The organism is Sphingobium sp. 22B (assembly GCF_001580035.1).
Taxonomy (GTDB): Bacteria; Pseudomonadota; Alphaproteobacteria; order Sphingomonadales; family Sphingomonadaceae; genus Sphingobium; species Sphingobium fuliginis.
The window spans coordinates 1-185,210 of record NZ_LTAB01000005.1 but is presented as its reverse complement, the minus strand read 5'-3'; the positions used below and the strand labels follow the sequence as shown (position 1 = coordinate 185,210).

The window sequence follows — 185,210 nt, the reverse complement described above, 5'->3', positions numbered from 1 at the left end:
CTAGGGGTTGTGGGGATTTAGGATTCCCATTTGTTGGGAGATGTGATTCACGCTCTGGATGGACCGTTTCGTACTGACCGACGCCCAATGGGCAAAGATGGAGCCACATTGTCTGGGTAAGCCGACTGACCCTGGGCGGAGCGGAAGGGACAACCGGCTATTCATGGAGGCGGTGCTGTGGATTGTTCGCACGGGCAGTCCATGGCGTGATCTGCCCGCCATGTTCGGCAACTGGAGTACGGCGTTCAGGCGGTTTCGCGATTGGCGGGAAGCCGATATTTTCAAGCGTATTTTCGATGTGCTGTCGGAGGAACCCGACATGGAATACGCCATGGTCGATGCGACCATCGTCAAGGTTCACCGGCATGGCCAGGGCGCAAAAGGGGGACTCAGGGCCAGGCCATTGGTCGCTCAAAAGGCGGCATGACGACCAAGATTCTGGCGCTGACCGATGCCTTGGGCAATCTGGTGCGCTTCGAGTTGCTGCCGGGCAACCGCTACGACACCATAGGCGTCGCACCGTTGATCGACGGTATYGAGTTCGGTGCCCTGCTRGGCGACAAGGCCTTCGATTCCAACTGGATTGTACAGGATCTTGATCAGCGTGGGGCGAAGGTTGTCATTTCACAACATCCCGGCCGCGCCCAAAAGCTCAAGATCGACGTCGAGATGTACAAATGGCGTCACCTGATCGAAAACTTCTTCTCCAAACTTAAGGAATTCAAACGCATCGCTATGCGTGCCTGCAAAACCGACCAGAGCTTCTCTGCAATGATCTATCTCGCCGCAGCCATCATCAACTCACGATGAATCCCCACAAACCCTAGAGGCTATGCGTGCCTGCAAAACCGACCAGAGCTTCTCTGCAATGATCTATCTCGCCGCAGCCATCATCAACTCACGATGAATCCCCACAAACCCTAGAGCGCGCAACCTGCGATTTGGCGCAGCGCGCTTCAGGCTGGTGTTCAGTCCGAAAGCTGCAGGCGCGACCAGTCTGTGCGCCGGCTAAAGCGTCGCCAGTTTCACCGCCCTCTCGAACACCGCTTCGAACATCCCGGCGGTGAGCCGGCCGGTGTTCTGATTGTAGCGCGAGCAGTGATAGCTATCGATGACGATCTGGCCGCTGGGCATGCGATGCTCCGCCAGATGGGCGAAGCGCGCCTTGGGAAGCTTGCCGCCCAGCACCTTCACCGCCGACTGATGCGCGATCTGGCCCAGCGCGACGAAGACCTGCGCATGGGGCAAGGCGGCGACCGCAGGCTTCAGGAAGGCGCGGCAATTGTGGATCTCCTCAGGCAGCGGCTTGTTCTGCGGCGGCAGGCATTTGACCGCGTTGAGGATGATGACGTTGCGCAGCATGAGCCCGTCGTCGGGCCGCGCCTCATAGACGCCCTGGGTCAGGCCGAATTTGGCGAGCGTGGCGAACAGCAGATCGCCCGCATAATCCCCGGTGAAGGGCCGGCCCGTGCGGTTCGCCCCCGTCTTGCCCGGCGCAAGGCCGACGATCGCGATTCGGCCCAGCGGATCACCGAAAACCGGAACCGGCGCATTCCACCAGCCGGGATGTTCCGCGCGATTCTGCTCACGAAAAGCGGCCAGACGCGGGCAGAGCGGACAATCATGCGGCGCTTCGCCGTGCGGGATAGGACTTTGCAGCGTCATGGCGACCGGATAGGCGCTGTCCGATGGTCAAGACAAGCACCCGTCATGTTTACGCCCTTGCCCTGGGATCGAACCGGCCGCTGTCGGCGCGGATGACCCCGGCATGCCTGTTGAGCGGCGCGGTTCGCCTGATCGCGGAACTGGGCCCGGTTCTCAGCGTCGCTCCCGTCATGCAGACCCGGCCTATCGGGCCGTCGCGGCGCATCTTCGTCAATGGCGCGGTGCTGATGGAGAGTTCCCTGCCGCCCGAAGAGATGCTTTCCGGCTTGCAGGCGATAGAGCGCGCTCTGGGCCGCCAGCGGTTCAGGCGCTGGGGGCCGAGGCGGCTGGACATCGACATCATCCTGTGGTCCGGGGGTCGCTGGAACAGCCGCTCGCTGCGCATTCCGCACCCGGCTTTTCGCGAGCGGGACTTCGTACTGACGCCGCTGCTTGCCATTGCGCCGGGCTGGCGCGACCCCGTGTCCCGGCTTTCGATCCGCCATTTGCGTTTCCGCCTGCGAAAAGCGGTTTCTGGAGGTTGACCAGCCGCATCGCCCCCTCTAGTGCGTGCGGACCTCAGGACATGAGGGCCCTTAGCTCAGTCGGTAGAGCAACTGACTTTTAATCAGTAGGTCGCTGGTTCGAATCCAGCAGGGCTCACCACCACCTCTGTGGGGATCGCCGCTTCAATCCGGCGTCACTCGACCGCCTTGATCACGAGCGCGGCGAAGCACCATATTTCGATTGAAACCAACAGGCCGAACAAAATGCCGAACATGGCATCAGGCTTCAGAGCGTCGTCCATCTGCCCTCTCCATTTCTTTCTGGAAGATGAACGGCTTAACCGTGCGTCTGGTTCCCGGAGCGTTTGGACGCACAGCCTCGGTTCACCGCATTGGCGATCATCGCCATGCGGGGCCTTTCTCTCGCGGTTCAGCATTTTGGGTGCGGGAGGGCGTCCGCACTCCGTCGTGCCCCCTCGTCAGAGCCTTTCCACTATGGTTACATTGGCCATGCCGCCTGCTTCGCACATGGTTTGCAGCCCATAGCGGGCGCGCCGGTCGTGGAGAGCGCTGACCAGCGTCGCCATCAGCTTGGCGCCCGATCCGCCCAGCGGATGGCCAAGCGCGATCGCGCCGCCATGGACATTGAGCCGGGCGGGATCGGCGTCCAGCACTTGCGTCCAGGCGAGCGGCACCGGGGCGAAGGCTTCGTTGACCTCATAAAGATCGATGTCGGAAAGCTTCATCCCCGCCCGGGCAAGCGCCTTTTCGGTCGCGGGAATAGGCGCTTCCAGCATGATGACGGGATCGTGGCCGAGCACCGTCATCTGGTGCACGCGGGCCAGCGGGGTCAGGCCGTGCGCCTTGAGGCCGCGTTCGTTCACGACCAGCAGCGCGGCGGCGCCGTCGCAGATCTGGCTGGCGCTGGCGGCGGAGATCACGCCGCCTTCGGCCAGCAGCTTGACGCTGGCGATCCTGTCCAGGCTGGCGTCGAAGCGTATGCCTTCGTCGACCTTGTGGACGACCGTTTCGCCTTCCGGGGTGACGACTTCGAGGGGAATGATCTCTGCATCGAACTTGCCCGCCTGCGCCGCGGCGGCGGCGCGGCGATGGCTTTCGAGCGAATAGGCGTCCAGCACATCGCGGGTCAGGCCATATTTCTTCGCCAGCATTTCCGCGCCGCCGAACTGGCTGAAGGGCTGGTTCGGGTAGCGCGCCTCGATGCCGGGGCTGCGATAGGAGCCGAAGCCATGCTTGGCGGGGAGTGTCCAGGGCAGGCCCATGGGCACGCGGGTCATGCTTTCAACGCCGGCGGCGATCACCACATCCTGTATGCCGGACATCACCGTCGCGGCGGCGAAGTGCAGCGCCTGTTGCGAGGAGCCGCATTGGCGGTCGACATGGGTGCCGGGGACGGATTCGGGGAGGCCTGACGCAAGGACGGCGTTGCGGGCGATGTTCGCGCCTTGCTCGCCGCCGGGACAGGCGCAGCCCATGATGACATCTTCCACGGCGGCGGGGTCGATGCCGGAGCGCTCGACAAGGCCTGCAAGGACTTTGCCCGCGAGATCGGCGGGGTGGACGGCGGCGAGGCGGCCGCCCCGCTTGCCGCCGGCGCTGCGGGCGACGGCGGCGATATAGGCTTCTGCCATTTTCTTTCTCCCAAGCATTTTCAAGTCTGCTGGCACAGCAGACGATTCATAAAATGCGAAAAACCAAAGACCTCAGACGCCGGTGATGCGGATGCCGGAACCGGGGACTTTATATTTGCGGTTGAGGGCGATCAGGACGGAGGTGAGCCCCTCCGCCACGACCGAATTGCAGAGCGGCCCGGCATTCCAGGCGCGCAGGCCGATCTCCTGCGCCAGCGCGACCACCGTGTCGGCGGCTTCGCTGTCGTCGGCGCAGACCAGGACGTCGCATTCGATTTCCTCGTCCAGCCTGGTCAGGTGATGGGCGCTGATATTCTGGAAGGCGGAGACGACGCGGACCCCCTCGCCCAGCATTTTCTGCACGGCTTCGACGGCGGAGCCGCCTTCGGGCAGTTGCACGCGGCTGACTTTGGGCGGGACCAGAGGCACGGTCACGTCGATCAGGATCTTGCCCGCCAGCGCCGGTTCGACGTCCTTCACCGTCGATTGCTGCGCAGCATAGGGAACCGCGAGGACGACGATGTCGGCCTGCGCGGCGGCGTCCGGGTTGGCGGCGCCGGTGACGGCGCCCTCGCCCAGAACTTCGTTCATCTGGGCGGCGGCTTCCTGCGCGCGTTCGGCGGTGCGGCTGCCGATGATGACTTTATGACCCTTATGCGCCCAGCGGAGCGCGAGGCCGCCGCCTTCCTTGCCGGTGCCGCCGAGGACGGCGATGCTCGCCAGAGCTTCATTCTGCATAGGCTAAACTCTCCTGTTCTTTTCGACGCCTGTGCGGAGGCGTAAGGATCATGGGCGTGAGTTCCGCGGCATCCATGCCGCGGTCGTGAATATGCTGCGCGACCGCGCCATAGGCGGTGCTGCGCTGGCGCGGGGTGCGGCCGAGCGAGCGGATCAGCGCCTCCATTGCGGCGGGCGGCATTTCCTGGCCATGCTGCGTTCCTGCTGCGCGGGAGATGCTCTCGTTCATCAGCGTGCCGCCAAGGTCATTCGCGCCGGAAGTGAGACAGACCTTCACCCCCTCCTCCCCCAGCTTGACCCAGCTTGTCTGGATCGAGCGGATATGCGGGTGCAGCGCGAGGCGGGCGACGGCGTGCATCAGCCGGACTTCGCGGAAGGTCGGGCCGTGGCGCGCCTCGCCGCGCAGGCCCATGGGCGCTTCCATGTGGACGAAGGGCAGCGGCACGAATTCGGTGAAGCCGCCGCTGCGGCGTTGCAGGTCGCGGATGCGGATCAGATGGCGCGCCCAGTGGCGGGGCGTGTCGACATGGCCAAACATGATGGTGGCGGTGGTGCGGAAACCGACCCTGTGCGCGGTTTCGATGACGTCCAACCATTGATCGGTGTCGAGCTTGTCGGGGCAGATGATGGCGCGGATCTCATCGTCCAATATCTCCGCGGCCGTGCCGGGGAGCGTGTCGAGACCCGCTTCCTTGAGGCGGGTGAGGAATTGTTCGACGGTCAGGCCAAGGGTTGCCGCACCTTGCGACACTTCCAGCGGGGAGAAGGCGTGGATGTGCATCTCCGGCACGGCGGCGCGGACGGCTTTGGCGAGGTCCAGATAGGTCTCGCCGGTATAATGGGGGTGGATGCCGCCTTGCAGGCAGACTTCCGTGCCGCCGCGATCCCATGCCTCCCGTGTGCGGCGGACGACTTCCTCAAGATCGAGATCATAGGGCTTGCCGCGCAGTTGCTCCGCCTTGTCGCCCTTGGAGAAGGCGCAGAAGCTGCATTTATAAAGGCAGATATTGGTATAGTTGATGTTGCGGTTGACGACATAGGTGACGGCGTCGCCCATCACCTGTTCGCGCAAGGCATCGGCGCTGTCGCAAATATGTTCGAGATCGGTTTCGCGGGCGGAGAAGAGGGTCGCGATCTCCTCCTCTTCCAGCAGCGCGCCCGTCATGGCGCGGTCGACGATGGCGGCGATCCCGGGATCGACCGGCAGGGTGGAGGGGCGCGTGATGCGGGGCTCCAGCGCTATGCCGGGCGACCATCTGTCCTCGCGGGCGAAGCCCTCCGCATCGGCATGGGCGAGAATATGGCGCACCATCGCCTTGTCCTGCCAGCGCGCATTGTCCTGCGCATAGGCGGGATAGACCGGCAGGCGGGCCACGAGCATCCGCCCCTCCCCTTCGGTCGCCATGCGCAGGCGTTCGACTTCGGGCCAGGGCGCTTCGGGGTTCACATGGTCGGGCGTCACCGGCGAGACCCCGCCCCAATCGTTGATCCCCGCTGACAGCAGGCGCGGGAAATCGGCGGCCGACAGGTTCGGCGGCGCCTGGATGTTCATCTGCGGCCCCAGGATCAGGCGGGCGGCGGCGATGGTCCAGAGCAGTTCGTCCATGTCCGGTTCGGGCGCATGGGCCATCACCGTGCGTTCCTTGGCGCGGAAATTCTGGACGATGACTTCCTGGATATGGCCGTAGCGCTGGTGCAGGTCGCGGATCGCTTCGATCGCTTCGATCCGTTCGGCGCGGGTTTCACCGATGCCGATCAATATGCCGGTGGTGAAGGGAATGTGCAGTTCGCCCGCCAGCCGGATCGTCTCCAGCCGCGCCGCCGGTTCCTTGTCGGGCGAGCGATAATGCGCGCCGCCTTTTCGGCAGAGGCGGTCGGAAACGGACTCCAGCATCAGGCCTTGCGACACGGAAACGCTGCGGAGCGCAGCCATTTCCTCGCGGGTCATCACCCCGGCGTTGATATGCGGCAGCAGGCCGGTTTCATCCCGCACCAGCGCGGCCATTTCGATGAGGTAGGAAATGGTGCTCGCATGGCCCAGCCGCACCAGTTCCTCCCGCGCCGCGGCGAAGCGCAATTCCGGCTTGTCGCCCAGCGTGAACAGCGCCTCGGTGCAGCCCGCCGCCTTGCCCGCGCGGGCGACGGCCAGCACTTGATCGCGAGTCATATAGGCATCCTCGCCGGGCCGGGGCGGCTGGGAGAAGGTGCAATAATGGCAGAGATTGCGGCAAAGCTGGGTCAGCGGAATGAAGACCTTGCGCGACCAGCTCTGCACCCGGCCATGGCCCTCATCGCGCAGCGCGGAGGCGGCGGCGAGCAGGTCGGCCAAGGGCATGTCCAGCAATGCCGCCGCCTGTCCGCTCATCCCGTCCCTGCCTGTCATCATCCTCTCCATCATCTTGTCCTTGCGCCCTTCTCAGCCGACCGGCCCCGGCGGCTCCGGGATCGCGGCCCCTGCTCCACCGATCCGTGCCAGCATGTCCTTCGGAAGGTCGGCCGGCGCATCCAGCAGGGCGACCAGCGACTGCATGAAATGTTCGAGACTGGATTCGCTGCCCCACATGGGATGCGCGCGGCTGCGGTCGGCCAGGGCGCGCTGCCGCGCGGAAAGCACGGCGCTGATATAGGCGCCCATGAAGACGAAGCGCTGGTTCTGAAGCGCGGGCGGCAGATGGGGCATCAGCCGGCGCAGATGGTCGAGACAGCGGCCATAGGCGCGGTTCCATGCCGGATCGATCGCGTCCAGCATCATGTCCCTGTGCGTCATGGCGAAGATCACGATGAACTGGACATAATGATCGTCCGACAGGCCCAGCACCGGCTCCACCAGGATGTTCACCACCTGCCGGATGGTGCGGGGGCCGCCCTGCTCCTCCAGCAAGTCCAGCGCGGCATTGCGTTCGCGATCCAGCGCCACCGCGCCGTCCATGACGATGGCGCGGACCAAGGCTTCCTTCGACCCGAAATAATAGCCGACCGCGCCGTGATTCTTCTGCCCCGCCGCCGCTGCGATCTCCCGCACGGTGACGCCGTCGACGCCCCGTTCCGCGAACAGGCGCAACGCGACTTTCTTGATCTGCCCGGCAGCGGCGCTGCGAGCGGCATCATCGGCCCTGGCAAGTTGAAGTCTGACCATGTGTGCATTTTTCTCATTGCCAAGAGCGTTCGTCAAGTGCATTATCCAATTGATCTAATCGACGGTCGAACAGTCGAGAAAAGCGAGGGATGCCCTAGTGAAATCGTCCGTGGAATCAGCATCGGGACCGACGGTCGACATCGAGTCGCTGGCGGCGTGGATGACGGACCGGGGACTTGGCTCCGGCCCGCTGACGGACGTGACGCCGCTCGCGGGAGGGACGCAGAATATCCTGCTTCGCTTCAGCCGCGACGGACGCGACTATGTGTTCCGCCGCCCCCCTTCGCACCCTCGCCCGAACAGCAATGAGACGATGCGGCGGGAGGCGCGGCTGCTGCGCGCTTTGGCCCGGACGAACGTGCCGCATCCGGGGCTGATCGCGGATTGCGGCGATGAGAGCGTGATGGGCGTCGCCTTTTACCTGATGGAGCCGGTGGATGGCTTCAATCCGGTCGGGCAATTACCCGAGCCGCATGCCGGTTCGCCCGCGATGCGCCATGCCATGGGGCTGGCGCTGGTGGACGGCATCGCGGCGCTGGGCGCGCAGGACCATCATGCGCTGGGATTGAGCGATTTCGGAAAGCCGGAGAATTTCCTCGGACGGCAGGTGGATCGCTGGCGGTCGCAGCTTGCGGGCTATGGCGAGTTTGACGGGTGGACGGGGCCGCAAGCGCTGCCGTCCGTCGGCGCGGTCGGGGATTGGCTGGAGCGGCATAGGCCGGACCGCTTCACGCCCGGCATCATGCATGGCGACTATCATCTGGCCAATGTGATGTATCGCAAGGATGGGCCGGAACTGGCGGCGATCATCGATTGGGAACTGGCGACCATTGGCGATCCGCTGCTGGACCTGGGTTGGGTGCTGGCCACCTGGCCCGACGGGAAGTCGGAAAGCACCGTATCGGTCAGGCCTTGGGACGGTTTTCCGGGCGCGGGGGAACTGGTGACGCGCTATGCCGAAGGGTCGGCGCGCGACCTGTCGGCGGTCGACTGGTATCATGTGCTGGCCTGCTACAAGCTCGGCATATTGCTGGAGGGCACCCATGCCCGCGCCTGCGCCGGGAAGGCGCCACGCGAGACCGGCGACAGGCTGCACGGCCGGGCCATTCATCTTTTCGAACGCGCTGAGGCGCTGATCCGCTGACATGCATGAAAGGGCAATTCCTTTGACCAACGAACTCGACTTCACCGGGAAGACGGTGCTGGTGGTCGGCGGATCGAGCGGCATCGGCAACGGCATGGCGCAGGCCTTCCGCCAGCGGGGCGCGCAGGTCCATGTCTGGGGCACGCGGGCGAGCGCGGCGGACTATGCGGGCGAGGAAGGGTCGGACCTTGAAGGCGTCGGCTATACGCAGGTCGACGTCAGCGATGCGGCGGCGATTGCGGCGACGCCGGTGCCTTTCGACAGGCTGGACGTGCTGATCCATTCGCAGGGCACGGTCCTCTACCGGCGGCAGGAATTCGAGGTCGAGGGCTGGAACAAGGTGATGGCGGTCAATCTCGACTCCATCCTGCATATTTCCAACCTGTGCCGCGAAGCGCTGGCCGCCGCCAGGGGAACGGTCATCGTCGTCAGCTCCATTGGGGCGTTCAAGGCGACGTTCGGCAATCCGGCCTATGCGGCGTCGAAGGCGGGCGCGGTCAATCTGGTGCGGGCGCTGGCGATTGCCTGGGCGGGCGACGGCATCCGCGTCAACGGCATCGCGCCCAGTCTGGTCGACACCAAGATGACCAAGGTGACGATGGACAATGACGAGCGGCGGGAGCGCGCCCTGGCCCGGATACCCATGGGCCGCTTTGGATCGGTCGAGGAAATGGCGGGGGTGGCGCTTTTCCTCGCCTCCCCCCTTGCCGGTTACATTTGCGGGCAGACGCTGGTCGTGGACGGCGGCCTCACCCTCACCTGAATTTATCCGAAAAGGATCGAGCGATGGATTTCGAATATTCCGACAAGGTGAAGGCGCTGCGGGAGCGGCTCATCGATTTCATGGATGCCCATGTCTATCCGATCGAGAAGGAGCGCGACCATTTCCACCATGACCCCGCGAACCTGTGGAAGCGCTGGCCGGGGACGGAGGAGATCAAGGCGAAGGCGAAGGAAGCGGGCCTGTGGAACCTGTTCCTGCCGCATGAATATGGCGAATGGAGCCCCGGCCTCACCAATCTGGAATATGCGCCGCTGGCCGAGATCATGGGCCGGGTGATCGGGTCTTCGGAATATTTCAACTGCTCCGCGCCGGACACGGGCAATATGGAGGTTCTGGCCCGATACGGCACGCCGGAGCAGCAGGAGAAGTGGCTGAAGCCGCTGATGGATGGCACTATCCGCTCCTCCTATGTGATGACGGAGCCGGAGGTCGCCTCTTCTGACGCGACCAATGTCGCCACCACCGTCATCGCGGACGGCGACGATTATGTCATCAACGGCCGCAAATGGTGGATTTCGGGGGCGCTCGATCCCCATACGAAGATATTCATCCTGCTGGGCAAGACGCCCAATGACGGGCCGCGCCACCAGCAGCATTCGCAGATACTGATCCCGGCGGGCACGCCCGGCATAGAGATCGTCCGTCCGCTCGACGTCATGAATGCGGTCCATTCGCCCGGCGGCCATGCGGAGATGGTCTTCAAGGATGTGCGCGTGCCCAAGGCCAACCTGATCCTGGGCGAAGGGCGCGGGTTCGAGATCGCGCAGGGTCGCCTGGGGCCGGGGCGCATCCATCATTGCATGCGCCTGATCGGGCAGGCGCAGCGGGCGCTGGAATATATGGCGCGGCGGGTGGAGAACCGCGTCGCCTTCGGGCGCAAGCTGGCCGATCAGGGCAGCATCCGGCAGGACATCGCCCTCTCCTTCTGCGAGATCGAGCAGGCGCGGTTGCTGACGTTGAAGGCCGCCGATGCGATGGACCGCTATGGCAACAAGGTCGCCAAGGACCTGATCGCCGCGATCAAGATCGTCGCGCCGCGCATGACCCAGACGGTGGCGGATCGCGCGATGCAGGTGTTCGGCGGCATCGGCATTTCCAGCGATTTCCCGCCCGCCGCCGCCTTCATGAATGCACGCTACCTGCGCTTCGCGGACGGCCCGGACGAGGTGCATATGGCGCAGCTTGGCAAGCTCAAGATCGCTGAACTGAACGAACTGCCGGTGCGCTGAAGATTTTGAGCGGAAAGGCGAGGATCATGCTGATGAGCGCCCGGAACCAGAATGACAGCCGGACCAATCCGGGCCTTGGCAGCGCCTGGTGGATGGTGGCGGTTCTGTTCGGGCTCTATGTGCTGAGCTGGGTCGACCGGCTGATCGTGTCGATGCTGGTGACGCCGATCAAGGCGCATCTGCTGCTGTCCGATGTGCAGATCAGCATGATCACCTCGACCTCCTTCGCGATCTTCTATGCGATTTTCGGCCTGCCCTTGGGTTGGGCGGCGGATCGCTTTTCGCGGCGCTGGATCATCTTCGGCGGCGTGGTGATATGGGGCGTCGCGACCACGGCCTGCGGCTTTGCGCAAAGCTATGAGGCGCTGCTGATCGGGCGCATCTTCGTCGGGATCGGGGAGGCGGCATTGCTGCCCGCCGCCTATTCGCTGATTGCCGACGCCTTTCCTTCGCACCTGTTGACCCGCGCCACCTCGACCTTCCAGACGGCGGGCAAGGTGGGATCGGCCACCGCCTTTGCTCTGGGCGGCGTCGCCATCGCCTTTGCGACGGCGCATAGCGGCATCCATATTCCCTTCCATGGCCCCGCCCAGCCCTGGCAGTTGGTCATGATGATGGTCGGGGTGCCGGGCATATTGCTGGCGCTGCTGCTGTTCACCTTCCCCGATCCGGGCCGCCGCCGGACGCCCGGTACCGCCGCGAACGGGGAACAGAAGGGGCTGATCAAGGCCTTCGTCACGCAGAACTGGAAGCTGCTGGCGCTGATGCTGGTGGGCACGTCCGCCCTCGCCATGTGCGGCTATTCCATGACCAACTGGGTGCCCGCCTATATCGAGCGGCATTTCGGGTGGAAGCCGGTGCAATATGGCTTTGCGCTGAGCCTGATGAACATCGTGTCCGCCGTGTCGCTGGTGGTGAACGGCTGGATCGTGGACAAGCTGTTCGCGCGGGGCATGAAGGACGCGCATCTGCGCTTCTACGGCTGGCTGATCCTCGGTTTCCTGCCGGTAATCGCCTACATGTTCTTCGCGACGAACCCCTATGTGTTCCTGGCCTGCTATTGCGTGGCGCAGTTCATCACCGTGCCTTTCATGGTCTATGTTTCCTCGGTCATGGGGCTGATCGCGCCGGCGACGATCCGGTCGCGGATGCTGGCGTCCTTCCTGTTCGTCTTCACCATATTGGGTCAGGGCGCAGGGCCCGCCATCGTCGCGGCGCTGACCCAATATGTGTTCCGTGACGAGGGCGCGCTGGGCCGGTCGCTGGCGGTCGTCGTCACGGTCAGTTCCATCCTTGCCCTCATCTCCTTCCGCATGGCGCTGAGATACCTCGCGCCGGCCATTGCTTCCCGAAAGGACGTCTGATGTCTTTGACCATCGGCGGGGTCGATCCCGCGCGCCGCGACCAGCTTGCCCTTGCCGACGAGCGGGTGACCTATGACTGGCACCAGTTGGACGAACTGCTCAACCGGGCGGCCAATGCGCTGAACGGGCTGGACCTGACCGAACGGCGGGTGGCGGTGTTCGCGCCCAACAGCGCGGAGACGGTGATCGCCTATGTCGCCTGTCTGGAGGCGGGCATTTCCAGCGTGCCGGTGAGCTTTCACCTGACGCCTTCGGAGGCGGCCTATATTTTGAAGGACAGCGGCGCGGTGGCGCTGCTGGTCGGGCCGGAGACGATGGAGGCCGGGCTTGCCGCCGCGCAGGAAGCGGGCGTCGGGACCGTGATCGGCTGGCGCTGTCCGGAGCGGGAAGGCGTCATCCATTGGGAGGAGTGGCTGGCGGCGGCTTCGGCGCAAGAGCCGGATCATGATGTGCCGCCGCTGCCGCACCTACACTATACCTCCGGTACGACCGGACGGCCCAAGGCGACCGAGACGCCGCCGCAATATTTCCCTCGCGTCGCGACCGTGAAGGCGCTGGCCGAAGCGATCCGGCCGAAGATCACGCCCTCGCCGGGCATTGCCGTGGGGCCGCTTTATCATACCGGGCCGCTGGGCATGGCGCGCAACGTCTTTGGCGGCATGAGCCTCATCACCGTCGAGCATTTCGATGCGGAAAGGACGCTGGCGCTGATCGAGAAATATAAGGTCAAAGGCTCCGTGATGGTGCCGACCCATTTCCAGCGGATGCTGGCGCTGCCGGAAGAGGTGCGGGCGAAATATGACGTCTCCAGCATCCAGCGGCTTGCCCATACAGGGGCAGCCTGCCCGCGCGCGGTGAAGCAGGCGATGATCGACTGGTTCGGACCGGTGCTGGTGGAGGCCTATGGCGGGACCGAAGCAGGGTCGACCACCTTCATCACCTCGCAGGAATGGCTGGAGCGGCCGGGCTCCGTCGGCAGGGCGCTCGCGCCGTTCGAGACGGTGATCTATGGCGAGGATGGACGGATACTCGGTCCCAATGAAGTCGGGCAGGTCTATTTCCGCGACACCAGCGGTTACGGGATCGTCTATCGCGGCGATCCGGAGAAGACCGCCGCCGCGCATATCGCGCCGGGCGTCTTCACGCTGGGCGAGATGGGTTATGTCGATGAGGAGGGCTATCTCTTCATCACCGACCGGGTGTCCGACATGATCGTGAGCGGTGGGGTGAATATCTATCCCGCTGAATCCGAGCATGTGCTGCTGCGCCATCCCAAGGTCGCGGACGTCGCCGTGGTGGCTGCGCCCAATGCCGAAATGGGCGAGGAAGCGCGGGCGCTGGTCATTCCCAAGGACGCGGGCGATCCGCCTACGGCTGAGGAACTCAACGCCTTCTGCCGGGCGAATCTGGCCGGGTATAAATGCCCGCGCGGCTATGAGATGGTCGACGACATCGGCCGCACCGTCATGGGCAAGGTCAACAAGAAGGCGCTGCGCCAGCGCTTCTGGCCTTCCGACCGCACCATCGGGGGTTGAGTTTCATGCGCTTCCTTCTGCCCCTGCTGCTGTTGCTCGCCGCCTGCGCGCCTTCGGGTGAGGCGAGGCGTGATGGGAGCGATTGGCCGGGCTATGGTGGGATCGATGAGAACCACTATAGTCCGCTTACCGAAATCAACGACGGCAATGTCGGCAAGCTGAAGCTCGCCTGGTATCATGACATTGGCGGCGGCGGGTCGAGCCTTTCAGCGCCCATCGCGGTGGACGGCATCCTCTATTACGCCTCTGGCTACAGCGTCATTCATGCGCTGGATGCTTCGACCGGGCGCGAACTGTGGACCTACGACCCGCAAAGCTGGAAGGTCGCCGGGCAGAAGATGCGCGCCGCCTGGGGTATCAGGGGCATCGCCTATGATAATGGCATGATCTTCACCGGGACCATCGACGGGCGGCTGATCGCGATCAACGCCAGGTCCGGCCATCCCGTCTGGACCGCGCAGACCATCGGCAAGGATGACGAGCGCTACGTCACCGGCGCGCCCTGGGTGTTCAAGGGGAAGGTCATCATCGGCCATGGCGGCGCGGACTTCGCGCCGATCCGGGGCTATGTGACCGCCTATGACCAGAAGACGGGGAAGCAGCTCTGGCGCTTCCATACCGTGCCGGGCGATCCCAAGCTGGGGTTCGAGAACAAGGCGATGGCGATGGCTGCCCGGACGTGGACCGGCCAGTGGTGGAAATATGGCGGTGGCGGGACGGCATGGAACGCCATGGCCTACGACCCCAAATATAACCGCATCTATATCGGGGTCGGCAATGGTTCTCCGTGGAATCAGAAGATCCGCTCGCCGGGTGGCGGGGATAATCTCTTCCTCTGCTCCATCGTCGCCCTGGACGCGGATACGGGCGAATATGTCTGGCACTATCAGACCAATCCCGGCGAGACATGGGACTTCAACAGCGCGATGGATATCGAGCTCGCCCGGCTCAGGATCGGCGGGAAAGAGCGCGACGTGCTGATGCACGCGCCGAAGAACGGCTTCTTCTATGTGATCGACCGGGAGACGGGGAAGCTGATCTCCGCCCGCAATATCGTGCCGGTCAACTGGGCGAGCGGCATCGACGTCAGGAGCGGACGGCCGGTCGAGAATCCGGCGGCGCGCTATCCCGGCGGGAAACCGGCCATCGTCTACCCCTCCCCCTTCGGCGCGCATAATATCGAGGCGATGTCGTTCAATCCGGGGACGGGGCTGGTCTACATCCCGACCATGGATCAGGGGCGGGTCTATATCGATCCGGCCGAGCCGTTGCAGGGCTGGAAACATCTGGACGGCCAGCGGATCAGTGTCGGCACGGGCGCGCCGCCTGCGGGCGTGGCGCCGGACCGGCCCGCGACCAGCTTCCTGCTGGCCTGGAATCCGGTGACGCAGAGCGAGGCGTGGCGCGTGCCCATGCCCGGCATCAGAGGCGGCGGCGGCACCGCGGCGACGGCGGGCAATCTGCTGTTCCAGGGCAATGCGGCGGGCAGGTTCGTCGCCTATGCGGCGAACAGCGGCAGGCCGCTCTGGTCCTTCGACGCGCAGACGGCGGTGATGGCGCAGCCGATCACCTACAGAGCGCGTGGGCGACAATATGTGACGGTGATCACCGGTTCCCGCTTCCCCAGCGCCACCGGCATGAGGCGGGAATGGAATTATCGCACGCAGCAATGGCGCGTCCTCACCTTCTCGCTCGATGGCAAGGCCAGCCTGCCGCCCGTCCAGCCCGTGGAAACGCCGGTGATCGACATGCCGGATTTCGCCGTCGATCCTGCCAAGGCCGCCATCGGCGCGGGCGTGTTCGGTCAGCGTTGTTCCATCTGCCATGGCGCCAATGCCGTGTCGGGCGGCGCAGCGCCTGACCTGCTCCAGTCGGGCGTGCCGATCGACAAGGGCAGTTTCGAGGAGGTGCTGCGCAAGGGCATTTTGCGCCAGCGGGGCATGCCGCGCTTCGAGGAGCTGACCGACGCAGAGATCGAAGGTCTTCAACATTATTTCCGCCAACGCGCTCGTGAAGTGCTGGCTGCGCAAGCCGCAGGCAAGCCGGGCGCCCAGACACATAGAGGCTTGAATGAAGGTCAATGACGTCGTCACCTATGAGGTGGACGGTCCCATCGCGGTCATCACGGTCAATTCGCCGCCGGTGAACGCGCTCTCCAACGCCGTGCGGCAGGGCGTCGCGGGCGCGGTGCAGACAGCCATCGGAGATAGCGGCGTGGGCGCCATGGTGCTGATCTGCGAGGGGCGGACCTTCTTCGCCGGGGCGGACATCACCGAATTCGGCAAGCCGCAGGTCGAACCATCGCTGCGCAACCTGCAACTGATCGTGGAGAATGCGACCAAACCGGTGATCGCCGCGATCCATGGCACGGCGCTGGGCGGCGGGCTGGAACTGGCGCTGGTGGCGCATTATCGCATCGCCGTGCCTTCGGCCAAATGCGGGTTGCCGGAGGTCAATCTGGGCCTGCTGCCCGGTGCTGGCGGCACGCAGCGTCTGCCGCGCATTGTCGGGGTGGAAAAGGCGCTGGACCTCATCACGTCCGGCGCTCCCGTCGGTGCAAAGGCCGCGAAGGAGATGGGGCTGGTCGATGAACTGGCGGCGGAGGGCAGTCTGCGCGCCGACGCCATCGGCTTCGCCCAGCGCGTTCTGGACGAGGGGCGCCCGCTGCTCAAGGTTCGGGACCGCAGCGAGAAACTGGACGAAGCGCGCGGTAAGCCGGAAATCTTCGCGGACTTCCGCAAGGCCAATGCGAAGAAATTCCGGGGCTTCAAGGCGCCGGAACATATCATCCGCTGCATCGAGGCCGCGCTGGAGAAGCCCTTCGACGAAGGCATGGCCTATGAGCGCGAACTGTTCAATGAGCTTCAGGCCGACAGCCAGTCCGCCGCCCAGCGCCATGTCTTTTTCGCGGAGCGGCAGGCGGCCAAGATCGTGGGGCTTGCCGCCGACACGCCCGTCCTGCCCATCGCCAAGGTCGGCGTGATCGGCGCGGGCACCATGGGCGGCGGCATTGCGATGAACTTCGCCAATGTCGGCATCCCCGTGACCATCGTCGAGGCGAAGCAGGAAGCGCTCGACCGCGGCCTCAAGATCATTCGCGGCAATTATGAAACCACCGCGAAGAAGGGCAGGATGAAGCCCGAGGATGTCGACGCCCGCATGGGCCTGCTGACCGGATCGGTGGCGATGGAGGATCTGGCTGACTGTGACCTGATCATCGAGGCGGTGTTCGAGAATCTGGAGGTCAAGCGCGAGGTGTTCGGCAAGCTCGACAGGATCGCCAGGCCGGGCGCGATCCTCGCCACCAACACCAGCTATCTCGACATTGACGACATCGCCGCCGCTACGTCCCGGCCGGAAAGCGTGGTCGGGCTGCACTTCTTCTCGCCCGCCAATGTGATGAAGCTGCTGGAAGTGGTGCGGACCAAGGACACCAGGCCCGAGATCATCGTCACCGCGATGAAGCTCGCCAAGACCATCGGGAAGATCGGCGTGCTGGTGGGCAATGGCTTCGGCTTTGTGGGCAACCGCATATTGGCTGCGCGCAACACTCAGGCGGATCGGTTGGTGTTGGAAGGCGCGACGCCTTGGGCGGTCGACAAGGTGCTGTACGACTTCGGCTTTGCCATGGGGCATTTCCAGATGCGCGATCTGGTGGGGCTGGATGTCGGCTGGAACCGGGAGGCGACCAGTTCCGCCAATGTGCGGGAAATCCTCAATGAGATGGGCCGCCATGGGCAAAAGACGAAGGGCGGCTATTATGACTATGACGAGAACCGCAGGCAAACGCCCTCCACCGTCGCCATGCAGGTCATCGAGGATTTCGCCGCAAAGCAGGGCATTGCCCGGCGCGAGGTGAGCGAAGAGGAAATCCACGACCGCATCCTGTTCGCCATGGTGAATGAGGGGGCGCGGATTCTGGAAGAAGGCATCGCATCGCGGGCGTCGGACATCGATATTGTCTGGATCACGGGTTATGGCTGGCCGAAATATCGTGGCGGGCCGATGTTCTGGGCTGATTTGCAGGGTCTGCCGGTCGTTCTCGAAAAGCTGAAGGCGCTGGAGGCCGCCCATGGCGAGGCGTTCAGCCCCTCCCCCCTGATCGAGCGGCTGGTGGCTGAGGGCAAGGGGTTCAAGGACGCATGATCAGAGGAGACCGCATCGCCATCACCGGAGTCGGTGAAACCCCCTTCCTGCGCAAGGGCGAGGAGGGCGTCATGAAGATGATGACCCGCGCCAGTCTGGCGGCGATTGCCGATGCGGGCCTGACGCCCAAGGACATAGACGGCTATATCTCCAACAAATATGCGGGGCATGGGTCGGACGAGGTCGCCTTTGCCATCGGCGCGGGCGAGAAGCGTTTCTGCGCCACCACTGACAGCGTGGGCGGCACGGCGACGTCGGGGCAGGCGCTGCAACTGGCGCAGATGGCGATCGAGGCGGGTCTGGCCCGGCATGTGCTGGTGCCCTATGCGATCCAGTCGACCAAGCCGGGCGGCGTCTATGGCTTCCATGCACGCGAACCGCAAAAGGCGGGGATCGAAATGCCGGTCGGCTTCTTCGGCCAGCCCACCTATTTCGCGACCATGGCTAACCGCTATGCCCATGACTATGGCATGACGGAGGAGGAGCAGGCATCCATCCCCATGACCTATCGCGCCTGGGCGGTGCTGACGCCGGGCGCGCAGCGGCGCGATCCGATGGATTTGGAAGCCTATCGCCAGTCGCCCATGATCTCCACGCCTTTGCGGGCGGCGGATTGCTGCCTCACCACCGATGGCGGCGGCGCCTATGTGGTGAGCGCCGTCGAGGAAGCGCGGGACATGCCGCATCCGGTTGTGAGCGTGCAGGGGCTGGGGCTGGGCTTCAACAACTGGCCGCAGGGGGTGCTATTCACCCAGACGCCCTGCACCTACGACTTTCCCGGCGAGGTTTCCGCGAAGCTCGCTTATGCCATGGCGGGCTGCGATCCCAAGGATCTGGACCTCGCGCAGATTTATGACGGCTTCACCATCTCCGCGCTGGTGCAGACGGAGATGCTGGGCCTGTGCGAGCGGGGCGACGGGCCACGCTTCTATGCGGCGGGGCATGGGATGCCGGGCGGGCGGATGCCGATCAACACCAGCGGCGGCCATATGTCGGGCGGCTATGTGCCCGGCATGAACCTGCTGATCGAGGCCGTTCGGCAGTTGCGCGGGCAAGAGGGCGAACGGCAGGTGCCGGACGCGAAGCTCTGCGCCGTCGCAGGGCTTGGCGGCAACAATCATTCCACCACCATATTGGCGCGGAGCTGATCCATGGGCATTCCTATTTACTCCCCCAAGATCGAAGACCCGCTGTTCCAGGGCTATTATGACGGGCTGGAAGCGGGGGAACTGCGCATCACCGCCGACGCCGGGACGGGGGAATGGATATGGTATCCGCCCGAGGTCATCCCCGGAAAGCCCGACGCCGTGCTGGAATGGCGGCCGGTTTCGCCGGAGGGCAGCGCCTATAGCTTCACCACCGTGATACGCAGCCTGCTGCCCGGCGATCATAAGGCGGAGGTGCCGTTCACCGTCGTCCTGTTCGAGCCGGACGATGCGCCGGGCGTGCGGGTGCCGGGGCTGCTGGTTGGCGCTGAGGGCGTGGAACCGCGCTGCGGGATGCGGTTGCGGTTCCAGCCCGTGCAGGCGGGGGATCACAAGATCGCCGGCTTTGCGCCCATTGGGTGAGGAGAGCATGGTGAAACAAGCTTCCCTCACCCCCGTTCGGGCTGAGCCTGTCGAAGCCCTTTCCTTTTTTGAGAAGAAGAAAAGCCCTTCGACAAGCTCAGGGCGAACGGAGGTTCGGGCTGATGGCTTGTCCAAACTCGCTCTCGGGCGTCGCGAGATGTTATTGGGTGGGGCAAGCATGGCTCTCACCAGTTGCGTGCCATCAACAGGAATTGGACCAGCCCTACCTCTAAAACCTCTCGCTCTCAACGATTTCACACTCGTGCGCGGCAGTCTGGACGCGCCCGAAGGCATAGCGAGCAGCCCCGATGGGCGCCTGTTCATCTCCAATGGCGGCGGCGCCATCGGCGTGCTGGAGCGGGATGGAAGGCTGCGCCAGATCGACAGGGCTCTGGCGCCCAATGGCGTGGCGGTCGACCGCGAAGGTCGCGTCATCGTCGCCAATATGGGCCTGCTCAACAAGGGGCCGGGACCATTGCAACGGATCGATGTCGCGACGGGAACGGTCGAGACGCTGGTGTCGGAACTGGAGGGGCGGCAGTTGGTCGCCTCCAACGGTCCGGCGACGGCCCGCAATGGCGACATTTACTGCACGCACAGCAGTTGGGGGCCTATCGGCAATATCGGCACGACCACGCCTGCCGGCTTCATCTACAGGGTCGCGGCCGATGGCAGGGCTTCCATCGTGGCCCGCAATCTGCGCGGGGTGAACGGCCTCTGCCTCGATCGTGAGGAACGCTTTGTTTATGCATCGCTAACCGCTGAAGGGCGCATAAGGCGCTGGCGGCGGCAGGCGGACGGATCGCTCATCGATCCGCAGGATTATGGGCCGCAATTGGGTGTCGTGATCGCGGACCATCAGGCGAAGGACATTCGCGCCATGCCCGTCGCGGATCGTGCGGAGCTTGGCTATTGCGACGGCATCGCTTTCGATGCGGCGGGCAATCTCTGGGTGACGCTGCCCTTCGCCAATCGGATCGTTGCGATCACGCCGGATGGGCGGAAGGTGGATATTGTCCATGATCCCGAAGGCAGGATGCTCTCCAGCCCCACCAATCTCTGCTGGGGCGGAGCGGATTTGCGCGACCTTTACGTCGTCTCGCGGGCAAGCGGGGTGGTGGTGAAGGCGCGGACGGATGTTGCTGGATTGCCGTTGGCGAACTGGCCTGCGGCTTAAAGCGACATACTTCCGCAAAGGCAGGAGCACGTCGCCCTGTTGGGAAGCTTAGCTCGCCAGCTCGATCACGATCTTGCCCTGCACCTTCCGGTCCATCATCCAGCGGATCGCCTCACGGCTTTCCTCGAAGGAGAAGCGCTTGCTGATTTCGGGGCGCAGGCCGCCCTCCTCATACCAGCGATAGAGCTGCGCCATGTTTTCCGCATGGATGTCCGGTTCGACGCGACTGTGCACGCCCCAGGTCACGCCGATGATGGCCGCCGTCTTCACCAGCGGCAGGTTGAGCGGGATTGCCGGGATCGTCCCCGCCGCGAAGCCCACGACCAGATAGCGCCCGTCCCAGCCCATGGTGCGAAAGGCGGGTTCCGCGAGCGCGCCGCCGACCGGATCGAAGATCACATCGACGCCGCGTTCGCCCGTCAGGGCCTTCACCGCCTGTTTGAGATCGTCCTGCGCATAGTTGACCGTCTCGTCAGCGCCATGGGCGCGGGCAAGGGCCAGTTTCTCCTCTGTCGAGGCAGCGGCGATCACATGCGCGCCCATCCGCTTGCCGACCTCGACCGCCGCGAGGCCGACGCCGCCCGCAGCGCCCAGCACCAGCAGCGTCTCGCCCGGCTGCAACCGGCCGCGCTGGCGCAAGCCGTGGAGCGCCGTCGCATAGACCATGGTGAAGCCCGCCGCCACGTCGAACCCCATCCCCTCCGGGATCACGGCGGTACGGAAAGCAGGCGCTATCGCAAATTCAGCGAAGGCGCCTTCGAAGGGGATGGTCGCCACCCTGTCCCCGACGCGAAGGCCGGTGACGCCCTCTCCCAGCGCATCGACCACGCCCGCCGCCTCGCTGCCCGGAATGAAGGGCAAGGGCGGCTGCCTCTGGTACAGGTTCTGGATCATCAGCGCGTCGGGGAAATTGACGCTGGCGGCCTTCACCCGGAAGCGGATTTCGCCCGCCTTCGGTTCCGGAACGGGCACATCCGCGAAATGCAGTTCTTCCGGCGGCCCATGATGTTCGCACAGCAGCGCCCGCATCGGTCAGCTCCCCAGAAACTGCTGGCGCATCTTGTAATAATCGTCGCTCGGATATTTCTCGCTATGCTGCCCCGCCGGCCATTGCGCATAGGGGATTTCCGACGGGAAAGCGGGCGAGGTGTAATCCGACAGGCCCCGGCGGCGGATGATCTTCCACTCGCCGTTGCGCCGCTCCAGATCGTCGAGATAGCGGCCCTGGAAGAAGACGTCCTCCTCGCCCGCGCCATCCTTGCGGTCGCGGCGATGCTGCGCGAAATAATAGCATTCGGAGAAGGCCTTATCCCCCTTCACCTCGACCGAGACGTTCGAGATATGGTGGCAGGCATATTTGAGACCCGAGATGATCTTGAAGGCGAAGCCCACGAAATCGGAGGATTTGCCTTCGAACTTCCCATGTTTATGCGTCGATTCCGGCCAGAAGAGCGAGCGCAGCAAGGCCTCGTCCGCCCGGTCGTTGGATCGGGCATAGGCATGGAGCAATTCGGTGATCGCCTGCCTGGATTCGATCACATCCAGACGCTCGGCCATACTCATCGGCTTGCCCTTTCCCTTTGCGGGCGCGGCCGAAGCCTGACCCACCGCAGCCAGTCCGAAAGGAACGGCCAGCATGGCGGCCAGCGTGCCGCGACGGTTCTGCTCCATGCTCATTCTCCCGGAATTTCCAGCAGGCCCGGCTCCGCCTTGAGCCGGGGCAGCACTTCCTTTTCGAACAGGCGCAGGCTGCGCCAGGAGACTTCGGGGTCCAGCCCGCCCAGCAGCGCGTGGAACGTGACCGCCGTGCCGCGTCCCAGATCCTTGAGATAAGCGAAACATTCGTCCGGCGTCAGCAGCTTGATATTGGGCATGGCCTTCAGCCCTTCGATCGTCTCGGCCGCGCTGTAGCGGGTCTGGCCGGTGCCGCGTTCCTGCGCCCATTGCGCATAGGTGTTAGTCGCATAGGCGACATGCGGCGCCACCAGCGGCCAGTCGCGGTCCGGATCGTCCGAGACGTAGAGGAAGCTGGCGGCGGGCTTGCGCAGCTCCTCCGGCGGTCCGAAGCCGGCCTTTGCCCGCTCCTCCTTGTAGAGCGTGAAGAGGTCCGGATGGCCGGGGAAATATTGATAGCCGCCCTTGGCCGCACGGATCGCGGACTTGTCGGTCGAGCCGCCCATGTAGATTTTCGGGCCGCCCGGCGTGGCGGGCGCGGGCGTCACGCGGACGGTGCGGCCGCGAAATTCGAAGGGCTCGCCGGTCCAGGCGTTCTTCAGCGTCCCCATCGCCTCATTCATGATGGCGAGCCGCTTGCCGATGTCGCGGTCGAACATCTCGAATTCATGCGGGCGATAGCCCATGCCCGCCGTCAGCCAGATGCGGCCCGGCGCGATATTGTCGAGCACGGCTAGGTCTTCGGCCAGGCGCAGCGGATCGTGCATCGTCACCACAAGGGCGGAAAGATGGGCGACGATATTCTGTGTAGCGCCAAGGATCGAAGCGGCCTGGATCATGGAGGACGGGCAATAGCCGCCCTCCGCGCCATGATGTTCGGCCAGGAAGACCTGCGTGAAGCCAAGCCCGTCGGCCCATTGCGCCTGCTCGATCGCGGTGCGGTAGAGCAGCGGATGCGGCGCGCCGAAATCCGGGCGGTTCATGTCGTAGCGAAGGTTGAGTTGCACCTTGGCGATTCCTCTCTTTATCGTGTCAGGCGGCGGAGACGCGGGACTGGATGCGGCCCTTCACATCCGCAGCCTGCATCGCCTTGCCGCTGGCGATCAGCGCATCGATCTCGGCATCCGAATAGCCGATCTCGCCCAATATCTGCCGCGTATGTTCGCCAAGGCGCGGGGCGGAGCCTTTGGCAAGGCCCGGCGTGCGGCTGAAATGCATGAAGCTGCCGAACTGGCGGACATGGCCGTACATGGAGTCGAAATTCTCGATCACGCGGTTGCTGGCCGTCGCCCAGTCCTGCCAGAGTGCCTCCCGGACCCAGCTTGTTTCGCGGGCGATCTCGCTCGGCGCGCCGGCCGCTTCCAGCAGGGCATGGGCGTCTGCGCTGCTCTTGTCCGCGAAAAAGGGCTTCAGCGGGTCCAGCAGCGCCGCGTCGTTGGCGGACCGGTCGCGGGGCGTGGCGAAGCGGGGATCGGCAAGCCATTGCTCCTGCCCCACGGCCTTGGCGAGCGCGGCGAAACGTTCGTCCGAACGGCAAGAGATGCAGAGCCAGCCGTCAGCGGTCCGGTAAATCCGGTCGAGCGCGTTGAAGCCCGCCTGTTCCTTGTCCAGCCGGAATCCGTAGACGACCTTCCTGTCGGCATCGAGGAAATGTTCAGACGTGGTCCACAGGCTCGAATGAAGCTGCGGGATTTCCATATAATCGCCCCGGCCGGTGACGGCGCGATGTTCAAGGCCCATCAAGATGCCCGCCGCGCCGAGGAAGCCGTTATTATAATCCTCATTGCCGAACACGGCGCGGGTCGGCGGATTGCCTTCGCCGCCGCCCTCATAGAGCAGGCCGGTCCAGCCCGACACCAAAGGCGCGAAGCTCTTGAGCAGCGACTTCGGCCCCCGGGAGCCATAGCCGGGCAGATAGACGTAGAGCAGGCGCGGGTTGAGCTTCGACAGCGCCTCATAGCCGATGCCTAGCTTGTCCGCCTTGCCGGGGCGAAGATTGTGCGTGACCACGTCGGCGGTCGCCACCAGCTTCAACGCCGCTTCGAGCGCTTCGGGATGTTTGAGGTTGAGCACGATGTCGCGCTTGCCGCGCTGGGCCGCGTCGAAACAGTCGGGCAGCGGGCGCATCTGGTCGCCGCCGGGGGTCTCCACCTTGATGACGTCGGCGCCAAGGTCGGACAGCAGGCGGCCGCCATAACCGACCGCGAAGAAGGAGGAGAAGTCGACCACCTTGATGCCTTCCAGCGGCCGGTCGAGCGGCTTGCCGTCAGCGGCGAGCGCGGTGCGGCGGCGGGCGATGAGGTCCGCCAGCGCTTCATTGTCCGCGCCCACTTCCGGCGCGGGACGGGGCGCGGCGGCGGGGGCATTGGCCATGCGCACGGCGGGCGCGGCCTGGTAGATGGTGCCGAAATCCTTGTCCGGCATCGATATGCGCTGGCCGACAAACTCCACCTGTTCGTCGAGCAGCACTTCGGCGGGCTCCAGCACCGGCAGCGCCGCCACGTCCGCCGCCTGGAACATGGCGATCCATTCGGCGCGCGGCCGGGTCTTGAAGGCGTCAAAAATCTCGACGCGGGCGATATGATATTCCTCGTCGGTCAGCGGCACCGACATTTCCGGCGCGGTCACGGTCTGGATACGGTCGCCAAAGCCCAGCACGTCCATCGCCGCCTTGAAGCCGCCCTGCCCGCCGGTATGCATCTGGAGATAAAGGCCGTCCGCACATTCGAACATGCCCGTCACCAGCCGGGTCTTGCCGAAACGGTCCACCGCGCCGGAATCGCCCGCCTTGATGTAGCTGATCCCCTCTTCCTGCCACCAGTTGTTCATCGGTGACTGGGCCAGCATGGCGTCGAGCAGGGATGCCTCCACCTGCTGCCCCTTGCCGATATGGCGGCGGGCGCGGATGGCCGACAGCGCGCCGATCACGCCGAGGAAGGCCTGCCCATAATGCAGCGCCGGATGGCCGAGATAGACCGGGCCGGGGCGGAAGCTGCTGGAGCGGTCGATCATCGTCCCGAGCAGCGCGGCAGCGAGGGATTCGCCATGGGGCCGATCGGCAAAGGGCGTGTCCGAACCATAAGCGGTGAGCGCGCAGACCACCAGTTCGGGGAAATCGCGTCCCAGGCTTTCACTGTCGAGGCCGAGGGCGGCCGCATCCTTCTCTTCCAGCGCGTGGATGAAGATGTCCGCGCCTTGCAGCAGGCCGCGCAGCGCCTGGAGGCCGCCGGCTTCCCGCACATCCAGTTCGACGCTGCGCTTCGACCGGTCCCAGGCCTTGCGGCTGAGGTCGTGGGCGAAGAAGGCGCCGCCTTTCGGCTCCACCTTCAAAACGTCGGCGCCATGGTCCGCCAGCAGCATGGCGGCGATGGCGACAGGCATTTGGTCCGCCAGTTCAATGACGGTCAGATGATCCAGGGGACCGGGCATCTCATCACTCCTATGGCGGGCGCGGCCCGCCGCCTTTTTTGCGGAATTATCTTTATGGCTTCACATCGTCCGACGGATCGAAAAATGATCTTTGATACAGAAAACACCAGTTCGGCCCCAAGCGCAAGTAATTTTGCACCATGGGTTCAAATTCATTCCGCCGCCCTGTCCTTCGCCATGCGCGACGGGTCGTAGCGGGGCCGGTCCATCTGGAAACTGTCGCCATTGCGGACATACCAGCCGCTGCCATGGGTCCGGCCGATCAGCTTCATCGCGGGCGTGTCGAAATAGACCCGTTCCCGGTCGGTGATGAACTCGTCGCGGATATGGGCCATCAGGATTTCGCCGATGACCACCGTCTGCATCGCGCCGATGTCCATCGCGGCGACCTTGCGGCATTCGAAGCTGACCGGGCTGGTGGCGATGCGCGGCGGCGCGACCAGTTCCGACGGCGCGGTCTGGATGCCGGCATAGTCGATCTCGCTGACGTCGGCGGGCGCGTCGACGCTGCAGAGGTTCATCCTTTCGGCGTCCGCCTCGCAGACGAGGTTCACGACGAACTCGCCCGTCGCGATGATGTTGGACGCGGTGTTCTTCAGCCCCCGGGACACCGGTTCCTTCAGCAGCCCCAGCGCAACCAGCGGCGGCTCGGTGCCGACGCAGTTGAAGAAGCTGTAGGGCGCGGCATTCACGATGCCTTCGGCGGATTGGCTGGTGATCCAGGCGATCGGGCGCGGCGTGATGGTCGAATTGACGATCTTGTACCGCGTGACCATCGGAAGGGCGCGCATGTCGAACTGCATGGGTCGGACCCTCCGTTATTCCGCGGCCTTGGCGGCGGCTTTCGCGGCGGCACGCGCCTTGAAGCGTTCGCGGGCGCGGGGCACTTCCTCGCCCGCCTGGCAGATGTGGCAATAGGCCAGTTCCAGCGCGTGGGCCGTCGCCAGATCGCCGCTTTCCGCCTGCTGGAGCAGCCGCTTGGTCAGTTCGACGGCATGGCGATTGCCGTCACCGATGGTCCGGCCGAGCGCCAGAGCCTCCTCCACCGCGCTGCCCGGCTTCACCACGCGGCTGACGAGGCCGAGCGACAGCGCCTCCGCCGCATCCAGCGTCCGCCCCGAAAAGACGATCTCCGCCGCCCGGGCCCGGCCCAGTTGCCTGGTCAGGAACCAGGCCGCGCCGCCGTCGGGAACGAGGCCGAATTCCAGGAAGGGCGCGCCGAAACGGGCATTGTCCGCCGCGAAGATCATGTCGCAGGCCATGGCGAGGCTCCACGACACGCCGAACGCGCCGCCCTCCACCGCCGCGACCGTTGGAATGGGCAGCGCCCGCACACGGCCGATGATCCGCTGCCCCATTTCCAGCCGCGCCGCCAGCGCCAGCGCGCCTTCCCCCCTTGCGGGCGGCAGCTTCACGTCGCCGCCATTGCTGAAATAATCCTCCGCCCCGCTGATGATGAGCAACCGCGCGGGCGTCGCATTCTCAAGCGCGTCGAGCGCGGCGGAAAACTGCTCCCACATGGCGAAGGACACGGTGTTCTTCGCGCGGGGCCGGTTGAGGACGATATGAGCGATCCCCTGATCCTCAGACAAGAGCAGCAATTCGGGGGTTTCGCTCACCGCGTTCATCTCTCTCGCTCTCCATTCCCGCCCTTTCGCCAGGGGCAGGAACTGACTAGCCGACAGCGCGCGACTCTTCAAGTAAATTTGCATCCATGTGCAAATTCATGCCGCTACCTTGGGACGCTGGGGCATCGGCAGGGCATCCATGCCGCGGTCCGATATGTCCTTGATCAGCGCCTCCACATCCTTGCGGGCCGCGCCCTTCAGCGCGCCCAGCAAGGATGTCAGATAGCTTCCGACCAGCCGCACGATGATCTGGTCGTCGGGAATCCGCCCCTGCGCCCAGTCGTTGATCGTTGCATATTCGAATCGCACCAGATCCTCGACCAGCTTGTCGACCTCCACCCAGGGCTGGAGCTGCTTCTTCGCCTCCAGCACCTCGATCCACTGGCGGTTATGGTGGACCGCGGGCGAATGCATCGCCGCCCAGATGTCATGGTCGACATCGGAACTGAAATAGAGCGCCATGATCGCCTTGATATAATTGCGGATCTTCCGGTTCCGCTGCACGACGGAGATCATGCGTTCCAGATTGTGCTGCATCGTGCCGGGTTCGCTGGAATAGGCGATGCGGCTCACATATTCGTCGAAATATTCCTGAATCGCCGACGCGATCATCCGTTCGCGAGTCTGGAAGGCGTTGTAGAGGGTTCGCTTGGCAACGCCGGCGCGCTGGCCGATCTCATTCATGCTGAGCGCGGCAATGCCCTGTTCAGCGATAACCTTCCGGGTTTCCTCCAAAATCCGGCGGCGGCGCTCGATAATCGCCGGACTGGAATAGGTCTGCGGCCGCTCTCCGCCTTCCTTCAATTCTTCGTTCGCTTTACTCGCCAAGATCGCTCGCCTTCATTGCCCAACACTCATCCCAAGTGCCGGGATCATAGCGGGATTGGATGATGGTGCAAATTCATCGTCTTCATGACGCATGAACCCCGCCCCGCCCGAAGGCGAAGCGGGGCTGCCATGCGCCCGTAAAGCGGGTGGGACCTGCATCCGCGTCACTTGCCCTTGGGCGCGGTTTCGCGCGCGCGCTGACGGATATAGTGCCGTAGCCCCTCCAGTTCCGCGTCGCTCAACTGCGCGAAGGACCCCATGCCCCGCGACATCAGGGCACCGTCATGCACCACCGACCTGAAGGTTTCAGCGTCCAGCGGCACGCCCGACTTGCGCAGGTCCGGCGCCGCGCCGCCCGCGACCATGCCCGAGCCATGGCAGATGATGCAGCTGCTGTTGTAGATGCCTGCCCCCACTTTCGCCTTGTCGGCGTCCACCACGAAGGCCGGATCGTCCTGGATCGGTTCGTCCACGGGATCGACCCTGGGCAGCTTCCTGGCCCCGCCGATGGTGAAGGTCAGCAATCGCCGCTGCTGCTGGCGATAATCCCAATTGGGCGAATTGGCGAAGCTGCTGCGGAAGCCGGTGATGACGCTGACATATTGCCTGCCGCCGACCGAATAGCTGATCGGCGCGGAAAGTATGCCGTTCTGCGCCGGCCAGGACCAGAGCTTGCGGCCCGTCGTCGCGGAAAAGGCGTTGAACATGCCGTCATTGGTGCCCTGGAACACCAGATTGCCCGCCGTCGCCAGCGTACCGCCGTTGAACACGCCCGGCTGGGGCACGGACCAGGCGATCCTGTTGTTGGCGACATCATAGGCGACCAGCTTGCTCGTCGCGGCGGGCGGGACGAGGTTGGCGGGCGGAGCCCCCAGGCCGGTGTTCACCATCATGCCGGGTTTGTACGTCCAGCCCTTCACATTGGCCGGATCGACGAAGACCCGGCCGCCCTCCATCACCGGGATATAGCTGTAGCCGGTCTTCGGGCTGAACGACATGGCCTGTATGCCGTGCGCGCCATTGGGGAAGGGGTACATCATGAACGGCTTGCCGTCGGGATATTGCGCCTCCGGGTTGATCTCCGGCCGCCCCGTCACGGGATCGATGCGCTTGGCCCAATTCTGCCTGGCGAACTCGCCCGCCTGGATGAACTTGCCGGTTTCGCGGTCGATGGCATAGAAGAAGCCGTTCTTCGGCGCGTGCAGCAGCACGGACCGCATCCGGCCGCCGATCATGACATCGGCCAGTTCGATGTCCATGGCGTCGTTCCAATCATGGCTGTTTTCAGGATTGACCTGATAGTGCCAGACATATTCGCCGGTCTTCACGTCCAGCGCGACGATGGAGGAGAGGTAGAGATTGTCGCCGCCGCCGGGGCTGCGGATCTTGATGTTCCACGGAAAGCCGTTGCCGGTGCCGATATAGATGCGGTCATATTTCGCGTCATAGGCCATGGCGTGCCAGACGGAGCCGCCCCCGCCCCATTTCCACCATTCGCCACTCCAGGTCTTGGCGGCTGCCTCCATCGCCTTGTTCTCGAAACCCTTGGCCGGATCGCCGGGCACGACATACCAGCGCCAGGCTTTCTTGCCGGTCTTGATGTCATAGGCGGTGACATAGCCACGCGTCGGACTGTAGTCCGCGCCCCCGAAACCGATCACCACCTTGTCGCCGGCGACCCATGGCGGGCCAGTGATATAGCCGCCCTCCGCCTCGTCCAGCGTCTTGACCGACCAGCGCGGCTTGCCCGTTCCGGCGTCTATCGCGATCAGGCGGCCTTCGCGGGTGGCGGTGAAGACGGTGCCGTCCTTATAGGCGATGCCCCGCGTGCCCCATCCCGCGCGCATCCGCCATTTGGCTTCCGGCTGACTGGCGACGTCGGGATCATATTGCCATAGCAGCTTGCCGGTTCGCGCATCGACCGCGTGAACGACGCTGAGTCCTACCGCGAAATAGATGACGCCGTCGACCGCCAGAGGCTGGGTATAGCTGTCGAAACTGTCGACATCATAGGACCAGGCAAGGCCGAGCTTTCCGACATTCTGCTCCCGGATCTGCGCGAGCGGGCTGTAATGCTGTTCCTTGTCGTCGCCGCCGAAGCTGGACCAGTTGGCCCCGGCCGGAGACGCGCTCTCCGCCGAGCGGGAAACCACCCCCGTGGAGAGCGCGAGCAGCGCGGCGCCCGCCGCCATGACCGTAAAACCTGCCTTCCTCATCGATCTCCCATCCTCCGTCCGGGCGCCCAAATGCCGCCTTTTATTGCACCATCGTGCAATATTGTGCCGTTGTCAACGCGACTCAGCGATTGACAGGACGGAATTTCCCTATTTAATATTGCACCAAAGATCATATTTAGGAGAAGGACGTGCGCCGCAGCGCCCCGTCATGACCGTCCGGATCGCAAGCCAGGGCCGCGTCGGCATCGTGACGCTCGATCAGCCCGGACGGGCGAACGCCTTCACCATGGCCATGCGGGAGGAAATCTGGCGCGCCTTCGATGATCTGGCGGAGGATGAGGATGTCCGCGCCGTCATCCTGACGGGCGCGAACGGGCAATATTGCTCCGGCGCGGATACCGGGGACATGGGCCATCAGGGCACGGCCGCCTTCCTGCGCCGGATGCGCTGGCTGCACCGGATGGTGAAGGCGGTCGCCGGCATCCGCAAGCCGGTGATCGCGGCGGTGGACGGCGCCTGCGTAGGCGCCGGCTGGAGCCTGGCGCTGGCCTGCGATATCGTCATCGCCACGCCGCAAGCGCGCTTCTGCCAGAGCTTTGCGCGGATCGGATATGTGCCGGACGCAGGCGCCGTGTGGCAGCTCAGCCGGTTGGTCGGGCCGATGCGCGCCAAGGAAATCGTCTATTCCGCCCGCATGGTCGACGCGCAGGAGGCCTTGCGGCTGGGGCTGGTGCTGGAACTGGTGGAAAGCGAAGCGCTGATCGCGCGTGCGCTGGAACTGGCGGCATCCCTGGCCGAGGGCCCCACGCTGGCGATCGGCATGGCGAAGCGGCAGTTCGAGGCCGCGCCGGGCCTGTCGCTGGATCAGTATCTGGAACTGGAATTCGCCATGCAGCCGCTGATGGCGACGACGCAGGACCATCGGGAAGGCTTGGCGGCTGCGCGGGAGAAACGGCCGCCGCATTTCGGGGGCTCATGAAACCGATGCCGCAAGCCGCCTGCCCGCAACGGCCGCTTCCCCTTCCCGATCCGCTTTCGGAACCCTTCTGGGCTGCGGCGCGGCGGCACGAGCTGCATATGCAGAAATGCGACGCCTGCGGCTGGATGGCCTATCCGCCGGAGGTCGCCTGCCGGAACTGCGGCGGCGCCGGTTTGGGCTTCACGCCGCTATCGGGACGCGCGACGCTGCATAGCTGGACCGTGCTGCACGACCCGCCCTCGCCCGGCTTTCGCGACCGGCTGCCCGTCATCCTGGCGGTGGTCGAACTGGAGGAGCAGGCGCGCCTGTTGATGAGCGGCAACCTTGTGGACATCGCCGCCGATGCGCTGCGCATCGGCCTCCCCCTCGAAGCGCGGTTCGAGGACGTGACCGAGGACTGCACGCTGGTGCAGTTCGGCCCGGCGCGCTGACCATGTGGGACCATCGGGACAAGGTGGCCGTCGCCGGGCTGGGCTATAGCAGGCTGGAACGCCGGTCGGACCGGAGCCTGGCCGCGCTGACGCTGGAGGCGTGCGACGCCGCGCTGGCCGATGCCGGATTACGGCGCGGCGATCTGGACGGCATCGCCACATCCCCCGCCATGCCGCGCTATGGCGGGCGCAAGGGCGTGGACGAAGGGATCGACGTCGTGACGCCCTGGTATCTGGCGGGATTGCTGGGGGTCGCTCCGGCCATCCGGTGGATCGGCTCCACCAACGGCATGGTGACGCAGAGCGTCATCGACGGCGCGCTCGCCATATCAGGCGGGCTTTGCGACCATGTGCTGGTCTATCGCGCGCTGCATGTGCCCGACGGGCGCTATGTGAATTTCGAATCGGCCCATGCGGTGGGAGGCGACCAGTATCTGGCGCCCTATGGCTTCAGCATGCCGCCGGCCTGGGCCGCCGTGGCGCTGCGCCGCTATTTTGCGCTTCATGGTTATGACCGGGCGGATTTCGCGCCTTATATCGCCCGGAACCGCGCCAATGCGCAACGCAACCCCAATGCCTATTGGCGAGGCAAGACGATCACGATGGAGGATTATCTCGCCGCCCGGATGATCGCCGATCCCATATCCATCCTCGATTGCGACATTCCGGTCGATGGCTGCTGCGCGATGATCCTGACCTCCACCCAACGGGCGCGGCATTTGCGCCGGCCGCCTGCCTTGCTCACCGGCTTCGCGGCCTCCGCCCATCACGGCGCGGGAGGCACGCCGATGAACCTTGAGGATATGTGGGACGGCGCGAAGGATGTGGCGCGCCGGCTGTGGGAGGCGACCGGCCTGTCCCCGGCGGATGTGGACAATGCGCAGCTTTATGACGGTTTCAGCGTGCTGGTGTTGACCTGGCTGGAGGGCATGGGTTTCTGCCGCGACGGCGAAGGACTGGCCTTCCTGCGCGAGGGGCATGGCGATCCGGACGGACGCCTGCCGATCAATACCGGCGGCGGAGCCCTGGGCGAAGGGCGGCTGCACGGCATGACCCAGCTTGCCGAGGCGGTCGCGCAGGTCACGGACCGTGCGGGCGAGCGGCAGGTGCCGGGGGCCTCGCGGGCGTTGGCGACGATCTCCAACGGCCTCGCCAAATCGACCGCCTTCCTATTCAGCCGGGATGGGTAGGACCGTTCGGGCGGGAATGTGCACCGCGCCGAAGTCATGCGGCCAGTCGCCGCCATTGATGAAGACGGTGAAGCCCGATCGCCGGAAGCGCATGGCCAGGCAGCGGCGATCCGGATCTTCCCATTGCGCGACGGTCATCGGCTGTCCCCGCTCGTCGAGCCACTCGACATCCGTTTCCGAGAGCCAGCCCGCGTCGCTGAAGTCCGGCGTCGACGCCCGCATGTCGGCAAGCGCGAACGCATGCGCCTCTATGTCCCGGTCGCGGCCCTGCCAGTCGACCCAGCCGATTGCATTATCCTGCGCATAGGCGTTGTTGTTGCCCTGCTGCGTCCGGCCGAACTCGTCGCCTGCGGTGAGCATGATCGCGCCGCGCGAACAGAATAGCGTGCCGAGTAGCGCCTTGATGTCGCGCCGCCGCGCTGCCCGAATGGCCCGATCGGCGGTCGCGCCCTCGATGCCGTTGTTCCAGCTGAAATTTTCGCCATGGCCGTCGCGGTTCTGCTCGCCATTGGCTTCGTTGTGGCGATGGTCATAGGCGGTCACATCCGCCAGCGTGAAGCCGTCATGGGCGGCCAGAAAATTGACGGTGCGCGTTGCCGGATCGGCATGGAAAATGTCGGACGATCCCGCGATGCGGGTCGCAAGCGCGCCGGTCATGCCGCGATCCCCGCGCCAGAAGCGGCGCATACCGTCGCGATAGCGGTCGTTCCATTCCAGCCAGCGGGGCCCGAATCGGCCGAGCTGATAACCACCGGGGCCGATGTCCCACGGTTCCGCGATCAGGATGCGGTCGGACAGCAGCGGATCGTCGCGCATGGCCCTCAGCAATGGCGCCTCGCTGTCGAAACCCGTCGACAGGCGCCCCAGCGCGGGAGCAAGGTCGAAGCGGAAGCCGTCGACTCCCGCTACGCCGACGAAATGGCGCAGCGACGCCAGGATCAGCCGCTGCGCGACGGGATGGTTGCAGTCGATGCTGTTGCCCGTGCCTGTATCGTTGATCAGGCGGCCATCGGGTTCATGCCGGAAATAGCTGCGCGCATCCAGGCCGCGGAGCGACAGGGTCGGGCCCTCGCGGTCGCTTTCCCCATCATGATTATAGACCATGTCGAGAAGCACGCCGATCCCGGCCGCATGCAGCGCATCCACCGCGCCACGCAGTTCCGCCATGCCGCCCGGCGCCAGCCGGGGATCGAGCGCGAAATAGCTGACCGGATTATAACCCCAGGCATTGCGCAGTCCCAGCGGCGCCAGATGCCGTTCGTCGATCCAGGCGTTGATCGGCATCAGTTCGATGGCGGAGACGTGCAGGCGGCGCAGATGCTCGATCACGGCGGGGTGCCCAAGAGCCGCGATGGTGCCGCGCTGCGCCTCCGGAATGTCGGGATGCAGCATGGTGAAGCCGCGGACCTGAACCTCATAGATCAGCCCGCCGGACTGGAAGATCGGCGGTTCCAGGGGCACCAAGGGAAACGGCGCGGACACCACTCCCTTGGGCATCAAGCCTGCCGTGTCGCTGCCTTTGCCGCGCGGTGCGGCCAGCATCGGATCATAGGCGAACGGCCGGTCGATGGCAGGCGCATAGGGATCGAGCAGCAGCTTGTCCGGATCGAACCACAGCCCCGCATCCGGATCAAAGGGACCGTCGGCGCGCAGGCCATAGCGGGCGCCCTCCCCCACGCCGGGCGCATCGACGGACCAGATGTCCTCGCCCTCCCTTGCCATGGGCAGGCGCGTTTCGCGATCCCGGGCATCGAACAGGCACAGCCAGAGCTGGTCCGCATCTGGCGCATGGACCCGGAAACGGGTTCCGCGGCCGTGCGTGCCCGGACCCAGCGGCTGCGGGCTCATGCGGTGGTCCGGACCAGTGCGCGGAACAGTTCCGCATAGCGCGCCGCGCTGTGGGTCCAGGAGAAATCGGCGCGCATGCCGGCGCGCTGCATCGCCTGCCATGTCGGCCGATGCGCATGAAGCCGGATGGTGCGCGCAATCGCTCCATGCAGCGCCAGCGGATCGGACGGCGGGAAGACGATGCCGGTCGCCACGCCCGCGCCGACGGCGGCCTCATTGGCGTCGATCACCGTGTCCGCCAGCCCGCCGACCCGCGCCACCACCGGCACGCAGCCATAGCGAAGGCCGTAAAGCTGGGTCAGGCCGCAAGGTTCGAAGCGGGAAGGGATCAATATGGCGTCGGCCCCCGCCTGCATCAGGTGCGACAGCGGCTCGTCATAGCCGATCCGAGCGCCCACCCGCCCGCGATGCCGGTCCGCCGCCGCCAGGAACGCGCCCTCCAGCGGATGGTCGCCCGACCCCAGAAGGGCAAGCTTGCCGCCCAGCCCCACCAGATGGTCGATGGCGTCCATCACCATGTCCATGCCCTTCTGCCAGGTGAGGCGGCTGACGATGATGAAGATCGGCGCGTCGTCGCGGTCGAGGCCGAACTGCGTTTCGAGGACGCGGCGGCTGGCGCCGCGCCCGCCCAGCGCCCGCGCGCTGAAGGGTTTGGCGATCAGGGGATCGGCGGCGGGGTCCCATATGGCGGTATCGACGCCGTTCAATATGCCGTGCAGCCTGTCGGACCGGCCGTTGATCAGGCCGTCCAGCCCCATGCCATGCATCGGGGAGCGGATTTCGTCGGCATAGGTGGGGCTGACCGTGGTGATGGCATCGGCCGAGACAAGCCCCGCCTTCAGATAGCCCGTGCCGCCATAATATTCGACCCCGTCCACGCCCCAGGCTTCGAGCGGCAGGCCGAGCTGGGGAAAGACATCCGCGCCGAAACGTCCCTGGAAGGCAAGGTTGTGGATCGTCACCACCCTGGGCACGGCGTGAGCCGGCCCGAAGCGCATATAGGCGGCGGTCATCGCCGCCTGCCAGTCATGCGCATGGACCAGGTCGGGCCGCCAGCCCTTCACCCCTTCGGTCGCCATGTCCGCCCCGGCACGCGACAGGGCGGCGAAGCGTTTCCAGTTGTCGGGCCATTCGCCGCCGCCCGCATCGCCATAGGGGCCGCCTTCCCGCGCGAAGAAGTCCGGGGCATCCAGCACCAGCAGGTCGAGGTCGCCCAGCTTCGCCGCCAGCACCGCCGCCGGCGCGCCGAACAGCGCGTCGTAGCGGCGCAGCAGCTTCGCCTTGCCCAGGCGCGAAAGAACCGCCGGATAGCCCGGCACCAGCGTCCTGACCCCAATGCCATGCCCCGCCAGCGCGCCCGGCAAGGCACCCGCCACATCGGCCAGCCCCCCGGTCTTCACCAGCGGATAGATTTCGGACGTGACCGAAAGCACCCGCATCGCCATTCCCCCGCCCAAGTTTCAGTCCGCCAGCCGCTCGATCATATATTGGGTGATCAGCGTCACGCCGCTTTCGGTCCGTCGGAAACGCTGCGCGTCATGCTCCGGATGTTCTCCGACGATCAGGCCGGGCGGGATGATCACGCCTGAATCCAGCACGCATTTGTGCAGCCGCGCACCGCGCCCGATCACGCAGTCGGGCATGATGACGCTTTCCGTCACGGACGAGAAGCTGTGCGTGCGCACCCCGGTGAACAACAGGCTGCGGTGGAGCGACGATCCCGACACGATGCACCCGCCCGCGATCAGGGAGGATGTGGCGGAACCGCGCCGTCCCTCCTCATTATGCACGAATTTCGCCGGCGGGGTGACTTCGGAATAGGTCCAGAGCGGCCAGCTCCGGTCGTAGAGGTCGAGCGAGGGCACCACGTCGGTCAGGTCGATATTGGCCTGCCAATAGGCGTCGATGGTGCCGACGTCGCGCCAATAGGGCACAGGTTCGCTCTCTGCGCGGACGCAACTGCTGGAGAAGCGGTGGGCGACGGCTTTGCCATGCCTGACGATGTGCGGGATGATGTCGCCCCCGAAATCGCGCTTGCTGTCCGGATCGTCCGCATCGCGCCGCAGTTCCTCGATCAAAAGGGCGGTGCGGAAGACGTAGATGCCCATGGACGCCAGCGCCATGCCCGGGCTGCCGGGAATGTGCGGCGGGTTCTTCGGCTTCTCGACAAAGGCGGTGATCACGTCCTGCTCGTCCACATGCATGACGCCGAAGCCGCTGGCTTCCTTCACCGGCACCTCCATGCAGCCGACGGTGACGTCCGCGCCGCTGTCGACATGCTGCTGGAGCATCAGCTCATAGTCCATCTTGTACACATGGTCGCCCGCCAGGATGACCATATATTCCGGCGCATAGCTTTCGATGATGTCGATATTCTGGAACACCGCGTCGGCCGTGCCCTCATACCATTGGCTTTCCGACACGCGCTGGCTGGCGGGCAGGATGTCGAAGCTCTCGTTACGCTCCGTCCGGAAGAAGTTCCAGCCGCGCTGCAGATGCCGGATCAGCGAATGCGCCTTATACTGCGTCGCGACGCCGATGCGCCTGATGCCGCTGTTGAGCGCGTTGGAAAGGGCGAAGTCGATGATCCGCGCCTTGCCCCCGAAATGCACCGCGGGCTTGGCGCGCCGGTCGGTCAACTCGGCCAGGCGACTGCCCCTGCCGCCGGCCAGAACATAGGCCATGGCGTCACGGGCGATCGGCTGGTGTCTTGGCTGCATCGCCCTCTTCTCCTTCATGCTCGCGAGCGCTCGGTTTCCGCCCGTCGGTTTCAATAGTCCAGTTCCAGCATCAACGTTCCAAGCGGCGGAATGGTGACATTGGCCCATCCTTCCTCATCCGCGACGACAATTCCCATATTTCCCGCGCCGCTGCCGCCATAATCCGCCGCATCGCTGTTGATGATCTCGCGCCAGCGGCCGCCGGAGGGCAGGCGCATCCTGTAGCCGTGGCGCAAGGTCGGCGTGAAGTGGCTGATGACGACGATGGGCGATACCCCGGGCGCGCGACGGACCCAGGCGAAGACCGAATCCGCCGCCGCGTCGACCAGCACCCATTCGAAACCCTCCGGCTCGCAATCGCGGGCATGCAGCGCCGGGCGGGAACGATAGAGGCGGTTGAGGTCGCTCACCAGCAACTGCACGCCCCGATGCGGCGCGTGATCGAGCAGGTGCCAGTCGAGCGCCCGCGCTTCGCTCCATTCGGCCCGCTGCGCGAATTCCTGCCCCATGAACAGCAGCTTCTTGCCCGGATAGCCCCACATCATGGCGTAATAGGCGCGCAGGGTCGCGAATTTCTGCCAGTCGTCGCCCGGCATCTTGTGCAGCAGGGACGCCTTGCCATGCACGACCTCGTCATGGCTGAGCGCCAGCACGAAATTCTCCGTAAAGGCGTAGAGCAGGCCGAAGGTGATGTCGTCGTGATGATGGGCGCGGTGCACCGGATCGCGCGCCAGATAACGCAGCGTGTCGTGCATGAAGCCCATATTCCATTTGAAACCGAAGCCCAGGCCCCCTTCATGGACGGGGTGGGACACTTTCGGCCAGCTCGTCGACTCCTCGGCAATGGTCATGACGCCGGCATGGGTGCCGTAGAGCGCCTTGTTCATCTGCCGCAGGAAATCGACCGCCTCCACATTCTCCCGCCCGCCCTGGCTGTTGGGAATCCACTCCCCTTCCTTGCGGCTGTAATCGAGGTAGAGCATAGAGGCGACGGCGTCGACGCGCAGCCCGTCGACATGGTAGCGCTCCGCCCAGAAGAGCGCGTTGTTGACCAGATATTGCGCCACCTCTCGCCGGCCGAAATTGTAGATCGCCGTGTTCCAGTCGGGATGGAAGCCCTTGCGCGGATCGGCATGCTCATAAAGGGCGGTGCCGTCGAAATGGGCCAGCCCGTGGGCGTCGGTCGGGAAATGGGCGGGCACCCAGTCGAGGATCACGCCCACTCCCGCCCGGTGCGCGCCGTCGACGAAGCGGGCAAAGCCTTCCGGATCGCCAAAGCGCGCGGTCGGCGCGTAAAGGCCCGTGGTCTGATAGCCCCAGCTAGGATCATAGGGAAATTCGCTGATCGGCAGGAATTCGATATGGGTGAAGCCCATGCCGACCACATAGGGGATCAGCCGGTGGGCAAGGTCATCCCAACTCAGGAAATTTCCATCATCGTCGCGCTGCCATGAACCGGCGTGCACCTCATAGACGGAAATGGGTTCGCGGCGCGGATCGGCCCTTTGCCAATAGTCGCGGTGGCGCTCATCGCCCCAGTCATGGTCGGGCACCGCCGCCACGATGGAGGCCGTGGCGGGCCGCAGTTCGGAGCGGAAGGCGAAGGGATCGGCCTTCAGCGGCAGGACCGTCCCGTCAGGCCCGACAATCTCATATTTATAGGCGCTGCCCACCCCCACTTCGGGCAGGAAGATTTCCCATATTCCCGCATCCTGCCGCCGCCGCATCGGCGCCCGGCGTCCGTCCCAGCGGTTGAAGTCGCCCACCACCGACACCCGCTGCGCATTGGGCGCCCAGACCGCGAAATGCGTGCCCCCCACCCCTTCATGGGTGATGAGGTGCGCGCCCATCTTGTCGAACAGCCGGGCATGAGACCCTTCGGCAAAATAATAATCGTCCATCGGCCCCAGCACCGGGCCGAAGCTGTAGGGATCGATCAGCGTATATTCGCCGCCATCGGCATAGGTCGCCCGATAGCGCAGGGGCTGGCGCTTGCGCAGGGCAACCTTGCCGAAGAACAGCCCTGCCGGATGGACCCGGTCCAGCGCGCCTGCGGCCTTGCCGTCCAGCCTATAGGCATCGACCCTCACCGCATCGGGCAGGAAGACGCAGGCGGTGAAGCCCTTTTCCGCCGGATGGACGCCAAGCGTCGCGAACGGATCGTCCTCCCGCCCCTCCAGCAGGCGGGCGATCTGTTCCGGGGTCAAGCCCACGCTAGTTCCGGCCTCGCGTCAAACCGGCACCTTCCAGATGTCCGTCGCATATTCCCTGATCGTGCGGTCGGACGAGAACCAGCCCATGCGCGCGACATTGTGGATCGCCTTGCGCGCCCACAGCGTCTGGTCCTGCCATATCCCGTCAACCCTGCGCTGCGCGGCCGAATAGCTGTCGAAATCGGCCGCGACCATGAACCAGTCATGATCGTAGATGCCCTGCACCAGATCCCTGTACCGTCCCGGATCGTCGGGGGAAAAGACGCCGCTTGCGATCGCATCCAGCGCCTGGCCCAGTTCGCGGCTGTGGCCGATCACCTCGCGCGGGTCGTAGCCATGGGCGCGCCGTTCGTTCACCTGGGCGGCGGTGAGGCCGAAGATCACGATATTCTCCTCCCCCACATGGTCGCGCATCTCCACATTGGCGCCGTCGAGCGTGCCGATGGTGAGCGCGCCGTTGACCGCGAACTTCATGTTGCCGGTGCCCGACGCTTCCATGCCAGCGGTCGAAATCTGTTCGGACAGGTCGGCGGCCGGGATCATCATTTCCGCCAGCGACACATTGTAATTGGGCACGAACTGCACCTTCAACAGGCCCTGCACCGCCGGGTCGTGATTGACCGCCCGCGCCACGTCGCCCGCCAGCTTGATGATCAGCTTGGCATTATGATAGCTGGGCGCGGCCTTGCCGCCGAACAGCTTGACGCGGGGCACCCAGTCCTTTTCCGGATGCGAGCGTATCTGGTCGTAGAGCGACACCGCCTCGATGATGTTGAGCAACTGCCGCTTATATTCGTGGATGCGCTTGATCTGGATGTCGAACAGGGACGAAGGGTCGATCCGGGCGTTGACCCGCTGGCGCAGCAGATCGGCCAGAGCGACCTTGTTGGCGCGTTTGACGGCCAGGAATTTTTGCTGGAACGCGCTGTCGTCGGCGAAACGATCCAGTTCCCGCAGCGCTTCGGGATCGTCCATGAAGCGGTCCCCGATCGCTTCCCTGATCAACTCGAACAGCCCGTGATTGCACTGCATCAGCCAGCGGCGGAAGGTGACGCCATTGGTCTTGTTGTTGATCCGCGCCGGGTAGAGCCGGTGGAAGTCGGCGAACACCGTTTCCTTCATCAATTCGGTGTGCAGCGCGGACACGCCGTTGACGCTGTGCGATCCGGCAAAGGCCAGATTGCCCATGCGCACCCGCCGCTCTCCCCCCTCGTCGATCAGGGAGATGGTGCCGATGGCCCGGTCGTCGAACTGGCCGGATCGCCGCGCCTCCCCCAGCAGGCGGCTGTTCACCGCATAGACGATCTGCATATGCCGGGGCAGCAGCCGTTCGAACAGCGGCACGGGCCAGCTTTCCAGCGCTTCGGGCAGCAGCGTGTGATTGGTGTAGCTGAACGTCCGGCGGGTGATGTCCCACGCTTCGTCGAAATCGACGCCGTGATTGTCGAGGAGTATCCGCATCAACTCCGCCACGGCGACGGCCGGATGGGTGTCGTTGAGCTGGATCGCCGCCTTTTCCGGCAGGGTGCGGATGTCGCCGAAATATTGGATATGCCGCCGGACGACGTCCTGCAGCGACGCGGAGGAGAAGAAATATTCCTGCCGCAGCCGCAATTCCTGCCCCGCAGGCGAACTGTCGGCGGGGTAGAGGACGCGCGTGAGCGCCTCCGCCCGATTGCTTTCCGTCAGCGCGCCCAGATGGTCGCCGGCATTGAAGCGGTCGAGCAGGATCGGGTCTATCGGCTGCGCTTCCCACAGGCGCAGCGTATTGACGCGCTTCCCGCGCCAACCCGCAATGGGGGTGTCATAGGGCGTGGCGATGACGCGCTCGGCCGGCCGCCAGCGCATCTGGTGCGGGCTGGCGTCCTCATTTTCCGACGGGTCGACCCGGCCGCCAAAGCCGATCTCGTAGCTCGCCTCTCGCCGTTCGAATTCCCAGGGATTGCCGTGGGTCAGCCAGGTTTCGGGCAATTCCACCTGCCAGCCGTCCGAAATCTCCTGCCGGAACATGCCGTTCACATAGCGTATGCCATAGCCATAGGCGGGCACGTCCACCGTCGCCATGCTTTCCATGAAGCAGGCCGCCAGCCGCCCCAGGCCGCCATTGCCCAGCGCCGCATCCGGCTCCAGCGCGGCGATGATGTCGATGTCGACGCCCAGCGAACTCAATGCCGCCTGCATGTCGTCCAGCATCTCCATGTTGGACGCCGCGTCGCGCATCAACCGCCCGATCAGGAACTCCAGGCTCAGATAATAGACCCGCCGTCCCTGCTCCTCATAGGTTTTCTCCGTCGAGGCGATCCATGCATCGATCACCCGGTCGCGAATGGCGAGGATCACCGCATGCAGCCAGTCGTGCGGCTTCGCGGCGGTGGCGTTCTTGCCGATCCGGTAGGTCAACCGCTCTACGATCTCATGGGCAAGGACCTCCGGATCGACCTGCCGGGGAGCGGGCTTCGGGAGGGTGGGTTGGCCTTTCAGGTTCATAAACGTGCCCCTTTTCGCCTTCGAGTCCGGGCGCGATGATGGCACGCCGTCCCGAGGCTCGCCAACAGCAAATTTTGCAGCGCAGCAATTAATCGGCGCGGCTTTCGATGATGGCATGGCGAACACCCTGCCTCAACTCGCGACGGACCGGATGGATGCTTGAGGGAAAATGCTGGGTCATGAAAATGCCGATCAGCCGCTCCACCGGATCGATGAAGAAGAATGTCGAGAACACGCCGCCCCAATAATATTCCTGCGTCCTGAGATCGGTCGCGAAGCCGAGGCCGAAGCCCACGCCCGCATAATCCGCCTCGCTGAACATGGAGGAGGACAGGCTGGCGAGATCGCCCCCGCCCGGCAGATGATTGGCATGCATCGCCGCGACCGTTTCCGGCTTCAGCAGCCGCACGCCGTCCAGTTCGCCGCCGCGCAGCAACATGCGGGCGAAGCGATGATAATCCGCCGTGCAGGAGATGAGGCCCCCGCCCCCCGAACGCAGCTTGAGCGGCCGGCGCCACCCGCTGCGTTCGCCCCGGTCGTAGAGCGACAGCGTGCCGTCCTGCGCCCATTGCCAGGCGTCCGTCATCCGCCCGGCGCGATCCTCCGGCAGTTCGAAGAATGTGTCCGGCATGCCCAGCGGATCGAAGACGCGCTCGCGGAAAAATCGCTCCAGGTCGAGGCCGCTCAGCCGCTCCACCACGACGCCCAGCACATCGGTGGACACCGAATAATTCCACCGCTCACCCGGTGAAAATTCCAGCGGCAGCGCGGCCAGCGCGGCGATGAATTCGTCGGAACTGCGTTTCTGCTGGAACTCGTCGAGGCCGAGTTCACGGTAACGCGCGTCGATGGCCGTCTGCCGCTGCAAACCATAAGTGAGGCCGGATGTGTGCCGCAGCAGGTCGATCATCAGCATCGGGCGGCGCATCCGACCCGCCCCATCGGCCCCGACGGCGAGATCGGCGAATTCCGGCAATATCTTCGTCACCGGATCGTCCAGCGCCACCAGCCCCTGCTCCACCAGCATCATGAAGGCGACCGAGGTCACCGGCTTGGTCATGGAGGCGATGCGGTAAAGGGCGTTATCCCCAAGCGGCTCGCCGGTTGCGCGTGCGGCACCGCTGCGGACCGAGACGATGGGTCGTTCGTCACGCGACAGGAGCCATTGCATATGGGGCAGCTTGCCCGGGACGACATAGCGTTCATGAACGAAGGCGGCCTGCGCCTGCAATTTCCCGACATCCATGCCGGATGCCCGCGCCGCCTCCACATCCACCTGCCCGATAAGCTGCATCGATCCTCCTGCCGGCCTGCCCGCTGCCCCTAGAGCAATTTCACCATGAGGGAAAATGCTCTTGTCTTTCGATGCCGCATTTTCCGAACCGCCGACCTCAAACGGTCAATCCGGAAATGCTCCCGATCAGGCATGGCCGGAGGTAAATGGCGATATCCCATGGGCCGCTTGCCCGTTGCAACGCCTTCATCGGCCCATTATGGCAACCGCCTGATCCCACTGGACGCAAGCTCTTCATGGCTACCGGCCTATCCGCCATCTTCCTGAACAACCGGCCCGCCCTGCTGCGGTTCCTGCGCGCGCGCGGCGCAGGCGACGAGTCCGAGGATCTGTTGCAGGACATGTGGATGAAGCTGGAGGAGAAGGATCTGGGGCCGATCGCCGATCCCCTGCCCTATCTCTACCGCATGGCGAACAACCTGATGCTGGACCGCTATCGTTCCGCCACCCGCCGCGAACGGCGCGAGCAGGATTGGGCGGAGGGCGCGGGCGGCGTGATGGCCGACCCGTCGGAGGACATCGCCGTGGACGAACGGCTGATCCTGAACGAACGGCTGGAGGAGGCGCGCGCCGTGCTGCAATCCCTGGGGCCGCGTGTCGAGCTGGTGTTCCGCCGCTTCCGCCTGGAGGGCGTCGGGCAAAGGCTGATCGCGGAGGAACTGGGCGTCAGCCTCACCACCGTGGAGAAGGATCTGCAAAAGGCCTATCGCGCCATGATCGCCCTGAAGCAGAAAATGGATACGGAATGAGGAAGGCGGCGGCGTCTGGCTCAGATGAGGGGCTGACATGAACAGGGCTGAAGCCATGATGAACGAGGAGGCGCTCGGATGGGTCATCCGCACGCGCGATCCCGAATTTGCCGATTGGGAAGCCTTCACCGCATGGCTGGAGGCCGATCCCGTGCATGCGCCCGCCTATGATGCATTGATGGCGGCGGATGCCGATCTGGCAGAGATCGTTCCGGCGGAGCCCGTGACCATGGCCGCTCCGGCCAATGATGCGGGCGAGCGCGGCTGGCGCTGGCCCCGATCGCTGATCGGCGGCGGGGCGGTGGCGGCGGCGCTGGTGGCGGCCATATCGGTCGGCATGTGGAACCGCAGCGACATCTACACCGTCACGACCAGGCCCGGCGAAACCCGCACCATCGCGCTGGACGAGGGCACCCGCGTCGAACTGAACGGCGGCACGACCATGCGCTTCGACCGGCATGACGCGCGCTTCGCGGCGCTCGACAGCGGCGAGGCCGCCTTCACCATCCGGCATGACGCCGCCAATCCCTTCCGCGTCACCGTGGGCGACGCGCTGTTCGAGGATGCGGGCACCGTCTTCAACATCGTCCGCGCCGGCAATGCGACCCGCATCGGCGTGTCGGAGGGCGAGGTCATCTACAATCCGAAGGCGGAAGCCATCGCCCTGCCCGCCGGCCGCGCGCTAATGGAGGACGAGAACGGCCTGCGCGTCATGGACGTCGCCACCGACGCCGTCGCAAGCTGGCGTCAGGGCCGCCTCACCTATGCGAACGCCCCGGTGACGCAGATCAGCGCCGACATCGCCCGCTCACTGGGCGTCCGGCTCACCGCCACCCCCGGCGCGGGGACGACGCGCTTCACCGGAACGATCCGCCTGCACCGCGACCCGGCGCGCTTCTTTGGCCAGGCAGCGCCGCTGATGGGCCTCAGCGCCGTCAGGCAGGGCGACGGCTGGCTGTTGAGGGAGGGGGATGGCCCGCCACGCTGACGTCCTGTTCGTCACCGCCCTCGCCATGATGGCCGCTTCGCCTGGGCAAGCGGCGGAAAGACAGCAGATCAGCATCGCCCCCGGACGGCTGGGCGAGGCAGTGATAGCGCTCGGCCGCCAGACCGGGGCCAGCATCGGCATGTCGGACCAGTCGCTGGCAGGCGTGGCCACTCCCGCCGTGGAGGGACGCCTGTCGGTGGAAGCGGCGCTCAAGCGGCTGGTCAAGGGCAGCGGCGCCAGCATCCGGCGTATCGACGCGACCACCTGGCGGATCGTCCGGACGCCGGCGGTGGTGCGCGAGCAGCCCCGCGCCCGCATCGCCCAACCCGCTCCGCAAGCCACGCCCGAACCGGCCGAGATCATCGTCACCGCATCCAAGCGCGACACCCCGCTTCCCCGCTATGCCGGGATGGTCGATGCGGTGGGCGACGACGCCTTCACCGCCGGGGAGGCGGCCGGCGGCACCGCCAGCCTGATCTTCCGCGTGGCGAGCCTCAGCTCCACCCATGCGGGCACGGGCCGCAACAAGCTGTTCATCCGCGCCATCGCGGACTCCGGCGTCGCCGGACCGACCCAGGCGACGACGGGACAATATCTGGGCGACATGCGCCTCAACTACGCCGCGCCGGACCCGGACCTCCGGCTCTACGACATGCAGGGCGTGGAGGTGCTGGAAGGGCCGCAGGGCACGCTATATGGCGCGGGATCGCTGGGCGGCATCGTGCGCATGATCCCCAATGCGCCCAACCTGGTGCGCGCCGGCGGGCAGGTCTCCGCCGGGCTCAGCGCGACGCAGCATGGCGATCCGGGCGGCGATCTGGCCGCGACGATCAACCTGCCGGTCGTGACGGAGAAGATCGCGCTGCGCATCGTCGGCTATGGCGTGCAGGACGGCGGCTATATCGACGATGTCCTGCGCGACAGGCATGACGTCAACCGCATCCGCACCTATGGCGGCCGCGCCGCGCTCCGTTTCGCGCCGGACGAGAACTGGACCGTCGACCTCACCGGCGTCTTCCAGCGGATCGAGGGCGACGATGCGCAATATGCCGCGAAGGCGATAGGCGACCTCAAGCGCGCCTCCGCCGTCGCCCAGCCCTATTCGTCCGACTATGCGCTCGCCAATCTGCGGGTGGAGCGGCAATGGGACGATCTGCGCTTCGTCTCCTCCACCGGCTTCGTGCGCAACATATTGACGGAAAGCTATGATGCGACGCCTTATGAGATGGCCGGGGCGGACGCGCCCGCCGCCCTGTTCCGGCAAAGGAACAAGGTCGACATCTTCTCGACCGAAAACCGCATCGTCCGCGACCTGGACAATGGCCTGGGCTGGATATTGGGCGCATCCTATCTGGAAAGCACGTCGGATATTCAGCGTTCGCTGACCTCCTATGGAACGGCCCTGATGCAGCCGCAGGTCATTCCCGGCGTGCCGATGTACGGGCGGGGCATGGCCGCGACCTCGACCGGCGTGCACAACCGCATCCGCGAGGCGACGCTCTTCGGCGAAGCGTCGTTCGAACCCATGCGCGGCCTGATCGCCACGGTGGGCGGCCGACTGACCAACAGCCGCCTGACCGGCGAGGTGCTGGACCCCATCGCCCTGTTGTCCCTTGCCGCCATCGCACGCGCGGAGGCGCAGGCGAACCGGAGCGAGACGATCTTCCTCCCCTCCTTCTCCCTGCTGACCGACGCCTTGCCCGGGACAACCATCTATGCCCGGTTCCAGCAGGGTTTCCGTCCCGGGGGGCTGGCTGTCGACGACCAGCATATCCAGCGGTTCCGCAACGACCGCGCCTCCACGGTGGAACTGGGCTTCCGCAGGGGAATTCCGGGCATCGATCCGGTCGCGGTCACGGGCAATGTCGCCTATACCAGATGGCGGGACATCCAGGCCGACGTCACCGACCGGATCGGCATTCCCACCACCGCCAATATCGGGGACGGGCGCATCTATACGGTGGAGGGGCGCGTCGCCGTCCGCCCCGCGTCGCGGCTGACGCTGGACGGCAGCATCATCTACAATGACAGCCGCCTCAGCCGCCCGGCGCAATTCCTGCGCCTGCTCTCCTATGAGGGGCAGTCTTTGAGCCTGCCCAATGTCGCCAATTGGGGCGGCCGCGTCGGCTTCGACTATCGCGCGCCGGTGGGAGGGGACATGCGGCTCCAACTCAGCGGATCGGCCCGCTATGTCGGCAAGTCGCGCCTGGGCGTGGGGCCGATATTGGGCCGGGAACAGGGCGACTATGTGGACACGGCGCTCAGCGCGGCGCTGACGCATGGGACGGTGCAATGGTCGCTTTCCCTCACCAACCTGCTCGACAGCAGCGGCAACCGCTTCTCGCTGGGCACGCCCTTCGACCTTAGCGGGGATTATGTGACGCCGCTGCGTCCGCGCACTGTCCGGCTTGGCCTGGATTTCGCCTTCTGATCCTGCATCGCATTATTTTTAACTGACGGGACAGGCGTTCCCGCGCCGTCTTCGCCGCATGCGCGCTCATCGGAAAGAGGCGCGGCACGCAGAGGAGACATCATGCGCAATCTACTGGCCTGCACGGCCATCGCTCCCGTTCTGGCCGCCCTGACGGTGGCCGATGCGGCGGCGGAAACCACCATCGGTTCTTCCACCACCACCGCCGTCCGCACCTCCACCGTCGCCAATGGCGCGGCGGATGACGTCACGGTCAGTTCCGCAGGATCGATCACGCTGACCGGCGGCACCGCGATCACCCAGGACAGCAACAACAAGGTCAGCAATGCCGGCACGCTCAAGATTTCCGGCGCGGACGGCGCGACCGGCATTCGCGCGGCGGCGGGCACCAGCGGCAACATCACCCATAGCGGCACGATCACGCTGGACGAGGACTATACCCCCACCGACGACGACAAGGACGGCGACCTGGACGGCCCCTTCGCCAAGGGTTCGAACCGCAACGGCATCTGGGTCCAGCCGGGCGCGGCGCATATGGGCAATATCGACAGCAGCGGCACCATCACCATCGAAGGCAATCAGTCCGCCGGCATCCGCATCGACGCGCCGCTGACCGGCAATCTGTCGACCAGCGGCTCCACCAGCGTGGTGGGCGACAATGGCTATGGCGTGCTGGCCAATGCGGTCACCGGCAATGTCACCATCCGCGGAACGACAGCAGTCACGGGCACCAACAGCACCGGCCTTGCCCTGCAAGGGGACGTGACCGGAGCGGTCAAGATCCAGGGCACGATCACCAGCACCGGTTATCGTTATACTTCGCGTCCGAGCGACGCTTCCAAGCTGGATGCGGACGATCTGCTCCAGGGCGGATCGGCCGTGACGATCGCCGGCAATGTCACGGGCGGCGTCATCTTCGACATTCCACCGACGCTGGACAGCACCAAGCCGGATGTCGACAATGACGGGCTGACCGACGCCAGCGAAGGGTCCGCCGCGATCATCACCTATGGCTCCGCCGCTGCCGTGCGGATCGGTTCGGCCACGGCGGCCACGACCATCGGTCCGGTTGCTGCGGACAGTTCCGGCTACGGCCTGATCGTCAAGGGATCGATTGCCGGATATGGCGTCTATGACGGCGTCAGCGCCAGCGGCCTCGCCATTGGCGGGCTGGGCGGCAATGTCACCCTGACCAAGGGCCTGCTGGTGTCGGGATCGGTCGGCGCCACATCCTATGACAGCAATGCGACGGCCATTCGCTTGGGCAGCGGCGCCACGGCCGACACCCTCCAGATCGGCGGGGCGGTGAGCGCGACCGGCTCCAGCGTCGCCGGCACGTCGGCCCGCGCGCTGGTGATCGACGCAGGCGCGACGAGCCGCGCCATCGTGAACAGCGGCGCCATTTCCGCCACGGCGCTCAGCAGCAAGGATGGCGCTGCCATCGCCATCCTAGATTCTTCCGGCACGGTGTCGTCCCTGTCCAACACCGGCACCATCTCTGCGACTGGAGGCAAGAGCGGATCGAACGTCGCCATCGATATGACCGCCAATGGCAGCGGCGTCGCCCTGACCCAGTCGCTTGCCTCCGCCACGGCAAGCGCGCCGAAGATCACGGGCGACGTGCGGCTGGGATCGGGCAATGACGTCGTGACGGTCTCCGCCGGCAGCATTGCGGGCAATGTCGACCTGGGCGGCGGCAGCAACCGCCTGGCGCTGTCCGGCTCCTCCACCCTGACGGGTAATGTGGCGCTGGGCGGGAACGGTTCCAGCCTTGGCCTGGCGGAAAGCGCGCAGATCAATGGCGGCGTGGATTTCGGCGGCGGCGCCTCGACGCTGACCCTTTCCGGCACCGCCACGCTCAACGGCGCGATCAGCAATGCCGGCAATACCGCCGTCGTGATGAATGGCGGCACCCTCAACGCCGGCAACAAGGGCACGGTCGCGCTCGCCTCGCTGTCAGTCGGTGGGTCCTCCGTCATCGGCGTGACGGTCGACACGGCCAACGGCACCAACACGCTCTACAATGTCGCGGGGGCCGCAAGCTTCGCCAGCGGATCGCAGGTCAAGGCGACCCTGACCAGCGTGGCCGGTTCGGAAGGCGATTATGTCATCGTCCGCGCCGGATCGTTGAGCGGCACGCCCGCCCTCTCCAGCACGACGCTGATCCCCTATATGTTCAAGGGCGCCATCGCCAGCAACGCCGCGACGGGGGAAGTGACGCTGTCGATCGCGGCCAAGACCGTATCCGAACTCGGCCTGACGGGATCGCAGGCGCGGGCTTATGACGCGATCTTCAACGCGCTGGACAAGGACAGCGCCGTTGCGGGCAGCTATCTTGCCATCACCGACGGCGACACGCTGAAGGCCAATCTGCAACAGATGCTGCCCGACCATGCCGGCGGTACGTTCGAGGCGGTGACCGCCGGTTCGCGCGCGACCGCCCGCATCCTTGGCGATCCGGGCGGCATCTACCGCACGGCTGACGGGCGTCTGGGCTTCTGGCTGCAACAGGTGGCGTTCGGCAGTTCCAAGAGCGTGGGCGACACCGCATCCTACGACATCAACGGCTGGGGGGCGAGCTTCGGCGCGGAATATCTGACGGGGATCGGCGCCCTGGGCGCATCCTTCGCCTATATCCATGGCAGCGACTCTTCGGGCAGCACCGACAATGCGGTGGATTCCGACCAGTTCGAACTGGCGGCGCACTGGCGGGGCGATTTCGGCCCGCTCCAGACCTATGCCCGCTTGTCGGCGGCCCATGTGGATTTCCGGGGCAGCCGCCATTTCGAATCCGGGGACGTCGTGCGCACGGCGGATGGCGACTGGTCGGGCAAGCTTTACTCCGCAACGGCGGGCGGCTCCTATGAGATGCGCTTCAACCGCTTCACCCTGCGTCCGGCGGCCAGCATCGATTATTACCGCCTGAAGGAAGACGGCTATGGCGAGACGGGCGGCGGCGCTGCCTTTGACCTGATCGTCGACGGCCGCACCAGCGACGAATTGACCGCCAGCGGCAATGTCACCGTCGGTTACGATTTCGGCAGCCTCAATCGGGAGGATGGCTGGATGCGGTTCGAGCTGGAGGGTGGACGGCGCCAGATCATCGGCGGATCACTGGGCGACACCACCGCCCATTTCGCCGGTGGCGAGGACTTCACCCTGATCTCGGACAAGCGCACCAGCGGGTGGACCGGCCGCGCCCGGCTGATCGGCGGCACCGAAACTTTCCGCGTCGGCGGCGAATTCGGGGCGGAGGAACAACAAAATCATGTCGCCCTCTCCCTCCGGGCGACGGTTAACTTCATCCTGTGACGTCCTAGCAGTGAATTGGCGGGCCACACCCCACAGACCCTCCCGGCCCGCCGATCCGCCATGACATGAGCCGGTTCCCAACGGTGTCATGGCTGTAAAGGAAGGGGCGCTGCCTTCCCCCGGCAGCGCCCCTTTTCGCTATCCCCCGTCAGCGCCGCGCGAGAGCGGGAGGGGTTTCGAGGCGGGCCGAGGACCATATCTGTCGAAAGGCTGGAACGTCCCGATCGAAATAGAGAATGGCCGGCGCGTCGAACGTCACCAGGTACAGCCTGCCCTTGACGATGGCGCCCACCGCTTCGCCGCTGCGCGACACATCCTCCATCTGCTTTCGGAAACTGTAGGAGAAGCGCACGCCCTTTTCGCCCAGAAATGTCGCAGGCTCGATGGCGGTCATCGAAAAGAGCGTCGTCCCAAGCGCGATGCGATAACTATTTTCCAGCAGCGCAGGAATATCGGTCAGTAACATGGTCGAGGAAAAGCGCGGCAGCGGCCTGGTCTTCCTGCTCACCTCCCGAAACAAGGTCCGCCCGGTTTCGATACTGTAGAAATTGACGCCGTTCAGATCGTCACCGTCCAGCGTCCATGTCTCCGAATTGCGGCCAGGACGGGCGGACAGGCGGTTCCACTCCCGGTCCGGCGTGACGGTCAGGGTCGATTTGGCCACGGCAACGGACGTCCCCGCCGGCATCAGGGCATTGCCGGCCATCAGCGGCTGCGCCACCAGAACCGCGCAGATCACGGCCAGAAAAGATGAAATTCGTTTCGCCATGAGAAAATCCTATTCGCCGGTCATCGTCTGGAGCATGGGAATATCGGCCGCCTGGGGACGCAGCCGGATGTAATTCTTGAGCGCATCCGCGCCTTCGGTCCGCTGACGGTTACGCATCAGGCACAGACCCAATCCGCGCCAGCCCTCCGCCAGGCCGGGGTCGGCCGCGAGCGCCGATCGGTAGAAATCGGCCGCCGCCGCCAGATCGCGCGGATTGCCGCGCTGGCGGTACAGTTCGGCCCGCGCGAACAGCAGGGGCGCGGTCCAATGCTCGCCCGCCAGCGACGACAACAGATATTCCGTACCGCCGAAATCGTTGAGCTTCATCTGGTCGGACAGAAAATCCGGCAGCCATTTGGCAAGCGCCGCCGAATAGCTTTCCGCGCCCTCCGGCTTGGCCGCGACATCGGCGGACAGGGCCGCGAGATAGGTCGCGCGATCGAGATTGGTCGGATGGGTGGAGAAGAAGGCGACACGATCATAGCGTTGGCTGCGCTGTTTGCGCCCCAGCGCGGTCGCATCCGCCTCATCCATGAGCCGCTGCCAGACATGCGCCGCCGCCTGCGCCGAATAGGGGGACTGGATCGCATATTTGAGCGAGAGCAGGTCGGCCTGTTTTTCCTGATCGCGGTTGAACTGGAAGAATGAGCCGACCGCCGCCTGCTGCACGGTCGCGCCATATTGACCCAGAAAGGCCGCCCAGGCGGCGATGTCGGTCGCTGAACGTTGCCTCCGGAAGCCTGAAAGGCTGTGTCGCAGTTCGAAATGAGCGAACTCGTGGCCGAGTACCGCCGCCAGTTCCGCCTCGCTTCGAACCCGCAGCAGGAGTCCGCTCCAGACCTGCATCGTGCCGTTGGGGGCCATATTGGCGTTGAAGGATGCGACCCGGACCAGATAGATGCGCACGCCCCGACATCGGTCCTGGCCCACAGCCCGGCACAGGACGCCAGCCACATAGGCCTGCAGGGCCGGGTCGTCGATGAGGAATTTGGAGTCGCGCAGTTCCCGCTCATCCTCATCGGCCAGCATCCACAGGCCACGCTCGTCCGTCCCTTGCGGCTGATAGGCCTGGCTGTAGGGCGGGAGATCGGAGGGCCCGGGGGTCGCCACCGCCGCTACCGGCAGAGTCAAGGCCAGCAGCGCCATTGCCCGCAGCAACGCGCCCGTCATTGGGCGGCAGCGGCAAGGCTGGGGGTGCTGCCGGGGAAATCCTCCAACAACTGCGTTACGCGGCGGCGGGCACCCTCCATGGTCCGGACATCGCCGCCCATCTGCAGGTCGGCATTGAGCCAGAGCAGGTCCCCGCTGGCAAGGTCCACCAGACCTGCAAAGCCCTTATGCTGGCCGGAGGTGATGCCGACGCCGCCCATGGCCGCGAACAGCTGGAAAATCTTCCGCCCGGTCGATCCGAACTGGTCTTCCGTAAAGATGAACAGCCCATAGCGCGCGCCCGAGCGGGCGGCGAGCGCGGATACGCCGGGCCCCAGCGTCCAGTCGAACGCCGCGCCTTCGCGCTTCTTCGTTGGCAATCGATTGCCGGGGAAGAACTGAAATTCGATCACCGATTGCGCGACGATGCCGAAGAGCGACTGATATTCGGCGAGGCTTTCGGCCTGCTGTCCCACAGGATCGGCCGAACCGACAATCTCATTGCCCAGACGCTGCTGCGCTTCCGCCAGGGCGAGATCCAGATTGTCCCGCGCCTGTTGCGTCCAGTCGGCATTGGGTTCGAACATGCCCGCGGTCGACTGGCTTCCAACGGTCACCCTGGGCCTGAACAACAGGATTTTGGTCGAATTCGGATCGAGCAGGAAGCCCTGCCGCACGGCGGACTTTTCCTGCGCCATGACGGCCGGCGACAGGCAGCCGAGCAAAAGGCACAAAATGGCGTGGCCGAACGCAAATCGCATGAATGTTCCCCCTGCACACAGCCAAGTCCCCCGACTCATGGCGGCTGTTGCTCAAGGGCTTAGCAAAGAGAACATCTTAGGTACAGATCGAACGATGCCTGCCGGAACAGACATCGTTCATAATGGACCAATCAGGCCAGCGCCTTCCTGATCAACTCATTCACCACCTGCGGATTGGCCTTGCCCTGCATGGCCTTCATCGTCTGACCGACGAAGAAGCCGAACAGCGCCTCCTTGCCCGCCTTATACTGTTCGACCTTGTCCGCATTGTCGGCCAGCACCTTGGCGACCGCGGCCTCGATGGCGCCGGTGTCGCTGGTCTGCTTCAGCCCCTTTTCCTCAACGATCCTGGGCGCGCTGTCGCCGGTTTCGAGCATGATCTCGAACACCTGCTTGGCGATGGTGCCGCTGATCGTGCCGTCGGCAATAAGGGCCAGCAGTTCCGCGCCCTCTTCCGGGCTGACGGGGCTTTCCTCAAGCGTCTTGCCCAGGCGGTTGAGCGCGCCGTAAAGCTCCGACAGCAGCCAGTTGGCGGACGCCTTTGCGACTTCGCCCTCGCTCTTCTTCTGGATGCGCGCGCCTTCGGCCAGCAGCGCCTCGAACCAGCGCGCCGTGTCGGCGTCGGCAGTCAGCGTCGCGGCATTATAGGCGGAAAGGCCCAGCGCCTGCTCATAGCGCTGGCGCTTGGCGTCAGGCAATTCAGGCAGCGACTGGCGGCATTCCTCCAGGAAGGCATCGTCCAGTTCCAGCGGCAGCAGGTCGGGATCAGGGAAATAGCGATAGTCATGCGCGTCTTCCTTCGACCGCATGGAGCGCGTTTCATTCTTGTCCGGGTCGTAGAGCCGGGTTTCCTGCACCACCTTGCCGCCGGCCTCCAGCACGTCCACCTGACGGCTGGCCTCATGTTCAACCACGGCCATGACGAAGCGGACGGAATTGACATTCTTCGTTTCGGTGCGAGTGCCGAAGGGTTCGCCCGGCTTGCGGACCGAGACGTTGACGTCCGCGCGCATCGAGCCCTGATCCATATTGCCGTCGCAGGACCCCACATAGCGCAGGATCGTCCGCAGCTTCGACAGATAGGCGCCAGCCTCCGCAGGCGAGCGCATGTCCGGCTTCGACACGATTTCCATCAGCGCCACGCCCGAACGGTTCAGGTCGACATAGGACCGCGTCGGATGCTGGTCGTGCATCAGCTTGCCCGCGTCCTGCTCGACATGGATGCGCTCGATGCCGATCGTCTTGACCTGCGCATCGGGGTTCTTCTCGTCCAGGCTGATCTCGATCGCGCCCTCGCCCACCAGCGGATGGTAGAGCTGGCTGATCTGGTAGCCCTGCGGCAGGTCCGCGTAGAAATAGTTTTTCCGGTCGAAACGCGACCATTTGTTGATCTGCGCCTTGATCGCCATGCCGGTGCGCACCGCCTGGCGGATGCACTCCCGGTTGGGCACGGGCAGCATGCCGGGCATGGCCGCGTCGACCAGGCTCACCTGCGTGTTCGGTTCCGCGCCGAAAGCGGTGGCCGCGCCGGAAAAGAGCTTCGCCTGGCTCGTCACCTGCGCATGGACTTCCAGGCCGATCACGACCTCCCACTCGCCGGTTGCGCCCTGGATGCGATATTCACTCATGTTTCTTTTTCCGTTCGGGCTGAGCCTGTCGAAGCCCAGTCCTTTCTTGAAGAGAAGTGAGGCCCTTCGACATTGCAAGGAGACAAGCGGCTCCTTTCAACAGGGCGAACGGTGTTTGCTTTACCACCATTTCTCCGGCCGCGCCGCAAAGCCCGCACGTTCCTCGATCGCAAGGCCCGCGTTCAGCACGGTCTGCTCGTCCAGCGCCTTGCCGATGATCTGGAGACCCAGCGGCAGACCTTGCGCGTCCAGCCCGCCCGGCACCGCCATCGCCGGCAGTCCCGCCAGCGAAGCCGGCACGGTGAAGACGTCGTTCAGATACATGGCGAGCGGGTCGGCCTGCTTTTCGCCCAGCGCGAAGGAGGCGCTCGGCGCGGTCGGCGTCAGCAGCAGGTCGCATTTCTCGAAGGCCTGGTCGAAATCGCGGGCGATCAGCGCCCGGACCTTCTGCGCCTGCGTATAATAGGCATCGTAGAAGCCAGCCGACAGCACATAGGTGCCGATCATGATGCGGCGCTTGACCTCCGGCCCGAAACCGGCGGCGCGGGTCGCGGCATACATGTCCTGGAGGCCCGCCCCATCGGGCAGGTCGCGCTGGCCGTAACGCACGCCGTCATAGCGGGCGAGGTTCGACGACGCCTCAGCCGGTGCGATGATATAATAGGTCGGCAGCGCATATTTCGTATGCGGCAGCGACACTTCGACAACCTCGGCGCCCGCATCCTTCAGCCATTCGATGCCGCGGTCCCACAGCGCCGCAATTTCGGCGTTCAGGCCATCGGGGCGATACTCCCTGGGAATGCCGACCTTCTTGCCCCGAAGGTCGCTCGACAGGCTGGCTTCCCACTGCGGCACGGCCAGATCGAGCGACGTCGAATCCTTGGGATCGAAGCCCGCCATGCTTTCCAGCAGGATCGCATTGTCGCGCACCGTCCGCGCCATCGGCCCGGCCTGATCCAGCGAAGAAGCGAAGGCGACGATGCCCCAGCGGGAGCAGCGGCCATAGGTCGGCTTGATGCCGGAAATGCCGGTGAAGGCAGCAGGCTGGCGGATCGAGCCGCCCGTATCGGTGCCGGTCGCCGCCGGGCAGAGCCGCGCCGAAATCGCCGCCGAAGAACCGCCCGAGGAACCGCCGGGCGCCAGCGCGGCATTGTCGCCGCCGCCCCGCCGCCAGGGCGAGATCACATTGCCGTAATAGCTGGTCTCGTTCGAAGAGCCCATGGCGAACTGGTCGAGGTTGAGCTTGCCCAGCATGCCCGCGCCCGCGTCCCACAGCTTCTTCGAAACTGTGGATTCATAGGTGGGCTTGAAGCCTTCGAGCATGTGGCTCGCGGCGGTCGTCTGCACGCCTTCGGTGCAGAACAGATCCTTCATGCCGATCGGCACGCCCGAAAGCGGCTTCAACGCCTCGCCCGCAGCCCTCGCCCTGTCGGCGGCGTCGGCGGCTTCCAGCGCCTTTTCCGGCGTTTCCACGATGAAGGCGTTCAGCGCCTTGGCAGCGGCGACATTGGCGTTGAATGCCTCGGCCACTTCACGCGCCGAAAAATCGCCTGCGCGGAAACCGTCGCGGATTTCCGCGACCGTCAGATCAGTAAGGTTGGTCATACCCAAATTTCCGTTCGCCCTGAGCCTGTCGAAGGGCCGCACTTCTCTTCAAGAAAGGACTGGGCTTCGACAAGCTCAGCCCGAACGGGTGAAAGATTCCCACTCATTCGATAACTTTGGGAACCGCGAAGAAGCCATGTTCGGCCTGCGGCGCATTGGCCAGCACCTTGTCGCGAACATTGCCGTCGGTGACGACATCGTCGCGCAGGCGCAGATGATTGGGGATGACAGCGGTCATCGGCTCCACGCCGGTCACGTCCACCTCGCCCAATTGCTCCACCCAGCCCAGGATGTTGTTGAGTTCGGGCACCATCGCCTCCGCTTCGGCGTCGGTCACCGAAATGCGCGAAAGGCTGGCGATCTTTTTCACGGTCTGAAGGTCTATCGACATGGCCCCGCCGCTACCACCCGGCCACGCCCGCTTCAAGTCCCGATCCTCCGAGACCTTGCGCACGCTCGCGGCTTACGCCAGACAGAAACAGTCCATCACTAGGGAGAGCAATCCTTGGCCCGCAAGTTCCTCTATGTCGTAACCGGCCTGATCGTGCTGGTGATCGCGGCATTGCTGGCCTATCGCATCTGGGGGATGCAGATGATCCGCGCGGTGATGGTGCCGCGGGAGCCCTTCGCGCAAATCGAACCGCTCCCCGCCAACGCCTATGACGATCCGAAGATGTGGATCGCCCGGCCCGACATCGTGAAGGACAACCCCGCCCTGTGGACTCCCGAAGGTGTGAAGGACGCCCCGTCGGCGGAAAAGGCGACGGTCTTCTTCATTCACCCGACCTCCTACATCACCACGCTGGGCGACGCGCATTGGAACATGCGGCTGGATGACCAGGAATCCCTCGCCACCGCGCGGCGCTTCGTGCAGAATCAGGCGAGCGCCTTCAACACGGCGGGTTCCGTCTGGGCGCCCCGTTACCGCCAGGCCAATTACGGGGCGTTCCTGACCGACAAGCCGGCTGGCGAGCAATCCCTCGCCGCAGCCTATCGCGATGTTGCGCAAGCCTTTGCCGCATTCCTGAAAGCCAATCCCGAAGGTCCGCTGATCCTCGCGGCCCATAGCCAGGGGTCGCTCCATCTGCTCAAACTGTTGCGGGAGCAGGTCGCCGGCAAGCCGGTCGCCGACCGCATCGCCGCCGTCTATGCCGTGGGCTGGCCGATTTCGGTAGAGGCCGACCTGCCCGCGCTTGGACTTCCCGCCTGCGCGCGACGGCAGCAGTCGCATTGCATCGTAAGCTGGCAAAGCTATGCCGAACCAGCCGATCCGTCGGCGGTGATCGAAAATTTCGAACGCAAGCCGAGTTTCACCGGCAGGCCGCACAAGGGCACGCACATGCTCTGCACCAATCCCATCACCGGCGCCTTCAACGGGGCCGCGCCCGCCAGCGCCAATCGCGGCACGCTGGATGCGCGGGATGCCGACAAGCCGACCCGGCTGGTTCCCGGCATCGTCTCCGCCCGCTGCGACACCAGCGGCGTGCTGATGATCGGCGAGCCGGTGGACATGGGGCCCTTCACCTTGCCGGGCAATAATTATCACGTCTATGACTATGCGCTGTTCTGGGCCGATGTGCGCGAGGATGCGAAACAGCGGCTGGCCGCCTTTCTGAAGAAATAGACATGTCCATTCTTACCGCCGACCGCGCGGTTTTCCGCGAAGCCCTGCCCCATGGCGGCCGCCTGATCGGGCTGGACGTGGGCAGCAAGACGATCGGCCTTGCGCTGTGCGATGCGGGATGGTCGATCGCCAGCCCGGCCCATACCGTCAGCCGCGGCAAGTTCACCAAGGACAAGGTCGCGCTGGCGGCGTTCATGGAACAGCAATTGGTGAAGGGCGTGGTGATCGGCCTGCCGCTCAACCTGGACGGCAGCGAATCCCCGCGCAGCCAGGCAAGCCGCGCCTTCGCCCGGAACATCGCCGACCTCGGCCTGCCGATCCTGCTGTGGGACGAGCGCTGGTCGACGCAGGCGGTGACGCGGACGCTGCTGGAGGCGGATGCCAGCCGCGCGCGGCGGGGTGAACTGGTGGACAAGCTCGCCGCAAGTTACATCCTGCAGGGCGCGATCGACGGGCTGATGGCCGGCTTCTGAGGTCCCCCTACTCCTCAAAGGCGGAGATGATCGGGCAAGGGCCCTCCTGCGAGGCATGGCATGCGCTGGCAAGTCGCCGCAGGCTCTCCCGTGCCGTCTCCAGTTCCGCGATCTTCAGGTCCAGCGCCGCCAGCCGCTCCGCCGCCAGTTCACGCGCCCGCGCGCGGTCCTGCCCCGCATCCAGCCGCAGCAACTCCCGATCTGGTCCAGCGTGAATCCGGCCGCCTGCGCCGAACGGATGAACCTCAGACGCCGTACATCCTCATCGCCATAGCGCCGCACGCCGCCCGCGAGACCGGCGCCTTCCGGCCGGTCGGGCGTATCCAGCAGGCCGCGCCGCTGATAGAAGCGTATGGTCTCGACGCCGACGCCGCCCGCGCGCGCCAAACCGGAAATCCGCACGATGCTCTAGATGCCGTCGCGCCCATAGACATCGGGCATGAACTGCACCCCGCCCGCGGTGGGCACGGCGGTCAGATAGGTCAGATAGACCGGCACGGGCTGGGGCAGCGGCACATGCTGTTCCGGCTTGTCGCTGTCGGGTTTCAGCGGCTTGCCGAAGAACCAGCGGCCCAGCCTTTGCGCATCCTCCAGCCGCACGCAGCCATTGCTGAACTGCCGCGCCGGTTTCGCCAGAAGGTCGCGCGATGGCGTGTCGTGCAGGTAGATGCCAAGATCGTTGGGGAACATGAACTTGACCTTCCCCATGGCATTGTCGCCGCCGGGAAGCTGGCGCACGCGCAATTCGGTGCGCCCGTCGGCCACCGCGCGCCAGTCGATCGCGGCCGGCTCCAGCTTTTGCGCATTGGCGCTCCAGTCGGAAAGCGCTTCATAGCGCAGCTTCGTCAGCGAGGCGCCGTTCAGCATTCGCGGCGCGAGTTTCCGCTCGACCAGATCGGACGGCACGTTCCAATAGGGATTGAGCGTCGCATAGCGCACCATGCCCGCCATCATCGGCGTCTGGCTTTCCTTCGCGCCGACGACCACCTTCATCGTGCCGTCCTGCACGCCCTTGCTGAAATACCAGAGGCGGGCGGAGGCCGCATCGACCACCACATGCCGCACCTGCGGACCGGGCAGCAGCCGCGTGCGTTCCAGATTGAGCGCGATCAGCCGGTCATAATAGTCATCGCCCCGGTTCAGCGCGGCGATGGTCGCGGCGCCCGCGACGCCGTCCGGCTTCAGGCCATGATCGCCCTGAAACGCCTTCACCCTTGCGACAAGCGCCTTGTCATAGGCGGTTCCGCCCTCCAACCCCAGGCGGCGGCGAAGCGCCACGGCGCCAGCCTTCATGCCGGGGCGCAGCTTCCCATCGGTCGGCACCGACACTTGCGGCAGTCCGCCCCAACGCCTTGCGAAAGTCGCCCGGGCGTCGCGCAGCTTCACGTAAAAGGGGCTCATCCAGCCGGACGAACGCACATAGTCGATAAAGGACGGCGCGACTGCGGCGGCGCGCAGAATCTCCTTCGGTTCCTCATCCTTCGGCTCCACCTCCGGATCGAGATAGCGCACCTTCACCTTGCGCGAGGGTTTGCGCATGTCGCTCACCAGCGCGGCGAAGGCCTTGGACAAGGCGATGTCCGCCCGCGCCAGCAGCCGGGGATCGCCGTTCGCATCGGCCTCCTTCATCAGGGACTTGAGTTCGCGCGGTTCATAATCCCTGGGTTTCAACCCATCCGCATCGGCCCCCTCGATCAATGCGATCAGGGCATCGGCTTGCGGCCCGACCCTGCCCTTTTCGACCCAGAGCGGCCAATAGCCGCGCGGGGCGTAGAAATCCCTCAGCTTGCCGCCCACGGACGAGCGGATTTCCGCCGCCACGCTGGTGCGCTGGGAGTCCGCAACCGCGCCGGGCTGCGCAATGGCCTGTCCGGGCCAGGCCGTCAGCAGAAGCGCGGAAAGCAGGGCGGCACGGAGGAAAGGGGCGCGGCAAAGGCGCCGCGCCCGGACAACTGCGTTTATCAGCCGCGTTCTCCGCGACGGGAGGGCGGCGGAGGCGGCGGGGGCGGCGGACAGGGCGGTCCCTGAATCTCATGATACATGCCGTCGGGCGAATAATAGCCATCGACGATGCCGTCGCCATTGCGGTCTGCCGCGACAGTGCCGCTGATCGCGCCCGGGCCGACCGGCGGCGCGGGGGCGATGGGTTCGTCCCTCGTCGACGCGCATGCGCTCAATGCGAGCGCCGTGCCGCCGAGAAGTGCCAATAGCCTGATTTTCATACCCTCTCCCTTGGCGCTGCGAGGACCGTGCGCCGGTTAGAATGTGGACGCTGCGGGTTGCAGCGCGAGTGTAACGACCGGCGGTCGGATTCGATTCCATTACCGCTGCGCAATGACGACGAGCCGTGCCCAGGCAACGGTTAACCGAGCCGGGCTGCGATGCTCCCGCCGTCCCGAGCCCGCCATGCTCCTGCGCAGGCAGGAACCCGGCTCAGGCGGCAGGACGGGCTCGAACCACTCGCCTTACCGGTCCCCCTCAACAAGAGCAGGTCGCGCCGGGATCAAATCCCGACCCACTCCGCCGAAGCAATACCCTGCGCATAGAGCAGCACGGACAGATCGCCATGCACGATCTCCGCCGCCGCCGCTTCGCGCGTCTTGGGCTTGGCGTGATAGGCGACCCCCAGCCCGGCCCCCTGGATCATGGGAATGTCGTTCGCCCCGTCGCCCACGGCCAGGGTCAGCGCGCGGTCGATCCCGCCCTCTATCGCCGCTTCCAGTTCCGCCCGCTTGCGCGCCGCATCGACGATCGGCACCGTCACCGTGCCCAGCAAGGCCCCGTCCGCGATCTCCAGCACATTGGCGACGGCGGCATCGAAGCCGATCTCCTCCGCCACCGGTCCGGTGAAGCGCGTGAAGCCGCCCGATACGAGCAGCGTCCTCGCTCCCCTCGCCTTCATCGTGCGCACCAGGGCATGGGCGCCGGGCATGATCTTCACCCGCTCGGCCCTGCACTGGTCGATGGCCGCGTCCGCCAGCCCCTTGAGCAAGGCCACCCGCTCATGGAGCGCGCCGGCGAAGTCGAGTTCGCCCCGCATCGCCCGCTCGGTGATTTCCGCGATCTGCGCCTTGATCCCGGCATAGTCGGCCAGTTCATCGATGCATTCGACCGTGATCATGGTGGAGTCCATGTCGGCGATCAGCAGCTTCTTCTCCCGCCCCCCCACCGGTTGGACGATCACATCCACGCGGTCGCCAATGCCGGTCAGCGCGGCGCGCGCGGCAATCGGATCAAGCCCAAAGAAAATATCCGCCGCCTTGCCCTCGTCCAGCCACTTGCTATCCACCGGCGTGCAACCCGCCGTGGCGAGCCGGCCGGCAGCCTCGGCAATATTGTCCTGACTCAAGGCGCCACTTGCCACTAAGGTCGCAACGAACATGGAAACTCCTGACACTTCACAGGGCGAATCCCGCCCGCGCGTGGCGCTTATTGCCGGGCCCACCGCCAGCGGCAAGAGCGCGCTTGCGGTTCGCCTGGCCCGCGCGGCTAACGGCATCGTCATCAACGCCGATGCGAGCCAGGTCTATGCCGACCTCCAGATCCTCTCGGCCCGCCCCAGCTTGGAGGAAATGGCCGGTATCCCGCACCGCCTGTTCGGCCATATCGACGGCGCGGAAGCCTGCACCGCCGCCCGCTGGGCCGCCGAAGCCCGCGATGAAATCGGCAAGGCGCATGAGGCCGGACGGCTCCCCATATTGGTCGGCGGCACCGGGCTCTACCTGCGCACCCTGCTGGACGGCATCGCCCCGGTCCCGGACATCGACCCCGCCGTCCGCGCAGCCACCCGCGCCATGCCGGTGGCGGAAGCCCATGCCGCGCTGGCGAAGGAAGACCCCGCCGCCGCCGCCCGCCTCGCCCCGGCCGACACCAGCCGCGTCGCCCGCGCTCTGGAGGTGGTCCGCTCGACCGGCCAGCCCCTCTCCGAATGGCAGCGGCGCAAGAGCGGGGGCATAGGCCCGCACATCGCCCTTTCGCCCATGATCCTGCTGCCTCCGCGCGACTGGCTGATCGCGCGCTGCGACCTGCGCTTCGGGCAGATGGTGGACGGGGGCGCCGTAGCGGAAGTCGAGGCGCTGCTCGCCCGCGACCTCTCCCCCGACCTGCCGGTGATGCGCGCCATCGGCGTACCGGAAATCGCCGCCTGGATGGCAGGGGAAATCGACCGGGAGACCATGATGGAACGCGGCCGGATCGCCACTCGCCAATATGCGAAACGGCAATATACCTGGTTTTCGCGCCAGCCTCCGCCGGAATGGCCCCGAGAGGCGCGACAGATTGATGTGGAAATCGTCGATGAATTGGCAATAAAATTACAACAATAACTATTGACTTGCCATTTTATGTCCAATAGACGCAGCCGCCTTGCCATCCTTCCGCTTCTGGAGCAGAGGGCGCAGCAATTATCGAATGGAAGGAGCCATCGTGGCCGAAAAGAGCGGCGCGGACATATTGGTTGAGTGCCTGATCGACCTGGGGGTCGAGGTCGTGTTCGGCTATCCGGGCGGCGCGGTGCTGCCCATTTATGACGCACTCTTCAATCATCCGAAGATCCGCCATGTGCTCGTTCGCCACGAACAGGGCGCGACCCATATGGCGGAAGGCTATGCCCGTTCCACCGGCAAGCCCGGCGTCGTGCTCGTCACGTCCGGGCCCGGTGCCACCAATGCCGTCACCGGCATCACCGACGCGCTGATGGATTCGATCCCGATGGTCGTCATCACCGGGCAGGTTCCGACGCAGCTCATCGGCACGGACGCTTTCCAGGAAGCGGACACGGTCGGCATCACGCGCCACTGCACGAAGCACAACTATCTGGTGAAGTCGCCCGGCAAGCTGGCGAGCGTCGTCCATGAGGCGTTCCACATCGCCACCACCGGCCGCCCCGGCCCGGTCGTCATCGACATTCCCAAGAATGTCCAGATCGCGACCGCGCCCTACAGGAAGCCGGAAAGCTTCGAACATGCCAGCTACCGCCCGCAGACCGAGGCGGACCCGGCCGCCATCGCCAGCGCGGTCGAGATGCTGGCGGCTGCGGAGCGTCCGATCTTCTACACCGGCGGCGGGGTCATCAACTCCGGTCCCGAAGCCTCGACCCTGCTGCGCGAGATCGCCGCGCTGACCGGCGCGCCCGTCACCTCGACGCTGATGGGTCTGGGCGCCTTTCCCGCTTCGTCCGGCCAGTGGCTTGGAATGCTGGGCATGCACGGCACCTATGAAGCCAATTGGGCGATGAACAAGGCGGACCTGATCGTCTGCGTCGGCGCCCGTTTCGACGACCGCGTGACGGGCCGTCTGGACGCCTTCGCCCCGCATGCGAAGAAGATCCACATCGACATCGACCGCAGCTCGATCAACAAGACGGTCGAGGTCGACCTGCCCATTATCGCGGACGTCGGCAATGCCCTGGCGGACATGATCGCGCTCTGGAAGGATCGCGGGCACAAGGCGGCGGACCTTGGCGAATGGTGGGCGCGGATAGACGGCTGGCGCGCGCGCAACAGCCTCGCCTATCCGGAAAGCCGCGAAGAGATCATGCCGCAGAAGGCGATCGCCCAGCTCTACAAGGCTTCGCGGTCGGCGAAGGACGTCATCATCACGACCGAGGTCGGCCAGCACCAGATGTGGGCCGCCCAGCATTTCGGCTTCGACGCGCCCAATAAATGGCTGACCTCCGGCGGCCTCGGCACCATGGGCTACGGTTTCCCGGCCGCCATCGGCGCGCAACTGGGCAATCCGGACAGTCTGGTGGTCTGCGTCGCGGGCGATGCATCGATCCAGATGAACATCCAGGAAATGGGGACGGCCAGCCAGTATCGCCTGCCGGTCAAGATCTTCATCCTCAACAATGAATATATGGGCATGGTCCGCCAATGGCAGGAACTGACCTATGAAAGCCGCTATTCCAACAGCTATTCCGACAGCCTGCCCGATTTCGTGAAGCTGGCGGAGGCCTATGGCTGGACCGGCATCCGCATCGAGGGGCCGCAGGAACTGGAGGCGGGCATCCGCCAGATGATCGACACGCCCGGTCCGGTGATCGTGGACTGCCGCGTGGCGAAACTTTCCAACTGCTTCCCGATGATCCCGTCGGGCGCGGCGCATACCGACATGCTGCTCGACCCCAGCCAGGTCGAAGGCGTCATGTCGGACGAGGCGAAAGCGCTGGTGTGAGGATGGCGGCGTGACGCAACATCTGAAGCTCCGCATCCATGTGAGCGAACCTTTCGATTTCGAACGGTTGGCCGGCAGGTCCGAACTGACCGGCTGGACGGTGGACCATGCCGATCCGGAGAATGAGGATTGGGAAGTCCATCTGGATGCGGGCTTCGATTTTCACGAACGCCACATCGGCCGCCTGCTGGTCAGCCCGCGCTATGTGGGCGAGCATCTGGCGCGGATGTTCGATGCGATCGCGGGCTTCCCGGTGCGGATCGCCCATCGCGACGACGGCACATGGCACTACGCCTTCACGGGCATGATTTCAGAGCGCCATGAGCGCGAAGAACCGGACAACGGAAACATCTGATGCATATTCAGGAAGAGATTAGCGAGCGGCATGTCCTGTCGCTGACGGTTTCGAACGAGGCGGGCATATTGGCGCGCATCGCGGGCCTGTTCACCGCGCGCGGCTATAATATCGACAGTCTGACCGTGGCCGACATCACCCCCGATCATGCGATCAGCCGCATCACCATCGTCACCAGCGGCCCGCCCAAGGTGATCGACCAGATCATCGCCCAGCTCGAACGACTGGTGCCGGTGCACAAGGTGACCGACCTTACCGACAACGGCCCCTTCGTCGAACGCGAACTGGCGCTGGTCAAGGTCGCGGGCGTGGGAGAGGACCGGATCGAGGCGCTTCGCCTGGCCGACGTCTTCCGCGCGAAGGTGGTCGACACGACGATCGAGAGCTTCATCTTCGAGATCACGGGCACCACCGACAAGATCGACAATTTCGTCGGCCTCATGCGACAGATCGGCCTGGTGGAGGTCGGCCGCACCGGCGTCGTCGGCCTGATCCGCGGCAAGGAGCCGAACTGAAGAAATCACCCCTCTCCCGCCGGGAGAGGGAGGTCGAAAAGAGTCACGTGCCTCTTTTCGACGCCGCAAAGCGATGGGAGGGTGAGGGCGGTCCCCTCGCCGCGCAGGTGGTCCCCCTCACCGCAAATCTCGGCTCCGCAAGGCGCCACCCGAACGGAAAGAAGGAACGTCAAATGAAGGTTTATTACGATCGCGACGCCGACATCGGCCTGATCAAGGGCAAGAAGGTCGCCATTCTGGGCTATGGCAGCCAGGGCCACGCCCATGCGCAGAATCTGCGCGATTCCGGCGTTGCCGAAATCGCCATCGCGCTGCGCCCCGGTTCGCCCAGCGCCAAGAAGGCTGAAGGCGCGGGTTTCAAGGTGCTGCCCAACGCCGAAGCGGCCGCCTGGGCCGACGTGCTCATGATCCTGGCGCCCGACGAGCATCAGGCCGCCGTCTATGCCGCCGACATCCACGCCAATCTGCGCCCCGGCGCCGCACTGGCCTTCGCGCACGGCCTCAACGTGCATTTCGGGCTGATCGAGCCGCGCAAGGACGTCGACGTCATCATGATCGCGCCCAAGGGCCCGGGCCACACCGTCCGCGGCGAATATCTGCGCGGCGGCGGCGTGCCCTGCCTGATCGCCGTTCATCAGGATGCGACCGGCAATGCCCATGACATCGCCCTCTCCTATGCTTCGGGCGTCGGCGGCGGCCGCTCCGGCATCATCGAAACCAATTTCCGCGAGGAATGCGAAACCGATCTGTTCGGTGAGCAGGCGGTGCTGTGCGGCGGCACCACCGCGCTGGTCCAGGCCGGTTTCGAAACGCTGGTCGAGGCGGGCTATTCCCCGGAAATGGCCTATTTCGAATGCCTCCACGAACTGAAGCTGATCGTCGACCTGATGTATGAAGGCGGCATCGCCACCATGCGCTATTCGATCTCGAACACCGCCGAATATGGCGACATCAAGACCGGCCCGCGCATCATCACCGAAGAGACGAAGAAGGAAATGAAGCGCGTCCTGGCCGACATCCAGTCGGGCCGCTTCGTCAAGGACTTCGTGCTCGACAACCGCGCCGGCCAGCCGGAACTCAAGGCAAGCCGCATCGCTTCGCAGCGTCACCCGATCGAGGAAACCGGCGCGAAGCTGCGCGCCATGATGCCCTGGATCGGCGCCAACAAGCTGGTCGACAAGGACAAGAACTGAAAGCCGCCCGCCATCCCGGCAACGGGGTAGGTAGCCGATCCGGTAACCCTTTGTTTCCGGTTACGGCTCTGGAACAATCAAGGGACGTCGCTTATCGTAGCGGCGTCCCTTGATCGCTTTCGGAGATTATCCTTCATGCGCAAATATCTGATCCCCGCCGCCGCCCTTGTCGCCCTTGCCGGCGGCAGCGCCGTCATCGCCCAGCAGATGCCGCCCGCCCCCGGCGCGAAGGACGCCACGCGCGTGACCGGCGGCACCTATACGATCGATCCCGGCCACACCCAGATCCTCTTCGCCTATGACCATATGGGCTTCACCAACAATCTGGGCGTCATTTCCGAATCGACCGGCACGCTGACGCTCGATCCGAAAAACCCCTCGGCCGCCAAGGTTTCGGTCGAGGTTCCGGTGACGAACCTCAAGACCGGCATCGCCAAGCTCGACGAACATCTGATGAAGCCGGAATTCTTCGACTCCGCCAAATTCCCCAAGGCGACCTTCGTGTCGACGGGCGTGAAAGCGCAGGGCAACGAGGCGGAAATCACCGGCAACCTGACCATCAAGGGCATTACCAAGCCGGTGACGCTGGACACCGAATTCTACGGCGCGGGCAAGGCGCCGGCGATGATGGGCGGCAAGGAAAATGCCGGCTTCGTCGCCACGACCACGATCAAGCGCAGCGATTTCGGCATGGGCTATGGCGTGCCGATGGTCGGTGACGCCGTGGAACTGAAGATCGTCGTCGCTTTCCAGAAATAAGCCACGGGCACGAACGACAATCCCCCTCCCGCCCGCGGGAGGGGGTTGGGCAGGGCGCGAGCGAAGCGAGCTTCTTCGCTAACCGGTCGACGCGCCGGTGACGCCGCGCCCCTCCCCACTCCTTCCGCAATCGGGAGGAGCGAGGGCCTGTGTCCTCCCCCTTGCGCTTGCCGGTCGATTCGGGCTATGGCGCTCCCATCATGCAGCGCGCGCTTCTTCCCCTGCTACGACTTACACGCCCTTAGGCGTGGTTTTTGTGCTGCTCTTCGCTTGAATGACGCGGCAATCCGCCTAAGGGCATAATCAAGCAGATAGTCGTACCACCGGGCAGGCCACAATCCTTTGGACAGGCTCGCCCGTATGCAGAGAAGCCATTTTCGTCATGATGCTGACCGATCCCTCGCTGAAATACCGCCCCTTCCCTCAGGTCGACCTGCCGAACCGCCAGTGGCCGTCGAACGTCATCACCGCCCCGCCGCGCTGGCTGTCGACCGACATGCGCGACGGCAACCAGTCGCTGATCGACCCGATGAATGCGGAAAAGAAGCGCCGCTTCTTCGACCTGCTGGTGAAGGTCGGCGTCAAGGAGATCGAGGTCGGGTTCCCAAGTGCTGGCGCGACCGAGTTCGACTTCATCTCCGGCCTGGTGCGCGACGGCGCGATCCCCGACGATGTGTTCCCTCAGGTGCTCACGCAAGCGCGCGAAGACCTGATCGCCACCACCTTCGAATCCCTGCGCGGCGCGAAGAAGGCCATCGTCCACGTCTATAACGCCGTATCCCCCGCCTGGCGCAACATCGTGTTCCAGATGGACCGGCCGCAGATCAGGGACATCGCGATCACCGCCGCGAGGCTGCTGCGCGACAATGCGGCGAAGCAGCCCGACACCGACTGGCATTTCGAATATTCGCCGGAAACCTTTTCCACCGCCGAGCTGGATTTCAGCCTGGAATGCTGCGAAGCGGTGATGGAAATCCTCCAGCCCACGCCGGAGCGTCCGCTGATCCTGAACCTGCCCGCCACGGTAGAGGCGGCGACGCCCAATATCTATGCCGACCAGATCGAATGGATCTGCCGCAACATCAGCAAGCGCGACAGCGTCGTCATCTCGCTGCACACCCATAATGATCGCGGCACGGGCGTGGCGGCGGCGGAACTGGGCCTGATGGCGGGCGCGGATCGCGTCGAAGGCTGCCTGTTCGGCAATGGCGAGCGCACCGGCAATTGCGACCTGGTGACCGTGGCGCTCAACATGTACACGCAGGGCATCAACCCCGGCCTGGATTTCAGCGACATCGATGAAGTCATCCAGACCGTCGAATATTGCAACCAGTTGCCCGTCCACCCGCGCCATCCCTATGCCGGCGAACTGGTGTTCACCGCCTTTTCCGGCAGCCATCAGGACGCCATCAAGAAGGGCTTCGCCGCGCAGGAAGCGCGCAACGACCGGATCTGGGACGTGCCCTATCTGCCGATCGACCCCAAGGATCTGGGCCGTGATTACGAAGCGGTGATCCGGGTGAACAGCCAGTCCGGCAAGGGCGGCGTCGCCTGGGTGCTGCAACAGGACAAGGGGCTGAAGCTGCCCAAGCGCATGCAGGCCGATTTTTCGAAGGTCGTGCAGGCGCTGGCCGACGAAAGCAGCCGCGAACTGAACGCCGCCGACATCTGGACCGCCTTCGAAACCCATTATCGCCTGACGGGCGAACAGCCCTACAGCCTGATCGACTATCATGAGAGCGGCGCGGCGGGCGACCGCATCTTCACCGGCAAGATCACGCACAAGGGTGGCGAACGGAGCATTTCCGGACGCGGCAACGGCCTGATCTCCTCGGTTCTCGCGGCGCTGCGCGATGAACTGGGGGTCGATCTGGAGGTCGCCGACTATAGCGAGCATGCGATCGGCGCGGGTACGGATGTCGCGGCGGCCGCCTATGTCGAATGCCGCACCCCCGATGGCCGGACCATCTTCGGGATCGGCACGGATACGGATGTCGCCACGGCCTCGGTTCAGGCGGTGCTGTCTGCGGCCAACAGCGTCGCCACGCAGCGCTGAAACGACCAACCTGCAATGGGCTCCTGCAAAGGCGGGAGCCCATGGGGAAGGCGATCTACCCCGCCAGGGCCTTCACCATCCGCTCCCACTGGTCGAGCGCTTGCGGTATCCCCGCCACCGGCACGCGTTCGTTCAGCCCATGGGCAAAGCCATCCTCGCCGCGCTGGAACAGGCTGGAAACGCCATAGCTCGGCACACCCAGCGCCCGGAAATAGAGGCTGTCCGTCGCCCCCGCCGACATGGAGGGTATGACGGGAATATCCGGATAGCGAGCCGAAACCGCTGCCTTGACCGCTTTCACCACATCCTCGCGGAGCGGTGAGGCATCGCTCGCCTGCGGGTCGTCCAGGGTGGTGATCCTGCCGTCCGGATCGTCAATGGCCTGCGCCAGTTCCGCCTTCACGGCATCCACCGCGATGCCGGGAAAGATGCGGCAGTTGACGTCGACCTTCGCGCTTTGCGGCAGCGCGTTGAGCGCGTGGCCCGCCTGCGCCATGGTGGCGACGCAGGTCGTCCGCACCTGCCCCACAAATTCGGGATAGTCCGACAGCAGGTCGGCCGCCTTCCGGTCCCCCGTCTCGGCATAGCGCCGCATCGCCTCACCCACGGCCCCGCCGATCCGCTCCGCCGAAAGGGCCAGCGATGCCCTGGTCAGTTCATTGCGCATCGGCGCGAAGCGATAGGCCGCGACGCGGTCGATCGCCCGCGCCAGCCGATAGATCGGGTTGCCCGGCGTCGGCGCGCTGCTGTGGCCGCCCGCATCGGTGAAGGCGATCTCGAAATCCGCATAGCTTTTCTCGCCAGCCTGCAATTGATAGAGTACCGCCCGTCCGCCCTCGTCCAGCAGCCCGCCGCCGCCATCTCCGTTCAGCAGCAGCTCGGCGTCCTTATATTTCTCCGCCAGCGCCCTGCTCGTCCGCATATGGGTTTCCTCGTCGCCCGACAGCAGCAGGGTGACGGTCCGCCGCGGTCGCCAGCCTTCCTTCTTCAAGCCCATCAACGTCGCCACCATCATGGCGACATCATATTTATTGTCCTCCGCGCCCCGCCCGAAAATATAGCCATCCTCCTCGACCGGCAGGAATGGATCGCGCGCCCAATCCGCCGGATTGGCGGCAACCACATCCATATGGCCGATCAGGAGCAGCGGCCTGAGCTGCGGATCGCTGCCGCGAATGGTCGCGGCCAGGCTCGCCGTCTCACCCATCGGCGTGATCTCCACATCCCCCGCCGCAAATCCCGCCTGCTGCAGCAGCGAGGCATAATAGGCGGCGAGGCGGGGCACCTGCCCCTCTCCCTCCACCGTGCGGAACGCAATGGATCTGACGAGAACGTCCTTGGCCAATGCCGGGTCGCCGGCGGCCTGCGCGGGGTGCGGCAGGAACAGCACCGGAGCGGTCAGGACCGCAAGAACCGCCCGCCATTTCCTCAAATCGCATCTCCTGCTGGACCAAGGACCATTCTGTGGCATAGTGGATTGCGACAGCCAATCCGTTTGCTGTCCCAGTCGCGGAAAGAGGGCGTCCTTATCCGCGTTCACCCCCATAAAGAATTGCTTGCGCGCATTTGACGGCATCGCTCACCATATCGCGCGCCGGTCGCCCGAAGGAATGCACCCATGGCCATCAACTATCGCAGTTTCGGATTTCAGGTTCTGGTCGGCATGGCGGTCGGCCTGTTGCTCGGTCTGGCGGCGCGAGCCATGGGCACCGCGCCGGACGGCGACCTCAACTGGCTGGCGACCGCGCTCAAGACGACGGGGTCGATCTTCGTTTCCCTGCTGAAGGCCGTGGTGCCGCCGCTGGTGTTCGCGGCCATCGTCGCCTCCATCGCCAATCTGCGCGCGCTCGACAATGCGGCGCGGCTGGCGGGGCAGACCCTGCTCTGGTTCGCGATCACGGCGCTGATCGCGGTCGTCATCGGCCTTGCCATCGGCCTGATCGTCCAGCCGGGCTCTGGCCTGCACGGGCAGGCGCTGGCGATCGGCAAGACGGACTCCGTCGGCGGCTGGCTCGATTTCCTGAAGGGGCTGGTTCCCGGCAACAGCTTCGCCCTGTCCGCCAGCACCAAGCTGAACGATGGCGGCGCGACCACCACGCTTTCCTTCAACATCCTGCAATTGCTGGTGATCTCCATCGCCGTCGGCCTCGCCACCTTGAAGGTCGGAGAGAAGGCAGAGCCTTTCCTGGCCTTCGTCCGCTCCCTGCTGGCGGTGGTCCGCGCCATCCTGGGCTGGATCATCCGGCTGACGCCCATCGGTTCCGCCGCCCTGATCGGCAGCGCCATCGCCACCTATGGCTGGAGCGCGCTCGCCCAGCTCGGCGGGTTTGCCGGAGCCGTCTATCTGGGCCTCGCGCTGGTGCTGCTGGTCGTCTATCCGCTGCTGCTGGCGGCAAACGGGCTCAGGCCGCTGCCCTTCTTCGCCAAGGCGTGGCCGGCGATCCAGCTCGGTTTCGTTTCGCGATCCTCGGTCGGCACCCTGCCCGTCACCGAAGCCGTGACGGAACGCATGGGCGTGGAAAGGGGCTATGCCGCCTTCGCCATTCCGCTGGCGTCGACCACCAAGATGGACGGCTGCGCCTCCATCTATCCGGCGCTGGCGGCGATCTTCGTGGCGGGCTTCTACGGCATTCCCCTTCATGCGGCGGATTATGCGCTGATCGTCTTCGTTTCCGTCGTCGGATCGGCGGCGACGGCGGGCCTGACAGGCGCGATCGTGATGCTGACGCTGACGCTTTCCACGCTCGGACTGCCGCTGGAGGGCGCCGGGCTGCTGCTCGCCATCGATCCGATCCTCGACATGGGCCGCACCGCCGTCAATGTCGCCGGGCAGGTGCTGGTCGCCACCATCGTCGCCAAGCGGGAGGGGATTTTGGACGAGAGCGCCTATTATGGCGCATCCCCGTCCACCGAAGCGCTCGGCTCCTCCATCGCATAGCATACCGCCTCCACATTGATGCCGTCGGGGTCGAGGATGAAGGCGGCGTAATAGCTCGCGCCATAGCGGGGCCGCAGGCCGGGCGCGCCATTATCCTTGCCCCCGGCGCGCAGCCCCGCCGCGTGAAAGGCGTGGACCATCGCCCGGTTCTCGACCCGGAAGGCGACATGCGTCCCCTCACCCACCGCTTCATTGTCACCGAACCAGAAGAAGGCGTCCTCATCCCGGCCATAGCCATGGGCATCCCCGCCGCTGCCATTTTCCGCCGCAGCGACCGTCCGCAACCGCCTGAGGCCGATCGCGCCCAGCAGTTCATCGTAGAAATCGCGCGATCGTCCGGCATCACTGACCGCAAAGCCGATATGGTCGATCATTTTGCGCTCTCCTTTTTCTCGCTTTTGACCTAAACGCCCCACCACAACGCATGAATTGAAGAATGGGCAAAGTGGCGAAGCATCAGGTTCACATCATCGGCGGCGGCATGGCGGGCACGGAAGCGGCATGGCAGTTGGCGCAGGCCGGCGTGAAGGTCCGCCTGTCGGAAATGCGCGGGAGCGGCGACATGACGCCCGCGCATCAGACCGATGGCCTTGCCGAACTGGTCTGCTCCAATAGCTTCCGCTCCGACGATGCGGACAGGAATGCCGTGGGGCTGCTGCATCAGGAGATGCGGCGGCTGGGCTCGCTCATCATGGCGCAGGCGGAACCGGCCAAGGTTCCCGCCGGGTCGGCCCTGGCGGTCGACCGCCACATCTTTTCCGAAGGCGTCACCCGGGCACTGGCCGGGCATCCCAATGTGGAGATCGTGCGCGAACGCATCGACGCCCTGCCGTCAGAGGGCATGACCATCGTCGCCACCGGCCCGCTGACCGCCCCTGCTCTGGCCGCCAGCATCGGGCAAGCGGCGGGCATCGACCATCTCGCCTTTTTCGACGCCATCGCGCCGGTCGTGCATTTCGACAGCATCGACATGGACAAATGCTGGATGGCCAATCGCTGGGACAAGATCGGCCCCGGCGGCGGCGAGGGGAAGGACTATATCAACTGCCCCATGAACAGGGAGCAGTATCAGGCCTTCGTCCAGGGCCTGCTGGACGGCGAGAAGAGCGACTTCAAGGAATGGGAAAAGGACACCCCCTATTTCGAGGGCTGCATGCCCATCGAAGTCATGGCGTCGCGTGGCGCGGAAACATTGCGCCACGGACCGATGAAGCCGATGGGCCTGGACGATCCGCGCACCGGCCGCTGGCCCTATGCGGTGGTGCAACTGCGGCAGGACAATGCGTCGGGCACGCTGTGGAACATGGTCGGCTTCCAGACCAAGCTGAAGCATGGCGCGCAGGTCGAACTGTTCCGCACCATCCCCGGTCTGGAAAAGGCGGAATTCGCCCGGCTGGGCGGGCTTCACCGCAACACCTTCATCCAGAGCCCCAAGCTGCTGGACGGCACCTTGCGCCTGAAAAGCGCCCCGCATATCCGCTTTGCCGGACAGGTCACGGGCTGCGAGGGCTATGTCGAGAGCGCGGCCATAGGCCTGCTCGCCGGACGCTTTGCCGCTGCGGAGATATTGGGCCGGCCGCTCGCGCCGCTGCCGCCGGAAACCGCGCTCGGCGCGCTGCTGGGCCATGTGACCGGCAATGTCGAGACGGCGGATTACCAGCCGATGAACGTCAATTTCGGCCTCTTCCCCCCGCTCGACGACGTGAAGAAGAAGCAGCGCAAGGAAGCCATGACATCCCGCGCCCGCGCCGCGCTGGGCGCCTGGCTGGGCGAACTTCAGCCGGCCTGACGTTTCAGCATCTGCATTTGGCGGCGGCCGCGCGTTTCGGCGCGGTCGTCGCGAATTCCGCTGGGGTCAGCCTGCCGTCGCCATTGCCGTCCGCCTTGGCAAAGCGATCCGACGTCGTCACCGCCCATTCCTCGAAGGAGAGGAGATTGTCATTGTCGCGGTCGAGCGCCTTGAACGCCTTGACGCGGCTGCCCATCATCTCGACCCGCGTGATGAAGCCGTCGCGATTGCGGTCGTAGCGGCCAAAGCGCTTCTGCTCGCGGCTTTGCGGCGACGCTTCGCCGGGCATGGGCGGCGCATCGCCCGAAGCGTCCGGATCGCCTTCCGGCAGGGCGTCGACAGCGGGCGGCGGGGGCGATCCGATCAGGGGCTGGGGCACGGGCTCATTGTTCGCCCGCCCCTGCCACCAGAACAGCCCGCCCGCCGCCAGCAGCAATGCGGCCATCGCGCCCCCCAGAACTCGTTCCACACTATCCCCCTTATCGCCCCAACAATGCGATGCGCACCAATCGCCAATATAGCGCAGGGGTCAATCCCGCCGGCGCACAGCGGCCTTCCTCTATGTCGCGGCGCGCAAGCTGATAGGCGATCCGCAACGGGCGCCATTGCTTTGGCCAAGCCGGCCAGTCGCCGGTTATATATCCTCGCGCCAGTTCGATTGCCCTGCCCGCGCCTTCCCGGTCCGCACCATGTCCGGACAAATCCCACAACGCCCAGGCCGCCCCCGCGCGGTCGAGCCAGGATGGAATATCCTCCCGCCCCGCCAGCGCCCGAAACAGGCCACCGCCTCGTCCCTCCGCATAGCCGGAAAGATCGACCTCCCCGATCAGCGCCTCCCAGCCGTCAAGCCATTGCGACAGGCCGCACGGCGGCAGGGCGTCCAGCTTCCGCATCGCATCGATCAACGGCTCGCCGCGCCCCTTGACGCCGCTTTCATCGGTCAGGGCATCGTTCCACCAGGCCAGGCGCATCTGCCCGATGATCGGCTCGCTCGTCGTCGCCACGAGCCGCGAGAATCGGGCATCGAGCGCCCAGATCAACCGATGACGCGGCGCATCAGGGCCGGCATAGGCGCTGAGCAACGACGGCAATGGGGCGAGATCGTCGCTCACAATATCCATCCGCCTATATCGATGGAAATGGATTTGGCCGAAATTATCAGCTTTTTAACCCCAACCGGCATAGTGATCCTGGCAACTGCCCCTGGATGGGCATGGGGCTGCCCTGCCTGAATTGGGGGTGCGGGGCAAGTAAAGGCAGAGCGGATTATGAGCGACCGGATCAAGCGCGCGCTGTTCATTCTGATGCGGCTTTATCACAATCAGGCGGGGAATACGCTGGCGATTGTGGCGGCGGCGATAATCCCGTTGGTCGCCATAACCGGCGCGGCAGTCGACTTCAGCCGAACCTATCTTGTGAAGGCGCGTATGCAGCAGGCCTGCGACGCCGGTGTGCTCGCCGGGCGACGTTCGATGAGCGGTACCGTATTGACAGCCGCGGACAAGAATGAGGCGCTGAAATATTTCAGCTTCAATTTTCCAAGCGGATTGATGGGCTCCGCCGCAGTGTCTACGACAGACAGCAACGCAGCCAACCGCGTGACTACCGAACTGGAAAATGGGCAGCTCCGAATGAGGGCTACCACCAGCGTGCCGACCACGCTGCTGAAAGTGGTGGGCATCAATCAGATGCGCGTGAGCGCCGAGTGTCTAGGCGAGGAATATTATGTCAATACCGACCTGATGCTGGTTCTCGATACGACGAGTTCGATGAACTGTTACATGTCGGATTCCCTTACCTGTTATCAGGATTCCGAGAAGCTAGACACCGGAAGCGGAGCGTCGCTCAAAAGGGCCAAGATGAAGGAAATGCGGGAGGCGCTGAAAACCCTCTATTCCAACCTGCGTCCTGCTCAGACGGCTTTGGAAGCGAAGAACCTTCGCATGCGGATCGGCTTCCTGCAATTTTCGACCACCGTTAATGTCGGCAAGCTGATACGCGCCGTGGACACAAACTACGTCCGTTCATCCTATACATACAGGGACAGCAGCGGCGCACTCAAGACATCAGCCACCAACTGGTCCTCGAACTGGTTCGACAACACATGGGCCGGCTGTATCGAGGAACGCGGCACATCCACGGCGCTCACCGCGAGCAGTACGACCATACCGTCCGACGCCTGGGATCTTGATATCACCAAGATCCCCGACAGCGACGCTACGAAGTGGGCGCCCTATGACTTCTCTTCGTCAGGGGAACAGTCCTACAACAGCGCTTCCTACATGACGGCATGCCCCAAACCGGCGGTCCACATGAAGGCATGGGCCGACCAGGCGGCGTTCGATGCTCAGGTCAATACGATCGTCAATGGCGACGGCGCGACCTATCATGACATCGGCATCAACTGGGGTCTGCGAATGATCGCGGACGACGGCATTTTCGGCGCGCTCAATCCCACCAAGTTCAACAATGTGAAGGTTCAGCGCACCATCGTGTTCTTTACCGACGGTGAGATGTCGCCCTTCGATGATGCCTATAGCGCATATGGCGTCGCCAAATATGCCGGGCGGACAGCTGCAAAGAGTGCTAATGACAGCGCCCTGGAGGCGGTCCACACCCAGCGCTACAAGCTGATGTGCGCCAAAGCCAAATCCATCTATAAGATCGATATATGGGTCGTGGCCACCCTTTCGGGCCAAACCATGAATTCCAACATCGCATCCTGCGCGTCTAACAGCAGCCAGGCCATTTCGGTCAATAATCCGGCCGATCTCAACAATGCATTCAAGCGCATATCCGACAAGGTCGGCAATTTGAGGATCGGCGCATGATGTCAATCTTCATGAAGCAACTCGCGCGGAATGATGATGGAGTGACCATCGTGGAATTCGCTGCGGTTGCTGGGCCACTCATTATTCTGCTCCTGGGTTCTCTCGATCTTGGCTATCAGGCCTATGCGACTGCCGTGGTGCAAGGAACGGCTAATGCCGCCGGCCGAAAGGCGACATTGGAGGGTGCCACTGCGGCCACCGTCGAAACCTATGTTCGGGACCGACTTAGCAGCATAGCCAGTGGCTCAAACGTGCAGATAACCGCCTCCAACTTCCTAACCTACAACAAGATCGGCAAACCGGAGAAGCTGACGACGGACGTGAATAACAATGGCCTCTACGATAAGAGCGGCCCCGATTGCTTCATCGACGACAATCGCAACAACATCTATGACGTGGCCAGCCAAGGCGCGACCGGCATAGGCACCGCTGAAGATGTGGTGCGCTATCAGATCAGCGTCACGTATAACCGATTGTCGCCCATTCCCCAACTTGCGGGCATGGGAAATTCCGTCACAATCTCGCGGACGACCTTCATGCGTAACGAACCTTATGCGGGCGTCGTCGATCCTCCTGTGAAATGCGGAGTGTGAGAATGTCGCGCATCACCCCCTGCTACAGGATCAGACAGAGCGCCGCGATCCTTGTCCGTCAGCTTCGTCATAACCAGAATGGTCTTGCGCTGATCGAATTTGCCTATGCGGTCCCATTTCTTATTCTGCTCACTTTCGGGGGCGCGGAACTCGCGAACATAGCGATCACCCATGCGCGCATAAGTGCTGTGACCAGCATGGTCGCTGATAGCGTAGCTCGTGTCAGAGATAGGATCGATGAGAATGACATCAACGATGTCATTATCGGCGCGAAATATGCTGCGGAATCTCTCGATCTAACGTCTCGCGGCCGGATCATCATTTCCACGCTGGAGGATAATGCCGCAACGACGACGCCCACTACCGATCAAGTGATAACATGGCAAAGATGCAAGGGAATCAAGAGTGTTCCGAACACGCAAACCATCGGCAGCGAAGGTCAGATACTGACCAGCGGTGTTGGAGCAACCGGAAGCCAGGTTTCGGCAACGCCGGGCAGCCCCGTCATCGTCGTCGATATCTTCTATGATTATAGACCCATTATGTCGGACCGTTGGTTCGGTCCTATCACCATCCATTATTCATCGGCCTTTTCGGTTCGTGACCGCACAATTCAAACACTTCAAAACGCTCAGAATCTTTCGGGCACGGCGAAGGCGACCTGCAATTATTTCTCGGCTTAACCATCTATAAGGCGCAAGTTTGATGAGTTTCAGGAAGGCTAGAGAACTGGGGGCAGCGCACAAACGCCGCCCCACCCATTTCACCGATAACAAACCTTCTTCGCCGCAGCGACAACCCGCGCCGCATCGATAAGCGCCGCCTTTTCCAGATTCGCCGCATAGGGCAGCGGCACATCCTCATTGGTCACGCGCAGCACAGGGGCGTCCAGATCGTCGAAACCCTGTTCCATCACCACCGCCGCGATCTCAGACGCGATCGAGCAGACCGGCCAGCCCTCTTCCACCACCACCAGGCGATTGGTCTTCTTCAGGCTCTCCAGCACAGTCGCGGCATCGAGCGGGCGTAGCGTGCGCAGGTCGATGACCTCCGCATCGATGCCTTCACCGGCCAAAGCCTCCGCCGCTTCCAGCGCCACGCCAACGCCGATGGAGTAGCTGACCAGCGTCACATCCTTGCCTTCGCGGACGATGCGCGCCTTGCCGATGGGGAGGACATAATCGTCCACTTTGGGCACGTCGAAGCTGCGGCCATAGACCAGTTCGTTCTCAAGGAACACGACCGGATCGTCCGAACGGATCGCCGCCTTGAGCAGGCCCTTGGCGTCGGCCGAGTCATAGGGCGCGATGACGATGAGCCCGGGAACCGACGCATACCAGGGACCGTAATTCTGGCTATGCTGCGCGGCGACGCGGCTGGCCGCGCCATTGGGACCGCGGAACACGATCGGACAGCGCATCTGGCCGCCGGACATGTAATTGGTCTTGGCGGCCGAATTGATGATATGGTCGATCGCCTGCATCGCGAAGTTGAAGGTCATGAACTCGACGATCGGCTTCAATCCGCCCATCGCCGCGCCCGCGCCGATGCCGGCAAAGCCATATTCGGTGATCGGCGTATCGATGACGCGCCTGTCGCCGAATTCCTCCAGCAGGCCCTGGGTGACCTTATAGGCGCCCTGATATTCGGCCACCTCTTCACCCATGACGAAGACGCGCTCGTCCCGCCGCATTTCCTCGGCCATGGCGTCGCGCAGCGCTTCGCGAACGGTGGTCTTGATATATTCGGTACCCTCGGGCAGCGCCGGGTCCTTGACGGTCGCCTTCGCCTCGGTCGCAAGCTTCGACGTGCCGCTTTCGGCCTTCCTGGGTGCCGGAGCGGCTTCGGGCGCGGCGGGAGGCGCACTTTCGGCGGCCTTCGGGGCCTGTGCGGTCTCGCCACCCTCGCCTGCCCCATCTGCCGCCATCGTGGCGATGACGGTGCCGACCTTCACGCCTTCAGTCCCCTCGGCCACCATGATCTGGCCGATCTTGCCTTCATCGACGGCTTCGAATTCCATCGTCGCCTTGTCGGTCTCGATCTCAGCCAATATGTCGCCCGAGCGGACCTCGTCCCCTTCCTTTACCAGCCACTTCGCCAACGTGCCTTCCTCCATCGTCGGGGAAAGCGCCGGCATCTTGATTTCGATACCCATTAATATTGCTCCACCAGCACGTCGGTATAAAGGTCGTGCAGTTCCGGTTCGGGAGAGGTTTCAGCGAAATCCGCCGCGTCGCTGACGATCTTGCGGATGTCCTGGTCGATCTTCTTGAGTTCGTCCTCGACGACGCCCATGTCGGCCAGATATTTCTTGACGCCTTCGATCGGGTCGGACTTTTCGCGCATCGACTGCACTTCCTCGCGCGACCGGTATTTGGCCGGGTCGGACATGGAATGGCCGCGATAGCGATAGGTCTTCATTTCCAGCAGGATCGGACCGTTGCCCGCCTGCACCCATTTCAGCGCCTCTTCCGTCGCGCCGCGCACCGCCAGCACGTCCATGCCGTTCACCTGGATGCCGGGAATGCGGAAGCTTTCGCCGCGCCGGTAAAGCTGGTCTTCCGCCGAGGAGCGGTTGACGCTGGTGCCCATGGCATATTGGTTGTTCTCGATCACGAAGATGATCGGCAGCTTCCACAGCTCGGCCATGTTGAAGCTTTCGTAGACCTGGCCCTGATTGGCCGCGCCGTCTCCGAAATAGGCGACGCAGACGCCGCCGTCATTATTATACTTGTGCGCGAAGCCGAGACCGGCGCCAAGCGACACCTGGGCGCCGACGATGCCGTGGCCGCCGTAGAATTTATGCTCGACGCTGAACATGTGCATCGAACCGCCCTTGCCGCGCGAAATGCCCGCTTCGCGGCCGGTCAGTTCAGCCATGATGACGTTGGGATCGATGCCATAGGCCAGCATGTGGCCGTGGTCGCGATAGCCGGTGATGACGCTGTCCTTGCCGGGCTGGAGCGCCGACTGGATGCCGACGGCAACCGCTTCCTGCCCGATATAGAGGTGGCAGAAGCCGCCGATCAGGCCCAGGCCGTAAAGCTGGCCGGCCTTTTCCTCGAAACGGCGGATCAGGACCATCTGCCGGTAGAATTCCAGCAGCTCTTCCTTGCTGGCCTTATAATCTTTGGGAGTGTCGGGGCGAGGCCGGTTATGGTCCGCGCCGGCGGCGGGTGCAGCCGCCTTTGCCTTTGCGCGTGAAGGACGCGGCGTCGTTGGTTTCGCCAAGGCTCTTATCCTTTTGCGTGGGTGAGGATGGAAGGGAGGCCGGTATAGCGGCAGTCCGCCCCCAAATGCAACGCGGCATGGGGCACAGGAACGCGGCAAAAGCGATCGACCAGCCGTCGGGAAAGGTCAGTTCAGCGGGACGATCACTTCATCATGATGGACGACGCCCAGCTCCCGCCGGATCAGTTCATCGGAAAGATCGGGATCGACGCGCCGGGGATCGAGCAGGTCCACCCGGTTCTTCAACTCCTGCCGGCTGGCCTGAACCTGCTTCAGTTCAGACTGGGCATGATGGAGCTGCCGCTTGTAATCGCCCCATGCCAGAACCCCGTTGGAGCCCAGCACCACATAGCCTGCGAAGAAGAGAAGAAGAAGCACCGCAATCGCCGGACCGAAGGCCGAAAAAAGCAACATGCGGAGTTTCGCGATATGCGCCATGGACCAGTTGAATCACAGGGACGGGCCGGCCGCAAGCAAAATTTACTGCGCTTGCGACCGGATGTCGAAAATTTGATTTAGCGGAAAATCGAACGCCCGGCGTAAAGCGCGACGTCGCCCAGTTCTTCTTCGATCCGGATGAGCTGGTTATACTTGGCGAGCCGGTCCGAACGGGCGAGCGAACCGGTCTTGATCTGGCCGCAATTGGTGGCGACGGCCAGATCGGCGATCGTCGCGTCCTCGGTCTCGCCGGAACGGTGCGACATAACGGCGGTGTAGCGCGCCCGATGGGCCATGTCGACGGCCGCAAGCGTTTCAGTGAGCGAACCGATCTGGTTCACCTTGACCAGCAGCGAATTGGCGAGGCCCTTGCCGATGCCCATTTCCAGACGCCTGGGATTGGTCACGAAAAGGTCGTCGCCCACCAGCTGGACCTTGCCCCCGATCTTGTCGGTCAGCGCCTTCCAGCCCTCGAAATCATCCTCGCTCATACCGTCCTCGATCGACTTGATCGGATAGTCGGCGCACAGGGCCGCGAGATAATCGGCCATTTCGACCGGGCTGAGCGACAGGCCTTCGCCCGAAATCTCGTACTTGCCGTTCCTGAAGAATTCGGTCGCCGCGCAGTCCAGCGCGAGCACGACGTCATCGCCCGGCTTGTAGCCCGCCTTCTCCACCGACAGCATGATGAAGTCGAGCGCATCGCGGGTAGAGGCGATGTTGGGCGCGAAACCGCCCTCGTCACCGACCGAGGTCGCCAGACCCTTGTCGTGCAGGCCCTTCTTCAGCGTATGGAAGATTTCCGAACCGATCCGCACGGCGTCGGCAATGCTCTCCGCGCCTACCGGCATGATCATGAATTCCTGGAAGTCGATCGGATTGTCGGCATGTTCGCCGCCGTTGATGATGTTCATCATCGGCACCGGCAGCACATGCGCATTGACGCCGCCGACATAGCGGTAGAGCGGCAGGCCGCGCGCGTCGGCGGCCGCCTTCGCCACCGCCAGGCTGACGCCCAGGATCGCGTTGGCGCCCAGGTTCGACTTGTTCTCCGTCCCGTCGAGCGCGATCATCGCAGCATCGACCTCCGCCTGATCCTCGGCATCCAGGCCGATGATCTGCTCGGCAATCTGGTCATTGACGGCGGCGACGGCGGCGAGCACGCCCTTGCCCAGATATTTGGCGGCGTCCCCATCCCGCTTTTCCACCGCTTCATAGGCGCCGGTCGAAGCGCCCGAAGGCACGGCGGCGCGGCCGAAGCTGCCATCCTCCAGCATCACGTCGACTTCGACGGTCGGATTGCCGCGGCTGTCCAGAATCTGGCGGGCATGAATATCGAGAATGGCTGTCATGGTCGCTCCTTGGAGTGGCTCTGGGGACTGGCTCTGGTCGCTTTTCGCGCCCCGCTTAGCCACCGCCTCCCCGCTTGGCAATGCAGGGGCTTGCAAGGACTCGAAAAATGCCGATGCTCAAAATAGTAACGGCAACGGAACTGTGGGCGGTGGCGAAGCATTAGAGGCAGAGCCGCCCGCCCGCACAGCGATTCCACCGTATTTCAAAGGGAGACTTAGGACGATGGCCGACACCCCGGAAACCCCGCCCGCCAAGCGCGCCAGAAAGGCCAGCCCCGCCAAGGCGCCCAAGGCCAGGCCGGCCAAGGCCGCCCTGTCCGGCACGCTGGTGAAGGCCGCGCCCGTCAAGACCGCCACCACGCGCAAGGCCGCCGCGCCCAAGACGCCGGGCAACGGCGCCGCCGCCCATGGCTGGACCGCGCAGATCGCGCCGATCAAGGCGCAAGCGGAAAAGGCTGCGAAGGCCGCCGCCGACAAGCTGAACGCCGTCGATTGGAAAGCGCATATCGACCCGCTCAAGGACCAGGCGTCCAAGACCGCAAAGTCCGCCGCGGGCGTCGCCAAGGACAAGACCGGATCGGCCATGCAGAGCCTGGCGAAGCTGATTTCCGACACGGCGGGCACCGTCGATGCGAAGCTTGGCCCGCAATATGGCGACTATGCGCGCCAGGCGGCCGAATCGGTGGCCGGCGCCGCGAAGACGCTGGACAGCAAGGATGTCGACCAGTTGATGACCGAAGCGCGGGATTTCGTGCGCAAGAGCCCGGCCGTGGCCATCGGCGCTGCGGCGGTGGTCGGCTTCGTGCTGATGCGTCTTGCCAAGGGGTCGGACGAAGACGCCTGATCGCGTTCTTGCCCATTGACGGACGACAGGGCCCCGGCGCCGGGGCGGAGGATATTTTGACTCAAGAGCCCCTGCAGACCGAGGCACAGGAAGAGTCCGTGCGGGACGTCTTCACACGCCTGTACAGCGACGGGCGGGCCTATGCGGAAGCGGAAGTCGAACGGCAGAAGCTGCGCGCCGGCATCGTCGGCGCGGGGCTCCGCGATGCGCTGATCTTCGCGACGGCGGGCATCATGCTTGTCTTCGCGGCGATCGTCGCCGGGCTGGTGGGCATCATATTGGCGTTGTCGCCGCTTGTGGGGCCTGGCTGGGCGACGGGCGCGGTATTCGGCGGCGCGCTGGTCATCGCGCTGCTGCTGCTGCTGGTCGCGAAGGGCCGTATCGACCGGATGAAGAAGGCGGTGAAGCCATGAAGCGCGAAGAAGCCTATCGCGATGCGGTGGCGCGGGCGGATGCGCGCAAGGCCGCGCTCATCTCCAGCGCCCTTGCCGCCAGGGCGCGCCTCACCCCCGCCCGGCTCAAGCGGGACGCGAAGGACAAGGCAACGGAAACGCTGATGGACGGCGCCGCCTATGCGGCTGCCAAGGTCCAGCAACGGCCGGCCGCCACGGCCGCGGCGACGGGCGCGCTCGCGCTCTATTTGCTGCGCCGTCCGCTCGGGGCACTTTTCCGGCAGATATACGTTCGGATAAGCAACCGCACAGAAGAGATTTCGGAGACTGACGATGGCTGACATCCGCACGCAACTCACCCGCGCCCGCGAAGCGGCGAACGACATTGCCGGGACCGCGTCCGGCAAGTTCCGCGATACGGCGGATCGCGCGAGGGAAAGTGCCGGCGACCTGATCCAGACGAGCCGTGAAAAGGCGGGCGATGCCTATGCGGACGCGCGCGACCGGTCGCAACGGATCGCGGCCCGCGCCAATGAAATCGTTCAGGAACACCCCATCGCCGCCGTCGCGGGCGCCGTCGCGGCGGGTGCCGTCATCGCATGGATGTTCCCCAGGAGCCGCGCGGCCATGAAGGCCCTGCCCGGCCTTGCCAGCAGTGCGGGCGCCAAGGTGCTGGAAGCGGCGCTCGCCGCCAGGGCCGTGGCGGCGGAAAATGCGGAAAGCCTGCGGTCGAACGCTGGCGAGGCGCTGCACAATGCGGCCGAGGGGACGAGGGAAGCGGCGGCATCGGCCCGCGACAGCGTGGCGTCCGCCGACCTCGGTGCGAAGGCGTCCCGCCTTGCCGACGATGTGGCTGCGCTGGTCGCCGCGAAGGTCGACGCGCTGAGCGAAGCGGTGAAGGCCCGATTGCCAAAAACGTAATCGCGCCGCCGCCAAAAGCATGCTGATCCGGCCGCCTGCCCCCTTGGACGGGTGCGGGCGGCCTGCTACGCTATGGGTTCACCGAGCAGGAGAACATAAGATACCATGAGCAAGCTGCACCTTGTAATGGGCGGTCGCGTCAAAAATCCTCAAACGCTGGAATTCGAAGATCTGAGTTCGATCGAGCTGGTCGGCGTCTATCCCGATTACAGCAGTGCCGAAAATGCCTGGCGCGGCGCTGCTCAGCGGACGGTCGACGATGCGGAGATGCGCTATGTGATCGTGCACCTGCACCGGCTGCTGGAACCCGATCTGCCCAGCGGCTGAAGAGCAGGAAAGCCGGGCGTCAGGAAAGGGGCTGGGGACGCTTGCGGAAACGCCAGCGCAGCAAAGGGCGCGTCAGCACCAGCCCCACCAGAAAGCCGCCGATATGCGCGGCAACAGCAATCTGCCCCAGGTCGCCCAGTCCCTGCGCCGTGGCGAAACCGATCATGAGCTGAAGCACGATCCAGCTTGCCGCCAGCCAGAGCAGACGAACCAGATTGGCCGACACCGGTCCAACCCGCCGGACCTTCTGCTGGCTGTAGAGCAGCGCATAGGTCGCGATGACCGCCGATATGGCCCCGCTGGCGCCGACCATGGGATTGGTGGAATGCGGATCGATCGCCCATTGCAGCGCCGTCGCGCCATAGGCTCCGGCAATGTAGAGCAGCAGCGTCGCGCCCTTGTCCAGCACATGCTCCACCTGTCGCCCGCAGAAGACGAACATGAACAGGTTGAAGCCGACATGCAGCCAGTTGGCATGGACCAGCGTGCAACTGATCGGCGTCAGCCACACCGGAACGGCCGCCATGCCGGCCAGCAGGGCGCCATCCTCCACCCGTGCGGGGATGAAGCCGGCCATGATCGCGGCATTATCGACCTGCCCCGTCAGGTAAAGCAGCAGGAAGGCGACGAAGGTGATCGCCGCAATCCCGTTCGTCATGCGACCGGCAGGCAGTTTCACGGATGGATCAGATGAAATCGATCTTGTCGACCAGGTAGAATTTGTCGCCCGATGGCACCGACACCTCGACCTCCTCGCCGATCTGGCGCCCGATCAGCGCGCGGCCCAGGGGGCTGTTATAGCTGATCATGCCAAGCTTGGCGTCAGCTTCGGCCTGCCCCACGATCTGGTACTTGACCGGCTTGTCGTCCTCATCGAGCAGGGTGACGGTCGCGCCGAACACGACCTTGTCGCCCGAAAGCGTCCTGGGATCGATGATCTGGGCACGCGACAGCTTGTCTTCCAGATCGGCAATGGTGGCTTCAACCTGGCCCTGACGCTCCTTGGCGGCGTGATATTCGGCATTTTCCGACAGATCGCCGTGCGCGCGGGCTTCTTCGATGGCGTCCACGATCAACGGCCGCTCGGCCTTCAACTCGCGGAGCTGCTCGTTGAGCTTGTCATAGCCCATCTGCAGCATCGGCATCTTCTCGACGGTCGCCATTCTTGCAAATCCTTCGTCAAAACTTCCCTTTGGCGGCCCCGACCTTGGGGCCACCCGCAGCGTGCTTCCTTGTGCAGGGGATCAGGCTTGCGACACAGGATAATAGGACTGGAGCGAACGCACTTCAAGGGCATGCCCCCGAAGAGCCTCGATCGCATTCGCCGCCGCGACGCTGGCCGCCGCCGTGGTGAAGCTGGCGACCTTGGCGCGCAGCGCGCTGGTGCGGATCGCCTTGCTGTCCTTGAGCGACTGCCAGCCCTCCGTCGTGTTGAAGATCAGGTCGACGTCCCCGTCGGTGATCCTGTCGACGATATGCGGACGCCCTTCGGCCACCTTGTTGACCGGCTGGACGGCGATGCCCTGCTCCTCCAGATAGCGGGCCGTGCCGCCCGTGGCGATGATGGCGAAGCCCAGCGCCGCCATCTTCTGCACGGCGGGCAGGATCACCGGCTTGTCGCTGTCCTTGACCGACACAAACACCGTGCCGCCCTTGGGCAGGATGGTCCCCGCGCCCAGCTGCGCCTTGGCGAAGGCCGTGGCGAAATCGCTGTCGATGCCCATGACTTCGCCGGTGCTCTTCATTTCCGGCGAGAGCACCGGATCGACGCCCGGGAAGCGGGCGAAGGGGAAGACGGCTTCCTTGACCGCGATATGGTCGATGGCGTTCCGGTCGATCTTCGGCAGGTCCTTGAGCTTCTCGCCCGCCATGACGCGGCTGGCGATCTTGGCGATCGGCGTGCCGATGGCCTTGGCGACGAAGGGCACCGTCCGGCTGGCGCGGGGATTGACCTCGATCAGATAGACGACGCCGTCCTTGACCGCGAACTGGATGTTCATCAGGCCGCGGACCGACAGGGCGCGGGCGAGGACATCGGCCTGACGCTCGATCTCCGCGATGATGCCGTCCGACAGGCTGTAGGGCGGCAGCGAGCAGGCGGAGTCGCCGGAATGGACGCCCGCCTCCTCGATATGCTGGAGCACGCCGGCGACCACCACATCGTCGCCGTCGCAGAGCGCGTCCACATCCACCTCGACCGCGTCGCGCAGATACTGGTCGATCAGCACCGGGGAGTCGCCCGACACCTGAACGGCGGTGGCGATATATTCCTCCAGCTGGGCCTGGCCGTCGACAATCTCCATGGCGCGGCCGCCAAGGACGTAGGACGGGCGCATCAGCACCGGATAGCCGATGCGGTTGGCGACCGCGATCGCCTCCTCACGGCTGCGGGCGATGCCGTTGGCGGGCTGCTTGAGCTTGAGCCTGTCGATCAGCGCAGCGAACCGCTCGCGGTCTTCGGCAAGATCGATGGCGTCGGGCGAGGTGCCCAGGATCGGGATACCCGCATCCTCCAGCGCCTGCGCCAGCTTCAGCGGCGTCTGACCGCCAAACTGGACGATCACGCCGGCCAGCGTTCCGTTCGACATCTCGACGCTCAGGATTTCCAGCACGTCCTCCGCCGTCAGCGGCTCGAAATAGAGACGGTCCGACGTGTCATAGTCGGTCGACACCGTTTCCGGGTTGCAGTTGACCATGATCGTCTCATAACCCGCCTCCGCCAGCGCGAAGCAGGCATGGACGCAGCAATAGTCGAACTCGATGCCCTGCCCGATGCGGTTGGGACCGCCGCCCAGGATCACGACCTTCTTCCGGTCGCTGGGCTGCGCCTCATTCTCCGCATCGCCGAAGATCGGCGCTTCGTAGGTCGAGTACATATAGGGCGTCTTCGCCTCGAACTCGGCGGCGCAGGTGTCGATGCGCTTGAACACGGGGCGCACGCCCAGCCTGTGGCGCAGCGCGCGGACCTCATCCTCGGTGACGCCGCCGGTCATGGCCTTGACCGCTTCGTGGATCAGGCCGGAACCGCGCGCGATGCCCCGTTCCATGCCGCGCAGATTGGCCGATTTGAGGGCAAGATAGGCAAGGCGCTTGTCGGAAAAGCCCATCGACTTCAGCCGGCGCATGCCGTCCGCATCCTGCGGCAGGCCGTTGTTCAGAATTTCCGCTTCGGCGTCGATGATCTCCTTGATCCGCTCCAGGAACCAGGGGTCGAACTTCGCGATATTGTGGATTTCAGCGACGGTGAGGCCCTCGCGCAGGGCCTGCGCGGCGACCAGCAGGCGGTCGGGCGTCGGCTGGGCGAGCGCGGCGATGATGTCGTCCTTGGGCGCGCCGACGAGATGGTCGACCTCATTGAAGCCGCAAAGCCCGGTTTCCAGGCCCCGCAGCGCCTTCTGCATCGATTCATGGATGTTGCGGCCGATCGCCATCACCTCGCCCACCGACTTCATCGCGGTGCCGAGCAGCGGTTCGGACCCCTTGAACTTCTCGAAGGCGAAGCGCGGGATCTTGGTCACGACATAGTCGATGGTCGGCTCGAACGACGCCGGGGTGGCGCCGGTGATGTCGTTCTCGATCTCGTCCAGCGTGTAGCCGACGGCGAGCTTCGCCGCGACCTTCGCGATGGGGAAGCCCGTCGCCTTGGAAGCCAGCGCGGACGAGCGGGAAACGCGCGGGTTCATTTCGATGACGATCAGACGGCCATCCTTCGGATTGACTGCGAACTGTACGTTCGAACCGCCTGTTTCCACGCCGATTTCACGCAGCACCGCGATGCTCGCGTTGCGCATGATCTGATATTCCTTGTCGGTCAGCGTCAGCGCGGGAGCCACGGTGATGGAGTCGCCGGTATGGACGCCCATCGGATCGACATTCTCGATCGAGCAGATGATGATGGCATTGTCGTTCCGGTCCCGGACGACCTCCATCTCATATTCCTTCCAGCCGAGCAGCGATTCCTCGATCAGCACCTCGGTGGTGGGCGACGCGTCGAGGCCCGCGGCCACGATCTGCTTGAACTCGTCCTTGTTATAGGCAACGCCGCCGCCAGTGCCGCCAAGCGTGAAACTGGGGCGGATGATCGAAGGAAGCCCGGTGAATTCAAGGGCTTCCAGCGCCTCTTCCATAGTATGTGCGATGCGTGAGCGGGCGGATTCCAGCCCGATCTTGTCCATCGCGTCGCGGAATTTCAGGCGGTCCTCCGCCTTGTCGATGGCGGCCGCATCCGCGCCGATCATCTTGACGCCGAACTTCTCCAGCGTGCCGTCGTTGAAGAGAGCGAGCGCCGTGTTGAGCGCCGTCTGCCCGCCCATGGTCGGCAACACCGCGTCGGGGCGTTCCTTCTCGATGATCTTCGCCACGATTTCGGGCGTGATCGGCTCGACATAGGTCGCGTCGGCGAATTCCGGATCGGTCATGATGGTAGCCGGGTTGGAATTCACCAGGATGATGCGATAGCCCTCTTCCTTGAGCGCCTTCACCGCCTGCGTGCCCGAATAGTCGAACTCGCAAGCCTGGCCGATGATGATCGGACCAGCGCCGATGATGAGGATGGAGGAGATGTCGGTTCTTTTAGGCATTATCTTTTCCAGTGAATTGTCGCGGCCAACCAAAGCTGAAAGTCTTATTCTTCCAGCCCCACTTCCACCTTCACGTTTCGATCATATGCCCAGCCAAAGAAGCAGTTTTTGAGGAGGGCCATTTTCGGTGTAGCACCTTGCATGTCTGCCATACTCAACTTGATAGCGATGGTATCGGGCGCTTTCTCAATCCACTTCAGGCCAGCCTTATCAAACCCGCAAATTTGGGCCGCTTCAGCAATGCTTGTAACCGTTTGGGAATTTGGCGGGGTTTGAGCTTCAGCCAAAGTCGACATCAAAGCGAGAAATGGCGCGATCACGATGAATTTCATGCTTTGAGTCCCTCAACGAACCGCTGGAACAGATAGAAGCTGTCCTGCGGGCCGGGCGAGGCTTCGGGGTGGTACTGGACCGAGAAGGCCTTTTTGTCCGTCAGTTCGATGCCGCAATTGCTGCCGTCGAAGAGCGACACATGGGTCGGCTTCACATTGGCGGGCAGCGTATCGGCGTCGACCGCGAAGCCGTGGTTCATCGAGGTGATCTCGACCAGACCGTCGGACAGGCGCTTGACCGGATGGTTGGCGCCGCGATGGCCCTGATGCATCTTGACGGTCTTCGCGCCCGCCGCCAGCGCCAGCATCTGGTGGCCAAGGCAGATGCCGAAGACCGGCTTGTCCGCGTCCAGCAGCTTCCGGATCACCGGCACGGCATATTCGCCGGTCGCGGCGGGGTCGCCGGGGCCGTTGGAAAGGAACACGCCGTCGGGATTATGCTCCATCACCTGCTCATAGCTGGCGGTGGCTGGCAGCACGGTGACGCGGGCGCCGGCCTTCACCAGATTGCGGAAGATATTGTTCTTCGCGCCATAATCGATCGCGACGACATGGGGCCGCTCTTCACCCGCTTCATCCAGGCCGTAGCCGAAGCCCAGCTTCCACACGCCATCCTTCCAGAGGCGGCTCTCCTTGGCAGAGACTTCGATGGCAAGGTCCATGCCCTCCAGACCCGGCCAGGCCGCAGCCTTGGCGGCCAGCGCCTCGATGTCGAACCGCCCCTCCGGATCGTGCGCGATCACGACATTGGGCGCACCCTTGACCCGGATCAGCCTGGTCAGCGCGCGGGTGTCGACGCCGGCAAGGCCAATGCGGCCATTTTCCTTCATCCACTGATCGAAAGGCTCGACATTGCGGAAGTTGCTGGGTTCCGTCACGTCCTGCCGCACGACGCAGCCCAGCGCGTGGGGCAGCTCCGCCTCCACATCGTCCAGGTTCGTGCCGACATTGCCGATATGCGGGAAGGTGAAGGTGACGATCTGCCCCGCATAGCTGGGGTCGGTCATCACTTCCTGATAGCCGGTCATCGCCGTGTTGAAGCAGAGTTCGCCCACCGCATCGCCGACAGCGCCGAAACCACGGCCGAAGACGGCGGAGCCATCGGCGAAAACCAACACCCCTGTCGCTCCTTTGGGCACAATGAGGGTTTTGGCGTCAGCCATGGTCGTATCGTCCTTTATGCTTTTGCGGGAACCCGTCTGAAGCGGGTTAAACGGCCGGTCACCTATGCGCGAGAGGCCGCGGGGTCAACTCCTGTTAAAAATCTCTTTTGGCGTTATATCTGGACCTTTCCGGAAGAGACAGGATTCATTCGCATGATTCGCGACGAGATCAAAAGCGCCCAAATCGCCGCCATGAAGGCGGGAGAGAAGGATCGGCTGGCCGCCGTGCGCCTGATCCTGGCGAAGCTGAAGGATCGCGACATAGAACTGCGCACCGCGTCCAGCGTGCCGGATGACGACACGGTCGTGGTCGAGGTGCTCCAGAAGATGGCGAAGCAGCGCCGCGAATCCATCGACATGTTCAGGAGCGGCGGCCGCGACGAACTGGCCGCGAAGGAACAGGCCGAACTGGACGTGATCGACAGCTTCCTGCCGCAACAGCTCAGCGAGGACGAGACGAAGGCCGCCATAGAGGCGATCAAGGCGGAAGTGGGCGCGGCGAGCGTCAAGGACATGGGCAAGGTCATGGCCGTGCTGAAGGAACGGCACGGATCGGTGATCGACATGAGCAAGGCCAGCGGGCTGGTGAAGGCGGCGCTTTCCTGAGGCAATATTTTCGCAATCTTCCTGCATCCGGCGCGCCCTCGACATTGATGGACGTTCCGGCATAATCGCATGATGGCGTTCTGGACCTATATGCTGCGATGCTCGGATGGGCGCTATCATACGGGTCGCACCGATGACCTCCACCATAGGATTGGACGGCAGCGGGCGGGACAGGGCAGCCAATTCCCACGCAGGCGCTTGCCGCTCATGCTGGTCTGGAGCGAAGCCTTTTCTTCCCGAATTGAAGCCTTGGAAGCGGAACGGATCGTCGGCGGCTGGTCGCATGTCAAAAAGGAGGCAATGATCGCGGGCAATTGGTCCTTGGTTTCCCTGCTAGCCCGGCCGCCGCGTGAGCGTTTCCCGACTTCGCTCGAAACGAACGGAGTTCTGGCCGATGCGTTCAAGCGTGCGGATTTGAGCTGGGCATGAGCCTGTCCCCCGCCTTCCTCGACGAATTGCGCGCGCGCACCTCCCTTTCCACCCTGATCGGGCGGACGGTGAAGGTGCAGAAGGCGGGCCGCGAATATAAGGCCTGCTGCCCCTTCCATAATGAGAAGACGCCCAGCTTCACGATAAACGACGAAAAGGGCTTCTATCACTGCTTCGGCTGCGGCGCGCATGGCGACGCAATCCGGTGGATGACCGATCATCGCGGCCTTCCCTTCATGGAAGCGGTGAAGGAACTGGCGCAGGCGGCGGGCATGGACGTTCCCGCCCCCGATCCGCGCGCGGCGAAACGGGCGGAACAGGCCAGGGGCCTGCATGACGTCATGGCCGCCGCGCAGGGCTTTTTCGAGGAGCAGCTTGGCGGAATTGAGGGCGCGGAGGCGAGAGCCTATCTCCAGCAGCGCGGCATCGCCGCGGGAACGGCCAGGACCTTCGGCTTCGGCTTCTCGCCTGACGGGCGGGGGCGGCTCAAGACGGCGCTCAAGGAATTTGGCGAACCGCTGCTGATCGAGGCGGGATTGCTCATCGACCCGGATGGCGCCGAGCCGGATGGCGGAAATGCCAGAAAGCGCGACAGCTATGATCGCTTCCGGGGCCGGCTGATGTTGCCGATCCGGGACATAAGAGGCCGGGTGATCGCTTTTGGCGGGCGCATATTGGGCGCGGGCGAACCCAAATATCTGAACTCCCCCGACACGCCGCTCTTCGACAAGGGGCGGACGCTCTACAATATCGACCGGGCCTCCCCCGCCAGCCGGCAGACGGGCCGGATCATCGTCGTGGAGGGCTATATGGACGTGATCGCCCTCGCCCAGGCCGGCTTTGAAGAATCGGTGGCGCCCCTGGGCACGGCGCTTACGGAACATCAGATCGAGCGCCTGTGGAAGATGGCCGATGTGCCGATCCTCTGTTTCGACGGCGATTCGGCGGGGCAGAAGGCCGCGATCCGGGCAGCGACCCGGGCCCTGCCCCTGCTCCGGCCGGGCATGAGCCTGGCCTTTGCGACTCTGCCGGCCGGGCAGGACCCGGACGACCTCATCCGCGCGGAGGGGCCTGCGGCGATGGAAGCGGTGCTGGGCGCCGCCGAACCGCTGGTCGAGCGCCTTTGGAAATATGAACAGGCTGCCGCGCCGCTGGATACGCCGGAGCAGCGCGCCGCGCTCAAGCAGCGCCTGTCCGCGATCACCGACGCCATCGCCCATCCCGACGTGCGGGCGCATTATGTCCACGCCTTTCGGGAACGCTATGACGCGCTGTTCTTCGCGCGGGCGGCCTTCCAGCCCCGTCATCAGCGCGGCGGGGGCAGCGCCCGCTCCGGCTGGCAGCGCGACCGGCGCGGCAATTGGAAGCCCCCCCTGCCCCCCGCGGGAAGCGAGGCAAGGGCGATCGGCGCAAGCGGTATGGAGCAGCGGCTTCTGCGCGCCGTCCTCGCCAGCCTGCTTCGGCATCCCGATCAGATTGCGCTGCATCGCGAGATGCTTATCGGGCTTCGCATCGCCGACACCGTGCTGGCGGAACTGCTGAAGGCGATGATCGCGGCCTCGTTCAGCAAAGAAACAGTTGAAACCGGTGGCCTCCTTACCATATTGGGGCAAGGTGAAGTGTATAATATGGCGAAGGGAATGCTTCGGGCCGACACGTTCACATTCACCCCCCATGGAAGCAAGGCCGACTCGGATCGCGTGCGGCGCGATCTGGACGAGGCCATTCGGGTGATGGCGCAGGGACCGGAGCTTGAGGCGGCGTTGGCTGAAGCCACCCGGCGGGCGAGAGACGACCTCAACGAGGACAGCTTTGCCGAACAGCAAAGGGTCCGCAAGTTGAAGCTGGATCATGATCGCCGCCTGGCGGAACTGGCGCAGTCCGAAGATATTATATGATATGGATCGTCCCTTTCACGGGGGCGGCGGAATTAAGGCGAATAAATGGCGAGCAAGGCGAACAGCAAGGGTGCGGGCGAGGATACGGATACCGGCGATGCACCGCTGCTGGATCTGAACGAGGCGTCGGTCAAGAAGCTGATCGCCCGCGCGAAGAAGCGCGGCTACATCACCTATGACGAGCTGAACGACGCGCTGCCGCAGGACCAGATGTCCTCCGAGCAGATCGAGGACATCATGTCCGCGCTCAACGAAATGGGCGTGAACATCGTCGAGAATGAGGAAGCCAGCGAGGACGGCGAGGATCAGCGCGACGACGGCGACGACGACAGCGCGGACGACAGCGCCGACGACGACGGCTCGCCGCGTCCCGTTACCGAGAAGAAGAAGGAAACGGTCGACCGCACCGACGACCCCGTGCGCATGTACCTGCGCGAGATGGGGGCCGTGGAACTGCTCAGCCGCGAGGGCGAGATCGCCATCGCCAAGCGGATCGAGGCGGGCCGCGACACGATGATCCTGGGGCTGTGCGAAAGCCCGACCACCTTCAACGCGATCATCGAATGGTCGACCGCGCTCAACAATGGCGAGATGCAGCTGCGCGAGATCCTGGATCTCGACGCGATGCTGTCCAAGGATCCCGCTCCGGAAAATCTGGAGGAAGGCGCCGAGGACGACGATGGCGAGATCAGCGAGAAGACCGCCGGACCCAGCTTCAAGGAAGAGGAGGAACCGGAGGAGGAATCAGCCGATTCCGACGAGGATGAGGACGGCCTGACGGAGCGGCGCGCCCGCCGGATGGAGGAGGAGGAAGAGGAGGACAACACCCTCTCCCTCGCCCAGATGGAAGAGACGCTGAAGCCGATGGCGCTGGAGAAATTCGCGACCATCACGGAGATTTTCCGCACCTTCTCCAAGGCGCAGGAATCGCGCATGGCCGCCATGGCCAATGGCGAAACGCTGAGCCAGAAGGCGGAGGACGACTATCAGGAACTGCGCGAGCAGCTCACCGCCGAGGTCGAAAGCGTCCAGTTCCACCAGCAGAAGATCGAATATCTGGTCGACCAGCTTTACGCCTATAACCGGCGCCTGACCGCGCTGGGCGGGCAGATGCTGCGCCTGGCCGAACGGCACAAGGTGAGCCGCAAGGATTTCCTCGACCGCTATGTCAATCATGAGCTGGACGATGGCTGGCTCGACAAGGTGTCCGGTCTGGACAAGAAATGGGCCGCCTTCGCCGCAGCCGAGGGACGCGCGGTCGAGCGCATCCGCCTTGAGGTGAGCGAGATCGCGCAGGCGACCGGCATGTCGCTGTCCGAATTCCGCCGCATCGTCAACATGGTGCAGAAGGGCGAGCGCGAGGCGCGCATCGCGAAGAAGGAAATGGTCGAGGCGAACCTGCGCCTCGTCATCTCCATCGCTAAAAAATATACGAACCGCGGCCTGCAATTCCTTGATCTTATTCAGGAAGGCAATATCGGCCTGATGAAGGCGGTCGACAAGTTCGAATATCGGCGCGGCTACAAGTTCAGTACCTACGCGACCTGGTGGATCAGGCAGGCGATCACCCGTTCGATCGCGGATCAGGCGCGGACCATCCGCATCCCGGTCCACATGATCGAGACGATCAACAAGCTGGTCCGCACCAGCCGCCAGTTCCTGCACGAACAGGGCCGCGAACCGACTCCGGAGGAGATGGCCGAGCGGCTGTCCATGCCGCTGGAGAAGGTGCGCAAGGTGATGAAGATCGCCAAGGAGCCGATCTCCCTCGAAACGCCGATCGGCGACGAGGAGGATTCGCATCTGGGCGATTTCATCGAGGACAAGAATGCGATCATCCCGGTGGACGCCGCGATCCAGGCGAACCTCAAGGAAACCGTCACCCGCGTGCTTGCCTCGCTGACCCCGCGCGAGGAGCGCGTGCTGCGCATGCGCTTCGGCATCGGCATGAACACCGACCATACGCTGGAGGAGGTCGGCCAGCAGTTCAGCGTGACCCGCGAACGAATCCGCCAGATCGAGGCGAAGGCGCTGCGCAAGCTCAAGCACCCCAGCCGCAGCCGCAAGATGCGCAGCTTCCTCGACCAATAGCGGCGCCTCGGCAGACCGAGGCGGCAACGCGGCGGAATGATCCGAAAGGGCGGCTTCGGGCCGCCCTTTTTTACTGGCGTAAACTCCTCTTTTACCTCGACTCTCTAGGGTCGCCTGCACGAGGCCGCGCCAGCAGCGGGGCTTTAGGGGAAGACGATGAGCGAAGCAGCACCGCGCTATCAATTTGGCGATGTATCGCAGATCCTGGACGCCGTGGTCGCCGCCGACGGCACGGCCGGGCATGGCTATGCCAGTGGCGCGCGGGCCAGCTTCGGCCCCAATGCCACGCTGTCGCTGCCCGATCTGGCCGATGCCGCCTATTATCTTTGCCTTCTGCATGGCCGCCACCCCGGCGTGATCGACCATGCCGCCACGCGGTCGGCGGACAATGCGGCGCGCGCCTGGCTGATCCAGGCGGCCGACGCCTTCGCGCGGGAACGGGCCTATCTGACCCAGGTGACGGTCGCGGTCGGCCCCGCCCCCAGCACGGCGGGGCAGAGCGATTGCGAAACCGTCGTCAGCCAGCAGCGCCACGCCCTCGACATGCTGGCCCAGTCGGACCGGCGCGGCTGCGCCATGGGGGCGGCCATCGCGCTGGTGCTCGACTGGCGTGCCGTGCGGCATGTGCTGGACATCGCCGCGATTCGCGTCGGGCTGGAACCCCATGTCTGCGACCTTCCAGACCGCGCGGCGACGCTGGAGGTCGCCAGGGAAATCGGCGGCGACGATGCCATCGACCGCGCCATCCTGTTCGGAACGCGCCAGTTGCTGAACCAGCATCGCGGGCTGTGGGACGTCCTTCAGGCCCGCGCGAAGATCCGCGCCGGCAAGGACCAGGCCGCAAACCGCGCATAAAGGCTTTGCGCTCCTCCCCTGCTTTGCCATAGTTGGCCCGACACAGGCAGGATGAGAAGCAGGAACATGCGGTTTGAAGGCACGCGGGATTATGTCGCCACCGATGATCTGAAGGTCGCCGTCAACGCCGCGGTGCTGCTTCGCCGTCCGCTGCTGGTGAAGGGGGAGCCGGGCACCGGCAAGACCGTGCTGGCGCAGGAAATCGCCAAGGCGCTGGACGCTCCGCTGATCGAATGGAACGTCAAGTCGACGACCAAGGCGCATCAGGGACTTTATGAATATGACGCCGTCGCCCGCCTGCGCGACGGCCAGCTGGGCGATCCGCGCGTTCACGACATCGGCAATTACATCCGCAAGGGCAAGCTGTGGGAGGCATTCACCTCCCCCACCCTGCCGGTCCTGCTGATCGATGAGATCGACAAGGCCGACATAGAATTCCCCAACGACCTGTTGCAGGAACTCGATCGCATGGCCTTCCATGTCTATGAAACGGGGGAGACCGTGGCGGCGAAGGAACGGCCCGTGGTCGTCATCACCTCCAATAACGAGAAGGAACTGCCCGACGCCTTCCTGCGCCGCTGCTTCTTCCACTATATCAAATTTCCCGACCGGGAGACGATGCAGGCCATCATCGACGTGCATTTCCCCGGCATCCAGAAGATATTGGTCAACCGCGCTCTCGAAATATTCTACGAAATCCGGGAGGTGCCCGGCCTCAAGAAGAAGCCGTCCACCAGCGAACTGCTCGACTGGCTGAAGCTGATCCTGGCGGAGGACATGCCGCTCGACATATTGCAGGACCGCGATCCCACCAAGGCGATCCCGCCGCTGCACGGCGCGCTGCTCAAGAATGAGCAGGACATCATGATGTTCGAACGGCTCGCCTTCATGGCCCGGCGCCAGGGGCGATAGGGACCACTCCACTCCCGCTCAACGAAAGGGCGCGAACCATGACTCATCAAGCCGGATGCCTGTGCGGACAGGTGCGGATCAGCATCGATGCGGAACCCCTGGCGGCGCGCATATGCTGGTGCCGGCTCTGCCAATATCTGGGCGGCGGATCGGGCACGGTGAATGTCTGCTTCCCTTCCGACAAGCTGACGGTCACCGGCGACCTGCGCTGGCACCACAGCGTCGCGGACAGCGGCAATGCGATGCGGCGCGGCTTCTGCCCCGAATGCGGCACGCCGCTGTTCAGCCTGGCCGAATCGCGTCCGCACCTGACATTCGTCCGCGCCGGAGCGCTTGACGATCCCGATCTTCTGGCCCCTCAGGCCGTCATCTGGACCGACGCGGCGCCCGCCTGGGCGCATCTGGACCCTGATCTGCCCCATTATCCGGCACAAATGCCCCCCGTAAGCTAAAAGGCCGCTTGCGCAGCCGGTGCATTTCGGCTCAACTTTCCTCCTGACATTCAAAGCCGCGAAAAGACGGCCATGAATTTAGGGAAGGATGCCAATGCCCAAGCGTGCGTTGTCCCTTATATCGGCGGTGCTGGCCTTGTCAGCGCCTGCGTTCGCGCGCGCGGCCGAGGAACGGGAAGCCTGGACACCGACCGCCACCGCCCTGCGCGCCGACGCCGCGGGGATCGGCATGCCGCAAAGCGTGGCCGGCCTGTCGCTCGCCAAGAGCGGGGAGGTTTCCAACGGCGGCAAGGGCATCGACAATTACGCGCAATATCTGTCCGACGACGGCGCGGTCCAGGCGACGCTCTATGTCTATCTGCCCAGCTATGCCGACGCCTCGCTCGCCGCCTATATGACGGACAAGGCCGTTACGGAGCGTTTCGGAGCAAGGACGCGCCGCACCGCTTATTCCAGCGTCGCGGTGGCCGGACATGCCAATGGCGCCATCCGCGCCGTCTATGACGATGCCGCCGACGGCGCGCTCACCACGGCTGCGGCTTTCCTGCACGCCGGGCGATGGCTGGTGAAGCTCCGCGTCACCGGGCCGACGGAACGGCGGAAGGAAGTGCTGGCCGGGCTGGACGGCATGCTGGCGGGCCTTCAGTTCGATGATGCATCCTTGATCCATGCGACCAGGCCCGCTCGACTGGCCGCCTGCCCCGCCAATGAAGGCGGCGACGCCCGCCTCACTGCGCAAACCACGTCCGCGCCCGCCGATATTTCCCTGCCGCGCGAAGGGCAGGAACCGCTCTGCATAAGGGGCAAGGTCGACACCGCCGAGGGCAGCTACGACATTCTCCAGCAGGCCGGCGCCGCAGATGGCGCGATCATCGTGCCGGTGGACGACGCAGGCACCATGGTCGCGTTCGATCCCGCGAAGGACGGCTATCGGCTCTCCATCCATTCCGTGGGTCAGACCGACCTCTACGGCGTCTATGACAAGGTGCCGAGCGCCCGCCAGATCGCCCAGATCCTGGACGGAAAGGACCCTCAGACGGCCCAGGCCGGCGCGACCGCCGACTATGCCGCCAATGGCGAGGTGACGGTGCGGACGGCTGGCGTGAAGCTGCGCTGAGAGGGGCGATCAGATCAGATAGCCGACCTCATAAAGCCCCCAGCGCCGTCCGCTGAACATCAGCGGCACGAACACGCTGCGCAATGCCCGATAACGCCCCTCGCCCAGATCCTGGCGGTAGGTGAACAGGAAGAAGTCCCCATCGCCGTCCAGCGCGCGGCGGGTCTGGCTGTCCATGAATATCTGCCGGTTGCGGGCATGTTCCATGTTCCAGCGCGTCTGGCCGGGCCGCTGCGGCTGGCTGCGCGCGCTGATATGCGTGGGCAGATAGCCGTTCATGTCGATCAGGCAGCAGCCGACGATGGCGCTGTCCTGCGCGGTCCGCCGGTCGAGCAAGGGCTGCACGCAGCAGTCGGCAAAGGCGGTGAAGCCATTTTCATATTGCATCGGGTCGGAACCGGGCAGCGGCCGGTAGGCGGTATCGAACAGGCTGCCCATGTCCAGTTCCCCCTCCGCCAGCGCCCGCTCGATCAGCGCCTGAATCTCCTCCGCGCCTTCTTCGGCCAGGGCGATATAGCGGCTGTTGCGCGTGACATGGCCGCTATGCGCCGCCCGGTTGAGCATGGCGTTCGCCATCCCCTCCAGCCCTTCCAGGTGGCCGCGCGCGGTTTCGACGCGGGTCGCGCTTTCCGTCGCCGACTGGCTGAAGCGGGCAAGTCCCTGACGCAGGGCCGCGACGTCGCCATCGGCCTCGTCCGTGCAGGTGACGATCGTTTCAGACCTGTCCCCGAACTGCGTCACCAGCGAAGCGATCTCGGCCATGCTGACCCGCAGCGTATCGATATGCGAACCGACTTCGCGGCCGCGCAGGATATTGGCCTCCACCCCGCCGATCAGTTGCCGGGCATCGCGGTCCAGCTGGCCCAGCTTGTCGCCCACGGACGCGGCGGACTCGCCCGCCTGCCCGGCCAGCCGCCGGATCTCGTCCGCCACCACGGCAAAGCCCTGCGTCGCCTCGCCGCCGCGCGCCGCCTCGATCGCTGCGTTCACGCCCAGAAGGCGGGTCTGGCGGGCGATCGCGCCCAGTTGCCCCGAAATGTCGCCCACCGTCTCGATGACGTCCAGGAACTGACGCAGATGCCCTTCCAGTCCGGTCACATTCTCGATCAGTTCCGTGATCTGGCCCAGGGAACGTCCGATCGCCTCATGCCCCTGCGCGATGATCTGCCCCGGTCAGTTCCCCCAGGAAACCCGCCGTTTCGCTGCATTGCAATGCGATGTCGCCCGATCTTTCCCCCAGGTCGGTCAACAAATCCCCGTTTTCCAATGATCGCCGCCCTATTCCGCCCGATATGGATACTGCCTTGTTAACGATGCATTGCAACACTTAACATTCCGACAACGCCCCGCGCTTGCATGATCGGGCAAGCTGGCGGACAAGGGGGCCGTCATGATGCTCAACTTTCTCGACGCGCTGCGCGCTGCCGGCATTCCCGCCGGCATAAAGGAACATCTGCTGCTGCTGGAGGCGCTGGACCGGGACGTCATCGGGCAGCGGCCGGAGGATTTCTATTATCTCGCTCGCGCCACCTATGTGAAGGATGAAGGGCTGATCGACCGTTTCGACCAGGTGTTCGCCCGCGTCTTCAAGGGCGTGCTGGGCAGCGAAGGGGTCGAAGCGGACATTCCCGAGGAATGGCTGCGGCTGGTGGCGGAGAAATTCCTCAGTCCGCAGGAGATGGAGAAGATCAGGTCGCTGGGAAGCTGGGACGAGATCATGGAGACGCTGAAGAAGCGGCTGGAGGAGCAGAAGGGGCGTCATCAGGGTGGCAATAAATGGATCGGCACCGGCGGCACCTCGCCCTTCGGCCATGGCGGCTATAATCCGGAGGGGGTGCGGATCGGCGGCGAGAGCCGGCACAAGCGCGCCATCAAGGTGTGGGAAAAGCGCGAATTCGCCAATCTGGACAATCAGAAGGAACTGGGCACCCGCAACATCAAGGTCGCGCTGCGGCGGCTGCGGCGCTTCGCGCGGGAGGGGGCGGCGGACGAGCTGGACCTGGACGAAACGATCCGGGGAACCGCGCGGCAGGGCTGGCTCGACATCCGCATGCGGCCGGAGCGGCACAATGCGGTGAAGCTGCTCCTGTTCCTGGACGTGGGCGGATCGATGGACCCGTTCATCACGCTTTGCGAGGAGCTGTTCTCGGCAGCGACGAGCGAATTCAAGAATATGGAATTCTTCTACTTCCACAACTGCCTTTACGAAGGCGTGTGGAAGGACAACCGCCGCCGCTTTTCGGAGCGGACGCCGACCTGGGACATCCTCCACAAATATGGGCATGACTATAAGGTGATCTTCGTCGGGGACGCGGCGATGAGCCCCTATGAGATCAGCCATCCCGGCGGCTCGGTCGAACATATGAACGAGGAACCGGGCGCAACCTGGCTGAGCCGCGTGCTGCACACCTATCCGGCCGCCGTGTGGCTGAACCCCGCGCAGGAAGCGCATTGGGGCTATAGCCAGTCGACCAGGATGATCCGCGAAATCATGAATGGCCGCATGTATCCCCTGACGATCGAGGGGATTGACGACGCCATGCGGGAACTGACGCGCAAGCGGTGAACCCGGGCCGATTCAGCGACGTCCCCATTCCGCAGGCGCGAGGGGGTCAGGGAAATGTCATGCCGGTTCGAAGAGCACGCCCCCCGTCATCGGCCGCGGCGCGCCGGTCGTGCCGGGGAAACTGATCGGCAGGCCCTTCATATGGCGGACAGCCATATAGGCGAAACCCTGCGCCTCCAGGGCGTCCCCGTCCCATCCGAGGTCGTCCACCGGTCGGACCTCCGCGCCGGTATAATCGCCCAGCATGCGCATCAGCGTCGCATTGTGGCGCCCGCCACCCGCGACATAGATGCGCTTGGGCCGCTCCGCGAGATGCCCGAGCCCGCGCGAGACCGCCGCGGCGGAAAAGGCCGTCAGCGTCGCGGCGCCATCCGCCAGCGGCAGCCCGCGCACGGCATCGATGGTGAAGGCCTCGCGGTCTATGCTCTTGGGCGGAGGGACGGCGAACCAGGGATCGGCCAGCATGTGCGCCAGCCGCTCTTCATCCACCCGGCCGCCGGCCGCCGTCGCGCCGTTCTCATCGAAGCTCCGGTCGCCATAGCTCTGCATCCAATTGTCGATGAGGCCGCTCGCCATGCCGGTATCGAAGGCGACGATTTCCCCGTCGGCGGCGATGGCGGTGATGTTGGCGACCCCGCCCAGGTTCAGCACCGCAACGGGTTTCGCCAGATCATGGGCCAGGGCGCGGTGATAGACGGGGAGCAGCGGAGCGCCCTGTCCGCCCGCCGCGACATCGGCGCTGCGCAGGTCCGCGACGACGGGAATGCCGAAGGCCCCCGCCAGGGCGGCGCCGTCCCCGATCTGCCAGGTCCAGCGCCATTCGGGGCGATGCGCCACGGTATGGCCGTGGAAGCCGATGACGGCGACGTCCTGCGTGACATGGCCGCTGCGGGCCAGCAGGTCCGACACCGCCTCGACATGAAGCTCGGTCAGTTCTTCCTCGACCGCGTGGATGAGCGGTTCGAACCCCGGCCTGTCCATCGCCATGGCGCGCCCGCAGGCTTCGGCCAGGCGAAGGCGGAAGCCCTCGCCATAGGGCATGGCATGGAAAGCGATGCCCTTGCTGGCGCCCTCGCCATCGGTCTCGATCAGCGCGGCGTCTATGCCGTCGCGGGATGTGCCCGACATCAGGCCTATTGCGAGCATCGAATGATCCTGCCTCTTTTACGTTATTCCTCTCAATGCTACAGGGCCGCGCCATGAGCAACTACCAGTCCGATCTGCTCCGCCTGCTCGAAGCGCGCGGCTATATCCACCAGTTGACCGATGCGGAGGGTCTGGACGCCCTGGCCGCCAGGCAGGTCGTGCCGGGCTATATCGGCTTCGATCCCACGGCGCCCTCGCTGCATGTGGGCCATCTGGTGTCGATCATGATGCTGCGCCAGTTGCAGAAGGCCGGGCACAAGCCCATCGTCCTGATGGGCGGCGGCACCGGCAAGATCGGCGATCCCAGCTTCAAGGACGAAGCGCGCAAGCTGCTGACCACCGACACCATCGCGCAGAATGTCGGCAGCATCAAACGCGTGTTCGAACGGTTCCTGACATTCGGCGACGGACCGACCGACGCGATCATGGTCGACAATGCGGATTGGCTGGACCGGCTGGAATATATCCCTTTCCTGCGCGACATCGGCCAGCATTTCTCGGTCAACCGGATGCTGAGCTTCGATTCGGTGAAGCTGCGGCTGGACCGGGAACAGTCGCTGAGCTTCCTGGAATTCAACTATATGATCCTCCAGGCCTATGACTTTCTGGAACTGTCGCGCCGTTCGGCCTGCCGGTTGCAGATGGGCGGATCGGACCAGTGGGGCAATATCGTCAACGGCGTCGAACTGGCGCGACGGGTGGACGGCACGCAGGTGTTCGGGCTGACGACCCCGCTGCTCACCAATGCCGACGGCACCAAGATGGGCAAGACCGTGGGCGGCGCGGTGTGGCTCAACGAGGACCAGCTTTCCAGCTATGATTACTGGCAGTTCTGGCGCAACACGGCCGATGCCGACGTCGCCAGCCGGCTGCGGCTGTTCACCGACCTGCCGATGGACGAGGTGGAGCGGCTGGCCGCCCTGCAGGGCGCGGAGATCAACGAGGCGAAGAAGATCCTGGCGAACGAGGCGACGGCGCTCTGCCGCGGCGCAGATGCCGCCGCCGCCGCCGCGGAGACGGCCCGCCGGACTTTCGAGGAGGGCGCCTCTGACGCCAATCTGCCGACCGTCAGCCTTGGCGCGGACGGGCTGAACATCGTGCAGGGCACCGCCGCGCTGGGCTTTGCCGCCTCCAACAAGGAAGTGCGGCGGAAGCTGGCGGAAGGCGCCATCCGCGTCAATGGAGAGGTGGTGAACGACCCCGCCCTGCCCCTGAAGGCGGGGGACAAGGTCAGCTTCGGCGCGAAGAAGCACGGGCTGGTAACCGCCTGAAATCGAAAGAGCGTGCAGCGCGCCTTAACCATGGAAGGTAAGGAATAGGCCACCTTCCTTATCTTATCCTGCGGGCATGCCTTCGGTGTTCGCAAGCCTGTCCCATCTGAACCAGTCGCGGGACCCCGCCGCCAACCAGCGACGCGTGCAGCGGGATCTGGTCGATATGGTCAGCCATATCACCGCGCAGGGGCGAACCCATGGCGCGCGGATCATCAACATCTCCGCCCTGGGATTGATGTGCCGGACGGATGCGCCGTTGGCCATGGGCGAACGGGTGACGATATGGCTGCCCGTGGTGAAGGACCATGCCGGGGACGTGCGCTGGTCGGAAGATGGGCGGATCGGCGTCGAGTTCCTGAGGCGGATCGAACCGCATGTCTATGACGCGATGCTGTCCCTCATTCCGCCACGGCAGACGGCCTGGTAAACGCATTCGCAAGATCATCCCCCACCTCCAGCCGCTGGCGCGAACGGACCAGCGCCTGCGGCATTTGCGTGCGCAGGAAATTCATCATCGCCTCCCGCACCTCGCAGCGCAGGTCGAAGGCTATGCCGGCGTTGCGGGCGCTCAGCAGGCCGCGCAGCTCCAGCGCATCGGCGCGCTGGTCGGTGACCTGCAATATCGCGACCCGCCCATCCCAGCGGCTGTTGGCCTTGACCGCCTCGATGAACTTCGCCCGGATCGCCTCTATGTCCGCGGCGGGATCGACGTAAAGGAATACGGTGCCGAGCAGGTCGGAGGTTTTCGTCGTCCAGTTCTGGAACGGCTTTTCCAGGAAATAGGACACCGGCACGATCATCCGCCGGTCGTCCCAGATGCGGATGACGACATAGGTCAGCTTGATGTCCTCGATCCGGCCCCACTCGCCCTCGACGATCACGACATCGTCCAGCCGGATCGGTTCTGAAAAGGCCATCTGGATGCCGGCAATCAGGTTCTTGAGCGCGGGCTGCGCCGCCGCGCCGACCGCCAGCCCGGCCAGCCCCGCCGACGCCATCAGCGTAACCCCGACGCTCCGCACGCCGGGAATGGCGATCAGCATCAGCGAGACGATCAGGAAGCCGACGATGAACTGCGTCACGCGGTAGAGGATGCGGATGCGGGTATGCTGCCGCCGCGCCTTCAGATTATCCTCCACGCTGATGTCGCTGCGGCGCTCCAGGATGATGCGCCCCGCCCGCATCAGGGAAAAGATCAGCCAGCCCATCAGCAGGATGAACAGCATTTTCGACCCGATGGACCAGATCGCCTCCACATTCGGGCTGAAGGTCAGCGGCTGGATGCCCGCCGCCAGCGTCATGAGGACGATCAGCCAGCGGCTGGGGTGATAGAGGGCGGGAAGGATCACCGGCTCTATCCGCATCCGCCGCACGATGCGGGTCGCCAGCCAATAGACCAGCCAATGGAGCAGGAAGGCGACGGCGACCGACAGGCCGATCGAGATCGCCGCCATCGACGTGACATGGTGCAGGCTGATGTCGGATTGCATGGTCCTGCAACGACAGGGCCGCGGGATGGTTTCGCAGGTGCGGCAGGCCGTTGCTTCCCCGATGCGTGCCGACCCTGCGAGGGAAACGCCGCCCGGTCGCACAGCCGCCGGCACCGCGTTCCTGCCTTCGCCAGAACAGGCGGCAATCCTACCCGCTGCGCAACAGACCCACCGCCGCGTCGCGTTCGAAAAGATAGAGGCAGGTTCTGGCCGCCTGCCCCCGCGCCTCGCTCAGTCCCCCATCGCGGTCGATCAGCAGATGCGCGTCGTCGCGCGCCGGATCGAGCAGGGCGGAGAGATGCTCCGGCGTCGCCAGCTTCAACTGCTGCTCGCCCGACTGGCGCGTGCCCAATATCTCCCCCGCGCCCCGCAGGCGCAGGTCCTCCTCGGCTATGCGGAAACCGTCATTGGTTTCCCGCATCAGGGCCAGGCGCGCCCGGGCGGTCTCGCTCAGCGCATTGCCGCGCAGCAGGATGCAGACCGACTGGTTCTGCCCCCGCCCCACGCGCCCGCGCAACTGGTGAAGCTGCGCCAGGCCGAAGCGGTCGGCCCCTTCGATGATGATGAGGTTGCTGTTGGGAACGTCGACGCCGACCTCGATCACGGTGGTCGCCACCAATATCTTCGCCCGGGCGGAGGCGAAGGCTTCCATCGCGGCATCCTTTTCCGGCCCCTTCATCCGGCCGTGCACGATGGCGACGCGCTCGCCGAAACGTGTCCGCAGCGTTTCCGCCCGCGCCTCGGCGGCGGCAAGGTCGCTATTCTCGCTTTCCTCGACCAGCGGGCAGACCCAATAGGCCTGCCCCCCGCCCTCCACATGGCGGGCCAGCGCCTCCACCACTTCGTCCAGACGCCCGGAGGACATGACCACGGTCTGGATCGGCTGCCGGCCCGGCGGCATCTCGTCCAGGCGGGACACGTCCATCTCGCCATAATAAGTGAGCGTCAGCGTGCGCGGGATCGGCGTGGCGGTCATCACCAGCAGGTGCGGCGCGCGCTCCGCCTTGGCCGCCAGCATCATGCGCTGCGCGACGCCGAAGCGATGCTGCTCGTCGATCACCGCCAGGGCGAGGTTCTTGTATCGCACCGCATCCTGGAAGATGGCGTGGGTGCCGACCAATATGTCGATGCTCCCGTCCGCCAGTCCCATGAGGGTGGATTCGCGCGCCTTGCCCTTTTCGCGCCCGGTCAGGATGGCGATATTCACCGGCAGGCCCGACGCCATCCGGCGCAGCGTTTCATAATGCTGGCGGGCAAGGATTTCGGTCGGCGCCAGCAGCGCGCCCTGCGCCCCCGCCTCGACCGTGTTGAGCAGCGCCATCAGCGCGACCAGCGTCTTGCCCGACCCCACATCGCCCTGCAACAAGCGCAGCATGGGCACGGGCTGGGCCATGTCGCCCTCTATTTCCATGAAGGCGCGGCTCTGCGCGCCGGTCGGCGCAAAGGGCAGCTTGAGCATGGCGCGCAACCGGCCGTCTCCGGCAACGGGCACGCCCCGGCGCCTGCGGGACGACTGGCGCACCAGCATCAGCGCAAGCTGCCCGGCGAATATCTCGTCATAGGCGAGCCGCTCGCGGGCCAGCGCGTCCGTGGGATCGGCATGGATGCGATGCAGGGCCTCCCGCCATCCGGGCCAGCCCTTGCGGGCGAGCAGGCTGGGTTCGATCCATTCGGGCAGTTCGGGGGCGCGGGCCAGCGCCTGCGTCACCAGGTCGCGCAGGCGATTGTTGGTCAACCCTTCGGACAGGCCATAGACCGGCTCGCGCGCGGGAATGGTGACGGCTTCCTCCGGCGGAAGGACATGGTCGGGATGCACGATCTGCAGATTGTCGCCATAGGCCTCCAGCTTGCCGGAGACGAACTTCGCTTCGCCCAGCGGCAGCAGCTTGCGCGGCCAGGCGCTGTTGCGGCCGAAATAGACCAGCGCGACGCTGTTCCCGTGCCGGTCCTGCGCGATCACGCGGAACGGCGCGCGGGCGCTGCCGGACGCGCGATAATCGGTGGGCGTCAGCGTGATGCCGATGACCCGGCCTGAATCGCCCAGGATCAGCTCGTCCACCATGCGGCGGTCGATGAAGCTGACCGGAAGATGGAAGGCAACGTCGACGGCGCGCGCCAGGCCCAGCCGCTCCAGCGGTTTTGCCAATGTTGGGCCGACGCCTTTCAGCGCTTCGATTTCGGTGAAGAGTGGGTTGAGGATATCGGGTCGCATGGCTATCTGCATGCGTCTAGCCCAGCCGGGACGATGCGCAAACATCCGATCGGTAATTTCGCCATGCTCGCGCAAGGAACAAATTGTGAACGAAGACCCCCGCATCCGCCGCCTGCAATTCCGGGCCTGGCATCGCGGCATCAAGGAAGCGGACCTGGCGGTGGGGGGATTTTTCGATCGCTACCATGCCGAATGGGGCGAAGAGGAACTGGATTGGTTCGAACGCTTTATCGAGGAACAGGATGCCGACATCATGGCCTGGGCCCTCGGCACGCTGCCGCTGCCGGAACAATGGCGCGGGCCGATGTGGGACAGGTTCGTGAAGATGGATTTCGTGGAGATCGGGAAGAAATAGACGCCCTACGCCGTCATCCCCGCGAAGGCGGGGATTCATCTCCTGACGGAGCATCCACACGCCGGGCCGGGAAACGCATCCCGCCTTCGCGGGAATGACAAAGCAAGAAATGACCGATCTCCAGAAAATCCTCAAAGCCTCCGCCCCGATGACCCTTTCCGGCGTGCCGGCCGGTTTCCAGCCCTGGCTGCTGGCGGACATCGCGCGCGCCGCCCCGTCCCGCACCCTGTTCGTCGCCCCCGACGAGCAGCTGATGCGCGCCGTGGCGGATACGGCGCATTATTTCGCGCCGGAGATCGAGATCGTCGAAATCCCGGCCTGGGACTGCCTGCCCTATGACCGGGCCAGCCCTTCGCTGCGCACCGCCGCGGCCCGGCTGGCGGGCCTCTACGCCCTGCAAGGCAAGCCGCAGGGGCCGCAACTCGTCCTCACCACGCTCAACGCCCTCACGCAGCGCACGCTGACGCCGTTCCGCGTGCGGCAACTGGTGGCGAAACTCGCGCCCAAGGAACGGATCGCCATCTCGCGGCTGGCCGACATGCTGCAGGCCAATGGCTATGTGCGCACCGACACCGTGCATGACCGGGGCGAGTTCGCCATACGCGGCGGCATTGTCGACCTGTTCCCCGGCGGCGAGGAACAGCCGCTCAGGCTCGATTTCTTCGGAGACGAGATCGAAACGGTGCGCCGCTTCGATCCCGCCGACCAGCGGACGAGCGGGAGCGTCGAGGGCTTCACCCTGCTCCCCGCGTCGGAGGCCTTGCTGGACGAGGAGACGATCAAGCGTTTCCGCGGCCGCTATCGCGAAATTTTCGGCGCCACGGCCACCGGCGACCCGCTCTATCAGGCGGTGAGCGACGGGCGCCGCCTGCAGGGCATGGAACATTGGCTGCCGCTGTTCGAGGAACGGCTGGTGCCCCTGACCGACCATCTGGGCGACGACAGCCTGATCCTGCTGGACCATGGCGTCGCGGGCGCGGCGGAGGCGCGGTTCGAGGCGATCAGGGACTATCATGCGAACCGCGCGGCGGCGAAATCCTCCGATCCCGGCGCCTATCGGCCGCTGGAGCCCAGGGCCCTCTATCTGGAGGCGGAGGAATGGGCCGCTTTGGCGCGGGACTGGCCGATGCACGCCACCACCCCCTTCCATGAACCGGAAAGCGCCTCCGTCCTCGACTTCGCCGTGGATGGCCCACGCGACTTCGCGCCGGAGCGGGCGCAGAACGCCAATGTCTATGAGGCGGTGAGCAAACATATCGCCGCGCTCCAGCGGGCGAAGAAGAAGGTGGTCATCGCCAGCTATTCGGGCGGCGCGCGGGAACGGCTGTCCGGATTGCTGGCCGACCATGGGCTGAAGCGGATCGCGGCGGCGGACAGCTGGCAGGAGGCGCTGGGCATCGCGGCCGGGGGCAGCACGGTGCTGACCGTCCTGCCGCTCGACCATGGCTTCACCGCGCCCGACGTGGCGGTGCTGACCGAACAGGACATGCTGGGCGACCGGCTCGTGCGGCGGGCCAAGCGCAAGAAGAGCGCGGACGCTTTCCTGGCCGAACTGGCGACGCTCTCGCCGGGCGATCTGGTCGTGCACATGGACCATGGCATCGGCCGCTATGAAGGATTGACCCAGATTCCCGTCGCCAAGGCGGCGCATGATTGCGTCGCGCTGGAATATGCGGGCGGCGACAAGCTCTATGTGCCGGTCGAGAATCTGGAGGTTCTCTCCCGCTACGGCTCCGAAAGCGAGGGCGTCAGCCTGGACAGGCTGGGCGGGGAGGCCTGGCAGCGGCGCAAGGCGCGGATGAAGGAACGCATCCGGGAGATTGCGGGCGAACTGCTCAAGACCGCGGCGGAACGCGCCCTGCGGCCCGCGACCGTGGCGGAACCCGACAGCGCGGGCTATCCCGCCTTCGTCGACCGCTTCCCCTATCAGGAAACCGACGATCAGGACCGGGCGATCGGCGACGTGATCGAGGATCTTGGCGCTGGCAGGCCGATGGACCGGCTGGTCTGCGGCGATGTCGGCTTCGGCAAGACGGAGGTCGCGCTGCGCGCCGCCTTCGTCGCGGCGATGGCGGGGATGCAGGTGGTGGTGATCTGCCCGACCACCCTGCTCGCCCGGCAGCATCACATGAATTTCGAGGAGCGTTTCCGGGGTTTCCCGGTGAAGATCGGCCGCCTGTCCCGGCTGGTGCCGGACAAGGAGGCGAAGGCGGTGAAGGCCGGCCTTGCCGACGGAACCGTCGACATCGTGGTGGGCACCCATGCGCTGCTGGCCAAGGGGCTGGAGTTCAAGCGGCTGGGTCTCGTCATCGTGGACGAGGAACAGCGGTTCGGCGTGACCCACAAGGAACGGCTGAAGTCGCTCAAGACAGACGTCCACGTGCTGACGCTGACGGCGACACCCATCCCGCGCACCTTGCAGATGGCGATGTCGGGCCTGCGCGAACTGTCGGTCATCCAGACGCCGCCGGTGGATCGCCTGGCGGTGCGCACCTACATCATGCCGTGGGACGGGGTCGTGATCCGCGAGGCGCTGCTGCGCGAACATTATCGCGGCGGCCAGAGCTTCTTCGTCGTGCCGCGCATTTCCGACCTGACGGAGATCGAGGAATTTCTCCGCACCGAAGTGCCCGAAGTGCGGCCGGTGGTCGCCCATGGCCAGATGAGCGCGACGGAGGTGGAGGAACGCATGTCGGCCTTCTACGACAAGCGCTACGACGTGCTGCTCTCGACCACCATCGTCGAAAGCGGGCTCGACATTCCGTCCGCCAACACGCTCATCATCCATCGGGCGGACCGCTTCGGCCTGGCGCAGCTCTACCAGCTTCGCGGGCGGGTCGGGCGGGCGAAGACGCGCGCCTATGCCTATTTCACCACGCCCGCCAACCGGGTGATCACCGAAACGGCGGAAAAGCGGCTGAAGGTGCTGTCCGACCTGGATACGCTGGGCGCGGGGTTCCAGCTTGCCAGCCACGACCTCGACATACGCGGCGCGGGCAATCTGGTGGGCGACGAGCAGTCCGGCCATATCAAGGAGGTCGGGTTCGAACTCTACCAGTCGATGCTGGAGGACGCGATACTGGAGGCGAAGGCCGGCGGCGCGGGGCTGGAGAAGGCGCGCGAGAGCTTCTCGCCGCAGATCACCGTGGACGCGCCGATCCTCATTCCGGAGGATTATGTGCCCGACCTCGACCTGCGCATGGGGCTCTATCGACGCCTCAACGAAGTCGAGGACCGGCAGGGGCTGGAGGCGTTCGCCGCCGAACTCATCGACCGGTTCGGCAAGCTGCCCGCGCCGACGCAGAACCTGTTCAAGATCATCGAGATCAAGCAGAATTGCGTCGCCGCCAATATCGCGAAAATCGATGTCGGACCGAAGGGCGCGCTGGTCAGCTTCTTCGAGGACCGCTTCCCCCGGCCCGAGGGGCTGGTCGCCTATATCCAGCGGCTGAACGGCGTGGCGCGGCTGCGGCCCGACAGCAAGGTGGTGGTGAACCGGGCCTGGGCCGATCCGGCGGCGCGACTCAACGGCGCGCTGCAGCTTTCCAAGGGGCTGGCGAAGGCGGCGGCCTGAACGCCAGCACCCCTTTGTCATCCCTCGGACAACAGCCAGCAACAGTCGCAACCTAAATCCCGCTCTGGCGACCGGACAGCAAAGTCCGGCGCCAAGCAGGAGAATGACATGAGTTTGACCCTTATTGCCCTGGCCGCAGCAGCGGCCACGCACAGCGTGCAGATCGACCATGGCGGAAAGCCTGTCGAGGCGACCTACAGCGCCCGCGCCGAGTTCCGCACCAGAACCATCGGCGCCCGGACCCCGAACCGAGCCGACATGCAACGGTGCCAGTGGACCGCCACCATATTGGTCGACCGGGCGCTCAGCCATGGACCGGCGCTCAGCCGCACGGTTTCCAGCGACAGGCAGTTTTCCGGCAGCGAGCATGGCGCCTGCACGCCCGGCCGCCAGTCGGGCGAACGCAATCTGGCCCGTTATGAAGGCGCAATCCGCGAACATCTGATCGCGGTTGCACAGGCGGACCACGCGCCGCTACTGGCCGAGCTTGATGCCGTCCGCAATCTTGCCTCCAACTGAAGACAGGGCGGCGCTGGCCTGCGCCATTCTGGCCAGCGCCTTCCTGGCTGGCGTCGGCCCCGCCTTCGCGCAATATGCCGACCGCGTGTCGGCCACGGTCGAGGTCGCAAGCGACGAGCGGCGCCGGGGCCTGAGCTGGAGCGAGGGCGACCCGGTGCTGCGGGGTACGCTGTCCGTGCCCGTGGCTGACGGGCTGAGCCTCGACGGCGCCGCCGCCTCGCTATGGGGCAGCGACCGGCATGGCGGAGCCGATGCCGTCGTCGACCTGGGTGCGGCCTATGCACGGCAGATCGGCGGATGGCGGCTTTCCGCCGAAGGCCGTTATCACCTTTTCCCCGGAAGTTCCGGACAGGGCTATGGCGAAATCGGCGCTGGCGCGGCTTTCCTGATCGGGCCGGCCAGCATAGACGTCAGCGGCAGCTATGCCCCCAGGCAGTCGTCCATCGGCGGGGACAATCTCTATCTGTCCGCGTCGGCGGCGATGGGGTTGCCGGGCACGCCCCTCACCGTCTCCGCGCGGATCGGCCGGTCTTCGGGCGATGCGCGCGACCCGGCCCGCGCCGCGCGACTGCGCCCGGACGGCGCCTATTGGGACCATGGGATCGGCGTCGATTATATGAAGGGCCGCTGGTTCGCCGGCCTGCGCTATGCCGACAGCGGCATCGCAGGCCCCGGAGGCCGCCATGCGGGGGCAAGCCTGATCGGACGGGTGGGGTTAGGCCTTTAGCGCCAGCGCCACCAGATCGGCGGAGGAAACGCCCGCCGAACGCAGGAAACCCTGATAATAGTCGCAACCTTCACGGGTGAGGAGATCGAGCTGCTGCTCGGTCTCCACCCCTTCGGCAATGACGCGCAGGCCCAGCGACTTCGCCATGTGGATGACGCCCCGCACGATGATCCTGTCGCGGGCGGTCCCCGCAATGTCCTGCGCCAGCCCGCTGTCGATCTTCAGATAATCGAGCGGCAGGCTCTTGAGATAGGCAAGGCTGGAATAGCCGGTGCCGAAATCGTCCACCGCCACCGCCAGCCCTTCGGCCCGCAGCGCCGTCAGCAAGGCGGTGGCATTGTCCACATCCTCGATCAGGCCGCTCTCGGTGATCTCCACCGTCAGGCGGGACCGGGGAAAGCCGCTCATGTCCACCAGGTTCAGGAACTGCGGCATGAAGCCGGGCTGGGCGATGTCCTCCGCCGTGACGTTGATCGACAGGCGCAGGTGCGACAGCGCGCGCGGCCAGGCGGCGGCCTGCCGCAGCGCTTCGGCCTGAATATGCGCCGAAAGCGGCAGCATATAGTCGGAACGCTCCGCCGTGGCGAACAGCATCCCCGCCCCCAGCGCGCCATATTGCGGGTGGTTCCAGCGCGCCAGCGCCTCGACCCCGATCATATGCTCGCCCCCGACCGGATATTGCGGCTGGAACAATATGCCGATCTCCCCGCGATGCAAGGCGAGGCGGAGGTCGGTTTCCAACTGGTCGGCATCCACCTGTCGGCTGCGCTTTTCCGAAGAAAAGATGCGGATGCCCTCCCCTCCCCCGACCCTGGCGTCGGCCAGAGCGGTGCCGGCGCGGCGGATCAGCCGGATGGCGTCGTCGTCCGGACGCGACTGGGCAATGCCGCAACGCGCCGTCAGACGGATCAGATGGTCGCCCGCGCTGAACGGACGGCCGATGGCGCCGATCAGTTGCCGGGCCAGGAAGGTCGCCTTCTCCGCCGTCGCCGCTTCGCCCGTCAGGCCGATCAGGAATTCGGTCCCGGCGATGCGCGCGACCGTCGCGCCGACCGCCATGTCGACGGTCATGCGCTCTATGCGGCGGGCGATCCGGCCCAGCAGCGCGTCGCCCACCACCTGGCCATAGGCGGCGTTCATCCGGTCGAACTGGCTGATCGACAGCAGCAGCACCGTCGTCGCCAACCCCTGCCGCCGTTCCAGCCAGTCGAGCGCCGCCTGACGCGAGCGCAGCCCGGTCAGGTCGTCGCGGCCGGTCGCATCATGGCCATGCGCGTCGGACAGCCATTCCACATCCGCCGCCACCACCCCGTCGATCAGCCGCAGATGATGGACCAGCCGGTCGCCCGGACGGCCCGGCGCGGCATGGGCGAAGGCCTCCGGACGCCCGGAACGCATCATGCCGCGCAGGGCGGCGATCACCGAACGGCGCTCCGATCGCGGCAGGCGGCGGATGAAGGCGGCCGGATCGACGCTCTGCCGCTCAAGGCCAAGATGGCGCGCAAGATTGTCGCTGAGGCGGATGCGGTCCCCGTCCCTTTCCCAGTACAGCGCATCCCCGCGCCGGATGCGCTGGGCGCGCCGGCTGTGCGTCGTCCCGCCAACGAGCCGGTCGACCAGCCGCTGCGCCGAAGCCAGCGTCGCGCGCAGCTCGACCGGCGTGAAGGGCACGGCAAGGAAATGCGTCGCCCCCGCCTCCAGCAATCCGGGCACGGCGGCCATGTCGAGAGCGTCGACCAGCGCGATGAGCGCACCCCCACCCGCATCCACCGCGGGCGCCAGCGACGTGATCAGGCCGGCCTCGCCATCGCGCGCGCCGCGCATGTCGACCAGGGCGATCTGGGCATCGCTGTGCAGGAAGCGCTGCGCCGCATCGGTCGCGCGACGGGCGGCGATGGCGCGCCAGCCGGCCGTCCGCACCTGCTGCGACAGTCCGTCGCGGTCCCCCGGCGACAGAATGAAGAGGCTGCGCTGTCCGTCCAGTGCGGTCTCGCCGCTCACATGATGCTCCTCGGGACGGTTCATCGCCCCTTCCTAGACCCCATCGGTTAGCGTCCTGTTTACGCTGCCGCAACCGGTGACGCTTGCACGGGGCAGGTCCATCGCCTAGCTAGCATATATGGAGATGGCCGATCTTGGGCGCACGGTCCTGACCGATGCACTCGGCCGCCGGATCAGCTATTTGCGGATTTCGGTGACGGACCGGTGCGACCTGCGCTGCCGCTATTGCATGGCGGAGCGGATGACCTTCCTTCCCAGGGATCAGGTCCTGACGCTGGAGGAGATCGCGCTGCTGGCCGATCTCTTCATCGCCCGGGGCGTGCGCAGGATCAGGCTGACCGGCGGCGAACCGCTGGTGCGGCGCGACATCGTCGACCTCGTCCGGCGCATCGGCCGGCATGTGGGCGCGGGCCTCGACGAACTGACGCTCACCACCAACGGCACGCGGCTCGCGCATCATGCGCAGGCGCTTGCGGATGCGGGCGTCCGGCGCATCAATGTCAGCCTGGACAGCCTTGACCCTGAACGTTTCGCCCATGTCACGCGGAACGGCGACATCCGACCCGTGTTCGAAGGGCTGGAGGCAGCGCGGGCCGCCGGCCTGTCGGTCAAGATCAACATGGTCGCGCTCAAGGGCATCAATGAGGACGAGATCCTGCCGATGCTGCACTGGTGCGATGCGCGGGGGTTCGACCTGACGCTGATCGAGACCATGCCGCTGGGCGAAACCGGGGAAGACCGGACGGATCATTATCTGCCGCTGACGCAGGTGGCCGATTCGATCCGCCGGCATCACGCGCTGACGCCGGTCCCGCACCGCACCGGCGGCCCCGCGCGCTATCATGCGGTCGAGGGGTTGAAGGCGCGGCTGGGACTGATCACGCCGCTCACCCATAATTTCTGCGCCGATTGCAACCGCATGCGCATGACCTGCGAAGGCAAGATCTTCATGTGCCTGGGCCATGAGGATCATGTCGACCTGAAGGCCGCCTTCCGCCAGGGCGGCCTGCCCGCGGTGGAGCCGCTGATCGACCGCGCCCTGCGGCTGAAGCCGGCGGCGCATGATTTCCGCATCAGCGCCGATGCCGCGCCGGCTGTGCGGCGGCATATGAGCGTGACCGGCGGATGACCGACGACGTCCGGCGCGCTCTGGTCGCGTCCCCCAGTCCGGCGGCCAAGGCGGCGGAGGAAAGGCTGCGCGCCGCCTATGATTTCGTGCCCGTGGAGCAGGCGGACATGATCATCGCACTGGGCGGCGACGGCTTCATGCTCCAGACGTTGCACTCCATGCTGGAGGGGCGGCGAATCCTGCCGGTGTTCGGCATGAACCTGGGCACGGTCGGCTTCCTGATGAACGAATGGCGGCTCGAACGGCTGGAACAGCGGATAGAGGCGGCCAAGCCGTTCAAGGTCAATCCGCTGCGCATGGTCGTCGACACCGTGGATGGGGAGCGTTTCTCCATCCCCGCCATCAACGAAGTCTCGCTGCTGCGCGAAACGCGCCAGACCGCCAAGCTGGAGGTGAAGGTCAACGACCGCACCGTCCTGCCCGAACTGGTGTGCGACGGCGTGCTGGTGGCGACGCCGGCCGGATCGACGGCCTATAATCTCTCGGCGCATGGACCGATCCTGCCGCTCGGATCGGCGCTGGTGGCGCTGACGCCGATCAGCCCCTTCCGCCCCCGGCGCTGGCGCGGTGCGATCCTGCCGGAAAATACGGCGATCCAGTTCACGGTGCTCGATCCCGTGAAGCGCCCGGTCAGCGCCGTTGCCGACCAGCGCGAAGTGCGCGACGTCGCGCAGGTCGAGGTGAAGATCGATCGCGCGACCCCGCTGACCTTGCTGTTCGACCCCGAACATACGCTGGACGACCGGATCGCGGCCGAACAGTTCATCGCGTGAAAATTCCGTCATTTGGCGCTTGCCATTGCCGGAAATCCGCTGCTATAGGCGCGGCCTGCCCAGCGGAAGCCGGGTTGCTCCCCGATAGCTCAGCGGTAGAGCATTCGACTGTTAATCGAATGGCCGTAGGTTCGAATCCTACTCGGGGAGCCACTTTCCATCCTGCGGCGGCACCGGAAAACCTCCCCTATTCAGGCAGATTGACGCGCCTTGGCTCATGCCCCGCGCGCATCGGGCCATTCAGGCATTTTTTTCGGACTGGCGGCGGTTCCGGCCCTTGCCATTTCGCCAAAGCCGCTGCATATGCGCGGCCTGCCCGGCGCAAGCCGGGCCGCTCCCCGATAGCTCAGCGGTAGAGCATTCGACTGTTAATCGAATGGCCGTAGGTTCGAATCCTACTCGGGGAGCCACACTCTTCCATCTCCAAGATTCTGATTGCTTTAACGGGTTAAGGCATGAAATGGTCAGATTGGCCAGATTTCGTGCCAGCATCGCCGCCCCACAACGGGTATGACACCGAAGTGACGAAGCGGCGAAAGTTAGCATAACAGTGCGCAAAACGGCCAAAGCGGCATTATGGTGCGCTTCTGTAAATTCCGTGCCCGGGTACTCGATTTCGACAGCTTTGATTTTCTTCATCCAATCCGCTGGACGAAGTCTTGGTGCCGCCCATCCTCGCCGCTCCGAGGCGTCTCTGATTTTCAGATAGCGGCCATGTCAGGATCGTACTCGGCTCCACTGCCATGTCGGCTTTGTTAAGCCACCGAGAAAGGTCCCGGAAACAAAGTCTGCTGTTGCCGCATGCCATGGAGAACGACGATGGAGTTCATCACCACGCCGGACCCTATGGCCTATCATGACCAGACACATCTGCGCAGGTGGCAGGACGAGGACCGAGCAGGGCGCAAAGAGGGATGGTACGACCCGACTTGAGGAGCATTCAGCGGCCCTGTTCCGATTCCCGACCCGGTCTTTATTCACCTAAGCCGCAGCACCAATCCCCTCTAGGAAGGTCGATTTGAGAGCGGAACAAGCCAAGCAGGGCATTGTGCGATACAAGTACGAGCAGTCGCTGAAATTCTGGTTGAAGCAAGGCCCCTGCCCAACTTAACCGCTTGCATCGGCCAGATTCTGGAACGATCATGACATCGATTTTGGACTGGTGGTCTAGCCATCCTGCCGGTGCGGAGTTTCTTCACGACTGCCAAGGCTGATGCTTCATGGAAGATGAGTCCGGTTATCGATTCAAGCCGCACGAGCAGCCGACCTTGCCCGGGTCACCAGCCAATCCCGACCATCCGTCAGGTCGCCGCCTGTCTTACATCCTGATCGGCGCCATGATCGGGCTCACCAGCGGCCTTGGCAATGCGCTCATCACGGTCAACATCGCGTTTGCGCAGGGCACGCTGGGTCTCAATTCCAACGAGGCGGCATGGCTTACGGCGGCTTATTATATGACCTACACCTGTGCGAACCTGCTGCTCGTCAAATATCGCCAGCAGTTCGGCTTGCAACCCTTCATCCGCTGGATGCTGGCGATTTACGCAGTCACGACGCTTCTGCACCTCGGCGTGCACGGCTTCTGGTCGTCGGTGGCTGTACGCGCGGCGAGCGGCTTTGCGTCCGGCGGCCTCACCACACTCGCGATCCTCTATCTCATGCAGGGTTTTACTGCGCCAAAGCGGCTCACCGGCATCATGATGGGCATCTGCATTCCCCAACTCGCGACGCCGCTAGCCCGGATGGTCTCGCCGGGGCTGCTCGTCGCAGGCGACTGGCACATGCTCTATGTGTTCGAACTGGGCCTCACACTGATCACGCTGGCCGCCATTCTTGCCTTGCCGTTGCCGCCGAGCCAGCGCAGCCAGGCGTTCGAATGGCGTGACTTCCTGACGATCGGATTGCTGGCGCCGGGCCTTTGGCTGTTCATCGCGGTGCTTTCCGAAGGACGGATCGAATGGTGGACCGAGCGTGCCTGGATCGGCTGGGCGCTTTGCGCCGGCATCGTGCTTGTCGCCACCTCGCTCATCCTCGAACATTATCGCGAGAACCCGCTCATCAATACCCGCTGGCTTGGCACGCGACAGATGATGCGCCTCATTTTCATCGCGTCCATAGTGCGCATCCTCTTGTCCGAGCAGGCCTTCGGTTCGGTCGGGTTGCTCAATGTGGTCGGCATGATCAACGACCAGATGGTGATGCTCAATCTCGTGATCGTGCTCGCCTCGATCGCGGGATTGCTGACGGCCGTATTGACGCTCAATCCGGCAAACCTGTCCTTGCCGATTACGCTCGCCGTCGCCCTTATCGCCATCGCAGCTTTCATGGATGCGGACTCGACCAATCTGACACGCCCCTCCAGCTTCTATCTGAGTCAGGCGATGATCGGCTTTGCCTCTCTCCTGTTTCTTGCCCAGGCCATGGTCATCGGCATTGCCCGCACATTGCTTGCCGGACCGAAGAATTTCATCAGCTTCGTCGTGCTGTTCAACCTGAGCCAGAGCCTTGGAGGGCTCGCCGGTTCGACGATGCTCGGCACCTTCCAGGTCGTCCGTGAGAAGTTCCATTCGCATGCGCTGGTGCAAAATATCGTCATGACGGATCCTCAGGTCGTCCAGCGCGTCGAAGGCGGCGCGGCGTCGGTTCGAGGCCTGATTGGCGATCCGCTGTTGCGCGGTGCGGAGGGCGGAGCATTGCTGGCCCGCCAAGTGGCCCGAGAGGCCAATATCCTTGCCTTCAATGATGTGTTTCTGTTGGTCGGCGTGCTGGCCGTTGCGGGCGTGATCTGGGGCCTTCTCATTCGCCGTTCCATCTTGCGGCGCAAGGAGCCCTCGCCCATCATCCAGCTCCAGCAGGCCCTGCAGGCGCAGGCGGCAAAGGCAGGTTAACGGGGGGTTTCATGACGGATCAGGCGGCGACATCCCGAGCTGCGGCAGCTGCGCCGCCTTCCGATCCGCAGGTCGAGCCTTCTTCGCAGGGCTGGAGTCCTCCCCGCAAAAGCCGCACGGCGGCAGTGGCGATCGGCGCTCTCGCGCTCGCAGGAATCGTGGCCATCCTCTACGCTTGGCGACTGCCGCCTTTTGACGGATGGGCCGAAGACACCGACAATGCCTATGTCCGCGGCAAGGTGACGATCATAAGCCCCCAGGTCAGCGGTTATGTGACCGGGGTGCCCGTGCAGGACTTCCAGACGGTGAAGAAAGGCGATGTCCTCGTCACCATCGACCAGCGCATCTATGGCGCGCGCGTCGAACAGGCGAAGGCCAATCTCGCAGCGCAACGTGCCGCTCTGGCCAATTCGCAACAAAGCCAGCGCGGTCGCGAGGCAGCGCTCACCGGTCAGTCGGCAGGCATTGCCAATGCGCAGGCCCAGTTGGTCCGCGCCCAGGCCGACATGAAGCGGGCCGCCGCGCTCGTCGCCGATGGCTCGATCTCCGAGCGTGAGCGCGATCAGACCCGCGCCGCGCTGCTCGCCGCCCAAGCGGCCGTGCGACAGGCCAGTGCTGCGCAGCAGATTGGCCAACAGGACGTCCGTTCGGTGATCGTGGGGCGTGGCGGGCTGGAGGCTTCCGTCGCCGCCGCCCAGGCCGCGCTTCATCTCGCCCAGGTCGATCTCGACAATACGGTCATCCGTGCTCCGGTCGACGGTGAGCTCTCGGAAATCGGCGTGCGCAATGGCGCCTTCGTTTCGGCGGGAACCCAGCTCATGTTCCTGGTCCCGCGCGATCGCTGGGTCATCGCCAACTATAAGGAAGCGCAGACGCGCAAGATGCGCATCGGTCAGCCCGCGACCTTCCGTGTCGACGCACTGGGCGGCGCCAAGCTCAGGGGGCATGTCGAGAATCTCTCGCCTGCCGCCGGCTCGGAGTTCGCCGTGCTCAAGTCAGACAATGCAACGGGCAATTTCGTGAAAGTGGCGCAGCGCATCGCCGTCCGTGTTAAGATCGATCCAGGGCAGGAGATGGCGAAACGCCTGCGCCCCGGCATGTCCGTCGAGTTGCATGTCGAGACAAACGACTGATGCGCCGCGCCTGCACGATCGCGGCATTGCCTCTCCTGCTCGCTGCCTGTGCCGGGCCGCATGTCGAGACCGCGCGGGTCGATCCAGTGACGCCGCCGCAGGGCTGGCGCACGTCGCCTGACCAGAGTGGTGCCCTTGATGCGGACTGGTGGCGGACCTTCGGCGACCCGGCCCTGACCGCTCTGGTCGAGCACGCGCTTGCGGGCAATCTCGACATTGCCATGGCCGGCGCGCGCATCCGTGAAGCGAAGGCGCAGGAGAGAGGCGCGCGCGCCGCGCTATTGCCGACCCTGGCGACCGGTGCGGGTGGTGAACGCTCGCGCAGCGTCAGCGCGTTCGGGACGCCCGAAGTGCAGACCGCCGGGCAAGTGCAGGTCCAGACGGCATGGGAGGTGGATCTCTTCGGCCGGCTGTCCGACCAAGAATCGGCAGCGCACGCGGCATGGCTGGCAAGCCAGGCCGCCCGCGACGCGGTTCGCCTGTCGATCGCCTCGACCGTGGCCAGCGGCTATGTGACTCTCCTCGCGCTCGATGCGCGGCTTGACGTCGCCCGCCAGACCGTCGAGGCACGCAAGGAGGCGCTGCAACGCATTAGGCGCCGCTCGGACGCAGGTTATTCACCCAGGCTCGAGCTTGCTCAGGCAGTGGCGGAATATCAGGGCGCGTTGCAGATCATCGCGCCGCTTGAGCAGGCGCGCACGCGGCAGGAAAACGCGCTTAGGCTGCTCAGCGGCGACTTGCCCGGTCCCATAGAGCGCGGCGCTTCGCTTGCCGCGCTCACAGACCCCGCAGTGCCAGCCGGCCTCCCTTCCCAACTGCTGCGTCGTCGTCCTGATGTCGCGCAGGCCGAGCTTCAGCTTGCCGCCGCCGATCATGCCCTTGCGGCTGCGCGCAAGCGCTTCCTGCCCCAGTTGCGCCTGACCGGGCAGGGTGGTGCGGTTTTCTCGACCCTGCTCGACAATCCGATCACCATCTGGTCGCTGGGCGGCAGCGTGCTTGCGCCGCTGTTCGAGGGCGGGCGCTTGCGCGCGGGCGCGGAAAGCGCCGGTGCGCAGCGTGATCTGGCTGCCTTTGCCTATCGCAAAACCGCTCTCAATGCCTTCCGTGAAGTGGAGGACGCGCTCGCGAATATCGTTCAGACAGATACCCAGTTACGCATCGTGGCCGCTCAGCGCGACGCGCTCGCCGAGACCTTCCGTCTTGCCTCAAATCGCTACAAAGCAGGCTATTCGCCCTATCTTGAGCAGTTGGACGCCCAACGCGGCCTGCTCGCCGCCGAGCTGAATCTTGTCCAGGCTCAGGCAGATGCCTTCACGGCGCGGATCGCCCTCTATCAGGCCTTGGGTGGCGGGTGGAACGAGGCTTCGCCAATTGCACCATCGGACTGACACAAGGTAAACCGGGTCGGCAGCCGCCGGCAAAGCGGTCATCAGGTCCAGCACTGATCGCTCCGATAGCTGGCCAGGCCAGCTTCCTGGTGAGTTTCGCCAACAGGGCGGCGGTATTCAGGCCACGCTTGCTAGAAGGGCAGCTATCTGCCAGCTACCCTCTAAGACCTGACGGGATGGACGCCCCCCCCGCGGCATCGATGTGCCAAAGCGGAGGTATTGAGAATAGAGGCGCCTTGCGTATCAGTCGAACAGGCGCGTCACTATCGGCCCTGCCTCCGGATCAACGGCGATGACATTACCCCCTGCTCGTCACTGACGTTGCGATAGCCGATCGGCGCGCAGCTCGGCCATGGCCCTGCTGCGCCTTCTCGATCATATCCTTGCGCGTTTCCTCGGAGAGATTGTCGCCACAGCTATCGTTACGAGTGACCGTTTTTGTGGGCGTCGCCTCAGTATCCACGCTTATCTCGAAGGATAAATTCGGCGGCTCGCTCTGCGATCATGATGGTCGCGGCATTGGTGTTGCCCGATACGATCACTGGCATCACCAAAGCATCGACGACCCGCAGGCTGTCGATACCGCGTAGCTTCAGCGTCCCGTCGACCACCGCATTCTCGTCCCCCATTCGGCACGTACCGACCGGGTGATAGCCGATATTCGCGCTTTGCCGGACATGGGCTTCCCAGGCTGAGTCGCTGGCGGGGATTTGGGCAGGATAGTTAGCCGCGACTAACCCCGTCTTCATCAGGAGACATGATAGCCGCCGTCCACCGTCAGATGATGGCCGGTTATATAACTGGCGGCGTCGCTGGCGAGGAACAAGATGGCGCGGGCCTGTTCGATCGGCTGGGATATGCGGCCCAGCGGAATGCGGCCCGGCAGGGTCATCGGCCCCTTGAAAGGCAGACTCTCGCCCATCGCCTTCGCGCCGCCGCTCGCCGTGCCGCCCGGTTGGATCGAATTGACACGGATGTTGTGCTCGGCGAACTCGACCGCGGCGGCGCGGGTCATCGCATCGACGCCCGCCTTGGCCGAGTCATAATGGGTGTTGTTGAAGATCGTCGGATGGTCGGCGCTCACGGACGAAACGTTGACGATGGAGCCGCCCCGCCCCTGGCCGCGCATGATCTTGATAGCCTCGCGCATCATCAGGAACGTACCGCGCGTGGTGACGGCGTGCATGATGTCCCATTCCGACGCGGGCATCGTCATGGTGTCCGCCTTGCGCCGATAGGCCGCGACATTGGCCAGCACGTCGAGGCCGCCCAGTTCCGCCTCCGCCCTTTTGAAGGTCGAGAGCACCTGCGCCTCGTCCGATATGTCGCAGACGGCCCAGGGCGATCCGGTCGCTTCCGCTGCCTCGCGCACGGCGTCTTCGACGACGTCGATCAACAGCACCCGTGCGCCGACCTGCGTGAACAGGGTTGCGGTGGCGCGGCCGATGCCGGACCCAGCGCCGGTGACGATGGCGGTCTTGCCTTCAAGGCCGTAAAATGAAAGTGCTTCCGGGGCGGACATAGAAACTCCTGTCAGTATGATGGGGTCAACGCGTGGTCGCGGAATCCCAGACGAGGTTCAGGGAATCGACGCCGTTGACGGAACCGGAATGGGTGACGGACGGCCGTTCAGGGTCGAGCCGGAAGTCGGGAAGGGCCTTCAGCCATTCCTCCAGGAACACCTGTATTTCGGCGCGGGCCAGGGGGCTTCCGACACATTTGTGCGGGCCATTGCCGAAGGTGTTGTGCACAGGATCGCGATCGAAATCGATGTCCATCGGCCGATCATACAAGCGGTCGTCCATGCTCGACATCGAGATCGGCACCATCACCATCTCGTCTTTCCTGAAGACGGCATCCTTGTAGTTGAAGTCCTGCAGGATCAGACGGCCGGTGTTCGACAGGCCAAAGCGACGCAGGAACTCTTCCGTTGCCTTGGGGACGATCTCCGGCTCGTCGATCAGGCGTCGGCGCTGCTGCGGATTTTGCGCAAGGTAACGGGTGATGAAGGACAACATGTTGGCGACGGTGTCGAGGCCGCCGAAGAAGATCAGGACCGCCATGCCGATGACTTCATACTCGCCCTGGAAGCGGGCATTGTTCCGCCAGCCCGCGATCTTGCTGAGCAGATCGTCGCCGGGATTGGCGGCGCGCTCGTCCAGAACTTGCTGGAGATAGGCGACAACCTTTTCCTGCGCGCCCAGCTTCATCCGGGAATCCGTCGCGGTCATGAAGGTGACGCCCCATTCGACAAACCGCTCACGCTGGTCCAGCGGCAGGTCAACGATGCCAAGGAACATCGTCACCGGCATCACGCGCGCGAAATCATTGACGAACTCGCATCGGCCCTTCGGCTTGATCTGTTCGATCAGACTGCGGGTCAGGACCACGGCATCCTCCCGCATCCGGCTCACCCGGCTGGGCGTGAAGAAGGGGTTGAGAATGGCGCGATAGCGGGCATGCAACGGTGGGTCGACGGTCAGCGGCGGCATGCGGACGGGGGACGACCCGCGCGGTATCGTGAACACCTCATGGCTGAAGATCTCGAAATGCTCCTGCACGAACTTGATGTCTTCGCCGCGCGTGACGATCCAATGTCCTCCGTTGCAGGGCGTCCAGACAATGTCCGGGCCGTCATGCAGCCTTTTCCAGGCAGTGTAGACGTCCCCTTCCTCAATGCCCGACGGATGCAGATAATCGAAATCGACCACCAGTTCGGGCGGCACATGATTTGGCACGGCCACCCGGTTGTAGAGCGCCTGATGCTGCGCATAGATGTCGACCGCGTCATTGTCGGCCATCCTTATTTCCCTTCAGTTATGGGGCACGTCGTCATAGATCGACGTCGCCGCCCCGGTCAGATAGACATATTCGCTGTAAATCCCGGTGTCGGCCCGCGTGTCGGCGTAGATATAGTTGAGCTGGCCATCCATGACGGCGCCGCGCATCGGTGTCGCCAGGCCTGCTTCGTCGATGCGTCGGTTGACCTCGTCCCAGGCAGCCGCATCGGCCACGCGAAAGCCGTGATGATGCAGGCGGACCGCGGACGGCTCGTCGGGCAGATAGGCTTCATAGATTTCGGGCGCGCCCTGCCGGATCTGGATGATTTCCAGCATGGTGGACCCCACCCATGCATGCGCCGCGTCCATGAATGGCGAAGAGGCCTTGCGGCGAAAACGCCTTATGCCGAACCGCCTCGCCAGCGCGTCGGTGGCCTGATCCAGATCGCGGGCGACAAAGCCCATCTGATAGAAGCCGTCGAAGAGCGTGGCCATCCGATCGGCCGTCATGCGATCTGGAAGCCGCCATCGACGACGATCGTCTGGCCGTTGATGTAGCGGCCGGCGGCGGACGCCAGAAGCAGCGCCACCGGCGCGACATCTTCAGGCGTGCCATAGCCCATGGGAAACCGCTCCGGCCTCACGCCCGGCCCCTTGGGAGGCATGGGGCAGCCTTCGGGGAAGGGGTCCGAGGGGATCGCACCCACCAGAATGGCGTTAGAGGCAATCCCGTCCTCTGCGCAATCCAGCGCGAATTGCCGGGTGAGGGCGTTCATCCCGGCGCGGGAAGAGCCATAGGCATAATTGCCATGCAGCACCGGATGAACCGATCCGATGGTCGACAGGTTGACAAGACGACCGCCCCGGCCATGCCTCCGCATCGTTCGCACCGCCTGCCGCATGAGCAGGAACGCGCCGCGAACGTTGGTTGAATGCACGCGGTCCCATTCGTCCATCGTCAGATCGTCGAGCGGCCAGGGGCCGGTCACAATGGCGCCGTTCACCAATATGTCGAGTTCCGGCACGCCGTCGAACAACGCCTCGACGCCCTCCTCCGTCAGTTCCGGTTCCTGCGAATGGGTGACGGCCGCTCCCGCTGATCCGAACAGGGACGCAATGGCATGGGGCACCTTGCCTGCGCCGACCACCAGCGCATTCTTGCCCGACAGTCCGAATAATGAATTGAGCACCGGCGCATTCCTCTCGCTGTTCTTGGGCTTCGTGCCGCTCTTCCGTGCAATATAAGAAACATGTCTTATTGCAAGCGGCCTACAGAACGAAAGGCCCGGCCTGCCAATTCCATCATCCATATGATGGGTGTGATCTACGCACGGCCCCGGCGCATTTGCGCGCCGTTGCATTATGACGGCGTTGGGCGGATAGCGGAGCCACTGATTGCTGTAGAGAGAAAGAGTGGCTCCCATCATGGATGATCTTCCTGCCCAGTCGTTCAAGGGCACGGCGCTGGCCATCATAGAGGCGGCGGAAAGGCTGTTCGGAGAGCATGGGATAGAGAATGTATCGCTGCGCCAGGTCCGCCTGGAAGCCAATGCCGCCAACAACTCCGCGGTCAGTTATCATTTCAATGACCGCGAAAAGCTGGTTCGCGCGATATGGGCCCATCGCCTGCCGACACTGGATGCGCGACGGCGGCAGATGCTGGACGCCATCCATGCCGAAGGGCGGGAGCGTGATCCCGCCTCCGTACTCGGCGCGCTCGTCCTGCCCAACTACGAACTGCGCGATGCGCAGGGGGTGCATCGCTACGCATCCTTCTTTCGCCATGCGATCCGCTGGAGGGAAGGCACCGAGATCCGCAACGCCCAGCTTTACTCGACACCTGCCAGCGGCGAAGCCATGGAGCTCTATTTCGCCCTGCAGCCCGATGTGCCGCGCGACCTGATGAGCTATCGCCTGCGGCACGGCTCCTGCACCTTTTTCGACATGATTTTCGAACGGGACAAGAATTTGTCCGAAGGGCTGGAAGTCATGCCCGAAGCGGAATTTCTGGCCGAAGGCATCGAAATGCTGCGGGCCATGTGCCTCAGACCAGCACCGGGAAGTTAAGACGGTATCCGTAGCACAGGAACCGTCTCCTCCCCGCCTTTGCGAGTCATGGATCGCATAGGCGATCATTTCCGTGCGGATTGGCGCTCTGGCCTTCTCCCTTCTAAGAGACATGTCTCATCTTAAGTCATATGTCTTAGGCATGGCCGTGAAAATGGGAGAAGATATGCGGAGAGGGAAAATTTATCTGGCCGGGATTTCGCTACCTGGCTTGCTGATGGGCCTGGCCGTGCCGGCAGTGGCACAAGATGGCGTCGCGGAAATCATCGTCACCGCCCAGAAGCGGGCCGAAAATCTTCAGGACGTGCCGATTGCGGTCAGCGCCTATTCGAGCGAGGCCCTTGAAGCCCGCGGCGCGACCGGTCTCACCGCCCTGTTTCAGTCGCCGCCACCCGGCGTCGTCATGCAGCCTTTCGCGGGGAGCCAGAGCCTGCTGATCGTCGACATGCGCGGCGTCACCAACAGCGATCCCGGACAGGGCACGGTGGAGCTGGGCACTGCGGTCTATATTGACGACGTCTATCTGGGCCGTGCTCAGGGCATGGGCGCCGAACTGGTCGATCCGGAGCGGATCGAGGTGCTGCGCGGCCCGCAAGGTACGCTGTTCGGCCGCAATGCCGAAGGCGGAGCCATCCGCATCGTGACCAGGAAGCCGACCGGCATATTGGGCGGCGACGGCAAGGTGACGATCGGCAATTTCGATCAGCGTCGCTATGAAGCCCACCTCAACCTTCCGGAATTTGCCGGTTTCTCGATCAAGCTGGATTATCTCAACTCCAGCCATGATGGATGGACGAAGAACGGCCCGCGGGTCGCCCGCATCGCGCGGCAAGATGATTTCGGCGCGTTCGATGGCGAAGGCTATCGCGCCAGCGTGCGGTGGAAGCCGACGTCCGCCATCACCGTCGACTATGCCTATGATCACAGCGTGACGAAGGACACGCGCGATTACAATGTGCTGGTCCGGCCCCCGCTGATCGACGCAAATGGCCGCACGGTGTTGCCGCTCGCCACTCTCACGGGCGCGCGGCCGCTGACGGACAGGCTGGACCGCCGTACCGACACGGCATGGACATCCCTTTACAATGCGCCTTTCCGCACCGAGGCATCGGGTCATACGCTGCAGGCGGGTTGGGAACTGAACGACGCCCTGACGCTGCGGTCGATCACCGCGTTCCGGAAAACAAGCGAGGAAGGGGCTAACCAACTTGGCGGCGCGTTCAACCTGACCAAATTTCCTGTCGCCCGACCCGCCAGCATTCTGTTTCCCCGGCTTGGCGGGACCAGCCTGGGCATTGATCCCACGACCCCGATCTGGGGCATTTCGGGTGTAACCTCCTACAACAAGGTCAAGCAGAAGCAGGAAAGTCAGGAATTCCAGCTCGTCGGCAGCCTGCCCGATCTCGAATTCGTCATTGGCGCCTATTATTTCCATGAGCGGGTGCAGGATACCCGCCAGACCCTGCTGAGCATCATCTACACCGATCGCGCATTCACGCAGGCGTTGGGCGTCAACCCATTCGCCGTGGGGAGCGCGGGTGCGGGACTTAATTCGCAAGAGGCGGAGTCCACATCCTATGCGGGCTTCGCGCAGGCGACCTGGTCGCCGGCGTTCGCAGACAACCGGCTGCACCTGACGGGCGGCCTGCGCTACACGAATGACGAGAAAAAGTTCGAGCGCACCATGTTCAACGGCGCACCGACAGCCACAATCGGCGCGCCGTTCCGTGAAAAGCGCTGGGATCCGGCGTTCACCATCGCCTATGACGTAACGGACGCCATCAACATCTATGCCCGCTACGCCCAGGCCTATCGCGCCGGCGGCGTGTCGGTGCGATCCCCTTCCTTCAAGCCCTTTGGCGCCGAAGTGAACAAGTCCTTTGAAATCGGGGTAAAAAGCGACCTGATCGAGCGCCGTCTGCGCGTCAATGCAGCGCTGTTTGAAAATCGCATCCACAACCGGCAGATCACCAGCCAGCTCGACCCCGCGGGCGATCCGGCCATCACCGATACGCTGAATGCGCCTGGCGTCACGCGGATTCGCGGGGCGGAGTTGGAAATCATTGCCGCTCCCACCGCTGGGCTTCAGGTCTCCGCGACCTATGCCTATCTGCATGGCAAGCGCCCTGAAAGCTATTTCACCATAGACCCCCTGGCCGACGTGCGGATACAGAGCCTGCCGAAACATGCGGTCACCGTGGCGATCGATTACAGCGTTCCGGTCGGGATCGGCGATCTTGCCTTCCATGGCGACTATGCCATGGCCAGCGATACCTCGGGAACAGGCCGGGTCGCGTTCGGCGCCTATGCCTATGACATCCGCCGCGACGTGGCCAATGCGCGCATGGCGTTGCAGAATGTCGAGGTCGGACCGGCAAGGTGGAGGCTGGCGCTGTTCGCGAAGAATCTCTTCGACACCGCCTATCCGGTATTCACCGCGCCGGGCGCGAATGCGATCCTTTCGCCGCCCAGAACCTACGGCGTCGAACTGGGCGCCAGCTTCTGAAGTGATCCATCAGGAGCGCGGCATCTTCGGGTGCCGCGCTCCTTCCATTGCGGAACAGTGCCATGATGACCGCCGCTCAGGAATGGAAGAAACACTGGCCGACGCTCGCCGCCGCCTCCGTCGGCGTCGCAACCGGCTTTTCCATGCTGCAATTCAACGCCAGCATCTTCATACAGCCCTGGCAGGATAATTTTGGATGGTCGCGCGGGGAAATCGCCGCCGCGCACAACGGAATGATCCTGACCGCGATCCTCTCGCCTTTTGCCGGAACGCTGCTCGACCGCCATGGTGTGCGCCGTCCGCTGCTGGCTGCGATGACGCTGACCGGTCTGGCCTATCTGGCGATGACACGGCTTGGCGGATCGCTGGTCCAGTTCTACGCGACTTATCTCGCCCTGCAGGTCATCGGCATCTTCACCACCGGCCTTGCCTTCACCCGCGTGGTCGCCGCGCGCTTCGTCAAGTCGCGGGGCCTGGCATTGGCATGCACGCGGGTGGGCATATCCATATTGGGCATTTTCCTGCCCGCCACGCTACACGCGCTTGTCGCACGCGAAGGATGGCAGGCGGGTTTCTACCTGCTCGCGGGCATTGTGCTGCTGGTCGGCCTCCCGGTCTGCTGGTTCGGTATCCGGGATGCGGAGCGGTCGGATTCAACGGAATGGAAGCCGCAAGCCCGCCCGGCGCAAGGGGAAAACTATATGGGATTGTTGCGGCGCGAGCCCCGCGTCCTGCTCCTTTGCTTGTGTGCGGGTTTCGGCTATGCGCCGTTGTCGACCTTGCTCAGCCAGTTTCAGCCGCTGCTGACGGCGCTCGACATCTCGCCGGCCGACGCGGCCATGTTGACGGGCGTGCTTGCGGGTTCGGTGTTGATCGGCACCCTGATTTCGGGAACGTTGATAGACCGGATCTGGGCACCTGCGGTCGCATGTCTTTTCAGCCTCGGCCCCATATTGGGCTGCATCCTCATGTTGCAGGGTTCCTTGACATTCCCCATGGCCTTGACCGCCGCCGTGCTGATTGGCGCGGCGCAGGGCGCGGAGATCGACATCGTCGCCTATATGGCCGCGCGCTATTTCGGCATGCGGCATTATTCCGCCATTTATGGCAGCACGATTACCGTCATGACGCTGATGGCGGTGGCGGGGCAGGTCGGCATCGGTTTCCTGTACGACCGTTTCGGCAACTATCAGGTCGCGCTGATCGCTGTGATCGGCGGGCTGGTCGCTTCCATATTGCTCTACCTGCTGATGGGCCGTTACCCCCAGCAGGTAGAGGCCAAGCCGGATCGGTCCGCAAGAACGGCCGGGGGAGAAGCTGCCGCCTGATCGTCCCCCGCCGCTGTCGCAAGCCGATCTGCGTCCCGGCGGGATACCGCCATCAAGGGAATACGGATTGCTTGAGGTAGCGCCAGATGCGTCGATACGATGAGTAGGCAACAGAGCGATTGTTCCGCCGCTCGGCCGAAACTGTCGACAACGAAGATGGGGACAAACATTTCCAGCGCGGTCGAGCGTCACCTATTATCTTCTCGCAACGAACAATCCGTCTCTCGATGGAATGATTATTCGATGATTTGAAGGTGCTAGACGAAAGGTAATGGCGCGTGACGGCATAGCGGACGGAATGGACCCGCCGGCCCGCAGATCGCGTCATCAAAAGACCGGCGCCGTGCCGGCACGTTTGCGAGAGGAAGCATGGCCTGTCCGCGCCTGTTCGATCCGTTCCGGATCGGCAATCTGACGCTCAAGAATCGCATCGCCATGGCCGCGATGGAAACGCATCAGGACGAACCCGATGGCGGCGTGATGCTGCATGGCGCCCATGACTATCCGATCCAGCAATACCTTTCCCCGCTGATGAACCATCGCGACGATATATGGGGCGGCGATTTCGAACGGCGGCTGCGCCTTCCCGCCGCCAGCGGCGTCCCGCTGGACCGTAATCGCAGCGCCGCCGCACCGCCATCACCTGCGATTACAAGGTTGGACATTATCTCGCCCCCGCGCTCGACCGCGACCGCCATGTCGAGCGGCTGGTGGACTGACGGACGATGAAGGCCGCCGTCCTGCGCGCGGCCGGTGCGCCGCTGTCGGTCGAGGACGTGATGCTGGGCGATGTCGGCCCGCGCGAGGTCCGCATCGCCAATCGCGCGGTTGGCGTGTGCCATTCCGACCTGCATTTCGCGGAAGGCCATGTCCCCCATCCGCTGCCCACCATATTGGGGCATGAGGCGGCAGGCGTCGTGCTGGCGGTCGGCAGTGAGGTTCGTTCGGTCCGGCCTGGCGATCATGTCGTGGCCTGCCTGTCCGCCTTTTGCGGCCATTGCGGCGACTGCGTCACCGGACGCCTATCGCTATGCGGCACGGGGGAAACGCGGCGCAGGGACGATGCGCCGCCCCGGCTGACGATCGGCGGCGAAACCATCCATCAATTCGTCAACCTCTCTGCCTTCGCGCAGGAGATGCTGGTGCATGAAAATGCCTGCGTCGCCATATCGCCCGACATGCCGTTCGACCGAGCGGCTCTGCTGGGCTGCGCGGTCGTCACCGGCGTGGGCGCGGCCATCAACAGCGCAGGCATCCGGCCGGGGCAGAGCGTAGCCGTGATCGGCTGCGGCGGCGTCGGCCTGTCGGCGATCAACGGTGCGGCGATCGCGGGCGCGGGGCGCATCATCGCGATCGATCGCCAGCCCGCCAAGCTGGACCTGGCCCGCCGCTTCGGCGCGACCGACTGCGTGGAGGCAGGCCGCGATGTGGCGGACAGCATCGTTGAGATGACAGGCGGCGGCGTGGATCATGCGATCGAGGCGATCGGCCTCAAGGCAACGGTAGAAAGCGCCTTTGCCATGCTGCGCCCGGGCGGGACCGCAACGGTCGCGGGCATGATGCCGCCAGGGGTGAAGGTGGAGGTCGATGGTTTCTCCCTTCTCGCCGAGCGACGCTTGCAGGGGTCCAACATGGGGTCGAACCATTTTCCCGTCGACATACCGCGCTATGTCGATTTCTACATGAGCGGTCGACTCAATCTCGACGATCTGGTCGCGGCCCATATCGAACTGGACGCGATCGACAATGCCTTCGCCGCGCTGCGCGGCGGCGCAGCGGCCCGCTCCGTGGTGATGTTCGCATGAGCGCGCAGGTCCATCCCAGCATCTGCCGTCTGTGCACGGCCTATTGCCCGATCCAGGTGACGGTGGAAGACGGCCGGGCGACGAAGGTGACCGGCAATCCCCGCGCCCCACTTTATGGCGGCTATAGCTGTCCCAAGGGGCGCGCCTTGCCCGAACAGCATTATGGCGACCAGCGGCTGCTCCACAGCCTCAAGCGCGGGCCGGATGGGGGCTTCGCGTCCATTCCGTCCAAAACGGCGATGGACGAGATCGCTGCGAAGCTGGACGCGATCATCGCCGAACACGGTCCCCGCTCGGTGGCGATGTATGTCGGCATGGGCCTCGTCCCCTTTGTCGCGTCGACCGGCGTGGCCGCCGGCTGGCTGCGTGGCATCGGATCGCCGATGTTCTTCACCGCAGGCTCGATCGACAAGCCCGGCATCCTCATCGCGCTCGCCCATCACGGCATGTGGCAGGCGGGCCAGCCGCAGTTCGACACCGCCGACGCCTGGCTGCTGGTCGGCATCAATCCCGTCATCAGCAAGTCGCCCGGCTTCCCCGGGCAGAATCCCGGCCGCATGCTCAAGGACATGGAAAAGGCGCAGGCGAAACTGATCGTCATCGACCCGCGCGTCACTGAAACCGCCAGGCGCGCCCATATCCATATGCAGCCGCGCCCCGGCGAGGACATCGCCATCCTCGCCACGATGATTCATGTCATCCTGGCTGAAGGGCTGGAGGACAAGGATTTCGTCGCCGCCAACACGCAGGGAGTGGAGGCGCTGCGCGCGGCGGTCGCACCCTTCACGCCCGATTATGCCGCCGATCGGGCCGGCGTCTCGGCCGATCACCTGCTGGAGGCCGCGCGCATCTTCGCCGGCGCGCGCAATGCCGGGGTCAGCTGCGGCACGGGCCCCAGCTTCGCCACCCATTCCACCCTGACCGAATATCTCGCGCTCTGCCTCGCCAGCCTGTGCGGCCACTGGGCGCGGGCGGGCGATAAGCTGGCCAAGCCCAACGTCCTGCTGCCCGGTTATGAAGCGCGCGCCCAGCCCTGGCCGCCCTTTCAGGGCTGGGGGTTCGAGCCACGCCTGCGCGTGCGCGGGCTGGGCGGCTGCGCCAGTGGCCTTTCGGCAGCCGCGCTCGCGGACGAGATCCTGCTGGACGGGCCGGGTCAGGTGAAGGCTCTGATCGTGGCCGGTGGCAATCCGATGATGGCCTGGCCCGACCAGAACCGCGCCTTCGCCGCCCTCAACACCCTCGATCTGCTCGTCACGATGGACACGGAAATGACAGCGACGGCAGAGCTGTCCCATTATGTCATTGCGCCCAAGTTGACGCTGGAAACGCCGATGACGACCTATATGCCCGAAAGCGTCAAATATTACGGCACCACGCGCGGCTTTCCGCAGCCTTATGCGGCCTACACGCCTGCGCTGGTGCCGCCGCCGCCGGGCAGCGACGTGATCGAGGACTGGGAACTCTTCTGGGGCCTGGCCCAGCGCATGGGCACGATGATCGACGTCACCATGCGCTATGGCAATGGCCCGCAGGCCGAAGCGCCGCCGATGACCTTCACGCTCGATCCCGCCGGGGCCAAGCCCACCGCCGACCGGCTGATAGAACTGTCCTGCCAGGGATCGCGCATTCCCCTCGACCGGGTGAAGCAATATCCCGATGGCCATGTCTTCGAAAGCGACCAGCGCGTGCTGCCGCGCGCGCCGGACAATGACGACCGGCTGGAGCTTGGCGCCCCGCCGATGCTGGAGGAGCTGGAACAGGTGCTGGCCGAGGATAGTCGCGCGGTCGAGGCGGACTATCCGTTCCGCCTGCTGCCCCGGCGCACCAACAACATCCTCAACAGCTTCGGCCGCCGCATCGGCAAGCTCGCCGGCGATGGCGTCAACCCTGCCTATATGCACCCTGATGATCTTGCCCGCCTGGCGATCGCCGAAGGGGAATGCGTCACGATCCGCTCTCCCCATGGCGAAATCCAGGGCATCGTCGCGGCCGAGGCGGCGCTGCGCCCGGGCATGGTGTCGATGGCGCATGGTTTCGGCGCCAATCCGGGATCGGATGATCCACGCCGCACCGGCGGCAATACCAGCCGGCTGATCTCGGTCGAGGATGGCTATGATCCCGTCACCGGCCTGCCACGCATGGGCAGTATCCCCGTGTGCGTCGAACGGTTGCCGGCGGCGGATAGTTTCCCATCATGCCATCAGAATGCGGTTGCCTTGACCGGCGCGTCGTTCGCCTTGCGCTTGCCGAGCGACACGCGCGCTCCTGCCCGGATATAGCTCCACAGCGCGCGCTTGTCCGCATCGGAGAGGGTTTCGAAGCGGGGCATGCCCCGCTCCATGAGCGGCCCTTCCGACAGAAGCTGCGAGAAGGCCTGGTAATCCAGCGCCACGCCCGATTCCCGAAGGTCCGGCCCGGGAACGCCGGTATTGTTGAGGCCCGCGCCATGGCAGGCGTGACACATGTTCGCTCCATAGAGCTTGGCGCCGCGCTTGACCGCGGCTTCATCCAGAACCAGCTTCGGATCGTCCACCGCGCGAACCTGAAAATCCGCGGGCGCCGTCTTGGGGAGCCGCGCCTTGCCCCCCAGGGCGAAGGTCAGCAGACGCCGGGGCTGCGCATTATATTTCCAGCCGCGATCCGCATACCGGCCCAGCATCGCCACGCCGCCGCCATAGCCGACCAGCAGCGAGAGATATTGCCTGCCGCCCACTTCATAGGTGATCGGCGGCGCGATGATCCCCAGCCCCGCGTTGAAACGCCACAGTTGCTTGCCGGTGCGGGCATCATATCCGTGCAATATCCCGTCGGCATCGCCCTGGAAGACCAGGTTGCCCCGCGTGGTCATCGTGCCGCCGTTCCACAGGCTGTCATACTGGACCCTCCACCGGGCCTTCTGCGCCACGGGGTCCCAGGCGATGAGTTCGCCCTTGCCGTCGCGCCGGTCGTTCGGATCGGCATGGATCGAAAAATGCGTGCCTGCGCCCGAAACGCCGAATATGGGCTCGCCGCCATTCGCCTTCACCCTCTCCAGAAAGGCCTTGTCTTCCTCATAGACGGCGCCGAGTTGCATATAGGGTATATAAACCAGCCCCGTATCCGGATTATAGGCCATGGACTGCCAATTATGCGCGCCCTGCGGGCCCGGCCAGATGGTTATCGGCCCCTTTTCATACCGGACATTGGGCACCTCCACAGGCCGGCCGGATTTCACGTCGATCCGCTCGGCCCAGTTGACCTTGCCGATCTTTTCGGCCGAAATCAGCTTCCCGCTGTCGCGGTCGATCACATAGAAGAAGCCGTTGGTCGGCGCCTGCATCAACACGCGCCGCGGCTTCCCGTCGATGGTGAGCCGCGCCAGCGTCATCTGGGCTGCCGCCTTGTAATCCCATGCTTCCTGCGGATTGACCTGATAATGCCAGATATAGCGGCCCGTATCGGCATCCAGCGCGACGATGGAGGCGAGGAAGAGATTGTCGCCGCCGCCGGGCGTGCGCAGGCGCGGATTATAGGGACCCGAATTGCCTGCGCCGATATAGATGCGGTTCATCTCCGCGTCATAGGTGATCCCGTCCCAGACGGTGCCGCCCCCGCCCCATTTCCACCATTGCCCGGTCCAGCTTTTCGCGGCCATCGCCAGCGCCGGCTGCTCGAACGGCTTCGCCGGATCGCCCGGCACGGTGTAGAAACGCCACAATTGCCTGCCGCTGTTCGCGTCATAGGCCGTGACATAGCCTCTGGCGGCCCAGTCCCCGCCGCCATTGCCGATGATCACCTTGCCATTGAACACGCGCGGAGCACCCGTGATGAACTGAAAGGAATCCTCCGCCACCGTCTGTCGCGACCAGATGGGGCGGCCGGTCCGGCTGTCCAGAGCCACCAGCCGGCCGTCGCGCGTGCCGACATAGACCTTGCCCTGCCAATAGGCGGCGCCTCGGTTGACCGAGAAGATATAGTGCATGGTCTGCGGGCGCAGCGCCCATTCCCGTGAGTCCCAGCGCCAGAGCCGCTTTCCGGTCCGCGCATCGACCGCATAGACCGATGCGTCCTGACCGGTGAAATAGAGCGTGCCGCCGACCGCCAGCGGCGTCGCCTCCAGCTGATGCTCCCCCTCCAGATCGAGCGACCAGGCAAGGCCCAGCGACGCGACATTGCCGTCGTTGATCTCCTCCAGCCGGCTGAAGCGCATCTCGTCCTGCGTCCCGCCATAATGCGCCCAGTCCGCTGAACTGCCGCCGACGGAAGGCTCTGCCGGACCGCGGCAGGCGGCAAGGCCGATCGTCATCGCAGCCACGAGGAAAGGGGCGAGAAGACGCCTGCACAGCCCGGCGGCAATGCCGGTCATGGCAGGCCTGCCGCCTTCCGGGCTCCGCTGGCCTCGATCGACATGATTGGGTCCGCTCATGATCTTCCCCTCCCACCGGCCGGGTTTTCCCGCCCCGCATCCGCCGGACTCGGCGGCAGTTGTCACCGACGCGATCATATGCCACATTATCCACCATACAATATTAAATCGACTTTTTTACCGGAAGTCACTTTTTAGGGAGGCGGCAGATGAGCGGCGGCGGAAAGTCCGGGGAGGAACGCAGGCTGCGGTCCCGGCAATGGTTCGACAATGCCGAGGATCCGGTGCTCGCCTCGCTGTACACGGAACGCTATCTGAACTTCGGACTGACGCCGGAAGAGCTCCAGAGCGGGCGGCCCATCATCGGCATCGCCCAGACGGGCAGCGACCTTTCGCCCTGCAACAGAAGCCATCTCGAACTCGCGCAGCGGGTGAAGGACGGCATTCGCGAATCAGGCGGCATTCCGCTGGAATTTCCGGTCCATCCCATCCAGGAGACCGGCCGCCGCCCGACCGCGGCGATCGACCGCAACCTCGCCTATCTGGGACTGGTCGAAACGCTGCACGGCTATCCGCTGGACGGCGTCGTGCTGACCACGGGCTGCGACAAGACGACCCCCGCCTGCATCATGGCGGCGGCGACCGCCAACATCCCCGCCATGGTGCTCACCAACGGGCCGATGCTCAACGGCTGGTACAGGGGCGAGCGGGCGGGCGCGGTCAGCATCGCCTGGAAATTGCGCGCCGAACATGCCGCCGGCCGGATCAGCGAGGGCGAGATGAGGAAGGCGATCATGGATGGCGCCACCTCAGCCGGCTATTGCAACACGATGGGCACCGCGTCGACGATGAATGCCCTGGCCGAAGTGCTCGGCCTCTCCCTGCCCGGCAGCGGCACCATTCCGGCCGCCTATCGGGAACGCGGCGCCGCCGCCTATCGCACCGGGCGCAGGATCGTGGAACTGGTGCGGCAGAATATCCGCCCTTCCGACATATTGACGCGCGAAGCTTTCGAAAATGCCGTGGTCGTGAACACCGCGCTCGGGGGATCGAGCAACGCGCCGGTCCACATCATAGCCATAGCCCGCCATGTCGGCGTCGATTTCGGCATCGCGGACTGGGAACGGGGCCATGACGTTCCCCTGCTCGTCAACATGCAGCCCGCCGGCGCCTATCTGGCGGAGGATTTCCACCGGGCGGGCGGCGTTCCGGCGGTCGTCGCGGAACTGATGCGGATGGGCCGCATCCATGAAGGCACGCTGACGGTCAACGGCAGCACGCTGGGCGAGAATTGCCGGAATGCCGTGGCGACCGCCAGCGATGTGATCCGCACCGCCGAAACGGCCCTGCGCCGGAATGCCGGCTTCATCGTGCTGCGCGGCAATCTCTTTGCATCGGCGATCATGAAATTGTCTGTCATCACATCCGAATTCCGGGACCGCTATCTGACCGATCCTGACGATCCGGACGCGTTCGAAGGCACGGCCATCCTGTTCGAAGGCCCGGAGGATTTCCGGAAAAGGATCGACGATCCGGCAAGCGGGATAGACGAAAGCAGCATATTGGTGATGCGGGGCGCGGGACCGATCGGCTATCCCGGCGCTCCGGAGGTCGTGAACATGCGCCCGCCGGCCGCCCTGGTGAAGCGGGGAATAAGCGTCCTGCCCTGCATCGGCGACGGCCGGCAATCGGGCACCTCCGCCTCCCCGTCGATCCTCAACGCCTCGCCGGAGGCGGCGAGCGGCGGCAATCTGGCGCTGGTCAGGTCCGGTGACCGGATTCGCATCGATCTGCGCCGCCGCAGGGCGGACCTGCTGGTCGAGCAGGCCGAACTGACGCGGCGGCGGGACGCGCTGGAGGCGGCAGGCGGCTTCCCCATGCCCAGGGCGCAGACGCCGTGGCAGGAAATCCAGCGGGAACTGGTCGATCAGCTTTCCGACGGCATGGTGATCGGCTGCGCCACCCGCTACCGCAATGTCTCGGCGCTCAGCGATCTGCCACGACATCCGGTGTAGCGCATCGCCCGGCGGCGCTACTCCGGCCCTTCCTCCTCGGCAAACCAGTCCATTGCCTCTTTTTCGGTGGCGACCGGCCTGATCAGGCGTTTTTCTCCGATCCTCTTGACCTGCATCGCATGCAGCGCGCTGTGCGAAACCACTGCCGTCTTGCGGATGATCCTGAAGGCTTCGGATTCGACCAGATCGTTGATCGCCTCCACGGTGCCCTGGGGCATGATGTCCTGCTGCCCGACCGTGATGAGGAGGTTATAGCGCCCCCTCCCCTGCCTGGCGCGCAGCCCGTCAGACAATTCCGTGGTGTAGCGCTGGCCGGTTTCCGCATCCAGAAATTCGAAGAAGGAAACGGAAACCAGCTTGCGCTGATCGTCGAAACCGATCCTGTACTTCATCCTCCACCTCATGACCGATCGTGATTTCGAGGGGGGAACCTAAGCGCAAAGCGATGGCCGCACCACCAGGGATTTTCAGGGAGGCGGATCACCCTCCGCTGCGCCGGCCTCCCGATCCGTCGACCGCATCGTCGAAGCTGGAATCCAGGCCCGCCGCGCCGTCGCGGTGCGGCGGCGGCAGCTCCGCGGCGAAGATCCGCGCCGTTTCGTGCAGGGCGTCGGCCACCCGGCCGTCCACCGGGGCAGGCGTCCAGTGCCAGCGTTCGGCGCTGTAGGCGGCGATGTCGCGCGGAACGCCGGTTTCCCGCGAAGAGATTTCCGACCATTCGCGCGGATGCCCGTTCGCCCAGAGCTGCGCCCGCGCATAGCGGCGCAGGAAATCCTCCAGCAACGCATGTTTCGCCCGCACCGAAGCGTCGCTGCTCACCTGCACCAGATAGTTGGATGTGCCGTTCCAGGCATAGGTCAGCACCCGCGCACGGTGGCTGCGTACCGCGGTCGCCAGATAGGGAAGCCATATCGCAAGCGCGTCGACCTTGCCCGTGGCGAAGGCGGTCATGGCATCGTTCGGGCTCAGGAAGCTGATCGACACGTCGCTGGTCTTCAGATGGGCCTGTTCCAGCGCCTGGAGCAGCGTGATGTGCCCGACCGACCCCCTGGTCGTGGCGATCGACCTGCCGCGAAGGTCGCGCATGTCCCGCGCCGCCGATTTTTCCGGAACGATGACGGCGACCGCCTTCTGCTCCGGTCCTCCGTCCATGGCCTGGATCGCACGCAATTGCGGGTTGCCGTTATAGGCGAAGAGGAAGGAGGCCACGCCGGCAATCCCCACATCCACCGCATTCGCTGAAATCGCCTCGATCTGCGTCTGGGCGCTCGGGAACTGCGCCCATTCTATCCGGTAGGGCACGTCCTTCAACTCTCCGGCCGCAAGCATCATGCCCCGCGTGCCGCCCCTGTGCGTGCCGACGCGCAGGACTTGACCGTCGCCGTCGGCCGGGCGATCGCACCCGCCAAGCGGAACGAGCAGGACAGCGACCGCCGCGCCGGCCAGCGTCCGCCAAAGCGCCTTCATCCGGCGGATCGCCCCGCTCATTCTCATGCCGCCGCGCCCGAATAGCGGTTCTGCGGTATCGGCAGGTCCAGATTCTCGCGGAAGGTCGCGCCCTCATAGCTGGTCCGCAGCAATCCGCGCCGCTGCAGCACCGGCACGACCTGCTCGACAAAGGCCTTCAACTGGCCCGGCAGCCCCTCCGTCAGCATGAAGCCGTCGATCGCACCGTCGTCCAGCCAGCTCTGCATTTGGTCCGCAATCTCTTCGGGCGTGCCGTCCAGGCTGTCGATCGGCCTGCCGAAGCGCAGCGCGGTCTGCCGCAGCGTCAGCCCTTCCTCGACCGCCGCGCTGACGATGCGCGTGACCGCCCCCTGGCTGCTGTTGAGCCATTCCTCCGTCACAGCGGGAAAGGGCGCGTCCAGATCATGCCTGGAAAAATCATAGTCGTTGAACGACTGGCCGAGCGACGACAGGGCATTCTCGATCGAATTATAGCGATTGCGCTCCTCCACCAGGCGGTCGAGTTCCTCCCGGGTGGAGGCGACCTGCGCGGAAATCGCCCCGAAGACATAGAGCTTGTCGGGATCGCGCCCGGCCTCCGCGGCGCGGCGGCGCAGATCGCTGCGGAAGGCGATCGACTGTTCCTTGCTGCGCGGCACGCTGAAGATCGCATCGGCATAGCTGGCGGCGAAGTTCCGGCCCTCCTCCGACGTGCCGGCCTGGAAGGTCACGGGATAGCCCTGCGGCGTCCTGTCGAGGTTGAGCGGGCCACGAACGCGGAAGAACTCCCCGGCATGATCCAGGGTGTGGAGCTTGCCGGGTTCGAGGAAGACGCCCGCCTCCTTGTCCCCCACCAGCGCGCCGGGTTCGAAACTGTCCCACAGTCCCCGCACCACGTCGACATATTCCGCGGCCAGGCGATAGCGCTCGTCATGGGCGAAATGCCTGTCCTTGCCGAAATTGGCGGCGGTCCCGGCAAGCCAGGACGTGACCACGTTCCAGCCCGCCCGGCCCCGGCTGATCTTGTCGAGCGATGCCAGTTGGCGGGCCAGGTTGAAGGGTTCGGAATAGGATACCGTGAAAGTGCCGACCAGGCCGATATGGCTGGTGACGGTCGCCAGCGCCGAAAGGATCGTCGCCGGTTCGAACCGGCTCAGATAATGGGGCATGGACCTTTCGTCGATCTGAAGGCTGTCGGCCACGAAGACGAAGTCGAACAGGCCCTTTTCGGCCAGTTGCGCCTGCTCGACATAAAGGTCGATATTGGTGCTGCCATCGATGATGGCTTCGGGATGGCGCCAGCTTTGCCATCCCCGGCCCACGCCATGGAGGACAAGGCCCAGCTTCAACCGGTTGGCAATCGTCATCTGCTGTCTCCTGTCTGGGCAAAGCCGCTTCTGGCGGGGATCGTTGGAAGGGTTCGGGCGGCCCGGCGGGCGGCGGCGGCGCGGTTCACAGCTTCATCCTGAGCGTGGCGCCGTAGAAGCGCGGATCGCCAAGCGTCCCGTTGTAGGAATAGGTCGTGACCTGATCGACCGACGCATTGACGAAATATTGTTTGTCGAAGAGGTTGCGGCCCCACAGCCGCAATTCCCAGCGATTGTCGGCGCTCCGGATTCCGGCATAGGCGCTCGCCAGCCCATAGCCCGGCACGCGGGCGAAGGGATCGGTATTGAGCGATCCGTAGAAACCGGTCCGGTGATTATAGTCGCCGCCCAGGAACAGCGTCGCCTCCGTGCCCAATATCGGCCGTGGGGCGAAGGCATATTCGGCGGCGATGGTATAGACGAATTTCGACACGCCCGCGATCTGGCGCCCGGAAATGTCGCAGATCCCGCCATTGGCCGCCGTGACCCACAGATAGGGGCATTGGGCGTTGGTGTAGGACCGGTATTTGGCGTCGTTATAGGTGGCGGCGCCCGTCAGCGACAGGCCGTTCCATCTCGCCCGGACATCCATTTCGACGCCCTGGGTCCTGACCTTGCCGGCATTGGTGATGAAATAGCGGGCGATGGGCCCGCTGCCCGTCTGCACGATCACCCCCTGATTGGCCTGATAGCCCTTGTCGTCGGACCGGAAGGCGGCAAGGTTGAAGGTGACGGCGTTGTGGAACAGGTCGGTCTTCAGGCCGATTTCGAAGGAATCCACGATCTCCGGATCGAAAGTCACCGGAGCCGGCCCGTTGGCGAGCTGCACCGGCGTCACCAGGTTGATCCCCGCCGATTTGAAGCCGCGCGAATAACCGGCATAAAGGTTGATGCCGGGGGCCAGCCGATAAAGCGCGTTGACCGTCCCCGACACGCGCCCGCCCTCGGTCGCCGCATCGTATCGCGCCGTGGGAGCGAAGCCGTTCCGGCGGGACGCGATGGCGGTCAGCTGCGCGGGGGACAGGGAGGAGAAGACCGGGTCGGTCAGCGGCACGCCGCCCACGGCCACGGATTCGAAACGGCCCGAGCGCTTCTCATAGGTGTAGCGGATGCCCCCGGTAAGGTCGAGGCGCTCATCCACATGCCATGTCGCATTGGCGAAGGCGGAATAGCTTTTGGTGTGGAAGAGCTGCAGGCCGGTCTGGCTGAAATTGTTCAGCGCTTCCGAGGGGAAGGCCGCGCCCAGCAGATATTTGGCGGCATCCCTGCCATAGGTGTTGAACGGCACCTCGCGGGTGCGCTGCCAGAAATAATAAAGCCCCGCCGTATAGTCGACCGCGCCCCCGCCGGGGGAGGCGATGCGCAGTTCCTGGCTCCATTGCCGCTGGGCGGTGGGCAGATTGGTCTGGATGTTGATCGCCGCGCCGGTGCCGTCGCTGTCGATGGAGGGATTCCAGTCCCAGAACCGCCATGCGGTGATCGAGGTGAGGCTGTGATCCCCCGGCAGCTTCTTCACCAGGGTAAGCGAAGCGCCGCCGGTCTGCATGTTGATCGTGAACGGCGTATCCACATCGATGCGCCGCGCAAAGGCGTCTATGGGCGGCGGGACATAACCGGCGTCGCGCGCCCGGTCGTAATAGCCCCTTGCGGTCGCGACGCTGCCATCCGCGCGCAGCTTCGGCAGGACGCCGCGCCGGGGCATGGCCGAATAGGAATTCTGGTCGTTATAATCGGCGTTCAGCCGGGCGGTGAAGCTCTCATCCTCATTGCGATAGGCCAGCTCCCCGCGAACGGCCTGGTTATGGTGATCCTGCCAGTCGTCCCTGTAGACGCTGTTATAGACGGTGCCGTTGCGGTCCGCCTTCATGCCCGCGACCCGGACCGCGAAGCCGCTGTCCCCCAATGGCCCCGACGCCGCCAGCTTGATCTGGCTATAGTCGTAATTGCCATAGGATACCTCCCCCAGCAATTCGGGCTCATAGGATGCGCGCTGGCTGGTGATCTCGATCGCGCCGGCCACCGTGTTCTTGCCGAACAGCGTGCCCTGTGGACCGCGCAGGACATTGACATTGGCCACGTCGAAAGTGTCGAAGACGACCACCGACGGACGCGCATGATAGACGCCGTCCACATAGATGCCGACGCCGGGTTCGGTGCCGCTGTTGGCCGCGCCGCCCGTCGTTCCCAGCCCACGGATCTGGATCGTGATGTTGCGCGGATTGAACCCCAATATCTGAAGGCTCGGCACCTGCCTCTGCATCTGGCGGATGCTGGAATTGCCGGACGCGGCAAGGTCCCGCTCCGTCAGGGCGGTGACGGCGATCGGCACTTCCTGAAGCTTTTCGGCGCGATGGCGCGCGGTGACCGTGATCACCTCCACGCCGGTGTCTCCCGGCCCGGCCTGCGCCGGGGACGGCGCATCGGGCTCCGCGGCCCCGGCGACCCCGCCCGCGCAGAAGGCCATGGCGCTCGCGCTGGCCGCCAGGACCCGCCCGATTTTCGAACTCAACCGCATATATCCCCCAGGCGGCGCTGTCGCGCGCCGCTCCATTCGGCACGACGTCCGGTCGGCCTTCGGGGCGTTGCATTATGAATATAATCTAAGGGAGGCGATTTAGTTCTTCGAATACACCCATTCGAAATGCTGATAGGTGGAGGAGGAGGGCAGATGTCCCACGCCCCGCCTTCTTCCCCATTTCACGCCCCGCAGGCAGCAGCGAAAAAGGAAGCGGGCGGCTCCCATGGGGGAAGCCGCCCGCAAGACGCCTGTAATGCAAAGATTTTTTCAGCGGCCGGCAAATTGGCGCCCGCGCGTCGCCAGCGCCCAGCGCTGCGGCGTCGCGTCCGCCACATTCTCCCGCACGAAGCATTGACCGCGCCGCGCCTGTATGGCCCGGCAAAGCGCGACCGCCTCCGCCCGCTCGTCGAAGCCGCCGACCGCCAGACGGGCCAGGGTGGCGCCGTTCACCGCGATCTGGCTGGTGACGACCGGCAAATTCGCCAGCATGCTGTTGCGGCGAGCCATGGAGAACCATTTTTCCTTGGCGATGGCCGCATTGTCATAGGCGCCGAGCTGGACCACCCAGTGGCCGCCGCCCTTCCCACTCGCGCGGAAAGCCGCCGGCTGAAGGCGCGGAGCCTGCTGCATGCGCGCAGCCGCCGCGACACGCGCCGGAGCGGCCTGGCGCGGGGCGGCGACGCGGACCGGGGCCGCAATGGCCTGGATCATCGGCGCCGGCGCTTCCGCCATGGCCGGCGGCGGCGCGGGTGCGGGATCGGCGGCGGCAAGCGCGACAGGACCGGCCTCCACGGCCTGCTCGACCGGGGCGGCTTCCGCCATCCGGGCCGGCGAGGCCGGCGGCGCCAGGGCAAGAGCCACAGGCTGACCGGCATCGGCGCCGTCGATCGTCACGCCCATCAGCGCAGCGACCCGCTGCTGCGAAAGGCCGGGTGCGGCGTTCTGCGCCCATTGGGTGATGCGCTGGTTGGCGGCAAGCGGATCGAGGTCGAATCCCGCCATCATCCGCGCATCCTTCCACCGGCCCGCCAGCGCATAGGCATAGGCCAGGTTCTGGCGGGTTCGCGCATTGGCCGACGGATCATGGATCATCTCGGACAGGATGCGCACGCCCTCCGGCGCGTCGCCCGCCATCGCCATCGCCAGACCATAGTCGGCCGCCGGAACGATGTCGGCATGGCTGGCGAGCAGGTCGCGCGCCGCGCGATCCTTGCCCAGTCCCACCTGCACCAGCGCAAGGGTGATGATCGTCCGGGCGTCGCGATTGCCCAGCGTCATCGCATCGGTCAGCGCCGTTTCCGCCGATGCGAAGCGACCGCCGGCAACATAGGCGCGGCCCAGCAACTGGCGATAGCCCGCATCCTGCGGCGCCGCCTGCACGGCCGCCTCCGCCAGTTCGACCGCGCGGGCCCCGTCGCGATCCGCCAGCGCCTTCTCGACGCCGGCCGCCAGACGGTCCGGCTTCTGCGGCGCGACCGCGGCGGTGGTGCGGAACGCCGCACCGGTGCATCCCACCATGGTCGTGCCGATCAGCATCGACGCGACCGCTGCTTTGGCGAAGGCCTTGCGCTTCATGGCTTTCCCAACCCTCAATTGTCGCCGCGGGCGCGCGGCAGTTGCTGGGCCAGCCGGTCGACTTCCGGCAGGCTGCCAAGATAGGCGTCCAGCGCCTCGGTCACCATCTGCTGCGCGGAGCGGCCGACGATGGCGCTGGCAAGGCGCAGCTTCAGATGGCGGTCGGCATCCAGCCGCAGGGTGAAGGCGGCCTTGCGCCCCTTCGCCACGGCGGAGGCGCGGGCCTTCTTCCCGGCCTTCCCGACCTTTGCCGGCACGGCCGTTTCGGCGATGCGCTCGGCCAGTTCCTCGCGTTCGGTGACGACGGCGGGCACCGGCGCCACGGCGGGAACCGCGGTCATGGGGGTCAGCCCGGCGACGGAGCGGGCCTCGGACGGCGCCGGTTCCGGCTGCGTCACGTCAAATCCCATGTCGTTCCAGCCCAGATCCTCCTGCAGCGCAGTGGCTCCGGCGGTCAGGCCGAAGACGGGACGGCGCATGGCGGGCGATGCGGCGCCCTTGCGCGCCAGCAGGCCGGACGTCAGCGAAGCGAGAGGTTTCGGTTCGACCATGATGCTCCCCTTCCCTTATTGCGTGACCCGGCGGCCGAAGCCGCCGCTTGCCGGACGAACCGTGCCCGCCGTGCCGACGACATTGTGCGGCACGGAAAAGACGGTGCGGCGGAAATTCTTCTCCAGCCGGTCGGACACATAGGTCCAGAGCTGCGTGACCTCTCCTGCGGATCGGCCATTGGGGTCGACCTCCATCACCGTGCGGCCGTCGATCATCGACGCCGCGAAATCCGTGCGGTGGTGCAGCGTGACCGGCGCGACCGTGCCGTGCTGCGACAGGGCGACCGCCGCTTCGGATGTGATGCGCGCCTTGGGCGTGGCGGCGTTGACGACGAAGATCAGCGGCTTGCCCGCGCGCTCGCACAGGTCCACCGTGGCGCCCACGGCGCGCAGGTCGTGCGGGCTGGGACGGGTCGGAACGACGATCAGCTCGGCCACGGAAATGACGCTCTGGATCGCCATGGTGATGGCGGGCGGCGTGTCGATGACGGCCAGCTTGAAGCCCTGCTGGCGAAGTATCTCAAGATCGGCGGCCAGACGGGCGACCGTGGTCTGGGCGAAGGCGGGATATTCGGCCTCGCGCTCGTTCCACCAGTCGGCCAGCGATCCCTGCGGGTCGATGTCGATCAGCACGACCGGACCGGCGCCCGCCATCTGCGCCTGGACGGCCAGATGCCCCGACAGGGTCGTCTTGCCAGATCCCCCCTTTTGCGATGCCAATGCCAATATGCGCACGCAATTTCCCCCAGAAAATCCAATGGAGGGAAGCAGTGCCACAGGCCCGCCTAAGAATTGGTTAATCCGCGCGGAAGCCTGACGCCCGTTAAAAAGGCGATGTTCTTAATGCTAAGTCGCTATTAACCTTGTGACGGCATAGGATCGGGCAGGAACCCTTGGGAGCATGAGCATGAAGCGTATCTGGGGCGTGCTGGCCGCTGGAGCAATGTTGAGCCTGACGCAGGCCGCATCGGCCGATGTGAAGGCCGGGGTCGATGCCTGGCAACAGGGCGATTATGCCAGGGCGGTGGCGGTGTGGCAGCCGCTGGCGCAGTCCGGCGATCCCGATGCGCAGTTCAACATGGGACAGGCCTATAAGCTGGGCCGCGGCGTGAAGGCCGATCCCGCCCTCGCCATCGACTGGTACCGCAAGGCCGCGAAGCAGGGCCATGCCCGGGCCGAGGACAATCTGGGCCTCCTGATGTTCCAGCAGGGCGACCGCGCCGGCGCCTTTCCCTATCTGCAACGCGCCGCCGAACGGGGTGAGCCGCGTGCGCAATATATCGTCGGCACGGCCCTGTTCAACGGAGACCTGACCGCCAAGAACTGGGTGCGCGCCTATGCGCTGATGACGCGGGCGTCGCAGTCCGGACTGGCGCAGGCGACGGCCAGCCTTCGCCAGATGGACAAATATATTCCGCAGGATCAGCGCAACGACGCCATCGCCATGGCCCGCTCGATCGGCCGGCAGGAGGAAGATCCTCGCCTGCCCGCCCCCGTGGTGCGGGAGGCTCCGGCCCCGGTTCGGACGGCGCAGTTGCCGCCCTCGACCCCCAGGCCCAAGGCGCCTGAACCCGCGGCCAAACCCGCGCCCGCAAGGACAGCCGCCGCTAAACCCCCGGAGGCCGGACCCGCCGCCCCGAAGCCCGCCCTTCCCAAGCCTGCCCTGCCCAAGCCTGCCCTCCCCAAGCCAGCCGCCGGCGGCTGGCGCGTGCAGATCGGCGCCTTCAGCGCGGAGGCGCGGGCCCGGACGCTCTGGACCCAGCTCAGCGCCAAGGTCGGCGGCCTGTCCGGCTACCAGCCCTATATATCGACCAGCGGCGGCGTGACCCGGCTTCAGGCCGGTCCCCTGGCGAGCGGCGCGGACGCGACCCGGCTGTGCGGCGCGATCAGGGCGGCCGGCGCGGAGTGCATGCCGAAGAAGATGTAAATCTTGCCAAAGCTTGGAATTTTATTTCAACCATGCGATAATGGGATCTCAGCACGGAGCGTCCCATGTCGATCGAAAATCATTCGGTGATTCATGCGCTGGTGGAGGGGCTTCTTGGCCCGGAAGCAGCGGGTGCAGCGCTGGCGGCGCTCGATCTGGACCGCCGCCTGACGGAACAGGGCGGTCCCCATGTCTCCCGCGCCGCCTTCGCCATGGCGATGAACGTGGCGCTGTTCCACGACCTGCTGCAGCGGGTGCCGAGCGGAGCGGCCTATGTCGCGGACCGGCTGGCGCATGGGGGCAAGGTGCTGTTCGACCATGGCGCGCTGCGCACCATGAGGCTGGCCGAAGGCGCGACCGGACGCTTGCCCCCGGGGGAGGAGGCCTTCACCCGCATATTGCTGCCGCTGGGCTATGAGATGGCGGCGGTCTATCCGCTAGACCGGCTGCGGATGACGGGCCGCGCCTATCGCCATGCCGACCTGCCCGAAGCGATTCCCCAATTCTTCCTGTCGGAACTGCATGCCGACCGCTTCGACCCGGAATTCGCCGAAACGGCGGCGCGGGTGTTCGGCACATCCCGCGATCCGCTGACGGGGGAGGCGCAGGCCGTGCTCGCGAAATTCGCGGACGGCCAGCCCGTCACGCTGGCGGAGGCGGCCGCCGCCCTGCCGGTGATCGTCGCCGCCTTCGACCGGCAGCATCAGCCGCCTAGCGTCGAGGATTATGAACTGCTGCTCTCCCGATCCCATGAGGCGGGCTGGATCGCGACGGAAGGAAACGCCTTCAACCACGCCACCGACCGGGTGGCTGACGTCGCCGCGCTGGCGGAACGGCTGAAGGCGGAGGACTGGCCGATCAAGGATCGGCTGGAAATCTCCCGCACCGGGCGGGTGCGACAAACCGCCCTGCGCGCCGACACGGTGGAACGGCTCTTCGCCGGCAACGAACTGCGCCGGGTTCCGGGCTCCTTCTACGAATTCATCAGCCGGGACATCGATCCCGCAACCGGCAGGCTGGACCTGGCCTTCGACACCGGCAATGCGACCGGCATCTTCGCGATGACCAGCACCCAGGGCGAAGGACGCGCATAACGGGTTGATCGGCGCGCGGGCTTGAGGCAACGGGTTCCCGATTTTTGCGGGGAGATGCGCGTTGACTGATCCGGTTGTCCCATCCTGGGTGCTGACCCTGGCCTGCGCCGACCGCGTCGGCATCGTCGCCGCCGTCAGCCAGTTCCTGGCGGAACGCGGCGGCTTCATCACCGACAGCCAGCAATATGCCGACCGGGAAGCAGGCCGCTTCTTCATGCGCGTCGCGTTCGAGGCGACGGACGGCCGCATGGGCGACACCGGCAGGCTGCGCGGCGAATTCGGCGATGTCGGCGCCCGCTTCGCCATGGACTGGCGGTTGACCGCCGCCGATGAAAAGCCGCGCATGCTGATTGCGGTGTCCAAGGGGTCGCACTGCCTGGCGGACCTGCTGCACCGCTGGCAGACAGGCACGCTGGCGGTCGACATCATGGGCGTGGTGTCCAACCATCCCGACATGCGCCGGATCACCGAATGGCACGGCATTCCCTATCACGAGCTTCCGCCCAATGGCGACAAGGCCGCGCAGGAGGAAGCGCTGCTCGGCCTGTTCGAACGGACACGCTCGGAATATCTGATCCTCGCCCGCTATATGCAGGTGCTCTCGGAGGAACTGGTGGAGAAACTCGCCGGCCGCTGCGTCAACATCCACCACAGCTTCCTTCCCGGATTCAAGGGCGCGCGCCCCTATCATCGCGCGCATGAGCGGGGCGTGAAGCTGATCGGCGCCACGGCGCATTTCGTGACCGCCGATCTCGACGAAGGGCCGATCATCGAACAGGCGGTGGAGCGCGTGGACCATCGCGCCACGGCGGAGGACATGATCCGCATCGGACGCGACATCGAAGCGCAGGTGCTCGCCCGCGCCGTCACATGGCTGGCCGACCGCCGGGTCCTGCAAAATGGCGGCAAAACGGTGGTTTTCCGCTAATCGGGCGCTAATCGGGGCGACCGCGACCCCGCCGGCCTTCAGGCCAGCTTGCGCGCCCTGTCCCGCCACGCCTCGGCCAGCACCGGCATGTCCGCCAGCGCCCTCACGGCGTCCGGCTCGCCCTTGTGCCCTCCCCCGATCAGCAGCCGGAACAGCCGCGCGACCGGCCACTCGGGCCATGGCCGCTCCAGCAATTCCATCTGCGTGCCGGCCTCCGCCTCCCCCTCCCGCAAGACCCGAAAATAGATGCCGCATCGCGCCGTCTTCACGATGGCCGCCATCACGTCGCGCGCGCCGAAACGATGGTCGAGCTTCCAGCAGGGCTGCCGTCCATGGCTCACCTCGACCACCGCGCTGCCCAGCGCAAAGCGGTCGCCAAGGCAGATCTCCTCCTCGGTCATCCCGCGCGACGCGATATTCTCGCCAAAGGCGCCCGGCCCCTCCAGCAAGGGATGACCGGGCTTGCGCTCGCGCCACCAGCCATAATGGTCCTGCGGATAGAGGTGGATGGCCTTGTCCCACCCGCCATGATGCACCTTGTCGGCCACCCCGTCGCCTTCAAGGCCCAGCCAGCCGATCCGCACCGCGCCCGCCACCGGCTTCTTCGCGATCGCGCTATAGTCGCCGTCGCGAAAGGGCGCGGGCATCCCGGTCAGCAGCGCGTCGACGGTCATGGAACAAAGGGTCATGCCTTCCCTTGCCATGGAAGCCATGGCCGGGAAAAGGCCGCTCGACAGGAAAATTACTCAGGCGGGGGACAGCTCCGAACCCAGCTTCAGCACTTCGCACCCGCTGTCGGTGGTCACCAGATAGGCGGGATTGCGGCGGGAACCGTTCCGCCTGATGACGGCGCCCTCGATCCGGCGCTCGACCTGCTGCTCGAACCGCTCGGCCACTCTCCCGCGGCCGACGCCCTGCCCCCAATTCCACTTGACCCTCGCTCCTTTGCGAAAGCTTCCGGTCATCAAGCATTCTCTCCTTCGGGGAACAACCGCGCCGGCCGGCCATCATTGCTGCCGCAAGGCAAAAATCCCGAATGCCGTCCTGGTTCCCTTGGGTTTTGCGCCTGCCTGCGTTAAGGGCGGCGGATGGATGTCACGGGGCTTCGCGTCGCGCTCTTCAGCGGCAATTACAATTATGTGCGCGATGGCGCGAACCAGGCGCTCAACCGCTTCGTCGCCTATCTGCTGCGGCAGGGCGCGGCGGTGCGCGTCTATTCGCCCACCACGGACAGCCCGGCCTTCGATCCGGCGGGCGATCTGGTCAGCGCGCCGTCGGTGCCCGTGCCCGGCCGCCGCGAATATCGGATTCCCTACCGCATGTCGGGCGCCGTCCGCCGAGACCTGAAGGCCTTCCGCCCGAACCTCGTCCATGTGTCCAGCCCCGATCCGCTCGGCCATCGCGCCGTGGCCTGGGCGCGCCGCCACGGGCTGCCGGCGGTCGCCTCCGTCCACACGCGCTTCGAAACCTATCCGCGCTATTACGGCCTCGCCTTTCTGGAACCGGTGATCGAATCGCTGCTCCGCCGCTTCTACCGCCGCTGCGACGCCATCGTCGCCCCGTCCGAATCGATGGCGCAGCTCCTGCGCGAACAGCGGATGAGCTATGATGTCGGCATCTGGACCCGCGGCATAGACCGGGACATCTTCCATCCCGGCCGCCGCGACATGGGATGGCGCCGGTCGCTCGGCATCGCGGACAACGAACCGGTGATCGGCTTCATCGGCCGCCTGGTGATGGAAAAGGGCCTCGACGTCTTTTCCGACACGATCGATCATCTGTCGGCGAAGAATGTGCGGCACAAGGTGCTGATCGTCGGCGAAGGGCCGGCGCGGGAATGGTTCGCGAACCGCCTGCCCAACGCCGTCTTCACCGGCTTCCAGAAGGGCGCGGACCTCGGCCGCGCCGTCGCGGGCATGGACATGCTGTTCAACCCCAGCGTCACGGAAACCTTCGGCAACGTCACGCTGGAGGCGATGGCCTGCGGCCTGCCCACCGTCGCCGCCCGCGCCACCGGCAGCGAGAGCCTTGTCACTGACGGCGTCACCGGCCGCCTGATCCGCCCCGGCGCGATCACCGCCTTTGCCGACGCGCTGACCGTCTATTGCACCGATCCCGCCACGCGCTCCGCCGCCGGCGCGGCCGCCATGGCGCAGGCGGAACATTATGGCTGGGATCAGGTGAACCAGGCGCTGGTCGACACCTATATCCGCATCATCCGCCAGCGCGAACATGGCGCGCTGGTCCGGTCGAGCCCTGTTCCCTGAACGCAAAAGCCTTCCTATATCACAGGCGATGGCCGATCTTTTCGCCCCCGACGATCTCCCCCCTGTCCCAGCCGAAGCGCCGCTGGCCGACAAGCTGCGCCCCCGCGCGCTGGCGGACGTCGTCGGGCAGGATCATCTGACCGGACCGGATGGCGCGATCGGCCGCATGGTCGCCGCCGGCCGGCTCTCCTCGATCATCCTCTGGGGCCCGCCGGGCACGGGCAAGACCACCATCTCCCGCCTGCTGGCGGATGCCGTGGGCATGCGTTTCGAACCGATCTCCGCCGTCTTCTCCGGCGTCGCCGACCTCAAGAAGGTCTTTGCCGCCGCAAGGGACCATGCCCGGCGGGGCGAGAAGACACTGCTCTTCGTGGACGAGATCCACCGCTTCAACCGCGCGCAGCAGGACAGCTTCCTCCCCTTCGTGGAGGATGGCACCGTCACCCTGGTCGGCGCGACCACGGAGAATCCCAGTTTCGAGCTGAACGCCGCGCTCCTCTCCCGCGCGCAGGTGCTGATCCTGCGCCGCCTCGACGCAACCGCCCTCGAACAGCTGCTGGAACGCGCCGAATCGCTGATGGAACGCCCCCTGCCGCTCGATGCAGCCGCCCGCGAAGCCCTGCTCGCCAGCGCAGACGGCGACGGACGCTTCCTGCTGAACCAGGTGGAGACCCTCTATTCCATCGACGTCCCGCAGCCGCTCGATCCGGCGGGCCTTTCCGCCCTGCTCCACCGCCGCGTCGCGGTCTATGACAAGGACCGGGAGGGTCATTACAACCTCATCTCCGCGCTCCACAAAAGCCTGCGCGGTTCCGACCCGCAGGCCGCGCTCTATTATCTCGCCCGCATGCTGACCGCGGGCGAGGAGCCGCTCTACGTGCTGCGCCGCCTCGTCCGCTTCGCCGTGGAGGACATCGGCCTTGCCGACCCGCAGGCGGTCGTCCAGTGCCTCGCCGCCAAGGACAGCTACGACTTTCTCGGCTCCCCCGAAGGCGAACTCGCCATCGTCCAGGCCTGCCTCTATTGCGCCACCGCGCCCAAGTCCAACGCCGCCTACAGCGCCATGAAATCCGCCTGGAGGTCCGCCCGCGAGACCGGCTCGCTCATGCCGCCGCAGAACATCCTGAACGCCCCGACCAAGCTCATGAAGACCATCGGCTATGGCAAGGGCTATCAGTACGACCATGACGCGCAGGACGGCTTTTCCGGCGACAATTACTGGCCCGAGGAAATGCAGCCCCAAAGCTTCTACGCCCCCACCGAACGCGGCTTCGAAGCCCGCATTGCCGAACGCATGGCCTATTGGGACCGCCTGAGGGCCGAACGCCGCCCGAAATGACCCCCCGCTTCGCCCGCTATGCGGTCATCGACTGGTCCGGCGCAAAGGGATCGCGCCACAAGGGCATAGCCGTCGCCCTGTGCGAAGCCGGCGATGCGGCGCCCCGGCTCCAGCATCCGGACGGCGGCGGCCTCTGGTCGCGCCGCGCCGTCGCGGACTGGCTTGTCCGGACCGCGGCCGAAGCTCCGACCCTGTTCGGCTTCGATTTCAGCTTCGCCCCGCCCTATGTCGCGCGCCGGAGCTATCTGCCCGGCGACGACGTGCCCGCCACCGGCCCGGCTTTCTGGGCCTATGTCGACGGCATTTGCGCGGACGAGGATCTGGGCGCCGCCAGCCTGCTCGAACGCACCCACCGGCGGCATTTCTATTTCGGCAAGGCCGACGGCATCAAGGCGGACTATATGCACAACCGCGCCTGCGAGGCGCATTACAACGCGCAAGGCGGCGGCAAACCCTCCACTGTCTATGACGCCATCGGCGCGGCGCAGGTCGCCAAGGCCAGTTTTTCAGGGATGCGCCTGCTCCACCACGTCCATCCGCACGTCCCCGTCTGGCCCTTCGACCCGCCGCCCAGGATCGGCTCGCTGATCGTGGAAATCTACACCAGCATCGCCGCGCGCGCCGCCGGACGCCCCAAGGGCCGGGCCAAGATGCGCGACCTCCCCGCGCTGAACGACGCGCTATTCGCCGTCGGATCACAACCGCATATGGGCCTTCCCCCCGACGACCATGGCGCCGACGCGATCCTGACCGCCGCCTGGCTCCGCCGCGCGGCCCCCCGCCCCAGCCTGTGGAACCCGGCGCCGCTCGACGAAAAAATCGCCGCAACAGAGGGCTGGACGTTCGGCATCATCTGATAGTAAGGCGCTCCCCGTCCGAAACGGATGGGCCGGCTTAGCACAGCGGTAGTGCAGCGGTTTTGTAAACCGAAGGTCGGGGGTTCGATCCCCTCAGCCGGCACCATGACTTCCAGAACCGTTCATGCCGGGGTGAGGCCGGACGAAGCCGAAGTCCCCTGTCGAAACATTCGGCGCAGCCCGAACCGACAGGTTCTGATTCCACGCCACCTGCCCTATACTCGCCCGATGGCATATCAACGCCTGAAAAACTGGGCCCGCGCGCTGAAGGTCGACATCATGGCCCTGTGGCTCGCCGCCCGCGACAGCCGCACGCCCCCGGCCGCAAAGCTCGTCGCCGCCGCCGTCGCCGCCTTCGCGCTCAGCCCGGTCGACCTCATCCCCGACTTCATCCCGATCCTGGGCTATCTGGATGATCTCATCATCCTGCCGCTCGGCATCGCCCTGGCGATCCGCCTCATTCCCGCGCCGCTGATGGCGCAGTTCCGCACCGAAGCGCAACGCCTGTCGGACCGTCCCAAAAGCCGCACGGCAATGGCGGTCATCCTCCTGATCTGGCTTGCTTCGGGTCTGGCGCTGTCACTGTACGCCGCCCACTGGATCGCCCATCGCGCCCACTGATCATGTTTCAGAGCGCGACCTGCGCAATCTGACGCAGCGCGCACTGGCCCAAAAACAAAATGGGGGCCGGCATTTCTGCCGGTCCCCACTTCCGTCGCGTCTCTCGATCCGCTTCTCTTTCAAGATGCGATCATCGGACTCGGCGCGCGATAGGTCCGCCTCAAAGGCTTTGCTATCGTGTCGGCTCCGTTTGCCCGGCCGGTCGGCCGTTCTCCCGCAGCCTGTCCTCTTTATTCGATGCCCGACGTTCACTTTCGCGCGTGCACGGCACCGTCTATTGAGAACCATCGGATTTCCGCATTTTCCTTCCGGTCCATGCTTCTTTCCCGACGCTCGAAAATTCCTTCAAGTCGCTGATTTCTCATCGACTTTGGCATCCAGATCGCTCTGTCTCCCGGTCTTTCCGATAAGAGGATGCTCTCACCAAAAGCGAGTCGCTCAAAGCGGAATCTTGCACCCTGAAGACCGCCTCCTGCTAAAGCTGTGGATAAGTGTGGATAATTTTTCCGCACGGTTCAGCCGCCCGGCGACCAGCCTGGCGGCGCCAGCGTGAAGCCGGAAAATTCAAAGCCCGGCACGACCACGCAACTGACCAGCGTCCATCCGCCCATCGGCCGCGCCGCCTGCCAATGATGGGCCGGGACCAGCCCTTGCGGCTGCTGCCCCGCCAGCACGTCCCCGCCCAGCAGCATGTCCCGTGCAGCCCCTCCTTCATCCGCGATCGAGAGGGTGAGCGGCGCCCCGGCATGCCAGAACCAGTGCTCGACGGCGTCGACCCGGTGCCAGTGCGAAGCCTGGTGCGCCTCCAGCAGGAAATAGATCGCGGTCCCGCCTGCCCGTTCGCCCGCTCCGGCCGGCGCGCGCCAGCTTTCCCGAAACCATCCCCCCTCCGGATGCGGCGCAAGGTCGAGAAGCCGGATCAAAGCCCCCGCTGCCGCTTCATCGCAACCGTCCATCGCCCTGCCTCAAAATTTATGCCCCGAAAAACAACATGATGCGTCGTTGTCGCAGGTTCATGCAACCTCCATCAATATGCGCGGGTTGAACGATCAAAGCACGTCTTTTGGAGGAGAAAAAATGCGTAAAGCCCTTATGGCCATGGCCGCCGTCTCGCTGGCCATTCCCGCTTCGATGGCGATCCCGACGGACGGCGCCAATGCCCGCCGCCATTATCAATATCGCGAATGGCGCGGCCGCGACGGCCGCATGTACTGCCGCAAGTCCAACGGCACCACCGGCCTGATCGTCGGCGGCGTGGGCGGCGCTCTGGTCGGCCGCGCCATCGACACCCGCGGCGACCGCGCGACCGGCACGATCCTGGGCGCCGCCGGCGGCGCGCTGCTCGGCAAGGAAATCGACAGCAAGCGTCGCTGCCGCTGACAGGCGCGAAAAAGGGCGGCTTCCGATGGGAAGCCGCCCTTTTTTCATGTCTTCAAGACATTCAAGGCTTATTCGGCAGCAGCGCCGCGCGCCTCATCGACCTTGAAGGCCACCGACTGACCGCCGGAAACGCCCGACACGCGGCCATTCTTGACCGACAGGTTGAAGGCGACGGCGTCGGGATAGCGACGGCCCGAAATCACCTTGCCGGTCTTGGTGTCCTTGACGTCATACACATAGGTGTAGCCCTCGTGCGTGAACTTCTGCTTGGCAGCGTCTTCGGCATGGGCGGGAGCGTTGGCGGCGCCGGCGGCGAACAGGGCGGAAAGGACAAACTTGGACAGCATTCGCATGGGTAAACTCCTTGTGAATGCCGATCAAACACCTCTGGAATATTCTTTTCTGTTGATGCCGATTTATGGTGCGCCGCGCTAAAACGACAATCGCAAACAAAGGCGAAACGATTGCATTTCCCGCAACCGCTAACTCAACCCTTTGATAAATCAAGGATATGTTTGAATTCCGCCGCCGTCAGCGGGGACACGGAAAGGCGCGATTGGCGTATCATCACCATATTGGCCAGCTTCGGATCGGCCTTCATCGTCTTCAGCGTGACGGGCTTGGCGAACTTTTCCTTCGGCGCCACATGCACGGCCACCCACTTGCCCGTACCGTCCGTGCTGTCGGGCGCGGCTTCCTCGACGATCTCCATGATGCCGACCGCCTCGACCCCGATATTGCTGTGGTAGAAGATCGCAAGATCGCCCTTGCGCATCGCCTTCATATGGCCTTGCGCGGCATGATTTCGCACCCCGTCCCACTCCGCCTTCCCCTTTGCGGCCAGATCGTCGTAGGAAAAGGCGTCGGGTTCCGATTTCATCAGCCAATAGTTCATGGCTTCTCCTTGCATCAGCCGCGAAGGACGATCAAGGATGCGCGCATGGCCCGGCGGCGCCAGGACGGCGCGCCAGGGCGGGTCCAGTTGAATTTCGGAGAATCACGTGTCGCAATCCCTGCTGGGACAAGTGCCTGTCCTGTCCTTGGGCAATATGGAAAAGGCCGACTTCGCCGCCGCCTTCGGCGGCTCCTTCCAGCGCTTCGGCTTCGCCATGGTGAAGGACCATGGCATGGACCCGGCGCTGATCGACCGGGGCTGGGCGCTCGCCCGCCGCTTCTTCGCCCTGCCGGAGGAGGCAAAGCGCCGCTACGACGCCCGATATAATGGCGGCCAGCGCGGCTACACCGCCTTCGGCGTGGAAATCGCCAAGGGCGCGAGCGAGAACGACCTCAAGGAATTCTGGCATGTCGGTCGCGACCTGCCCGAGGGCGATCCGCTGGCGCAAAGCATGCCGCCCAATGTCTGGCCGGACGAGCTGCCGGAATTCCATGAGACGTTCACGCGCCTCTACGCCGAATTCGACCGCGTCGGCGCCGAACTGCTGTCCGCCATCGCCCTTTATCTGGGGCTGGAGGAGCGCTGGTTCGACAAGCCCATCGAAAACGGCAATTCGATCCTGCGCCTGCTCCATTATCCGCCCGTCTCGCCGGAAGCGCCGGGCATCCGCGCCGGCGCGCATGAGGACATCAACCTCATCACCCTGCTGCTGGGCGCCGAGGAAGGCGGGCTGGAACTCAGGGACCGGGACGGCAACTGGCTGCCCGTGGTTCCGCCGCCGGGCGCGCTCGCCATCAATGTGGGCGACATGCTCCAGCGGCTGACCAACCATCGCCTGCCCTCGACCAGCCACCGCGTCGTCAACCCGCCGCCGGAACGGCGCGGCCATTCGCGCTATTCCATGCCCTTCTTCCTGCACCTGCGGCCGGACTTCCTGATCGACGCCCTGCCCCAATGCGTCGATGCGGCGCATCCCCGCCGCGACCCGCCCATAACCGCGCACGACTATCTGACCGAACGGTTGCGGGAAATCGGCCTGATCAAGGGGTAGCGACGGGAATGACGGGCGCGCCCCGGCGAGGAGCCCGGTCCGCGCGGCGGCCCGCCATGTCCTGACCGGCGATCGGTTCCGATCGCCCGGAAACCGCCTTATCTCCGTCCGCGCCCCATGGTGATCCCGATCTCCTCGCCCTTCTCGCTGAGGGCGAGCTTCACGATCTTCACCTCGACATGGGTCACCTTGTCGTCCTGGAGGAAGATCGTCTCGATGATATGATCGGCCACCGCCTCGATCAGCGTGAAATGCTGTCCTTCCGGCAGGGCCGCGGTCGCGGCATGTTTCAGGTCCATGTAATTTTTGGACCGGGACAGCGGCGTGTCGGGATCGTAATGGTCCGCGATCTTCAGCCGCGCCCTGATCGATATGCGCAGCGGTTGCGGCAGGTGCGTCTCCTCCGAATAGATGCCGGTCAGGACATCCACGTCCAGATTATTCACCTCCAACGTCAGGAAATCGTCAAATCCGCTGTTCATAGCTCGCCACATTCAGGCCGTCCCTGCCGCGGGCCGGCCCCAGTTTAGACTTTTATTTTGCGAGCCACGCGCTAAAGCCCGCCGCTCTCGGCGCGTCCATGCGCCATTGAGGACGGATCGGCAAGACGTGTCTGTGATAGTGCCCCTCAACATGATGTCGCGGAACGCGGTCGAGCAACTGCTTGACGCGGCCTTCGGCCCTGACCGGCACGGTCGCACCGCCTATCTGATTCGCTACGGCATGCCCTGGCTGCCCGAACTCTCCTTCGGCATGCGGGATGGGGAGGGCAGGCTCATCGGCTCCCTGCAAAGCTGGCCCGTCGCGCTCGCCCATGAAGACGGCAGCCGGACGCCGCTCATCATGGTCGGCCCCGTCGCGGTGGACCCCGCGGTGCAGGGCGCCGGCCACGGCCGCGCGCTGATGGACGCGGTCGTCGCGGCCGCCCGCGCGCGGCGAAGCGATCCGCTGATGATGATCGGCGATCCGGAATATTATGGCCGCTTCTGGGGCTTTTCGGCCGAAGGCACCGGCGGCTGGGACTGCCCCGGCCCGTTCGAGCCGCGCCGCCTGCTGGCGCTGTCGGTCGACGGTAGGCCGATAGGCGGCACGGGCATGCTGGGTCCGCGCGCCACCGTCCGCGCCTGAAATTTCCCTTTTGCCTTCGCGCCCAAGCGCCCCTATCTCGGCCCCATGCCAATGGAGCCGCCCCCCGATCTTTCCAGCCTGTCCCTCAGCGATGTCGCGCGCCTGCTGGCGGAAAAGCGCCTTCCGCCCGTGGAGAAGTGGAACCCCGACCATTGCGGCGACAGCGACATGCGCATCGCCCGCGACGGGACCTGGTTCCATCAGGGCTCGCCCATCGGCCGCGAAGCCATGGTCCGCCTCTTCTCCACCATCCTGCGCCGCGAACCCGACGGCAGCCACGTCCTGGTCACGCCCGTAGAGAAACTCTCGATCGAGGTGGAGGATGCCCCCTTCATCGCCGTCGAGCTCAAGAGCGAAGGCGAAGGCCGCGCGCGCAACCTCGCCTTCCGGCTCAACACAGGCGACCTGGTCGCCGCCGGCCCGGACAATGCCCTTGTCCTGCGCGAAACGCCGGACGGGCCGCATCCCTATCTCCATGTCCGCGGCGGGCTGGAGGCGCTGATCGCCCGCAGCGTCTATTATGAACTGATGAACCTGGCGCTGGACGAAGGCGCCCAACCCATCGGCCTCTGGAGCAACGGCGCCTTCCTCGCGCTGGACGGATCGGCATGACCCTGGCGGAACGGCTGCGGACCGCCCTCAGGCAGGGGCATGAGCGGGAGGTCGGCCTGATACCTTCCGACACCCGCGACCCCCGGATCGACGGCGACATCCTGCTCTCGCCCGCGGCCGTGCTGGTCGCGATCACCGACCGTCCCGAACCCGGACTGATCCTGACCCAGCGCTCCGCCGGACTGCGCCAGCATGCCGGACAGGTCGCCTTCCCCGGCGGGCGGGTCGACGACGACGACCCCGACGAAATCGCCGGCGCCCTGCGGGAAGCGCAGGAGGAGATCGGCCTCCCTCCCGGCCTCGTCGACATCATCGGCACGTCGGACCGCTATCACACCTTCACCGGCTTCGACATCGTCCCCGTGCTCGGCGTGATCCCGCCCGACCTTCCCCTCTCCCCCCGGGAAGCGGAGGTGGCGGAGCTGTTCGAACTTCCCCTCTCCTTCGCCCTCAATCCCGCCAACCGGATCAGGAAATCGATAGATTATCAGGGTATTGAAAGGCATTATTACGAAATATTCTGGGAAGGACGCCGCATCTGGGGCATCACCGCCGCGATCCTCGCCAATCTGTCGCGCAGGCTAGGCCATGACCAGCCTGCTGCCTGACGCCGACTGGCGCCATCGCCCCGGCCTGGACGCGCTGCTGAGGGCGCTCGGCGCGGAACAGGGCCTCGCCCGCTTCGTCGGCGGCGCCGTTCGCGACGGCCTTCTGGGCCTGCCGGTCAACGACCTGGACATCGCCACCGTGCTGGAGCCGCAGTCCGTCATCGACCGCCTCAGGGCCGCCGGGATAAAGGCCGTCCCCACCGGCATCGACCATGGCACGATCACGGCGGTGATCAACGGCTGGCCGGTGGAGATCACGACCCTCCGCCGCGACGTCAGCACGGACGGCCGCCGCGCCACCATCGCCTATACCGACGACTGGCGCGAAGACGCCGCCCGGCGCGATTTCACGATCAACGCGCTCTATGCCGACCCCCTCACCCACGCCATCACGGACTTCTTCGGCGGCGTCGCCGATCTCCGCGCGCATCGCGTCCGCTTCATCGGAGAGGCAAGCGCCCGCATCGCGGAGGATCATCTCCGCATCCTGCGCTATTTCCGTTTCCTCGCGCGCTTCGGCCATGACGAACCGGATGTGGAGGCCTATGCCGCCTGCCGCGACGCCGCCAACAGCCTGATGGCCCTTTCGCGCGAACGCATTGCGGACGAACTGCTCAAACTGCTCGCCCTGCCCGGGCCGCTCGCCTCGCTCCGGCTCATGGTCGACGGCGGCATATTGCTGCCCGTCCTGCCGGAGGTCGACCATGACGGACTGGCCCGCCTGTCCATGCTGGTCGAGCGGGAGGCCGCCTCCGGCACCGCCCCTGCGGCCCTGCGCCGCCTGGCGGCCCTGCTTCCGCCGGACCCGCGCGCCGCCGATCAGGTGGGCGCCCGGCTCAAATTGTCCAACAAGGCCCGCAAGCGCCTGACCGCCGCGCTGGAAGGCGCCGCCACCGGCGCGACCCCCCGCGCCCTCGCCTTCCGGATCGGCGTGGAAGGGGCCATCGACCGTATCCTGATCGATCCCTCGGCTCCGCTCGACGGCCTGAAGATGCTCGCGGACTGGGCCCCGCCGCGCCTGCCGCTGGGCGGCGGCGCCCTGATCGCGCGGGGCCTTCAGCCCGGCCCGGACGTGGCGAAGGCGCTGGCCGAGGTTCAGGACATCTGGGTGGCGGAGGATTTTCCCGACGCAGCCCGCGTCTCGGAAATCGCGGATCAGACCGTTTCGAAATTCCAGCGCGCCCGCCAATAGTCATAGGCATCGCCCTCCGCCATCGGCCGCGCGAAATAATAGCCCTGCCCCTGCCAGCACCCCAGATTCTGCAACGCATGGGCCAGTTGCTGCGTCTCGATCCCCTCGGCCGTGACATGCAGCCCCAGCGATTCGGCCAGCGACAGGATGGTGCGCACCATGATCTCCTTGTCCCGGTCCTCCAGCATGGATGTCACGAAACTGCGGTCGATCTTCAATATGTCGATGGGCAGGCTGTGCAGGCTCGCCAGGTTGGAATAGCCGGTGCCGAAATCGTCCATGGCGATCGGCATGTGCAGGTCCTTGAGCGCGAACAACAGCTTCCGCGCCTTTTCGGGGTCCGCCACGATGGCGCTTTCAGTCAGTTCCGCCGTCAGCCGCTTGCCCGAAATGCCCGCATAGCGCAGCGCTTCCTCGAACATGGATGCGACATCGTCCCGCGCCATCTGGATCGGGGAAAGGTTCACATTGACGCCCACCGGCAAAGCCTGGCCGAATTTCGCGTCCCACCGGCTGAGCGCCTGCGCCGCCTCATAGGCCGCCCAGCGGCCCAGCGGCGTGATCAGCCCGCTTTCCTCCGCCACCGCGATGAACTCGGCAGGCGACACATGGCCCAGTTCTTCATCCTCCCACCGCGCCAGCGCCTCGAAGCCGGTGATTTCACCCGTCTGCAGGTGGATCAGCGGCTGGAAGGCCAGGGTCAGCCCCCCCTGGGCCAGCGCATCGCGCAGCCGGCTCTCGACGGAAAATCGCCGCTGCGCCTCCTTCAGCACGCCATTGCGGTAGATTTCCACCTTGCCGCTGCGCTTGGCGATCTTCACCGCGGCCTGCGCCTTGCGCACCACATCCTCGGGGTCTTCGGTCAGGCTGGTCGACAGGGCGCAGCCGATCGCGCAATCGACCCGGATTTGCAGATCGCTCAGCCTGATCGGATAGCTGAGCGAGTCCCGGATGCGCTGAACGATATGAAGGGCATCCGACAAACCATTGTTAAGCCTGGCGAAAATCGCAAAGTCGTTGCCGCCGATGCGCGCCAGCACATCACCCTGCCGCAGGCTGGACTTCAACCGCTTGGCCACCGTGATCAGCAACTCGTCGCCGGCCATCGGGCCCAGGGATTCATTGACCCGGCTGAACCGGCTCAGATCGATGGCGAGGATGCCGAACTGCGCATTGTCCGGCCAGGGCGTGTTGGTCAGCCGGTCCTCGATCTCCTCGCCAAATCCCGTGCGGTTGGGAAGCGCGGTCAGGCCGTCGGACAATAATTCCCGCCGCAGGTTCTTCTCGATGGTCCGGTCGCTCGTCCGGTCGAGGGCGGTGAACAGGAACAGATTGGGTTCGCCATCCGGTTCGGGCAGCCGCCCGACGGTGCAGTAGAAATATTCGGGCCCCAACATGCCGTCGCGGCGCAATTCGAAACCTTCCGAATCGCGCCCGGACAGGACGCTCTGCACGATCCGCCTGCGCCATTCGGCCGCATGGGGCCGTTCGGCTTCGCCCGGATTGCTGCAGGTGAAGCAGTTTCCGAACGGCGCATTGGTCGCCACCATGGACAACCTATTGTCTTCGAAGGAGAATGCAGCCGCCGGATAAGGCAGCGCAGCCAGCCAGTCCGCTATCGCCACGCGATGGGAAAGATGCGCGTCATCCTGCCCCAGAAGGAGCTGGATGTCCGGCATTTCGGTCGGCCGATCACGCATCGACATGGCTTCCATAGGCCCGGCGATAGGCCCAAAGGGTAAATTTTCGGGAAACGACATTCCCGATTCCAGCGCGATAGTAACGAAAAAATCAGCTTCTCAGAACCGGTTATCGCGCGGGAAGCCCGTGGGCGGCATGCGCCCGGCCGCGCCCCTGGCGACGCGCCATGGCGTCATGTCGGCTTCCGTGCGCACCCGCCCCGTTCCTCCACCCATGGCCCAGCTCAGCCCGTCGGACAGGCGGAAGGCGATGGCATCGGACAGCCCGCCGTCGCGATAGCGCTGCATCTGCACGCCCTGACCGCGCGCCATGCGCGGCATTTCAGTGAGCGAGAAGACCAGCAGCTTGCGGTTTTCGCCCATCACGGCGACGCTGTCCGCCTCCGGCGCGATGGGATGCACGACGCTCAGCTTGGCGCCGGTCCGCACATTGACGACCTGCTTGCCCTTGCGCGTTTCGGCGATCACATCCGCCACCGCCGCCACGAAGCCGCGCCCGTCCGAGGATGCAAGCAGCAGTTCGCCACCCACCCGCGCAGGCAGCAGGGCGACGATATTGCCGGTGCCGTCCATATCGACCAGCGACCGGACCGGATCGCCAAAGCCGCGCCCGCCCGGCAGCTTGTCCGCGCCCAGCGTGAAGACGCGCCCGGTCTCCGTCGCCAGCAGCAGCTTGTCGGTGGTCTGCGCGTGGAAGGCGATCATCGGACCGTCGCCTTCCTTGAATTTCAGCGTGTCCGCCGAAGCAAGGTCGCGATGCCCGCTCATCGCCCTGATCCAGCCGCGCTCGGACAGGATCACGGTGATCGGCTCCTTCTCGATCATCGCCTCCAGCGGGATTTCCCGCGCCGGCGCCGCCTCCTCGACCAGCGTGCGCCGCCGGCCGAAATCGCTCTCGGACGAGTAGCGCTTGCGAAGGTCCGCCAGGTCCTTCTTCAGCCGCGTCCGCTGCCGCGCCGGGCTTTCCACCAGCTTTGTCAGCTCGTCGCGTTCCTTCAGCAGTTCGGAATGCTCGCGCCGCAGCTCCATCTCCTCCAGCTTGCGCAGGGATCGCAGCCGCATGTTCAGGATCGCCTCGGCCTGCCGGTCGTTCAGGCCGAACTCGGCCATCATCACCTCTTTCGGCTCATCCTCGGTCCGGATGATCTCGATCACCCGGTCAAGGTTCAGATAGGCGATGATATAGCCGTCCAGCAGCTCCAGCCGCGCCGCGATCTTGTCCAGCCGGTGCTGGGCGCGCTTCACCAGCACGTCGATCTGGTGCTTCAGCCATTCGACAAGGACCGTCTTCAGCCCCAGCACCCTTGGCGTGCGCGTCGCGTCCAGCACGTTCAGGTTCAGCGGGAACCGGTTTTCCAGATCGGTCAGCCGGAACAGGCTGTCCATCAGCACGTCCGGGTCTACGGTGCGGGCGCGGGGTTCGATGACGATGCGGATCTCGGTGTCGCTCTCGTCGCGCACATCGGCCAGGATCGGCAGCTTCCTGTCGTTGATCAGCGCCGCGATCTGCTCGATCAGCTTGGACTTCTGCACCTGGAAGGGGATCTGCGTCACCACCGCGACCCATGTGCCCCGCCCGCCATCCTCCTTGTGCCAGCGGGCGCGGGTTCGAAACGATCCCCGCCCCGTCGCATAAGCCTCTGAAATGATGGAAGCGCTGTCCACCAGCACGCCGCCCGTCGGAAAGTCCGGACCGCGCACGATCCGCATCAGCTCGGCATGCTCGGCGTCCGGATTGTCGATCAGCAGGCTGGCCGCATCGATCAGTTCGGCGACATTATGCGGCGGGATGCTGGTCGCCATGCCGACCGCGATGCCGGTGGCGCCGTTGGCCAGCAGATTGGGGAACAGGCCGGGAAACACCTCCGGCTCCTGATCCTCGCCATTATAGGTGGGGCGGAATTCGACGGTGCCTTCGTCCAGCCCCGCCATCAGGTCGGCGGCGGCCTGCGTCAGCCGCGCCTCGGTATAGCGCATCGCCGCCGCATTATCGCCGTCGATATTGCCGAAATTGCCCTGCCCGTCGACCAGCGGCGTGCGCAGCGAGAAATCCTGCGCCAGACGCACCATGGCGTCATAGACCGACGCGTCGCCATGCGGGTGATATTTGCCGATGACGTCGCCGACGACGCGGGCGCATTTCTTGTACGGCGTGGTGTTGCGCGCCGGATTGGCGACCAACACGTCGGGCGAAGCCCCGCCCGGCTCCATCCGCAGCAGCCGCATCGCCCAGAGCAGCCGCCGGTGCACCGGCTTCAGCCCGTCGCGCAAATCCGGCAACGACCGCGCCGTGATGGTGGAGAGCGCATAGACGAGGTAGCGCTGGGACAGCGCATCGTCGAACGGGTGATCCTTGATAGCGTCGAACGGGTCGCGAAATTCGGTCATCGCAACGGGGAATAGCAGCGCCGCGACAAAACGGAAACGGGGTTTAATCCCACCGTACTCCTGCGAAGGCACTCGAAGGAAACAAGTGGCTCATGAGAGCCCGGTTCAGCTGTCGCCCTTTCACGCCAGGCAGCGTGGACAAATGCAAGACCCCCCGGATTGAGTGATCCGGGTGGAAAGCGGACATTCCCCCTCCCGCAGGCGGGAGGGGGCTAGGGGGTGGGCTGGCGCGACATCAGCGTGAATTTTCAAGGGCTAAGCTGGAAGCTCGCTCCGCTCGCGCCCACCCCTAACCCCTCCCGTTTACGGGAGGGGAATGTCCTGAATCGGCCTTTCCCGACATTCCGAACTCGCCCACGCGGCCTAGAGCAGAACTGATTTCCCGCCTCCGCAGGAACACGCGACATCAACTCCTATCACCGCGGCAAAAACCGCGCCTCCGGGTCCGCCGCGATCTCCCGCGCGAACTCCGCGCCGATCCAGTCGCGAAAGGCCTTCACCTTGGCGGTGTTGCGGGCATGGGGCGGATAGACCACCCAATAGCTCGCCCGTTCCCGGACATAGGATGGCAGGGCCTCCACCAGCAACCCGGCCTCCACCTCGGTTTTCCACAGGAAGGGATTGACGATGGCCACGCCCTGCCCCGCCATGGCGGCGCGCCCCTCCATCACCTGGGAATCGAGCGCGATAGCGGGCGGCAGCCCCTTGCCGTCCGCTTCCACCCCCATGGCGGCGAACCATTCATGCCACCACATGTCGTCCGGCGACAGGCGCGGCATGGCGTGCAGCGCCCGCGCATCGGCGATCGGCCCATTCGCCGCCAGCCATGACGGGCTGCACAGCGGCGCCAGCCGGTTGTGGGTCAGCAGCTTCGCCTCCAGCCCCGGCCAATCGCCCCGCCCGCCCCGCACCGCCACGTCCACGCCGTCGCGGGCGAAGTCCACCACCCGGTCGGTCGCGTCGATCCGCACGGCCAGCCCCGGCTGGCGCATCTGGAACGTGCCGATGCGCTGCGCCAGCCACAGATGCGCGAAACTGTTGGTGCAACTGATCGTCAGGATCGTCGAATGGTCCTGCGTCAGCGCGGCGAACCCTTCCCGCATCTGGTCGAAGGCGCGGGACAGGATCGTGGCGATCTCCCGCCCCTTGTCGGTCAGTGCCACTTTCCGCCCCGCCCTCTGGAACAGGCTGATGCCCAGCCGCTCCTCCAGCAATTTCACCTGATAACTGACGGCCGCCTGGGTCATCCCCAGCTCCTGCGCCGCAACCGTGAAATTCTCCAGCCGCGCGGCGGCCTCGAACACGCGGACGGCGGATAGGGGCGGCAACTGGCTCATCCGCCATGGATAAGCCAGCCTTATGATTCGCGTCCATCCTTTTGTTGGCCGCCCCACCGGAAAAGAGCGATAGGAATTCCCACGAAACGAAATCCATTCTCCGGATCATTCATGGAAAAGGAGCCTTGCCATGCACTTGTCCAAGGACGCCCGGCTGTCCCCCAACGGCCACGAAGCCGCCCGGAATCGCCCCGGCCTGATCGCCGCCATCATGCAGGCCTTCTGCGCGCTCCACCGCATCGCCTGGTCTGCCCCCTGGATCGAGGAACGGCGATGAAGCCCCTCGAAAATCGCGAACATGGTGCGACGGGGGTTGCACAATCCGCGCCACACGCCAACTTGCGCGCGTGTCCGATTCCCGCCTTTCCCCTGTTCCCGATCTTCCCCCTCCGCCGCCCCGGCTGCTGACAGGGGCCGCGCTGTTCCTCGACTTCGACGGAACGCTGGCCCCGATAGCCGATACGCCCGACGGCGTGGAGGTGGATGACGATCTGCTCGCCCTGCTCGGCCGTCTGCGCGACCGGCTGGATGGGCGGCTTGCCATCGTCAGCGGCCGATCCGTCGCGACGCTGCGCGATTTCGGCTTCGGGCAGTTCCTGCTCGCCGGCACCCATGGGCTGGAACTGGCGGAACCTGGCCGCCCCGTAGAAGCGCCTGCCCGCCTCCCCGCGATCGATGAGGCGGAAGCCGCCTTCCAGACCTTCGCGGCCGGAAAGGCCGGCGTCCTCGTCGAACGCAAGACGATCAGCGTCGGCCTTCATTTCCGCGGCGCCCCGCAATGGGGCCGGGAAGCAGGCGATCTGGCCGCCAGCCTGGCGGATCGGCTCGACCTCGCGCTCCAGCCGGGCAAGATGCTCTACGAACTGCGTCCCGGCGGCGCCGACAAGGGCAGCGCCGTCCGCGCGCTGATGCGCCGCGCACCCATGGCCGGCGGCACGCCGCTGTTCATCGGGGACGACGTCACCGATGAGGAGGGCTTTGCCGTCGCACGCGATCTGGGCGGCTCCGGCATTCTCGTCGGCGTGCCCAGGGCGACGCTCGCCGCATTCTCTTTGGAACAGGTTGCCGCCGTCAGGCATTATCTTGCCCAGGGGGTCGCTGGCACCGACTGATCCGATGGTCCGGCGCCCCTGTCGTGCACGAACAAGGGGGACGGACCGATAGAAACGCAGAAAAACGACCTTCCGGGCGGGGATGAGCGCACGCTCGACCTGTGGCCCATCGGCAATTGCCAGGCATCGGCGCTGATCGACCGGGCCGGGCGGATGATATGGGCCTGCGTCCCCCGCGTCGACGGCGATCCCGTATTCTCGGCACTGCTGGACGATGCCGCCTGGGACCAACCGGATTCGCGGGGCTTCTGGGCCATAGAGCTGGAGAACTGCGCCCGGATCGAGCAGCATTATATCCGCAACACGCCTGTGCTGGTGACGCGCCAGACCGACGCGCAGGGCAATGCGATAGAGCTTTACGATTTCTGCCCGCGCCACAAGCATCAGGGGCGGATGTATCGCCCCGTCGCGTTCGCCCGCGTCGTCCGGCCCGTATCGGGCAGCCCGCGCATCCGCGTCAGGCTGCGCCCCACCACCTCCTGGCATTCGGAAAAGGTGCCGATCAGCTATGGCTCCAACCATATCCGGCTGGTGCTGTCCTACATGGCGATGCGCATGTCCACCAATGCGCCCATCGGCCTGATTTCCCAGGAAAGCTGGTTCCGGCTGGAACATGACATGCATTTCTTCCTGGGGCCGGACGAGAGCTTTTCCGACGCCCTCCGCCCCGCGGTGGAGCGGATGCTGGACGACACGATCCACGAATGGCAGATCTGGGTGCGAAGCCTGGCCATTCCGGCCGAGTGGCAGGAGGCGGTGATCCGTTCCGCCATCACGCTCAAGCTCTGCCAGCATGAGGAGACCGGCGCCATCGTCGCCGCGCTGACCACCAGCATCCCCGAACATGCCGACAGCGGCCGCAACTGGGACTATCGCTACTGCTGGATCAGGGACGCCTATTATACGGTGGAGGCGCTGAACCGGCTGGGCGCGCTGGACGTTCTGGAAAGCTATCTCGTCTATCTCCGCAACATCGTCGACGGCGCGCGGGGCGGCCATATCCAGCCGCTCTACGACGTGCGCGGCAACGCCACGCTGGAGGAGCGGGAGGCGCAGAACCTGCCCGGCTATCGCGGCATGGGGCCGGTGCGCGTCGGCAATGCCGCCTATTCCCAGGTACAGCACGACGCCTATGGGCAGATCGTCCTCTCCTCCGTGCAGGGCTTCATCGACCAGCGCCTGCTGCGCATGGCGGGGCTGTCGGACTTCGAAGCGCTGGAAGCCGTGGGCGAGCGCGCCTGGCAGGTCTATGACAAGCCCGATGCCGGCCTGTGGGAACTGCGCACCCGCGCGCATGTCCACAGCTACAGCGCGGTGATGTGCTGGGCGGCGTGCGACCGCCTCGCCCATGCGGCAGCCGCCCTTGGGCTGCCGGACCGCGAAGTCCATTGGCGCGAGCGGGCGGAAATCATGAAGGCCCGCATCCTCCAGTCGGCCTGGCGGACGGACAGCAACGCCATCTCCGCCAATTTCGAGGACGATGCGAGGGACGCCTCCCTGCTCCAGCTGATCGACCTGCGCTTCCTGACGGCGGACAATCCCATGTTCATCGGAACGCTGAAGGCGCTGGAAAAGGACCTGCGCCGGGGCAACGACATGCTGCGCTACAGCGCGCCGGACGATTTCGGGGAGCCCGTCACCGCCTTCAACGTCTGCACCTTCTGGCTGATAGAGGCCCTGCATCGGACCGGCCGCAGCGAGGAGGCGCGCGCCCTGTTCGAGGAGATGCTGTCCCGCCGCACCGCCGCCGGTCTGCTTTCCGAAGACATCGATCCCGTCACCGGGGAATTGTGGGGGAACTATCCCCAAACCTACTCATTGGTCGGCATCATCAATTGCGCCGTGCTCTTGAGCAAACCGTGGAGCGTGATGCGATGAAGCGCTTGGCATGGAGGCGCTTGGCATGAGCCGCCTGATAGTCATTTCGAACCGGGTCAGCCGCCCGACCAAGAACGGCAACCAGGGCGGCCTGGCCGTCGCGCTTTCCCAGGCGCTGCGCGAAAGCCGCGGCATCTGGGTCGGCTGGTCCGGCGAGATCACGGAGAATTTCACCGGGCAGATCGGCTTTTCGGAGGATGAAGGGGTCAAGACCGCGACCATCGACCTGGAGGAGCAGGATGTCGACGAATATTATAATGGCTATGCCAACAAGACCCTCTGGCCGCTGTTCCACTTCCGGATAGACCTGGCCGAATATGCGCGCGATTTCGAAGGCGGGTATAACCGCGTCAACCAACGCTTCGCGGACACGACCAGCCCGCTGATCGAACCGGAAGACATCATCTGGGTCCAGGATTACCACATGATCCCGCTCGGCCGGATGCTGCGCGACCGGGGCCATGACAATCGCATGGGCTTCTTCCTGCACATCCCATGGCCGCCGACCCGGCTGCTTGTGTCGCTGCCCCACCACAGCAAGCTGGTGCAGGCGCTTTTCGCCTATGATGTCGTGGGGTTCCATACCGAGGAATGGCTGGAATCCTTCCGCCATTATGTCGAACGCGAAATGGGCGGTTCGGTGGACGGCGATTTCGTGACGCTGGGCAAGCGGACGATTCAGGCGATCGCCTGCCCCATCGGCATCAACGCACAGGAATATGCCAGCGCCGCCGTCAGCGATGCGGCCAAGGACATGTATGAAAAGGTCCGCCGGTCGCTGCAGGATCGCGCGATGATCGTGGGCGTCGACCGTCTGGACTATAGCAAGGGACTGGAGGAACGGTTCAACGGCTACGCCCGCTTCCTGAAGGATCATAGCGAACAGCATCGCAACGTCGTCCTGACGCAGATCGCCCCGCCTTCCCGCGGCGAGGTGGAGAGCTATCAGCAGATCCGCGCAACCCTGGATGCGCTCGCCGGCCGCATCAACGGGGAATATAGCGATGTGGACTGGACCCCCATCCGCTACGTCAATCAGGGCTATCCGCGCGACAAGCTGGCCGGCATCTACCGCGCGGCGAAGATCGGACTCGTCACGCCGCTGCGCGACGGCATGAACCTGGTCGCCAAGGAATATGTCGCCGCGCAGAATCCGGACGATCCCGGCGTCCTCATCCTGTCGCGCTTCGCCGGCGCCGCCCAGCAGCTCAAGGACGCGCTGCTGATCAATCCCTATAGTCCGGAGGAGATGTCCGACGCCATCACCCGCGCGCTCTCCATGCCGCTGGACGAGCGCAAGCGGCGATGGCGCGCCATGATGGACAGTGTCGAAAAGCAGGACATAAGCTGGTGGCGGCAGCGCTTCACGGAGCGGCTGATGGCGGTCCAACGCAATGGCGAGGTGAAACAGGAGGCGCAACCGGCTTAACTTTCCCGCCAGCGCCGCTACAGTCGGGCCGATGGATGATGAGGATGAAGCGGGCGGTGCCCTGGCCGCCATTCGCGCCAGATCGGGCGTCATATTGGGCGTGGTCGGCCTTCTGGCCTGGCTGGCGCTGATCTGGTTCATGTTCGGCGACGTGCTGTAGCGGGCTCCCTCGCCGGAACTCGCCCATTTGCACCCCCGCCCCTTTTGGTCTAAGGGCCAGCCCAAGCAGCCCCGGCACCCGCTGATCCTTCCCGATTCGCGTTTGCCGGGGCACATTCTTTATTGGGAAGACAGGAACCGCATATGGCCCGTCGCCGCCAGATCTACGAAGGCAAGGCAAAGATCCTTTATGAAGGCCCCGAGCCGGGTACGATCATCCAATATTTCAAGGATGACGCGACCGCCTTCAACGCCCAGAAGAAGGGCACGATTTCGGGCAAGGGCGTGCTCAACAACCGGATTTCCGAGCATATCTTCACCCTGCTCGGCCAGATCGGCGTTCCTACCCACTTCATCCGCCGCCTCAACATGCGCGAACAACTCGTCCGTCAGGTGGAAATCGTGCCGATCGAGGTGGTCGTGCGCAACGTCGCCGCAGGTTCGCTCAGCAAGAAGCTGGGGATCGAGGAGGGAACGCAGCTTCCCCGCACGCTCATCGAATATTGCTACAAGGACGACGCGCTGGGCGACCCGCTGGTGTCCGAAGAGCATATCGCCTGCTTCGGATGGGCCAGCCAGGACGAAATGCACGACATTGCCGACATGGCGATCCGCATCAACGACTTCATGTGCGGCCTGTTCGCGGGCATCGGCATTCGCCTGATCGACTTCAAGCTGGAATTCGGTCGCCTGTGGGACGGCGACTATAGCCGCATCATCCTTGCGGACGAGATCAGCCCCGACGGTTGCCGCCTCTGGGACATGGCGACCGGCGAGAAGCTGGACAAGGACCGTTTCCGCCGCGATCTGGGCGGCGAAGTCGAGGCCTATCAGGAAGTCGCCCGGCGCCTGGGCCTGATGCCGGAGGGCGTGGATACAACCGTCCTCGACCTCGACACCCATCGCAAGAAGCGCGGCAAGGACTGATGGGAATCCGGACGCGCGGCTCAGGCGAGCAGCGCGTCCGTCATCAGCTTGATCCCCAGCAACACCATCAGCACATAGATCAGCGTGTAGAAGCGGGCGGGATCGAAGCGCCGCACCAACGCCACGCCGGCCATGGTCGACACGACGGCAAGCGGGATCAGCATCGCCGTCGCCAGCAGGTTCGCCCTGGTGAACTGCCCCAGGGCGGCATAGGCCGGCACCTTCATCCAGTTCGTCACCGCAAAGGCGATCGCGGTCGTCCCCACCAGAACGTCGCGCGACAGGCGCTTGGGCAAAACCCACATCTGGAAGGGCGGCGCCCCGGCATGCGCGATCTGGCTGGTGAAGCCGCTCGCCACGCCGAGCAGCACGCCCACCCATGAGGGCGAGGTCGACGGCAACACGATCGCGCCGCCCCGCTCGATCCAGAGCCGATGCAGGCCGAACAATGTCGAAATCAGGCCCAGCACGCCCATCACCGCGATTTCGGACACGCGGGCGGCGAAGAAATAGCCCAGCCCTACGCCGGCCGCCATGCCGGGCAACATGACCTTAAGGACATGCCGGTCCCAGCTATGCCGGAACGACCAGACGCCGACCACATCCTGCAGGATCAGAATGGGCAGCATGATCGCCGCTCCCCGCACGGGATCGACGCCCAGGGCGAGGATCGGCATGGCCAGCGCGCCAACCCCGGCAAATCCGCCCTTGGCAAGGCCCGACAGGATCACCGCGCTTATGGCGCAGGCATAATAGAGATAATCCGGATTCATGGCGCTCCGCCTAAAGCAAGGCGGCCCGTTGGGGGAGCATCTTTTTTGCGGCGTTTGGCGCCTGCGCGTCAACTATGCGCGCGATAGCCGATCAGGACGCCGAAGGTGAAGGTCGCCAGAAGCGCCAGCTGAACCCGGCCATGGGGATCGTCATAGCCCATGACCTGCTGACCGAAGGCGAAAAGCCCCACGAACATCGCCAAAGCAAGACCGGCCATGCGAAAATCCTTCCCTCTGCGGGATGGATAACGCCATGGCCGCTAACAAAAGCATAATGCCTTGCTTGCCGGGCGCTCCGGGACTAGAGGGCTGGACGATTCAAACGATCGCCAGCCCTCCGGTTTTCACGGCTTGCGCATTCTGCAGGCAGAATGCCCTGGGGGTGCGCGAAAGCCTGTTTTACGGAGTTCCACACTCATGAAAGCCCGCATCTTCGTCACCCTCAAGGGCGGTGTCCTCGACCCGCAGGGCAAGGCGATCCATCACGCGCTGGAAGGCCTTGGCTTCGGCGGCGTCAATGATGTGCGCGCGGGCAAGCTGATCGAACTGGACCTGGCCGACGGCACCAGCGACGAGGACATCGACGCCATGTGCCGCAAGCTGCTGGCGAACACGGTGATCGAAAACTACCGCATCGAAAAGGCCTGAGCCATGAAGAGCGCCGTCATCGTCTTTCCCGGCAGCAATTGCGACCGCGACCTCGCCGTGGCGTTCGAGACGGCGACCGGGACAAGGCCTGCCATGATCTGGCACCGCGACACGGAACTGCCCGACGATCTCGACCTGATCGGCGTGCCGGGCGGCTTTTCCTATGGCGACTATCTGCGTTCCGGCGCGATGGCGGCCCGTTCGCCGGTGATGCAGGCAGTGGCGAAGGCGGCGGATCGCGGGGCCTATGTGCTGGGCATCTGCAACGGTTTCCAGGTGCTGACGGAGAGCGGCCTGTTGCCCGGTGCGCTGCTGCGCAATGCGGGCGGGCATTTCGTCTGCCGCGACGTGGTGCTGACGGTCGAGAATGCGCAGAGCGCCTTCACCAGCCGCTATGAGGCTGGCGAGGCGATCAGCTTTCCGGTGGCGCATCATGACGGCAATTATTTTGCCGATGCGCAAACGCTGGACCGGCTGGAAGGCGAAGGCCGCGTGGCGCTGCGCTATGCGGAGAGCGTCAACGGATCGGCGCGGAACATCGCGGCTATCCTGAACGAGGCCGGCAATGTGCTGGGCATGATGCCGCACCCGGAGCGGGTGATAGAGCCGGCCCATGGTGCGACCGATGGCCGACGGCTGTTCGAAGGACTGGTGGAAGGGCTGCTTGCCCGGGCCTGAAGCCAAGGGATATGGCCCGGCTTGCTGAACCGACTTTCGGCATGCAATTGCGCCGTTGTCAGCCAGAGCGTTCAATCCATGAACAGCTTTGTGCCGTAACACTCCACGCGCCGCCATTGCATAGCGGGCTAAGCAAATCTTCGCCGAAGTCGCGCCGCGCTACTTGGCTCACCCGCCGCGATGATAGTCATATTCGAAGGCGCGGCCTTCCTGCTTGGTGAGGATCGCGCCAATGATCGCGCCCCCCGCCCGGCGCAAGCGATCGACGGCGACGCGCAGGCCGCCATGATGATTGCGGCCCCATTCTACCACCAGCAACGTCACCTGCGCCTTGCTCGCCAGCAGGCAGGCATCCGACAGGCCGAGAATGGGCGGCGCATCGATCAGCACCGTGTCATAGCGTTCCCGAACGGTCGCCAGCAGGGAATCCATGGCGGGCGTGACCAGCAATTCCGCCGGATTGGGCGGGATCGCCCCGCAGGGCAGCAAAGCCACGCCCGGTACGCCGCTATCCACGATGACGTCGTCCATCCTGGCCTGGCCAGTCATCAACTCGCTGATCCCACGAGCGGGCGATATGCCGAACAGGCTGTGCTGCTTGGGCCGCCGCATATCGGCGTCGATCACCAGCACCCGCTTGTCGAGTTTTGCCAGCGCCCTGGCCAGGGCATGGAGGGTGGAGGACTTCCCCTCCCCTTCCTGCGCGCTGGTGACGAGTATGGAACGCGGCAGACCGGCCGCAGAACCCAGAAGCAGCGAAGAAGCCATCGGCGCGAAAATCTCCGCCCCCGGCTTCTCCCCCGCCGGAACCGCGCCGAGCAGCGGCAGGTTCACCCGCTCCACAAGCGTGTCGGCGGAGGTCACGGCGTCGTCGAAGATATGCCGCCCCGCCACCGCCATCAGCCCGAGGATCAACCCACCCAGCGAAGCGAACAGCATGGTGACGCCGATATTGGGGGAAGAAGGCCGCGAAGGGACCGCCGCCCGGTCCAGCGGCTGGATGCGGCCTGCCTGGAAGCCTGCCTGCGATGCCATGTCGCGATAACGCTGGAGCAGGCTGTCGTGCAGCAGGCGATAGGTGTCGACCTGCCGCTCCAATATGCTCATCTGCACGCCGCGCCCGCGTTCGGCCCGGGCCTGCCGCTCGACCTTGGCGATTTCGGACTGGATCTGCTTCTCGCCATGCACGGCGACATCGAACTGTTCCTTGAGCGAGGCGCGGATCGTGTTGGCCATGCCCTCCGCCTGATCGTCCAGCGCGGCCAGCCGGGCGCGGGCCTCACGCATTTCGGGGTGGGCATCCTTGCGGAACTGGCGTTCCTGCACGACCTGCGCCCGCGCCTGCGCCCTTTCCGTCATGATCTGCTGCATCGCGCCGTTGTTCAGCACTTCCGGCAGCGTCTCTACACTCGACATGCGGGCGCTTTCCCAGCGCTTCTGCGCGGCGATGCGGTCGGCGGTCGCCTGCGCACGGAAGGCGTTGAGTTGCGCCAGCCGTGTCGCGATCGTGACCTCGGGAGACGGATCGCCGTCATCCTCCTTCGATCCGGCCTCCTTCGATCCGGCCTCCCTCGATCCGGGCAGCGCCATAGCGCCCGCATTGGCGGCATAGACCGCCAGGTCGCGCTCCGCCCGTTCCAGATCCTTCCGCGCTCCGTCCAGTTCGCCGAGCAGGAATCGCCGCGCCTGAACACCGGATTCGAAGCCTCGCTTCAGATCGGCGCGGATCAGGCTGTCGGCATAGCTGTTGGCGACGCGCGCCGACAGCACCGGATCGGCGCTGGTGAAGCTGATGCGGATGACCCGCGACTTGCCGGGCAGTTCGACATGCAGATTATCGCGCAGCAGGCCTACAACGGTCTCGGTCTCGACCTGCCGCTGGCTGAGCGCGCCCGTCCCCTGCTCCGGCCGGCGCACGTTCATGCCGTCGAAGAAGGTGCGGCTGCCGATCAAGGCCAGTTCGCGGGCCACATCTTCCGCCAGGGCGCGGCTGCGCAGCACTTCCAGTTCGGTCTGCATCAACGCTTCATTGTCGGACGGCGTCGCCTGTCGCTGCGCAGCGGCCGCCCCAGCGGCGCCGGCGGGGACATCCTCCACCTCGACGGAGGCGGTGGCGCGATAATCGGGCGTCGACAGCAGGATGAAGACCACGCCTGCCAGCACGCAAAGCGCCATGGTGACGAACAGGATGATGCGATGCCGCCGCACCGCCGTCCACGCCCCGCTCGCCGCCGCGGCGAAGCGCGCTGCACGTCCCTCCATGGAAGTGGACGCGCCGCTATCGTCGATCAGCAGACCTGGCCGCGCCATCAGAGTCCTCCATCCAGCACGACGAATCCGGCGCCGACCGCAGGCAGCGCCAGCAGCGTTCCGCCCAATATCGCCTTGGCGCGCGAGAGGCCGACGATGATGGTGTCGCCCGGCAGGATTTCAGGATCGGGCGCCTCGCCCCTGCGGATCGCCCCCAGGTCGAACATCGCCGCCTTGCGCTCGCCGTCCGATTGCCGGACCACGACGATCTGGCCCAGGCTGGCAAGGCGCGTCGGCCCCTTGGCCATCGCGACCGCCTGCAACAGCCCCAGTCGGCCGTCCACCGGGAAAAGGCCCGGTTCGCGAACCTCCCCATCCACGGTGATGCGGCGACCCACCGCCTTCTTGACGAATACCGTCACTTGCGGGGAAACCAGATAGCGCTCGCCCAGCCGCCCGGCGATGACGTCCGATGCTTCGCTGGCGGACAGGCCGGCGACGGAAACATCGCCCACCAGCGGCATGCGAACCATGCCCGCAGCCGTCACCTGCGCGTCCTCCAGCGAAAGGCCCGGTTCATGATAGACCTGGATGCGCAAGACATCGTCGGGGGATATGCGATAGTCCATCCCCACAGCAGGAGCCGCCGGAATGGCGGCATAAGCGGCTTCCCCCTTCGGCGCGTCCTCCACGGTCGAGCAGGCACCGAGCCAGATGCAGGCCATGATCATGACCAGCGCTTGGCTCCTGCTGTCGGTCGGCCGCTTCATGCCGCTTAAATCCCCCGCAATTCAGTGGGCACGCACAAGGCCTGCCATTGCGGGCGGGGTTAACGGCGCGACGGGAACATGGCAACCATCGGCTGGACGAAGGAGGGCGCGGAGCGCCCGATCAGATGGCGATCCGGGCCTGATCCGGGACAACCTGACCCGCGGTCGGCCGCCGTGGCTGATCCGGCCAGACGCCGCGCGTGTCGTAAACCGCCTTGTCGGCGCGTTCGTCCACCGGAACCGATTTGAACATGTCATGATCGACAAGAATGACGAAAACGCCGCATTGTTCCAGAGCCGTATCGAGATCGATAAGTTCAGCGCCCGTTCCGGCGAACTCCATCGGCAGATCATGGGCATAGGGTTCGACCAGCTTGATGCGGCGGCCATAGCGTTTTGCGAGACGCGCCGCGACCTTCACGGCCGGGCTTTCGCGGAAATCGTCGATATTGGGTTTGAAGGCGAGGCCAAGGCAGGCGATGTCCTCGCCGGGAAACTCGTCGATCAGGTCGGAGGCCTTCGCGACCACATGGTCGGTCTTGCCGTCATTGACTTCGCGGGCCGTGCGGATGAGGCGGCTGTTTTCCGGGTCGCCATGGACGATGAACCAGGGGTCGACCGCGATGCAGTGGCCGCCGACGCCGGGGCCGGGCTGGAGGATGTTGACACGGGGATGACGGTTGGCGAGGCGGATGACTTCCCACACGTCTATGTCCATGCGTTCCGCGATGACGGACAATTCATTGGCGAAGGCGATGTTGACGTCGCGGAAGCTGTTTTCGACCAGCTTCACCATTTCGGCGGCGCGGGCGCTGGTGGTGATGCAGGCCCCGCGCACGAACTGGCGGTAGAAGCCCAGCGCCTTGCGGGCGCAGCGGGGCGTGATGCCGCCGATGCAGCGGTCATTGTCGATCAGTTCGACGAGGATGCGGCCAGGCAGGACGCGTTCGGGGCAATAGGCGATGGCGATGTCGCCCGCCACGCCAGGTTCGGGCATCTTCAGGTCGGGGCGGATCTGGGCGAAAAGATCGCGCATGGCTTCGGTGGTGCCGACCGGCGAGGTGGATTCTAGAATGACGGTATCGCCGGCCTTCAGAACCTCAGCGACAGTGCGGGCGGCCTTGAGGACGTGGCTGATGTCCGGCGCGCGGTCTTCGGCCACGGGAGTCGGCACCGCGATGATGAAGACATCGCTCGGCTCGACTTCCAGACTGGCGCGGAGATTGCCGCGAGAGACCACGCCCTGGACGAGGCCGTCGAGATCGACTTCCTCGATATGCACGCGACCGGAGTTGACCGTCTCCACGACATGGGCGCTGACGTCCACGCCGACGACCTGCGCGCCGCCGCGCGCGATCAGGGCGGCGGTCGGCAGGCCGATATAGCCGAGGCCGATGACGGATACCTTCTGCTGGAGCTTGTCGAGGGGCATGGGGGTCCTGTGGAAGCTTTTGAATTCCATCCGTTTGTGGCGGGAAATGCTGAAGATTTCGGTAACGGACCGTCAGTTCCCAATCGAGTTTAGGCCGCCTCTTCCATATTCTCAGCCTGCGCGCTCGCGGCTATGATGTCTGCGATGCGCTCCGACGCGTGACCGTCTCCGAAGGGGTTGTGGGCGCGGGACATGGCGGCGTAGGCGGCTTCGTCATCCAGCAGGGCAAAGACCGAGCGGACGATCTTTATTCGATCGGTGCCGACCAGTTTCGCGGTGCCCGCCGTCACCCCTTCGGGGCGCTCCGTGGTCTCGCGCATCACCAGCACGGGCTTGCCGAGCGAAGGCGCCTCCTCCTGCACGCCGCCGCTGTCGGTCAGGACGAGATGGCACAGGTCCAGCAGGCGAACGAAATGGGGATAATCCAGCGGCTCGATCATCGCGACATTGGGAAGGCTCCCCAGCACGGTATCCATGACAGGGCGCACATGGGGATTGGGGTGGACGGGGAAGATCACGGCCACATCGGGACGCGCGGCGATTTCGGCGATCGATCGGGCAATCGCCTCCATCCCGCCGCCGAAATTCTCACGCCGGTGGCTGGTGACGGCGACGATCCGCTTTCCGGCGAAGCGCTGGGCCAGGCTGTCGAGTCCCGACGCGAGATGGGGTTCGGCCAGCACGCGCTTGCGGGTGGCCAGCAGCGCGTCGATCACCGTGTTGCCGGTTACATATATGGTCGCAGCATCGCGATTTTCCGCCAGCAGCGCGTCGGCGGCTGCCTGGGTCGGCGCGAAATTCATGTCCGCGATGCAGGCGACGACGCGGCGGTTCACCTCCTCCGGCCAAGGGTGGTGGATGTCGCCGCTGCGCAGGCCCGCCTCGACATGGGCGACGGGAATCTTGCGGTAATAGGCGGCAAGGCTGGCGACCATGGTGGTAAGGGTATCGCCATGCACGACCACGCGATCGGGCTTCTCTTCGTCGAAGGCCTTGCCCAGTTCCACGATCAACTTCGCCGTCAGGCCGTCCAGCGTCTGGTTCGGCACCATCACATCCAGATCGATGTCCGGGGCGATCCCGGCGATCTCCAGCACCTGGTCCAGCAGGCCGCGATGCTGCGCGGTCACGATCACGCGGGTTTCGACATCCTCCCGCCCCCGCAGCGCGTGGATCACTGGAAACAGCTTGATCGCCTCGGGGCGCGTCCCGAACACCAGCGCAACCTTCATTTGCCGTCCTTTGCCATTTTCCCGCCTTTGCAAGCCGTCTTTCGGGTAAGTGTCTGGCAGAAAATGGTAACCATCCCCTGAACATGGGTAATCCCGACGCCCGCTTTCGCACGGGAGAGAAGCTGTGCTAGAGGCCAGCCAGACCACTTCCCAATCGAGGGCTCAGTTATTTTATGAAGATCACGATGATCGGCACGGGCTATGTCGGGCTGGTGTCAGGCGCCTGCTTTGCCGATTTCGGCCATGACGTGGTGTGCGTGGACAAGGATGCGGGCAAGATCGCCGCAATCGAATCCGGACGCATGCCAATTTTCGAGCCGGGTCTGGACCATCTGGTAGGCAGCAATGCAGCGGCCGGAAGGCTGAGCTTCACCACCGATCTGGCGAAGGGGGTGAAGGGCGCGGACGCGATCTTCATCGCCGTGGGCACGCCCTCGCGGCGCGGCGACGGGCATGCGGACCTGAGCTATGTCTATGCGGCGGCCAAGGAAATCGCGGAGTCGCTGGATGGGCCGACCGTTATCGTCACCAAGTCCACCGTCCCGGTCGGTACCGGCGACGAGGTCGAGCGGATCGTCCGGGAAGCGCGCCCCGATCTGGACATCCAGGTCGTATCCAATCCCGAATTCCTGCGCGAAGGCGCGGCCATCGGGGATTTCAAGCGGCCGGACCGGGTCGTGGTCGGCACCACCGGCAGCCAGCGGGCCATCGATGTGATGGCGCAGGTCTATCGGCCGCTGAACCTCAACCAGGCGCCGGTGATGTTCACCGGGCGGCGGACGGCCGAGTTGATCAAATATGCAGCCAACGCCTTCCTGGCGACCAAGATCACCTTCATCAACGAGATGGCGGACCTGTGCGAAGCGGTCGGCGCGGAGGTGCAGGACGTGTCGCGGGGGATCGGCCTGGATAACCGGATCGGGTCGAAATTCCTGCATGCTGGCCCAGGCTATGGCGGCTCCTGCTTCCCCAAGGATACGCTGGCGCTGGTGAAGACGGGGCAGGATTACGACACGCCGATCCGTATCGTCGAGACCGTCGTGCAGGTGAACGACCTGCGCAAGCGGGCCATGGGGCGCAAGATCGTGAAGGCGCTGGGCGGCGAGGCGCGGGGCAAAACCGTGGCGCTGCTGGGCCTGACCTTCAAGCCCAATACCGACGACATGCGCGATGCGCCAAGCCTGGCCATCGTGCAGGCGCTGGAGGATGCGGGGGCGAAGATCGTCGCCTATGATCCCGAGGGCATGGAGGTCGCCGCGCCACTAATGCCCAGCGTGACCATGGCGAAGGATGCCTATGAGGCGGCGACCGGGGCGGACGCGCTGGTATTGGTGACGGAGTGGGATGCGTTTCGGGCGCTGGACCTCAAGCGGCTGGCGGCTTCGATGAACGGACCGGTGCTGGTCGACCTGCGCAACATCTACCCGCGCCGGGAAGCCGAGGCGGCTGGCTTTGCGCTGACTCGGGTCGGAGGCAAGGGCGTTTCTGCCTGATGCTGCTGAAGCCAGAGCGAAGGCGCGATGAACGCGGCCTTCCCCGGCTGCATCATTGGGTGGTGGCGGTTCTTGCCTTGCTTGTCCTGACGCTGGTGGTGCCGGTGATAGCCGGGTTGATGTGATAGAATATGCGCTCCTGCCTGCGCAGGAGCACGTGCCGCTATTTTCAGGCCTTCAGTTTCCACCCGCGCTTGAGCAGCGCGTAGCACAGCATTCCAAGCGCGATATTCAGCCCCAGCAGCACCAGGCTGCCCACCACGACATCGCCGTCCGCCGCCGCGACGAAGCCGTAACGGAAGCCTGAAATGGCGTAGAAGAAGGGGTTGGCGTGGCTGATCGCGCGGAAGACGGGCGCGAGGCGGTCGATGGAATAGAAGGTCCCCGACAGCAGCGTCATCGGCCCGATCACGAAATTGGTGATGGCGGCGGCATGGTCGAACTTTTCCGCCCAGATGGAGGTCAGCACGCCGATGAAGGCGGTCAACCCCGCGCCCATCAGCCCGAACCAGAGGATCGCCCAGGGATGCGCCGGGGTCACATGCACCCCCGGCCACAGCGCCATAGCTCCCCATAGCGCCAGGCCGACGCAGAAGGCGCGCGTCACCGCCGCGCCCACCAGCGCCAGCAGCAATTCGCTGACCGACAGCGGCGGCATCAGATAATCGATCAGCGTCCCCTGCATCTTGCCCGCCAGCAGGGAGAAGCTGCTGTTCGCGAACGCATTGTTCATCATGCCCATGATCATCAGGCCCGGCGCGATGAAGTCCGCGAAGGGCACGCCCAGCACCTGGCGGTTGGCTCCGCCCAGCGCCAGGGTGAAGATGACCAGGAACATCAGCGTCGTAACGGCGGGTGCCCAGATCGTCTGGAGCTGCACCTTCATGAAGCGTCGCACTTCCTTGCGGTACAGCGCGCGGGCTCCGGCCCAGTTGACGTTGCGGATAACCAACTCGCCCGGCTCATGGAAAGGCGGCTGATGCGACAGGGAAGCAGCAATTTTGGACTGGTCGTTCATGGTCGGATCGACTATCGGCTGAGGGGTTGTGCCGCAAGGGCGTTGTGCACGGGAAATTGAACCCGGGCCGGCGCGCCCCATATAGGGCGCGAATTTGAAATTTTGAGGAGTCATTCATTGTCCTGGACCGACGAGCGTATCGACCAGCTCAAGGCAATGTGGGAACGGGGCCTGACCGCCAGCCAGATCGCGGACGAACTGGGCGGGGTCAGCCGTAATGCCGTGATCGGCAAGGCGCACCGCCTGGGCCTGCAATCGCGCCCATCCCCGGTGAAAGCCAACGAAGTGCCGAAAAAGGCCGCCCCGCCGCTGCGCAAGTCCGCAACGGAGGCCGAAGCGCCAAAGCCGGCCGCGCCGGCGCAGCATGCCGCGCCACCGCCCGCCCGCCCTGCGGCGCCGGCGCGGCCGGCTTTGGCGCTTCGGCCTCCGTTGCGGACTTGCGCAGCGGCGGGGCGG

The 185,210-nt window shown here is 65.1% G+C and carries 163 protein-coding genes, 4 tRNA genes and 2 pseudogenes; 93 read left to right on the top strand and 76 right to left on the bottom strand.

Annotated features, from left to right (window positions below):
• The first annotated feature begins 58 nt into the window (after window positions 1-58).
• A protein-coding gene (locus tag A0J57_RS25245) for an IS5 family transposase (RefSeq protein ID WP_148564693.1) occupies window positions 59-810 on the top strand; the annotation gives its coding sequence in 2 pieces (ribosomal slippage) (window positions 59-389 and window positions 389-810; 753 coding nt in all).
• 198 nt (window positions 811-1,008) lie between these two features.
• Here the strand turns inward: A0J57_RS25245 and A0J57_RS07280 are convergent.
• Entirely contained in the window at window positions 1,009-1,665 is a 657-nt protein-coding gene (locus A0J57_RS07280; protein ID WP_061934810.1) for a uracil-DNA glycosylase, read from the bottom strand.
• Between the two features lie 23 nt (window positions 1,666-1,688).
• Between A0J57_RS07280 and folK the strand changes: the two genes are divergently transcribed.
• Window positions 1,689-2,189, top strand: coding sequence for a 2-amino-4-hydroxy-6-hydroxymethyldihydropteridine diphosphokinase (gene folK / locus A0J57_RS07275; RefSeq protein WP_061934808.1), 501 nt, complete (start codon window positions 1,689-1,691; stop codon window positions 2,187-2,189).
• 45 nt (window positions 2,190-2,234) lie between these two features.
• A tRNA-Lys gene (locus A0J57_RS07270) sits at window positions 2,235-2,310 on the top strand.
• Between the two features lie 319 nt (window positions 2,311-2,629).
• Here the strand turns inward: A0J57_RS07270 and A0J57_RS07265 are convergent.
• From A0J57_RS07265 to A0J57_RS07250, 4 genes are all read right to left on the bottom strand, one after another.
• Entirely contained in the window at window positions 2,630-3,802 is a 1,173-nt protein-coding gene (locus A0J57_RS07265) for an acetyl-CoA C-acetyltransferase (RefSeq protein WP_061934806.1), read from the bottom strand.
• Window positions 3,803-3,874: 72 nt separating this feature from the next.
• Window positions 3,875-4,540: an NADPH-dependent F420 reductase gene (gene npdG / locus A0J57_RS07260; RefSeq protein ID WP_025548126.1), complete on the bottom strand. Its 666-nt coding sequence runs from the start codon at window positions 4,538-4,540 to the stop codon at window positions 3,875-3,877.
• On the bottom strand, window positions 4,530-6,923 hold the full coding sequence (gene cofH, locus A0J57_RS07255) for a 5-amino-6-(D-ribitylamino)uracil--L-tyrosine 4-hydroxyphenyl transferase CofH (RefSeq protein WP_101756444.1): 2,394 nt from the start codon (window positions 6,921-6,923) through the stop codon (window positions 4,530-4,532). Before cofH ends, npdG begins: the two co-directional genes overlap by 11 nt.
• Window positions 6,924-6,956: 33 nt before the next feature.
• The gene (locus A0J57_RS07250) at window positions 6,957-7,676 is read right to left on the bottom strand and encodes a TetR/AcrR family transcriptional regulator (RefSeq protein ID WP_061934802.1); all 720 of its coding nucleotides are present in this window, start codon (window positions 7,674-7,676) and stop codon (window positions 6,957-6,959) included.
• 109 nt (window positions 7,677-7,785) lie between these two features.
• Between A0J57_RS07250 and A0J57_RS07245 the strand changes: the two genes are divergently transcribed.
• The 10 genes from A0J57_RS07245 (at window position 7,786) to A0J57_RS07200 (ending at window position 20,623) form a co-directional block, all read left to right on the top strand.
• Complete coding sequence (locus A0J57_RS07245) at window positions 7,786-8,820, top strand: phosphotransferase family protein (protein ID WP_061934831.1); 1,035 nt, start codon at window positions 7,786-7,788, stop codon at window positions 8,818-8,820.
• 22 nt (window positions 8,821-8,842) lie between these two features.
• On the top strand, window positions 8,843-9,583 hold the full coding sequence (locus A0J57_RS07240) for an SDR family NAD(P)-dependent oxidoreductase (protein ID WP_061934800.1): 741 nt from the start codon (window positions 8,843-8,845) through the stop codon (window positions 9,581-9,583).
• Window positions 9,584-9,606: 23 nt separating this feature from the next.
• Window positions 9,607-10,833 (top strand): acyl-CoA dehydrogenase family protein, encoded by a 1,227-nt coding sequence (locus A0J57_RS07235; RefSeq protein ID WP_061934798.1) that lies wholly within the window; start codon window positions 9,607-9,609, stop codon window positions 10,831-10,833.
• 32 nt (window positions 10,834-10,865) lie between these two features.
• A complete protein-coding gene (locus A0J57_RS07230; protein ID WP_101756445.1) occupies window positions 10,866-12,197 on the top strand; it encodes an MFS transporter in 1,332 nt (443 codons plus the stop codon).
• Window positions 12,197-13,732, top strand: coding sequence for an AMP-binding protein (locus A0J57_RS07225; protein WP_061934794.1), 1,536 nt, complete (start codon window positions 12,197-12,199; stop codon window positions 13,730-13,732). Before A0J57_RS07230 ends, A0J57_RS07225 begins: the two co-directional genes overlap by 1 nt.
• A 5-nt stretch (window positions 13,733-13,737) precedes the next feature.
• Window positions 13,738-15,816: a PQQ-dependent dehydrogenase, methanol/ethanol family gene (locus A0J57_RS07220; RefSeq protein ID WP_061934792.1), complete on the top strand. Its 2,079-nt coding sequence runs from the start codon at window positions 13,738-13,740 to the stop codon at window positions 15,814-15,816.
• The gene (locus A0J57_RS07215) at window positions 15,803-17,878 is read left to right on the top strand and encodes a 3-hydroxyacyl-CoA dehydrogenase NAD-binding domain-containing protein (protein WP_061934790.1); all 2,076 of its coding nucleotides are present in this window, start codon (window positions 15,803-15,805) and stop codon (window positions 17,876-17,878) included. The genes A0J57_RS07220 and A0J57_RS07215 overlap by 14 nt, the downstream gene beginning before the upstream one ends.
• The gene (locus A0J57_RS07210; protein WP_235600807.1) at window positions 17,875-19,026 is read left to right on the top strand and encodes a thiolase family protein; all 1,152 of its coding nucleotides are present in this window, start codon (window positions 17,875-17,877) and stop codon (window positions 19,024-19,026) included. The genes A0J57_RS07215 and A0J57_RS07210 overlap by 4 nt, the downstream gene beginning before the upstream one ends.
• Window positions 19,027-19,029: 3 nt before the next feature.
• Window positions 19,030-19,446: a Zn-ribbon domain-containing OB-fold protein gene (locus A0J57_RS07205; RefSeq protein ID WP_061934788.1), complete on the top strand. Its 417-nt coding sequence runs from the start codon at window positions 19,030-19,032 to the stop codon at window positions 19,444-19,446.
• Window positions 19,447-19,708: 262 nt separating this feature from the next.
• A complete protein-coding gene (locus A0J57_RS07200; protein ID WP_235600806.1) occupies window positions 19,709-20,623 on the top strand; it encodes an SMP-30/gluconolactonase/LRE family protein in 915 nt (304 codons plus the stop codon).
• A gap of 48 nt (window positions 20,624-20,671) precedes the next feature.
• Here A0J57_RS07200 and A0J57_RS07195 read toward each other — a convergent pair whose 3' ends face one another.
• The 8 genes from A0J57_RS07195 to A0J57_RS07160 form a co-directional block, all read right to left on the bottom strand.
• Window positions 20,672-21,652: an NADPH:quinone oxidoreductase family protein gene (locus A0J57_RS07195; RefSeq protein WP_061934784.1), complete on the bottom strand. Its 981-nt coding sequence runs from the start codon at window positions 21,650-21,652 to the stop codon at window positions 20,672-20,674.
• Between the two features lie 3 nt (window positions 21,653-21,655).
• Entirely contained in the window at window positions 21,656-22,294 is a 639-nt protein-coding gene (locus A0J57_RS07190) for a nuclear transport factor 2 family protein (protein WP_061934782.1), read from the bottom strand.
• A gap of 2 nt (window positions 22,295-22,296) precedes the next feature.
• A complete protein-coding gene (locus tag A0J57_RS07185) occupies window positions 22,297-23,304 on the bottom strand; it encodes an LLM class flavin-dependent oxidoreductase (RefSeq protein WP_061934780.1) in 1,008 nt (335 codons plus the stop codon).
• Between the two features lie 25 nt (window positions 23,305-23,329).
• Window positions 23,330-25,726, bottom strand: a complete 2,397-nt coding sequence (locus tag A0J57_RS07180; RefSeq protein WP_061934778.1) for a CoA transferase — start codon at window positions 25,724-25,726, stop codon at window positions 23,330-23,332.
• 152 nt (window positions 25,727-25,878) lie between these two features.
• A complete protein-coding gene (locus tag A0J57_RS07175) occupies window positions 25,879-26,529 on the bottom strand; it encodes a flavin reductase family protein (protein ID WP_025548097.1) in 651 nt (216 codons plus the stop codon).
• Window positions 26,530-26,544: 15 nt separating this feature from the next.
• Window positions 26,545-27,354: an enoyl-CoA hydratase/isomerase family protein gene (locus A0J57_RS07170; RefSeq protein ID WP_061934776.1), complete on the bottom strand. Its 810-nt coding sequence runs from the start codon at window positions 27,352-27,354 to the stop codon at window positions 26,545-26,547.
• Between the two features lie 96 nt (window positions 27,355-27,450).
• Complete coding sequence (locus tag A0J57_RS07165; RefSeq protein WP_025548094.1) at window positions 27,451-28,182, bottom strand: TetR/AcrR family transcriptional regulator; 732 nt, start codon at window positions 28,180-28,182, stop codon at window positions 27,451-27,453.
• 164 nt (window positions 28,183-28,346) lie between these two features.
• Window positions 28,347-30,374 carry a PQQ-dependent dehydrogenase, methanol/ethanol family gene (locus tag A0J57_RS07160; RefSeq protein WP_061934774.1) on the bottom strand — a complete coding sequence of 676 codons (2,028 nt, stop codon included), beginning with the start codon at window positions 30,372-30,374 and terminating at the stop codon, window positions 28,347-28,349.
• 193 nt (window positions 30,375-30,567) lie between these two features.
• On the opposite strand from A0J57_RS07160, the gene A0J57_RS07155 reads away from it, so the two are divergent.
• From A0J57_RS07155 to A0J57_RS07145, 3 genes are read left to right on the top strand one after another with little or no spacing between them, the layout of a single operon-like run.
• Window positions 30,568-31,338, top strand: a complete 771-nt coding sequence (locus tag A0J57_RS07155) for an enoyl-CoA hydratase/isomerase family protein (RefSeq protein WP_061934772.1) — start codon at window positions 30,568-30,570, stop codon at window positions 31,336-31,338.
• Window positions 31,335-31,769 carry a Zn-ribbon domain-containing OB-fold protein gene (locus A0J57_RS07150; RefSeq protein ID WP_082718626.1) on the top strand — a complete coding sequence of 145 codons (435 nt, stop codon included), beginning with the start codon at window positions 31,335-31,337 and terminating at the stop codon, window positions 31,767-31,769. The genes A0J57_RS07155 and A0J57_RS07150 overlap by 4 nt, the downstream gene beginning before the upstream one ends.
• 2 nt (window positions 31,770-31,771) lie before the next feature.
• Complete coding sequence (locus tag A0J57_RS07145; protein ID WP_061934767.1) at window positions 31,772-32,959, top strand: thiolase family protein; 1,188 nt, start codon at window positions 31,772-31,774, stop codon at window positions 32,957-32,959.
• On the opposite strand, the gene glgX is transcribed toward A0J57_RS07145, so the two are convergent.
• From glgX to A0J57_RS07115, 6 genes are all read right to left on the bottom strand, one after another.
• On the bottom strand, window positions 32,939-34,807 hold the full coding sequence (gene glgX / locus A0J57_RS07140; RefSeq protein ID WP_061934765.1) for a glycogen debranching protein GlgX: 1,869 nt from the start codon (window positions 34,805-34,807) through the stop codon (window positions 32,939-32,941). The two genes, A0J57_RS07145 and glgX, sit on opposite strands and share 21 nt — an antisense overlap.
• Complete coding sequence (gene glgA / locus A0J57_RS07135) at window positions 34,804-36,252, bottom strand: glycogen synthase GlgA (RefSeq protein ID WP_061934763.1); 1,449 nt, start codon at window positions 36,250-36,252, stop codon at window positions 34,804-34,806. Before glgA ends, glgX begins: the two co-directional genes overlap by 4 nt.
• A 15-nt stretch (window positions 36,253-36,267) precedes the next feature.
• The gene (gene glgC, locus A0J57_RS07130) at window positions 36,268-37,527 is read right to left on the bottom strand and encodes a glucose-1-phosphate adenylyltransferase (protein WP_061934761.1); all 1,260 of its coding nucleotides are present in this window, start codon (window positions 37,525-37,527) and stop codon (window positions 36,268-36,270) included.
• A 50-nt stretch (window positions 37,528-37,577) separates the two neighbouring features.
• Window positions 37,578-39,740: a 1,4-alpha-glucan branching protein GlgB gene (gene glgB, locus A0J57_RS07125; protein ID WP_061934759.1), complete on the bottom strand. Its 2,163-nt coding sequence runs from the start codon at window positions 39,738-39,740 to the stop codon at window positions 37,578-37,580.
• Window positions 39,741-39,758: 18 nt separating this feature from the next.
• Window positions 39,759-42,227 carry a glycogen/starch/alpha-glucan phosphorylase gene (locus A0J57_RS07120; protein WP_061934757.1) on the bottom strand — a complete coding sequence of 823 codons (2,469 nt, stop codon included), beginning with the start codon at window positions 42,225-42,227 and terminating at the stop codon, window positions 39,759-39,761.
• Window positions 42,228-42,315: 88 nt separating this feature from the next.
• Entirely contained in the window at window positions 42,316-43,521 is a 1,206-nt protein-coding gene (locus tag A0J57_RS07115; protein ID WP_061934755.1) for a serine hydrolase, read from the bottom strand.
• A gap of 236 nt (window positions 43,522-43,757) precedes the next feature.
• Between A0J57_RS07115 and A0J57_RS07110 the strand changes: the two genes are divergently transcribed.
• From A0J57_RS07110 to A0J57_RS07095, 4 genes are all read left to right on the top strand, one after another.
• Entirely contained in the window at window positions 43,758-44,270 is a 513-nt protein-coding gene (locus A0J57_RS07110; protein ID WP_044662047.1) for an RNA polymerase sigma factor, read from the top strand.
• Window positions 44,271-44,325: 55 nt separating this feature from the next.
• On the top strand, window positions 44,326-45,258 hold the full coding sequence (locus tag A0J57_RS07105; RefSeq protein ID WP_061934827.1) for a FecR domain-containing protein: 933 nt from the start codon (window positions 44,326-44,328) through the stop codon (window positions 45,256-45,258).
• Window positions 45,242-47,689, top strand: a complete 2,448-nt coding sequence (locus A0J57_RS07100) for a TonB-dependent receptor (protein ID WP_061934753.1) — start codon at window positions 45,242-45,244, stop codon at window positions 47,687-47,689. The genes A0J57_RS07105 and A0J57_RS07100 overlap by 17 nt, the downstream gene beginning before the upstream one ends.
• 102 nt (window positions 47,690-47,791) lie before the next feature.
• Window positions 47,792-51,001 (top strand): autotransporter domain-containing protein, encoded by a 3,210-nt coding sequence (locus A0J57_RS07095; RefSeq protein ID WP_061934751.1) that lies wholly within the window; start codon window positions 47,792-47,794, stop codon window positions 50,999-51,001.
• A 148-nt stretch (window positions 51,002-51,149) separates the two neighbouring features.
• Here A0J57_RS07095 and A0J57_RS07090 read toward each other — a convergent pair whose 3' ends face one another.
• The 6 genes from A0J57_RS07090 to gatC all read right to left on the bottom strand — a co-directional run bounded on the left by A0J57_RS07090 (window position 51,150) and on the right by gatC (window position 57,304).
• Window positions 51,150-51,770 (bottom strand): hypothetical protein, encoded by a 621-nt coding sequence (locus A0J57_RS07090; RefSeq protein ID WP_061934748.1) that lies wholly within the window; start codon window positions 51,768-51,770, stop codon window positions 51,150-51,152.
• A gap of 9 nt (window positions 51,771-51,779) precedes the next feature.
• Window positions 51,780-52,940 carry a M48 family metallopeptidase gene (locus A0J57_RS07085; protein ID WP_061934747.1) on the bottom strand — a complete coding sequence of 387 codons (1,161 nt, stop codon included), beginning with the start codon at window positions 52,938-52,940 and terminating at the stop codon, window positions 51,780-51,782.
• Window positions 52,937-53,680, bottom strand: coding sequence for a hypothetical protein (locus A0J57_RS07080; protein WP_025548071.1), 744 nt, complete (start codon window positions 53,678-53,680; stop codon window positions 52,937-52,939). Before A0J57_RS07080 ends, A0J57_RS07085 begins: the two co-directional genes overlap by 4 nt.
• Window positions 53,681-53,811: 131 nt before the next feature.
• On the bottom strand, window positions 53,812-55,308 hold the full coding sequence (gene gatB, locus A0J57_RS07075) for an Asp-tRNA(Asn)/Glu-tRNA(Gln) amidotransferase subunit GatB (protein ID WP_044662042.1): 1,497 nt from the start codon (window positions 55,306-55,308) through the stop codon (window positions 53,812-53,814).
• Window positions 55,309-55,428: 120 nt separating this feature from the next.
• Entirely contained in the window at window positions 55,429-56,913 is a 1,485-nt protein-coding gene (gene gatA / locus A0J57_RS07070) for an Asp-tRNA(Asn)/Glu-tRNA(Gln) amidotransferase subunit GatA (protein ID WP_061934745.1), read from the bottom strand.
• A gap of 103 nt (window positions 56,914-57,016) precedes the next feature.
• Window positions 57,017-57,304, bottom strand: coding sequence for an Asp-tRNA(Asn)/Glu-tRNA(Gln) amidotransferase subunit GatC (gene gatC / locus A0J57_RS07065; RefSeq protein ID WP_025548067.1), 288 nt, complete (start codon window positions 57,302-57,304; stop codon window positions 57,017-57,019).
• A 114-nt stretch (window positions 57,305-57,418) separates the two neighbouring features.
• Between gatC and A0J57_RS07060 the strand changes: the two genes are divergently transcribed.
• Together A0J57_RS07060 and ruvX are read left to right on the top strand one after the other, a co-directional pair.
• Window positions 57,419-58,537, top strand: coding sequence for a DUF3089 domain-containing protein (locus A0J57_RS07060; RefSeq protein WP_061934742.1), 1,119 nt, complete (start codon window positions 57,419-57,421; stop codon window positions 58,535-58,537).
• Between the two features lie 8 nt (window positions 58,538-58,545).
• A complete protein-coding gene (gene ruvX / locus A0J57_RS07055; RefSeq protein WP_173664339.1) occupies window positions 58,546-59,010 on the top strand; it encodes a Holliday junction resolvase RuvX in 465 nt (154 codons plus the stop codon).
• Between the two features lie 7 nt (window positions 59,011-59,017).
• On the opposite strand, the pseudogene A0J57_RS07050 reads toward ruvX, so the two are convergent.
• From A0J57_RS07050 to serB, 4 genes and pseudogenes are all read right to left on the bottom strand, one after another.
• Window positions 59,018-59,412 (bottom strand): annotated as a pseudogene (locus tag A0J57_RS07050) (MerR family transcriptional regulator).
• Window positions 59,413-59,418: 6 nt separating this feature from the next.
• Window positions 59,419-60,915: a murein L,D-transpeptidase gene (locus A0J57_RS07045; RefSeq protein WP_061934740.1), complete on the bottom strand. Its 1,497-nt coding sequence runs from the start codon at window positions 60,913-60,915 to the stop codon at window positions 59,419-59,421.
• A gap of 56 nt (window positions 60,916-60,971) precedes the next feature.
• On the bottom strand, window positions 60,972-61,232 hold the full coding sequence (locus A0J57_RS07040; RefSeq protein ID WP_025552117.1) for a hypothetical protein: 261 nt from the start codon (window positions 61,230-61,232) through the stop codon (window positions 60,972-60,974).
• A 281-nt stretch (window positions 61,233-61,513) separates the two neighbouring features.
• A complete protein-coding gene (gene serB / locus A0J57_RS07035) occupies window positions 61,514-62,392 on the bottom strand; it encodes a phosphoserine phosphatase SerB (RefSeq protein ID WP_061934738.1) in 879 nt (292 codons plus the stop codon).
• Between serB and miaA the strand changes: the two genes are divergently transcribed.
• From miaA to leuA, 7 genes are all read left to right on the top strand, one after another.
• A complete protein-coding gene (gene miaA, locus A0J57_RS07030; RefSeq protein WP_061934736.1) occupies window positions 62,391-63,335 on the top strand; it encodes a tRNA (adenosine(37)-N6)-dimethylallyltransferase MiaA in 945 nt (314 codons plus the stop codon). The two genes, serB and miaA, sit on opposite strands and share 2 nt — an antisense overlap.
• A gap of 100 nt (window positions 63,336-63,435) precedes the next feature.
• On the top strand, window positions 63,436-65,184 hold the full coding sequence (locus tag A0J57_RS07025) for an acetolactate synthase 3 large subunit (protein WP_061934825.1): 1,749 nt from the start codon (window positions 63,436-63,438) through the stop codon (window positions 65,182-65,184).
• A 10-nt stretch (window positions 65,185-65,194) separates the two neighbouring features.
• Window positions 65,195-65,539: a hypothetical protein gene (locus A0J57_RS07020; RefSeq protein ID WP_061934734.1), complete on the top strand. Its 345-nt coding sequence runs from the start codon at window positions 65,195-65,197 to the stop codon at window positions 65,537-65,539.
• The gene (gene ilvN, locus A0J57_RS07015) at window positions 65,539-66,054 is read left to right on the top strand and encodes an acetolactate synthase small subunit (protein ID WP_044662034.1); all 516 of its coding nucleotides are present in this window, start codon (window positions 65,539-65,541) and stop codon (window positions 66,052-66,054) included. Before A0J57_RS07020 ends, ilvN begins: the two co-directional genes overlap by 1 nt.
• A gap of 47 nt (window positions 66,055-66,101) precedes the next feature.
• A complete protein-coding gene (gene ilvC / locus A0J57_RS07010) occupies window positions 66,102-67,247 on the top strand; it encodes a ketol-acid reductoisomerase (protein WP_308507649.1) in 1,146 nt (381 codons plus the stop codon).
• 135 nt (window positions 67,248-67,382) lie between these two features.
• Window positions 67,383-68,006, top strand: a complete 624-nt coding sequence (locus A0J57_RS07005) for a YceI family protein (protein WP_044662032.1) — start codon at window positions 67,383-67,385, stop codon at window positions 68,004-68,006.
• 382 nt (window positions 68,007-68,388) lie between these two features.
• Complete coding sequence (gene leuA / locus A0J57_RS07000) at window positions 68,389-70,062, top strand: 2-isopropylmalate synthase (protein ID WP_061934732.1); 1,674 nt, start codon at window positions 68,389-68,391, stop codon at window positions 70,060-70,062.
• Window positions 70,063-70,117: 55 nt separating this feature from the next.
• On the opposite strand, the gene A0J57_RS06995 is transcribed toward leuA, so the two are convergent.
• A complete protein-coding gene (locus A0J57_RS06995) occupies window positions 70,118-71,443 on the bottom strand; it encodes a M20/M25/M40 family metallo-hydrolase (RefSeq protein WP_061934823.1) in 1,326 nt (441 codons plus the stop codon).
• A gap of 237 nt (window positions 71,444-71,680) precedes the next feature.
• Between A0J57_RS06995 and A0J57_RS06990 the strand changes: the two genes are divergently transcribed.
• Complete coding sequence (locus tag A0J57_RS06990; RefSeq protein ID WP_061934730.1) at window positions 71,681-73,000, top strand: dicarboxylate/amino acid:cation symporter; 1,320 nt, start codon at window positions 71,681-71,683, stop codon at window positions 72,998-73,000.
• Here the strand turns inward: A0J57_RS06990 and A0J57_RS06985 are convergent.
• Window positions 72,952-73,374 carry a VOC family protein gene (locus A0J57_RS06985; RefSeq protein ID WP_044662029.1) on the bottom strand — a complete coding sequence of 141 codons (423 nt, stop codon included), beginning with the start codon at window positions 73,372-73,374 and terminating at the stop codon, window positions 72,952-72,954. The two genes, A0J57_RS06990 and A0J57_RS06985, sit on opposite strands and share 49 nt — an antisense overlap.
• A 62-nt stretch (window positions 73,375-73,436) precedes the next feature.
• Here A0J57_RS06985 and trmFO point away from each other — a divergent pair, with 62 nt between their 5' ends.
• Window positions 73,437-74,789: a methylenetetrahydrofolate--tRNA-(uracil(54)-C(5))-methyltransferase (FADH(2)-oxidizing) TrmFO gene (gene trmFO / locus A0J57_RS06980; RefSeq protein WP_173664336.1), complete on the top strand. Its 1,353-nt coding sequence runs from the start codon at window positions 73,437-73,439 to the stop codon at window positions 74,787-74,789.
• Between the two features lie 4 nt (window positions 74,790-74,793).
• Here the strand turns inward: trmFO and A0J57_RS06975 are convergent, their stop codons facing one another.
• Window positions 74,794-75,258 (bottom strand): EF-hand domain-containing protein, encoded by a 465-nt coding sequence (locus A0J57_RS06975; RefSeq protein ID WP_025549075.1) that lies wholly within the window; start codon window positions 75,256-75,258, stop codon window positions 74,794-74,796.
• A 10-nt stretch (window positions 75,259-75,268) separates the two neighbouring features.
• Window positions 75,269-75,910 carry a hypothetical protein gene (locus A0J57_RS06970; protein WP_061934728.1) on the bottom strand — a complete coding sequence of 214 codons (642 nt, stop codon included), beginning with the start codon at window positions 75,908-75,910 and terminating at the stop codon, window positions 75,269-75,271.
• Window positions 75,911-76,057: 147 nt separating this feature from the next.
• Between A0J57_RS06970 and A0J57_RS06965 the strand changes: the two genes are divergently transcribed.
• From A0J57_RS06965 to A0J57_RS06955, 3 genes are read left to right on the top strand one after another with little or no spacing between them, the layout of a single operon-like run.
• On the top strand, window positions 76,058-77,620 hold the full coding sequence (locus tag A0J57_RS06965) for a pilus assembly protein TadG-related protein (protein WP_061934726.1): 1,563 nt from the start codon (window positions 76,058-76,060) through the stop codon (window positions 77,618-77,620).
• Window positions 77,617-78,213, top strand: a complete 597-nt coding sequence (locus A0J57_RS06960; RefSeq protein ID WP_061934724.1) for a TadE/TadG family type IV pilus assembly protein — start codon at window positions 77,617-77,619, stop codon at window positions 78,211-78,213. Before A0J57_RS06965 ends, A0J57_RS06960 begins: the two co-directional genes overlap by 4 nt.
• Before the next feature lie 2 nt (window positions 78,214-78,215).
• Complete coding sequence (locus tag A0J57_RS06955; RefSeq protein ID WP_061934722.1) at window positions 78,216-78,896, top strand: TadE/TadG family type IV pilus assembly protein; 681 nt, start codon at window positions 78,216-78,218, stop codon at window positions 78,894-78,896.
• An 80-nt stretch (window positions 78,897-78,976) separates the two neighbouring features.
• Here the strand turns inward: A0J57_RS06955 and A0J57_RS06950 are convergent, their stop codons facing one another.
• The 4 genes from A0J57_RS06950 to eno form a co-directional block, all read right to left on the bottom strand.
• Window positions 78,977-80,368, bottom strand: a complete 1,392-nt coding sequence (locus A0J57_RS06950; RefSeq protein WP_061934720.1) for a pyruvate dehydrogenase complex E1 component subunit beta — start codon at window positions 80,366-80,368, stop codon at window positions 78,977-78,979.
• Window positions 80,368-81,444: a pyruvate dehydrogenase (acetyl-transferring) E1 component subunit alpha gene (gene pdhA, locus A0J57_RS06945; RefSeq protein ID WP_025549067.1), complete on the bottom strand. Its 1,077-nt coding sequence runs from the start codon at window positions 81,442-81,444 to the stop codon at window positions 80,368-80,370. The genes A0J57_RS06950 and pdhA overlap by 1 nt, the downstream gene beginning before the upstream one ends.
• A 126-nt stretch (window positions 81,445-81,570) precedes the next feature.
• Entirely contained in the window at window positions 81,571-81,882 is a 312-nt protein-coding gene (locus A0J57_RS06940; protein ID WP_025549066.1) for a septum formation initiator family protein, read from the bottom strand.
• Window positions 81,883-81,959: 77 nt separating this feature from the next.
• Complete coding sequence (gene eno, locus A0J57_RS06935) at window positions 81,960-83,234, bottom strand: phosphopyruvate hydratase (protein WP_025549065.1); 1,275 nt, start codon at window positions 83,232-83,234, stop codon at window positions 81,960-81,962.
• 223 nt (window positions 83,235-83,457) lie between these two features.
• On the opposite strand from eno, the gene A0J57_RS06930 reads away from it, so the two are divergent.
• The 5 genes from A0J57_RS06930 (at window position 83,458) to A0J57_RS06910 (ending at window position 85,718) form a co-directional block, all read left to right on the top strand.
• Entirely contained in the window at window positions 83,458-84,078 is a 621-nt protein-coding gene (locus tag A0J57_RS06930; RefSeq protein WP_061934718.1) for a hypothetical protein, read from the top strand.
• Between the two features lie 98 nt (window positions 84,079-84,176).
• On the top strand, window positions 84,177-84,491 hold the full coding sequence (locus A0J57_RS06925) for a phage holin family protein (protein ID WP_082166180.1): 315 nt from the start codon (window positions 84,177-84,179) through the stop codon (window positions 84,489-84,491).
• Window positions 84,488-84,811 (top strand): hypothetical protein, encoded by a 324-nt coding sequence (locus A0J57_RS06920; RefSeq protein ID WP_048577006.1) that lies wholly within the window; start codon window positions 84,488-84,490, stop codon window positions 84,809-84,811. The genes A0J57_RS06925 and A0J57_RS06920 overlap by 4 nt, the downstream gene beginning before the upstream one ends.
• Entirely contained in the window at window positions 84,804-85,391 is a 588-nt protein-coding gene (locus A0J57_RS06915; protein WP_061934716.1) for a DUF883 family protein, read from the top strand. The genes A0J57_RS06920 and A0J57_RS06915 overlap by 8 nt, the downstream gene beginning before the upstream one ends.
• A 105-nt stretch (window positions 85,392-85,496) precedes the next feature.
• A complete protein-coding gene (locus A0J57_RS06910; protein ID WP_025549059.1) occupies window positions 85,497-85,718 on the top strand; it encodes a DUF4170 domain-containing protein in 222 nt (73 codons plus the stop codon).
• 19 nt (window positions 85,719-85,737) lie between these two features.
• Here A0J57_RS06910 and A0J57_RS06905 read toward each other — a convergent pair whose 3' ends face one another.
• The 5 genes from A0J57_RS06905 to carA form a co-directional block, all read right to left on the bottom strand.
• Window positions 85,738-86,376, bottom strand: coding sequence for a rhomboid family intramembrane serine protease (locus A0J57_RS06905; protein WP_037482410.1), 639 nt, complete (start codon window positions 86,374-86,376; stop codon window positions 85,738-85,740).
• Window positions 86,377-86,404: 28 nt separating this feature from the next.
• A complete protein-coding gene (greA, locus tag A0J57_RS06900) occupies window positions 86,405-86,881 on the bottom strand; it encodes a transcription elongation factor GreA (protein ID WP_025549056.1) in 477 nt (158 codons plus the stop codon).
• A gap of 81 nt (window positions 86,882-86,962) precedes the next feature.
• Window positions 86,963-90,298, bottom strand: a complete 3,336-nt coding sequence (carB, locus tag A0J57_RS06895; protein ID WP_061934714.1) for a carbamoyl-phosphate synthase large subunit — start codon at window positions 90,296-90,298, stop codon at window positions 86,963-86,965.
• A gap of 44 nt (window positions 90,299-90,342) precedes the next feature.
• On the bottom strand, window positions 90,343-90,630 hold the full coding sequence (locus A0J57_RS06890) for a hypothetical protein (RefSeq protein ID WP_061934712.1): 288 nt from the start codon (window positions 90,628-90,630) through the stop codon (window positions 90,343-90,345).
• On the bottom strand, window positions 90,627-91,793 hold the full coding sequence (gene carA / locus A0J57_RS06885; RefSeq protein WP_061934710.1) for a glutamine-hydrolyzing carbamoyl-phosphate synthase small subunit: 1,167 nt from the start codon (window positions 91,791-91,793) through the stop codon (window positions 90,627-90,629). The genes A0J57_RS06890 and carA overlap by 4 nt, the downstream gene beginning before the upstream one ends.
• A 153-nt stretch (window positions 91,794-91,946) precedes the next feature.
• On the opposite strand from carA, the gene A0J57_RS06880 reads away from it, so the two are divergent.
• From A0J57_RS06880 to A0J57_RS06845, 8 genes are all read left to right on the top strand, one after another.
• Complete coding sequence (locus tag A0J57_RS06880) at window positions 91,947-92,399, top strand: GatB/YqeY domain-containing protein (protein WP_025549052.1); 453 nt, start codon at window positions 91,947-91,949, stop codon at window positions 92,397-92,399.
• Window positions 92,400-92,468: 69 nt separating this feature from the next.
• Window positions 92,469-92,828, top strand: coding sequence for a GIY-YIG nuclease family protein (locus A0J57_RS06875; RefSeq protein WP_328587034.1), 360 nt, complete (start codon window positions 92,469-92,471; stop codon window positions 92,826-92,828).
• Entirely contained in the window at window positions 92,825-94,726 is a 1,902-nt protein-coding gene (dnaG, locus tag A0J57_RS06870; RefSeq protein WP_061934701.1) for a DNA primase, read from the top strand. Before A0J57_RS06875 ends, dnaG begins: the two co-directional genes overlap by 4 nt.
• A gap of 45 nt (window positions 94,727-94,771) precedes the next feature.
• A complete protein-coding gene (gene rpoD, locus A0J57_RS06865; RefSeq protein WP_025549049.1) occupies window positions 94,772-96,817 on the top strand; it encodes an RNA polymerase sigma factor RpoD in 2,046 nt (681 codons plus the stop codon).
• A 156-nt stretch (window positions 96,818-96,973) separates the two neighbouring features.
• Complete coding sequence (locus A0J57_RS06860) at window positions 96,974-97,672, top strand: hypothetical protein (protein ID WP_061934698.1); 699 nt, start codon at window positions 96,974-96,976, stop codon at window positions 97,670-97,672.
• A 66-nt stretch (window positions 97,673-97,738) separates the two neighbouring features.
• Window positions 97,739-98,584 (top strand): MoxR family ATPase, encoded by an 846-nt coding sequence (locus A0J57_RS06855; RefSeq protein WP_044662013.1) that lies wholly within the window; start codon window positions 97,739-97,741, stop codon window positions 98,582-98,584.
• Between the two features lie 38 nt (window positions 98,585-98,622).
• On the top strand, window positions 98,623-99,036 hold the full coding sequence (locus A0J57_RS06850; protein ID WP_061934696.1) for a GFA family protein: 414 nt from the start codon (window positions 98,623-98,625) through the stop codon (window positions 99,034-99,036).
• Window positions 99,037-99,130: 94 nt separating this feature from the next.
• Window positions 99,131-100,153 (top strand): hypothetical protein, encoded by a 1,023-nt coding sequence (locus A0J57_RS06845; protein WP_061934693.1) that lies wholly within the window; start codon window positions 99,131-99,133, stop codon window positions 100,151-100,153.
• Window positions 100,154-100,162: 9 nt separating this feature from the next.
• Here the strand turns inward: A0J57_RS06845 and A0J57_RS06840 are convergent.
• Window positions 100,163-101,405 (bottom strand): annotated as a pseudogene (locus A0J57_RS06840) (methyl-accepting chemotaxis protein).
• Between the two features lie 138 nt (window positions 101,406-101,543).
• On the opposite strand from A0J57_RS06840, the gene A0J57_RS06835 reads away from it, so the two are divergent.
• The gene (locus tag A0J57_RS06835; RefSeq protein ID WP_025549040.1) at window positions 101,544-102,719 is read left to right on the top strand and encodes a VWA domain-containing protein; all 1,176 of its coding nucleotides are present in this window, start codon (window positions 101,544-101,546) and stop codon (window positions 102,717-102,719) included.
• 57 nt (window positions 102,720-102,776) lie between these two features.
• Here the strand turns inward: A0J57_RS06835 and A0J57_RS06830 are convergent, their stop codons facing one another.
• Complete coding sequence (locus A0J57_RS06830; protein WP_061934689.1) at window positions 102,777-103,865, bottom strand: anhydro-N-acetylmuramic acid kinase; 1,089 nt, start codon at window positions 103,863-103,865, stop codon at window positions 102,777-102,779.
• A gap of 53 nt (window positions 103,866-103,918) precedes the next feature.
• Here A0J57_RS06830 and tyrS point away from each other — a divergent pair, with 53 nt between their 5' ends.
• Window positions 103,919-105,136: a tyrosine--tRNA ligase gene (gene tyrS / locus A0J57_RS06825; protein WP_061934816.1), complete on the top strand. Its 1,218-nt coding sequence runs from the start codon at window positions 103,919-103,921 to the stop codon at window positions 105,134-105,136.
• Window positions 105,137-105,212: 76 nt separating this feature from the next.
• Window positions 105,213-105,566 (top strand): PilZ domain-containing protein, encoded by a 354-nt coding sequence (locus tag A0J57_RS06820; protein WP_061934687.1) that lies wholly within the window; start codon window positions 105,213-105,215, stop codon window positions 105,564-105,566.
• Here the strand turns inward: A0J57_RS06820 and A0J57_RS06815 are convergent.
• Both A0J57_RS06815 and recG read right to left on the bottom strand, forming a co-directional pair.
• Window positions 105,538-106,629 (bottom strand): mechanosensitive ion channel family protein, encoded by a 1,092-nt coding sequence (locus tag A0J57_RS06815; RefSeq protein ID WP_061934685.1) that lies wholly within the window; start codon window positions 106,627-106,629, stop codon window positions 105,538-105,540. The genes A0J57_RS06820 and A0J57_RS06815 overlap by 29 nt on opposite strands.
• A gap of 148 nt (window positions 106,630-106,777) precedes the next feature.
• Entirely contained in the window at window positions 106,778-108,841 is a 2,064-nt protein-coding gene (gene recG / locus A0J57_RS06810) for an ATP-dependent DNA helicase RecG (RefSeq protein WP_061934683.1), read from the bottom strand.
• A gap of 85 nt (window positions 108,842-108,926) precedes the next feature.
• On the opposite strand from recG, the gene A0J57_RS06805 reads away from it, so the two are divergent.
• The 4 genes from A0J57_RS06805 (at window position 108,927) to A0J57_RS06790 (ending at window position 114,016) form a co-directional block, all read left to right on the top strand.
• Entirely contained in the window at window positions 108,927-109,196 is a 270-nt protein-coding gene (locus tag A0J57_RS06805; protein ID WP_044662006.1) for a succinate dehydrogenase assembly factor 2, read from the top strand.
• 109 nt (window positions 109,197-109,305) lie between these two features.
• Window positions 109,306-112,770 (top strand): transcription-repair coupling factor, encoded by a 3,465-nt coding sequence (gene mfd, locus A0J57_RS06800; protein ID WP_025549033.1) that lies wholly within the window; start codon window positions 109,306-109,308, stop codon window positions 112,768-112,770.
• Between the two features lie 108 nt (window positions 112,771-112,878).
• Complete coding sequence (locus A0J57_RS06795; protein WP_061934681.1) at window positions 112,879-113,289, top strand: hypothetical protein; 411 nt, start codon at window positions 112,879-112,881, stop codon at window positions 113,287-113,289.
• Window positions 113,276-114,016 (top strand): TorF family putative porin, encoded by a 741-nt coding sequence (locus A0J57_RS06790; protein WP_061934814.1) that lies wholly within the window; start codon window positions 113,276-113,278, stop codon window positions 114,014-114,016. Before A0J57_RS06795 ends, A0J57_RS06790 begins: the two co-directional genes overlap by 14 nt.
• Here A0J57_RS06790 and A0J57_RS06785 read toward each other — a convergent pair.
• Window positions 114,005-116,041: a bifunctional diguanylate cyclase/phosphodiesterase gene (locus tag A0J57_RS06785; protein ID WP_061934679.1), complete on the bottom strand. Its 2,037-nt coding sequence runs from the start codon at window positions 116,039-116,041 to the stop codon at window positions 114,005-114,007. The two genes, A0J57_RS06790 and A0J57_RS06785, sit on opposite strands and share 12 nt — an antisense overlap.
• Window positions 116,042-116,135: 94 nt before the next feature.
• On the opposite strand from A0J57_RS06785, the gene moaA reads away from it, so the two are divergent.
• The 7 genes from moaA (at window position 116,136) to A0J57_RS06750 (ending at window position 123,328) form a co-directional block, all read left to right on the top strand.
• Window positions 116,136-117,146 (top strand): GTP 3',8-cyclase MoaA, encoded by a 1,011-nt coding sequence (moaA, locus tag A0J57_RS06780; RefSeq protein ID WP_061934677.1) that lies wholly within the window; start codon window positions 116,136-116,138, stop codon window positions 117,144-117,146.
• Complete coding sequence (locus tag A0J57_RS06775; protein ID WP_025550952.1) at window positions 117,143-117,919, top strand: NAD kinase; 777 nt, start codon at window positions 117,143-117,145, stop codon at window positions 117,917-117,919. The genes moaA and A0J57_RS06775 overlap by 4 nt, the downstream gene beginning before the upstream one ends.
• A 78-nt stretch (window positions 117,920-117,997) precedes the next feature.
• A tRNA-Asn gene (locus A0J57_RS06770) sits at window positions 117,998-118,072 on the top strand.
• A 182-nt stretch (window positions 118,073-118,254) separates the two neighbouring features.
• Window positions 118,255-118,329 (top strand) — tRNA-Asn (locus A0J57_RS06765).
• A gap of 810 nt (window positions 118,330-119,139) precedes the next feature.
• A complete protein-coding gene (locus tag A0J57_RS06760; RefSeq protein ID WP_061934675.1) occupies window positions 119,140-120,807 on the top strand; it encodes an MFS transporter in 1,668 nt (555 codons plus the stop codon).
• 11 nt (window positions 120,808-120,818) lie between these two features.
• Entirely contained in the window at window positions 120,819-121,940 is a 1,122-nt protein-coding gene (locus A0J57_RS06755; protein WP_061934673.1) for an HlyD family secretion protein, read from the top strand.
• Window positions 121,940-123,328: an efflux transporter outer membrane subunit gene (locus A0J57_RS06750; RefSeq protein WP_061934671.1), complete on the top strand. Its 1,389-nt coding sequence runs from the start codon at window positions 121,940-121,942 to the stop codon at window positions 123,326-123,328. The genes A0J57_RS06755 and A0J57_RS06750 overlap by 1 nt, the downstream gene beginning before the upstream one ends.
• 452 nt (window positions 123,329-123,780) lie before the next feature.
• Here A0J57_RS06750 and A0J57_RS06745 read toward each other — a convergent pair whose 3' ends face one another.
• From A0J57_RS06745 to A0J57_RS06725, 5 genes are read right to left on the bottom strand one after another with little or no spacing between them, the layout of a single operon-like run.
• A complete protein-coding gene (locus A0J57_RS06745) occupies window positions 123,781-124,077 on the bottom strand; it encodes a GMC oxidoreductase (protein WP_061934669.1) in 297 nt (98 codons plus the stop codon).
• Window positions 124,077-124,850 (bottom strand): SDR family NAD(P)-dependent oxidoreductase, encoded by a 774-nt coding sequence (locus tag A0J57_RS06740; RefSeq protein WP_061934667.1) that lies wholly within the window; start codon window positions 124,848-124,850, stop codon window positions 124,077-124,079. Before A0J57_RS06740 ends, A0J57_RS06745 begins: the two co-directional genes overlap by 1 nt.
• Before the next feature lie 25 nt (window positions 124,851-124,875).
• Complete coding sequence (locus A0J57_RS06735) at window positions 124,876-126,129, bottom strand: cytochrome P450 (RefSeq protein WP_025547722.1); 1,254 nt, start codon at window positions 126,127-126,129, stop codon at window positions 124,876-124,878.
• Between the two features lie 12 nt (window positions 126,130-126,141).
• Complete coding sequence (locus tag A0J57_RS06730) at window positions 126,142-126,618, bottom strand: VOC family protein (RefSeq protein ID WP_082718625.1); 477 nt, start codon at window positions 126,616-126,618, stop codon at window positions 126,142-126,144.
• Complete coding sequence (locus tag A0J57_RS06725) at window positions 126,615-127,298, bottom strand: SDR family NAD(P)-dependent oxidoreductase (RefSeq protein ID WP_061934663.1); 684 nt, start codon at window positions 127,296-127,298, stop codon at window positions 126,615-126,617. Before A0J57_RS06725 ends, A0J57_RS06730 begins: the two co-directional genes overlap by 4 nt.
• Before the next feature lie 235 nt (window positions 127,299-127,533).
• Here A0J57_RS06725 and A0J57_RS06720 point away from each other — a divergent pair, with 235 nt between their 5' ends.
• The 6 genes from A0J57_RS06720 (at window position 127,534) to A0J57_RS06695 (ending at window position 136,093) form a co-directional block, all read left to right on the top strand.
• Window positions 127,534-128,175, top strand: coding sequence for a helix-turn-helix domain-containing protein (locus A0J57_RS06720; RefSeq protein ID WP_025547717.1), 642 nt, complete (start codon window positions 127,534-127,536; stop codon window positions 128,173-128,175).
• A 166-nt stretch (window positions 128,176-128,341) separates the two neighbouring features.
• On the top strand, window positions 128,342-130,681 hold the full coding sequence (locus A0J57_RS06715; protein ID WP_158298504.1) for a TonB-dependent receptor: 2,340 nt from the start codon (window positions 128,342-128,344) through the stop codon (window positions 130,679-130,681).
• Between the two features lie 62 nt (window positions 130,682-130,743).
• Window positions 130,744-132,009, top strand: a complete 1,266-nt coding sequence (locus tag A0J57_RS06710) for an MFS transporter (protein ID WP_061934659.1) — start codon at window positions 130,744-130,746, stop codon at window positions 132,007-132,009.
• 369 nt (window positions 132,010-132,378) lie between these two features.
• Window positions 132,379-132,738, top strand: a complete 360-nt coding sequence (locus A0J57_RS26845; RefSeq protein WP_061934657.1) for a hypothetical protein — start codon at window positions 132,379-132,381, stop codon at window positions 132,736-132,738.
• Window positions 132,735-133,814, top strand: a complete 1,080-nt coding sequence (locus A0J57_RS06700; protein WP_061934655.1) for a Zn-dependent alcohol dehydrogenase — start codon at window positions 132,735-132,737, stop codon at window positions 133,812-133,814. The genes A0J57_RS26845 and A0J57_RS06700 overlap by 4 nt, the downstream gene beginning before the upstream one ends.
• Entirely contained in the window at window positions 133,811-136,093 is a 2,283-nt protein-coding gene (locus A0J57_RS06695; RefSeq protein ID WP_064232611.1) for a molybdopterin-dependent oxidoreductase, read from the top strand. The genes A0J57_RS06700 and A0J57_RS06695 overlap by 4 nt, the downstream gene beginning before the upstream one ends.
• On the opposite strand, the gene A0J57_RS06690 is transcribed toward A0J57_RS06695, so the two are convergent.
• Window positions 136,015-138,219: a PQQ-dependent dehydrogenase, methanol/ethanol family gene (locus A0J57_RS06690; protein ID WP_082718627.1), complete on the bottom strand. Its 2,205-nt coding sequence runs from the start codon at window positions 138,217-138,219 to the stop codon at window positions 136,015-136,017. The genes A0J57_RS06695 and A0J57_RS06690 overlap by 79 nt on opposite strands.
• A 149-nt stretch (window positions 138,220-138,368) precedes the next feature.
• Between A0J57_RS06690 and A0J57_RS06685 the strand changes: the two genes are divergently transcribed.
• Window positions 138,369-140,174, top strand: coding sequence for an IlvD/Edd family dehydratase (locus A0J57_RS06685; protein WP_061934651.1), 1,806 nt, complete (start codon window positions 138,369-138,371; stop codon window positions 140,172-140,174).
• Between the two features lie 17 nt (window positions 140,175-140,191).
• On the opposite strand, the gene A0J57_RS06680 is transcribed toward A0J57_RS06685, so the two are convergent.
• The 7 genes from A0J57_RS06680 to A0J57_RS06650 all read right to left on the bottom strand — a co-directional run bounded on the left by A0J57_RS06680 (window position 140,192) and on the right by A0J57_RS06650 (window position 148,366).
• Window positions 140,192-140,566 carry a hypothetical protein gene (locus A0J57_RS06680; protein WP_061934649.1) on the bottom strand — a complete coding sequence of 125 codons (375 nt, stop codon included), beginning with the start codon at window positions 140,564-140,566 and terminating at the stop codon, window positions 140,192-140,194.
• 88 nt (window positions 140,567-140,654) lie between these two features.
• Complete coding sequence (locus tag A0J57_RS06675; RefSeq protein WP_061934647.1) at window positions 140,655-141,662, bottom strand: ABC transporter substrate-binding protein; 1,008 nt, start codon at window positions 141,660-141,662, stop codon at window positions 140,655-140,657.
• 2 nt (window positions 141,663-141,664) lie between these two features.
• A complete protein-coding gene (locus A0J57_RS06670) occupies window positions 141,665-142,987 on the bottom strand; it encodes an LLM class flavin-dependent oxidoreductase (protein ID WP_037483682.1) in 1,323 nt (440 codons plus the stop codon).
• Between the two features lie 85 nt (window positions 142,988-143,072).
• Window positions 143,073-145,496 carry a TonB-dependent receptor gene (locus A0J57_RS06665; protein WP_158298505.1) on the bottom strand — a complete coding sequence of 808 codons (2,424 nt, stop codon included), beginning with the start codon at window positions 145,494-145,496 and terminating at the stop codon, window positions 143,073-143,075.
• A gap of 276 nt (window positions 145,497-145,772) precedes the next feature.
• The gene (locus A0J57_RS06660; RefSeq protein ID WP_061934643.1) at window positions 145,773-147,080 is read right to left on the bottom strand and encodes an SPOR domain-containing protein; all 1,308 of its coding nucleotides are present in this window, start codon (window positions 147,078-147,080) and stop codon (window positions 145,773-145,775) included.
• A 14-nt stretch (window positions 147,081-147,094) separates the two neighbouring features.
• A complete protein-coding gene (locus tag A0J57_RS06655) occupies window positions 147,095-147,631 on the bottom strand; it encodes a hypothetical protein (RefSeq protein ID WP_044661997.1) in 537 nt (178 codons plus the stop codon).
• Window positions 147,632-147,646: 15 nt separating this feature from the next.
• Window positions 147,647-148,366 (bottom strand): ParA family protein, encoded by a 720-nt coding sequence (locus tag A0J57_RS06650; RefSeq protein ID WP_061934641.1) that lies wholly within the window; start codon window positions 148,364-148,366, stop codon window positions 147,647-147,649.
• Between the two features lie 166 nt (window positions 148,367-148,532).
• Here A0J57_RS06650 and A0J57_RS06645 point away from each other — a divergent pair, with 166 nt between their 5' ends.
• The 3 genes from A0J57_RS06645 to purU all read left to right on the top strand — a co-directional run bounded on the left by A0J57_RS06645 (window position 148,533) and on the right by purU (window position 151,580).
• Window positions 148,533-149,558: an SPOR domain-containing protein gene (locus A0J57_RS06645; RefSeq protein ID WP_061934640.1), complete on the top strand. Its 1,026-nt coding sequence runs from the start codon at window positions 148,533-148,535 to the stop codon at window positions 149,556-149,558.
• Between the two features lie 65 nt (window positions 149,559-149,623).
• Entirely contained in the window at window positions 149,624-150,652 is a 1,029-nt protein-coding gene (locus tag A0J57_RS06640) for a DUF1338 family protein (protein WP_061934638.1), read from the top strand.
• 61 nt (window positions 150,653-150,713) lie between these two features.
• Window positions 150,714-151,580, top strand: coding sequence for a formyltetrahydrofolate deformylase (gene purU / locus A0J57_RS06635; protein ID WP_025552271.1), 867 nt, complete (start codon window positions 150,714-150,716; stop codon window positions 151,578-151,580).
• A 38-nt stretch (window positions 151,581-151,618) separates the two neighbouring features.
• On the opposite strand, the gene A0J57_RS06630 is transcribed toward purU, so the two are convergent.
• On the bottom strand, window positions 151,619-152,269 hold the full coding sequence (locus A0J57_RS06630) for an MOSC domain-containing protein (protein ID WP_061934636.1): 651 nt from the start codon (window positions 152,267-152,269) through the stop codon (window positions 151,619-151,621).
• 57 nt (window positions 152,270-152,326) lie between these two features.
• A complete protein-coding gene (locus A0J57_RS06625) occupies window positions 152,327-152,545 on the bottom strand; it encodes a DUF2945 domain-containing protein (protein WP_025551239.1) in 219 nt (72 codons plus the stop codon).
• A 123-nt stretch (window positions 152,546-152,668) separates the two neighbouring features.
• Here A0J57_RS06625 and A0J57_RS06620 point away from each other — a divergent pair, with 123 nt between their 5' ends.
• From A0J57_RS06620 to A0J57_RS06600, 5 genes are all read left to right on the top strand, one after another.
• The gene (locus A0J57_RS06620; protein WP_061934634.1) at window positions 152,669-153,847 is read left to right on the top strand and encodes a glycosyltransferase family 1 protein; all 1,179 of its coding nucleotides are present in this window, start codon (window positions 152,669-152,671) and stop codon (window positions 153,845-153,847) included.
• 28 nt (window positions 153,848-153,875) lie between these two features.
• Entirely contained in the window at window positions 153,876-155,186 is a 1,311-nt protein-coding gene (locus A0J57_RS06615) for a replication-associated recombination protein A (RefSeq protein WP_044661991.1), read from the top strand.
• Window positions 155,183-156,043 carry a hypothetical protein gene (locus A0J57_RS06610; protein WP_044661990.1) on the top strand — a complete coding sequence of 287 codons (861 nt, stop codon included), beginning with the start codon at window positions 155,183-155,185 and terminating at the stop codon, window positions 156,041-156,043. Before A0J57_RS06615 ends, A0J57_RS06610 begins: the two co-directional genes overlap by 4 nt.
• A gap of 31 nt (window positions 156,044-156,074) precedes the next feature.
• Window positions 156,075-156,149: transfer RNA gene (locus tag A0J57_RS06605), tRNA-Thr, on the top strand.
• A 122-nt stretch (window positions 156,150-156,271) separates the two neighbouring features.
• The gene (locus A0J57_RS06600) at window positions 156,272-156,664 is read left to right on the top strand and encodes a YkvA family protein (protein ID WP_061934632.1); all 393 of its coding nucleotides are present in this window, start codon (window positions 156,272-156,274) and stop codon (window positions 156,662-156,664) included.
• Between the two features lie 515 nt (window positions 156,665-157,179).
• Here A0J57_RS06600 and A0J57_RS06595 read toward each other — a convergent pair.
• Entirely contained in the window at window positions 157,180-157,620 is a 441-nt protein-coding gene (locus A0J57_RS06595; RefSeq protein WP_061934630.1) for a cupin domain-containing protein, read from the bottom strand.
• Between the two features lie 121 nt (window positions 157,621-157,741).
• Between A0J57_RS06595 and A0J57_RS06590 the strand changes: the two genes are divergently transcribed.
• Entirely contained in the window at window positions 157,742-158,044 is a 303-nt protein-coding gene (locus A0J57_RS06590; RefSeq protein ID WP_025551246.1) for a glycine zipper 2TM domain-containing protein, read from the top strand.
• Between the two features lie 68 nt (window positions 158,045-158,112).
• On the opposite strand, the gene A0J57_RS06585 is transcribed toward A0J57_RS06590, so the two are convergent.
• Both A0J57_RS06585 and A0J57_RS06580 read right to left on the bottom strand, forming a co-directional pair.
• Window positions 158,113-158,391, bottom strand: coding sequence for a hypothetical protein (locus A0J57_RS06585; protein WP_025551248.1), 279 nt, complete (start codon window positions 158,389-158,391; stop codon window positions 158,113-158,115).
• Window positions 158,392-158,531: 140 nt separating this feature from the next.
• The gene (locus tag A0J57_RS06580) at window positions 158,532-158,939 is read right to left on the bottom strand and encodes an EVE domain-containing protein (protein ID WP_048578244.1); all 408 of its coding nucleotides are present in this window, start codon (window positions 158,937-158,939) and stop codon (window positions 158,532-158,534) included.
• Window positions 158,940-159,045: 106 nt separating this feature from the next.
• Between A0J57_RS06580 and A0J57_RS06575 the strand changes: the two genes are divergently transcribed.
• Window positions 159,046-159,990 carry an isopenicillin N synthase family oxygenase gene (locus tag A0J57_RS06575; RefSeq protein ID WP_061934629.1) on the top strand — a complete coding sequence of 315 codons (945 nt, stop codon included), beginning with the start codon at window positions 159,046-159,048 and terminating at the stop codon, window positions 159,988-159,990.
• Window positions 159,991-160,088: 98 nt separating this feature from the next.
• On the opposite strand, the gene A0J57_RS06570 is transcribed toward A0J57_RS06575, so the two are convergent.
• The gene (locus tag A0J57_RS06570) at window positions 160,089-160,472 is read right to left on the bottom strand and encodes a dihydroneopterin aldolase (RefSeq protein WP_025551250.1); all 384 of its coding nucleotides are present in this window, start codon (window positions 160,470-160,472) and stop codon (window positions 160,089-160,091) included.
• A gap of 127 nt (window positions 160,473-160,599) precedes the next feature.
• On the opposite strand from A0J57_RS06570, the gene A0J57_RS06565 reads away from it, so the two are divergent.
• Genes A0J57_RS06565 through A0J57_RS06550 form a run of 4 tightly spaced genes read left to right on the top strand, consistent with a single transcriptional unit; the run spans window position 160,600 to window position 163,530 of the window.
• Window positions 160,600-161,118, top strand: a complete 519-nt coding sequence (locus tag A0J57_RS06565; protein ID WP_061934627.1) for a GNAT family N-acetyltransferase — start codon at window positions 160,600-160,602, stop codon at window positions 161,116-161,118.
• 45 nt (window positions 161,119-161,163) lie between these two features.
• On the top strand, window positions 161,164-161,730 hold the full coding sequence (locus A0J57_RS06560; RefSeq protein ID WP_061934625.1) for a DUF1285 domain-containing protein: 567 nt from the start codon (window positions 161,164-161,166) through the stop codon (window positions 161,728-161,730).
• Window positions 161,727-162,338: a CoA pyrophosphatase gene (locus tag A0J57_RS06555; RefSeq protein WP_048578247.1), complete on the top strand. Its 612-nt coding sequence runs from the start codon at window positions 161,727-161,729 to the stop codon at window positions 162,336-162,338. The genes A0J57_RS06560 and A0J57_RS06555 overlap by 4 nt, the downstream gene beginning before the upstream one ends.
• Window positions 162,319-163,530: a CCA tRNA nucleotidyltransferase gene (locus A0J57_RS06550; RefSeq protein ID WP_061934623.1), complete on the top strand. Its 1,212-nt coding sequence runs from the start codon at window positions 162,319-162,321 to the stop codon at window positions 163,528-163,530. Before A0J57_RS06555 ends, A0J57_RS06550 begins: the two co-directional genes overlap by 20 nt.
• Here the strand turns inward: A0J57_RS06550 and A0J57_RS06545 are convergent.
• From A0J57_RS06545 to A0J57_RS06535, 3 genes are all read right to left on the bottom strand, one after another.
• Window positions 163,494-165,245: a bifunctional diguanylate cyclase/phosphodiesterase gene (locus A0J57_RS06545; protein WP_061934621.1), complete on the bottom strand. Its 1,752-nt coding sequence runs from the start codon at window positions 165,243-165,245 to the stop codon at window positions 163,494-163,496. The genes A0J57_RS06550 and A0J57_RS06545 overlap by 37 nt on opposite strands.
• Window positions 165,246-165,329: 84 nt before the next feature.
• On the bottom strand, window positions 165,330-167,618 hold the full coding sequence (gene parC, locus A0J57_RS06540) for a DNA topoisomerase IV subunit A (protein WP_061934619.1): 2,289 nt from the start codon (window positions 167,616-167,618) through the stop codon (window positions 165,330-165,332).
• 416 nt (window positions 167,619-168,034) lie between these two features.
• Window positions 168,035-168,955: a LysR substrate-binding domain-containing protein gene (locus A0J57_RS06535; RefSeq protein WP_025551056.1), complete on the bottom strand. Its 921-nt coding sequence runs from the start codon at window positions 168,953-168,955 to the stop codon at window positions 168,035-168,037.
• A 130-nt stretch (window positions 168,956-169,085) separates the two neighbouring features.
• Here A0J57_RS06535 and A0J57_RS26550 point away from each other — a divergent pair, with 130 nt between their 5' ends.
• From A0J57_RS26550 to purC, 6 genes are all read left to right on the top strand, one after another.
• Window positions 169,086-169,232 (top strand): hypothetical protein, encoded by a 147-nt coding sequence (locus A0J57_RS26550; RefSeq protein WP_165363363.1) that lies wholly within the window; start codon window positions 169,086-169,088, stop codon window positions 169,230-169,232.
• 70 nt (window positions 169,233-169,302) lie between these two features.
• Window positions 169,303-170,067 (top strand): trehalose-phosphatase, encoded by a 765-nt coding sequence (gene otsB / locus A0J57_RS06530; protein ID WP_061940577.1) that lies wholly within the window; start codon window positions 169,303-169,305, stop codon window positions 170,065-170,067.
• 99 nt (window positions 170,068-170,166) lie between these two features.
• A complete protein-coding gene (locus tag A0J57_RS06525; RefSeq protein ID WP_226870241.1) occupies window positions 170,167-171,945 on the top strand; it encodes a glycoside hydrolase family 15 protein in 1,779 nt (592 codons plus the stop codon).
• 25 nt (window positions 171,946-171,970) lie between these two features.
• Complete coding sequence (gene otsA / locus A0J57_RS06520) at window positions 171,971-173,374, top strand: alpha,alpha-trehalose-phosphate synthase (UDP-forming) (RefSeq protein WP_082166324.1); 1,404 nt, start codon at window positions 171,971-171,973, stop codon at window positions 173,372-173,374.
• A gap of 31 nt (window positions 173,375-173,405) precedes the next feature.
• The gene (locus A0J57_RS27145) at window positions 173,406-173,534 is read left to right on the top strand and encodes a hypothetical protein (protein ID WP_268873878.1); all 129 of its coding nucleotides are present in this window, start codon (window positions 173,406-173,408) and stop codon (window positions 173,532-173,534) included.
• A gap of 143 nt (window positions 173,535-173,677) precedes the next feature.
• Window positions 173,678-174,460 carry a phosphoribosylaminoimidazolesuccinocarboxamide synthase gene (gene purC, locus A0J57_RS06515; protein ID WP_025551063.1) on the top strand — a complete coding sequence of 261 codons (783 nt, stop codon included), beginning with the start codon at window positions 173,678-173,680 and terminating at the stop codon, window positions 174,458-174,460.
• Between the two features lie 20 nt (window positions 174,461-174,480).
• Here the strand turns inward: purC and A0J57_RS06510 are convergent, their stop codons facing one another.
• Together A0J57_RS06510 and A0J57_RS26545 are read right to left on the bottom strand one after the other, a co-directional pair.
• Window positions 174,481-175,233 carry a sulfite exporter TauE/SafE family protein gene (locus A0J57_RS06510; RefSeq protein WP_061940579.1) on the bottom strand — a complete coding sequence of 251 codons (753 nt, stop codon included), beginning with the start codon at window positions 175,231-175,233 and terminating at the stop codon, window positions 174,481-174,483.
• Between the two features lie 68 nt (window positions 175,234-175,301).
• Window positions 175,302-175,451 carry a hypothetical protein gene (locus A0J57_RS26545; protein ID WP_165363364.1) on the bottom strand — a complete coding sequence of 50 codons (150 nt, stop codon included), beginning with the start codon at window positions 175,449-175,451 and terminating at the stop codon, window positions 175,302-175,304.
• A 199-nt stretch (window positions 175,452-175,650) separates the two neighbouring features.
• On the opposite strand from A0J57_RS26545, the gene purS reads away from it, so the two are divergent.
• Together purS and purQ are read left to right on the top strand one after the other, a co-directional pair.
• Window positions 175,651-175,881, top strand: coding sequence for a phosphoribosylformylglycinamidine synthase subunit PurS (gene purS, locus A0J57_RS06505; RefSeq protein WP_007682101.1), 231 nt, complete (start codon window positions 175,651-175,653; stop codon window positions 175,879-175,881).
• A 3-nt stretch (window positions 175,882-175,884) separates the two neighbouring features.
• Window positions 175,885-176,559, top strand: coding sequence for a phosphoribosylformylglycinamidine synthase subunit PurQ (gene purQ / locus A0J57_RS06500; RefSeq protein ID WP_061940581.1), 675 nt, complete (start codon window positions 175,885-175,887; stop codon window positions 176,557-176,559).
• A 168-nt stretch (window positions 176,560-176,727) separates the two neighbouring features.
• Here purQ and A0J57_RS06495 read toward each other — a convergent pair whose 3' ends face one another.
• From A0J57_RS06495 to wecB, 4 genes are all read right to left on the bottom strand, one after another.
• Window positions 176,728-178,869, bottom strand: coding sequence for a polysaccharide biosynthesis tyrosine autokinase (locus tag A0J57_RS06495; protein ID WP_061940583.1), 2,142 nt, complete (start codon window positions 178,867-178,869; stop codon window positions 176,728-176,730).
• The gene (locus A0J57_RS06490) at window positions 178,869-179,579 is read right to left on the bottom strand and encodes a polysaccharide biosynthesis/export family protein (RefSeq protein ID WP_061940593.1); all 711 of its coding nucleotides are present in this window, start codon (window positions 179,577-179,579) and stop codon (window positions 178,869-178,871) included. Before A0J57_RS06490 ends, A0J57_RS06495 begins: the two co-directional genes overlap by 1 nt.
• A gap of 121 nt (window positions 179,580-179,700) precedes the next feature.
• Entirely contained in the window at window positions 179,701-181,011 is a 1,311-nt protein-coding gene (gene wecC, locus A0J57_RS06485; protein ID WP_061940598.1) for a UDP-N-acetyl-D-mannosamine dehydrogenase, read from the bottom strand.
• Between the two features lie 89 nt (window positions 181,012-181,100).
• Window positions 181,101-182,243: a non-hydrolyzing UDP-N-acetylglucosamine 2-epimerase gene (gene wecB, locus A0J57_RS06480; RefSeq protein ID WP_061940600.1), complete on the bottom strand. Its 1,143-nt coding sequence runs from the start codon at window positions 182,241-182,243 to the stop codon at window positions 181,101-181,103.
• A gap of 173 nt (window positions 182,244-182,416) precedes the next feature.
• On the opposite strand from wecB, the gene A0J57_RS06475 reads away from it, so the two are divergent.
• Both A0J57_RS06475 and A0J57_RS27140 read left to right on the top strand, forming a co-directional pair.
• A complete protein-coding gene (locus A0J57_RS06475; RefSeq protein WP_061940602.1) occupies window positions 182,417-183,736 on the top strand; it encodes a UDP-glucose/GDP-mannose dehydrogenase family protein in 1,320 nt (439 codons plus the stop codon).
• Window positions 183,736-183,861 carry a hypothetical protein gene (locus tag A0J57_RS27140; protein ID WP_268873877.1) on the top strand — a complete coding sequence of 42 codons (126 nt, stop codon included), beginning with the start codon at window positions 183,736-183,738 and terminating at the stop codon, window positions 183,859-183,861. Before A0J57_RS06475 ends, A0J57_RS27140 begins: the two co-directional genes overlap by 1 nt.
• A gap of 44 nt (window positions 183,862-183,905) precedes the next feature.
• On the opposite strand, the gene A0J57_RS06470 is transcribed toward A0J57_RS27140, so the two are convergent.
• Window positions 183,906-184,754, bottom strand: a complete 849-nt coding sequence (locus A0J57_RS06470; RefSeq protein ID WP_061940604.1) for an ABC transporter permease — start codon at window positions 184,752-184,754, stop codon at window positions 183,906-183,908.
• A gap of 117 nt (window positions 184,755-184,871) precedes the next feature.
• Between A0J57_RS06470 and A0J57_RS06465 the strand changes: the two genes are divergently transcribed.
• Window positions 184,872-185,210 (top strand): GcrA family cell cycle regulator (locus A0J57_RS06465; protein ID WP_328587033.1); only part of this gene is annotated, 339 nt, incomplete at its 3' end.

Bases quoted from the DNA above. Each gene is read 5' to 3' on its own strand.
- moaA (WP_061934677.1), top strand. From the start codon at position 116,136: ATGGAGATGGCCGATCTTGGGCGCACGGTCCTGACCGATGCACTCGGC.
- A0J57_RS06920 (WP_048577006.1), top strand. From the start codon at position 84,488: ATGAAGCGCGAAGAAGCCTATCGCGATGCGGTGGCGCGGGCGGATGCG.
- A0J57_RS06535 (WP_025551056.1), bottom strand. From the start codon at position 168,955: ATGAGCCAGTTGCCGCCCCTATCCGCCGTCCGCGTGTTCGAGGCCGCC.
- parC (WP_061934619.1), bottom strand. From the start codon at position 167,618: ATGACCGAATTTCGCGACCCGTTCGACGCTATCAAGGATCACCCGTTC.
- A0J57_RS06700 (WP_061934655.1), top strand. From the start codon at position 132,735: ATGAAGGCCGCCGTCCTGCGCGCGGCCGGTGCGCCGCTGTCGGTCGAG.
- A0J57_RS06655 (WP_044661997.1), bottom strand. From the start codon at position 147,631: ATGGTCGAACCGAAACCTCTCGCTTCGCTGACGTCCGGCCTGCTGGCG.
- A0J57_RS06620 (WP_061934634.1), top strand. From the start codon at position 152,669: ATGGATGTCACGGGGCTTCGCGTCGCGCTCTTCAGCGGCAATTACAAT.
- A0J57_RS07180 (WP_061934778.1), bottom strand. From the start codon at position 25,726: ATGCCCGGTCCCCTGGATCATCTGACCGTCATTGAACTGGCGGACCAA.
- A0J57_RS06875 (WP_328587034.1), top strand. From the start codon at position 92,469: ATGATGGCGTTCTGGACCTATATGCTGCGATGCTCGGATGGGCGCTAT.
- serB (WP_061934738.1), bottom strand. From the start codon at position 62,392: ATGTTCGTTGCGACCTTAGTGGCAAGTGGCGCCTTGAGTCAGGACAAT.
- A0J57_RS06560 (WP_061934625.1), top strand. From the start codon at position 161,164: ATGCCAATGGAGCCGCCCCCCGATCTTTCCAGCCTGTCCCTCAGCGAT.
- A0J57_RS07120 (WP_061934757.1), bottom strand. From the start codon at position 42,227: ATGAACCTGAAAGGCCAACCCACCCTCCCGAAGCCCGCTCCCCGGCAG.
- wecB (WP_061940600.1), bottom strand. From the start codon at position 182,243: ATGAAGGTTGCGCTGGTGTTCGGGACGCGCCCCGAGGCGATCAAGCTG.
- carB (WP_061934714.1), bottom strand. From the start codon at position 90,298: ATGCCTAAAAGAACCGACATCTCCTCCATCCTCATCATCGGCGCTGGT.
- A0J57_RS07280 (WP_061934810.1), bottom strand. From the start codon at position 1,665: ATGACGCTGCAAAGTCCTATCCCGCACGGCGAAGCGCCGCATGATTGT.
- A0J57_RS06545 (WP_061934621.1), bottom strand. From the start codon at position 165,245: ATGGAAGCCATGTCGATGCGTGATCGGCCGACCGAAATGCCGGACATC.
- A0J57_RS06510 (WP_061940579.1), bottom strand. From the start codon at position 175,233: ATGAATCCGGATTATCTCTATTATGCCTGCGCCATAAGCGCGGTGATC.
- A0J57_RS07230 (WP_101756445.1), top strand. From the start codon at position 10,866: ATGAGCGCCCGGAACCAGAATGACAGCCGGACCAATCCGGGCCTTGGC.
- A0J57_RS06630 (WP_061934636.1), bottom strand. From the start codon at position 152,269: ATGACCCTTTGTTCCATGACCGTCGACGCGCTGCTGACCGGGATGCCC.
- A0J57_RS07005 (WP_044662032.1), top strand. From the start codon at position 67,383: ATGCGCAAATATCTGATCCCCGCCGCCGCCCTTGTCGCCCTTGCCGGC.
- A0J57_RS06965 (WP_061934726.1), top strand. From the start codon at position 76,058: ATGAGCGACCGGATCAAGCGCGCGCTGTTCATTCTGATGCGGCTTTAT.
- A0J57_RS06930 (WP_061934718.1), top strand. From the start codon at position 83,458: ATGGCCGACACCCCGGAAACCCCGCCCGCCAAGCGCGCCAGAAAGGCC.
- A0J57_RS06475 (WP_061940602.1), top strand. From the start codon at position 182,417: ATGAAGATCACGATGATCGGCACGGGCTATGTCGGGCTGGTGTCAGGC.
- A0J57_RS06550 (WP_061934623.1), top strand. From the start codon at position 162,319: ATGACCAGCCTGCTGCCTGACGCCGACTGGCGCCATCGCCCCGGCCTG.
- A0J57_RS06745 (WP_061934669.1), bottom strand. From the start codon at position 124,077: ATGAAGACGGGGTTAGTCGCGGCTAACTATCCTGCCCAAATCCCCGCC.
- A0J57_RS06490 (WP_061940593.1), bottom strand. From the start codon at position 179,579: ATGAAGCGGCCGACCGACAGCAGGAGCCAAGCGCTGGTCATGATCATG.
- A0J57_RS06685 (WP_061934651.1), top strand. From the start codon at position 138,369: ATGAGCGGCGGCGGAAAGTCCGGGGAGGAACGCAGGCTGCGGTCCCGG.
- A0J57_RS07040 (WP_025552117.1), bottom strand. From the start codon at position 61,232: ATGAAAATCAGGCTATTGGCACTTCTCGGCGGCACGGCGCTCGCATTG.
- A0J57_RS06815 (WP_061934685.1), bottom strand. From the start codon at position 106,629: ATGCAATCCGACATCAGCCTGCACCATGTCACGTCGATGGCGGCGATC.
- A0J57_RS06960 (WP_061934724.1), top strand. From the start codon at position 77,617: ATGATGTCAATCTTCATGAAGCAACTCGCGCGGAATGATGATGGAGTG.
- A0J57_RS26550 (WP_165363363.1), top strand. From the start codon at position 169,086: ATGCACTTGTCCAAGGACGCCCGGCTGTCCCCCAACGGCCACGAAGCC.
- recG (WP_061934683.1), bottom strand. From the start codon at position 108,841: ATGCGACCCGATATCCTCAACCCACTCTTCACCGAAATCGAAGCGCTG.
- A0J57_RS07190 (WP_061934782.1), bottom strand. From the start codon at position 22,294: ATGGAGCAGAACCGTCGCGGCACGCTGGCCGCCATGCTGGCCGTTCCT.
- A0J57_RS07150 (WP_082718626.1), top strand. From the start codon at position 31,335: ATGAAACCGATGCCGCAAGCCGCCTGCCCGCAACGGCCGCTTCCCCTT.
- A0J57_RS26545 (WP_165363364.1), bottom strand. From the start codon at position 175,451: ATGGCCGGTCTTGCTTTGGCGATGTTCGTGGGGCTTTTCGCCTTCGGT.
- A0J57_RS06795 (WP_061934681.1), top strand. From the start codon at position 112,879: ATGAGTTTGACCCTTATTGCCCTGGCCGCAGCAGCGGCCACGCACAGC.
- A0J57_RS06785 (WP_061934679.1), bottom strand. From the start codon at position 116,041: ATGAACCGTCCCGAGGAGCATCATGTGAGCGGCGAGACCGCACTGGAC.
- A0J57_RS06835 (WP_025549040.1), top strand. From the start codon at position 101,544: ATGATGCTCAACTTTCTCGACGCGCTGCGCGCTGCCGGCATTCCCGCC.
- A0J57_RS06940 (WP_025549066.1), bottom strand. From the start codon at position 81,882: ATGGCGCATATCGCGAAACTCCGCATGTTGCTTTTTTCGGCCTTCGGT.
- otsA (WP_082166324.1), top strand. From the start codon at position 171,971: ATGAGCCGCCTGATAGTCATTTCGAACCGGGTCAGCCGCCCGACCAAG.
- A0J57_RS06675 (WP_061934647.1), bottom strand. From the start codon at position 141,662: ATGAGCGGGGCGATCCGCCGGATGAAGGCGCTTTGGCGGACGCTGGCC.
- A0J57_RS26845 (WP_061934657.1), top strand. From the start codon at position 132,379: ATGGCCTGTCCGCGCCTGTTCGATCCGTTCCGGATCGGCAATCTGACG.
- A0J57_RS06985 (WP_044662029.1), bottom strand. From the start codon at position 73,374: ATGATCGACCATATCGGCTTTGCGGTCAGTGATGCCGGACGATCGCGC.
- A0J57_RS06670 (WP_037483682.1), bottom strand. From the start codon at position 142,987: ATGACGATTGCCAACCGGTTGAAGCTGGGCCTTGTCCTCCATGGCGTG.
- A0J57_RS07100 (WP_061934753.1), top strand. From the start codon at position 45,242: ATGGCCCGCCACGCTGACGTCCTGTTCGTCACCGCCCTCGCCATGATG.
- A0J57_RS06610 (WP_044661990.1), top strand. From the start codon at position 155,183: ATGACCCCCCGCTTCGCCCGCTATGCGGTCATCGACTGGTCCGGCGCA.
- A0J57_RS27145 (WP_268873878.1), top strand. From the start codon at position 173,406: ATGGATGATGAGGATGAAGCGGGCGGTGCCCTGGCCGCCATTCGCGCC.
- A0J57_RS07220 (WP_061934792.1), top strand. From the start codon at position 13,738: ATGCGCTTCCTTCTGCCCCTGCTGCTGTTGCTCGCCGCCTGCGCGCCT.
- A0J57_RS07250 (WP_061934802.1), bottom strand. From the start codon at position 7,676: ATGGTCAGACTTCAACTTGCCAGGGCCGATGATGCCGCTCGCAGCGCC.
- rpoD (WP_025549049.1), top strand. From the start codon at position 94,772: ATGGCGAGCAAGGCGAACAGCAAGGGTGCGGGCGAGGATACGGATACC.
- A0J57_RS06640 (WP_061934638.1), top strand. From the start codon at position 149,624: ATGTCGATCGAAAATCATTCGGTGATTCATGCGCTGGTGGAGGGGCTT.
- A0J57_RS07205 (WP_061934788.1), top strand. From the start codon at position 19,030: ATGGGCATTCCTATTTACTCCCCCAAGATCGAAGACCCGCTGTTCCAG.
- purC (WP_025551063.1), top strand. From the start codon at position 173,678: ATGGCCCGTCGCCGCCAGATCTACGAAGGCAAGGCAAAGATCCTTTAT.
- A0J57_RS06880 (WP_025549052.1), top strand. From the start codon at position 91,947: ATGATTCGCGACGAGATCAAAAGCGCCCAAATCGCCGCCATGAAGGCG.
- A0J57_RS06660 (WP_061934643.1), bottom strand. From the start codon at position 147,080: ATGAAGCGCAAGGCCTTCGCCAAAGCAGCGGTCGCGTCGATGCTGATC.
- gatB (WP_044662042.1), bottom strand. From the start codon at position 55,308: ATGAGTGAATATCGCATCCAGGGCGCAACCGGCGAGTGGGAGGTCGTG.
- leuA (WP_061934732.1), top strand. From the start codon at position 68,389: ATGATGCTGACCGATCCCTCGCTGAAATACCGCCCCTTCCCTCAGGTC.
- A0J57_RS06740 (WP_061934667.1), bottom strand. From the start codon at position 124,850: ATGTCCGCCCCGGAAGCACTTTCATTTTACGGCCTTGAAGGCAAGACC.
- A0J57_RS06590 (WP_025551246.1), top strand. From the start codon at position 157,742: ATGCGTAAAGCCCTTATGGCCATGGCCGCCGTCTCGCTGGCCATTCCC.
- A0J57_RS07095 (WP_061934751.1), top strand. From the start codon at position 47,792: ATGCGCAATCTACTGGCCTGCACGGCCATCGCTCCCGTTCTGGCCGCC.
- A0J57_RS06820 (WP_061934687.1), top strand. From the start codon at position 105,213: ATGCCTTCGGTGTTCGCAAGCCTGTCCCATCTGAACCAGTCGCGGGAC.
- A0J57_RS06830 (WP_061934689.1), bottom strand. From the start codon at position 103,865: ATGCTCGCAATAGGCCTGATGTCGGGCACATCCCGCGACGGCATAGAC.
- A0J57_RS06850 (WP_061934696.1), top strand. From the start codon at position 98,623: ATGACTCATCAAGCCGGATGCCTGTGCGGACAGGTGCGGATCAGCATC.
- gatA (WP_061934745.1), bottom strand. From the start codon at position 56,913: ATGACCAACCTTACTGATCTGACGGTCGCGGAAATCCGCGACGGTTTC.
- A0J57_RS06735 (WP_025547722.1), bottom strand. From the start codon at position 126,129: ATGGCCGACAATGACGCGGTCGACATCTATGCGCAGCATCAGGCGCTC.
- A0J57_RS07085 (WP_061934747.1), bottom strand. From the start codon at position 52,940: ATGACGGGCGCGTTGCTGCGGGCAATGGCGCTGCTGGCCTTGACTCTG.
- A0J57_RS06710 (WP_061934659.1), top strand. From the start codon at position 130,744: ATGATGACCGCCGCTCAGGAATGGAAGAAACACTGGCCGACGCTCGCC.
- A0J57_RS06615 (WP_044661991.1), top strand. From the start codon at position 153,876: ATGGCCGATCTTTTCGCCCCCGACGATCTCCCCCCTGTCCCAGCCGAA.
- A0J57_RS06990 (WP_061934730.1), top strand. From the start codon at position 71,681: ATGGCCATCAACTATCGCAGTTTCGGATTTCAGGTTCTGGTCGGCATG.
- A0J57_RS06730 (WP_082718625.1), bottom strand. From the start codon at position 126,618: ATGACGGCCGATCGGATGGCCACGCTCTTCGACGGCTTCTATCAGATG.
- A0J57_RS06645 (WP_061934640.1), top strand. From the start codon at position 148,533: ATGAGCATGAAGCGTATCTGGGGCGTGCTGGCCGCTGGAGCAATGTTG.
- A0J57_RS06585 (WP_025551248.1), bottom strand. From the start codon at position 158,391: ATGCTGTCCAAGTTTGTCCTTTCCGCCCTGTTCGCCGCCGGCGCCGCC.
- A0J57_RS06715 (WP_158298504.1), top strand. From the start codon at position 128,342: ATGCGGAGAGGGAAAATTTATCTGGCCGGGATTTCGCTACCTGGCTTG.
- A0J57_RS06775 (WP_025550952.1), top strand. From the start codon at position 117,143: ATGACCGACGACGTCCGGCGCGCTCTGGTCGCGTCCCCCAGTCCGGCG.
- folK (WP_061934808.1), top strand. From the start codon at position 1,689: ATGGTCAAGACAAGCACCCGTCATGTTTACGCCCTTGCCCTGGGATCG.
- A0J57_RS07215 (WP_061934790.1), top strand. From the start codon at position 15,803: ATGAAGGTCAATGACGTCGTCACCTATGAGGTGGACGGTCCCATCGCG.
- A0J57_RS06680 (WP_061934649.1), bottom strand. From the start codon at position 140,566: ATGAAGTACAGGATCGGTTTCGACGATCAGCGCAAGCTGGTTTCCGTT.
- A0J57_RS07170 (WP_061934776.1), bottom strand. From the start codon at position 27,354: ATGAACGCGGTGAGCGAAACCCCCGAATTGCTGCTCTTGTCTGAGGAT.
- A0J57_RS06970 (WP_061934728.1), bottom strand. From the start codon at position 75,910: ATGGATATTGTGAGCGACGATCTCGCCCCATTGCCGTCGTTGCTCAGC.
- A0J57_RS07145 (WP_061934767.1), top strand. From the start codon at position 31,772: ATGTGGGACCATCGGGACAAGGTGGCCGTCGCCGGGCTGGGCTATAGC.
- ilvN (WP_044662034.1), top strand. From the start codon at position 65,539: ATGCATATTCAGGAAGAGATTAGCGAGCGGCATGTCCTGTCGCTGACG.
- gatC (WP_025548067.1), bottom strand. From the start codon at position 57,304: ATGTCGATAGACCTTCAGACCGTGAAAAAGATCGCCAGCCTTTCGCGC.
- A0J57_RS06890 (WP_061934712.1), bottom strand. From the start codon at position 90,630: ATGAAATTCATCGTGATCGCGCCATTTCTCGCTTTGATGTCGACTTTG.
- A0J57_RS06595 (WP_061934630.1), bottom strand. From the start codon at position 157,620: ATGGACGGTTGCGATGAAGCGGCAGCGGGGGCTTTGATCCGGCTTCTC.
- A0J57_RS07195 (WP_061934784.1), bottom strand. From the start codon at position 21,652: ATGCGGGCGCTGCTGTGCGAACATCATGGGCCGCCGGAAGAACTGCAT.
- purQ (WP_061940581.1), top strand. From the start codon at position 175,885: ATGAAGAGCGCCGTCATCGTCTTTCCCGGCAGCAATTGCGACCGCGAC.
- A0J57_RS06905 (WP_037482410.1), bottom strand. From the start codon at position 86,376: ATGACGAACGGGATTGCGGCGATCACCTTCGTCGCCTTCCTGCTGCTT.
- A0J57_RS07235 (WP_061934798.1), top strand. From the start codon at position 9,607: ATGGATTTCGAATATTCCGACAAGGTGAAGGCGCTGCGGGAGCGGCTC.
- A0J57_RS06755 (WP_061934673.1), top strand. From the start codon at position 120,819: ATGACGGATCAGGCGGCGACATCCCGAGCTGCGGCAGCTGCGCCGCCT.
- cofH (WP_101756444.1), bottom strand. From the start codon at position 6,923: ATGACAGGCAGGGACGGGATGAGCGGACAGGCGGCGGCATTGCTGGAC.
- glgX (WP_061934765.1), bottom strand. From the start codon at position 34,807: ATGAGCCCGCAGCCGCTGGGTCCGGGCACGCACGGCCGCGGAACCCGT.
- A0J57_RS07090 (WP_061934748.1), bottom strand. From the start codon at position 51,770: ATGGCGAAACGAATTTCATCTTTTCTGGCCGTGATCTGCGCGGTTCTG.
- A0J57_RS06495 (WP_061940583.1), bottom strand. From the start codon at position 178,869: ATGGCGCGGCCAGGTCTGCTGATCGACGATAGCGGCGCGTCCACTTCC.
- carA (WP_061934710.1), bottom strand. From the start codon at position 91,793: ATGGCTGACGCCAAAACCCTCATTGTGCCCAAAGGAGCGACAGGGGTG.
- A0J57_RS06860 (WP_061934698.1), top strand. From the start codon at position 96,974: ATGAGCGAAGCAGCACCGCGCTATCAATTTGGCGATGTATCGCAGATC.
- A0J57_RS07210 (WP_235600807.1), top strand. From the start codon at position 17,875: ATGATCAGAGGAGACCGCATCGCCATCACCGGAGTCGGTGAAACCCCC.
- greA (WP_025549056.1), bottom strand. From the start codon at position 86,881: ATGGCGACCGTCGAGAAGATGCCGATGCTGCAGATGGGCTATGACAAG.
- A0J57_RS06915 (WP_061934716.1), top strand. From the start codon at position 84,804: ATGGCTGACATCCGCACGCAACTCACCCGCGCCCGCGAAGCGGCGAAC.
- A0J57_RS07155 (WP_061934772.1), top strand. From the start codon at position 30,568: ATGACCGTCCGGATCGCAAGCCAGGGCCGCGTCGGCATCGTGACGCTC.
- A0J57_RS06600 (WP_061934632.1), top strand. From the start codon at position 156,272: ATGGCATATCAACGCCTGAAAAACTGGGCCCGCGCGCTGAAGGTCGAC.
- A0J57_RS06720 (WP_025547717.1), top strand. From the start codon at position 127,534: ATGGATGATCTTCCTGCCCAGTCGTTCAAGGGCACGGCGCTGGCCATC.
- A0J57_RS06760 (WP_061934675.1), top strand. From the start codon at position 119,140: ATGGAAGATGAGTCCGGTTATCGATTCAAGCCGCACGAGCAGCCGACC.
- A0J57_RS07175 (WP_025548097.1), bottom strand. From the start codon at position 26,529: ATGCAGTTCGACATGCGCGCCCTTCCGATGGTCACGCGGTACAAGATC.
- A0J57_RS06625 (WP_025551239.1), bottom strand. From the start codon at position 152,545: ATGACCGGAAGCTTTCGCAAAGGAGCGAGGGTCAAGTGGAATTGGGGG.
- A0J57_RS06955 (WP_061934722.1), top strand. From the start codon at position 78,216: ATGTCGCGCATCACCCCCTGCTACAGGATCAGACAGAGCGCCGCGATC.
- purS (WP_007682101.1), top strand. From the start codon at position 175,651: ATGAAAGCCCGCATCTTCGTCACCCTCAAGGGCGGTGTCCTCGACCCG.
- A0J57_RS27140 (WP_268873877.1), top strand. From the start codon at position 183,736: ATGCTGCTGAAGCCAGAGCGAAGGCGCGATGAACGCGGCCTTCCCCGG.
- A0J57_RS06855 (WP_044662013.1), top strand. From the start codon at position 97,739: ATGCGGTTTGAAGGCACGCGGGATTATGTCGCCACCGATGATCTGAAG.
- A0J57_RS06750 (WP_061934671.1), top strand. From the start codon at position 121,940: ATGCGCCGCGCCTGCACGATCGCGGCATTGCCTCTCCTGCTCGCTGCC.
- A0J57_RS06570 (WP_025551250.1), bottom strand. From the start codon at position 160,472: ATGAACAGCGGATTTGACGATTTCCTGACGTTGGAGGTGAATAATCTG.
- A0J57_RS07080 (WP_025548071.1), bottom strand. From the start codon at position 53,680: ATGCGATTTGCGTTCGGCCACGCCATTTTGTGCCTTTTGCTCGGCTGC.
- glgA (WP_061934763.1), bottom strand. From the start codon at position 36,252: ATGGCGATGCGGGTGCTTTCGGTCACGTCCGAAATCTATCCGCTGGTG.
- A0J57_RS06690 (WP_082718627.1), bottom strand. From the start codon at position 138,219: ATGAGCGGACCCAATCATGTCGATCGAGGCCAGCGGAGCCCGGAAGGC.
- A0J57_RS07110 (WP_044662047.1), top strand. From the start codon at position 43,758: ATGGCTACCGGCCTATCCGCCATCTTCCTGAACAACCGGCCCGCCCTG.
- A0J57_RS06695 (WP_064232611.1), top strand. From the start codon at position 133,811: ATGAGCGCGCAGGTCCATCCCAGCATCTGCCGTCTGTGCACGGCCTAT.
- A0J57_RS06580 (WP_048578244.1), bottom strand. From the start codon at position 158,939: ATGAACTATTGGCTGATGAAATCGGAACCCGACGCCTTTTCCTACGAC.
- A0J57_RS06470 (WP_061940604.1), bottom strand. From the start codon at position 184,754: ATGAACGACCAGTCCAAAATTGCTGCTTCCCTGTCGCATCAGCCGCCT.
- A0J57_RS07115 (WP_061934755.1), bottom strand. From the start codon at position 43,521: ATGCAGCTTATCGGGCAGGTGGATGTGGAGGCGGCGCGGGCATCCGGC.
- A0J57_RS06910 (WP_025549059.1), top strand. From the start codon at position 85,497: ATGAGCAAGCTGCACCTTGTAATGGGCGGTCGCGTCAAAAATCCTCAA.
- A0J57_RS06845 (WP_061934693.1), top strand. From the start codon at position 99,131: ATGCCCAAGCGTGCGTTGTCCCTTATATCGGCGGTGCTGGCCTTGTCA.
- miaA (WP_061934736.1), top strand. From the start codon at position 62,391: ATGGAAACTCCTGACACTTCACAGGGCGAATCCCGCCCGCGCGTGGCG.
- A0J57_RS06555 (WP_048578247.1), top strand. From the start codon at position 161,727: ATGACCCTGGCGGAACGGCTGCGGACCGCCCTCAGGCAGGGGCATGAG.
- glgC (WP_061934761.1), bottom strand. From the start codon at position 37,527: ATGCAGCCAAGACACCAGCCGATCGCCCGTGACGCCATGGCCTATGTT.
- wecC (WP_061940598.1), bottom strand. From the start codon at position 181,011: ATGCCCCTCGACAAGCTCCAGCAGAAGGTATCCGTCATCGGCCTCGGC.
- npdG (WP_025548126.1), bottom strand. From the start codon at position 4,540: ATGCAGAATGAAGCTCTGGCGAGCATCGCCGTCCTCGGCGGCACCGGC.
- A0J57_RS07265 (WP_061934806.1), bottom strand. From the start codon at position 3,802: ATGGCAGAAGCCTATATCGCCGCCGTCGCCCGCAGCGCCGGCGGCAAG.
- dnaG (WP_061934701.1), top strand. From the start codon at position 92,825: ATGAGCCTGTCCCCCGCCTTCCTCGACGAATTGCGCGCGCGCACCTCC.
- A0J57_RS06950 (WP_061934720.1), bottom strand. From the start codon at position 80,368: ATGGGTATCGAAATCAAGATGCCGGCGCTTTCCCCGACGATGGAGGAA.
- A0J57_RS07105 (WP_061934827.1), top strand. From the start codon at position 44,326: ATGATGAACGAGGAGGCGCTCGGATGGGTCATCCGCACGCGCGATCCC.
- mfd (WP_025549033.1), top strand. From the start codon at position 109,306: ATGACCGATCTCCAGAAAATCCTCAAAGCCTCCGCCCCGATGACCCTT.
- A0J57_RS07160 (WP_061934774.1), bottom strand. From the start codon at position 30,374: ATGGCGGCGGGCGCCGCGCTGCTCGCGCTCTCCACGGGGGTGGTTTCC.
- trmFO (WP_173664336.1), top strand. From the start codon at position 73,437: ATGGGCAAAGTGGCGAAGCATCAGGTTCACATCATCGGCGGCGGCATG.
- eno (WP_025549065.1), bottom strand. From the start codon at position 83,234: ATGACAGCCATTCTCGATATTCATGCCCGCCAGATTCTGGACAGCCGC.
- tyrS (WP_061934816.1), top strand. From the start codon at position 103,919: ATGAGCAACTACCAGTCCGATCTGCTCCGCCTGCTCGAAGCGCGCGGC.
- A0J57_RS07225 (WP_061934794.1), top strand. From the start codon at position 12,197: ATGTCTTTGACCATCGGCGGGGTCGATCCCGCGCGCCGCGACCAGCTT.